This is a genomic window from Thermoanaerobacter sp. YS13, from assembly GCF_000806225.2.
Classification (GTDB): domain Bacteria; phylum Bacillota; class Thermoanaerobacteria; order Thermoanaerobacterales; family Thermoanaerobacteraceae; genus Thermoanaerobacter; species Thermoanaerobacter uzonensis.
In genome coordinates this window covers 507,044-737,729 of sequence record NZ_JOOI01000002.1, presented here as the reverse complement: position 1 = coordinate 737,729, position 230,686 = coordinate 507,044, and the positions used below count along the sequence as shown (strand labels likewise).

The following is a 230,686-nucleotide window of genomic DNA, read 5'->3' as shown; positions in this document are numbered from 1 at the left end:
CCTTCGACTATTTTAAAAGTACGCTTACCGTCCTCTCTTCTTTCAGCTCGCAAAAAAATGACATTCTCCAGTTTTTTATTATAAAAACTATAGGCAAATTCAAACAAATGTGTCACAAAAAAGATTTTAATGCGTTTTTCAATCAATGCAGTAATTATTTGCCTTGCAATTTCCGAACCTTCTCTTTCATTTGTCGCGGCAAATGATTCATTAAATAGTACCATGGAATTTGGCTTTATATTGTCTACTATATCACTCATCCTGCTAAGCTCTTCATCAAGCTTTCCACTTTTCATGGTAGCATCTTCTTTTCGTTTATAGTGGGTGAAAATCCCATCACATATGTTGGCAGAAAAATATTCGGCTGGCACAAACATACCACATTGCATCATCAACTGGGCCAAACCTATGCTTCGCAAAAAGGTAGATTTACCCCCTTGGTTAGCACCTGTAATTATTGCTAGGTCTTTATTATCAGCATTTAAATCGTTGCCGACGACTTTTTGTTTCATTGTCAAAGCCAAACAAGCATCATATAATCCTTTAAAAGAATGCCTGCGTTCACTGGATACTACCGGAATAGGGAAAGACACCGGCTCTCCAATTTGGGCAAGTTGCTCATATAAATTCAAACAGCCAATGTAAAAAGCCAATTCAGTCCGCAATATGTTAAAAAAACTGAGAATATGATCAGCAGACTGAGCAATGGCATTTGCCACAAGGTTGATTCCTCTGTCTTTTAAGTCAGATAAAGCTCTTGCACCGCTTTCATCGCGCTCACTTATATAAAAAGTATAAGCATCCGGTCTTTTTAAAAAAATCCTGTCTATTAGACTTTGTTTTTTATCCTCCCGTTTGCGAAGAATATAATTGACACCTTTGTTGCCTTTACCCAACTCAGCACTGATCAAAATTCCATCGCGAAATTCCAGTTCTTTTAAATGATTTTGGACATTTTCAAAATATTCATCATTAAGTTCTTTTTTGAGCATTGCAAAAAACCTTTTAAAACCCTCTGATTCGAATTTATCGGCATGTTGGTCAGCAATACTCTTTAGTTTTTTCAGCATTCCAATAAACATATGCAATACATCCATTGAACTATGAAGTATAGCTGCAGGGTACCTGGTGAAAATGCTAAAATAATACTTTTTCTCGTTTTCAATTGCTTCTACCGCTATATCATAGATATTCCTAACAATAGAAGAATTTTTTAGAGAATCCTTCAAAACATCTTGGCGATATAATATTGTATCCAGATTACTATACACACTGGATAAAACATATTTTTTTGCCACTTCAAATAAAAAATTATCACCACGGGACATAGCATTGAACAAAGTGTTTAATTCCAAATCTTGTATCAATGCTTCTTCGTCCGCGGACAATTTTTGTTCCAGGTCAAAATCATGATCTCTATACATAAGTAAAACTTTCATAATTTCATCCTCTCCTTTAAGCAGTTATACGTTAGCCTGTATTTTTCAGCAATTGATATAGCGTATGAAAGCCCATCAGGCGGTCTTCTAACAATTTTATATGTGCGCAGTGCCGGATTCTCAGGAACTATCGTACTGACCATACTTACAATCTTTTCGCTTAAGAATGCTAATTCATCTATAAATGTTACCCAAACGCACAGCACATCTAATTGTATTATTTTTCCCATTATCTTCTTACTTAAAAATAATGCGTCTTTTGCTGTGGTAGATGTGAAAATTTCATTCATTATTATAATACTGTTTGATGTGGCCTGGGCAAGAATATTGTAAATTCTAAACAATTCATCTTCCAGTTTTCCACGAAGATCTTTAATATTTTCTTCCTTTTCAAAATGTGTAAATAGTTTATCAAAAAGAAAGAGTTGAGCTTCCCTTCCGGGAACAGGGCAGCCTATACTGGCCAAATAATGCAATTGTCCAAAAGTGCGTGCAAATGTTGTTTTGCCTCCCTGGTTCGGACCGGTAATTACAAATATACGCTCTTTACCTTTTAAATAAAAATCATTACAAACAACGACCGAATTTTCGTTGATGAGTTTATAAGCCAGAGCTAAATCAAATCCTTCGTAATTATAAACTTCCTTACATTTATTTGTGGATAACAAAATTTTAGTCCAGTGCGCTTGAATAGTGCCATATATTCCAAATAAGCAATATAAAATTGTACTTCCCTATCAAAAGTAGCTATTGTCTCATCTAAATAATCACTATTTTTCATACAATAATTATCAAGATTAGAAAATATATCAGGATATAACTGAGCTACTAAATCCAATATTTTTGCTTCGACATGGTTCATATCTGGCCAATCAGAAAATTTGATTTTATAATCCTTTGCTGCTTCCTGTTTGAATTTTTCAAACGTTTTTTCTACTTCTGTACTGTAATCAATTTCAGATTCATATTTACGAACTGTCACACGGTTACCTTTTATTAACAAGCAATATTTCACTGTAGACAAATCAGCTTTAAGTTTTTTCGTTTCACTCAGTAGCAGCTGAAAACGGTCAGAATTGATATAATCCATCAAATATTGACGAAATGCTAAAAAACCACGAGATTTTAACTCTACAGAAGACAAGTCTTCTACTAAATCAGTAATTGCATCGCAGTAGATTTCTACAGCATCCAAAAGCCATCTGTCTTTCTGGTATTTGTAGTAAAGTTTGTCTGCTTGAGCAAGGTGTTTGCGCATTTCTTGCATTTTTTCCGCAAATGATTTTATATCCTCAAGCAAAACTTCATTTTCAAGGTCTTGCATTATTTCATGGCGATACTTGATAGTATCAATATCGTTTAAATGAGTGTAAAAAAACGGTTTTAAATTATATTCTTCTTTGCCTCTTGTTATGACATCTACAATTTGATCAAGATTTAAGTCAACAAAAAAATCAGGTGCTTCAAATGTTTCTTTTTTTACCCCATCTTCGTTTTTTTGAAATAATATGCTATGAAAAGGCATAAGAAAGCACCTCTCTTTCAAAGTTGTAGGCAAATGCACTAATATAAAAAAGCTGACAACCCCTACGTTTTTACCGTAGAAGCCATCAGCTGTTTATCAGCAGTTCGGATTTTCCAAAAGGGGGCTTCATCCCTTTTTAAATATTATATCACTTTTTTATGAAGCCTGCAAGAATTATATGGAAATTTGCTACAAAGCATAATGTTTATGTTTATTTGTTTAAAATAAAAAGATTTTTATATTGTTTTATATCCAGATTTTGTAATACTTCTTATTATTCTATATGTAAACTCAACAATATAAAATACTTGATATCATTATTTCGTAGTATAATGATAATATGAGAAAAATAAATATTCATTCATTTTATGTTTTGGGAGGGATTTTATTGAATAAAGGTAAAAGTATAACATTCAATACTTTAATACATTGGGAAGAATTTCGCAAGCGTATTATAGTTGAAGGCATTATAACAGGTTTTTTTGTTGGAATGATTATTGCTATTTTAAGATATATTCTTGAAAAAACAAATATTCTTGTAATAAGTGTATACAAAATTCTTCATACAAATCCTTACCCGTTAATTGGCTGGATAATTTTCCTTTCTCTAATAGGCTTACTATTGGGTATAATAGTGAAAAAAGAACCTATGATAAGCGGTAGCGGTATACCTCAAGTTGAAGGCATGATTATCGGTTATATAAAAGTTAATTGGTTACGAGTTTTATTGCTAAAGCTCATAGGTACTATTTTAGCGATAGGTGCAGGACTTTCTTTAGGACGCGAAGGTCCATGTGTGCAAATTGGTTCTTCAATCGGGCAAGGAATAAGTAGGTTGTTTGGTAGATTTAGAGTTGAAGAAAAATACCTTCTTACATGCGGAGCTAGTGCAGGGCTTGCAGCAGCTTTTAATGCACCACTTGCAGGAGTTATTTTTGCTCTTGAAGAACTGCATAAAAATTTCTCACCATTGGTACTTGTATCTAGTATGGTTTCATCACTTACATCAACTTTTGTAGCTGGTGAACTATTAGGAATCAAACCTATTTTTAATCTGAAAAATCTAGCAGTAATGCCGCTTAATAATTATCTTTATCTTATTTTACTTGGAATTATCGTTGGATTATGTGGAATCGTATTTAATAAAACCCTTTTAAAGACTCAAGATATATACAACATGTTAAAAATAAAATCACATATGAAGCCAATAATACCTCTTATTATATCCGTTGCAGTTGGACTATGGGTACCTATGGCACTTGGGGGCGGTGAGGGTCTTGTCGATACATTAAGCAATAATAGTTTTAGTTTAAAATTTCTAATTTTGCTATTAATTGTTAAATTTTTATTTACGATGGTAAGCTATGGCTCAGGTGTACCAGGAGGTATTTTTATGCCCCTCCTTATAATAGGTTCACTGATTGGCAACATATATGGAACTGTCATAATTAACATAATGCACATAAACCCTATTTATATCAAAAATTTTATTGTATTTGCTATGGCAGGATATTTTGCTGCTATAGTTAGGGCACCGATAACAGGTAGTTTGCTTGTAACTGAAATGACCGGTTCATTTAGTCATTTGTTAGCCCTAAGCACTGTTTCTATAGCGGCATATCTTTCATCAGATTTGTTCTCAAATATGCCGATTTATGAATCTTTGTTAGAACGTCTGCCGATAAAGAAAGAACAAAAATCTATAACTGCCAATAAAAAAAGAAAGACGATTTTCGAAATGCCTGTCTGTGTAGGCTCAAGTTTAGACGGCAAAAAATTAAAGGATATTAGCTTGCCCCAAAATTGCTTACTTGTTGGCATAAAGAGGGGAACGCATGAATTAATACCAAAGGGAAATACGAAAATTCTAGCCGGCGATTATCTAGTAGTCCTTGCAGATGAAGATAAAGCTACAGAAATTAGAGAAATTTTATTGAATATGACACAGAGGTAAACAAATCTTAAATAGACACGGGGAGAGTTCTTATAGTTTGATTTTTCAAACAAGAAGAACTCTCCCCTTTGTACTCTGTTAATTATTGTACAGAAGCTCTGTAATCACCCATTTACCTTTTATTTTCTCTACAAGCATTACCAATTTTTTAATATCTCCATAGGGGTCCGCCGGGTTGACCTCGTAAGAATCTGTAAAAACATGCACATAGTAAAAGTATCCTTTTCTATCTCTGAGAACAGTTTCATCGGGATTAGCAGGTTCCACTTTGTAATAATAGGTATACTCTTCTTCTTTATAATCGCTATAAAGGGCCTTTTTTACTCTATCGCTCAAATAAGAGTATACCGTGTTATCCCTGATTTTCCCAGTCAGATGGTAATAATCGGCTTCCCTCAAAACTTTTTTAATTATTTGATAGTGCTTATGTCTTTCCGATTTTGCGGTATCCAAATCAGTTTCCATCGTAGAGTTATTTATATCTTTTTCCTCAATTACAGGAAGAACTGATTCTATGTCCATTAGAAATTTCTTTTTATTTCCCAGTATTCGCTTTTTATTATCATACAAGAACTTTAAGAGTTTTTCCTGGTCCTCTTGAATATTTCTCTGTTGTTCGGGATTTAGTGAATTCGCCTCTTTGCTATCTGTTCTATCAGGTCCTTTTATCTCAACAATGATATAAATTAAAGGGAAGATTAAAAAGATGACCAAAATGACAAATATTAAATTTCTCACTCTCACATCGTCTTCCCCCTTATTATTAAAAATAAACTCATCTATAAAGCAATAAAAATTGAGGTATCGCTTTACCATCTTCACTTTGTACCCAGGTTAGAATGTCATAGTAAATTGTTGGTCCGCTTATAATTGGAATATTTATAAGTTGAGTGTTATTTTTCAAAATATTATAAACTTTCATGCTGCTGTTATTACTATACCATGTAACATAGTCTTTATTTAAGGAGACAGCCCACACTTCACTACTATATGTTGGAATTTCTATCTTTTTTTTACTTTTAATATTGTAAAGTATGGCTTTCTTATTTTTTTCTACCCACACAACATTGTCTCCCCATATATTTGAAAAAGCACCTTGATCAGATAATTTTAAAGTTTTATTTTCTGCAATACTATACAAATACACTCCGCCAATATCTTCTTGTCCAGATATTTTTGACTCATCCCAAACTATATAATTTCCATATATGTGAGGACCACTAAAATGATAATTATCATTCCCTTTTAAAGTTTGTATTATTTTCTGTTTGTTCTCTTTTAAATCATATAAAAATATTGAACTTGACTTATTATCTCCATCTGATTCATAAGTTGACCATACAAGCTTTCCGTTGTTGGATAAATGTGGTTCAACACTAAACTGATTATTTAAAACATCATCTTCACCAAATTTACTTTTTGCAATCATTTTCACATCTTGGGTATTTAAATCTTTAATGTATATTCTCCAGTCATCTCCCACATTCCCATATTATCTGATGCTTCAACCATATCGCAAGCAATACCTTCTTTTTATAAGGGTCAAAACCAACAGGAAATTGTTTTTCTTTAAGTGAAACAACTTTGTTTATATCTATATCTATCTCATCATTTACTTTGGTATTTGCCTTTATGCCACAAGAAGAAAATGCAATGGAAATGATTAATAACCATAAAACTATAAGAACTTTTTTCAATGCTTTTCATCTCCTTTCAATACTATCTTCCTCTTTTATTTCATTATAACTTTTTAAATGTTAAAATTTATTAAAAAATTATTAAGTTTTGGTTACAAAATGGTTACAGAGTAAATTGTTCCTTCCCTAGTATCCTTAGTATAAAGTACATAGGTATACTTGTATCCTTCTAAAAACAACCACTTATCCAACAAGATATAATCTTATCCGAAAACCAAACTCTTTCCACAATCATCTATAAAGTGAGAAGGTCATCTGGATGACTCATCTCATCGCAAAATAGGAGGTGTAAGATTGGAAATCATACAAGAAGTAAAGAAAGCCAAGCAAAGTCTTATAACATAAGATATGCCATAAGAAAATCCAAAAATCAAAATAATGTACATAATTCCAGAAAAACCATGTCCAAATTTAAACATTAAAGGAAGGGATATGCCATTTAGAAAACTCACCGCCAGTATGCCGTAAATTAAAGCATCTGTGTAAGCTCAAGTTTAGATGGCAAAAAATTAAGGATATTAGCTTGTCCCAAAATTGCTTACTTGTTGGCATAAAGAGGGGAACGCATAAATTAATACCAAAGGGAAATAGCCAGAAGGAGAGTTTGTGCTTATTTATTTTTGCCAAAATATTCTATCAACCAATAACCCAGTATTAATATTTTCAACAAACTTCAAGCTTTTGTCTTTAGAGAACCAGTTGTATCGCATACCTTCTACTTTTTTACCTTCAAACTCCACTTCCTGCACAAATCCTTTAATTATATCTACATAATATTCCTCGTTATCTTTTTTAACAACAGTTGATATTGAACTAATTTCTTTACTATTCTTTATATGATGAATAGTGTACCTAACTCCATTATACAACACTTCCTCTACATATTCTTCAGGTAAAATACTGTCAGATCCATATATATTGAGATTCTTAGTTCCAAAATCAGTGTAAAAAAATATGAATAGAAAATCAAACTTTATTGAATATACAGTAAAAAGCCTATGCACAAGTCTTCCGCATAGGCTTTTTACAATATATTCGGTGAACCTATTGTCTTTTTCTTTTTTAATGTGTTTTTAAGATCTATCGCCTCATATACATCTTTATCTATCACATCGCTGAATTTTTTAAGTTCTTCAAGTGATAAATCTTCAATTGCTAAATTTCGTTCTATTGCATATAAAACTACTTTGCCTGCAATTTCATGAGCAATTCTGAAGGGAATACCTTTTTCTACAAGATAGTCTGCAAAATCTGTAGCATTCATGTAACCATATTTTGCGGCCTTTTCCATGTTGTCAGTCTTTACTTTAATTGTCTTTATCATCTCAGTAAATACTTTCAAAGACATTTTTAAAGTGTCTATTCCGTCAAACAAAGCCTCTTTATCCTCCTGCATGTCTTTGTTATATGCAAGAGGAAGTCCTTTCATCACAGTAAGTATTGTAATCAAATCGCCGTAAACCCTGCCGGTTTTGCCCCTTATAAGTTCTGCTGCATCGGGATTTTTCTTTTGTGGCATCATACTGCTTCCTGTTGAAAATCTATCATCCATCTCAATAAAATCAAATTCTTTGGTCGACCACAAAATTAATTCTTCTGAGAACCTACTTAAATGCATCATTGTTATAGAGGCAAAGCTTAAAAATTCTATTACAAAGTCTCTATCGCTTACACCATCCATGCTGTTTAAAGTTATATCATCGAACCCTAAAAGAGATGCCACGTATTTTCTATCGATATCGAAGGTGGTACCCGCAAGTGCACCAGAGCCCAAAGGCATTACGTTGACTCTTTTCACCATATCCTCAAGCCTTGATAAATCTCTTTTAAACATTTCAACATAGGCAAGAAGATGATGTCCAAAAGTCACAGGCTGTGCCCTTTGCAGATGCGTATATCCCGGCATAATCGCTTCTTTATAAGTTCCAGCCATTTCATTTAAGGTATCTATAAGTTTTATTAAATCCTCTTTTATTTTGTCTATCTCATCTCTTAAATAAAGCCTTTCATCTGTCGCAACTTGGTCATTTCTGCTTCTTCCTGTGTGAAGTTTGCGCCCTGTATCGCCTATTTTCTCAGTTAAAAGCCTTTCAACATAAGAATGAACATCTTCATCATTTTGTATCTCTCCAACATTGGTTTCATCAAGAATTTCCTTTAACCCTTTTTCTATTAAATTGAGTTCATCTTCTGTCAGCACTCCAGCTTTATAAAGTCCTTTTGCATGGGCAATTGATCCTAATATGTCATGCTTTAAAAGCCTAATATCAAAAGAAATGGAGGAATTAAACTCCTCCAGTAGTTTGTCCGTCTCGCTTTTAAACCTACCTCCCCACAGCTTCATCCATATCCTTCCTTCCCATTTCCATCAACGCCTTAATTTTTAAAGAAAGCCCAAAGAGGTTTATAAATCCCTCTGCGTCTTTTTGGTTGTAAACTTCATCTTTACCAAAAGTCACAAATTCTTCATTGTAAAGAGAATAAGGAGATTTTACTCCTGCGTTTATGACATTTCCTTTATAAAGCTTTAGTCTTACAACACCTGTTACATTTTTTTGCGTTTCCTCTACAAAAGCGTCTAGCGCGACTTTAAGTGGTGAAAACCACAAACCGTTGTAAACAAGGTCTGCATATTTCTGTGAAACCAAATCCTTAAACCTCATTGTTTCCTTATCAAGCACAAGATATTCAAGTTCTTTATGAGCAGTGTAAAGCAATGTCCCTGCAGGAGTTTCATAAACACCGCGAGACTTCATTCCTACAAGTCTATTTTCCACAAGATCGGCTATCCCTACGCCGTTTTTTCCTGCAATTACGTTTAATTCTTCTATTAATTTGACAGGTTCTAAGGCTTTGCCGTTTACTTTCACAGGTATGCCCTTTTCAAATTCTATAAGCACATATTCTGGCTTATCTGGGGCTTTATCAGGTGGAGTGATTATATCGTAAAGGTCACTTTTAGGCTCATTCCATGGGTCTTCAAGGTCTCCTCCTTCATGGCTTACATGCCACAAGTTATTGTCTACACTATATATTTTTTCTTTAGTAACAGGGATCGGTATCCCCTTCTTTTTTGCATAGTCTATTTCATCTTCCCTTGATTTTAAATCCCATATCCTCCACGGGGCTATGATTTTTATTGAAGGGTCAAGAGCATGTATTGATACCTCAAATCTCACCTGGTCATTGCCTTTTCCTGTTGCACCATGAGCTATTGCCTTTGCACCCTCTTTGTGAGCAATTTCCACAAGTTTTTTGGCAATTAAAGGCCTCGCCATAGAAGTGCCTAAAAGGTATTTCCCTTCATAAACAGCACCAGCCTTTAAAGTAGGAAATATATAATCTTTTACAAATTCTTCTTTTACGTCTTCAATATATACTTTGCTGGCACCACTCGCTAAAGCCTTGTCTTTTATATATTTAATTTCTTCTCCCTGTCCTACATCAATACAAGCCGCTATTATCTCACATTCATAGTTTTCTTTAAGCCATGGTATAATTACTGATGTATCAAGTCCTCCTGAATAAGCAAGTACCACTTTTTCGCCTTTTAACATTTTTAAACACTCCTTATAAAACTAAATTTTTGACATTATCCTTTTGTATTTCTTGATATTCATTTACAGATAAAATGGACAAGCCATTCATATTTACCTTTGACACAGCATTTAATGCCGCTTTTATAGTATCTATAGATGTAAAAAGAGGAATTCTGTATTCTACTGCTGTTCTTCTTAACTTAAATCCCGTATTATCAGGTTTTTTGCCTTTTGTCGGTGTATTTACTACAGCGTCAAAATATCCATCCTTCAGCAATTTTATTGCATGATCAAGAGACATAATATTTACATGAATACCAATCAAACTCAAATACTTCCCCGTCCTGTATGTGGCATATATTTCATACCCTAAGCCCTGCAATTTTTCTACTAAAGATACCGCTTCTTGAAAATCTCTTTCCGCTATTGAAAGAAGTATTTTCCCTTTTTTAGGTATTTTAAGGCCTGCTCCTTCTAAAGCTTTGTAAAGTGCTCCTTCATAAGTTAAATCTATACCCATTATTTCTCCTGTTGATTTCATTTCAGGACTTAATGAAACTTCAACATCTGTCAATTTTTCCATGGAAAATACAGGAGCTTTTACAACCGTATATGGGGTCTGCGGCCATAAACCGCCTTTATAACCTAACTCTTTTAGCTTTTTGCCTAAAGCCACTTCTACCGCCAGTTTCACCATAGGTACACCTGTTGCTTTGCTCATAATAGGTACCGTACGCGAAGCTCTAGGATTTACTTCTAACACATATACAGTACCTTCTTTTACTGCAAATTGAATATTTATAAGTCCCTTTACACTTAAAGCTTTTGAAATCTTTTCTGTGTATTCGATAATAGTGTTTATCTCCCGTTCAGACAAACTTCTTGCAGGATATATTGAAAAACTATCTCCTGAATGCACTCCAGCTCTTTCTATGTGTTCCATTATTCCGGGTATTAATACACACTCGCCATCTGAAACTGCATCAACTTCTACTTCTCTTCCATCTATATATTTATCTATCAAAACAGGTTTGCCGGGAGATACTTGGGTTGCATTTGAAACATAGTCGATTATCTCTTGAAGTGTGTTAACTTTTTCCATGGACTGACCGCCTATAACATAGGATGGCCTTACAAGAAGTGGAAAACCAAGTTTTAAGGCTATATCTTTTGCATCTCCTACTGTTAATGCATATTCACCTTTAGGTTGATTAATGTTTAGCACTTTTAAAAGTTTTGAGAATTTTTCTCTATCTTCACTTATATCAATGCTTTCATGAGATGTACCTATTATTTTCACTGCATTTTTAACTAACTCTTCTGTAAGATTAATTGCTGTCTGGCCGCCAAACATTACCATTACACCAAGTGGTTTTTCTTTTTCATATATGTTTAAAACATCCTCCAATGTAATAGGCTCAAAGTACAACCTGTCTCCCGTGTCAAAGTCTGTGCTGACAGTTTCAGGGTTGTTGTTTATTATGATAGATTTAATTCCAGCTTCTCTTAAAGCCCACAAGGCTTTAACAGAACAGTAATCAAACTCAATTCCCTGACCAATTCTTATAGGACCAGAACCTATTACAATTACTTTTGGTATGTCATGGATCTCAACTTCGTCTTCTTCGCCATAAGTTGAATATATATATTGTGTAACTGATTCAAATTCCGCTGCACAAGTATCTACCATTTTATAAGAAGGATATATGCTATATTCTTTTCTTAATGCTCTCACAACTTCTTCTTTAATTCCCTTTATTGTTGCAATTTCTCTGTCTGAAAATCCCATTCTCTTTGCTTTTTTAAGAATCTCTTCCCTTAACTCATTTTCCTCTATTTCCCTCTCCATATTTATAATATTTAAAAGCTTGTTCAAAAACCATTTGTCTATTTTTGTAACGTCATTAATATAATCAATGTCTATATCGCGGCGAAGAGCTTCTGCTATATAAAATAGTCTCATGTCATTAGGCACTGATATGCTCTTTAGTATTTCTTCTGTTTTCATGCCTTTTATATTGTTTAATCGAAGGCCGTAAGCTTTTATCTCTAATGACCTTACGGCCTTCAAAAGGGAGGCTTCAAAAGACCTTTCTATTGCCATTACTTCTCCTGTCGCCTTCATCTGTGTACCTATTTTTCTATCAGTAGTATAAAATTTGTCAAAAGGCCATCTCGGTATTTTTGTCACAACATAATCCAGTGCAGGTTCAAAAAATGCAGTAGTTTTACCTGTTACAGGATTTTTTATTTCATCAAGTCTAAGCCCTATTGCAATTTTTGCAGCAATCTTTGCAATAGGATATCCCGTTGCTTTTGATGCCAGTGCACTTGAACGACTAACCCTTGGGTTTACTTCTATAACATAGTATTTGTGGCTTTGGGGATCTAAAGCAAATTGGATATTACATCCTCCCTCAATTTTTAAAGCCTTGATTATTTTAATGCTTGCACTTCTTAACATTTGATATTCGTAATCTGACAAAGTCTGCACTGGCGCTACAACTATACTATCTCCTGTGTGAACTCCTACTGGATCAAAATTTTCCATGCTGCAAATCGTAATACAATTATCATCAGCATCTCTCATTACCTCAAACTCTATTTCTTTCCATCCGTACAGAGATTTTTCAACAAGCACTTCTTGAGCCATGCTTTTTTTAAGGCCTAAATCTACAATCGATATAAGTTCTTCGTCATTGTGGGCTATACCACCGCCTGTACCTCCGAGTGTATATGCAGGCCTTATTATCAAAGGATAACCGTAATTTTTAGCAAATTTTAAGGCATCCTCTACATTTGTGACTGTGATACTTTCAGCAACTGGCTCCCCTATTTCCTGCATTTTTCTTTTAAAAAGTTCTCTGTCTTCTGCAGTTTTTATTGACTCAAAAGAAGTTCCCAAAAGTTTTACATTGTATTTGTCTAAAATTCCTTCTTCTTTAAGTTTAACAGCAAGATTAAGCCCTGTCTGTCCTCCTAAGGTAGCAAGAATTCCATCGGGTTTTTCTTTAGCTATTATTTTTTCAACTACAGAAACAGTAGGATTTTCAATATAAACAATATCTGCTATATCAGTATCAGTCATTATGGTAGCTGGATTGTTGTTTACCAGAACAACTTGTACGCCTTCTTCTTTTAGGGATTTACAGGCTTGGGTTCCTGAATAATCAAACTCCGCTGCTTGCCCTATTATAATAGGGCCCGAGCCTATTACCAGAACCTTACTAATATCCTTATACTTCGGCAAAATAAGACCTCCTTTTGTAAACCATGACTATATCCATGAATTTATCAAAAATCTCTGTTGAATCACGGGGTCCAGGACATGCCTCAGGATGATACTGTACAGAAAAAACTGGCAGAAATTTATGCATAATGCCTTCTACTGTTCCATCGTTTAAGTTTATGTGGGTTACAGTTATCTTGTCTTTATCTATTGACTCCTCTTCAACAGCGTATCCGTGATTTTGAGAAGTTATATAGTCTTTATTTGTCAGCAAATCTTTAACAGGTTGATTTGCACCTCTGTGGCCAAATTTCATCTTTACTGTATTGCATCCAAGAGCAAGGGCTATTATTTGATGCCCTAAGCATATTCCAAGCACAGGTTTTATACCCATAAAGTGTTTAGTAAGTTCTATTGCATAAACTGCATCTTTAGGGTCACCCGGTCCATTTGAAAGAAATATTGCATCGGGATTTATTTGCATAACATCATCATAACTTGCATTATAAGGAAACACATAAATGTCAAATCCAACTGAATTTAGCATTTTTAAAATGCTCTTTTTTGTACCAAGGTCAATAAAAGCAAGTTTTGGACCAATACCTGCTATACGATACGGCTTTTTCGTAGAAACTTCTTCCAAAAGATTTGCTTGGTCAAATTCTATGTTGTCATCAGGGTTACAAGTTATAATCCCTCTCATAGTTCCATTTTCTCTAAGCTTTTTCGTCAAAGCCCTTGTATCAATTCCCGATAATACTGGTATGTTGTGCTTATCAAGATAGCTCAAAAGTGACTCCTCACTTTGGAAATTGCTAGGCTTATCGCAATATTCCCGTATCACAAATCCCCTTATATGAGGCTTTTCTGATTGAAAGTCGTATTTGTTAATACCATAATTTCCTATTAAAGGATATGTCATGACAACTATTTGGCCTGCGTAGGAAGGATCTGTTATGGCTTCTTGATAGCCTGTCATCCCTGTGGTAAAAACAACTTCTCCATATCCTTTTTTGTTTTTGCTTATTAACTCACCTTCAAATATGCTTCCATCCTCAAGTTTCAAATAACCTTTCATGCTAAAACCCCATTTCGTGAAGTACATCCTCCAGTATTATTAACGCCGTATCTATTTCCTCTTCTGTCACAGTAAGAGGAGGAACAAACCTTAAAACATTGTGGCTGATACAATTTATAAGTAAGCCTTTTTCCATTGCCTTTGTCACCATATTCGAAGCCTCTTCCATATCCATTTCGCAGCCTATCATAAGGCCCTTTCCTCTCACTTCTTTTATGACACTGTATTTCTCCTTTAAATTTTCAAGTTTCTCCTTAAAATACTCACCTTTTTGAGCCACACTATCTAAAAAACCTTCCTTTGTTATTTCATTCATCACTGCAATTCCTGCGGCGCAAGCTAAAGGACTTCCGCCAAATGTGGAGGCATGGTCTCCCGGTTGAAAAACAGCTTTATCCTCTTTTGCGACAATAGCTCCTATTGGGAAGCCTCCTCCCAATCCCTTTGCCAAAGTCATAATGTCAGGAGTTATGCCATAATGCTCATATCCAAAAAGTTTTCCCGTCCTTCCTATACCTGTCTGCACTTCGTCTATTATAAAGAGAATGTCATTTTTATCACATATTTCTCTTGCCGCCTTTATATATTCCGGTGTGGCTTCATGGATACCACCTTCGCCTTGCACTACTTCCAGCATAATTGCACATACTTCATCATCAATTGCATTATAAAGAGCATCAATATCATTAAAAGGTACATATTTAAAACCAGAAAGAAGTGGGCCAAAACCTTTGTGATATTTCTCTTGACCTGTCGCAGTAAGTGCCCCAAAAGTTCTTCCATGAAAAGAATTTTGGGCAGATATAACTTTGTACCTTTTACTACCGTATTTTAAGGATGCATATTTTCTGGCAAGTTTTATTGCGCCTTCATTTGCTTCTGCACCGCTATTTGCAAAAAATACCTTATCCCCAAAGGAGTTTTCCGCGATTATCTTTGCAAGTTCTATCTGGTTCTCATTCCAATAAAGATTAGAACAGTGTATAAGTTTTTCGGATTGGTTCTTTATAGCATCAACTAATGCCTGATGACAATGCCCCAGTGAATTTACTGCAATGCCTGCAACAAAATCGAGATAAACATTCCCTTTGTCATCCCACACTTTTGTCCCTTTTCCCTCTGCCAGGGTAATAGGGTATCTGCTGTAAGTATTCATTAGATATTTCTTATCCTCAGAGGTTATCATCGTCAAAACATTCCTTTCCTATCATAGTACCTATTCCTTCATCAGTAAAAATTTCAAGAAGCAGTGAATGAGTAAGTCTTCCATCGATAATATGAGCTCTTTTTACACCATTTTCAACAGCTTTTATGCAACATTCAAGTTTTGGTATCATTCCACCGTTTATCCGTCCCGAATTCATAAATTCTTTTGCATGCTCTAAGTCCATTCGGGATATTAGGCTGCTTTTATCATTTATATTTGATAGAATTCCTTCAACATCTGTAAGTAAAATTAGTTTTTCAGCCTTTAATGCTTCTGCGATTTTTCCTGCTGCAGTATCCGCATTTACATTGTATGTTTTACCGTCATCTCCGAAAGAAACTGGTGCAATAACAGGTATATAGCCTTTTTCCAGCATCATCGTTATTACATCTATGTTTACATCTACAATTTTTCCGACATATCCAATGTCGCCATTCGATGTGTCCTTTTCCGCCTTTAAAAGTTTGCCATCTTTTCCACTTATACCAATCGCCTGGCCACCTAGTTCATTAATTAAAGACACAATTTCTTTATTAATGCGACCCATCAGTACCATTTCAACAATTTCCATAGTGGCTTCGTCAGTAACTCGCAGTCCATTTACAAATTTTGACTCTATCCCTAACTTTTCCAACATCTTATTTATTTCTGGTCCACCGCCATGTACAACTATAGGATTTAATCCTACAAATTTCATCAATACAATGTCCTGCATTACCATTCTTTTTAAATTGCAGTCTAACATTGCACTTCCACCGTATTTTATTACAACTGTCTTGCCGGAGAACTTTTTAATATAAGGGAGTGCTTCTATTAAAACATGGGCTTTTGCGATTTCGTCACCATATTTTTGCTTTCTAATCATGTTCTATAACTCCCGTTAATTTTTACATAATCATAACTTAAGTCGCACCCCCACGAAGTCGCACTATATTCCCCGGCCTTCATATCTACGGTTATAGTAATTTCTTTTTCTTTTAAAATTTCTTTGGCTAAAGCCTCATCAAAAAAGATGTAACCTCCATTTTCACAAACTTTAATTTCTCCTTTCACGCTTTTTAAATATATGTCTACGTCATTTACGTCAAAATCTGCCCCTGAATACCCCACTGCCGCGAGAATCCTTCCCCAGTTGGCATCTTCACCAAATATAGCTGTTTTTACAAGATTTGAGTTTATAACAGACTTTGCAGCTAATCTTGCATCTTCTTCAGTTTTTGCATTTACAATATTTACTTCCATGAACTTAGTTGCTCCTTCTCCATCCTTCACAATAAGTTTTGCAAGGGTTTTATTCACATACTCTAAGGCTTTATAAAACACATCAAATTCATGAGCCCCTTCTTCTATTATTTTGTTTTGCGCTTCCCCATTTGCAAGTATTATCGCTGTATCATTTGTGCTCATATCCCCATCAACAGAAATCATGTTATAAGTTTTGTCTACAGTTTCTTTAAAAGCTTTATTTAATGCAACCTTAGTTATATTAGCATCTGTAAGTATAAAAGAAAGCATTGTGGCCATATTTGGATGTATCATACCTGACCCTTTTGCAAACCCTGTCATTGTAACAATTTTACCTTCTATTACAAACTTAGCTGTCACACCTTTTAAAAAAGTATCTGTTGTCATTATAGCTTCAGCCGCCTGGTACCCACCCTCTGTTGAAAGATTTTCTGCCGCAGTCTCAATCCCTTTTAAAACTTTTTCCATAGGAAGAGGTGCACCAATAACCCCTGTAGAACATACCAGCACATTTTCTTCATCTATTTTAAGAAGTTGTGACACTTTTTTTGCCATGTTAACAGCATCCCCAAAACCTTTTTCTCCTGTGCAGGCATTGGCATTGCCACTGTTTATAATGATCGCCTGTGCTGTACCTTTTTCTATTCTTTTCATATCAAGAAGGACTGGCGCCGCTTTAACCTTATTCGTTGTAAATACTGCTGCTGCATTTGCCACTTTTTCTGAATATATTAATGCAATATCCTTTTTACTTTTTTTTATCCCTGCAAAAATGCCTGAAGCTAAAAAGCCTTTTGGCAGTTCAATGCTTCCTTCTAAAATCTCCAACTCTTCCATTATCAAATCCTCCAAATCCCTTTATTTTTTATTTGTGTTTTTATCTAAGGATATATTGGAACCATATCAAGTCCAGTATTTTCATTTATTCCAAATATAATATTCATATTTTGCACTGCCTGGCCTGACGCCCCTTTAACGAGATTATCAATTGCAGACATCACTATTAAAGTATTAGTATGTCTATCAACTTCAAATCCTATGTGGCAAAAATTCGACCCATAAACATTTTTTGTTGCGGGGTAATTACCAGGTTGTAACACTTTTACAAAATACTCATTTTTATAAAAATCGGTGTAAACATTATAAACAGTGTTTATATCCATATCTTTTTTTAGTTTGCAATACATAGTACTTAAAATTCCTCTTGTCATTGGCGTAAGGTGGGGAGTAAACACAACAGATACTTTTTCTCCGAAAGCTTTTGAAAGCTCTTGCTCCATTTCTGGAACATGTCTATGCTTTGCAACATTATACGCTTTTATGTTTTCATTGCATTCTGCATACATATTGTTATGGGAGGGATTGTGACCTGCCCCTGATACACCTGACTTTGAATCAACAATTACCTCCCCCTCTATTATGCCATTTTTCAAAAGAGGCATAAGCCCTAATATAACGCTTGTAGGATAACATCCCGGATTTCCTACTACTTCAGCCTCTTTTATAGTTTCTCTGTAAACTTCCGGAAGACCATATACCCTTTTAATACCTTCATAATTTTCATAATCTCCACCATACCATTCTTTGTAGACGGAATAATCGTCAAATCTAAAGTCAGCTCCTAAGTCAATCACCTTTACTCCTTTTTTCACAGCTTCTCTGGCAATTTTTGAAGCATGACCTGAAGGCAAAGCCGTAAATATGACATCGCATTCTGACATTGCCTTTTCTAGGTTTAAATCTTCCAACTCTTTGTCGCAAAAACCAATGAGGGATGAATAAACATCCGAAATTGCTTTGGTATTATAACTTTGAGAAGAAAGATATTTTATTTCTACTTTTTCATGCTTTGAAAGTATTCTTATAAGTTCGACCCCCGTATAACCCGTTGCCCCAAATATTCCTACCCTCACCATTTAAAGTGCCTCCCTCTTTTACATCCTCTGTCATTTATTAATATATATACGATTTAATTTATATTTATGCATAAAGCGTTAAAAAAATATTTCTACGCATAAATACAATATTTAATTTATAATTATACAACTTTTATTTTACATTATACCACCATACAAAATTTTTTCAAGAGTTTTTCATAAAAAAATTTTGCCTTTTTAAATTCACAAAATTATCTTCCTATCTTCCTAAAAAAGATATACCCAAAGATTAAACCTATGGCAAAAGCCAAAAGAGAATTATAAAAAAACACTGCCTTTATTCCATAAGCGTCACTCAAAAATCCCCCCAGTAAGCTTCCCACAATCCTTGAAATACCCATACCTATTAAATTATTCATGGTCTGTCCCGACGCCCTTAATTCTTTTGGAACTTCTTGATTAATATAAGTTGCCATAGAGTAATATAAAACTATAAAAATTAAACCATGTAAAAGTTGAAATGGCAAAACCAAATATGCGTTTTTAAAAAGCGATATAATAAACCATCTTATTGCTGCCACAAAGCTTGCTCCTATAAGTGCTCCTCTTGTGCCTATTTTCTCAAGTATTTTATCGGCATACAGTAAAAATGGTATCTCACTAATTGCAGAAATAAAATAAGCCCAACCCAAAAGCTCATTGTTTCCACCTATTTGCTTAAAATAAATAGGAAAATAAGTGTAGTAAAACCCTAACGTAGTCTGTACTAAAAAATTGAATACCATCAACAAAACGAGATTTTTATCTGAAAAAAGCTTCCATATAGAAACCTTTTCCTTTCCAAATTGATGACCTTTTACAACAGGAAGTTTAAATACAATCATAAAGGCTAAAAACAATACTACAATGTTTAAAATAAAAATGCTTCCGATATACCTTTGCACAAACCAGCCAGCTATAACTGACATCACTGCGTATCCAATTGTTCCTGCCATTCTTATTGGCCCAAATTTTTGATTGGTTTCACTTAAATACTCTAGCGTTATGGCATCACTTATCGGACCAGTAGAAGTTTGAAAAAATGTGAAAAGAGTTATAACGGCTATAAGATAATAAAAGTTGCGGGACAAAAGAAACAATGCCATAGTAAAAATGCTAGCTAAAAATAAAATTTGCAAAACAAAATTTTTAGACCTCGCTCTGTCGCTTGTAATTCCCCAAAACGGCTGAGCTATTATAGCGACAAAAGGACCTAAAGACATTAAAATTCCAATTTCACTCTTGCTATAACCTATGTAGTCCAGATAAACCGGCACAAAAGTTCCGTAAATAGCCCCACTCATAAAAAATACTGCGTAAAAGAGTATGAAAAAATAATAGATAATAGTTGCATATCCCATTTATCTCCCTCTTTCTTTTGTGGATGAAATTTGATTTTACATAATTATAAAAAAACTTACTTCAAATAGCAAATGCATATTGACAAATTATTTCATATGTAATATAATTATTACATGTGAAATAAAAAAATGAGGAGGCTTTTAAAATGGGATTTGTTTATCTTATACTCGCCCTTTCTATCACTTCAATAATTTTTTTAACAGCAATTGTTCTTGAAATAACAAAGCTTCAAGCGCAATATAAGGCTTTTTCTAAATTAACTCAAGAGACACAAGAAAAACTGTCATCTCTACGTCAAAAAGCAGAATCTATTGAGAAATTACTTGAAAATATAGAATAAAAAGGAGGATTAATATGAATACATCAGGCACAGACTTATTTGCAATTATCACACTTTTTACGCCTTTTATTTTAGCAGTTATCTTTGCCGTTTTCTCAATATTCATCTTTGTAAAAGTATCAAATATGCGAAAACAAAATGAGTTATATATAAAAATGTCAAACAATCTATTAAATGAAATAGATGGAGTAAAAAGTGCACTAGAAAAAATAGAAAAGCTGTTAAAGGAAGTTGATTAAAATGGCTGAACACAACCCCTCACCAGAATATTTAGATCCGGCAAAGATTATAAAAATTTTTGACGCTCTATCCCACCCTGTAAGAATAAAAATATTAGGCATCTTGTATGAAAATAGGCAGTATATAAGCGAACTTGCAAGAATAATAGGCATAAGCAGACCTCTTCTATACATCCATCTTCGCAAATTAGAAGAAGCAGGGCTTGTAAAAGCGAGTATGGAAATCTCCAGTGATGGAAAAGCCACAAAATATTATGAATTAACTCATTTTGATATGAGACTAACACCTCAAATGCTTCATGAAATCTCTAAAGAAATTAATTTAGAAGATGAAAAATCTCAATAACGAAAACCCTCAGACAAAAGTCGAGTAGAGAGCCACTTTACAGCGGCTCCCCCTCACAGAACCGGACGTGCGCTATTAACGCATCCGGCTCTTCATATCATCTTTTACTTTTATCGTAGCTATGAGTATATACTTACATAGATTTTTGGTGTTGCTAATGGAAATTTCATCAGAAGTTTTTCGTATTTATCCCAGTTTAATCGATGCTTTTGTGACCTTCTTTTTAGCGTCTTGAATAATTGTCTCCTGGTCAAATAGAAGAAACTACCTATACTTTTACTGTTATCTGTGATTCCATAGTATCTGTAGTGTCCAAGCAATTTTATGTTAAGTCGCTTTATTAATTGATTTACTGGCTCATGCATATTTTCTTTGAGCCACTTTTTCATCTTGGCGACTTTATTTATAAATTTCTTTTTGCTTGTCTTCCTTTTGACTCTGAATTTGCCGTTTTGACTTTTGCTACAATAGTGTGTAAATCCTAAAAAGGTAAAGGTCTCTGGTTTCCCCAGCCCTCTTCTTTTTCTACTCTCTTCGGCAAATCTTCCAAATTCAATTATTCTTGTCTTCTCTTCTGCTAATTCAAGTTCAAATTCTTTTAGCCTCTTCTTAAGACTTTTATAAAATTTCTCTGCATCATCTTTATACTGGAAGCAGCATACGAAATCATCTGCATACCTTATTTCATAGCTTTCTCCTCTACATGCTTTCTTTATTCTTTTCTCGAACCATAAGTCTAGTACATAGTGAAGATATATGTTCGCAAGTATTGGGGATATGTGTCCTCCTTGGGGTGTTCCTATATCGCTTTCATAGTATTTACCTTCTTCCATTACTCCTGCTATTAGAAATCTTTTTATTATCCTTAGAAAGTTCTTGTCTCCTATCCTATGCTCTAAAAATTTCATCATCCATTCGTGGTCTACATTGTCAAAGAATCCTTTTATGTCGGCATCTACTATGTAGCTTACTTTCTTTTCCTGTATTATGTTGTTTAGCTGTCTTAGGGCATCATGTCCGCTTTTATTGGGCCTAAATCCATATGATATGTCTAGAAACTCTGGTTCGTATATTATGTTTAGTATATCTGCCATTATTCCTTGCACAAGTTTGTCTTCATATGCTGGTATCCCTAATGGCCTTAATTTGTCGCTCCCTTCTTTGGGTATATATACTCTCCTAACTGGCTGTGGCTTATATGCCTGTCTTTTCATCCTTGCCATTAGGTTCTCTATGTTCTCTGTTAAGTTCTCTCCGTATTCTTCCTTTGTTATTTTGTCTATGCCAGGTGCTTTGTTTCCTGTCATTTTCTTGTGCTGTTGTTTTAGTGTCTCTTCATTTATGAAGTGCACTAGTGTCTGTAGTTTGTCTCTTGGATGTTTTGCTACGACTTCCGCTATCCTCGTTAGTTCTGTTTCCATCTCTTGTTACACCTCCAGTGTGTTTGATGTTTCCCTTATGAGGTCGATGATATGTTACAGCCTTCCCTCCCCTGTCATTACTCAGTTTCATCAGTACTATGCTGTAATCCGACTTCCTGCTAACCTTCCGATATCCTTGTATTTTACACTTGTTTATCGTACCCTTTCTGGGAGTTGCAGGACCTCCTGAGTTCCCTATGCGTTAATATTGTATAACATGCCAAGGCCTATGACCCCGAGGAAGCATTGCTATTCTCGCCATCCCAAATATCAATGTTTTGCCTTCTGCCGGTTCCACAGCATCGGCCTTCCTGTCTAGGGATTTCGGGGCTCAACACCTTCAATCTTTCGATTTTCGGCCTGCTATCTCCTTTGCCTACGCTTAGCTATATATGTCACCATATATACCCCAAGGCTAAGTACCGGTTGCTGGCTAGGCTTTACCGGGCAGGATTCGCACCTGCTTTAACGCATGAGCTTTTCTCAGCGCACGGAACCGTCCCCTTTGCTTTAGAAATGGTAAGTCAATATTACAAAAATTACTGATTGAACTTTATTGATTGAACTTTATTAGGAACTCAACAGGTTCATTTTTATAAGTGACATTTTCCACTCGTTTATAATCTCTACCATAAAGTTGAGTATCTATGCCCCTTATTTTCCATTCCTTTTCCTCATTTATAAAGGTATATTTCCGTAAGTAATAATCGTAATAAAAATGTCCGTTATAAGTTGTCACTACCTTCCCCTTTGAAAAAATGTATTTGTTTTTGCCATCATCATAAACTTTTGAAATCTGTACCTCTATTTCTGTTTTAGCAGGCTTAAGAATATTTCTAATTTCTTTTAATTGTTCTTCTGTAAATAAGGCTAAATTTTTTCCTTTTACTATATTTACAGCGTCAGGGAAAAGCTTGAGTTTTGACCTATAAGTTATTATTACTCTGCCTCATTAAATTCATCTGCAAATTTTGCCACTTCTTTTGCCTTTTCAATATAAGCATCTGTTGTCATATAAAAGTTCGCATATTTATTGCTTAATTCCTCTATTGCCTTTACTTCTCTTAACAATTCCTCGTTGTTATTATCAAATATCCCACATCCAGTAAAAAATAAAGAAAATATCAATAAGGGTAAAAAAACTATAATAATATTTCTTCCCATTAAACTTCACTTCTTTATTGATATTCCCATAATTAATTGCAAATGTGAAACTGCCAATAATTATTATTACAAATCTTATCTATTACCCTTATATTTCTTCCAATTTATGTATGTATTTATACTCAAAACAATAATTAATATAACTAACAAAATGTTAGTTATATTAAGAAGACTTACTATATCTCCTATACGGTGATGCGTGGAAAAAACTTCAGAAGATACATTCCCAACTTCTGCACGAATGCCATTTAAAGCATTAGAAATTTGATCTAAAATTTGAGAATAATCTCCCATGTTATTACCCCCACATGTTAAATGTAACGTCAAACTAAGACCTTAAATTCGCGTCTCTATAGTCTCCAAAGTATTGAAATAAGAATTTTTCCAGAAAAAGGAGGTACCTCCCTTAATGCCATAAATAGTAGTTGTATCAAAAACAAATACCATTCTCTAGAATAAGATGAGAAAAAAGAAAAATTGTTTTATTTGTCCAATTTCTAATACACACTATAAACATAGGTAAGTGAAATATTTTTCCTTAAATAATACACATTATTATTAACATAACTAACAGTAAATCCAATTGATTTTAGATATTCGATAGAAAAGGAACCAGTTACAGTCGTATTCGTTGTTACTACAATAGTAGCTGTACCAGTTGTTTCTATTGCTGTTGTAGGAAAACTACCTGTTCTAGAAATAGTAATAGCATATTTATCTCTTAATTCCCAGGGGCCACTACTTGCTTCCACCCAATAAGTATAATTTACCTTGTCAATTTGTCTAAAAGACCCATAAGTATAAATTGTCAAAACTGTGTACAATCTTGAAACAGCAGCTATTTTGTCTCATTCCAATATGAAACAAAAAAACCGTCTCCTTGTTCGGGAAGAAGTTATATTATTTCAATTTTGTTCATTATTTTCATTGTAAATATGGACAATATTATGCAATATAGTATTGCCGATATACTTGTAGTTAAAATATTTTCCGTACTAAAAGAATTCGCAAGTGAAATTAAGTTGTAGGGAATAAATTTAGTTATTTTATCAATATTTACTAATATTGCTGAAACTATGTGAAATATTAATACTAATAATGCAGCTATTATACCTTTTTTCAAAATACTACTCAAAAACATAAGTAATGTTATTATGAAAATATAATAAGTTGACATTAAGATAGATGATATTAATATTTTATTGAAAGCTATGACGTTGTTATGGAAAAGTGTTGTTGCGTAATAGTAATTAATAGCAAATCCAGTTATTATGAAAATTGACAAAGTAACAGAATAATGAAGTATTTTTGATATGACAATAGCTGAAAGGTTAGCACCTTTAGAATAAGGGAATACTAATTTTTGTGAAGACACTTCTTCACTTAGGGTTCCCATGAGTGTTAAAAGCACTATAAGTAATGATATTTGATTTAAATCCTTTATATAATTTTGTACTGCAGATTTCATATCAATTTGTATTAGAGAAGCTAAATCACCATTTATTTCATTTTTAAGCATTTCTGGAAGCAATTTAAGGATTATAGGATCAAGTATAGCAAATAGAACAATGCCAATTAGAAGTATTAGATATTTGTAATGCCTCCACGATTCTATTATTTCTTTTTTCAGATATGCTTTAAAGGTGTTCATTTTGCTTCACCATCCTTATAAATATGTCCTCTAGAGTATTTTCTCTTCTTTGCAGTGATATAACAGGTATACTAAGTTTTGATATTTCATTGAGGATATTCTTTTTTGCTGCTTCAATGTCATTTACGTAAATACTTATAATATCATTCTCTATTTTAATATCATCAATCCATTTTACATTATTAAGTTTTTCTTCAGCATTGGTAGGTAAATTTTCAAAGACAACATCATACACAGGCTGAATATATTTTTGCTTTAATTCTTTTAATCTTCCTGAAAAAATAATTTTACCTTTATCAAGTATGCCAACATAGTCGCAAACTTTCTCAGCATCACTTAATATATGGGTAGATAAGAATATGGTTTTCCCATTTTTCTTCATTTCCAAGATTTGATTAAGTATATCATATCTGCTTTCTGGATCTAAGGCAGATGTAGGTTCATCTAAAAAAATTATTTCAGGGTTATCTAAAAGAGCTACTGCCAGGCCTAATTTTTGCTTCATTCCTCTTGAATAACCTTGTATTTTTTTGTTGGCGGCTTCTTTTAATTTAACTGTATTAAGGAGTTCTTCCACTTCTGTGCTAGCTTTTTGATGAGGAATACCTCTTATTTTGCTTATAAAATACAGGTATTCGCTGCCAGTCATGTAGTTATAAAAAGTAGGATTTTCAGGAAGGTATCCTATTTCGTCAATTAGTTTCCTATTATTTCTATTTAACATTTTACCATTTATATATATTTCTCCCTCATCATAATCAATAAGCCCTGTTAAAATGTTCATTGTGGTAGTTTTACCAGCACCATTTCGCCCTAATAAGCCGTAAATATTCCCTTTTTCAATCTCAAAACTTATCCCTTTTAAAACTTCATATTTACCGTATTTTTTTGTTAGATTAAAAACTTTTATCATGTTATTCTCTCTCCCTGCCTATAGTTAAAAATATCAAGCAACCTAATATTTCTCCAAAGATTATAATTAAAAACCATGCCCATTTTGGAAGATATTTAACTTTGTCTTTTGAAAGTCTGTAAATTGAAAATACAGTAAGTCCTAACTGGATTATAGCTAAAGGAAGAAGTAGTTTTATTAATTCAGGATTGCTTAATTTATCAATCATTAATTTAGACCTCCTCAGATTATTTTAATTTTGTTGAACATTCAGGGCAGTATTTCCAATCATCTTTTATTTCGGCTCCACATTTTGGACATGTTTTCTTTAAAGAAGTACCACAATAAGGACAGAATTTGTAATCATTTCTTACTGTTTTCCCACAATTATGACATTTAAGATATCCATACCTTGTTACAAAAAGGTATATGATTAAAGAGGTAGGTATATTTAGGAGCCCAAAAATCCCCCATGCCCAGTAGTATTTTTCACCACGTTTTTTTGCATCCATAAAAATCCATAAAGCTTGAAGAAATAATAGGGGTATTACAATTATTAAAATTAATGTGTTTTTGGACATTTTATCATCTCCTTGAAGTCTTTAATTTGTAAAAGGGTATTAAGATTAATGGCAGATTGAAATAAAGGAAAATTTGCGTGTACAGTAGCAACCTAACATCCAGATTTGCCATAAATAATACTGATGATATTAAGAAAATTATTGATGTGGTTATAAAAATAAGCAATTCAAGTCTATCTTTTCGTTTATTTCTTATTTGCTCTGCCTTTTCTATAATTTCTGCGATATTTACTTGCAAGTCTGACATATCAATTTTAACATCTAAGGTATCCATGTAACTTAATGTTAGTTTTAAATTTTTTTTGAATGTATAACAGTCATTGCAATTTTCAATATGTGAAATTACTTCTGTATTGTCACTAAGTTCATTGTAGTGAATATCAATTATTTTGTCTTGTATTTTTTTACATTCTCTTTTCACAATATACCCCTTCTTCCCATTTCTGACATTATTTCTTTTATAGCATTGTGTAAACGTGACCGTACTGTGCCAACAGGGCAGTCCATTATTTTCGCAATTTCTTGGTATTTATATCCATAATAGTGTTTTAAAATGAATACTGCTCTTTTCTCATAAGGCAGTTTCATTAAAATATTCATTAGTTCACTGTATTGAATATTTGTCATAGCGGTCTCTTCTACATCTTCTTCAGTATTTGAAAATATTTCTTCTACAAGTTCAATATTTTTGTGTTTTCTTAAATAATCTTTAAATGTATTAGTTGCGATTTTTAAAAGCCATGTTGAGAACTTGACTTCAGGAGTAAAATTTTTAATATTTAAAATAGCTTTGAGCATTGTTTCCTGTACTATATCCTGGGCAAGCATCGGATTACCTGTCATTTTAATGCAATATCCTAATAAAGTATTATAGTTTTGGGAGAGTAACTCATTTAGAGCATATTTATTACCATTTTTTGCTTTACATATTAGTTCTTTCTCTTCCATCACCTGCCCACCCTTCTACAAATTAAACGCGTGACTAAGTAAAAAGTTCATAATTTTATTTTATCAAAAATTGGTTATTTATAAGTGTATTGTGAAGAATTGTTTTAGTAATAGGATATGTGTTGTATAATGATATAAAGGGTTTTATTATAATAATTTTCTGGAGGAAATTTTAATGAAATTATTATTGAGATTTATAGGGGTTTTAATAGTAATTTTTGTTACAGTGGTAATAACATTAGAATATCAGATAATTTCTTTTGCACTTTATGAAAAACCAAAAAAATCTGATGTGATAATAGTTTTAGGCTGTGCAGTATATGGAAAGACGCCAAGTCCTTTTTTCAAAGAAAGGCTTGATGAGGCTTTGAGACTCTATAAAGAAGGGTATGGTAAGTATATAATAGTATCTGGAGGGAAAGGTCCTGGAGAGAATATTTCGGAAGCTGAGGCAGGGAAAGAATATCTTTTAAAAAATGGCATACCTGAAAAGATTATTTTAACTGATAATAAATCTCTTTCTACATATGAAAATTTATTTTTTTCCAAAGAAATTATGGATAAAAATTCATTAAAAACAGCAATAATTATTTCAAATAAATTTCATTTAAAAAGGGCAAGTGTAATAGCAAAGCGTGTTGGAATAGATGCAAGTTATTCTGGCGTCTTCTTAAAAAAATATATGTTAAGTGATGAAGCTTATGGTTTTTTACGTGAAATACCCGCCCTTTTATATACATATTTAAAATAATCAAAATATCTTTTTCTTTTATTGCATCATAATTAACGGCTAATTAGATTACTTTAGCTGCTGCTCAGCAATTGTTTTTAAAACCTTGTTATCCGCATCCACTAATATAAGCTTTACACTATTTTCTTGTTTTTTAAGCTGTACAATTTTGTTAAAACCAATGATTTGATTCTCGTAAATGTTAAAGCCAAATTCCATATTTGAATTGGGTAATACATATTTTTTAAAATTTTTTAAAGCCATTCTATTCCCGTTTTTTGTATCAATCATTTCGGCTTTCCCTTCTTTGTAGAAAATTACGGCATTATTGCCTCTCTTATAAAATAGCGGAATGTCATAATTTAAGTTTTCCGAAGCATTTGATATTACGGTGTGCTTTGACGTTTTCAAATTGATTAAATCCATATCATATGACTTAAACTCTTTATCGTTGGCCGTGATAAAAGCAGCCACATCCCCGTTTTTCCTCACCAATAAGCTGGGCTTATCTAATGAAGCTATCTCTTTTTCATTTTTATTTTTATCTATTTTATATACTTTTGTCGTCTTTATATTTATGTTCCTGTACAAATATATATTTCCATTTTCATCCACATATAGCAAATACCCATTTGCGATGAAGGTGGGTTTTCCCTCATTAAGCTTTTTGTATACTTTTCCTAAGCTTTCAAAATATATCTGATAACCACTATCATTTTTTACTGCTATAACATTTGTAACAGGCATATCTACTTTCACATCATAAGTTTTAAAAGTAGTCAAATCCACCATCTTGATCGTCATATCGCTGTCCTTTCCATCTTTATCAACATATGCAAAATATTGCTCATTTGGCAGCAGCGAATATTGGCTTGAAATCATGTACTTAACAGCTGAATACTCTACTGCCAGCTTATTCCCTTTTATTAAATTTACAATGTTTACGTCATAAAACTTGTCTTTGTCAATTTTCCCTGTCAAAGCATAATTCCCTTCTGTGCTTAACAATATTATGATTTCACCTTTTTTTAAATCAAGTTTTGTGGGAAGTTTGTAAAAATTCCCTTTTGACTCTAAAACCAGGTTTTCTCCATCTTCAATGATGACTTTCTTCTCATCTGCATAAACTAACTTGAGGTCAGAATTTTTAGTGAATTGATACTTCTCCAAATTTGCGTATTCATTAGAGCAGGATGCCAAAATCAATGACCCTACCATTAACACTGTCAATAAAAAATACCTCATCCTTTTCATAACCTCACCTCATCAAAATACTTTGCAGACAAAGGGGACGGTTCCTTTTGTTTGATGATTTTTGTAATTATTTTTTCTCCTCATCAATTTTCACTCCATTGTTTTAACTTTTGTGCGCTATTAATTCTAAGGACTACCGATAGTTCCTTCTATATCCATGGTAGAACATTTCCATCATCATGTCAAGCACCTAAAAGAAAATCTCAATTCACTTAAAAAACAAAAGCCCAGACAGTGTTTTTTGTCCGGGCTTTTTACGGGCTTTTTATAATTTCAGACAAAGGGAACCGTCCCCTTTGTCTGATAAAATTACAGCAAACTTCCAAATTTTTTTACAAATCTTGTTTTAACGTATTGCGCCAAAGTCAAGTATGCAAGAAGCGTAGCCATTAAGAATAAGAAATATATAGACGGTAGAGGCATCATTCCAATGTCTTTTCCAAAGGAAGTAAATGGAATAATTGTCCCTACTGTAACGGCTGCTGATGTAAAAAGTAATAGCGGCCATGAAGCAATGCTTTGTATAAAAGGAATCTTCTCGGTTCTAAGCATATGAACTACCATTGTTTGCGTCCATAAGCTTTCTACAAACCAGCCTGTTTGGAAAAGCGAAACAAATTGAAGTTTAGATGCTTCAGGCAACAAGAAGTAAGAGCCACCTATAACTATTGGACCAATTACAAAAAACATCAAGGCATAAGTTGTAATATCAAAAATAGAACTTGTAGGTCCAAACCATACCATAAAATTGCCTATATTTGTGGCATCCCATTTTCTTGGCTTTTGTATATACTCTTTATCCATTGTATCCCAAGGCACTGATGTCATAGATAAATCATAAGTCAAGTTAAGGAAGAGAAGTTGCAATGGTTGCATTGGTAAAAATGGCAAAAATGCGCTTGCCACTAAAACAGAAAATACATTTCCAAAATTAGAGCTTGATGTAATTGCAATATATTTCATAATATTTCCAAAAATTCTACGCCCTTCTACAACTCCTTCCTCTAATACCGTAAGGCTTTTTTCTAAAAGTATTATATCCGCAGATTCTTTAGCGATATCTACTGCAGAGTCAACAGAAATTCCAACGTCTGCTTCTCTTAAAGCAGGAGCATCATTAATTCCATCCCCCATATATCCAACAATGTGGCCTTTACTTTGTAAAGCCTTTATTATTCTTGATTTTTGCATAGGAGAAAGTTTTGCAAAAATTGTCGTTTTTTCTGCTACTTCTGCTAATTCTTCATCTGTCATATTTTCTATTTCATTACCTAATAGAATATTCTCTATAGAAAGTCCAACTTCTTTACAGATTTTCTTTGTCACTATTTCATTGTCACCAGTGAGAATTTTTACATCTACACCATGCTCTTTAAGTGCTTTTATCGCATAAGGTGCAGATTCTTTTGGCGGGTCAAGAAAACCTATATAACCCATAAGAACCATCTTACTTTCATCCGCCACACTAAAGATTCCCTCTGGTGGAACGTCATTTTTTTGTGCTACTGCCAGCACCCTCATTCCATCTTCATTTAACTTCCTTACCATTTCTTTTACTTCCTGGCGTATTTCATCTGTCAAAGGGACTACTTCACCTTTGTATTCAGCATATTCACAGATAGAAAGCACCTCTTCAACAGCACCTTTCGTTACAAGCTGCCTCTTCCCACCTTCGCTTTCTAAAACTACAGACATTCTCCGCCTTATAAAATCAAAAGGTATCTCATCAACTTTCTTATATATTTTTTCCAAGCCATTAAAACCCTTTTCAGCTCCATACTCTAAAATAGCGACATCCATCAAGTTTCTTAAACCTGTTTGATAGAAACTATTTAAATACGCATGCCTTAAAACTCTGTCATCTTCATTCCCATGTATGTCAAGATGTTTTTCTACGACTATTTTATTTAATGTCAAAGTGCCAGTCTTATCCGTACATAGCACATCCATTGCTCCAAAATTTTGGATAGCATCTAATCTCTTAACAATTGTTTTGCGCTTTGCCATTGTCACAGCACCTTTAGCAAGGTTGGTAGTGACTATCATTGGAAGCATTTCGGGAGTAAGTCCAACAGCCACAGCCAAGGCAAAAAGCAATGCATCCAACCAATTACCCTTTGTAAGACCATTTATCACAAACACAATCGGAAACATTACTGCCATAAATTTGATAAGTACTTTGCTTACATTGTTAATACCTTTTTCAAAACTTGTCATTGCCCTATGCCCTACAAGGGATTTTGCCATTGAACCAAAATAAGTACGGTCACCGGTTGAAAGAACTACAGCAATTGCAGACCCACTTACTACATTGGTACCCATAAAGCATATATTTTCTAAATCTGAAAGGTTTAAATCCTTAGCTTTTCTTTTTTCTTCTTTCAAATCTGGATATTTCTCCACAGGTTCGGATTCTCCCGTCAAAGTTGCTTGGTTTATAAATAGGTCTTTAGAAGTAATAACCCTAACATCCGCAGGTACCATGTCACCTGCTGCCAAATGTATCATGTCACCCGGCACTATTTCTTCTATTTTAATTTCTCTTTCACCTGTATCTTTGCGAATAACTGCAGCAGTTGTGTGAACAAGAGCTTTTAGTTTTTCTGCCTCTGCATTAGAACGATACTCTTGAACAAAACGAAGTAGTCCACTAACCGTTACCATTATAGAAATAATAATTATAGTGCTCCAATCTCTGTCTTGAGGTGCAGTAAAAAGTACATCAGTTATATACGACACAATTGCTAAAAATACTAATATACCTATAAAGGGATTGATAAAAGCTTTAATCAATTGAATATACCAAGGAGCCGACTTTTCATGAGCTACCTCATTTAACCCATACATTTCAAGCCTATCTTCTGCTTCCTCAGAAGTCAGCCCTTCTCTATCTGTACCTAATTGTGCCAAAATTTCATCAACATCTTTTCTGGCAAAATCAATTAATTGAGCAAGTATCGTATCTGTGAAACCATTTTTCTTTGCAATTTTGATCATTACCATACACCTCCAAAACACAATAATAGACTAGGGATGCTGAGTCTTTTGCAACCTTACAGTTACAGTATTTGTTTTTTTGTGAAAAACTTTCGCGTTTAGACGATGGAATTAAATGGAGTTAGTCTAAAAATTGTTTTGGAGGCATATGTAATAGGACATCAAAAGAAGGGATAAATGGGCACTCATACCAAGAACAAAATTTATAGAAAGGCCATCTGTGAGAAGAATGGACATGGCCTCAAACTATGCCCATCCTTCTTCAATGTCATATTACATATACCTTTATAGTTTTTACTACTACCTCCACCGTCCATTCTTCTCACCTCCGTTTTTCGCAAATTAAAAAACCTCTCAACGAATGAAAGAGGTTTTTTAGACATTTCAATTCGTTGAGCTTTGGCACTATACAGCTTTGGAACATCCTCCAGCTGCATTAAGTAAAACCTTAATTCGGTAATACTTGTTGACCCGTTAGCATCTCTCGATGTTTCCGGGCAGCAGCGTATATCTGTATAGGAGCCTCACCTAACGATTGTATTAACTTGTGCCCTCCTACATTATATTCTTCTATTTACGATCTGTCAATCTATTTTGAAAAATTTTTTACAAAAACAACTTTGTAGCCATAAAATGGGTTAGATAAGAAAAAGTAATACCTATCGTCGAGCCCATTAATACATCTGAAGGATAATGCAGTCCAATGTATATCCTTGAAATCCCTACAAGTACTGCCAGCGAAATAAAGAACACTGCAAGGCTTGGAAAAAACATCGAAAAAGTCATAGCAAGTGAAAAACTGGCAGTAGCATGACCTGAAGGAAAAGAATAATCTTTTAAAAGATGTTTAAAAGTATTCGTATTAGCTAATACCATATAAGGCCTTGGTCTTGTATATTTTCTTTTTAAGAGCTGAACAAACAAATGGCTGCTTGCAAGCGCAGTTAAAGCTTCTAAAGCCGAGGCTTTTACATCGTTTTTCCCAAAAAAGATTAAAAATAAACAAGAAAATATTGTAAAAAAAGGACCGCCTATATGAGTTATTTTGGGCATTATTTTGTCCAATATATTACATTTTATCCTTTCGTTTATATAGAAAAAAATGTTTTTGTCTTTGTCAAGAAGCACTCTTTTTATTTGCATCTGCAAAATTTCCCTCCCTACAATTTCTCACGAATGCTTTTTATTGAAATATTTAAGTACAAATTCACAACACTTTATTAACAGAATTTTTGTAAACAAATTCTCCTATTTTTTCCCTTGACTTAAATTTATCAAGGTCTTCAAACAACAATTCTCTTGATTTTAAATTTTATATTCTTTATATATACATTATCGTACTTTTCAAAAGCTTTTTCAACAGCCTTTGCTACTCTTTTATGGCATGTTCCTATTTATCCACGGGCTTTCACATAACCTTTGATTAAATTATCTTATGATAACATTAAAAAAACATTATAAGGAAGTTAATTTTATGTTAAATTTTTTCTTACAAAATTATTATATCATTAATTTTAGCTATCCATTGTAAAAAAATAAAAAAGGGGAAATACCCCTTTAAGCAATTGCTTTCTTTTTAATTTCCTCGATAGCATTTCTAACTTGTGGAATTAGTGAAACTGCAAAACATATTGCCACTTCTACACCTACTATGCTTCCGTTAACTAGAAGTGAATAAACTATGGGACTCATTCCTTTTGGCGCATAACTTGCAAAAAAGAATACTCCGGATAAAAAGTGAGAAAAAAATCGTCCAAATCCACCAACTAAAATTCCCAAACTCAGGTTTTTTCTAAAAAAGCCAGCAAGTCCTAAAGCACCAAAGGCCAACGGATAGTCGAGAAGTACTTGCACCCATTGGACTATAAATGGATCTTGAATAAGTTGTAAAAGTCCATACGCCATTCCTACAATCACACCAGGACCTGATCCATAATAATAAGCAAAGATAAAAAGCGGCAACATGCTGGCAGGTGTAATAGAACCACCTTGAGGCCAGTGGTAAAATCTTATATAAGACAGCACGAAAGAAATAGCGATTGAAAGTGCTCCATAGACAAGCATTTTTGTGTCAAATTTGACACTTCTTTGCATCAGATATAAAAGGAAAGCTGCCAATAAAATTGCCAATATAACCGATAATGTCACTGGCTTTATTTTGGCAAAATCAGAAAAAATACTTAAAAGGTAGGACATAAACAAAAACACCTCCATTTTTCAAGGAGGCTATGTTCGCTGAAAAAAATACCGCGAAATGCGGTATTTTTGAGCCGCATTCCCTACGGAGGCATTACCCTCATCAGGTTCCAAGGGTTTGGCATCAATGCCATCTCAGCCGTTAAGGCTCCCCCAGCGGACATAACCACCTATTTTGTTTTCACCTTTAATTTATCATTTTTTGTAATCTGTGTCAAGAATAATTACCAAATGCGGATGGCCAAGCTTTGTAGGTTGCTTATGTTTTGCACACACATCAAATGGTATTAACTTGCCATCTCTTCCTCTTTTTCAAACTGGCTGTTATAGAGGCTTGCATAAAAACCGCCTTTAGCAAGAAGTTCTTCATGGGTACCTTGTTCTACAATATCTCCATGGTTCATGACAAGTATCAAGTCAGCATCCCGTATTGTAGAAAGCCTATGAGCGATTATAAAGCTTGTGCGCCCTTTCATGAGATAATCCATCGCTTTTTGTATTTGTATTTCTGTAAGGGTATCTACAGAGCTTGTAGCCTCATCGAGTATGAGAATTTTTGGATCTTTCAAAATAGCTCTTGCTATAGTTAGTAACTGTTTTTGCCCTTGAGAAATATTTGTGGTCTCTTCATTTAATACCATGTTATAGCCCCCTGGCAATGTCCTTACAAAACTGTCAACATGAGCTGCCTTAGCAGCTTTTATAACTTCCTCATCAGTAGCATCAAGACGACCATATCTTATATTGTCCATAATAGTACCATTGTAAAGCCATGTATCCTGAAGCACCATGCCAAAAAGTGAACGCAAATCCTCCCTCGTAAAATCTCTTATATCATGGCCGTCAATCAAAATAGCCCCTTCATTCACATCGTAAAAGCGCATTAAAAGTTTCACTATAGTAGTCTTTCCTGCTCCAGTAGGACCGACAATTGCAACTTTTTGTCCTGCCTTAATAGAAGCTGAAAAGTTATTTATCACCATTTTATCAGGTCTATATCCAAAACGAACATTTCTAAACTCCACATTGCCTTTTATATCTTCAACTTTTACAGGCTGTGGATTGTCTGAAACTTCCTCTTCTTCCTCCAAAAACTCAAATACTCTTTCTGCACAGGCAGCAGTTTGTTGCAGTATATTGGAAATATTAGCAATCTGGGCAATAGGCTGTGTAAAAGATCGGATGTACTGTATAAATGCCTGAATATCCCCTACTTCTATTGCATTTTTTATGACCAACCAACTGCCCAAAACTGTAACCGCCACATAACCCAAGTTTCCTATTACATTCATAAGTGGCATCATAATGCCTGTTAAAAACTGGGACTTCCAGGCTGTTCCGTACAAAGTGTTATTTAATACGTCAAACTTTTCAATGCTCTTTTTCTCTCCATTAAAAGCCTTTACTATATTATGGCCTCCATATACTTCCTCCACATGGCCATTTACATGTCCTAAATAATCCTGCTGCTCTCTAAAATACCTTTGTGAATGCTTAATGATAAAGGCAATTACCAAAGAAGACAAAGGAATTATCAAAAGCGCTACTAAAGTCATAAGCCAGTTTATGGTAAACATCATAACCAAAACGCCAACTACTGTCGTCACAGAAGTAATTATCTGAGTCAAGCTTTGATTGAGAGTCTGAGTAATTGTATCCACGTCATTTGTAATACGAGACAATATTTCCCCTTGATTTGTGCTTTCAAAATATTTCAAAGGCAGGCGATTAATTTTTTCAGAAATTTCTTTTCTAAATCTATAGGTAACTTTCATCGCAACCCCAGACATTATCCATCCTTGTAAGTATCCAAATAAAGCACTTAAACCATATAAGCCTATGAGTATTAGAATTATCTTTCCTACATATTCAAAGTCTATGCCACTGCTTTGCCCTGTTATTTTATTCATTACACCTTCAAAAATTTTGGTTATGGCTTTACTGAGTATTTTAGGACCCGCAATGGAGAAGGAAGCACTGAGCGCTGCTAATATAAATACACTTATTATAGAAAATTTATAAGCTGATAAATATTTTATCAACTTTTTCATTGTGCCTTTAAAATCTCGCGCTTTTTCTCCACCGCGAACCATGCCATGGGGGCCGCCTCCCATCCCTGGCCCGCGAAGTCTGGGCATCTGTTTGGGGTCTATTCTTCTATTTTCATTCATGCCAATTCCTCCTCCGACAGCTGTGATAAAGCTATTTCTCTGTAAGTTTGACAGTTTGCAAGTAGGTCTTTGTGTTTTCCTATGCCTACAATTTTACCTTCTTCAAGCACTATTATTTGGTCTGCATGTAAAAGTGTTGACACCCTTTGCGATACAATTATAACAGTGCTTGATTTTAACCTTTCTCTTAAGGCTTTCCTTAAAGCTGACTCTGTTTTAAAGTCAAGAGCTGAAAAACTTTCATCAAAAATATATATTTCAGGCTTTTTAACAAGAGCACGGGCAATAGAAAGCCTCTGCTTTTGTCCTCCTGATACATTGGTTCCTCCTTGTGCAATCTCTGAATTAAACTTTTTGGTCTTTTCATTTATAAATTCCATTGCTTGTGCAATTTCTGCTGCTTCTTTTATTTCCTCATCTGTAGCCTGCTCATTTCCGTATTTCAAATTTGATTTAATTGTACCACTGAAAAGCCAACTTTTTTGAGGTACATATCCTATTCTTCTACGTAAATCTTCCTGCCTTACTTCTCTTACATCTACACCATCAACCAAAACCTGTCCTTCTGTCACATCGTAAAATCTCAAGATCAAATTCACTAAGGTACTCTTTCCAGAACCTGTTCTTCCTATTATGCCTACTGTCTGTCCCGGTAAAATCTTGAAGTTTATATCCTTTAAAGCATACTCTTCCGCACCCGGATATCTAAAAGATACATTCCTAAATTCTACAGTTCCAGACATATTTTCACTAAATTGTTTTGGATTTTCGGGGTTTTTTATAGAAGGTTCTGTATCCAAAACTTCAGCAATACGCCCTGCCGACACCGATGCTCTTGGTATCATTATAAACAGCATTGAGAGCATTAAAAATGCAAAGATAATCTGTATAGCGTATTGCATAAATGCCATCATGTCTCCAACTTGCATGCTGGAATTTTGGATTTGGTGAGCTCCTACCCATACTATCAAAAGAGTAATACCATTCATCACAAGCATCATAGATGGAAACATAAATGCCATGGCTCGATTTACAAAAAGCCCTACTTTTGTAATATCTTGATTAGCTTTGTCGAAGCGCTCTTCTTCAAATTTTTGATTATTAAAAGCTCTTACCACCATTATTCCTGACAAATTTTCACGAGTAACTAAGTTTAATCTATCAATCAATTTTTGCATTAACATAAACTTGGGCATCGCAATAGAGTACAATATTGATATTATGCCTAAAAGTACTATTACTGCTAAAGCTATAATCCAAGACATTGAAACACTTTTACTAAGTGCTCTAAATACTCCACCTATACCCATTATAGGAGCGTAGAAAACCATTCTTATCATAATTACAAGAAGCATCTGTATTTGTGTAATGTCGTTTGTAGTTCTTGTTATCAAAGAAGCCGTAGAAAATTTATCAAATTCAGCATTAGAGAAACTCTCTACTCTTGCAAATAAATCTCTTCTTAAATCTCTCGCTACTCCGGCTGCTATTCTTGAACCAAAAAATGCTACCAAAATAGTACTTAAGGCACTAAGTCCTGTTATTAAAAGCATTATAAAACCTGTATAAAGAATGTACCTAGTTTGAATCCTGTCAGTATTAATTCCAATTGCCTTATACTCATTTTTTACAGCCATTGTAGCAGCCTGTATAATCATGTTATCTCCTAAAGAAGCAAATTTTTTATTCATTTCATCTCTTATTTGAAGAAGCTGCTCTTCTGGCATTTGAGACATCATAGCAAAGAGGTCTACATTTGCCGGTATCTTCTTTCCATTAAATTCTATGCTTCCGTTTTTTGCATTGGCTTTAGCCTTTTCTACACCTGTAACAGCTAAAAAGGCTTTTCCCATAGGTAAATTTATTCTATCAATTTCTGATTTATCTACGTTTTTAAGAACATATACAGGCTCTTTTGAAAGAACAGGATATTTCCTTACATATTTATCATAATCTGGATTGGATTTGTCTACTAATGTATAACCCTTTAAAATCTCTTCCTTTTCTTCAGGTGTAACAAATAGCAAAAGTTTATCCATTTGACTTTTTCTTATAGCCTCAGGCACTGCATTTGTTATACCACCTTGTTGTATTCCATTATTAACTATTTTTGACATATAGTCAGGCAATGACAAATCACTCATTGCTTGAACAAATATGAAAAACACTGCTAAAAAAAGCAACAGAATATAGGGTTTTAAATATTTCGCCAGTTTTACCATACTAACACCTTCTCCTCCTAAAAATTTGCCTCGATTTCTTTTGTGAGAATTACTTCTTTTTAAATTTTTATTTTTTGGCTCTATCTATTTAATTTAATTTTATTTATTTTTACTTAGATTCTCAGTGTCAATTATCTTGTTTTTCCAATATTTTTTTCAGCGCTTCTAATCCTTCAATTATTTTATTAAGGTCTTGTGGGCTTGCTTTATTTATTAATTTTTCAAATTTCCTTTCTGCTTCTTTGAAGTGCTTTTGAAAAATGTCCTTAAACTTAGGAGTCACACTAACATAAACTACTCTTCTATCTTCAGTGCTTCTCGTTCTTTCCACCAAACCTTGTTTTTCCAACCTGTCAATAATGCCAGAAACAGTGCTATTAGAAAGCCCTAATTTTTGACTTAAGTCGCTCACCTTCATTTCACCGTAATGAGCTAAAATGCCCATAAGCATTCCTTGAGGACCTGTAATGTCAAAATTTTTACATTCGTATTTCATAGAATGCTTTATAATATCCATTATTTGTTTTAAAAGCTTAAGTATTTTCAATCCGTTGTTTATTTCTTCCATTTTCACCACCACATTTTAAATTATTTCGTATACAAATATTTTGTATTCAAATATTTCTGATACAAAATATATTGTACTCTTCTCATAATAGTATGTCAAGATTTCTTAAAGCTTTTCAAAAAATAAAAAATAAAAAAACCGCTCAAATTTTTATAGCGGCTTAAATCTCTAATTAACCTCTATATATGAATTAACAGCCTTTTTCCCTTTTCTCTTACCTGAGTTTATATATATCAAAAACTATTTCTCTAAAATTCTCAGCTTCCATAGAGACTTCAAGCATGTAGTTTATATAAAAAATTCTGATCATTGATTATAATTTCTTCCCTTTCAATGCTTCCCATACAACGGTAGCATTCGCTATATTCAAAACAACAAGGTCAACATCTCTTTTAGACAAACCTTCCAATTCGTTCCATAAAGTATAAACAAACTTTTCATCATATTATTTAATGTATACTGCAATATCAATATCTGATTCCTTTGTTTTTTCCCTTTAACAACAGAGCCAAATAAAAAAGCTATCACTATATTGTCCTTACCTTTTAAAAACTCTTTTAAAATTTTTAAACAATCCACACTATTATTAAAAGCCAAAATCTTAAAAAAATATTTCACAGTTTAAAATTTATTTTTATTTTATCTCAAATTTTTTAATCGCCTTTATTATAATCTGCTTTGCTTTTAAAATAATCTCAAAGAAGCATTTATCTTCAAACATATTTTCAGACTTCCTCTATAAATTTTTTCAATTTTTGAAGAGCCCTTTTCCTTATTTTGCTTATACAGGATTGTGTTTTATTAATGGCGGTTGCAATTTCTTTTTGTGGTATGCCTTCTATAATATTTAACATTATTATTTTAAATTCCTCTGGTTCAAGCAATTCCTCATATTTTGAAATCATACATTTGTCTATTACTTCATCTTCAAGTGATATATCAGTATAGGTTATGCTATTAATTACTTTTTCTTGACATCCATTATCCACATCACTTCTTGGTATGTCTAATATTAGAAGTTCTCTATATTTTACTTCTTTATATTTCTTTATAAGCTTTGCAGATTCGGACTTGACATATTTGTCTATGTAACTAATAAAAGCAAATTCTATATCTTCTTCCTTCATATCCTTTACCTCCCTACATATTCCTTTTCTTTCATTATACCTTTTTTATAAAATTTATTAAAGAAATTATTAAATTTTGGTTACAAAATAGTTACAGTGTAAATTATTATCTTATATAATATCAAAAAATACAGGGTTTCCCCTGTATTTTTTGCACCAATGATGTTTTACGGTGATGTATTTATTGCGCTTATGCACCATCCACTATATAAAGGTGATTTTGTAATCACTATAAATCGTGTAAATTTCACCGATAACTCCGGATACTTATTTGTATCAATTGATTTTTGAATATAGTAAACTTCAAAAATTTTGTCATTACTATCTTTAACTATCTTTAATAATATTTTCTTTTTCATTAACGTTATATTCTTTTATTGATTTTATTTCAATTTTCTTTATTTTTTATATAATTCAAGTGTTGTTTATATACTTCTTCAACTTTATCTGCGATTTATGGCACAATTATTTAAAAAACAGGGAGCGCAAACAAGTGCAAGGTTATAGTTCCTATCATTTATGCTACTATAATACATATTTATTATGTCCTCCGGGGAAGCTTTTAAAAGTTTCCCTTTATCTTTTTTTAAAAGCATATTAAAATAATTTTGGGCAACAGAGTTACATTCATTTGTTTGTACACCATTATTATTGGTTTTAAAATAACAACCCGTCATTGCTGTAAAAAGGAATATTAAAAAAAATGATACAATTTTTATGAATCTTCATAAAATACACTCCCAAAATGGTTTGACCATCTTTTGTCTATCCTTGTCTATGGCCCTTGCCCGGGTAAATAGTCGCCTCTTCTTGAAGTTATTTTCCATACTCCATCTTCTTTTGCTAAATTATAGTAAAATCTCATTGTACCTTGTGGAGTAAATGTAACCAATTTTTGGGGAGCATTCTTTATGTCTTCTTCCAATTTTGCTTTCATTTCCGGTTTCATTTCTTCTTTTTTATTATTGGTCTTATATTTATTTATATCAATACCTTGTGGAACTAATCCTACAGCTGTTACTTGCTCCGTTACATCAGCTATTACAGTTGCTGTATCACCATTTACATCTATAGTAATAAAATCAATTTTTTTAATTATACTACTCTTATCTCTATAGTTCTTACTATTTATTTCGGCTTTAACACCTTTTTGTAAAATCTGAATTCTATCAGCTAAAATCCCAGATTTCGCACTATAGTATTTTTTCGCTTCTTCAACAATCCTTTTATACATTGCATCTTCAACTTCTGGTGGAACATCTTTATCTGGTGAAGAGGTGTATGCTTCCGGCAAAATACATACAGTAGCTTCCATTTCTTCAACATTCCAAATTAACTTTTTTATTTCATTTATCTCATCATTTTTATTTTTGCTTTGCAAGCCCATTAAAGATATAACTGCAATAACTGCAATCAACAATATTACTAAACTTATAAGTATACTTTCTTTAGTTACTAACTTTTTATTCATCAATTTAGCCCCCTTTAATTCGGTCTTATTACCGCTATAGTAGTTGTCTTCCAATTTTTATTATAAGGCTTTAGATGCCAAATTGCCCATTTTCTATCAGTTGTATGCTGATCCTGTAAATTACCATAATAAGTGGAGTTTGGATCTTGTCCAAAATCGGCAACTATAGCAGCGTGTGACCAGCCATCCCCCGTACCCCAGTCATAGATTAGTACATCTCCAAAACGTATCATATTATTATTGTCAGGTTGATAATCTGGTCCCCAATTGCCAACATATGTTGCTCCTTGATAATTTTCTCCCTCATAATATAGTAACCATGACCTCAATTCACTAGCTACTGACCACGCTCTACCCCAGTAAAATCCAGTTAAATTTTTGTAAACATACCAATCATGTATATCGTCAAATGGTAATCCTCCACCTTCATGGAGACATTGTGAAACAAAGTTTGCACAATCTGAGGTAAAATTCGGATAATTACTATTTCTGCTTAATGCCCAATTGTCAGCGCGTAAACTGTCGCACTAATATAACTATAAGAAGCATATGCATTATAAGTCATGACTGATAATATTAGCATTATAATAAAAGAAACTAAAATTCTAACACGAATCATTTTTTCACCTTCTTTTTTATTTGTGGTCAAAAATTATGTGCACTGCTAGCAATTCTAAAGCCCCAAGCTAAAATTGAAAAATATTATACAACATTTTCACCTCCTACTTTTTTATTTCCCTTCTACAATATATAAAAGCTAAAATTTCAAAAAAATATTCCGCAAGTTAAAATTTATTTTTATTCATTTTTGAATAAAACAATTCATCTTACAATATGGAAGAGCAAATGCGATACTTCTGCCATATGTCATAGAATACAACGCTGAATTACCCAAGAAATTTGCAGCATTTCCACAATATGAATATCCAAAAGCAGCCGAGAAATATGCAGAAATTGCAAAATTCTTAGGACTTCCTGCATCAACCATTGAAGAAGGAGTAAAAAGCCTCATTGAAGCAATAAAAAATCTTATGAAAGAGCTTAATCTTCCTTTGACACTTAAAGAAGCAGGCATAAATAAAGAAGAATTCGAAAAACAAATAATGGAAATGTCTGATATAGCCTTTAATGGCCAGTGCACCGGTTCAAACCCAAGAATGCCATTGGTATCCGAAATTGCAGAAATATATAGAAAAGCCTACGGAGAATAAGGGTAAATTTTTAGTTTACCCTCAAACTGTAGGCAAACTTTCGTAAAGGAGATATTTTGCATCGTTGTTCCGATGTTCCAAAGCGACAAAACTAAAGCTCGACCTTCAGGCTCCGGCAGGGTACCGGGCACATTCGACCTCCTTGTCTTAATGCCCGCCTCCGCCATCCATGGCTTCGGCCCTGCCCTCGCCCTCGGTCTTGCTAAGTTTTGTTAGCGCTTTGTAACAAGTCGCTCCTTATGCAAAATATCTCTTTTTGAATATTTTTTAACTTTGTCAACAAACTGAAACCGCTAATAAAATTAAAAGCGGTTTTACATATTAGAAAAAATCTCTAACACTGCCTCCAGTTCATAAGTATTTACAACATCTTTTGCTTCAAGCCACCCCTTTCTTGCAATACCAATGCCATATTTTACATCTTCCAACCCTTCTACACTGTGGGCATCTGGACATATGGCAAATTTTACACCTTTATCTTTTGCATATTTTATATATCTCCAGTCAAGGTCTAATCTATAGGGGCTGGCATTTATCTCAATTATTTTGCCGTATTCTTTTGCCGCGTCAATTACCTGATAGACGTCAATTTCATAGCTGTCTCTTGCCAGTAAAAGCCTTCCAGTCAAATGGCCTATTATCTTTGTGTATTTATTTTTAATGGCGTTTATCACTCTTTTTGTCATCTCTTCTTTAGTCATTCTAAAATGAGAATGTATAGAAGCTATAACCAAATCGAATCTTTTTAAAATTTCTTCATCGTAGTCCAATGACCCATCCGGCAAAATATCCGATTCAATACCTTTTAATATGACTATATCATTGTATTTTTTGTTTAACTCTTCTATTTCTTCCCACTGTTTTAGTAGCATTTCCTCTGCCAATCCACCGGCATAAAAAGCAGATTTACTGTGGTCAGTAATCGCTATGTATTTATATCCTAGCTTTCTCGCTCTCTCTACCATATCAACAAGAGAATTTCTACCGTCGCTATAAGTAGTGTGTACATGAAATACGCCTTTTAAATCTTTTTCTTCTATCAAGGCAGGTATTTCTCCTCTTTCTGCCGCCTCAATTTCTCCCATGTTCTCTCTAAGCTCTGGAGGAATATAAGACAAATTAAGTTTATTAAAAATTTCCTCTTCAGAGTTGCATTTAATAAGGACATCCCCTTTAAAAAGCCCGTATTCGTTCATTTTTATGCCCATCTCTTTTGCTCTATGCCTCATAGCTGTGTTGTGCTCTTTACTTCCTGTAAAATGGTGAAGAGCATAAGGGAATTCCTCATCTTTTACTACTCTTAAATCTGCATTTATTCCCGAGTTTAGTGTTACGCTTGTCTTTGTATCCCCTTTTGCTATCACATCCTGTACCTCTTCATAGGAAGCAAACAAGTCCATAAGTTTTTCGGGATTATCAGAAGTAGCCAGTATGTCAATGTCTTTTACGATTTCCTTTTTGCGCCTTAGACTTCCCGCAATCTCACATCTTATAGTAAGCCCTGTCCCTTCCAAATACTTTTTAAGTTTGACTGCTTCTTGATAGGCTTCAAAATATAGGTGCTGTCCTGTAAACTGCTTTATAAACTGTATTCCTTCAAAAATCTTCTTCTGTGTTTTTTCACCAAAACCAGGAAGGTCCACAAGCCTATTTTCAACACAGGCGTATTCTAATTCACCAATTGTCGTAATCCCCAGTTTTTCATGCAATGTCTTTATCTTTTTAGGCCCTAATCCCGGGATTTTTAACATCTCTATGAGGCCAGGAGGCACTGATTCCTTTAATTTTTCGTAATACTCAAGTCTTCCTGTTGTTATAAATTCTGTAAGTTTTTTACTTAACGCTTCTCCTATGCCTTTTACATCTTTTAACCTATCTTCTTTCACAAGGGTCTCTATATCTTCATCAAGAACTTCTATAGTGCGAGCCGCATTGTAATAAGCCCTTGCCTTAAAGGGATTTTCTCCTTTCAACTCGAGTAAAAGCCCAATCTCATTCAATATATCCACAACAGTTTTTTTATCCATAATTCACCACTTCTTTTTTAATTATTTATATATAACTCAATGGTCCTCAAAAATTCATAAACATCGTCAATTTTCTTTGTCAAAAAATTTCTTATATAACTCCACTTTATATCAAGATATTGATGGGCAAGGACATTTCTAAGTCTTGCTATTTCTGCTATGGATTTGGCAAGCTCTATATCTATTACTTTTATTTCCCCTAATTTTAATATTATCTCTCTATAAGAATCGGGTATTTCAACATTTTCATTGGCAATCAAAATTTTTGAAATGTCAATAAGTGCATTGGCTATATTTTCAATCATCCTTTCAACATTTCTTCTAACTATCCTATTGGCATTGTATTCTTGAAAGCTCAACTCTTTATGCGCTTTTAAATCTTCCAATTCAATTTGTATAAATTCAATCCTTTTTATCACATTAATTTTATCAGAATCTTTAAGCATTTTTCTCCCTTCTTTCCTGTCTGTATCTATATATATCAAGAACAGTTTTTCTAAAATCTTCTGCCTCCATAGACACTTCAAGCATGTAGTTTATATAAAAATCATGGTCATTTATTATAATCTTTTTTCCTCTCAAAGCTTCCCAAGCAACAGTAGCATTAGCTATATTCAAAACAATAAGGTCAACATCCCTTTTAAGCAAATCCTCCAATTCATTCCATAAACCATAGACAAATTTCTCATCATATTCTTTAAGGTAAACTGCTATGTCAATGTCTGATTCCTTTGTAGCTTTTCCTTTGGCAACAGAGCCAAACAAAAAAGCCATAACTATATTCTCTTTATTTTTAAAAAACTCTTTTAAAGTTTCCAAATAATCCATTCTATCACCTGCTCTTTATCTCCATTATACCATAAAAAAGTTAAAAAATAATGGCACAATTGACAAAATTACTACCAATTGCACCATTGTAGATAGTTAAATCTTTACCCCCTCAAGACTTAATAAAAACTTTTTTATCTCAATCCCCCCTCCAAAGCCTGTCAAATTGCCATCCTTTCCTATAACTCTGTGACAAGGAATTATAATAGGAATAGGATTTTTATTAAGAGCCTGCCCTACTGCTCTTGTTGCCTTTGGCTTGCCAATCAATTTAGCAATTTCTCCATATGTTTTAACTTTCCCATAGGGAATTTTTGAAATTTCACGCCACACAGCTTTTTGAAAATTTGTACCTTGCAAATCTAACCGCACGTCAAAATTTTTTAATTTCTTTTGAAAATATAAGTCAAGCTGCCTAATGCACTCTTCAATATAAAAATCGCTACCTCCTTTAAAACCTTCTAATAAAGACGTCTCATTTTCAAAGTTAATGCGGCATATACCTTTCCCTGATGAAAAAATAGTGAGAACACCAACAGGAGAGATAAATTTTTTGTATATCACAGTCTCATCTCCTTGAATCTATAAAAACCAGCAAATTAATTATAACACAATATGAAAAGAAAAAATATTGTAAAATTTTTTGAGTAATCGTTTCATGCTATTTTAACTCTATTGACAAGATTCAATCGTTGTTGTACTATAAAAGTGTAAAGAGATTGTTAAATGAATAACAATTGAAATATTGCACAAAATATCACTGATGCCTAAAATTTGTGTAATATACCCTAAAATTTTTTAGAATCCCTTAACAATCTCTTTATTTAAATAAAATATTTTGTTAAATTATTATCAATATGGAGGTGTCTTTATGCCTACCTTATTACAAGAAAAAAGGGAAACAAAAGAAAAAACAGAAGTAAAAGAAACAACAAATGTTAAAAATCAGATAGACCTATTAGTAGAAATAGCGAAAAGAGCACAAGAAAAATTCATGTCATACACTCAAGAGCAAATTGATGAAATAGTCAAAGCCATGGCACTAGCGGGCATAGAAAAGCATGTAGAACTGGCAAAATTAGCTCATGAAGAGACGAAAATGGGGGTTTATGAAGACAAAATAACCAAAAACCTTTTTGCAGTAGAATATGTGTATAATTATATAAAAGACAAAAAAACTGTCGGCATCCTCAAAGAAAACTTAGAAGAAAATTATATGGAAGTGGCAGAGCCTGTAGGAGTGATAGCCGGTGTAACACCTGTCACAAACCCTACTTCTACAACAATGTTCAAATGCTTAATCGCTATTAAAACAAGAAATCCAATAATTTTCAGTTTCCACCCAAAAGCATTAAAATGTAGTATAGAAGCAGCAAAGACCATGTACGAGGCAGCATTAAAAGCGGGTGCACCAGAAGGATGCATAGGATGGATTGAGACACCCTCAATTGAAGCAACACAACTTCTCATGACACACCCCAGTATATCTCTTATCCTCGCAACAGGGGGTGCGGGAATGGTAAAAGCTGCTTACAGCTCAGGAAAACCCGCCCTTGGCGTAGGTCCTGGTAATGTCCCATGTTATATTGAAAAAACTGCAAATATTAAAAGAGCAGTTTCAGATTTAATACTTAGTAAAACTTTTGACAATGGTACAGTATGCGCCTCAGAGCAAGCCGTAATAATAGATGAAGAAATAGCCGATGAAGTAAAAAAATTAATGAAAGAATATGGTTGCTATTTCTTAAATAAAGAAGAAACAAAAAAGTTAGAAGAATTCGCTATAGACAAAAACACCGGTTTAATGAATCCAGCAGTTGTGGGTCAGCCTGCAGTGAAAATTGCTCAAATGGCTGGATTTAAAGTTCCTGAAAATACTAAAATACTTGTAGCTGAATATCCTGCTGTAGGTCCTGAATATCCTCTCTCCAGAGAAAAACTAAGCCCAATACTTGCCTTATATACAGTCAAAGATTACAACGAAGGCATAAAAAGATGTGAAGAAATGACAGAATTCGGCGGACTTGGTCACTCTGCTGTAATACATTCTGAAAACCAACAAATTATTAATGAATTTGCAAAGAGAGTACAAGCAGGAAGAATCCTCGTAAACGCCCCTGCCTCACAAGGAGCTATTGGAGATATTTATAACACAGCTATCCCATCTTTGACTTTGGGTTGCGGTACAATGGGTGGAAATTCAACAACAGATAATGTAAGTGTTTATAACCTTATAAACATAAAACGAGTTTTTATAAGGAAAGAGAGAATGAAATCGTTCAGAGTTCCACCACAAATTTATTTCGAAAGAGGGTCAATACAGTATCTGTCACAAGTAAAAGGCAAAAAAGCCTTTATTGTAACAGACCCTGCGATGGTTAAATTAGGTTTTGTAGATAAAGTAACGTATCAATTAGACAAAGCAAATATTAAATATGAAATATTCTCTGAAGTAGAACCAGACCCATCAGTTGACACTGTAGAAAAAGGGATAAAAATAATGAAGGAGTTCAAGCCTGATTTAATAATAGCGGTAGGCGGTGGCTCACCAATAGACGCAGCAAAGGGAATGTGGCTTTTCTACGAATACCCTGACATAAAATTTGAAGACTTAAGGTTAAAGTTTATGGACATAAGAAAAAGAACTTATAGATTCCCTGAACTCGGCAAAAAAGCTCTATTTATCGCAGTACCAACCACCAGCGGTACAGGTTCTGAAGTTACAGCCTTTGCAGTCATAACTGACAAAAAGAAAAATATAAAGTACCCTCTGGCAGATTACGAATTGACACCAGATATTGCTATAATAGACCCTGACTTTGTCATGACAATTCCACCCTCTGTAACTGCAGATACAGGTATGGATGCTTTAACTCATGCTATTGAAGCTTACGTATCTGTCATGGCATCAGACTATACAGACGCCCTCGCAGAAAAAGCCATAAAACTGATATTTGAATATCTACCCAAAGCGTACAAAAACGGGCAAGACAAAGTCGCCCGCGAAAAGATGCACAACGCCTCAACCATAGCAGGAATGGCCTTCACAAACGCATTTTTAGGAATAAATCACAGCATGGCTCACATACTTGGCGCTAAATTCCACCTTCCCCATGGAAGAGCAAATGCGATACTTCTGCCATATGTCATAGAATACAACGCTGAATTACCCAAGAAATTTGCAGCATTTCCACAATATGAATATCCAAAAGCAGCCGAGAAATATGCAGAAATTGCAAAATTCTTAGGACTTCCTGCATCAACCATTGAAGAAGGAGTAAAAAGCCTCATTGAAGCAATAAAAAATCTTATGAAAGAGCTTAATCTTCCTTTGACACTTAAAGAAGCAGGCATAAATAAAGAAGAATTCGAAAAACAAATAATGGAAATGTCTGATATAGCCTTTAATGGCCAGTGCACCGGTTCAAACCCAAGAATGCCATTGGTATCCGAAATTGCAGAAATATATAGAAAAGCCTATGGAGAATAAGGGTAAATTTTTAGTTTACCCTTATTCTATTTCCAAAACAGAAGTGAATTTTTCTATAAAAGATACTCCTGAAGTTGTCGGCAGAAAAGTAGAGGTTACCATAACTTCATTTACAGGAACAAATTCATATTTATCTTCCTTTTTCTCTCCATACCCATGAAAATTATGTATTATATAAGGAATGCCTTTTTCTTTTCCAATGTAAATCATAGCATGCCCTGGCATATAGACTAATGCTCCTGGCTTTACACTGTCGAACACTCTTATTCTTTCTCCATTTGACATTCCCTCAATAAATAATTTATAGGATTTGTCCGCTACTCCTTCTTGCTCATTAGCATTCCTAGGAAGCCTTATGCCAAAGGTTTTAAAAACATACATTATATAGCTTGAACAATCTCTTCCCCCAAAACTATCTCCCCACCCATACCTATCACCTAAAAGTTTAAAAGCTTGCTTTAGAATATTTTCTCTTGTATATGGAAGGTATCCTAAATTTATATCTTCTTTTTTGGAAATCAAAGAATACTTAAATTGAAGATTTCCATTACTATCTCTTACAGGTATTTTAATTACATAATTGCCTTCTACAGATTGATTGCCTATATGCCTTGGAACTTTGTTTGTTTCGAGAGGTATCTTAGTACCCATTGTAAATTCCCTTTTAGAAACGCTTATATCAAAAGGATTGCTCTGAGTTTTTGTGTAGTTTCCTGTGACCACTAAAAATTTATAGGAATTTACATAATCAAATAACTCTTTTTTGTCTTTGGCAATTGCAATATCTTCTGCTTTAATCCATCCTCTGTAATTATACATCTGTATAAAAAACCATTTTCTATCTTTACTTCTGTGTAAAATAACTACAGGCTCTAAAGCTTGACATCCCGTCTCTTGAAACCTGTCAAATTCAATATCTCCCTGCTTGTCAAAAACAGCTTCTTCCGTAGGAAAACTTCTTATATAAGTATTTCTGATTGCTATACCGTATATTACTGGATTTACGTCCTTAACTTCCCCTAAATTTGTATTTTTTATTACATCCTCATAAAAGTCTTTTTTTATGAGATTGCTATACTTATCGTACATAGACTTTTTAGGCATCTCATAACTTTTAATTAACTTAATAAGCTCATCTTTTTTTAAACTTTTTTTGTATGTCTCAAGGTCATATATTGTAGCTACCTTATTTATTACCTTTCTGTTAAAGTTTTCAATCTCTTGTGGTGTCATAATAACTTTGTCGGCATTGTCTATTTTCCTAATCCAATATTCTGGACTTAACATATCTTCAAAAACCTCAAACATGCAAACTCTCCCCTCATAACAATAAAAGTAGGCAAAAATTTATAGAAAGAATTTTAAAAAAATGAAACTAAAAGCGAAGTTTTTCGTCTATATTATAGAGATATGTTTTTAAAAGGGGCGGTATACTAAATGGAGAAAAAATTTTATTTAGTCATCATTTTAATACTAAGTCTGATATGTCTTCTTCTTGGAATAACAATATTTTTAACTGCTTTTCATCATGGTATTACATAAAAAGGAGAAGGAGCAAAATGTAAAACTCCTTCTTCTTTTTCGTTATACTCTTTCAAAATAATCTGCAACTTCTTTAAGATAATCAATTATTGTAAGATGTTGTGGACATACACTCTCACAGGTACCACACTCAACACAGGAACTCGCTTTTGCATCACCCAAGTTTTCATAATCCCTACGGTTAGTTTCATAAGTATTATACATATGAGCTTCATTATAAAGTTCAAAGTTTCTTGGTATATTTACACCATTTGGACAAGGCATACAGTAGTTACACCCTGTACATGCAATTGGCGAAAGCTCTTTGTATTTGTTTCTAACTTTACTCACAATTTCAAGTTCTTCTTTCCTTAAGGTATTTATTCCTGACATTTTTGCGCTTTCAATATTTTCTTTTAACTGTTCAAACGTGCTCATGCCACTTAAAACAACCGAAACCTCCGGCTGATTCCATAACCATTGAAGTGCCCATTCTACAGGGGTACGCTTAACCTTTGCAGTATCCCATATATCCATCACAGCTTTCGGAGGATTAGCAAGTCTGCCTCCCCTTATAGGCTCCATTATCACAACCCCTAAACCTTTTGAAGCTGCGTATTTTAGTCCCTTTTCTCCTGCTTGTACGTCTATGTCCATATAGTTGTACTGTATTTGGCAGAAATCCCATTTGTCATAATAACCTACAATCTCTTGGAATACGGGATACTCATCGTGAAAAGAAAATCCTATGTATCTTATTTTTCCTTCTTGTTTTTTCTTTTCAGCCCAGCTTAAAGCATCAACCCTTTTCATGTTTTCCCATTTGCTTTTATCTAAAGCATGTAAAAGATAAAAATCTATATGGTCTGTCTGAAGTTTTTTAAGCTGTTCATTTAAATATTTGTCCATGTCTTCTTTTCCGTTGATTAGCCATGTAGGAAGCTTTGTGGCAAGAAAGGTCTTCTCTCTGTATCCATCTTTTAAAGCTTTACCTGCAACTATCTCACTGTTACCTCCATGATACGGCCATGCTGTATCAATATAATTCACGCCATTGTCAATGGCATACCTTATCATCTTTATCGCTTCAGCTTCATCTATTTTATTGTTGTCATTATCAATTACAGGAAGCCTCATTAACCCAAATCCCAATGCAGATACTGCTATATTTAGTTTACCAAATTGTCTGTATTGCATCTCATCCTCTCCCCTTTTTAAAATGTTTTAATTTATATTATATCATAAATAGCAAGACAAACAAAAAGACGTTTGTACGGTGGTGTGTGTCAAAAGTTAGTAGGCGAATAATATACTGAAATTTTACACGGACTTGTACCGTCATAGTACTTTTATCGTATTTTATTTAGCAAATTTATAAAAGGGCTTAAAAGCCCTTTTAGTTATTCCCTTTCTTTTCTGTATTTGTCCATTATTTCTGAGAAAATCTCTGCATTTGTAGGAGGAGTATAGGATATGGCATTAGCACCCGCTTCTATCGTCTTTAAAATAGTCTCCTCAGTGGGACCTCCTGTCGCAATAATAGGTATTTCAGGACAAATGTCTCTTACCCGTTTTACCAAATCAGGGGTCTTTTGCGCACCAGATATGTTAAGTATTGTAGCACCAGCTTCTACTCTGCCTTTTATGTCCTCTTTCTCCGACACTATAGTTACAACAATAGGTATATCTATTGTCGCTCTCATTTTTTTGATTATATCATTGGCAGTAGGGGCATTTACAACAACTCCCATTGCTCCAGAAAATTCCGCATCAAGAGCTAGGTTTACAACTCTCTTCCCTTGTGTAAGTCCTCCACCTACACCGCAAAATACCGGAATATCTGCTGCCATCATAAGAGCATGGGTAATAACCGGTTGAGGAGTAAAAGGATATACAGCTAAAACAGCATGAGCATTTGTATTTCTAATAAGCGCAATATCTGTAGTAAAAACAAGAGACTTTATTAATTTTCCATAAACTTTTATGCCTGAAGCTTTTTGATGAATGACTTCAGGAACTAAAACCATCTTTTGTCTTAAAGGTGAAGTTATCTCGGGAACAAAATTACTTGACATTTTATCACCATCTTTTACTCTTATTTTATAAAAATATTATACCAATAATTGCTTATAAATCAACACCCATATTTTTCAAAATCTATTCTTTGAGATTAAATTATCTAACTACATACCTTCCACATCTTTTTGAATTTCTTCTTCAAAATAAAATTTGTCATTGTTTAGCTTCTCAAGAAAAATAGGCTTAATGAATACAAACAAATAGATAAAAGGGGCTGTTCTCTTTGTTTGATCTAAAAGCTTTTGAAAAATTCAGTCGTATGGAATCGTCTCTTTCGTTTTCTAGTTTAATATATTTAAATTATAATTTCTAAAAACTATTTTTATAGTAATAAAAATACAAAAAACTCGATTAATACGCAGGAGTTATTTTTTAAAAGCATTATTCTTTATAAATTTATAAAATTTATATCAAAGGGTACTAAACTTCCGTGATACAACATAAAAATTTAAATAAATAATTTAAAAATTATCAGAATTACTCTTCATTTTTATGTTTCTAATTCTATGTTCTAAAAAAATAAATTAATTCACAAATCTTTTACATTTTTAACAACTATATTGCCAGTCAATATTAAATATGCTATAATAGTAATCGTCTACAATATAAAATAATTATAGTCAAAAATAAAAGATAAGGGGGATTTAAAAAAATGCTAAGAAAAAAGTGGCTTCCTCTAGTTGTGACCCTAATTTTTATCCTATCTGTTTTTTTAACCTCTTGTGGAAGTAAGACACAAACTCAAACACCTCAACCTTCTGAAGAAGCAAAGAAAACTCCTACCGCTTCAGTTCAAGATAGTGACAACTGGACTAAAGCAAAAGACACTTCAAAAATACCAGAAGCATCAAAGTCTCGCACTGACACGATTATAATAGGCCTTCATGAACCAAAAGGAGTTTTCAATCCTCTCTATGCTGAAACAGCATACGACATTTACGTAAACAGCGCTATGTTTAATAGTTTGTTAGAGGTAGACCTGGATGGAACGTACATTCCTTCTCTTGCAAAGAGTTGGGATATAGACAAAGATAACAATACTATCACCTTCCATTTAAGAGATGACGTAAAATTTAGTGATGGAACACCACTTACAGCTAAGGATGTAGAATTTTCATATTATGTAATAGCTGATCCTACTTACGATGGACCAGCTGACTTATCTGCCGCAGGAATTAAAGGCTTTAAAGAGTACCATGATGGAAATGCAGATAAAATTGAAGGCATTAAAGTAATAGATGACCATACAATACAAATTCAATTAGAAAAAGTTCTTGGAACATCTTTATCAGAGCTAAACATATCCGTTATTCCTCAACATTATTATGGAAAAGACTTTGCTAAAGGCAAATTAGATGGGATAAAATCTCTTGAACAACAACCACTTGGATCAGGTCCATATGTATTTGAAAAATTTGTTCCTGGTCAAGAAGTACGCTTAGTAGCAAATGAGAATTACTGGAAAGGTGCTCCAAAAATTAAACACTTGATTTTTAAAACTACAACAGATGAAACAGCTGTTCAAATGTTACAAACCGGTGAAACAGACTATGAGACCTCAAATATCTCAGCAAAGAAAGATAATGTAGAGTTGCTAGAAAGTCTTGGATTTGTTGATTATAGCTTACTTCCAACTAATGGTTATGGTTATATAGCTTTCAATCACAAACTGCCAAAATTCCAAGATGTAAGGGTGCGTAAGGCATTAGCCTATGGTCTTAACCGCAAAGCTATAGTTGATGCTGTATACCAAGGTTTAGCAGAAGTAAGAGACGTGCCACAGTCTAAAGTATCATGGGCATATCCTGATGAAAAAGACATAATACATTATGACTATAACCCAGAAAAAGCAAAACAGCTTTTAGATGAAGCTGGTTGGAAAGTTGGTCCTGACGGATATCGCTATAAAGATGGTAAGAAATTTACAATACACTTCTTAGCTTCATCACCTAACCCAGTAAATGACGCTTTAGTGCCAATGGCAGTAGAAAACTATAAAGAATTGGGTATAGAATTTGTAGCAGAACCCCTTGAATTCAACGCCATAATTGACAAGGTCAATAAAGGCGATTTTGAAATGTACTTCATGGCTTGGGGATTAACTCCTGAACCAGATCCTTATACTATATTCTTCTCAAAAGGGTCTCAGAATAGAATAGGGTATGCAAATCCAAAAGTTGATGAACTCATACTAAAGGGCCGCGAAGAAACAGATATTAATAAGCGCAAAGAAATTTATCATGAGCTTTACAAAGTGTTAAACGATGACTTGCCATATATCTTCATGTATCAAAGAAATGACCTCAATGCAAAGAACTGCAGAGTAGTAGGATTCCAGATTTCATCCTTCAGAGATTTCACAGAATCCTTATATCAAGCAGAAATTCTTCAGTACTAATTTTAAACTGAAAAGCCCGGACTGTTAAGGGCCGGGCTTTTCATCTATTAGGAGGGATAAAATGACACAGTTTATTATACGCAGACTATTGCAGAGTATTCCTACATTAATTGGAGCTTCTATAATAATATTTTTAATTTTTGCAATGGCACCAGGTGACTACGTCACCTCTCAACTTCAAAATCCTAAGATGACTGAGGAAAGGGCTGCACAATTAAGGGCCCTTTATGGATTGGACAAACCACTACCCGAAAGGTATATTTCCTGGGCAAACGGTGTCTTAAAAGGTGATTTGGGCGACTCTTTAATGTTTAAAAAACCTGTTATACAGGTAATAAATGATTTTATATGGAATTCATTTATATTGGGAGTAGCCATAATGTTCTTTGAATGGTTGATTGCCTCTATAGTAGGTATCTATTCTGCTATACGGCAGTATTCTGTATTTGACACTATAGCTACCCTGCTTGTATTTATTCTATACTCTTTACCCTCTTTCTTCTTAGGTCTTGTTATGCTTAAAGTTTTTGCAGTAGACCTCAAATGGTTCCCCTTAGGTGGAATGATAACAACAGGATCCAATTATACTGGTTGGGCCCATATAGTTGATGTTGCAAAGCACATGGTACTTCCTGTTGCTACTCTAACTTTAATAAGTGTAGGGGGCTTAAGTCGCTATTTTAGGGCAAATATGCTAGAAGTCATAAAGCAGGATTATATAAGGACTGCCAGAGCCAAAGGTTTAAAAGAAAGAACTGTTATTTTTAAACATGCTTTGAGAAATGCTCTTCTACCTTTGATCACTTTGTTTACTTTAGAATTACCTAGCTTATTTGCAGGTGCAATGATAACAGAAAGAATATATAACTGGCCAGGTATTGGTAAAGTAGTTTTAGAAGGAATTTATATAAGGGATTATCCATTGTTTTTGGGATACACAATGCTCATAACTGTTCTTACAATTTTAGCAAATATTTTAGCTGACGTTTTATATGGCGTTGCTGATCCACGTGTAAGACTTAAATAGGGGGGATAGAGCTTGGATCGACTCAATGTAAATCAGCCTCTTGATTATAAAAAGAAAAATAATCTAAAAAAAGCACCTTCGATTTGGAGAGACGCTTTCCATAGATTTTTAAAAAATAAATACGCCATATTGGGACTGGTAATTTTGACTTTTATGTTCCTGTTCTCTTTTGTAGGGCCTTATTTTTCGCCTTATCTGGATGCAAAAATAGATGTATCAAAAGGAAATCAACCACCAAGTGCAGAACATTGGCTTGGTACAGATAATCTAGGAAGAGATGTGCTTCTAAGACTTATGCTTGCAGGTAGAATTTCTCTTACAATAGGGATTGCAGCTACTTTGATAATCGTTTTAATCGGTGGAGCGTTAGGCTCTATCGCAGGATATTACGGAGGCTGGTTAGATATCATAATAATGAGGTTGGCAGATATCATTTACGCTATGCCTGGGCTTCCTATTCTAATCATGCTAGGCGCAATAATGTCTGACTTGAAAATTCCACCCTCTCAAAGAATATACTATGTCATGTTTATCTTGGGATTTATATCCTGGGTAGGTCTTGCAAGGCTTGTAAGAAGTCAAATATTGAGTTTAAAAGAACAAGAATTTATGTTAGCAACTGAAGTGTTAGGCTTAAGAGACAGTAAAAAAATTATAAAGCACCTTTTCCCCAACGTATTACCCACTGTCATAGTTTCTGCAACCTTGGGAGTAGCTGGTGCAATATTATCAGAATCTGCTTTAAGTTTCTTAGGACTAGGTGTCATCCCTCCAACACCTTCTTGGGGATATATGCTGTCTGCTGCAAATAATATGATCGATTTTGCAAAGCGTCCATGGCTTTGGATTCCGCCAGGTGTTGCCATAATGCTAACTGTCGTAGCTATCAACTTCATTGGTGATGCTTTAAGAGACGCTTTCGATCCTAGACAAAAAATTTAGGAGGAATCAAAATGGCAAAAAATCTAGTAGAATTTCGCAATCTCAAAACTTTTTTCTACACTGAAGAAGGTGTTGTAAAAGCAGTAAATGATGTAAGTTTCTCTATACGAGAAGGGGAAACGGTGTGCATTGTCGGTGAGTCTGGCTGCGGCAAAAGTGTAACTGCTTTATCTCTAATGAGATTAATTCAGTCTCCTCCTGGGAAAATTGAAGGTGGCGAAATAATCTTTGATGGGCGAGATATTCTTAAATTAAGTGAGGTAGAAATGAGAAGAATACGCGGTAATGAAATAGGTATGATATTCCAAGAACCAATGACTTCTTTAAATCCTGTTTTAACAATTGGAGAACAAATAATGGAGCCTTTAATGGTGCATAAACTCATGACTAAAAAAGAGGCTTGGAATAAGGCTATTGAACTAATTAAACAAGTTGGCATACCAAGAGCTGAACAGATAATGACAAGTTATCCTCATGAACTAAGCGGTGGTATGAGACAGCGTATAATGATTGCAATCGCTCTAAGTTGCGATCCAAAACTTTTAATAGCTGATGAGCCAACCACTGCTCTTGATGTGACAATTCAAGCCCAAATCCTTGACCTTCTGAGAAAAATAAAGCAGGAAAGAAATATGGCTTTAATGCTTATAACCCATGATCTTGGAATTGTTGCTGAAATAGCTGACTACGTAGTAGTTATGTATGCTGGAAAAGTTATTGAAGAAGCTCCTGTAAAAGAACTTTTCAAAAATCCTAAACACCCATATACAAGAGGTCTTTTAAAGGCAAAACCAATAATTGGTCAAAGGCAAGAAAGACTATACACAATCCCAGGACAAGTGCCTAACCCTATTGGTTTGGGAGATTATTGTTATTTTAGTGATAGGTGCGAATATACAATGGACATTTGCCGCCAAAAGATACCTCAACTTACAGCTGACGAAAATGGACACAAAGTCGCCTGCTGGCTCTATGAAGGAGAGTGGAAAAAATGAGTGAACCTTTAATAGAAGTAAAAAACCTTAAAAAATACTTCCCAATACGAGGCGGTATTTTACAAAGGACGATAGGATATGTAAAAGCAGTAGATGGAGTGACATTCACTATAAATAAAGGTGAAACTTTAAGTCTTGTTGGCGAATCTGGTTGTGGTAAAAGCACAGTCGGGCGTACTATAATAAGGTTGTATGATAAAACTGACGGAGAAGTTTTTTATAAATCTATTCCTATTCACAGTCTTAAAAAAAGCGAGCTTAGAAAACTAAGACCTAAAATGCAATTGGTTTTCCAAGACCCCTTTAGCTCTTTAAACCCACGCCTTAGAGTAGGAGATGCCATAGGAGAAGCTCTTTTAGACCATGGCCTTATTTCTAAAAATGAATTGCGGGATAAAGTCATAGAAACAATGGAGATATGCGGATTAGCTCCGTACCATATAGACCGTTATCCTCATGAATTTTCAGGCGGTCAGCGTCAGAGAATAGGAATAGCTCGTGCACTCATTTTAAATCCTGAATTTATTGTGTTGGACGAACCTGTATCTTCTCTTGACGTATCAATACAAGCCCAAATAATCAACCTGCTTATGGATTTGCAAGAGCAAAAAGGATTGACTTACTTATTTATCTCACACGATTTGAGTGTCGTAGAACACATAAGTACAAGAGTTGCTGTAATGTATCTTGGGTCTATAGTTGAAATGGCAGCACGAGACGAGCTTTTTGACCATCCACTTCACCCTTACACACAAGCCCTTTTGTCTGCCGTTCCAATTCCAGACCCAGATTTAAAGAGAGAAAGAATAATTTTAGAGGGAGATATTCCTAGCCCCGCTAACCCTCCCAAGGGATGCAAATTTCACACAAGGTGTCCTCTTGCTAAAGATATATGTAGAGAACAAGTACCAGAATATAGGGATGTAGGTGGAGGGCATTTTGTCGCTTGCCATTTGGTATAACTACATACCTTCCACATCTTTTTGAATTTCTTCTTCAAAATAAAATTTGTCATTGTTTAGCTTCTCAAGAAAAATAGGCTTAATGAATACAACAAAATACAAAAGGCTTACTAAAAGTATTATAAAAGTAATCAAGAAAGGATATGTATAATTTTTATTTTCCAATATATAGCCAGCTAAATAGCTGGCTATTGCTGATCCTATGCTCCTTAAAAGTGATTTTACTCCAGCAAAAAAATCCCTTTTTTCTTCCTCTACAACAGACATTGTTTGACTTTCCATCATATTATTTAAAAGCGTAAAACTACCACTTCTTAGTAAAAATATTGTTGAAAACATCATTACAGAAATATTATTAAAGGCTAATATAAATGCAAACAATAAATTCATCCCATATACATAGTAATAAGCTTTAATGGTTCCAAATTTGTTTATTATCCATGGCATTATCATGGAAGCAAAAAACAAAATTAACCCATTTACTGTTAGCAAATAGGAAACATATTCATCGCTCCAACCCATTCGAAATTTCACAATCACGTTTTGAAAAGGAATTATTGTAGAAAAAGCCATTCCAGCCAAAAAAAGATAAAAAGTAATTAAAAGAATTTTTTTATCAAAAACTTGGTAAATTCTAAGATTTAACAATAACAACTTACTCTTACCTTTATCAAAACTATTATTTACGCACGGCAACAAAATCCCTCTCAATAAAGCCGCCACTAAAATTAACGCGGCTGATATATACACAGAACTTTGATATTTTGTATTTCCATATGGAAACCAACTTGGTATAAAACCTCCCAAAAGCGTACCTGCTCCACTAAACAGAGTAAAAATAGCAAATAAAAGGCTATAACTTACAGTTTCCAATTCATTTGTTTTAGCATAGGAAAAAAGAAGCTGTACTTCTGTTGTAATCAAAAAGGAAATTCCTATAAATTGTATAATCTGTGCCAAATAAAAAACTCCTATAGATTTCCCTAATCCAAAAAGCCAATAACCTATCCCTGTAAGAGTTATTCCTGATATAAAAATTCGTTTTCTCCCAATATAATTAGCAAAAAAACCTGCCGGAATAGCAGCTGCCCCCATCACTAAAGTTCCTACAGAATTAAGAGCTCCTATTTGTTCAGGAGAAACGTTTAAAGCAAGCAAGTGCAAATTCAATACCAAGCCAAAAATCCCCATTCCTATACCCAATAAAGCTTCAGTTGCTATAAAACGTTTTACTTCCTTAGGCAAAAACTTAATCTGGTCGATGAACAACATATATGTTCTCCTTTCCTCCCATACATATCCTCCAAAAAAGCCGCTTTAAAAGGCGGCTTTAAAGTATTATGCGTCCTTTCATTTTTGTCCTTTTAACAAAAGGTACTTGAACCAATCATTTATTCCAAAGGAAAATATAGCGGATAATCCAATCACAGCCATAGTATCAGCAATTGGAATTGGCTTCACACCTGGTATACCCAAAGTCACTAAAAGAGTAACTATAACTATATCTGCTAATACAATATAAAGCAAAGATTTGCTAGGTACTGATTCCCAAAAATGTCCTCTTTCTCTTACAACAAATACCGTAAACATTCCAAAATAGAATAATATTGAGAAAGAGTAAGTCCTAATCAAATTGTAATCGCTTTTAAGTCCTAAAGGTCCTAACCCTATATACAAAATAGCAAGGGACTCCAAAACCACTAATATCCCTAATATCATAGAAGACTTTACAATGCCACTTACATTCCAAGTGTCTGGCTCTTTTGACCATCTTGCATTATCTGTAGAAATGGATAGCGTAACAAAATCTACCACAAACAAGAGTAAAACCACATCAAATGCTGATACTATAAATTTTTTTGTAAGCAAAAACGCCACAACTACAAATACGACAATTTGAAAGGTCTTCACAACCTTATTAAATATCCATGTCAATAACCTTTGGTATATCATTCTACCTACTTTTACTAAATCTACAATGTTAGAAAGCCCTTCTCCTGTCAAAACAACACTGGCAGCTCCTTTAGCCACATCTGTTGCAGTGCTTACAGCTATGCCTACTTCTGCTTGTTTAAGTGACGGTGCATCATTTACTCCATCCCCTGTCATGCCCACAATATGCCCTTTTTTCTGCAAACTTTTAACAATAGAATATTTGTCCTGTGGATACACTTCTGCAAAACCATCACTTTGTTCTGCAATTTCAGCTGCTTTATCAAGGTCTTTCCCAACTATATCCCTAAACTGCGATGCATCAGTTATTTTCTCCCCAATTCCTACTTGCCTTGCTGTCTCCTTGGCAATAGGTAGTGCGTCTCCCGTTAGCATTTTGACTGCTACTCCAAGGTTCTTTAACTCTTCTATAAACTTTTTTGCGTCGGGTCTTGGCATATCATAAAGAGCAGCTAATCCAACGACTCTTAAAGAATTATCATCTTCTCCCACCGCTACTGCAAGAGTTCTATATCCCTTTTCCGCAAAATCCATTGCCTTTTCGTTAAAAATATTTTCATCTTCTTTTGTAAGGTCTGCTATTACATTTACAGCACCCTTTACAACTTTAAAAGTCTTTCCATCCTTTTCTATAATAGCTTCTGTTCTTCTTGTCTTAGGGTCAAAGGGATAAAAAGCCTTTTGCACATAGTCCTCTAAAAAAATATTTTTTTCTTGTGCTGCAGATAAAAAAGCTAAATCTATAGGGTCATGGTTAGCCTCTTGAGAAGCCAAAGCACCATATAATAAAACGTCATTTTCACTAAAACCTTTTAAGGGGATGACATCTGTTAAAGAAAGTTTATTCATTGTAATTGTCCCCGTTTTATCTAAGCAAATTGTATTCATAGTAGCTGCATCTTCTGCTGCACTTAACCTTGTTACCAAAACTCCCTTTTTTACTAATTCCATAGATCCTATTGCCATGCTTATTGTGAACATAGCTGGAAGTGCAACAGGAACAGAAGATGCCAAAAGCACAAGAGCAAGTGGTACAACTTCTATAAGCTTTATACCTATAAAATAAGACACCACAAAAGCCGAAACTAATGCAACCCCTACTATTATAAGAAGCCATTTTATAACTTGAGATGTAACTTCTTCAGCATGAAGCTTAGGTCGTGCTAATTGTACCAATTCAGTGGTTTTTCCAAAATATGTTTGATTGCCTGTTAAAACGACTACAGCATTTGCTTCCCCGGATTTTATAATAGAACCCGAAAAAAGCATATTTGATTTTTCTTTTGATACAGTCAAAGACTCTCCTGTAAGGGCTGACTGGTCAACTTCTAATTGTCCTTCTAACAGTTTTAAATCAGCAGGTACAAAATCTCCTGCCCTTATCCTTACTACATCTCCCGGTACCAATTCTCTTGCCGGTATCATCTGCCATTTTCCGTCTCTTAAAGTTCTAGCATTTATTCTAAGTTTTTGCTTTAAAGTTTCAACAGCTTGAGAGGCTCTTTCCTCCTGTAAAAATCCTATAACAGCATTTAAAATTAAAAGGGCTAAAATAATATACATATCAAGATATTTATGAAGTATATAAGAAAGAACAATCACAGCTTCTAACATCCATGCTGTAAGTCCCCAAAACTTTTTTGCAAACTTCAAATAGGGATTTTCTTTCTTTTCAGGTATTTCATTATAGCCATAGGTTTTTAATCTTTTTGCAACTTCTTCTCTTGTTAAACCATTGTCTACATCAACTTTTAAATTGTGTATCACTTCTTCAATACTCATCTTTTCATAAATAATTTTTTTTACTTCATCCTCTTTGCCTTCCATCATTTATCCCCTTCCATATGACTTTGCCCTACTTTTTACTCCAACTCTTTCTTTATACTTTCATTATACTTTTAGTTGTTATAAAATTCAATCAATCTAAACGACCTAAGCACGAAAAATAAAGGATCAGACAAAGGGGACGGTTCCTTTCGTCTGATTCTTATGTAAGTCCACTTTTTGAAAAATAAACAGCAATTTGAGTTCTGTGTTTAAAACCTGTTTTATTGAGAATAGAAGTTACATAATTTTTTACCGTTCCCTCAGAAATGAACAACTTTTCAGCTATCTCTCTATTAGATAACCCTTCACATATAAGTTTAATTATTTCTTTTTCTCTCTCAGAAAAAATTGAAAGCTCTATTTGCCTTTCCCTATCTGACTTATTTTCTTCAAGGATTAATTTCATTTTCAATTTATCCAATACTTCTTCCTGAATTACAGAGTTCCCTTCATATACCATCTTTATCGCTTTTTTTATGACCTCTGGTGAATTATTTTTAAGCAAATAACCTTTTGCTCCATGCCTTATCGCATCAAAAATATATTCATCCTCATCAAAAGTCGTTAAAATTAATACTTTTGTGTTTGTAGAAGAACATATCTGTTTTGTCGCTTCAACACCATTTAAAACAGGCATCCTCACATCCAAAAGCGCAACATCCACTGGGTTTTGAAGTATAAAATTAAAAGCTTTTAATCCATCCTCCACAGCCGCTACAACTTTAAATTCTTCATCCATTTCCAAAATTATCTTTAAACTTTCCCTTACCAAAGGGTCGTCATCAGCTATTAAAAGCTTAATCGCCATTTCCCTCACCCTCTAAAGGCAACAAACTTATAACAGAAAATCCATTGGAACCATCCAAAATCACTTTCCCTCCTACACCTGCTGCCCTTTCTTCTATTCCTATAAGCCCCAATCCTTTTTTGATCGATTCTTTACCTATGCCATTGTCCTTTACTTCCAACTTCACAAACTTGTTGTACACCTCAATAAATATTTCTACCTTTGTTGCCTTAGAATGTTTTAGAATATTAGTCAAACATTCTCTGAGGTTCTCGTACATTATACTCCAATACACATAGTTTATTCTTTCAATTTTACCTTCCCACTTAAAACTAACTTCTAAATTGGATGTCCTCTTGAATTTCTCAATAAGAAGTTTTACCCTGTTAATTTCTACTTTGTCTGATTCTGGCTTTATCTCCTTTAGAACTTTTCTTATTTCTTCATGCCCGCTTCTTAAAACTTCTATAGTCCTTTGTATAAATTTCTCAGCTTTTTCCTTCTCATTATTTAACACCAATATCTTAACTGCCTCCAATTGCATTAAACTACCAGATATTGTATGGCCGATATAGTCGTGAATCTTTTGAGAAATTTCATTTCTTTCCTCTAATTTGGCTACATATTTTAGCTGATCTTCATAGCTATTATTTTTTAATCTTTCAGCAGACAAAAGATAAATTTTCTTTCTTAAGTCGGCATTTTCTTCTTTCAATTTCCCTATTTCAACAGACGTTATAAAAGAAAACTGATAGATAACATATAAAAGAAAAGAAATTAAAAAATACTCAGGTAGTAATACTTTATCCAAAAACAGAAAAGAAAATAATACAAAAATAACCCCAGATAAAGGCTTCTTTAAAATTGTATAGGCTATATTAAATAACCCAAATGGCAAAAACAAAATAAACAGCCTGTTCCCGTAAACATAATTCCACCACAAAATTACAATAAACAAGCCCATCAGCAAACTTTTTACTAACTTATTGTCTACTACAAAGTATAGCACATTTATACTAGCAAATAAAAGAAGGAAAAATACAAAAACCGGATAATATTCTATTTTGCCAATGATAACTTTCAATACTAAATAAAATACAATCAAAAAATTGCTTAAAACAACCCACCCTTCCATCTCCACTCTCCTTTACCAGAGTATAACATATAAATTAGATAAAATCTCCCATTTTTTCAGAAGTTTTAATTTTATATATTCCTAAAAGAATAAAGGTTAAGGCAAAGGCTAAAAGTATAATTATATCAATATAAACATCGCTTAAACTACTGCCCATTTGAATTTTTTCTACAGCATCTATTGCCCATTTCTGTGGTATAAAGTCAGAAAGCTTTTGAAGTGCTTTAGGCATTAAATAAAGCGGCCAGAAGACTCCTCCTAACATACAAGTAGGTGTGATAATCAAAGTAGACAAAGTATTAGAATAACTTGTAGAGGGTGAAAAAGTAACTATCATTGAACTTAAACCAATGGAGGTTATCCCAAAAGAGACCAGTACTAAAAAAACATCAAATGTCGCTTTTGTGAAGCCTAAGTTTAATATAAAGGTAATTAACGCAAGTATAAAAGCTATTTGAAAAACTGTCAAAATTAAATTTACAAAGAAATTGCTCGCTAAATAAGTTCTTGGCTTTAAAGGAGAAGCAAAAATTCTGTAAAAAGTTTTATCTCTTTTCTCCACAAGTATAAAATTAGAAATATTAAAAGTGCTAAACATCAAAAACATTATAAAAAATCCCAAACTTCTTGTTGTTGCTACTGCCGTCTTCCCTATATCTTCAACAATATATGTTTTCAAGCTAAAAGGACTATTCTTATAAAGGTTGTACATCTTATAAAAACTTTCTTTATTTCCATAAGATGCCTTACTCAAATTGTAAAGAACATTTATCTTGCGGTCAAGATAACTTTTCAAAAATAAAGTTGTTTCTTCCCCTTTTATTGATACAATCTCTACATCCTTTGGATTTCCATTCAAAATCCCTTCCTCAAATTTTTGAGGAATCACTATAGCACTGTCGACTTTTCCTTTCGATACTTTATCATTTATCTCATCTTCTTTCAGAAAAACAACCTTGAATTTATCAGTTTTCCCCAATGAATTAATTAAATCTTGAGAAATAAGACTCCCATCTTTATCTACAACACCTATTCTAAGCTGTCCACTGCCGCCATAGGTAAAAAGCAAAAAGAAAAGTGGAATTATAATACCAGAAATCAATAAAATAATATTCCCTTTCCTTCTAAAAAACAACTTTACTGTATTCTTCATAACCAAAAATAGCTCTCTCACTTAAAAAGCCTCCCTCCTGAATAAATAAGCTGACAACACTATGAAAAAAGCCGCAGGAATCAAATTTACCATGAGGGCTTTTTGTACATATTGATAATTGCTTCCCCATATCACGTTAAATATGGCTGTATTTGTCCACGTAATTGGGGAAAAATTTGAAAGTTTCTCAATAAATTGACTTCCCATTTCTTTTACAGGAATATAAGAACCACCTAAGAAGGCTATAAAAGGAATTATACCGTTTAGTAAACCTTGTGCCATTGCTCCATTTTTTATAATAAACCCCAAACTCACTCCCAAGCCCACCACAAAAATTATCTCACTAATTATAATCACAAAAACTGTTACAATATCCTTTCCCCAATTAGTTCCGAAGATGTATTTGCTAAAAAGAACAATAATCAAGGCCTGTATAAAAACAGAAAAAGTTACTCCTAAGACCTTCCCCATCAATATTTCATATTTCTTAACAGGAGAAGCTAATATTCTGTGCCCTGTCTTTTTTGTCCTTTCCATATCTATTGAAAATACACCACTCATAGCACCGTATAAAATTATTAAAGTAAGCATTGTAACAGAATAATAATCGAATGAGGTTTGTTTAACTTTTCTGTCAATAGAGGTTATTTTTACAAATTCTTTGTTTAAATTTATATCGCTGCTATTTTTAAGAAAGGCAGAATTTTGTGAAGCTATAGCTGTCATTCCTTTAAAAGTATCAACAAAAGAGTCAATCATACTTGCTACAATCTCTGTTTTTATATCTCCCTGTGCATTCTTATAAAAAGTTATATCTTTACCTTTTAAAAAAACATAACCATCATATTTGCGTTTTTCTATTTCACTTATTCCTTTATCTACATCTTTTATTTCTACAAACTTTACTCCCATTTTATCAGTTTCTTTAATAAAAGTATTAAAACCCTGTGAAAGTATCGTATCTCCTTCATCTGTATATATGACTTTTATATCCCCTAATTTTATATCTGATGTTGAGGAAAACGCAAAACCTAAAATTCCAATAAGAACTATTGGCAATAGTATCATAAGTGCCATTACTTGTTTCTCATAAAGGATTTCTTTTATTTCTTTGAGCATTATGGTAAAGATTCTCATATTCTCACCTCTAATCTCTCAATTTTCTCCCTGTAAGTGTAAGAAAAACTGCCTCTAAATCTGGAATTTCATTTCTTAGGTTACGTATTGGTATGTTTTTTGAAATAAAATAGTGGATTATATCATTAAAATTCCCCACATCTTTTAAGCTTGTTATCTTTATCGTGCTATCTCTTATCTCAACAGCTTTTACACCCTTTATTCCTTTTAGTTCCTCCTCTTTTATTCCATCAATTGAGCCAATTTCAATATAAACTGTATTCACATCTGTAACCATTGAAGTGAGCTCTTCCTTTGTTCCTTCAGCTATAACCTTGCCATGGTCCATTATAGAAATCCGCGTGCAGATAGCCTCTACTTCCTCCATATAGTGACTTGTGTAAATAATTGTACTACCCATTTCATTTAACTTTTTAACAGATTCCAAAATGTGATTCCTCGATTGAGGGTCTATACCTACTGTAGGTTCATCCATTATCATCAATTTAGGTCTATGGGCAATGGCACAGGCAATACTTAGCCTTCTTTTCATACCACCTGAAAATTTATTCGGCACTTCTTTTTCTTTATCTGAAAGACCTACAAACTCTAATGCCATTTCTACACTTTCTTTTAGCTCTTTCCCTTTAAGTCCATAAAGGCTTGCAAAAAACTTTACATTCTCATAGGCCGTTAAATCCCCATAAATAGCAACATCCTGAGGCACAATACCTATATTTTTCTTTATAAATTCAGCATCTTTATCTATGTCTTTATCAAAAACATAAACCTCTCCTTTATCAAAACTTATAAGTCCGCAGATTATGCTTATAGCTGTAGTCTTTCCTGCACCATTGGGACCCAAAAGTCCATAAATTTCTCCTTCTTCTATTTCTAAATTTACATTGTCTAAAGCTATAACATCACCAAACCTTTTTATCACATCCTTCATTTTAACTATCTTCATGAAATACCCTCTCCTTACAAAATAAATTTTCGGGCGAAAAAACCGTCTTCTTTGTTTGAATTTGGTTTTCTAATAATATAATAAAGGAAATGGTGAAAGTTTTGTAGTACATAAAGTCACCATTTCCTTATTACTAAAGTCACAAAGTAAGGCTCGTAATGGTCTTCGCTTCAGCCAGTACAAATCTCTTTATACCTCACTTAAAAGGCAAGGTATTGCAAAACCTGTACTGACCTATGCTCGACTATTATAGATACCTTAGAAACCTTATGCACTTTGCATAAGACCTCCAGTCTAAGTACATGACGTACTTCGACCTGCGGCACCTATAATAGTCTTAGCTCGACTATAATACATCCTTTTTAACCTTAAAATGAAGGCTTTACATGGACATATTATAATCTGCCCGCCGACTAGCATCCGACCTTTTGATCGAATACCAATCTTTGGCCGGCCATTACAGAACTTGCATCCTGTGATGACCTTGGCTCGACCATTACGAACCTTACACTATTATATTGCCCCTTTTTATTTTTTATATTCATTTATTTTTAAAAAAATTTTTACATAGAATACTGATAATTTAAAGCAATTATTTTTGGCTCACCTTCTAAATCTTTTTTAGTAATATCCACTTCTGTGGATAAAATCTTTTTACCTTTTGTCATATTTAAAAAGTTGTCCACAGTATCAATAGGGAAATTAATAAATTCTGTTTTATAGTGCATTGGTATGGTTATTTTTGGCTTTAGCTGATTCATTACTTCTACCGCTTGTTTTGCATCAATTGTATAATAGCCTCCAACAGGAATGAGTAGCACATCAACTGGTCCTATTTCTTCAACTTGCTTTTCCGTTAAAACATGTCCCAAATCTCCCATGTGACAGACTCTGATTCCATCAATATCAAAAACAAAAACTATATTTTTACCTCTTTTTGCACCATGTTCGTCATCATGAAATGTATTTACACCTTTTATGTTGATACCTTTTATATTATGTTCTCCTACTGTGTCAACAATATCAAAGTTTCCCTTTACTGCCTTAAAATAATTGTGGTCAAAATGGGAATGAGAAGATGTCACAATGTCTGCCTTCACATTTGGCATAGGGTACCCAACTGATTCATCAAAAGGGTCTGTGACAATGACTGTACCCTTCTCAGATGTCAACTTAAAGCAGGCATGTCCCAACCATTTTATATTCATAAATTAACACCTCCTAACCATATTATACCACAAAATAAAGGCGGAAAAACCGCCTTTTACATCCTTTCTGGTGCAGTTATTTTTAATATATCTAAGACGTTCTTTATGACAGTCTTTACTGCTAATATAAGCACATACCTTGCTTTCATCAAATCTTCTTCTACGCCTTTTACTCTGTGACTGTTATAAAAAGAATGGAAAAGCGATGCTACATCAAGTACATATCTCGTAATCCTATGAGGTGCCAATGTCTTTGCTGCAATGGTAATTTCTTCTGGAAAATATGCCAATTTTTTAATTAATTCTTTTTCCTCTTCTTCTTTTAAAAGGCTTAAATCTACTTCATCTATATTATCTATCTTTACTCCAGTTTCTTCTAACTGTCTAATAATTGAGCAAATCCTCGCATGGGCATACTGGACATAAAAAACAGGGTTTTCATTTGACTGTTCTTTAGCTAGGTCAAGGTCAAAATCAATGGGACTGTCTGCAGACCTCATGTTGAAGAAAAACCGCGCTGCATCTTTCCCTACTTCATCTATCAGATCTCGTAGTGTCACCATTCTGCCTGTCCTTTTGGACATTCTGACAACTTGACCGCCTTCTATAAGTTTCACAAGCTGCATTAAAACAACGTCAAGCCTGTCAGGATCTATGCCAAGTGCTTGCATCGCTCCTTTCATAGGAGCAACATGACCATGGTGATCCGCACCCCAAACATTTATAACCCAATCAAATCCGCGAGTTATAAATTTATTTTTGTGATAGGCTATGTCTGAAGCAAGATATGTAGGAAACCCATTGGCCCTCACTAATACATCGTCTTTTTCCGCGCCAAATAATGTCATTTTAAACCACAAAGCTCCGTCTTTTTCATAAGTGTATCCTTTTTGCTTAAGTTCTTCAATTACTTTATATACTTCTCCACTGTCATAAAGAGATTGTTCAGAAAACCACACGTCATATTCTATCCCGTAAAGCGCCAAATCCTCTTTTATTTTTTCTAAATTCTTCTTAAGTCCATATTCTATGAGTGCTTTTCTTCTCTCTTCTGATGATACATCTTTATATTTATCTCCGTATATTTCTAAAAACTCTCTCGCTCTATCTATTATGTCCTCCCCGTGGTAGCCGCCTTCGGGCACTTCAGCAGGTATACCCAATAATTGCAGGTATCTTGCTTCAAGAGAATATCCAAATTTTTCCATTTGATTTCCTGCGTCGTTTATATAAAATTCCCTTGTAACATCGTATCCTGCATAGTCAAGTACTGCCGCCAAGGCATCTCCTAAAGCACCACCTCTTGCGTTTCCCATATGCATAGGACCTGTAGGATTTGCTGACACAAATTCCACTTGCACTTTCTTGTCATTTCCAATGTTTACTCGTCCATAATCTTTCCCTCGTTCATAAACGAGCTTTAAAGTTTCTTCCAAAAATTTATCCTTCAAAAAGAAATTGATAAAGCCAGGACCTGCGATTTCAATCCTTTCTATAAAAGTATTTGAAGGGTCCATTTTTGAAACAATAATTTCCGCAATTTTCTTAGGAGCCATTTTAGCTTCTTTTGCCATTACCATCGCCGTGTTTATTGCAAGGTCCCCGTGTTGCTTTTCTTTTGGTTCTTCTATTTCTATCTCTGGAATAACCTCTATATTTATCAAACCTTCTTTTACAGAATTCTTAATAGCGGTAGTCACCATGTCTTTTATTTCATCTTTTACCTTTTGTATAATATTCTCCAAGTCAGTTTACCTCCCGCACTTTTAAGTATAGTTCATTATCGCTCACAGTCTTGTTATTAAGGTCAAGAGCATATTTTATAGTAATCTCACCGCCAGTTTCCGACATAGTTACTTTTACGTCTTTCGGCAGTATTCCTAAAAGAATTTTTCCATAAGGGGTATCATAGTTAGACTTGTATTTTTTGTTTTTTTCAAAAACCATTTTAGATTTGTTAGTGCCAAATCGCAATAATGTAACTTTGTCTTCTGTAATTTTTAAAGTAGTAGTAGTTCCATCCATTCCTGATAATTCACTTTCTTCATATACTACATAAAAAGTATTGCCTTTAATATAGAAACTGCCCTCTGTAATAAGTTCAATTGTATCAGATTCATTTCGATCGTTTTTTTGAGTACCTTTTACAGATATAATCGCTTTTTTCAATTACCTCTCCCCTTCTTCCCTTGTTTCTCACCATTCTCTACATTTTTCATTATAGCTCTCTATCGCTAAGTTTATAAGTTCGTCCAATAATATTGAATACGGCTTTCCACTTACTTCCCACAGTTTAGGATACATGCTTATTTTTGTAAAGCCGGGAATGGTATTAACTTCATTCAAATAAAGAGTCCCTGTATTTCTATCCATTAAAAAGTCTACTCTCGCCATACCTCTCAAATCCAACGCCTTATATGCTTTTATAGCCAATTGTCTTACCTCTTCCATTTTTTCATCTGGAAGTGGTGCAGGTATTAAGAGAAGAGATTTACCTCCATCAAAATATTTAGCATTATAATCATAGAATTCATTAGAAGGAACAATTTCTCCTGCAATAGAGGCTTGCGGATTTTCGTTACCTAGCACAGAACATTCAATTTCCCTAGCATCTATTCCTTTTTCTATCAACAATTTTCTATCATATTTTGCAGCTAATTTCAAGGCCCCAGGAAGTTCTTCCTCATTGTGGACTTTGGTAATACCAACACTAGAGCCTAAATTAGCAGGTTTTACAAAGCATGGATATCCCAAATGTTCAACTTTTTTCTTTATAGCTTCTAAGTCTTCAATCTCTTTTCTATATACTACTACAAAATCAGATGTAGGTAGCCCCGCTTCCTTAAAAATCCTTTTTGTAAAAACTTTATCCATGCATAAAGCAGAAGAAAGCACATTAGCTCCTACATAAGGTATATCTAATAATTCTAAAAGCCCTTGTATAGTCCCATCTTCTCCATTAGGTCCATGCAAAACAGGAAATACCACATCTATAGGATAAAAACCATTTTTTTCGTCTTCGAAAGTTATTATTCCTCTATACTTCGTAGAAGCTCCCATAGTTGCAGGAATTCCTTCTTTTTCCCATTCTCCGGTTTCTATTTTTTCTACATCTCCTTTATATAAATACCATTCTCCTTTTTTTGTAATACCTATCATGTAAATATCGTATTTATCTTTATCAAGGTTGTTTATTATAGACTTTGCAGACATTAAAGAGACTTCATGTTCTCCCGATTGTCCACCAAATAAAACAGCTAATTTCTTCTTCGCCATTCTCTCACACTCCACTAATTTTTCTTACATTATCTTTATTCTACTCTTTTAAGAATATGTATTCAAGAAAAATTTTATTTTATAAATTTTAAAGCCGGGAAAGAACAAGTTTTTTTTCCCCGGCTTGGTGGGCATTTAGAAGGTGGTATTTCCGTTGTTATAATTTTCTACAAGCATTTTTTCTGCTTTTTCGATTGCAAGTTTTACAAGATTACCGCAATTTCTAGAAGAAACACTTCCCCAACCTTCCTTCATTACTGTGTCGTAAACGCCGAGTTCTTTAGCCAACTCATATTTAAGTTGGTCAGACATTAAGCCTCTGCGTCTACCCATTTTTATTCCCTCCTTCTTTTGCCCTACACTTATTTTGCACTTTAAAAGCACTTTTATGTTATGGACTACATGGTCAAATCTCCATGTTCTGTTTTTATAACCTTTAAAATTTTTTCTTCATTTCCATTTAATGCATTTATATACACGTAAAATGTATCACCTTTGTATGTTCCTTTAAATTCGTAAGCCAATACTTCTTTCCCGCCCTCCAAAGGAATGAGTGTTAATTTTGTTCCTTCTATTTTTAAGTTTTTATTTACTTTTTGCTCCGCTTCTTTTTCCGTAAGTTTTGGCTTTTCTAATTTTCTCTCCGTATGATTCATGTAGTAAGCTGTAGCGTCAAATCCGATTATGTCACCATTGTCAAGTGCTACTTTCACTTTGACAATGTCCGGATACAAATATACCTCATCTTGTACAGAAACAAAATTAAGCTGTACACTACCATCCGCCTTCATAGAATAAGTACTTTCCACGTTTTTGAAACCGTGTTTTTCTAAAAATTTTTTAGCATACTGCAAAGCTTGTGATTGAGAAATATTTATTTTATTCACACTTCTCTGGTCCATCATCCATACAACATGTCCACCTTTTTGACTGACATTTATATAAACAGGTAATTTACCTGGAGATTTTAATTCTATCCCATAAGCTTTTATTTTTCCATTGTTAGGACTATACTTGTTTTGTGATTCTACAGGCTTTCCATAAAAATCTTTTGCTATTTGTAAAGCTCTATCGTAAGAAACTTCTTTCCCAACTAAACCTTTAGGTGTAGTTTTTGCTAAACTTTCAGAAAAAGGACCGTCATATATCAAAGTAGGGTAATTTGTCATAGTCTGATTGACACTACTCATTTTTACATTTAAAATTTTGCTATCAATCTCACCCATTTTTTGTGCACCTTTTTGACGTAAGTTCCCTAATTCATATCCACCTTGAATTTTTTTTCTTAAGTCTTGTAAGTTTTTACCCAAAAATATCGCATAATTTTGCAATTTCGTAAGGGTTGCTAAATCTTGTTGTGATAATTTTTGCCCTGAAGCAACTTTTTTTGTAAGACTGTAAGCGTAATCGCCAATTTGTGTCAAAAACTTTGAAGTATTATCCATTTCAGGCTGCCCTATAGGAAGTTGATTTAAGTGCTCTTGCCCTGAAAAAGCTTCCCTCCATATTTCATCTAAAATAGGAATAGTAGTTTTATCTGAAGAAGCTACCATTAGTTTTCCCATAGAAGTTTCGATGTTCTCTACGTTAGACACCAATTGATAAAAAGACCTATCATATTGTGCTTGTAAATACCGGTGATAAGAAATTTTTTCAATATATTGCCTATATCCCCATGCTCCTAGAACTAATATTAAAATTAAAGCAAAAGCCGTCAAGCCTCGTTTTAACATTTTTTCACCTCACCTTGCAAAGATATGGCTGCCTATTTGGGTTATAATTGGCCTGTTAAATATCCAGTAATTTGTCACCCTCATGGCATTGTAATAATACAAAGCACCACCAGTAGGGTCCCATCCAGCAATTGCATCTCTTGCCGCTCTTATGCTGTCGTTCGTAGGAGGTAACCACATTTGACCGTCTTCTACAGCAGAAAAAGCCCCTGGTTGAAATATAACACCGGCAATAGTTTTTGGAAACCTCGGGTCTCTTACTCTATTCATCACCACAGCTCCAACTGCAACTTTTCCAATGTAAGGTTCCCCTCTCGCTTCTCCATTTATAAGCATTGCCAAAAGATAGACATCGTCATTTGTGGTGACAGAAGAAGAAGACTGATAAGCCGCTAAATCTTGAGCAGTAGTTGTAAAACCTAAAGCTACTTTTGTATCGTCATCTACAATTCCAGTAACTCTAAGTCCATTATATGCTTGAAATTTCCGAACTGCCAGCCACGTTCTAACCCCAAAAAATCCATCTACAGCTCCCGTATAATATCCCCAGTCTTTAAGCCGTGCTTGAACTTTGGCAACATCACTACCTGTATTCCCCCAATAAAGGTTAGACATAGCTGTTTTAGTCAAATCATAAGCTGCATATTCAAAAACTGCTGTTATAAAAATAGCCAAAACCGTTATTATAATCTTTAAGCGGAGAATAAAATCTATTTTCATTTTGAACCTCCTTTTCTTTGGTGTTTGTAAATATTTTTTGTAGTAGTAAAAGTATTATACGCTGTTTTTAATTTAAAAAATTAAAGCGCCCTTTAAGGCGCCTTCCATGCCACTTTAAATTTATTGTAATATTCCTCTATAATTTCAACTATTTTGAATTTAACTTTGGGTTTTTCTTTCTCAATGAGTTCCATCTCATCTTGAGAAAGATATTTAGCCACTTCCTCTGCAGTTTTTGTATCTGTAAACCCGTGGGTAGCATCAATAAAACAAAGGGGAGGAAATATTACACACCACCAATTTTTACCTTCGCCGTTTCCGATAACTACTTTAAGCGCATTATAATTCCCAGCAGGAAGAGTAATAGTTCCATAATACCGAGTAGGAAAATCAAAGGTACCATAGGCAACTTTCACATCATAATTCTTGCCCTCTCTACGAATTACTCCCACCGCAACCTTTTTAATCTCCTCAATACTTTGCTTTATAATCCTTTCCGAATCTTTTACATCTTTTACTTTTTCAAATTTAGGCGTTAAATCAACAAGTATAGCATCTCTAACCTTAAGTTTTAATTCCTGGTCTTCTTCTGAATCACTATTGGCAATCACATGAAACCTTATTAATTTGCGGGATAGGTCTTCTCTTTGCAAATGAGAAGCTTTAGCTCCATAAAAGTTTACTGCTATAATAATTGCTAATACCATCAATGCAATTAACCTTTTCATAATTTTATCCTCCATCCCAAATCTTTAGTTTAACTAAAGTATTACCAAATATATTAAAAAATATACCCTTCTACCTGAAAAGCCCTATCCTTCGGACATGAGAAGTAACATCTACTTTTATTTCTACCTCCGGAAAAATTTTATCCCAATCTTTCCCCACCTTTTCCCATAAACTTGGATGATATTTTTCAATATAATCTCCTATACCTAGCATGTCTACTTTTAATTCTTTTTGAAATCTATTTATAGCTTTTTGTGTCATCTTCTTTATTTCGTTACTAGTTTTTCTTTCTATTACGTTTAACAAATCATCTTTCATCATTTCTCCGTGCCTTTCAAAAGTATATTCCGTTATATCTCCCTCTACCTCCAGTTTAACTCTATAAATAATTTTCCCATTTTTTTCTTCAACATCTCGCCTTCTAATAACATTTGAAATATTAAAAGGGATCTTTATTTCTTCTCCATCTCCTGGCATACTTATAGAAATATCTCCTCCCTTCACAAGACCAGTCAGCCACATATACCCCATGTTTTCATCATCTTCCATCCAACCTGCTAATTTATAATTTTTAATAATAGCAGAACCTGCTATTTTAATTTCATCTTTTCCTCTAATTATTTTTGGGATTATCGCATTGCCGTTCGTCTCATGAAGAGACTTAGTAATTTTATTATAGTCAATTGTTGGAAATTTTGATGTCAAGTTGTAATGTTTGAATATATCTCTAATATAAGCTCCTGTATTTGGTTCCATTTCGTATTTTTTTAGAAGAATATCCTGAGCTTTTTGTGGAGTTACAAGAAGATAAACTTTACGATTCAATTCATAACTTCTGTCAAGAGAATCTAAAACTTGTTGAAATTTATCTTTGTTTTCCACTACGTCTTTGCCAAAAATAATAGCTTGTGTATGACCCAAATACAACGCTTTATCAATTCTTGTACTTATATGGCGAGAAGCAGAAAAAATTGTATCAGCTACTTCAGAGACAGCAAAACTTGGCTTTTCACTTCCTCCTCCACCACCACTGGTACCTTTCGCTATTTGAGCGACATTAGGAAATTGAAAAGTCACAACATACCTTTTATTCGAAGAAGATAGATCTATGCCTATTGCCATCACAAAAGCTCTATCTTCTATTTCTATTTTATCCCAACATCCTGTTAACGTGAGAGCGATTAAAACCAATAGTAAAAATATTTTAATTTTTCTCTTCATCCTTACCACCTAATCTTTTAACTTTTAAAATGATATACAGGAGTATTGGCAATATAGCAATAAAAAACACTGACATGTACTGGGAAACATAACCCGCATATTTATAAACTATCACAATAGAATCAGGAATTAGGGATATCAAATACATTATTGGAACTGCCGGCAATACAAAATAAGAATGTTCTCTGGCTTTTAAAAGCTTTGTAATAGTTAAAATAGCAAAATAGTGAAAAGAATAAATAGAAGTAAAGATGGTAAATGTCCATATTCCCATTACAATTCCCTCTACATTTTCAATAAAAAACACAGGAAAATTAATAGATTTAATGAGGGTCAAAAAAGGCCACAACTGTTCCCTTGTTTCCTTGTATCCAAATATGCCGATTACAAAAAAAGTTATATACATGTAAAACAACATCGTAGAAAACATTGCTGAATTGACACTTCTTTTTAATTTGTCTCTATCAATTACATATGGAAAAAGCAAATACAATATCTCAAAACCAACAAAACTATATGTAGTCAAAAGCATTCCTTTAAAAAACTTAATTAACGAAACTCTCATAAACGGAAGAAAATTGCTTAAGTCTACGTCAGTTAAAGCCGGCAAAAAAAGCAATACAAGAGGTATCACCATTATAGGAAACAAAATTTCTGACATTCGTGTAATTGGTTCAAGTCCATATCGCACTAAATAAGCAGAAGTAAAAAGCATTGTAACAATTATCATTTCAATGGGAGTATTTGGTAAAAGATATATCTTTAAAACTTCCCCAAAAATTCTTACATCAAGGCTTGCAAACATTACAAAGTAAAATACCAGCACAGCATTTATAACAATAGAAATAGGTCTTGTTATAAGTTTACAGGTATATTCAACAAAAGTTTCTGTAGGAAATTTAGAAGATAAATAAAGTATCAGCCTTGCAAAAAAAAGAGAAGCAATTCCTCCTCCTAAGATAGCTATAAGCCCATTAGGTCCTACCTCTTTTGAAACATCTGCAGGAAGACTTAATATTCCAGCTCCTACCATGGTAGTGAAAAGTAATATAGCAACTTGATTAGCAGAGATTTTGTCATTGTTTTTTATCATTGTTGTCTCTCCTATCGTCTTCTATGCTTTCTATTTTTTCTCCCCTTAAATCCTTCATCTTTCTTCTATCAGGAGTATTCAAAATTTCTGGTCGATTTTTAAAGTACATTATAGGAGCTTTTATCAATGTATCTGCAAGGTCACTTATATCTATTTCCACAAAAGGTGAAAGATATGGAACCCCAAAACTTTTTAAAACAACCAAATGTGTTAAAACTACCATAAAGCCCAGCATTATACCATATAGACCAAAAACAGCCGCAAGACTCATAAATATAAATCTTAGCATTCTAAAAGCAATAGCAGCACTGTAACTGGGTATTGCAAAAGAAGCTACAGCCGTAACGGCTACCACTATTACCATCAATGGGCTTACAATACCCGCTTGGACAGCAGCTTGCCCTATAATAAGACCACCTACAATGCCAATAGTTTGCCCTATAGGTACAGGGAGTCTAACTCCTGCCTCTCTTAAAAGTTCAAAAGTAGCTTCCATAATAAAAGCTTCAAAAAAAGCAGGAAAAGGGATACCTTGTCGTGTTGCTGCAACATATAAAGTCAATTTAGTAGGTATAAGGCCAGGATGATAGGCCGTAAAAGCTATATAAACAGCTGGTGAAACGAGTGCTACAATTGCTGCAAGAAACCTTAAAATTCTCAATAAGGAAGATATCATCCACCTTTCGTAATAATCTTCAGGCGATTGAAAAAGAGTAGCGAGAGTAGTAGGTATTATAAGAGCAAAAGGAGTATTATCTGTCAAAATTGCCACTCTTCCCTCTAAAAGGGAACCCGCAACCTTGTCAGGCCTTTCTGTACTCAAAACTTGAGGAAATGGTGAATGCCAATCTTCTTCAATCAATTGTTCTATAAACCCGCTTTCAAGCACTCCATCTATTTTTATGTTTTTAAGCCTTTCCATCACTTTATCCAACACATTTCTATCAACAATATCATCGATATAAAGCACAGCTACATCTGTATGAGTCCTTTCTCCAATCTGTATTTGTTTTATTTTTAAATTTGGGTCTTTAATCCATCTTCTTACAAGGGCAGTATTTACTCTTATTGTTTCTGTAAATCCTTCCCGTGGGCCCCTTATAACTGTCTCTGCTTCGGGAGAAGAAATTGACCTCATTTGCCAGCCTTTGCTAGAAATAATGACTATTTCAGGTGAGCCTTCAAACAATAATGCAGTATCTCCACTCAAAATTGACAAAATACACTTGTCTAAATCTGTAATCTCTTTTATATCTCCCCCTGTTATAGTCCCTTTTTTTATAACCTCATATAAATTACCTTTTATCTTCTCAATAGAAGGGGCTGCCTGTCTTGAATCCAAAAGCAAAGAGTGGAGTACATGGTCATTTATGAGGTCTTTGTCCACAAGCCCATCTATAAATACAATTGCAAGGTTATACTGTTGGTTTTCCCCTACCCAAATATCTCTATATATTACATCATCACAATCTTTTAATTTATTTTTTATATAATCTAAATTTACCTTAAGACTATTTGAAGCTGGTATACCATTTTTATCTTCTTTTTTATCGTCTTTTTTGCCAAATATCTTATCAAAAAATCTCATATTCTCCTCCTTACATAGGGAAAAAGGTTCGTAAAATAATAGCAACTATTCCAATGAAAATATAAAATAATCCAATCCACCTACACAGCTTAGAATCTCTGTCTAGTCCCTTCCTCTCTAAAAATTTAGGCTCAATAAAAGTCTCATAAATCCCTACAATGAATACATTAGCAAACATATAAACTGTAAAATATTGTCTTACAAAATGCAATAAGCTATACATCGCATCACCTTCTGAATATATATTTTGCACTCAGAAAAAAAATATACAAAAAAAATAGGCCTATGCCTATTTTCGACTGAGATATTTAGTTGCCATTACTACATCTTCTTCTTTATCAACATCGTTACCTATTTCTGGATATTTAGATATGATAGCCTTCCCTTTTATGTTAAATAACTCTTCTGCTTTTTTCTCAATATGAGAAATTGAAAGTCTCCCTATTAAAAATAAAAATAATATCTTTCCTCCTAATAATTTTCCTAATTTCCATGGTTTTTTTCTATAAGCTATAAATTGTTTCGCATCTTTTATTAATCTATCTATGATTCCGGGGTTAACATAAAAAATATTGCCCCCTGTAAAAACTCCTTCTTTCACCCGTGCATAAGTCCTTTTAGCCTCAGGAAATTTTTTTAAATTATCTTCTTTTCTAACAATAGGATAACATAAGTCCGCTCCTGTAGCCTCTGACTTTTCAATAAAATCACAAACAGCTTCTTTAGTCAACATAGGAATATCACAAGTAAGAATCAAGACTCTTTTGTCATTTTTAAAAGGCTCCACCCCCTTCAAAACATTGTCCATTATATTGTCAGCTTGTTCAATGATAACATCTATCCCTGCTACTTTTTTAAGCTTTTCGGTATCTCCAACTACTGCAATTTTATCTATTTTATCACAACCTCTTAAAGCCTCAATTACATAAGAGACCATATACTTCCCATTTATTTTAACAAAAGCTTTATCAGGTAATTTGTCCTCTTTAGTACTGCCGGCCAAAATTATGGCATTCACCCAAATCACTCCTTGTAACTAAAATACTTTATGTCTTTTACAACCTCTGTCTGGAAATTGCGTATATGCTTCTCTGCCCATCTTCTTGCAGCATCTGTATCTCTTGCTTCGATAGCTTCTGTAATTTTTTTATGCTCTTGATATATTTTTTTCGCTTTTTTCTCTTCATTTATATATCTGACTCTAAATCTGTGTACATGTTCTTGTAAATTATTCATTATTTGTATTAATTTATCATTACGGGAAGCAGCAAAAATTAAGTCATGAAATTCCTTATCCAATTTTATTAACCCTTCATTATCACCTTCTTCTATCTTTTTTTGAAATTCTTCTACAATTCTTTTTAATTTATCAATTTCCTCCTCCGTTATTCTTTCAGCAGCTAGAGAAGCAGCTAATCCTTCTAACGAACTTCTTACTTCTAAAACATTCAAAAGATCTTTTGCATCCAAATCTGCTACATAAGCTCCCTTTCGAGGAACCATAACAACTAGCCCCTCAAGCTCTAATTTTCTAATCGCCTCTCTCACTGGAGTCCGACTTACTCCCAGCTTTTCTGCCAGTTGAACTTCCATAAGTCTTTCTCCAGGTTTTAACTTACCTGTAATTATGGCATCCTTCATGTAATCAAAAACTACATCTCTTAACGGTTTGTAATTTTCCAATGGAAGAAAATCATTCATACAATTCTAACCCCTTATCTATAGTTTTTGAAAAAAACACAAAACTGTAAACTTCTTTTAAATCCTCATGAGCTCTCTTAAGTCTTTCTAAATCGTCAAAAATTCCATAAACAGTGGGACCACTACCCGACATAGCACATCCTAACGCACCTTTTTTAAGCAATTCCTCTTTTATTTGATTAATAACTTCACATTCCCGAGAAGTTACTAATTCTAAATCGTTTTTTATATTTTCTGCAATTTTATATATGTTTCCTTCTTGTATAGCTTGAACAACTAAAAAAGTAGCATGGTGACTTTTAAAATTAAGCCTGTCCCATTTATCATAAATTTCTTTTGTGGAAATTTCAATATCAGGTTTTGCAAGAAGTAAACTCATAGATGGAACCTTTAAATTTTCAAATATTTCCCCTATGCCTTTCGCAAGCTTTGTCCCACCTTCCAGACAGAAAGGAACATCTGCTCCGACTTTCAGAGCAATTTCTTTTTTTTCTTCTTTTGACATATTCAAATTCCATAATTTATCTAATGCCACAATTGTAGCAGCAGCATCAGCACTTCCCCCAGCAAGGCCGGCAGCTAAAGGGATTTTCTTGTCAAGCTTGACCAACACTCCTTCTTCTATTTGGTATTTTTCTTTTAGAAGGTTGATGACCTTCACTATTAAATTATCTTCTCCTTCTGGTACTCTATGATCACTACAAAAAACCTTGACTATTTCGCTTGTTTCAAACTCCAAAATATCAGCCAAATCAATCGATTGCATCACTGTAGAAATTTCATGATATCCATCTTCTCTCTTTCCTAATACATCTAAAGATAAATTAATTTTAGCATAGGCTTTTGCTTTGATTTTTTTCATTTCTCCATCCACGCTCTTTCAATAATAATTATAGTTTATATATTATACATTATACAATAAATTCTCTGTAAAAAAAATACGCAGTCTCCTGCGTATCACTCTTGCATAGGTATTATTAATTTCATTCCCTCTGAAACTTTATCTTCTTCTAAACCATTGGTAGAAATTAATTCTTCAAGGCTTACTCTATACCTTTTAGCTATATCCCACAAGGTTTCAGCTTTTTGAACTATATAAACAACAATGCTGTGTTTATTATCGATTTCTCTTGGTGCTTCGATTTCTTTAAGGTCTATAATAACCTCCATTTCCTTCTCTGCAAGTAAATCAACTGTATTATCAATTGCAAACTTTAATTCAATCTCTTTCATAGCCATTATTTCATAGGAAACATGAGAAATTTTTATATCAACCAACATGGGTCCTTTAACTTGACTTATCTCAACAAAAGTCTTAAAGGGATATTCATCTCTATAAGACTTTACACTACCTTCTTCAGACAAATATAAAATAGTATAATCTAATATTCCTTCTATAACCAATTTATCGATATCTACACTGTAGTCAGATATAACAGGAATAACCACAACATCTATAAATCTTTTTAAGAAAGAAGGTAATTCTACAGTAGTTTTGACTACAAATTGAGATTTATAAGATTGTAATTCCTCTATCACAGTTAAATTTTCTTTTATGGGTTGAATATAAGCTTTTGTGCCATAGGCATCAACAGGAAGCTCTCTATCCTCCGTCTCCAACACTTGAACTTTTACTCTTATTGTGACTTCTATATCTAAAATAGTATTTTCTCCCTTTTCATCTTCCAGCATGGTTGTAATTATGTCCACGACTTCCTCTTGAGTTTTAGCAGACATATAACTTAAAGCCCCAGGAATATCTACAAAATTTGCATAATTTAAATCTGTTTCTAAATTTCCAAATGTTCCTTCCTGTGAGATGTATAAAATATTACATTGCACACTTCCTTGAATTATCACTTTGTTATCAGTGACTTTAATTTCCTCCGGTTTTACTGCCACATCTGTTTTTACGACTTTTTGAATAGGGGCCTCTCCATCAGGAACTTTTATTTTATCTTTTACAAAGACTTCTACACTATTTTGCCCTACTGTATGCATTAACTTCACTTTTTTCTTTAAGGACTCAACTTTTATCGAATCTTCAGCTCCTATTACTACCTCTTTTTTATCAGATACTACTAACCTGCATTGTATCTTTATTACAGCTCTCATACTTATTTTCCTACTGTTTACCAACTTGTAGTCAACATTTTCAATATTTGCAACTAACATGCATCTGCTCCTCTTATCAATGCCTTCATCCTCAATGACATGGGAATAATCAATTTCTTTTTCAATCCTTTCAAGCTCTCCATTTTTTTCACCCAAATACAAAATATCTAATGCTAATTTACCTTCAAACTGAACTTTTCCTTCTGTCACAAAAACTTCATTAATATATGTCCGAGGATTTAATGCCAAAAGTACCAGCACGTCCGGTTCATTCTCAGGAATAATTATATCACTCTCTACCAGAAGTTGAGTATCATATGTACCCGATACAGAATCAAACTCTAAAATATCTTTATACACCTGTGGCATGCTTTTACCTCCTTAAAATAATTGTCCTTTACAATAAGATAATGCTAATATAATATATATAATTATTGAGGTAAAATTATGCCAAAAAATAAGACCGAATATCTTCGGTCATTGGAGACACTGGATTTTTTTGTTTCCTTCCATTACGGTTAGCTCTACCGTATCTGTTAAAATATCTGAATAACTGTAAGAAACCCTACGGGTCGCTCCTTGTCCATCTAATACCACAATAAAAATGCTCGGATATGTCTTTTCTAATAATCCCTCTTTTATTATGGTCTTTTTTCTACCACCATTTGTTTTAAGGCGAACTCGAGCCCCTATATGTTTATCCAATTGTTTTTTTATTTCATCAAGGGTTGATCTATCTGCCAACATTATCAACTCCTTAGCACATGCTGAAAATATTGTACCACAATTTTCAGACAATGTCAAGGGTATAATATTATATCAGTGCACCTACCTATTTGTCAATAATGATTTTTATGCAAAAAACAAAAAAAATATGAAAATTTCAGAGATATTTGCATTTAATTACTGATTTTTAGCTTACGGAGTAAATTAATTTAATATTTGCCTTTTGGAACACCATATCTAAATTTTCCCATTGTCTGCAATCCTCCAATTCCTGGTGATCCAGTTATAGTGTTTTCTATTAATTCTTCAATTTTTACAAGCTCATTTATATGGGAAAAAGCCACTTTTTCACTCACCAAGACTGGATCAAGGCAGTGTATCAAAACCCTTTCTGGAGAACTAGCATAATTGGCTCCCGCCTTTATAAGAGCTTCGTAATTTGATTGACAAGCTCCTGCAAAAATCACTAAATTGTCAAGTGCAGGTTCGTACTTTCTTGCATTTTTAACCGCTTCCACAAAATATTTAGAATTTCTATAGTTGTTTATATCGCCATAATCCCTGCTATTGCTTCTTATACTATCATGACCTGTAAGAACCAATATATCCGGCCTATATTTTTCTAAAAGGTCATACACTTTATCTGGTTGTTCTTCTTCCTTTACCACTACTCCTACGACTTCCATACCAACCTTTTTATAAGCATCAAGACATATATTTAAATATTCTTCATCTCCATCTATGTGAAGAACTTTTCCTGGCCTTCCGTAAGGCTCTTGCTGACTTGCACGTACCATCCCTTTTTTTCGCTGAAGGCTTTTTGAAGAAGCAATTTTTTTTAAAAGGTATTCTGCCTTTTCTCTATAAGGCCTATCATATTCCGCAATTTTGGCGCGAGAAGCCTCTATAAGGTCATCTTCTGGTGCATCTGCAATTATTCTCATGTTTAAACCGTGTAAAAGATAATGTCTTACTCCTTTATTATCTATAACATTAATGACTCTAAACAAAATGTCAGAGCCATAAGACTTTCTCATTACAATATCATTAATGCGAAAAGCCATAAATTAACCCCCCTGCGCAGCTTAATTCATAGTTTATAATATGCAGAGGGGTATATATATGTGTATATAAATTTATTCTTCCATCTGTTTACCCAAAAAAGCAGCAGCTGTTTCAGCGATTTTTGCTTCAACTTCTGTAACTGCTTCACCGGCTTCTTTAGTAAAAATCACCACACTTCCTATTGTATCTCCTCTTGAAATAATAGGAACTATAACTTGAGATGTAATGTTAAATTCCTGTCCATCTGCTATTTTAATCGGTCCTTTATCTTTCCCAGTCCCAAGCATTATCGTCTTTTTTTCTTCCAAATATTTTTCTAATTCTTGACTTATTGGTTTATCAATTAATTCTTTTTTTGCTACTCCGGAAACAGCTATTACATTATCTGTATCTGTAATGCATACAGGGTGCTTTGTAGATTGATATATGCTATCAGCGTACTCTTGCGCAAAATCGCTTAATTCACTTATTGGAGAATATTTCTTTAAAATTATCTCTCCTTCTTTATCTGTAAAAATTTCTAAAGGGTCTCCTTCCTTAATTCTTAATGTTCTTCGAATTTCTTTAGGAATAACAACTCTTCCTAAATCATCTATTCTGCGTACAATTCCTGTAGCCTTCAAAGTAAATACCTCCATTTCCTAAAATTTTTAGCTCAAGATTAGTATTTATATTTTTCCATAAATTTATTCGCAAAAAAAGACCGGCAACTAAATTGCCGGATTTTTATCCCACTGTTACTTTTATATTTTGAGGAAACTTTTGTATCTTTGCTGCTTTCTCAAGCGCATCATATTTTTCTTTAATAACCTGATTTTTCTTATTATTTAACAAATATCTTTCTATCGCATCTTTTACTTCATTAAAAGGTTTTATTGTAACACCCTCTGACTTTATTATATGATATCCATAAGCAGTCTTAACAGGTTTTGATATCTCACCTTTCTTAAGTGAAAAAACTACTTGGTCAAACTCAGGAACCATAACACCATGAGGAAATTCTCCCAGATCTCCTCCTTTGTCTTTTGTAGCCGTATCAGTAGAATACTCTTTTGCTAAAGTAGCAAAATTTTCCCCTTTCATAAGTCGATTGTATATATCTTCTGCTGTTTTTTCATCAGCCACTAATATATGACTAGCCTTCACTACTTCAAACTGTTCTTTATTATTATCATAATACTTTTTTAACTCTTCTTCTGTAACTTTTACATCTTTTGTATATTTGTCAAAGAGCTTATTTATTAAAAGGTAATTTTTCACATCTTCCTTTGTAATATCTTTATTAACTTCCTTTTCTTTTTGATACTCATCATCTATTTCTTTATCTGTAACTGTAATATTATTTTTTATTGCCTCTTGCACAAGTATTTTTTGAGCAATTAAATTATCAAGCACATTTTCCTTTACTACATCTAAAAATTTTTTCCCTTGATAATCCTGATTCCATATGTCTTTTGTATATTGTGGACTACTTTCAATTTGGGCTTTTACTTGGTCAAAAGCTTTTTTGTATTCAGTATTTGTAATGTTTTCCCCATTAACAGTTGCAACAACGTCTTTTTTGGCAGAGCAGGATACGGTTAAAAATACTATAAAAACAAAAAATAAAAGTAATGCGATTTTCCTTTTCAAAATAACATCCTCCTGACTTTAAAAAGTTTACATAGAGATAACTTAATTATATATCATTTCTCCACTAACTGCAAACTTTTTATTTTTTCTACCAATTCTATAAGTTCCTTTTGTATAGTCTCTTTTTTATTGAATTTATAAGTAAGGTACGGTTGTACTTGACTTGAAAATACTAAATTCCCTCCATATTCCTTTATTGCCTTTTCTATAGCCTGCATATTTACTGATTTTGTATCTTTAAACTTTAAAATTACGGCGTTTCCTTTTTCAGTTATTTCAGTAATGTTGACCTGAGAAGCAATAGCTTTTAAATAAGCAATTTCTAATAGTGCCTCTACAGGTTTTGGATAATCGCCAAACCTATCTACAAGTTCTTCTGAAATCTCCATCATATCTTCTCTAGATTCTATAGAGGCTATTTTCTTGTACATTTCTAATCTTAAATTTTCGTCTTCAATATAGGAAGAGTCAATATAAGCATTGACTTTTATGTCTATTGTGGTAGTAATCTCTTCTTTGGGAGCTTCTCCCTTTAAATTTCGTATAGCTTCCTCTAAAAGCTTTAAATACAAGTCATAACCAATTGCATCAATATGACCATGTTGTTCTGCTCCAAGGAGATTTCCTGCACCTCTTATCTCCAAATCCCTCATGGCAATTTTGAATCCAGAACCAAATTCAGTAAACTCTTTTATCGCCTCCAACCTCTTTTCTGCCACTTCACTTAAAACTTTATCCTTTCTATAAGTAAAATAAGCATAAGCAAGTCTATTTGACCTACCTACTCGTCCTCTTAATTGATACAATTGAGAAAGCCCTAACTTATCTGCATCATAAACTATAATAGTATTTACATTTGGTATATCAAGCCCTATCTCAATTATTGTAGTGCTGACTAACACATCGTACTCTCCATTTACAAAATCTATCATTACTTTCTCCAGCTGACTTTCTTCCATTTGCCCATGAGCTATAGCAACTCGGCAATCTGGAATCAATTCCTTTATAAAAGACGCTATTTTTTCTATGCCGTTTACGCGGTTGTATACAAAAAAAACTTGTCCTCCTCTTCCCATTTCTCTCAGTATTGCGTCTTTTATCAATTCTTCATTAAATTCCACTACATAAGTTTCTACTGGATATCGGTCTTCAGGAGGATTTTCAAGTATACTCATATCTCTTATCCCAATCAAAGACATGTGTAGCGTTCTTGGAATAGGAGTCGCCGCCAAAGTCAATACATCTATATTTTCTTTTAGCTTCTTTATTTTTTCTTTATGAACAACCCCAAATCTCTGTTCTTCGTCTATAATTAAAAGTCCTAAATCTTTAAATTTTACATCACTCTGTAAAAGTCTGTGAGTACCAACAATAATATCAATAGTCCCTTCCCCCAGACTTTTAATTATTTGTGCTTGTTCTTTAGGAGTCCTAAAACGACTGAGCATTTCTATCTTTACAGGAAATTCTTTGAATCTTTCTATGAAATTAGTATAATGCTGATAAGCCAAGATAGTTGTAGGGCACAAAAAAGCCACCTGTTTCCCATCAGCCACTGCTTTAAAAGCAGCCCTTAAAGCTACTTCTGTTTTGCCATATCCCACATCTCCACAGAGAAGTCTATCCATTGGCCTGTCTTTTTCCATATCCTCTTTAATTTCTTTTATACACCTTAACTGGTCTTCTGTCTCTTCATAGGGAAATTGTTCTTCAAACTCTTTTTGCCATGGAGTATCAGGAGAAAAAGCATGCCCTTTAGCTATCTGTCTTTTTGCATAAAGCTTAATCAAGTCTTTTGCGATGTCTTCTACTGCTTTTTTGGCTTTTCTTTTTACTCTAATCCATTCACTCCCCCCCAATTTATTTAATTTAGGAGGATTGTCTGTCGGTCCTACATATTTTTGCACAAGGTCTAATTGTTCCACTGGTACAAAAAGGGTATCTCCTCCCGCGTAAATTATCTTCAAATAATCCCTTATAATCCCATCTACTTTTATTTTTTCTATACCTTCATACTTTCCTATACCATAATTTACATGAACAACATATGACCCTACTTCTAATTCAGTAAAGCTCTTTATCTTGTCGGCATTTTTAATTTTTATAGTTTTTTTACTCCTTTTAGTCTGACCAAAAATTTCTCCATCGCTTATAACCGCAAATTTTGCATCCACATACTCAAACCCCTTGCTAACAGAGGCAGGATATATGACCACTTGCCCTTTTTGTATATCGTATTCACTGTCTTTAATCACTACAGTATCAATGTTAAAACTTTCAAGCGTATCTTTTAAAACTCTTGCTCTTTCTTGATTCCCACTTAAAAGCAACACTTTATATCCTGTGTTTTTGTAATATTTCAAATCATCTACTAAAATATCCATTTTGCCGTGAAAAGGATGCATAGACCTTGATATAAAATTAACAATCGTTTGGGGCTGTAATTCATTGTCAGGTTTTGCTAAAGTATTCATTATGAGTAAAAAATTATTTTTCACTCTTTTTAATATTTCATCATAATCAAAAAAAAGCTTACTTTGCTCGGGCAAAACCTCTCCTTTTTCTAGTAAAACCTTGAAATTTTCATTAAATTCCATTTGAAGGTTATTTACCCTTTGTTTAATACGACTGCTTTCATCTAAAATAATAACTGCCTCTTCTCCCATATAATCAACAATAGAATAGACATCATCATAAAAATAATCTATAAGCTCATGAATATTTTCTACCCTTTTAGCCTCGGTAATCTCCTCCATAATCTCTTCAAATTTTTGCTGTAATTTTTCTGCAATTCCACTTTTTAATTTTTTTATTTTTGACAAATAGGAATTTAAATAGTTCGAAACTGCAGAAATCCCCTTTTTGATGTGCTCTGCTTCTGCGATAAACTCTGTAGCTGGGAAAATATTTATATTATCAATATTTTCTAGAGACCTTTGTGTAATCACATCAAAAGTCCTTATGGAATCTATTTCATCGCCAAAAAGTTCAATTCTCCATGGATATTCTTCGGTAGGGGAAAAAACGTCAATTATTCCTCCTCTCACACTAAATTGTCCTTTTCCTTCTACCATTTGAACCCTTTCATACCCCATGGTCACCAAATTTTTTGTAACTTCCTCCAAATTCACAGTATCACCTAATTTAAAAACAAACTGATACTTTTTAAATAAATCCATAGGTATGAGCTTACCTAATGCTGCATCTATAGAAGTAACTACAGCATGGGAACTTTCTTCTGACAATTTTTTAATTACCTGTAATCTTTGAGACACCACTTCTTGACTCGCAGCATCTATTTTATAAAACAAGGCTTCTCTTTTGGGAAATAAAGAAGCATTGCCAAAATTAAAAGAATACAAATCTTCGTATATTTTTCTTGCTTCCACCTCATCAGGAGCAATAACTAACACCTTTTTGTTAAACTTAGTCATTATATAATGGGCAATATGGGCTTTTTGAGAATCTGTAAGCCCATAAGCCAAAATAGGTCCTTTCCTGTGTTGTAAAAATTCTTCTATTGTTTTAATCTCTTTTAATTCTTCTATTTGACGAGTAAACATGTTCATCACCTCAACATAAGCCTATTCCATAAGCCGTGTATTAAAGAAGTTACAATAATAGCCAAAAAAATATTTGTTTGCATCACTAATATGTAAGAGATTATACCAAAAAAGCTGTGGCTTAAGATACTTAAAATAGAAGCTCTTAAATTAATCTTATAGGAAGTTTTTATGTAATCATTTACTGCCTCTGCAATCCCAAATATGAAATGAGACAAAAGAATAGAGGAAGTCAAATACCCTGCCACTGTCTTACACGTTTCTTCAATGGCTGGTACAAAATAAATTATAGCTCTTCTCTTATATTTAGTTACTGCCACCCTATTTAGAAAATATGCTAAAATTACACCACCAATTCCAGATAATAGCCACATGTATTCTTTTTTCTCCTTTATTGCCTTTTTATCAACCGTTAAATTTGCTCATAGCATGTTCTATCCCATTTTCTATAATATCTATCACTGCATCTGCTGCTTTTATAACAGCTTCATCAATTAGTTTTTTCTCTGACTCTTCAAATTTTCCTAATACGTAACTTACTAAATCCTTTTGCGGTTTTCCAATTCCAATTCTAATACGCGGAAATTCTTCGCTATTTAAAAGATATATGATAGAATTCATTCCATTGTGACCGCCCGAACTTCCTTTTTTTCTTATCCTTATTTTGCCCACATCCAGGTCTTTATCGTCATAAATTACAATTACATTTTCAAGTTGAATTTTATAAAAATTTACAGCATCGTATAAAGCTTCACCACTTAAATTCATAAATGTCTGAGGCTTTAAAAGAATTATTTTCTCTCCTTTAAAATTCCCTTCACCTACAAGAGATTTAAATTTTAATTTTGTGACATTTATACCTAATTTTTTTGCCAACTCATCTATTACCATAAACCCTATATTATGCCTAGTTTCTTCATATTCTCTACCAGGGTTCCCTAAACCTGCAATTATGTACATACGACCACCCTTCCTTATCAAATTAATTATACATAATTAAACAAAAAAAAGCTATAGTATGTGTAAAAGGCTACCGGCAAGTGATAACTTGCCGGTAGCCTTTGTGCGAGGGAGGCCTTTATTTTATTTATTGAAAGTTTGCACTACTTTGCAACTTTACAGGAACTGTAAATGTTTTGCCATTTCTCCAAACTGTTACATTTATTACGTCTCCAACTTTGTGGTTATTTAGTATGCTTTGTAAATCTTCGAAGGAAGTAATGGTTTTGCCATCAACCTTTATTATCACATCACCTGGTTGAATACCAGCTTTTTCTGCTCCACTATTTGGCTGAACTTGGACTACATACACTCCTACAGGCAAATTATATTGGACTGCATCTTGTTGTGTAATAGTTTGAGCACCTATTCCCATCATAGGCCTTTCTACATAGCCGTGTTTTATAAGCTGTTCAATTATAGGCTTCGCTTCATTTATAGGAATTGCAAATCCCATCCCTTCTACTGGAGTAGCTTGCCCTTGGAAAAATCCAAAGGGATCTTGAATACTTGAACCTATTGAAGTAAGTTTAACACTTGTGATACCTATAACTTCTCCTTTACTGTTGACAAGAGGTCCTCCACTGTTTCCAGGATTTATAGCTGCATCTGTTTGTATAAGTTTGACAGGACCATAATCACTTTGAAGGTTTCTGTTAAGTCCGCTTATTATACCGGCTGTGACTGTACCTGCAAAGGAATCTCCAAGAGGATTACCTATAGCAATTGCCAGCTCACCAGGTTGGAGTTTTGAAGAATCCCCCAGTCTTACAACGGGTAAATTAGGAAGGTTTATTTTAAGTACTGCAAGGTCTGTTCTATCATCTTTTCCTATAAGCTTCGCATCAGCACTTCTACCATCTAAAAGTTTTACTGTGATTTTTGATGCTCCGTCAATTACATGGTTATTTGTAACAATATATCCATCAGAACTTATTATAAAGCCAGATCCACTCCCTTTAGGAACATACTCTGTTCTATAGCCATTTGTATAAGCTGTACTTGTATCAATTTCTACAACGGCTGGGCTGACAATCTTATAGATGTTAGGTATCAAATTCAAAATACCACTGTCATTTGAGGAAGTAGCCTCTAGAGGTAAATATTTTGTAACAACCTGTGTTGATGCATCATTTGGGGTAACGTAGTATTTCATCACAGCACCTGTAACTCCTCCGCCAATTAAAGCCGCTATTAGCGCTACTGCAATAAAAGATGCTACCATCTTCCTTCTGAATCTTTTCACCATCTTACCCAGACTCTTTTTGTTGTTTCTGAATTCTACTTTAGGAATTGGTGCAAGAGTTTCCAATTCCTCTTGCTCTTGTTCCTCTGCCTTTAATGTTTCGCCATTTAATTCTTCTGTCCGATATAACTCTTCTTTTTTATTTTCTTCTGGAGGAACCACATTCTCTGGGTCATTTTTTTCAATTTTATTTTCAAATTCTTTTTCGTAATCCATCACCACTCACTCCTTTTGTTCTTTCTTGCTTTTAATTATAATCCCTTTTTATTAACAAATTATGAACATGATGTAAAGATTTTAAGTAGTTTTTATTAAAAAATTTTTTGCACTGTTTATTATAAATAAATGTGCGGCCCAAGTACTCACTTGGACCGCTATGATAAGGGAGGTCAAGGAGAGGCATTTGTCGCTCTCAAATATTATTGTATCCTTTATTTATGAATAAAGTGTTAACAAAGTGTAAATATTTTATTGTGATTTTTTAAAATTTTTTCACCGGCAGAGTAAAAGTAAATGCTGTACCTTTACCCACTTCACTTTCTACCCAAATTTCCTCGTTATGAGCATTTATAATACGCCTTACTATATAAAGCCCAAGACCTGCCCCATCTTTTCCTCGCGATTTGTCCGCTTTATAAAATCTATCCCATATATGCTCTTGGTCTTCTGGAGAAATACCTATTCCATTATCTTTTATTGTAATAAACACTTTATCGTCTTTTATTTCAGTAAAAATATGGATTATACCCCTTTCTTTAGAAAACTTTATTGCATTATCTATAAGATTTGTCAAAACTTGCTCTATCTTATCCCTATCCCCTATAACTATTCGTCTGTCTTCTTCAAAATCAACCTTAACAGCTAAATCTTTTTCAACTATCCTTTTTTCAAATTTTATAACAGCCAGTCTTATAAGTTCATTTATATCAAATTCAGTCTTATTAAGTGGAAATTGACCTGACTCAAGCTTAGTCATTTCAAGAAAATCATCTATGAGTCTAGACATCCTCCTTGTTTCTTTCTGTACTATTTTAAGATAATCACAAGCTTTTTCCTTTGGAATAGTACCGTCTAATATTCCATCTATATATCCTTGTATAGAGGTCAATGGGGACCTCAATTCGTGAGAAACATTTGCAACAAAATCTTTTCTCATATCTTCTAATTGTTCTAATTCTTTTGCCATAATATTAAAGGATTTAGCCAAATCTCCTATTTCATCTTCTTCTTTATGTTGTACCCTTGCAGAAAAATTCCCCTTCGCTACCTGCTGAACAGCCAAGCTCATTTCTTTAAGAGGTTGAGATATTTTACTGGAAGTATAAGAAATGAGCACAAAGCCTATTATAAGAGCTACTCCTCCAGATAAAAGCATCAAAATAAAAATATTTATAATGGTTTTATTCATTTCTGTCAAAGGAGCATGCATAAATATAGCCCCTTCAATTCGGCCATTTAAAACAAGAGGCACTCCTACTGTCAAAACAGGCTGATTAAATTTGCCACCAAAATATCCTTTTTTTACAACAGATTGCCCATTTAAAATGCTTCTTATCTCTTTTTTGTTGAGGCTTACTCCTGTCCAAGCTTTTCCCTGTTGCTGTGATTGGCTATAAATTAACCCATCTTTATCTACAATCCATACAGTAGCATTAATCAATCTAGTAACAACGTTTAGTTCTTGATTCCATTTATCTATATTTATGTCTCCTACCGCAAATTCATTTAAAATTGCATTTATCTCCTGAACTTCTTCTAACATTATTTTTTCTTTCTCGGCAAAGTAATAATTTTGAAACATCAGATAAAACATTCCAGAAAGAATAGACAAAGTAACAAGTATGATAATTATATTACTTATAAAAAGTTTTTTAAAAAGTCTATTTTTACTCAAATTTAGTTCACCTCAAATTTATAGCCTACACCCCATACGGTGGTAAGTTTCCAATTAGGTCCATCTCCCATTTTCTCTCTCAGCCTTTTTATATGAACATCTACTGTACGACTATCTCCCATATAATCATAACCCCATACGTTTTCTAATAGCTGGTCTCTTGTGAAAACCCTATTGGGATGTGTACATAAAAAATATAAAAGTTCTAACTCTTTCGGAGTCAAATCTACATTTTGCCCTTTATAAACAACTTTATATTCACTCAAACTTACATAAAGGTCTGGATAAGAAACAGCTTGTTTTTCATCACTTTCCGTTTCATATCTTCTTAAAACTGCTTTAACTCTTGCTACCAATTCTTTCCCGTCAAATGGTTTTACAATATAGTCATCAGCGCCAATCTCTAAAGCCAATACCTTATCAAGTGTATCCCCTTTTGCGGTAAGCATTATTATGGGTACTTTTGAGAATTTTCTGACTTCTCTGCAAAGAGCTATACCATCAATTCCTGGCAACATTATATCAAGTATGACGAGCTTTGGCGGTTTCTCTTGAATTTTCCTTAAGGCCGTTTGCCCATCATATATTTTTTCTACTTCAAACCCATCTTTTTCTAGATATAAAGATACTATTTCACATATATTCTTGTCATCATCCACTACATAAATCTTTCGGTTCTCTCCCACAAAACCACCCTCTATTTTTTAATTAATTTCTATCTTTCACTTCTATATAATTATACCATAATCATTTATAAAAAAATCATTATTATCTATCTACGCCTAACCCAAATCCTAAAAAAGGAAAATTTACGCTTAAAAAGAGCTTTTTTATTTTTTAATATTGAATTAAAAGTTTATTTTATACTTTCTCATACCTATATTCAGCAAAAAACCAAGCGCTATCATGTTATTTACCATTGCGGTTCCACCATAGCTCATAAATGGCAAAGGTATACCTGCTATCGGCATAATTCCTATTGTCATGCCTATATTTTCAAAAATATGAAAAACAAACATAGAAATTATTCCGGTAGCAATAAGACAACCATATTTATCCCTAGCTTTAAGTGCAATTTCCAACGACCTGTAAAGAAGTATACCGTATAAAATTATAAGGATAATTGCCCCAATAAATCCAAATTCTTCAGCAAAGGAAGAGAAAATAAAATCAGTTGAGGATTCTGGTAAATAATATAATTGCGTTTGACTTCCGTGAAACAACCCTTTCCCTAAAAGCATTCCTGAGCCAACAGCTATGATGGACTGGATTACATGGTATCCTGACCCCATTGGATCAATATTAGGATTTATAAAGGATAAAAGTCTTGCCTTCTGATATGGTTTTAAGACTTTATAGGCTATTGGCATTAGAGCGATACCTGCACTTATCATTTCCATAAATATTTTTGGTTTAATCCCACTTATATATACCATTCCTAAAAAAATGGCTATAAAAACTAGTGCCGTCCCTAAGCTTCTTTGTAACATTACAATTACAAAAGGTATACCAACATGGATTAAAGGGAGAGAAAGTTCTTTAAAAGTTTTTATTTCTTCTTTTTCTTTTAATATATTTGAAAGGGTTAATATTAAAAAAATTTTAGAAAACTCTGCAGGCTCAAAAGATATGGGCCCTATTACTATCCAACTTTTAGCACCGTTAATTTCTTTTCCTATAAAAAATACAGATACTAGCATTATTATATTAATGAAATAAATGTATGAAGAATATTTTGAAAAAACAGAATAGTCAAATGAACCTAGTATAATAACAAAAATAATTCCTATTAAAATAGCAATTAACTGGATTTCTACTTGTTTATATGACCCTGTTTGTATGGAATGTGAAGCACTTAATATGACAATGGTGCTCATTAACGCAATCAATATTGCTACTATAAAAAGGACAAAATCAAAATTTTTTAAAACCCTTTTATCAAACATGATTAGCCCACCTCATCTGCCTCTTTAGTTAGACTTTATTTCTCTTAGATTATTTGCTTCCTTTATTTTAAATCATATCATGTATTTATGAACAATATATTACATAATAATTAATTTTTCAACTTAATAACTCAATATTTAATCCTATTTTAATCATTTTCGGTTATAATAAATTAGAATACTTTTGATGAAAGTAAATATAAAGGAGAGAAAAACGTGTGTGGAATATGTGGATTTTCAGGAGATAAAGCTAAGTTGATGGGACAACATGTTTTAAAAGAAATGTTAGATATAATGTATCACAGAGGTCCAGACGACGAAGGAATATATTATGGAGATAGCACTGGATTAGGGATGAGAAGATTAAGCATAATAGATATTAAAAGTGGCCATCAACCTGTACATAATGAGCAAAAAAACATTTGGGTTATTTTTAATGGAGAAATATATAATTATCAGCGTTTAAGAAAATACCTTGTTGCAAAAGGTCACAAATTTTATACTCAAAGTGATACAGAAGTTATAGTGCATTTATACGAAGAATACGGTGAAAATTTTGTTTCTTATCTTGACGGTATGTTTGCAATAGCAATATATGACGAGAAAAATAAAAAAATATTGCTTATAAGAGATAGATTGGGAATAAAGCCTCTCTATTACACTATTGCTGATAATACAATCATATTTGCATCAGAAATTAAATCCCTAATAAAATGCCCTATTATCGAAACAAACTTGAATTACGATAAATTAGCTGTATATCTTACATATCGCTATGTTCCGGGAGAACAAACTATGTTTAAAAACATTTTAAAATTAATGCCGGGACATATTTTAACATATTCTAATAATAAAATAAATATCAAGAAATACTGGGATATAGACTTTAAAAACCAAATTGAAGAAAAACCCGAATTTTATTATAAAGAAAAAATTTCCTACCTATTTGAAAACTCCATTAAAAATAGATTGATAAGCGATGTACCGTTAGGAATATTCATAAGTGGCGGCCTTGATTCAAGTATAATATTATCTAAAGCATCAAAGCTATATGAAGGAAAATTAAAGACCTTCTCTATTGCTTTTAAAGAGCCAAAAGAAAATACAAACATAAATGAATTCAATGAACTCAAATATGCAAAAGAAACTGCAAAATTTTATGGTTCAGATCACCATGAATTAACTGTAAATCCAGAAGACGTTATAGAAGATATTGAGAAAATTATATGGCATATGGATGAACCTTTAAGCGATCCAACTGCTATTCCTCTTTATTATGTATCAAAACTTGCCAAAAATTATGTTAAAGTAGTACTATCAGGAGAAGGTGCAGATGAAATTTTTGCAGGTTATACAGTATATAAAGAACCAAATGTTATTAGTAAATATAATATTTTACCTAAATTTATACGGGAAAAATTTATAGAACCTTTAGTGCTAGCAATGCCATTTAATTTCGGGAAAAATTTTATTCAAAGATCAAAATTACCTATAAATAAAAGATATAAAGGGGTGGGAATGACTTTTAAAGAAAATGAATTACCTTTAATATTGAACAGAGATATATATTCAAGTCTAATAGATATTAAAAATGACCCTTATATTTCTTCTATTTATATGCTTGACTGGAAAGATGAAGTAAGCCAAATGCTTTATTTTGATCAGAAAATTTGGCTGTCAGAAGATGTACTTTTAAAATCGGATAAGATGTCTATGGCACATTCTATAGAGTTACGTGTTCCATTTCTTGATTATAAACTGGTTCAATTTGCTGCTTCTATACCATCAAAATTAAAATACAAAGGCAATATTGAAAAATATATTTTAAAACAAACTTTTAAGAATGACTTGCCATATTTTGTATTAAATAGAAAGAAAAATGGATTTCCAGTACCTATCACATCATTAGTAAAAAATGAATACAAAAACTTTGCTAGGGATATTCTCTTGTCGCAAAAGGCACTCAACCGAGGATATTTTAATAAATCATATATTGAAGGATTACTTAGTGGTAAATATAAAGGAACCCATACTGGAAGGCAAATATGGCTACTATTAGTGTTTGAACTCTGGCATCGAATGTTTATTGATAGTATTAATAACGACTTTGAAAAAAACCAAATATTTATAGCATGAGAATATATTCAAAAAATGCTCTGTCTGCCATTAGTTGTTTATGCAAATTTTTTGAAAAGAGGGGAAAATATGAATAAAAAGTTCTTACTCATTCCTATTATTCTTATAACAGTGCTTTTAATTAGTATATTAATATCCACAGAATACTCAAAAGCACAAGCCAAAAACCATTTGTACCAGTTCTGATGTATCACCATCTTCAAAAAGAAGGAACATTTAACTCTAAAAAGTATGGCAGAGTAGTAATTGATCCTGAGAGATTTGAGAAACAGATGCTTTACCTAAAAGCTGCAGGATATCATACCATAACTTTGGAACAGCTCAGAGATTTTGTATTGTATAATAGTCCTTTACCACCAAAACCTATTGTAATAACTTTTGATGATGGATATTTAAGTAATTATATTTATGCTTATCCTATTTTGAAAAAACTGGGTATGAAAGCAGAAATAAACGTTATAGTAAGTTATATACCAGATGAAGTAAATCATCAAAAACCAGGAGTATATATACCTTGTTTTACATGGAAACAAGCAAAAGAAATGTCAGATAGTGGTATAATAGAAATTGAAAGCCATACTTATGACCTTCATAAATATATGTCAAATGGTTTTAGAAAAATTCCAATGGTAATGGGTCCAGTGATAATTAATGGCCATTTAGAAACAATGGCACAATACAAAAAAAGACTTTATACTGATTTTTTACGTTCAAGAGAAATAATTAAAGAAAAAATAGGAAAAGCCCCTATATGTTTAGCATATCCCTTTGGGGCAGGAAATAAAATAAGTGATGCAATAGCAAAAAAAGTTGGATTCGAGATGGCATTTGGCATTCAACAAGGAGTAAACTATTACGGAGATAACATCATGAAACTAAAGCGCATTACTGTAACAGACACTGATACAGGACAGGATATTGTAAATAAAATTAATAGGTTAAGCCGAGAAACTGAATTTTTGCTGCCTCCATTGCTTTGTTCACAATTTCCATAGTTGTTGCTGGGTTAAACCAAAAAACTATACTTAAAATATGCTATCTCCTCATAAATAACTGCTCCAACTGCATCTGGAAGTGTAAGTAACTTTAAAAGTTACATACAAAGATATTTCAATTGGCATTTCTGTCTGATTGAATGAAAATAATAGGTTCTTTCAAAACTATTGAAGAAATTGCACTTTTTAAAATTTTTATTTCCTGACTATCTTCTGTTTCTAAAACAACTACATAATTATCAAATCCCTTAATAATTCCTGTTAATGGAATGCCTCTAAGTAGATAAATTATTACGGGTACTTTTTCTTTCCTAACCTGTGAAAGAAAAACATCTTGTAACTTTATAGTGTTTTTTTTAATGGCCATTATTTTCTCTCCTTACTTTTATAATTTTACTTTCTTACTTGATGATTAATCCAATAAAAATATCTACTGCAACAAAAACTAAAAAGATATAGATAAAAGGTTTTAAACCTCTTTGTTTATAATCATTTCTTGCTTTTTCAGATAATAAAAGTAGTAAAAATATAAAAACTATACCTGAAAACAGAGCTCGTATAATAAGTTTTATCATTTTGGTACATCCCCTTGTTTTTTAAATTTTTCTTTTAAAAAATTCTTTATTATTTCTTTTCCATCATTGTCGACAATGAAGGTAATGTTCTTATTATTCGGTTTTAAAGTAATTACAAGGTACTTATCTGTAAAACTATAGTTATCAATATCATCCCACGTGTGAAATATTCCCTAGTTTATTATACCTTTTTCGTTAATTCCGTTTGGTATTAGTGAATGAACCAAATAAGCTATCTCGGCTATAAAAGCCATTGCAAGAAGTTTTGTATGTAATGTACTGCCACCTTTCCAGCCGACTTCTTTAGAAATTCCTCCTTGCTTACCAGTAGTAACTTTTTCATTCTTTGTCTCTGAATATTTTTTTCCTGGGATCCGTTATTATCATGCTCTGTCCTTTTTCTGCCATTTTCTATCTCCAATGCCTGAATTCTCTTCTTTTTGTTCAGTTTAGTATGTAATATCTATTTCTTTTACAGTACCTCTGGATTCAGAAATTGAGTCATTATTATTTTATAAACAATTTGGTTATCAGTAAATCCTGTAAAGAAACGCCAGTTAATTAAAAGATACAATCTTTTCCTCGTACCATTCTTGGTAAATTCAAGCACTAAGGGTTCTCCACGACATAATACTGATATTGTGGATTTTGAGATGCCAGGAGCCAAACAGGAGGGACGGTTCCCTTTTGTCCGAAAAAATCAGACAGAAGGAACCGTCCTCTTTGTCTCCATAAAGTGTTTACACAAACAATTTACTGACAGACATACCTTCGTGAATTCTTAAAATTGCTTCGGCAAATAAAGGAGCGACAGACCTCACTTTAATTTTTTCAATTTTTTTCTCTTCGGGAAGAGGGATTGTATCGGTTATAACCAATTCTTTTATTGGTGATTCTTTTATCCTTTCAATCGCAGGACCTGACAGCACTCCGTGGGTCGCACAAGCATAAACTTCAGTAGCACCATTGTCAAGAAGAGCCTCTGCACCTTGTACCAAAGTACCAGCAGTATCAATAAGGTCATCTACCAAAATTGCCTTTTTCTCTCTTACGTCCCCTATTATATTCATTATCTCTGCTACATTGGCTTTTGGTCTTCTCTTGTCAATAATAGCAAGAGGAGCATTCAATTTTTCTGCAAAATACCTCGCCCTTGTCACACTGCCATGGTCAGGGGAAACAACTACTACATCATCTCCCAATTCTTTGTCAATAAAATATTTTGCAAGTATAGGCCCTCCTAACAAATGGTCAACAGGAATGTTAAAGTAGCCCTGTATTTGAGGAGCATGAAGGTCCATTGTAACAACTCTATGAGCTCCTGCTGCAGTTATAAGGTCAGCTACAAGCTTTGCAGTAATTGGGTCCCTTGCTTTTGCTTTTCTGTCTTGTCTTGCATAGCCATAGTAAGGTATAACTGCATTAATTTCAGCCGCAGATGCCCTTTTAAAAGCATCAATCATTATCAATAATTCCATTAAGTTGTTATTTACAGGTGCACAAGTTGACTGTATTACAAAAACGCTTGCACCTCTTACGCTTTCTCCAATCCTTACACTAATCTCCCCATCACTAAAAGTCCCTACTTCTGAATCGCAAAGCTTAAGTCCAAGATGCTCTGCTATTTCACTAGCTAACTTAGGATTTGAATTTCCTGAAAAAATTTTTAGAGAATTAGTATATCTCGCCATTTAATTTAAAGCCTCCCCTTTTTTATTCTTTCCTGTACCCAGCCCTCTTTATTAGTTTGCTTACTTCTGGCTATGGCAAGTGCTCCTTCAGGAACATCCTCTGTTATAGTTGAACCAGCAGCAATATAAGCATTATTTCCAATCTTTACTGGCGCTACAAGATTTACATTACACCCCACGAAAACATTATCTCCTATCACTGTCTTGTACTTTTGTTTACCATCATAATTAACTGTAATAGATCCACATCCCATATTGACATTTTTCCCAACTTCCGCATCTCCCACATACGTAAGATGAGGAACTTTTGTGCCTTCTCCAATGACAGATTTTTTAATTTCCACAAAGTCACCTATTTTTGCTTTATCATGTATCACACTTTCCGGCCGTATTTGCGCAAAAGGTCCAACTTTAATGTCATTCCCCAATTTTGAAGATAATATGACAGAATACATAATATTGCATCCATCACCTATGTGGGAATCGACAATCCTGCAATTAGGACCTATTTCACAATCGCTGCCTATCACAGTTTTGCCTTCTATTACGCACCCTGGAAGTATGACAGTATCAGGTGCAATTTCAACCTCTGCTCCTATATAAGTTGTCTCAGGGTCAATTATTGTTACACCTTTTTCCATATGGCGATAGTTGATTCTTTTTCTCATGACTCTTTCTGCATCAGAAAGTTGGACCCTGGAATTAACCCCCATTATTTCCTCAGCTGAAGCAGTAAAAGCACCAATTTTTCCTCCCATTTGTTTTATAATTTCTACAGCATCCGTCAGATAATATTCACCCTGTGCGTTATTATTTGTTATCATTCTTAGCGCTTTTTTTAGTTTGGCTATATCCATAACGTACATGGCAGAATTTATCTCATGGATACTTTTTTCTTTTTCCGTTGCATCTTTGTCTTCCACGATTTTTATAACGTTTCCACTTTCATCCCTTATTATCCTTCCATAGCCCGATGGGTCTTCTACCACCGACGACAAAATCGTAACACTATTCCCTTCTTCAACATGAAATTTTACCAAAGATTTTAATGTCTGCGAAGTAATAAGAGGGGTATCACCTGTTAAAATTAAAACATTGCCCTGCTCTGGCAATAAATCCCGCGCCATCATTACTGCATGGCCTGTACCCAACTGTGTCTGTTGATAAGCATACTTTACTCTGTCTTTTAATACTTCTTTTACCTCTTCCGCTTTATGGCCAACTACCACAACGATGTCATTACTGCCCACATCTTTTGCCGCATTTACAACCCATTCTATCATTGTCCTTCCACATATTTTATGGACAACTTTGGGATGTTTAGATTTCATCCTTTTTCCAAGCCCCGCTGCTAAAATAAGCGTCACTAGCCCTTCCAATTTTCCACACCCTCTATACTAAATTTAATTTTCATACCCTATACTATTTTAACTATAATTGCAATAAAGTTCAACAAAAAAAATAAAAAGGAGGCACGCCCCTTTTTATTCCTTATGTGTAGCTTCTTGTTCTTTTGCCTTTTCATATTCTTTTAAAATAGCGCTTTGTAATTTATTTCTTGTGTCTGAATTTATAGGGTGAGCAATATCTTTAAACTCCCCTTCAGGAGTCTTTCGACTTGGCATAGCAATAAATAACCCATTTTGGCCCTCTATAACCTTTATATCATGAACCACAAATTCATTATCAAAGGTTACAGAAACTACAGCCTTCATTTTGCCTTCCTCATTAAGTTTTCTCACCCTTACGTCTGTAATTTCCATAAGCTCACCACCTTCCTGAAGTTAAACCCTAAGTTAGCATTTGCAAACCCTCTTACACTAATAAATATTCGCCATAAAATCAAAATTTCCTTCAAGAAAAACTAAAATTACGAAAAATTTTTAAAAAATTTTCTTAACTTTAGTCTTTCAATATCCAATTACTTATTTCAATGTCAATTATATTTTTTTCTTCTTCCATATTTTTTAATACAAAAACTGAAATGTAATTATCTACTAATTTATTCTCCGGTTTTTCCGTTGCAATCATAACTCCTGCACCAATTACTTCAGCGTCAAATTCCTCCATAAGTTCCATCATGCCTCTAATCGTTCCACCTGCTTTCATAAAGTCATCTATCAACAATACTTTAGAACCTTTCTGTAAAGACCTTCTAGCCAAAGACATCGATCGTATGTGCCTCTGAGAACCAGAAATATAATTAATAGAAACAAAAGAACCTTCTGTAACTCTACTATCTTTTCTGATTATTACTAGCGGAACATTAAGCGTCCTTGCGCACATCAAGGCAATAGGTATACCTTTGGTCTCCACAGTTACAATTGCCTCAACGTTTTTATCCAAAAAAGGAAACACTAAAATTTCGCCAATTTTTGTTACAATACTGGGAGAATAAATCAAATCGGCAGTGTACAAAAAACCTCCGGGAATTATTCTCGATGGATCCTTTAATTTTTCCTTTATTTCTTGTACAAAAGGCAAATAACTTTTAATATTAGCTATAGGAATGTATTTTACTCCACCACCAGCTCCAGGAAGCGTAATTAATTTACCAAAGTTAAATTTTTCTATTACGCTCTTTAAAATATCAATATCTTCTGAGGCAGTAGATTTAGCTATACCAAAAAAATTCATAAAATACTCCAAATTTATTAATGTATTAGGATTTTCACTAAATATCTTAACGATTGCCGCCAATCGTTCATACCGCTTGTACTTATCCATAAAAAATAACCTCCGCACATACAAACTTTTATACCAAAATTATATTTAAAAGTTCATTTTTCTGCAACATGTGATATAATTTTTTTATAAATATAGTGGCTTTTGACAAGCTTTAATCATATTTTAACCATGAAAAGGCAATAATAACAATAGGAACTGAGAGGAGCGTAAACTATGGATATAAATCTTGAAAACTTTAAAAGAGTGCATTTTATAGGAATTGGCGGTATAAGTATGAGCGGTTTAGCTCATATACTTTTGAATAATGGACATATAGTAACAGGCTCAGATATAAAAAATTCTCATATAATCGAAAGATTAAGACAAGAAGGAGCAGTTATAACAATACCTCACAGCGAAAGCAGTGTCATAGGTGCTGATTTAGTAGTGTACACAGCTGCTATCCATGAAGATAATCCTGAATATCAAAAAGCTAAAGAATTAAATATACCTATTATAGATAGAGCTACCCTTTTAGGTCTCATTATGAAAAAATACAAATATGGCATTGCTGTTGCAGGAAGTCATGGAAAGACAACTACTACTTCTTTAATATCTGTGATATTGGATGGTGTAGGGTTCGATCCAACAGTTTTAGTAGGAGGAGAAGTAGATGTAATAGGAGGGAATGTGAGAGTTGGAAACAGTGAATATTTTGTCACAGAAGCTTGTGAATATACAGACAGTTTTCTAAAGTTTTATCCTTACATAGCTGTTATACTAAATGTCGATTCAGATCACTTAGATTACTTCAAAAATATTGACAACATAAAACAGTCTTTTAGGCAATTTGCTAATTTAGTTCCACCAGATGGATTTGTGGTAGCATGCAAAGATGATGCAAACACCATGTATGTTGTAAATAGGTTAAATAAAAACATTGTGACCTACAGCATTTACCAAGATAGTGATTGGAAAGCAAAAAACATAAGTTTTGATGACAAAGGCTGTGCGATTTTTGACGTTTATTATAAAGAAAAATATATGGGCAATTTTAAATTATCAATACCCGGGAAACACAATGTTTACAACGCCTTAGCTGCTTTGGCAGTAAGTCACCTTGTAGGAGTCGACATAAAAAAAGCTTCCCATTATTTAACTGAATTCAAAGGCACTCATAGAAGATTCGAAGTAAAAGGAATAGTTGACGGCATAACAATTGTGGATGACTATGCTCATCACCCTGCTGAAATTAAAGCAACTTTAGAAGCAGCAAGAAATTATCCTCATAAAAGAATTATTTGTATATTCCAGCCACATACTTACTCAAGAACTAAATCTTTGCTTAATGATTTTGCAGGGTCCTTTGACAATGCAGATAAAATAATAATAGCTGACATATACGCCGCAAGAGAAAAAGACACAGGGATTGTTTCTTCTAAAGATTTAGTGGAACTAATCTCTAAAAGAGGTAAGGATGTTTTGTACTTAAAAGATTTTGACTCTATAGTTGAGTATTTAAATAAAAATGCAAAAGCAGGCGATTTGGTTTTAACAGTTGGAGCAGGAAATATCTACGAAGTGGGGGAAATGTTTCTAAAAGGTTATAAAAAAGCTGTAGGAATATAAACCCTACAGCTTTTTATCTTGCAACACAAGATTTCCTCTCCACAAGCTTTACAGGCACAATGATGTGGTCTGTGTCTACATCCTTTTGCTTTAACCTTGCAATCAAAAGTTCTGCAGACTTAATCCCCAAATCAAATGTAGAAATATCTATTGTCGTAAGGGGTGGATTTGCAAAAGCTGACAAGGGAATGTTGTTAAACCCTACTATTGATATATCCTCAGGAACTCTATATCCTTTATCTATTGCAGCCCTTATAACACCAAATGCCATAACATCATCAGTAACTACAACTGCAGTAGGTTTTTCTCTTTCTAATATTCTCATCATCGCCCTGTATCCACCGTCTTCTGAAAACTCGTCTTGTTCCACCAACTCTCTCTTAAAAGGTATTCCATTTTCCTCAAGGGCAAGTTTATAACCATCCAATCTATCTAAACTCACTACGTATTCCAATGACCCACTTATAAAAGCAATTTTTTTATGCCCATGTTTAATAAGATAATTAGTAGCAAGCTTAGAAGCCCCTATATTGTCATTGTCAACCCAATACACACCCTTGGCATCTAAAGGCTTACCTATTACCACAAAAGGAAATTTTTCATCTCTTAGCCAAGGTATAAGCTCATCGGTTGTACGGGAAGATAAAAGAATTATTCCATCTACTCGTTTGCCTTTTACCATATTTATAACCGCTTCTTTTTCCTCTTGTTGATTTCCAGATGTCGACAAAAGCAAATCATACTTTTCTCTATGGGCAACAACACTTATGCCTCTCATAACTTCTGGGAAAAAAGGATTTGAAAAAGCTTCTTCTGTGGAGCGAGGCATTATAAGCCCCAAAGTATTTGTCACCTTACTTGCAAGGCTTCTGGCAATGGCATTTGGATAATACCCCAATTCCTCCATCGCCTTCCAAACTCTTTCTTTTGTCTCTTTACTTATACGTGGATTATCAGCAATAACCCTCGATACAGTAGAAGGAGCAACATTTGCCCTCTTTGCCACATCTTTAATCGTTACATTCATGTATATCACCACCTTAAAAATGAAACCGATTGCATTTCTTCTATTTATTATTCTATCCTATTCTTTTATTTACGTCAACAGTTTTCATTTTCTTTTAAGCATTCTTTATATAACCCCAGCTATTTTTAATATCTGTTCAGTAATTCTATACAAAAATACTAACACTGATAAAAGTACAGGCCAATGCAAGAAAATATATAAGTCTTCTTTTAACTTTGTAGTACCGCGGATAACATATGGGTCAGTTACTTTCTTCAAATATCTTAATAGCACATACAAAAGAATAGCAGCAAATAATGCAAATATCCCATAACCAATGACAACAATAAATGGAATATCTACCTGTTGTAATGGAGTTGCTTTTCCTAAGTTTTGTTGTGCTATAAAATAGGATAACAATACAGAAATAGTATTATTCGTAAAATGAACAATCATCCCTGCAAATATAGAATTAGTCCTATATGCTACATATCCCAATAAACTTCCAAGAAAAAGGATACTTAGAAAATTTTGCACATTTAAATGAAGCATTGCAAAGAATATAGCGGTTATAAAAATGCTCTTTATAGACCCTCTCATTTCAAAACTTCTCATAACAAGTCCTCGCATAAATATTTCTTCACAGCAGGCAGCTATAGCTCCAAATATTAGAATTTGCAAAAAAAGCTCACTCATATTTTGAGCTGCAGGTATTGGCATAACCGAAATTTTACCTAATTTAGATAGAAAGTAATTTGTTAAAAGTGCAAAAAAACCTGATACTATCCAACCAAAAACAGCTATTATTATCACTAAAAAAGCTTGATCACCCTTTATAGGATTTAACCTTAAAACATATTTTACATCATATCTTTTAAAAAGAAGGTAAAGAATAACAGGCAGTAAAACAAGAAAAAATTCTGTGATGAGTATACCTATATATAAAGAAGCCTTTTGCACTAAATATCCCACTGTTATGAGAAGCAACATGACAAAAAAATACAACTTACTTACATCTTTTTCATCTGGCCGCATCCAACCACTTCCTTTTTTACATCGTCAATTTCACCCTTATAGATTTTAACATAAAAAGAATAAAAAAGTAAGAATTAAATGTGAGGATTTTGTGAAACCTAATAATTGAAAATTTCAATCAATGTGATATAATAAATAATAGAAAAATATGGAGGTGATGTAAATGAGTCTAATGAGACGAGGACGTGATTGGTGGGATTGGCCGTTTGACATCAATCTCAAAAATTTGCCAAGTATTCTAGACGTTAACTTTCCATCTTTTTCAGGTCTATTTTCTCGACCAAGAGTAGACATCACCGAATCTGAAACAGAAATAGTCGCAACAGCTGAACTACCTGGTGTTGACAAAAAAGACATTGAAATAAATGTTTATGACAATATATTGGAAATAAAAGGGCAAACCACAGTAGACGAAGAAAGAGAAGATAAAAATTATTACATGAGAGAAAGATATTACGGAAGTTTTGCCAGAAGAATAGAACTACCAGCAGAAGTAGACCCTGAAAGAACTACTGCTAAATTTGAAAACGGCATTCTAAAAATCACAATGCCAAAATTACATCCAAGTAAGCCAAAGGGAAGAAAAATAGATATAGAATAATATGAACAAAGGTAAGCAAAAAATTGAGATGCAAAATATCACATTATTTTTGCCTAAGGATTTATTACAAAAGATAAAACATATAGCTATAGCTAGACAAACATCAGTATCTAGCCTTTTAACAGAAACTCTTGAGGAAATCGTAAAAAAAGAAAATTCATATGAGAAAGCCAAGTCACGCCATATAAGTATATTAGAAAAAGGTTTTAACTTGGGTACGGAAGGCGAACTTACCTGGAGCAGATAGGATTTGTATAGAGACCTAAATTCAGGTCAGTACTCTGGCAAAGTAAAGGTGCAAAATCCTTTTAGCAAATAAAAAAAGTGGAAGGCAACAGCCTTCCTTTTTTATTCTACTTTTTTCTTAAGAAGCGCTACCATTAATGCTGTCACTACTGTACCAACTGCTATTACTCCAATGTAAAGAAGAGGATTTGACACAGCTATCGGTATTACAAATATTCCTCCATGAGGAGCTCGAAGTTCAATGTGGAAAAGCATTGAGAGAGCGGCTGTCACAGCAGAGCCCACCATTATAGAAGGTATTACCCTGAAGGGATCTGCTGCTGCAAATGGTATAGCACCTTCTGTTATAAAGGAGGCACCTAAAACCCATGCAGCCTTACCTGCTTCTATCTCTTCCTTTGTAAATCTATTCTTGAAAAGAACAGTTGCAAGTGCAAGGCCAAGAGGAGGTGTCATACCAGCTGCCATGACCGCTGCCATTGGAGCAAAAACATTTGATGCTAAAAGACCTGTTGCAAAAGTATAAGCTGTCTTGTTTACAGGACCACCCATATCAAAAGCCATCATAAGTCCTAATATCGCTCCAAAAATCACTGCATTTGTAGAACTCATACCTTTGAGCCAGGCAGTCAAAGATGTCATTATGGCTTTCATTGGAGAACCAATTACATATATCATTAAAAGTCCAACTATCAAAGTTGATAATACTGGCAATATGAGTATTGGCATTAAACCTTCTAATGTTTTAGGAAGCTTTATTGATTTTTTTAGATAAACTACTGTATATCCTGCTAAAAATCCTGAAATGATACCGCCTAAAAATCCTGCTCCAGTGGATACTGCCAGCATACCGCCTACCATACCGGGAACAAGACCAGGCCTATCTGCTATAGAAAACGCTATATAGCCTGACAAAATCGGCACCATCAATGCAAAAGCTGAACCACCGCCAATTTTCATCAAAGCCCAAGGAAGAGTTCCTTCTACCTCAAAGGCTTTATATCCCCAGAAAAAGGAAAGTGCAATTAAAATACCACCTGCAACTACAAAAGGTATCATGTAGGAAACACCTGTCATAAGGTGTTTGTAAGCACCTGTCCTTTGCGCTGACCTTTCTTTATGAATTTCTTCTACTTTTTCTACATAATCTTTTGGCTTTTCCATCTTAAGAACCTTTTCAATAAGTCCCTTTGCATCCTTTATAGCATCTTCAACTGGTACCTCAAGTACAGGTTTACCAACAAATCTTGATCTATCAACTTTTGTCGCAGCTGCTATTATGACAGCATCAGCAGCTTTTATATCTTCTTCAGTAAGCTGGTTTTCTGCACCTATTGACCCTTGAGTCTCTACCTTTATGTCTACTCCCATTTCTTTGGCTGCCATCTGAAGATTTTCCGCCGCCATATAGGTATGAGCAATACCTGTAGGGCAGGCTGTAACAGCAACTACCTTTTTCATAATTAATCCCCTCTCTTAAAAATTTACTTATTAAAAGCCTTTATGACTTCCTCAGGTGTTGACGCTTTTTCTAACTCCTCTCTCACCTCCTTATGCATTAAAGACCTTGAAAGCTCAGCCAAAACTTTAAGGTGTAACTCATCAGAGTTGTCTGGCACAGCAATTAAGAAAAATAAATGGGCAGGTTTGCCATCCATTGAGTTATAGTCTATTCCTTGGTGGGACTTTCCATATACTATTGCTGGCTTTTTCACAAGACTGCTTTTGCCATGAGGTATTGCAACCCCATAACCTATACCTGTAGAAAATTCCTCTTCTCTTTTTTTCACTACTTCTAAAAAGCCTTCTTTATCATCTACAACTCCATTTTCTTTTAAAACACTTACTAACTCTTCCAATACTTCATTTTTGTCCTTTGCCTTTAGGTCAAAAACCATCATTTTTTCGTTCAATACATATTTTATTTCCATTTCCCTCACCTTTCTATCCTCTCTATTTTAATCTTATCCTTTAATATATTTACCTCCTCAAGAGTGCCTGCTCGTGTGCCTTCTTTCATGACAACTGAGGTAGATAAAGCTGCTGCTATTTTTATTGTCTCCTCAATCGGAAGTCCTTTATATATTCCATGGGCAAAGCCTGCAACAAAGGCATCTCCTGCTCCAACTGTCCCTTTTACTTCAACTTTTACAGGCATTACCCTGTATATTCCTTCTTTTGTTATCACAACACTGCCGCGACCTCCCATAGAAATCGCAACTATTTCTATGCCTGAATCCTTCAGCTTTTTTCCTTCTTCAATAACCTCTTCTAAACTCTCAAGTTTTTTGCCTACTGCATCTTCTAACTCCTGCACATTAGGTTTTATCATGTAAGGCTTTTCTTCTATGCCGTATAAAAGCGTTTCTTTGTCAGCATCAAGAATTATTTTTAAATCACCTCTTTTTACTTCTTTAATTATGTCTTTGTAAAAAGTCTTTGGCACTCCTTGTGGTAAACTTCCTGAAAGCACAAGCACTTTTGACTCTTTAGCATATTTAAATATATTTTTTTTAATTAGCTCTATTTCTTCTTCGCTTACATGAGGGCCATATTCATTCAAATCAGTAACTTCCATCCTTGAAATATCAGAAATCTTTATATTTGTCCTCGTCTCATTTTTTATTTTCACAAAGTCAGTTTTTATGCCTTCATCTTCTAAACAATCGATTATATATTTAGCATTCGGTCCTATAAAGCCAAGAGCAATAACATCGTCTCCAAAATTTTTAAGGTTTTTGGCGACATTTATACCTTTTCCCCCAGCATCTACTCTTGAGCGAATTACCCTATTTACATAACCAAGTTTCAAATCCTCAACAATTATTGTCCTATCAATTGCTGGATTCGCCGTTACCGTCGTTATCATTATTTTCATCCTTTCCAAAACTTACTATATCTATATTTGCCTGTTCATATTTTCTCACTATCTCATAATCAACCTCGTCATCTGTAATTATTGCCGTAATGTCCTTTATATCTGCAAATTTGACAAAAGATTTTTTCCCAAATTTAGTGTGGTCTGCTACTATATAAACTTCACTTGCCACATCACACATAGCCTTTTTTGTATTGGCCTCAATTAAGTCTGGAGTCATAAGCCCATCCTCAAAAGATATAGCATTTGTGCCTATAAAAGCCTTATCCACTTTAAACTGTCTTATTACCATTTCAGCAATAGGACCAACTAAAGCCTTAGTCCTCCACCTCTGTATGCCTCCTGTTATAATAAGCTCAATATCCTCGTGTTTTGAAAGTTCTATCGCAATAAGAGGAGAATTTGTTACAACAGTAAGTTTCATATTTTTAAGATTTCGCGCAATTTCAAGAGTAGTCGTACCAGCATCTAAAATTATAGAATCTCCTTCTTCTATCATTGATGCAGCAATTTTACCTATTTTTCTTTTTGCCTCAAGTTCTACATCTTCTTTTTCAAAAAATGCAGGCTCATAATGAGTGCCAACATTCAATATCGCACCACCGTGAGTCCTCTGTATGAAACCCTTTTCCTCCAGTACATGCAAATCTCTTCTTATTGTAGATTCAGAAACATTAAAGAGTTTGCTAAGCTCAGAAACACTGATACTTTTATCCTTACTTATAATTTCTGCAATCTTTAAGCGTCTCTCCTCACCAAACATCTTATCAGATATGCTCATATTCATTCACATCCATTCAATATTATCCCGCTAAAATGTGATTGATTTTGCTTAATTTTGATTATATATTATCATTTTTGATTTGTCAATAGGGTAAAAAATAAAACAGGCAATGCCTGTTTTATTTTTATTATACATTTATCATTTTCAATTTAAAGTCTTATATCATTTCAATTTCTTATACAAACTCAGTGCCATATCATAAGTGTCAGCCCATGTGACAAATTTTTTGTTTTTCATATCTTTATAAGCTTTGTCAGAAATTAACCCTTTTTGATGGGCTAATTCAAATAATTTTCCCTTGTTTGAAGCTATTTCATTTTTATATCCTCCATATGTTAAAAGTATCTCTGCTGCACCTTCTTTTGTAATAGGTTCTCTTACCATAAACTTTTGTAAATTAGAGGCGTTTTCCATTACAATATCATCCTTCTGTGGAACAGCACTTTTTATCAAGCCTGATAATAAATAGTAAAAAGATATACTAGAAATATCTTCATTAAATCTAAAATTGTTGGTATACCCTGGTACCACAAGTCCCCAGGTTAATACTAATTTTAATCCTTCAAAAGACCAATTCTTTTCTGCAAGAGTTTCTACTTTAAACGGTTTTAAATAAGCTCCTTCACTTACAAGTATTGATTGAATGTTTCTTATATCTTCTATATTATTCATCATTTCTTTATATGACTTATTTTTTGTTATGGAATACACTGCTGCTACCCCAGCAGCATCACCTTCCGCCATTCCAATAGGTATAGTCCGTGCTGAACCTGCTGCAAGATGACTGTAAGAGGCTGACCTTCCCACTACTAAAAGATTTTCTACTTTTTGTGGTACAATACATCTGAAAGGTATAGCATACTCAACTGGTTTTCCATATACATAGCCATAGTCATTTGGAGATGTAGCTTGTATATCAACAGGATACGACCCAATTGCTATTCTATCTTCAAAATCTCTATTAAACACAACATCAGTTATTGATAAAGTATAATATCCTTTTATGTGCCTTGTTTCCCTTACATACAATTCTGACGCAGTGCCAGCAAGTGTTGCATTCTCAAAGCCTGGTATATTTTTCCTTAAAAATTGCACAATATGTGGAAGTTCCGCTTTTGCCAATTCCATTCCCTTGACTTTGGACTCATGATCCAAACCGTTAACACCGAATACCAAAAGTGCATTGATTAATACTGTCCCATCGTCTTGTTTACCTACATTGAGTCCCCTTAATCTAAGCATTTCATTAGTTGGTTTATAATTTCTTGTAATTGTAGCAAATCCATTTGCCGAAGTAGAATCAATATATGTGCCCGGTATTTTCTTTTCTTTTTTTATTATTTTAATCAAATTATTCCAATTTATTCCCCTTAACTTGAAAACAAGGGTAGAAGCTTGAACCCTATTTTTCATACCTATATCTTCAGCTCCAATAGTATAGGGAACTCCAGCTGCTGCAGCAACATCCGCATCTTGCGTAGCATCAATAATTCTTTTCCCATAATAGCGTATATTTTCCCCATCTTTTTCTACCACAACACCTACAATTTTATCTCCTTCCATGATAGGCTTTTTAAAAATGGTATTCAAAGATAAAGTAATATTAGGATGCTCTTTAACTAGTTTCATAAACACTTTCTTTGCTTTTTCCACATCAAAAGAAGTTACAAAACCTATCCCTTTAAAAAACTCTTCAAAAGTACCTCTTGTGAGGAGTTCTCCTCTGGGTCCTCGACTCATATCTATAGTATTTAACATCCCATAGGTCATAAGCCCGCCGAGTCCATCGTGTTTATCTATAAGCAAAACTTTGGCACCGTTTTTCGCTGCAGAAACAGCAGCTGCAACTCCTTCTGGTTCACCCCCCACCACTATGACATCATATTCATCTCCTTTTTCCTTGGGAGGTGTAATATCAGGAGGCGGAGGCAATTGTTCTTTTTTCTCAATCACAGTTACTGTTGCTGCATTAATAGGTTTGTGCAAATACCACAAATAGCCTCCTGCCGTGCTTCCAATTACAGCAATTATTAGAATAATTGAAATAATAATTATAACATATGTTTTTTTCAAAATTTATCACCTCAAGAAAAGAATAGTAGAAAGATATCATTCTTTTTTAAAAACTCTATAATTAAATTTTATTCTAAATCCAACTCTTTTTCAAATACAATCCACCAAAAATACCATGCAACAATTGCAAAAATGCTATTAAAACAGAATAAAAACGAAAATTCTCGCTGTTATTTGTTCAAATAGAGATATAAAGAGTGAGTCATATCATAAGTATCAGCCCATGAGATAAAATCATTACCCTTGATATGATTGTAAGCATTCCTTGAAATAATGCCCTTTTCAAAAGAAATATTTAAAAGGTGTTCCCAGTTTGCATCTTCTCCCTTTCCTCTACCTATATCAATTCCTGCATATAATAATAATATCTTAATTGCATCCAATTTATTTATTGGCATTTTATTTAATTGCCTTTTAAATCGATTCTCGACATTTATCACATTTTCTTTTTTAGAAGGAATTGCTCTTAAAATCATATTGGATAACATATAATTATATACGTAACCATTTATAGGCTCTTCAAATCTGTAATTATTGTCATACCCAGGATTAAAGCCAGAAGGGAAAAGTCCCCAACGAAGTACAAATTTAAGCCCTTCTATTGACCAGTGCTTTTCTGCCTCATTGTCAATTTTAAATGGTTTCAAATATGCACCTTGTTTTATTAATATTTCCTGTATATTTTTAATATCTTTTATGTTTTCCGCAACTTCTTTAAAAGTCAGATTATTTTTTAGAGAGTATACTGCCGCAACTCCTGCTGCATCTCCTACTGCCATACCTATAGGAATAGTCCGGGCAGAACCTGAAGCAAGATGGCTGTATGAGGCGGCTCTTCCTACTACAAGTAGGTTCTCTACCTTTTGGGGCACAATGCATCTAAAAGGAATAGAATACTCAATAGGAGAGCCATAAATATGCCCATAACTATGTGGAGAGGTAGGTTGAATATCAATAGGATACGATCCAATAGCTATTCGATCTTCAAAATCTTTGTTAAAAATCACATCATTTATGCCAAGAGTATAAAGTCCATTTATATGTCTTGTCTCTCTTATATAAAGTTCTGGTGCAATTCCATCCAATTCTATTTTTTCAAAGCCAGGAATATTCTTTCTAAAAAAATCTATTATATAAGGAAGTTCTTTTTCTGCCCTTTGTTTCCCCTCTTCAACAGATTTTTTATCTAAGCCATTTACTCCAAAGATTAAAAGAGCATTTACAAGGACTGTTCCATCTTCCTGCCTTCCGAGATTTAATCCTCTAAGTCTCAATAAAGGCTCATGTGGTTTGTAACATTTTGTTATTTTGAGAAATCCCCATGCAGAAGTATCATTTATATAGCTATGAGATATTTTCTTTTCAACATTGATTATTTTTTTAAGAATATCCCAATCAAGACCTTTCAATTTGAAAATTAAAGTAGCAGCCTGAAATTCATTTTTTAATCCTATATCTTCTGCTCCAACAGTATACGGAACACCTGCAGATGCTGCAACATCCGCATCCTGGGTAGCGTCAATTATTCTTTTCCCATAATATTTTACCTCTTTGCCATATTTGACTGCAACAATTCCAATTATCTTATTTCCCTCCATAATAGGTTTTGCAAAATCTGTATTTAAAGAAAGTATTATATTTGGGGATCTTTTGACCATTTCCATAAATAATCTCTTTGCTTTTTCCACATCAAAAGAATACTTAGACCCTATTCCTTCAAAAAACTCCTTAAAAGTTCCCTGAGTGAGTAAAATTCCGTCAGGACCATAACTCATATCAAAAGAGTTAAGCATACCATATGTTATAAGCCCACCCAAACCGTCATGCTTATCTATTAAAAGCACTTTAGCTCCATTTTTCGCTGCAGATATAGCAGAAGCAATCCCTTCTGGTTCACCCCCTACTACAATGATGTCAAACTTTTCCCTCTTAAAAACATTTATATTTATAACATTTCCACACCCAACAAGGCTAAAAATCAGGGAAAAAATAAATACTCCTCCAATAATAATCTTCCTGTACAACCAATTCTCTCCCCAATCTGAAAAATGTACCACAAATATTGTAACATAAAAAAAGACTAAATAAAAGAGTCCCCCACGGAGGAGGACTCTTTTGTTAGGTTGTTAGGTCGTGATTAATTTATTGTTTGGCTACTATAACTATTAAGTTGACTTTACCAATAGAGTTAGTATACAAATTAACTTTTGCAGTAGAGCTAATATTTGCAAGTCCAGTTACTACTGGTGTTGTACCTGTAGCATCGATAACTACAACGTTAGGATCAAGTAATGCAGAACCAGTTGTATAAGTTACACCATATACTGCATAATTAATAGTAATTGTAACAGGTGTATTACCATTCAATGGTGTCACAGGTGCAGGCATTGCTGTTACATTACCATTATTATTCAATGTTAATGTGCACACACCTGTTGGTATAGTTGATGTACCACCATTTGTCAAATCAGAGGTAGCATTATATGTCTTGGCAACACCATTTTCCAGTACATTTAATACTGTATATGTTGATGTTGGAGTCGTTACAGTACTATACCCTGTTACATATACAACTTTTGGTGCTTGAGTTGGTGCTGGCATATTAGCAAGTATAAGGAGACTCAAGTTATTATACTGATCAGCTGATAACTTAAGTACATTATAAGTAGTTGTCTGCAAGTCAGAAATCTTGACAGGTGCAATAGCTGAAGCTATATATGTTGATGTATTAACTGTTGCATTTAAGATCACTGTACTTGGTGACACATAGTAATTTGTCCCATTAATTTTCAATACATTACTGCTTATATTGGTAGTATCAAACGTTGCATTTGTAAACTGATATGGTGTACCTGCCGGTACTATTGTTGATAATGAATCAATCTGCCCATTACTGTTTACAGTATATGACACTATATCATTATTTGCTACACCATTATATACTTTTCCAGATGTATTATTTACATTATAAACATTCGCATATACTACATCATACACAGAAGTAGTACCATCTGTCTTAGCAATTTGTATCTTGGTAGAAAATGGGCTAACAAACGGTGCTTGTGAACTCAAAACTATACCATAATTTGTTGTTACTGTTGTTGGTGTTGTAGTAGCAGTCCATGCGACAATAGTATTATTCTTATCAAGTGTAGCTGTACCCTGTGCACCTGCTTTTATTGAACTTGCTACAGAAGGAGCTACAGTGTAAGCTGTACCATTTATTGTCGCTGTTGTAGTGCCATTTGATACGGAAACTTGTGATACTGTACCAGTTACACTATTTCTTACTACATATATTACAGGTAACGGTGTAGAAGCACTTGGCAAATAGTAAATAACATCCCCTGCTTTAATATCTGTAGCTTTTGTTACAGCACCAACTATCTTATATGCATTGCCCAAATTATCAACTAATGGATACATATTATCGATATATTGAGCCCCTGCAACTACATTATTTTTTACTACCCATGGTGTCACACCTGCTGTAGCAGCTGTTACTATTGCATAATCATATCCCGCTTGACCATTATTGTTGATAAGTGTTACCTGTGAGCCATTGTCAATTGCGCCATAAACTGCACTCATTGTAGATTTTACACCATCTATTACAACCGGAATATTACCTACACTTACTCCATTGTCTTGGAATGTGTAAACTCCATTAGCTACTGTTGGTGCACCTTTGGTAACTGTGAAAGTCTTTATATCTGTTGTAACGACATCAACTGCAATAGGAGCTCCAAACTTCGGAGAATACACTTTTACAACTTCTCCTAGATATTTGTTGAAATCAACTGTACCAGCATTTATCAATTGATCATAACCAAAAGAATACGTCCCATCAGGATTTAATGTAGCAGCATCAACTTTTACTTGGCCCGCTGGTACTGTATTATCAACATCTGACGTTGCAACTATTAAATAAGTGTCAACATTTGCAACTTTTGATATGAGCTTAGAACCAAGGATTTCTTTCCCATATTGATCATATCCTGTGAGTACAGGTGTTTCTAGAGTTGTATTAAGAAGTATTGCTGTTTGTCCACGGTTTATAAAATCATTAAAACCGAGATTGATTCCAGCTGTTAAACCAAGTTCTACTGCTTTTGCAAGTGTAGGAACGCCCCATGGTACATTAGTATAGCCAAGCGCTCTAATTGCAAATGCTAGAGCCTGACCATACGTCAACTTAGCGTCAGGAGCAAACTTGCCATCTCCTACACCATCAGTAATTTTTAAATCTTTTGCTACATTGATGTAACCTACTGCCCAATGGCCTTTAATATCTGTAAATGCTGGTGGCTCACTTGCAGCAGCTTGTGCTACTTGTTCCAATCCCAACATTCTTACAATAAATGTGACCATTTGAGCCCTTGTAAGCGTTAAATCTGGGCCGTATGTGCCATCACCCATACCTTGAGTAATCCCTAATGCATACAAGCGGCCCACTGCTGATGCATATGGTGCATCGCTTTTCACATCGGTGAACGGTGTTGCAGCAAAACCTACTGCCATCGCACTGAACACCAATGCGAATGTAAGAACCACTGCTATTAACTTTTTGAGGTTCCTCATACAGTAAATCCTCCTCCTTATATTTAGGTTTATATTTTTCTTTTGAAAGGCATATGCCTTTCAAAAATTTTTACCTATGTAACTATAATTTAGAGCATGTAGTATGTTTTGGGCAAACAATCTGATTATATTATAGCATTACGCCTTTAAATAAGTCAATAATTGTTACCAATTTGTAATATTTCTGTAATATTAATTTAACATTCGGTTTTTACATATCTACATTTTTAATATCTACATAACAATATATATACTCCATATCGTGGAAAATTCCTTTTTTTATTGGTTTACTTATCTCAAAGATTAAAGATTATTTCGAATAAACTCTCATATAGATGTTATCCGTTTTTTGTTGGAGTTTAAAAGTAAATAAAGAGGAATTATCATCAAAATGGTGTATAATGGTTACTAGATTGTTATGGTTGTAAATTTTGATATATTTTATATGACCCAGAAACTGAATTGGATACGAGGCTAAGACCTCCTGTACGTGATTTTCATCAAAAGGTATATCTTGCCCTAGTATCCTCAACGGATATTGGAAAACTTTATCGCTTATTTTCTCTTCTTTTCCATATATTCCAATGGCTCTAGGAGTATAATAATCAAGATAAGCAGCAACCGCCTCATCTGCAGTAGCAAATTTGACCTTACCCTTTTTTATATAATTTTCCGTTACCCATTTGAGATGGTCATTAAGCGTAGTAAAATGACCGCCTATTGTACTTTCCCAATTTGAATCTCCCATCATAAACATAGCATGTGTAAAACCTAAGATAAGATGTACACCTGGCTTTATCTTGCCGTTTTTTTCATCTTCCAGAAATAAGGTACGAAACCGGCTGTTTAGCATTTGTAGATTCATGGAATTATAAGAAAGTATTTTTGACTCGTTAACTGAAAGTTCTACCATTCCAATATCATTAAAATTATTCGCTTCTTTATTTATATCTGAAGCATCAGCAAAATATATTTTCTTTTGAGACTCTCTCGCATCACTACTAGCATATATTCCAAGACTTTGCAATGCAGTAGTCGATAATTGAGTATCTTTTCCTTTTTCGCCAAAATCAAAAGAACCCATTCTTAACGTCATAGGCTGACCATAATAAGTTCCATAAAGTTTATTTAACTGACCTTGATAAAAAGCTATTGCTCCCATTCGCGTGTCTATATCATTAACTTTTAAAATAGGCAATAAAGAATGAGCCCAACCATGCAGATTGTGATTAGCCCAAAATCCATTTGTCTTTAAATCATAACTTATATAATTCCAAGGAAGCTGAGGGCAATAATCCATATGGGGATGTAGGATATATTGATGTCCTTCTTTGATACCATCTATCATGGAAGCTATTACTCTATCTAACGTCTCATGCCAAATTTTTTTATCATCAACATTAGTTACAAGGTTGTCTGCTACCCACTTAGCACCATCAATGACTGGATACGCTATAAAATGAGTCCATTTTGCTCCATATTTATTGGCTATCTCATTCAGAGTTTGTGGTTTTTCTACCAATTGTATATTAAATTCTTGGGGGTCAAGCCAACTGTTTCTATTGCCCCATTTTACCACATATCCTGCACTATCTATAGGTTCTAAATCCTCTGTCATTACGTAAAAAATTTTACCTTCTCTATCGTCAATTATAGTGATTGGTATTTGACTTTGTGCATAATACTTATCTGATTCTGCAATTACCTCAACAGGCCATGGTTTGCCAAAATTTACTTCATCAGATCGATTAGCTTTTAATTTCCATTCCACTCTTTTTATTTCACCCGGTTTTAACTCATCAATAAACTTGTTGTAAGTTTCACCATATGTAATAATTACTCCATAAGCATATGGTTCTTTCAATGTCAACTGAATATTATTAATGGATATTGTTGAAGTATTTTTTACGTATGCGATTAATTTAAAATTATCTCCTACCTTTAAGATGTTTTTTCCCTTTTGAATATCTGAAAGATTTAACTTGATGTCAAGATTTGTTGTTTTTTCTTTTCTCTCTTTTTTAGATACATTTTCAGGATAATTTGCAAAATAAATAGAGTGATATTTGAAATTGCTATAATCATGAGATATAGAACTACTACTATTAAAATCACCATTTACTAATAATATTAAATGTTGGCCATTTGAAACTGATATTGTTATATCTACTTCATCAATTTCATCGGGATTAAATCCCTTGCTTTTTAAAAAATCTATCAATCTTATGTATTTGTCTGCACCAACATAATTAGGAGTAAAGCTATTTTCAAGGACTTCATAGTTTTTGCCAACATTTTTTGGAGGGAATACTACAAAACCATATATATAACTTTTATCATTCTTTTTCACATTAAGTCTCACTTCCCCGAATCCTGCATGGGATAAAAAACGGAAAGCCAAAATATAATTTCTAATTGATTTTTTATCTAGGGCATAGTGTATTCCAATTTCTTTATTATCGTCAGCTACTATTTCAAGATAAGTAGTACCATTATATTTTTTAAAGGCAATTTCTCCGTTATTAGAATTAAATGGAGTATATTTAAAAGAAATTTTACTGTTATCAGATGATAAAATTTTTGTTGTAGAAATATTGTGATAATCAAATAGTATATACCCTACTAATAATATTAAAATAAAAAATATTTTTTTCTTCATAAATATTACTCTCCCACTATTTTGTATATTTTTCTTTTTGAATCGCTTTTAATAATTTAGCTGAGGAAATAGAAACCATATCCATAATTAGAATATACCATAACATAAAAAAACAAAAGTCCCTTATAATAATTTCTTTAAAAAATTTAACATAAGAAAAAAACAGTAATCCTAGATAAAATAGTTAAGGAGTAGCGAAAAAAGCCACTCCTTCATTTTTAATAATTAGCAAATACGTCTTTTAATTCATCATTTAGTGTATTCCAAGTATATATTGAATATCCAACTGCATCTTTTGAAGCATCAAGAGCACCCCTTAATTCATCTACAGAGGGAAGTCCATAGCCGTCATCATAACCGTGCAAAATGACTTCTATGTTAACGTTGTTTCCTGCTAAAAATTGTACTTTTTTAATGGAATCAGATACAAAATTTTTTGCATCATCATAGGTGTAGTTTGCGCTTGATACATGCCAGTAGTCCATTAAAGCAATCGCATCAAAATATTTTGCCATTGTAGCATAAGGGTAGTTGGGCCTGTATTGAGGTGGATAGGTGATCGCGATAAAAGGCATTCCTGCAGGTAAATTTTTTAAGGTTTGTGTTGCATAGTCTTCTACCATCTTTGAAGCTGTAGCTGGATCTTTTTGAGGTAATTCTTCAATATCTGCAGCAACCCCATCTACGCGATAACCATTTGGGGTAACATAATTGGCGACTTGAGCCGTCAAAGATGCATCATATGACGTATCTTTTAGGTCTGTGTACAACCATGCTATAACCTTTATTCCAGCTCTATGTGCAGCAGGAAGTAAGTCATCTAATCGCTTTTTCCATTCATCTAAGAAACCCGCTTTCGATGTAGCAACTTCAAGGTAAATATGAGTTACTCTGGCAGTTACAAAACGGCTTAAATCATTTGCAGTAGGCATCGCAGAATATATGCTGTACCATACTCCTTTCCCTGCATATGGTAAAGACGTAAGAGCTTGGCCAATACTTCCTCTTGAAGGTTGAATGTTAGACGCTGTCAGCACCCTTCGATCGGAAAAATTATTAGAATTATTATTTGTTACCTGGTTAGAATTGTTATATACAGTTGTAAGCCATCCTGCAATCCAACCTATTGTACCATCTTGAAGTTTAACCTTATACCAATCACCCGATTTGTCAATTACACTTAATATATCTCCGTTATTGACTTGTGTTATAATGTCATACTGTGTACCTGGACCTGTTCGTATATTTACTACATCAGCATTTACCATTAAAGAAGAAGGTAAATTCATGCTTATGGGTTGCAGGTTGATTAACAATTTACCATCTTGTTGTGAAACAGAATAATTTGCATCGCTGTTTAAAGTAATAATTATTCTCACACTTGTTGGAGTAAGCTGAATAGGAATAATCCCTCTCACAATCTTATCATCTCGTGCAAATCCCCGCACCCCATAACTTAAAATAGCATTATTTAAATCTACAAAAATAGCATCTTTAGTTGGAGATGTATAAATGTTGTAATTAGTATCTTGTGTTAGAATAGTTACATTTCTTACACTATCTATATCAGTGAATCCTATACCATCTATCGTATAAGGGTTTGATGAAAGAGCCTGTGTACCTTGATTTGTAGCAGAAGTAGTTAAATTAGATTGCGAAGTTACACTAACACTTGAATTTGGGTTACTTAATCTTGTAATGCTAATCTGAGCGCCTGTTTCTTTTTCCTTTTCTATATATACAGTCCTCGTGTTTTCATCCCATTTAACATTATTTTTAAAAGCTTCCCCAATAAATCGCAATGGGACATATGTATAGCCATAGTTTACAAGTTTAACAGATGAGTCAAGTTTTACAGGCTTGTCATTTACATAGGCAGTGTCTTTGTAAAAATAGAGGACGATTTTATCTCCATTGTAAGTAATCCACACTTTAGTGCTGTCATAACCTATTTGTGCCCCCATTTTTTCTGAAACAAACCTTACTGGCACAAATACATGATTATCAATCATGAGGGGCCTCATATTCGGATTTTGTTTTACCCCGTCTATGAGGATATTTATAGGTGGGTAATTGTAGAAGATGTTTTTTCCGTCGATGTTATAAGTTTCAGTCGCATATGCAAATGTTCCACTGTAAATTAGAAAAATTAATAAAAAAATGAACAGATACTTTCCCTTTCTTCTCATCGGCCTCCTCCTCTTTTGTTTTTCTACTTCTTATTGAATTTATTGTAATATACTTATGTTACAGTTATATTGCAAAAGGATTACAATATGGTTACAAATTCTTCTGCTTTCACTATTTTAATATTTTTGTACTCTTTAAGTTGAAGCAAATGATTGTCACCTGTGACTATGAAGTCACAACTTCCTTCTAAAGCACACTCTAAGAAAATATTATCTTTTGGGTCTTCTTTTATAACCTCTATTTTTTGTTTTGGATATACAAATAAAACCCAATCAAAAGATAAAAGCCTATTTAGCAAGTCAAGTCTTTTCTCAATAGTGCCAAAAACAGCAAACTTATCTCGTGTCAACACATCAGCATATTCTTCTACAATTTCTTTGCTTACTACCGGGTCAAATTTATTTAAGACCCAGTAATCGATAACTTTTGCAGGATAGCTTTTTTTGCTAATAAAAGCTGAAATTAAAACATTAGTATCAATTACTGCCCGCATTTTCGTGCTTCCTCTATCTCTTTTTGTACGTCTTCTTCAGATAAGCCTGCTGTTTCGGCTTTACTTCTCAATTCGTTTAAAATTTGCATAATCTCTAATTGTTTTGCCTTCTTTTCAAGTTCTTTTAATTGATTGTACATAGAATAACTTATTATAACTCCTTTGGGTTCAGATCGAGAAGAAACTATTATCACATCGCCTTTTTCTACTTTTTCTAAATATTCACCTAATTTTGGTCTTAATTTGTCTACTCCAATGACTTCTTCCATTTGTTTTCACCTCCAGATTAATTTTAAAATTAATTTCTAGATATATTATAGCTTTTTTGTTCATAACTATCAAGTAAAATTTAAGGGCTGGATATTATCCAACCCTTATTCTTTTTCTTTTAACATTGCTCCTATAAAATCTCTAAACAATGGATGAGGTTTTAAAGGTCTTGACTTGAATTCCGGGTGGAATTGGGATGCCACAAAATAAGGATGGTCTTTTAATTCTATCATTTCAACCAGCCTCTCATCAGGAGAAAGACCTGAAAGTACAAGGCCTTTTGAGGTTAAAAGCTCCCGATATTGGTTATTGAACTCGTATCTATGCCTGTGTCTTTCATAAATTAATTCGTCTTTATAGGCTTCATAAGCTTTTGTCCCTTCAATTACTTTACAAGGATACACCCCCAATCTCATTGTACCGCCTTTTTCATCTATGTCTTTTTGTTCAGGCATGAGGTCTATTACAGGATGGGAAGTTTCCGGGTCAAACTCTGTAGAATTAGCTCCTTTTAGTCCTGCTACATTTCTCGCAAATTCTATTACAGCACACTGCATTCCAAGGCACAATCCAAGGTAAGGAATTTTGTTCTCCCTTGCATACTGGATAGCTCTTATTTTGCCTTCAATGCCTCTATCACCAAATCCTCCCGGCACTAATATACCGTCTGCTCCTTTTAAAAGTTTTTCCACCGTCTCATCATTTACATGCTCAGCATTTACCCACCTTATATTCACAGCAGCTCTATGATAAACTCCCGCATGTTTTAAAGCTTCTACAACACTTATATAAGCATCGTGTAAGTCAACGTATTTTCCCACCAAAGCTACTTCTACCTGTCTTGTGGGGTTCTTTTCTCTTTCCACGTATTCTCTCCATTCTTTTAAGTCCGATTCTCCAATAGGCAAATTCAACCTTTTTAACACGTATTCGTCTACTTTTTGCCTCTCTAGTTCCAAAGGCACTTGATAAATTGATTCTACATCCCTATTTTCTATGACAGCTTCTACGCTTACGTTACAAAAGAGTGCAATTTTTTCTTTTAAATCTTGCGTAAGAGGAAGTTCTGTCCTGCATACAATCATATCGGGTTGAATACCTATTGAACGCAGTTCTTTTACGCTGTGTTGAGTAGGTTTTGTTTTTAATTCTCCCGTCTTTCCGAGATGAGGTACTAATGTCACATGAATAAACATGACATTTTCTCTTCCTTGTTCAATCGCCACTTGCCTTATAGCTTCAAGGAAGGGAAGGCTTTCTATGTCTCCTACTGTACCACCAATTTCTGTTATTACTACGTCCAAATTTTTTTCTTTTGCAACTCTGTATACTCTTTCTTTAATTTCGTTCGTTATGTGAGGTATCACTTGAACTGTGGCACCAAGATAATCCCCTTTTCTCTCTTTTGTGATGACAGTCCAGTACACTTTACCTGCAGTTACATTGCTATTTTTGGTAAGGTTAATGTCTATAAACCTCTCATAATGACCAAGGTCTAAGTCTGTCTCCGCCCCATCTTCTGTAACAAAAACTTCACCATGTTGGTATGGACTCATGGTACCAGGGTCTATGTTTATATAAGGGTCAAATTTTTGAACAGCAACTGATATGCCACGACTTTTTAAAAGCCTACCCAGTGATGCAGCAGTTATGCCTTTGCCTAAGGAAGACACAACTCCTCCTGTTACAAAAATGTATTTTGCCATCATCTCACCTCTTGCGTGTATTATCGTTTTTTTAGACTGACTTTTAATAGTTTATAACCCATAAAAAAATCTCTATTTTGGAAAAATAGAGACTCGTATCCCTTTAAGTTTAAATAAATTTTTTTAAATTTTTGTCATCCCAGCAGTTCATAAAAAAGCACCTCGTAAAAATAAATACTTATTTATTATATAGGATTTTAAAGTGATTGTAAAGAGGATAAAGCATCTCACCTCACAAATTAAATCAATCACTTTAAATTATTATAACACAAATTGCATTAGTTTTTGCAAAATATTATAATGTTTTAAGATATTAAAATCTCAAAGCTTTATCTTATTGAAAAGGAGGAAAAATATGGCTGCAGATTATCACGTCCACATAGAAAACGGCCCTTATACTATAGAATGGCTTAAGAAGTTTATAGATTCTGGTTTAAGTAAAGGTCTAGTTGAGATTGGTATCTCTGAACACGGTCACAGGTTTAAAGAAGGTTTTGAAGTATATAAGAGCAATGGATTTAGAAGAGAGTGGATAAAAACTTACATGGACCAAAGCATTGAAGATTACGTGGAACTTATCAAAGAAGCAAAACAAATGGCTCTTCCAGTTAAGCTGGGAATTGAAGCCGATTATTTCCCGGAAAAGGAAAAAGAAATAAAGGATTTCCTAGCTACTTACCCGTGGGACTTTATAATAGGCTCTGTTCACTGGATTGACGATTGGGGAATAGACCTTGAAGAATCAATAGAGGAATGGCACAGGAGAGATGTTGATGAAGTATATCTAGAATATTTTAATATAATTGAGAAAATGGCCAAGACAGGACTTTTTGATATAATAGGGCACATTGACCTCGTGAAAATTTTTGGATTTAGACCCAATTATAAAGTTTTTGAAAAGATAGAAAGAAATATTGAAGAAATTTCTAAGACTGGCATAGTGATTGAGGTTTCAACTGCAGGATTGAGAAAACCTGTTGGAGAAATTTATCCTTCAAAAGAGATAATGGGAATGATTAAGGAATATAATATACCGATTGTAGTAAATTCTGACGCTCACATGCCTCAAGATGTGGCAAGAGATTTTGACAAAGCTTATGCTTATGTAAAATCCTTTGGGATAAACACTCTTTATTATTTTGAAGAAAGAAAAAGAACAGCTTATAATATTTAAAGGAGCAGGAAAGCTTGCCCCTCAGTTTGTTGACAAAGTCAAAAATTTTTTGAAGAAGATATTTTGCATCGTAGCTCCGATGTTCCAAAGCGACAAAACTAAAGCTTGACCCTCGGGTTTCGGCAGGGTCCCGGGCACATTCGACATCCTTGTCTTAGTGCCCGCCTCCGCCATCCGTGGCTTCGGCCCTGCCTTCACCCTCAGTCTCACTAAGTTTTGTTAGCGCTTTGTCACAAGTCGCTCCTTATGCAAAATATCTTCTTTTCGAAAGTTTGTCTACAGTCTGAGGAGCAAGGAAAGCTTGCTCCTAAATTTATTGAAAAACCTCTTTAAAATAAAACTTCCGGCTTTTTAATATGTTACTTTGAGGCAAAGTACAGAAAAACCAGCAGTATAGATATTTGAAAATATTATAAAATTTCAGAGCATTTCTACCTTAAACCCTGTTAAATAGTATAGCTTCTCATTAATTTCTTCTAGTGTTTCTTTCTCGATAGGGGAAGAAGTTATAATTTTTACAATCATGTTGTCCATATATATACTGGGATTTTTCTTTAAAAGAATCCCTTTTTCTTCAAAAAGATTTTTAACTATGTTTATTATTTCAAATTGATTGCAACTGTCACTTATCCCTATAGGCCTACTGTCTTTTCTGACAGTTTTTTAATCAATTCTGTGTATTTTTCACCCACTACTTTTGATATAAATGAAAGCTCAATATACTTATAGCCATCCGAGGATGTCTTTATGCTTTTTTTGTAAATTTTATGTGGAAGCTTTGAAAATTCTTCATCAATTATTTTCAAAGCTTTATTTTGCTCCATTCTATCTTCAAAATTGCTATTTGCCATAATAATTTCTTTCTTCTCATTTTGGATTCCCTCTTTATCATTTGCAATTAATAAAGTTAAGCCTGTTTCACTATAGAACTTGTCTTTAACTAGATCTAAATCATTAATTTTTCCTTCTATCTTTACTATAACTTTCTTTTCCATGTTCATATATGAAACTTTTTTTATTAAAATTTCTTTAGGGAGTATTTTTGACAAAATGCTATTTATTGCTGAAATATTGATATTCTTGTTAAGCTCTATTTTCCAACCTGTTTTTTCTTCAAATTCTTTAAATTTTTCTGAGTATCTTTCTCTTGCCACATCGGGAAAATTGAAATATAAAAGAGCTATTTTTTCTTCAAACCTTGCACCTTTTTTATACAGCCCTGATTCAGGGCCAAAATATTCATCTGCAAGGGAAAGCATTTGATTTAGTTCCATTACTTCGTCTTTTTGAAGATTTTTCAACTCATTTTCAGTTACTGCATAATATAAAAACATCCGTTTTTTATCAGGTTCAAAGTATATAGTATTGTTTAATAATTCTTTCAAGTTTTCAGTGTTAACACCTTTTCCCCAAATTTGTGCTATTTCTTCAAGAGATAACGCCTGTTTTACACCTATTTTTCCAACTATAAATTGCCATAAATCTTTTATATTTTCTTGAGTCAATGCACAATTTTGGTTCATAGAAGGATAAGGCTGTTTCTCAATTTGCTTTCTTGGATTTTTTACATCAATTTCATAGATGTCACCATTTGAAGGTATGTATATTTCTGACTTTAAGTCTTTTTGAATTTCTTTTCCAAGAAAATTTATTATCTCTGGATCTCCATGAACAAGGAAAATTTTTTTAGGGTAAAGACTATTAGCAAGTGCTAGTATTTCTCCCATGTCAGCATGAGCTGACAGACCAAATTTGTCAATACTTGCATTTATCAATATTTCTTTATCGTCAATTTTAATTTTTCTGTTTTCAGTACTTTCTTCTATGATATCTAACAGTTGTCGGCCTGGAGATCCTTCATCTTGATAGCCAGTTATGGCAATTAAATTTTTTTCATCCTGTGCAAGTTTTTCAACATACCACTGACTTGGGCCTCCGGTTATCATACCTGAACTTGATATGATTACACATGATTCTTTTATAATTTCTTCTCTCATTTCAGGCTTTTCAACTTCTATAATATTATCATCAAAAAATATATCATTACCATTGAAAATTTTTTTAGCAAGGTTTTGCCTTAAATAATTGGGATTTAATTTATAAACCCTGCATACTTCTCTCACCATGCCGTCAACATATACTTTCGTTTTTAATAGCCCTTTGTTTATTGCCTTCTTTAAGATAAGTATAATTTCTTGGGCTTTTCCCAGTGCAAATGCAGGTATTATGACTTTTCCACCTTCGCTTATTATAGAGGATACTTTTTCAATAAGCCTCGTTTCTTCTAATTCCCTGTTGGCATGCAGTTTGTCTCCGTATGTAGACTCAAATATTGCTACATCCGGTCTTAATTTAGGTATGAAAGCCCCTTCTATGGTATTCTGCCTAAAACCAGAAAAATCACCTGAATAAAAAACGCTTCCTTCTTCTGAAGTAATATAAACTGAGGCTGCGCCTAATATGTGGCCTGCAGGATATAATGTAACTTTTATTTGTGAATCGGAAAAAGGCGTAAAAGTATATCCTGGTGTATAACAAAGTATCCTATCTAACATATCTTTGACATGGTTTTCGGCATAAATAGGTATTTCACTTTCTCTCTCCATTATTTTTAAGCTGTCATATAGCAATACTCTTGTTAGGTCTTTTGTAGCATGAGTCATATATATTTTAGCTCGAGGATACATTCTTGATATAATAGGTAATGTACCTGCATGATCCAAATGGGCATGACTTACTATTATGGCATCAACACCGCCATGTTCTTGAATCAAACGAAAATCAGGAAGATTATCCTTTGTAGATGACATACGTATTCCGCAATCAAGTAATATGTTTTTACCTTCAAGATTAATGAGATAACATGAAGCACCTACTTCATTAGCTCCTCCAGAAAATACAACTTTCATATAAATCCCCTTTTTGAGTTATTTTACCCTCTTTCTCTTATGCTCTTTTACACTTTCATGTTTTCTACCGAAATAACATTGCAAAATTCGGTTAACAAATTGGTCTTTTCTATACATCTTTTTATATATGTGACTACAAATATTGTAAAATCTGTTTAAAATTTCAAATTTATGAGCCATGTAAAAGTTCCATATATAGGCTATGCCCTCTTATTTATATTTTTATTTTAACCTGTTTGCCTTAAAGTGTCTACAAATATTATACTAAGTTATACTAATATCAAGAAATTTTTAAGAAGAATAGAATGTAATATTTGGTTGCTGCAACAAAACATTCAAAAAAAGCAAAGCGTTTAAGCTTTGCTCTTGTACATTTATATCTATTTTTAAAATTAATCTCCTACAGTTACAATCTCTCCTTCTTGATACCAATCTACATTTTCACCAAACAATTGACTTATTGCTCTTAATGGAACCATAACTCTTCCATTGGTCTCAACAGCAGGAGCGTCAATTGTCTTTGTTTGTCCATTAACTATTATTTGGGTAGTATTTATAGGCATATATATGTTTATATTACCTGTTTTAATGCTTACAGCTTGACTATGTTCATCCCAATTTATTGCCTTGTTATCGACTCCTATGGCATTAGCCACTGCTCTTAGGGGAATATATGTCTTCCCATTCTGGATGACTGGATTAACATCTGATTGAAGCTCATTGCCGTTTACAAAAACATGAGGGTTTTTATCTTTTTTAGCCTCATGATATAATTTTCCAAGTATTTTATAGTCATCTTTAGAATGTTGTAACTTAAGAATTTTTGTTATTGTGTTAATTGCCTCATCTAATTGTCCATTTTGTAAGTAATTTATAGCTTTTGCTTTTAGTTCTGCAATTTGTAATTCCATATTGTTATTTTGGTTAAGCGTTTTAAGTTTCTGTTCAAGCTCTTTTATTTTATTTGATATTTCTAAGGCTTTTTCAAATTGATTTTTATCTAATGCATCTTGCAATTGTTCTTTCAATTTTTGAATTTGGCTGTTTATCTTCTCAGTTTTTTCATCATTTCCCTGTGTCGTTACAGAATCATTATTTTCATCATTATTTTCTCCATTATTTTCATCTTTTTCATTAAGTATCATTTCTTGATCTGATGATCGTACATTTGAAGGTTGTGTTATTGTAGTATCATCGGATGATTGACTGTATACGCTGTGGTTAACAGTTGTGTTATCTATTAATTGTGTATAAGCACTTACATCATTGTTAGCAAAAGTCTTTGCCATGTCATCATCATCATCGGCAAATGCAACAACAGGGAAAATGGTGATAGAGAAAATTAAAATTGTTGATAATATTTTTTTTATCATTTGTTATACCCCCTAAATTTTTTTGTTATTACTCACTATAATATATTCGGCACAATAACATATTTTTTAGGGGGTTAAATTGATGTTTTTGTTAAAAAATTTTATATAGACATTACTCTATGTTTGCAACGTTGCTTTTAGACGATTGGGATTTATTTATAAATCCATACTCCTTTAATTAAAATCCCGTCTTTAGCAAGTATCCCATTAAAATCAAAGACAAAATTTTTTATCTTAAGATCTTTATCTCCTGGAATACTAATCTTAATCATATTTAACATCCAATCCAATCATTTACTATTTTATTGTCCTCTATCCCTAATGCCTTCTTTGCTTCTTCTAAAGTTATATATTCTTCCTCGCTTTCTTTTAACAATTTTTCCTCTTCATGGGCCATTTGTTCTACTTCTAAAGATTTATCCCAATCGTTAAATTTTTTTATAAGCTCTTTCTTTTTTTCTCTTTAAGATACTCAGCAAAGTCAATCACTTCAGCAATTTCCTTCTCCGTTAAAGAATCTATAATTTCATTTATTTTTTTATCATGCTACTATTTTGCATTTTTACCGCCTTAATAAAAGTTACTTTACATACATTATATCATCTTTATAATATTCTGATAACAATCCATATCTCTATATCAATCCTTTAACCGCTCTCGCTTTTATTATGCTATTTAATTTATTTAGAGACTCTACTGCTTCATCAGGAATTTCTTTGTCTGTGCTTACAATCATTAATGCTGTTCCATCATTTTTATTTGGGCTTACTTGCATGGTAGAGATGTTTATGCCAAAGTCTCCTAACACATTCCCTATGTGACCTATAACCCCTGGTATGTCTTTATTCTTGACAAATAGCATATACTCCGTAGGTTCAAAATTTACTTTATGTCCCATATACTCTACAATCCTCACTTCTTCTCCGTATGTGGTTCCTGCAAATTGTGTTGTTTTGCCATTGGTATCTGTAATCTTGAGAATGATAAGGCTTGAATAGTGGTTTATTTCTTCGATTTTACCCTCTACAACTTCTATTCCCATTTCTTTTGCCCTTAATTTTGCATTTACAACACTCACATCCTCCTCTAATACAGGCTTTAAAAAGCCTTTAAGAGCATAGAGAGTAACAATATCTGTATTAGTTTTCGAAATTTCTCCTCTATATATCACTTCAACTAATCTAACAGGAGTATCATTTATTTGATAATAAAATGCGCCCATGGCTTCAGCCAATTTCATATAAGGTTTGAGCTGTGAAAATTCGTCGGATTTTACCCCGGGTAAATTTACTATATTTCCGTACAGATTACCGTTTAAAGCCGAGATTACTTCTTGCGCAATGGATATACCTATGTTTTCTTGCGCTTCATAAGTTGAAGCTCCAATATGAGGCGTAAAAACGACATTTGGCAGTTCAAGAAGTGGATTGTTAAAATCTTGTCGTTCTACATTATATTTGGGTTCTACTTCAAGAACGTCTAATCCTGCTGCCGCTACAATGCCCTCTTTAATGGCATAGTAAAGGGCTTTTTCATCAATGATTCCTCCTCGTGCTGCATTTACTATTCTAACTCCCTTTTTCATTTTTTTGAACTCTTTTTCACTGAGCATCTTTTTGGTCTCTTCCGTTTTTGGGAGGTGAATTGTTATAAAGTCTGATTGCTGAAGCAATTCATCTAAAGTAACTTTTTCCACACCGTATTTTTCAAAACGTTCATCTGGCATATAGGGGTCATATGCAATTACTCTCATATTAAATGCTGCAAGTCTAGACGCCACAAGAGAACCAATTCTTCCTAATCCTATTACACCGACAGTTTTTCCGTTCAATTCCACACCTTTGAATTTATCTCTTCTAAAATCCCCATTAATACCAGCGTGATATGCCTGCGGTATATTTCTGGCTATAGCCAGCATAAGGCCAATGGTCAATTCCGCAGCAGCTACAGTATTTCCAGCAGGAGTATTTACAACAAGAATTCCTTTTTCAGTAGCTGCTGTTACATCAATATTGTCAACGCCATTTCCCGCACGACCTATGACTTTTAATTTTTCACCTTTTTCGATAAGTTCTCTATCTACTTTTGTAGCACTTCTGACAATAATGGCGTCATAATCTTTAATAGTTTCTAAAAGCTCATCTCTCGAAATATTAGTTTTCACGTCCACGTCAGCGTGTTTTTTTAGATATTCAATGCCATTTTCTGATATTTTCTCTGTGACAATTATCCTCAAGTTATATCCCTCCTTACCCCTCTATTGCGTCTTTCAACGCTTCAAGAGTTTTAGTAAGCATTTCTTCAGTAACATAACCCATGTGACCTATTCTTATGATTTTACCTTTTAAAGGTCCTTGTCCTCCTGTTATCAATATTCCATGTTTTTCCTTCATGTGATTTATAATCTCTGATGCTTTGTACTTTTCAGGAACTTTTATAGCAGTTATTAAATCAGAAGCTATGTTTTCTTCTGGCAGCAATTCCATGTCGAGGTTTTTTATGTATTCTCTTACTCTTTTCCCATAGTTAGCTTGCCTTTTGTATACATTATCCAGTCCCAATTCCAAAATTATATTTGTCGCTTTTGCTACAGCCATTATTGTAGAGACAGCAGGAGTAGCAGGAGTATCAGGATTGGGTTTTAAAACTCCTTCTTTTGCTTTTTTCAAGTTAAAATAATATTTTGGAAGATTAGAAGTTTCCGCTATTTTCCATGCTCTTTCACTTAAAGCGACAAAGCTCAATCCAGGAGGCGACATAAGGCATTTTTGAGAACAGGTTATTACTGCATCAATACCCCATTCGTCCATTTCAAGTGGTATGCCACCTAAAGAACTCACAGCATCAACGATGACTACCACGCCGTACCTATTAGCAATTTTTGCAATTTCTTTTACATTATTTGTAACACCTGTAGAAGTTTCATTATGAGTAACTAAAAGAGCTTTGTAATTACCATTTCTTAATTTGTCCTCTAATACGTTAAGGTCTACCGCCTTTCCCCAACCAAAATCATAAAGTTCTGCATCAAGGCCATAAGCTTTTGCTATATCATAAAATCTTTCTCCGAAATAACCTATACTGGCTACTAATACTTTATCACCAATGGAAAAAAGATTCGCAATGACAGCTTCCATTCCACCCGTTCCTGATGAGGTCAAAGTTATAACTTCATTTTTAGTTTTAAATATTTCTTTTAAATTTTTATTGAGATTAGAAAATAATTCATAAAATTCTTCTGTTCTATGGTGTAATGGCTGTGCACCAGCTACTTTTTTTACCTCTTTCGGTACCATTGTAGGCCCCGGTGTCATCAATAACATTTCTTTCATCTTATCACTCCCTGTTACTAGATATATATTTAATATGATAAATCAATAAAGTAAAAAATGCAATAGTAAAAAATACATTTGTCCACGCAAAGTAGACATTGTTAAAAAAATATCGATTACTGATAGGCAAAAATGAAAATATCTTATCTAAAAAATAAAAATTATTAAAAATCATTCACAACAATTAGAATAAAAAAAGCGCCCATTATGGCGCATCATAAGTCTGTTAACAAAGCAAAAGTTAAGTTTCTTTTTTCTACGTCAGAAATCAGAAAACAGAAACGTATGTATTTAGCTAAAATTTCTTTCAAAATTCCAAATAAAGAAGTCCTTTTTGTTATAACGATTCCCTGGCATTTTGTTATAATCTAAAGGGAGTGGAAAACCACTCCCTTTAGATTATTTTGTATATTTCCCATATACATAGCCAAATCCGCCCTTGTAGAGTACTTGATACCATCCGTTGTACTCTCCAACCACTTTAAGCTTCGTTCCGTATGGCACTGCTCCTATCTTTCTTGCATTGATAGAATTGTTTACTCTTACATTTAGTCCACTCTTAGCAGTGACCTTAACAGCCTTTAGCACAACAACATTTGATGGATTCGGAGTTGCAGCAACATACTTGCTGTAAATATATCCTGTCTTTCCATTGTAGTCAATCTTATACCATCCATTTACTTCTTCAAGCAGTGTAACAACTTTACCTGCAGGAAGCACTCCTATTACCTTATATCCAAGCCCTGCGCCTTCTCTCACATTGAGTGTTGATGCTGTGACAATTCCGTAATTGTAAGTTGTTGTCGATGTTTTTTGTGGTTCTGGTTGTGAAGTCGAAGGTACTTTTGTTTTCTCTTGCACTGGTGTTGAAAGATTAACTTTTAGCATATTAATTTGTTCAGGTGTCATACCTGCCGAAATAAGGTAATTGTATGCAGATGCTGCAAGGTCCACTTTATCTAAATTATCAGCTTTTGCAATAATTTTAAGTATCTTAAGTATATTTTGCTGAGCAATTAAATTGTATTTTTCAGTCCCTTTCTGAACACCATAAAAGTCGGTAAAACTTTGCATATAGTCATCAACAATCTCGTCCTTTGATGCACCCATTAAAGCTTCAAGTAATGCTGCCACAATACCTGTACGGTCTTTCCCTTCTGTACAATGTATAAGATAAGGTCCTTTGTTTTCTGCCATAAATTCAAGACCCTTAACAAGCTTTACTTTAAAATCATCGCTTGTAACATCAAGTCCCATATTCAGAGCTATAACATGCCCTTCTTTATAAAGATCTGCATAGTATGGACACAGATTTTTTGCAAGGTAAGTATTAATCTCCTGAGGTGAATCAGAAAGATTAATAACCGTATTTATGTTAGCTTCCTTCATGAGTTTGCATGCATATGGAGCACGTCCAAGGACATTGTTTATTGGACTGGAACTACGATAAAGTATACCTTTGGCAATATTACCGACTGCAATATTGCGGAAGTTTGCAAATACCTCATCTGAGGAATAGTCTGCACGGTTATTGGTCCTCGTTAATTTATTGGCCTCGTATTGGGCAAGATAGCCTTTTGGTTGGCTAAGCATAATTGCAAATTTGTCTCCTGCTTTTACATGAGCGATTGTATCTAGTTTTACGTAGTTAAGAGCTATTGTTATATAAGTATCTCCAGGATATGCAATAACGACAGGGTCACCAATGCTTACAAAGTAACCATCTAAGTAAGGTGCCTCAAGTACAAAACCGTTATCAAATACAACTGTTACCATATCACCAAATTTAAATCCTAATTTATTAAAATCATCAATTGTTATATTGGTAACTGGATGTCCATATTTGTCTATTTTCATAACCACTCCTGACACATTTGGAGTTTTATAGATGGGATTACCTGAAAGTTTTGCTTTAATAGCTGCAATTTCATCCGAAGTTAAACCAATTTTTTTAAGATAATTTTCTGCAGCTGTTGCAAGATCAACCTTTGAAATATCGCTTCCCTTCGGCAGACCACAAACAATTGTAGTTAACTCTGGCACTATCGTACTATTAGCTATTGTTTTATATTGTTCACTATTCTCTTTAACTCCATAATAGTTTTCATAAGAAATCATGTAATCAGCAATTATTTCATCTAATGTCGCTCCCATTAAAGCTTCTAGTACTGCAGATACAAAACCTGTACGGTCTTTGCCTTCCACACAGTGAATGAGATAAGGCCCATCGTTATTTATCATGAAACGAAGTCCTTCAGCTAATTTTTGCTCAAAATCTTTTGCTGAGAAATCGACTCCCATATTTAGAGCTATAACTTTGCCATTATCATAAAGTGATTTGTAATAACTAGCACTATCTCCATCTAATGATAAATAATTTTTAATTTCTTCATCTGAATCAGAAGTATTAATCACTGTGTTTATTCCAACAGCCTCAGCAAGTCTCTCTGCATAAGCTGCACGACCTATCTCATTATCTATCGGACTACTACTTCTGTATAAAATACCCGGCTTAATTCCAGTAGTAGCAATGCTCCGGAAATTAGCAAATATAGAGTCAGTTGCATAGTCAGAACGTACATTTGTGCGCGTCAATTTATGGATTTGATATTGGGCAAGGTATCCCCCTTTTTCTGCTAATGAGAAGGATACTTTATCACCAACTTTGACATTGTATTTAGCAGCAAAGTTACCCATGTTAATTGCTATTATAAGCAAATTATTTGTCTGGTCATCACGTACTAAAGGGTTTCCTACATCTACATCACTATAAGATGTACAGAAAGGCATTTCGATTATATTATCATTCACCGTAACCTTAAGAATATCACCTAATTCGAATCCCGCATCGTAAAGAGCTTTAGGTTTAACATCCATCACAAGATTTCCATATTTTTGAATATCAACAACTGTTGCAACTACTGTGCTGCTAATACTATTCTCTGCTTGGGCTATTATTGGTAGTTGAAAAAATACTATAGCAACAATTAAAAGCAGTGAAACAATTTTTTTAATCCGCTCCATATTTTCCCTCCTAATTAATTATATTTTTAGGTCTTTGCAGAATCCCAAAATCCTTATGGATTGAGGGATTCTGCTATATATTTTCAAAGGAATTCCTCCACTTTCGTCGAATCTTTTATAAAGAACCAAGTTATAAAAATAGAGAAACTCCTATGAAAATCAGCGTTAAACAACTCCATCTCCATTGTTCAAGATAATGCCCCATTTTTTAACAATAATTTCAATTTTATTTTTTATCTGAATTTATTCAGCTTTTTTATGCTCTCTCTCATTCTCTCTTTTAGGGTATTGTATAGATTCTTCGTAATCTATATCCACGTCTCCAATTTTTTACATATATTTTTAAACTATCCTTAATTTCTATGATGATAATTATTCTATAACTTCAATTTCTCTTTTATTCAATTGTTAACTTACATTTTTTCGTTGGGGAAAAATGTAGAGCTGCCAGAATTTAAAATGTAATTCCTTTATTTTGTTCTTCTCAATATAACTTTTTTACTGTTTTATTTTGTCTTTTAATAATTTAAAATATAATATTCCTAAATCTTTTGTAATTTATATGATACATCAGATGTCAGACAATTTCTAATATAATTATATAAACCCTCTTTTTAATCTTCAATATTGATTTAGGACAGTTTTGTTTGCATCCTTGCGGGATTACTTCTATTTCCTCAGTATTTTATACGTTTACTTAATATTGTAAACATTATTAATAAAATATAGTCTTGAAGTAGCCCAAAATTTTCAATGTTTAAAACTTCAAAAGCTCTATTACTTAAATAATATAGAAAAATATTAGAAAAGAAGATTATTAGACGGATGAATTTATTAAAATGTCCTTTCTGTGATCAAATCCGCAAAAGTTCATTCACGTTATAAAAGAAGTTTTCAAGATTTTCCAATACCAGGTAAGAAAGTTATAGTTTAATTTGCCAAAAAATATCTTTAAAGCTTAGTACCATAACTCAAGGAATGAAAATCGAGACCTTTACAATAAAAGTTTACGGAATCCCATGGAGCAAAAGGATTCCGTAAACTCACTTATAAGCTGTATTTAAATATATAGCAATGTCTACTAAAGCGAATATTCCCTAAGTTGTAAATATAGTTATTATTATATATTTCCTGTTTTCTCTAAAATTCTGTAAAGCATAGCTGCTGCCTCTGCTCTTGTAGCGTTGTCTTTTGGCTTGAAAGTGTTATCTTCATATCCTCTTACTATTCCAAGTTTTACTGCATTCGCTACTACATTCTTTGCCCATTCGCTTATCTTGTTGTTATCACTGAAAGTGGTATTGCCTATGCTGTCCTCTTTGTACTCTGCAAGCTTTCCGTATACCCTCATTATTACTGCTGTCATCTCTTCTCTTGTTATTGGGTCATCCGGCCTCATATTCTTGCCGTCTCCTAACATTATCCCTGCTTTGTATGCTGCTTCTATTGCGTTAGCATACCATGTTCCTTCTTTTACGTCATTGAATTCTCCTTTGTATGGCTCTTCTTCTATTCCTAATGCCCTTATCATTAATGCTGCAAATTCTGCTCTTGTTATTTTGGCGTTCGGTAAAAATGTTTCACTGTCTATCCCTTTTATTATATGCCTTGATGCAAGTACATTTACTACGTCATATGCCCAATTGTCTTTTGTTACGTCTTTGAATTCTTTGTTGTATTCAAAGACTCCATATGTTGAGAAGTGTTTGGCTTCAAAGGTTATTGTGTTTGTTCCTTTGTCAATTTTTCCTCCTACGTATTCCCATTGATTTGTCTTCTCGTTTAAGTAGTATACTCCTGCTTTTCTTATGTCTTTTCCACCTTTTATGTTAAATGTCATTTTTACTGGTGACCCTATTTTTATGTCTTTGTCTCCTGCTTTTATTGTTATGTCATAGGCGCTTGTTATTGGCTCGAAAGATGATGCAGTTATTTCGCCTTTGTTGTGTATGTTAAGTTTTATTGTTCCTGCTTTGTTTATGAGGTCAATTGCTTCTTGTGATACTGGTAAAGTTTTTGCATCAAATTGAAGGGCTACTTCGTCTGATTTTACTACTACGTTTTTGTTGTTCTCTGCTATTAAATTAAATACAGTTACAGGTATTTCTAATGCTTTTTGAGGTGTAGTTCCTATATTTGTTAAGTCAAATTGTATTTCTTTCTTTGATGTGTCTTTTATGTCTTTTGCTATTTTGTTTTCGTCTATTGTAAGTGTTGTTGTGTTATTTTCTACAACTATTTTGCCTTGTGATACTTCCTGAGATGGTTTCGTTGTCTCTTCAGTGCCTGCAGGTGGGGCCACTGGTGGAACAATAGGTGTAATACCACCACCACCTCCACCAGAAGAAGGTACTTCTTTTACTGTAACATTGACAGATGCAGTTTTGTCGCCATAACTTATTTCAATTGTGGTACTGCCTGCTTTAACCCCTTTAACAAGCCCTTGGTTTACTGTAGCAATACTTGAATCTTTGGATGTATAGGTAGCATCTTTTGTCACGTCTTTTGTTGTTCCATCAGAATAGTTTGCTGTAACTTTTATTTGTGTAGTTTCTCCCACTTTTATTTCAATGGAAGGTGGTTGTGCTGTTATATTTTCAAGTATTGGATCTGTTACTGCAACTGGAACATTAAGCGAATTAGTATTATAAACTGCTGTAAGTACTGTACTACCTTTTACTAGCCCTTTTACTACTCCATTAATGTATTGAGCAATTTTAGGATTATCAATTATAATTTTAGCATCTTTAGTCACATCTATCTTAGTTCCATCTGAAAAATGATTATAAACTGCAATGGGCACCATCTTGCCTGCTGGAACTGTTATAGATGGCGGGTCAACACTTATATACAATGGTACAGCTTCTGAAACTACAACTTTTATATCAACAGATTTATTATCATATGTGGCAGTTATTGTAGTCTCACCCGGATTCACTCCAACTACAATTCCATTACCCTCTACTTTTGCAATGTCCCCATATACAGATTCAAATACTGCTTTATCTGTTATATCTTTTGTTGTACCATCTGTGTATATTGCATTAATGGTTATTTTGCCTGTTTCCCCAATTGGTATATAAAGTGGATTTGGATTAGCATTAAGTGAGTCAAGCATGACTTTTTCAAGCTGTATTGTCTTTTGTGTTCCATTGTAGGTTATCGTAACGTAATTTTGTGTATCTGAAGTATATACATTTGCAGCTACTGTAGCTTCGGATTTATTTGTCGCCACATCTACTGTACTTATCGAAATGATATTATTTCCCACGTTAAGAGGTACTCTGGCAGTAAAGTTATCATTAAATGTTGTGTAATCATCAGCTTCTTTGTTAAGTATATTGTTGCCATTGATAAACAATTGGTATCCAAATCCTGTATCATATACACTGCCTGCTACTGTAAGATTTACTCCCTCAGGTGAGATAAAGCCTTTGAAATTATCTACATTTAAAGTAATTCCGGGGTTTGTAACGTCTATATAAATGGGTATTGCAAATTCTGTCTTGTGTTCATATGTTGATGGGTCATTTGGGTCATACAAATTATCAAATGCAAGGAATTTTATCTCTTTCTTTCCATCACTGTAAAAATGTATTATCGTTGAAAAAGTATTGTCTGGATTGACCGTTATTTTTTCATCATTAATATAGAGTTCACCCATAAATGTCGTCTCATCTTCTATGGTTCCTGAAACAACAATATCTCTTGTATTAAATATTTGTGCTACTTGAGGTTCTTTTACAGTAATTACAGGTCCAAAATTGTCTTTTATTTCTGGGTTAAATGCAATACATTCATTTTTTGGTGTTATATCAGAAATATTTCCTGCATAGTCTACACCAAGTACAGCTATAAATGTATAGCGGTTTGTAAGGTCAACTTCTGCTGAAACGGCAGCACTTGGCAGTGATTTTGTTTCAATATTTGTGACATTGCCTGTCACAGGGTCAATCTTCCCTGTAAAAATTATATAGGACTCTATACCCGAACCTTTATCACTACCTGCCCACGCCACTGTTGCTTTTCCCTTGGAAATATAGTCTGCCTTTAAGTATCCATTTTGATCAATATAGTCCACATTTAGCAAAACATCAGGAGGCATTGTGTCAACTTTAACAGGCATTTCAAGAACTTGTGTCCTTGCATTTGGATAATCTATCTTAGATTCAAAGCGCATATAATATTGCCCATCAGGAACTACTTCAAATTGTCCTGTTGCAGGGTTAAATGCTTTGCCATTCCATATCCAAGAATCAGAAATCTGAGCTTTGGATGTCTCCGCTACATTCTTTCTTAAATATTCCTCTTGGGATATTTCTCTTATTACACTTCCTTTCTCATCTACAACACTTACTTTAAATTCTCTTGCATTTCTCATAAATGAAAGCACTGGCTGCACAAAGTCAAATACACCATCGTTATTAGGAGATATGGCAATTGTAGATGGATCAGGCGTCTTGCTCCCAAGGTTCCCTAAGAAATATAATTCATTGTTTATAACTCCGGCCACACCTGTAAGTCCATAATAAGTGTCATCTTCCCAAAGAGGTGAATCTATAATTCTCGGTTCATCCCAACTTCCATAAAAAGCTGTATAAGGTACGCTTAGTTTTGGAAGATTGCTATCTTCTGGAATAAAGCTTAAAAATCCTTCCGCAAAAATATTTTGTGGAGCATTTTGAGGAATTATCAGTGTGACATCTACAGTCTGTTGTCCTTTTGCAGGCACTGTCACAGTATCTTTATCAAATTTAACTGTCCCCCCTGTAAGGGTTGTTGTTTCAGCAAAGTTAAATCCCCAAAGAACATAATCTGTCAAAACTCCATACTCGTCCCTTAAGGTATACGTAACATCGCTGTTACTATGATTTTTAAGAGTCAAGGTAAAAGTCGCACTATTTCCAATACTACCAAGTGCAATACCTGCTTTTCCATTTGTATCTGTAATTGTCACAGGTGTTTTGATTGCCTTATCTATTTGAATCATACCTGCACCTTGTTGTCTCGGTGAATAAGGATGTGGATTCCTTTGCCCCCCATAAGGAGCAGCATTGTTATTTGTATCAATTATAACTTTGGCTGTATTCATAGCCATTATTTTAGCCATTTCAACAAAGTCTCTGCCATCTTTGAAGGTCAATTCACCCTTAGATACTTTATCTTTAAGAGCTTCAGCAATTAACGCCATTGCACCTGCCACATGAGGTGATGACATAGATGTACCGCTCATCAAACCGTAAGAATCTTTATTAAGTGTTGAATATATTCCGCCGCCAGGTGCCATTATTTCCGGTTTAAAGTCAAAGCTTGGTGTAACCCCCCAGGATGAAAAGTCCGTTACATTGTCTCCCGGAGGAACTCCTAAATTATTTGTTCCTATAGCACCATCAAATTTTACTGTGACTTTTTGCCCTTGATCTAACAAAGCTTTAATTGCAAGACCTGCATCTCTTAAAATAGACACAGAAGGAATTTTCGTACCTTTTCCTAATGCCATTGAAATTGTTCCTGTAGTATTATTGAAAATTACTGCAGCTATAGCACCAGCATTTTGTGCATTTATCGTCTTTGCGTTAAATGTAATAGATCCTCTTGAAATAAGGGCAACTTTACCCACTACATCTTTACCTTGAAAATCCTCGGGTCTACCTAATCCACAGTATACTACTTCATACTCTCCTTTCAAGATATCTGCAGGGTCAATAGGGTCATGGTCTGTAGGACTTCCCACAGAATATACTACTCTATTAAAACCTTGTGGAGCAGGATTTACAGAAAAGCTTTTTCCTGTAAGTCCAGGATTTATAGAAGCAGCCACTTGAATAGCATCAAGCCACAAGCCAGGCGAGCCGACAGTTCCTATATCTGGATCCATTGCATATGGATAAAATTCTGCACTCGTGGAATAACTGGAGTTACCAGCTGAAACAACAACTACTACGCCATTGTCAACAGCGTTTTTTATCGCCAGATGCTCAGGGTCATCAGGGCGAACGAAACCTGCTGTTGAGCCTAAGCTCATGTTTATAACATCTGCACCAAATGCGACGGCGTGGTCAATACCTGCTACTATATCGTCCGAAAAAGCAGATGCAAAATTAGGATTGTTTGAAAATACCTTTTCAGCTATAAGCTGTGCCTCAGGTGCAACCCCTTTAATATTACCATTTGCTGCAACTATACCTGCAACGTGTTGCCCGTGCATTGACTGTGTGGCCCCAATATCTATAATTTGATCATTGTTGTCTGCCCAGTTCCAACCAACAGGTACTTTATCTGTAAAATATTTATAAGGAAGACCTGTTGTATTTGCTATTTCCTGTACTTTTGCTTGAGTCAATTTTGCTCTGGAACTATCTGTTATTTTCATATCTTGGTGCCTATAATCTATTCCTGTATCTACTATTGCAACAACCATTCCTTCACCTTTATATCCCAAGTCATTCCACACGGTTGGTGCATTTGTTGAATAGATTGCTGTTGTCATGTCAAGGAAATACTCATTTGCAATTTTTACATCTTGTACTCCAGGCAATGTTTTAATTTTTTCTATGTCTTTAACTTTTACCTCGCCACTTATGCCATTTAAAACGGTTTTATATGTATGTCTTGTTTTAAAATTGAAATTTTTGCTCAATACGCTTTTTAATTGAGTTTGTTCTTGAGTAATTTTGTTTAAAACAGTCGTTTTTTCATTTTGCGTCAAAGTTTTGAGAGTCTTGTTAGACTTTAATGCAAATGAAGCAAGACTATCCTTTTCTAATTGCACAATAACTCGTACGGTTTCATCAGGATTATATTTTTCAATCTCTTGCTTGGAACCATCTCTTAAATTTTGTATTTCTTCTCCAAATTGCTCTACAATTTTTGACTTGCTTTGATAGGGTTTAGCAGTTTCTTTAAAATTATCTTTAGCAATTTGTTTTAGAAGATTATAATCGATTTTTAGCGAATCTAAAGTAAGTTTTGGGTTATCTGATGATGGTATTTGCTGAGAATAACCAAAAGAGCTAAAAACACTGAATACCAATGTAAATGCAATTAGAAAAACTAAAAACCTTTTGCCCATAAAATCTTAACCCCCTTGTTTTTCATCTTCCTTATGTTTCGACAAAAAAATGCAATTTTCTCTCCTTCACCCCCCTTTATGAAATATCTATAATCTAAGGTAATAAGCCCTTAGATTGCATAAGTTTAATAATTATAAATAAAATTTGTAATTATTGTTGAATTTGAGACATTTTATTTAAAATATAATATACTAATCTTTTGTTTGGTTATTTGTACGATTAATATTTAATGTTATATAAATTTCATATTCAATATTATTCTACATAAATTACATTTTTCCTTCTTTGGGAAAATAAAATTTTTTATTTATAAAACATGCTTTTTGCAAGAAATTATTCATCTCATAAAGTTAAAAAACCACATGCTTTGCATGTGGCTAGAAAACGCTTTTATAAAATTTAAGTATTTTTAAATTTTATATTTTCTTTAATACTTCTATTGCCTTATCTAATTGAATATCCTTATTATTTAATTCTTCAAGCATTTTAACCATTGCATCGTATGTGTTTTTATCAAAAACCCCTGTCGAAGTTAATCCCGCTTTCTCTTGCAGTTGTTTTACAGCATTCGCCGTTTTAGGTCCAAAAATACCATCTTCTGGGCCCGCATTAAACTTCAATATATTTAAATTCTTCTGTAAAATTTTTACATCATTTCCTCTGGCACCTGCCTTCAATATTCCATTAAATTTAATTGAAGGAGGATATTGAGTATTTACCACATATATATCTGGCTTCAAGCCTTGTTTGTCAATATATCTGCCTGAAGGGAGTTTATACATTGCAATTGTAAGCTTAAAACCACTTCCATCTGGCAATGGCACTACTGATTGGACAGTTCCTTTTCCAAAAGATTTTTCCCCCACTAATATACCTGCTTTGGTATCCTGTATAGCCCCTGCTAATATTTCAGCTGCAGAAGCAGTATTGCCGTTAATTAAAACTGCTAATTTATACTTAGGATTATTGAGATAAGAATAATATATTTCATCTTCTCCTTTTTTTCTCTCTACAGTCAATACAACTCCTTTTGGAACAAAAAAGTTTGCAACGCTTACCGCCTCTGTAAGGAGTCCACCGGGATTATCTCTTAAATCAAGGACGATTTTATTTATATCGTTATTATCCATATACGTGAGGGCATTTGCTATATTAGATGTGGTATTTTCATTGAATTCTTGTATTTTTATGTATCCAATTCCATCGATTATTTTATAAGAAACTGGATTGACACGAATTATTTGTCTGGTAAGTTCAAATTCTTTTATTGACCCTCCTACGTCAAAAGTGACCTTTACTTTTGTACCTTCATCCCCAATTATCATGTTTACTACGTCATTTATATTCATTCCCTCAACGCTTTTGTCGTTTACCGCTTTTATAATATAACCACTTTTGATTCCAGCTTTTTCAGCAGGTGAACCTTCTAAAACAGAAGTTACAACAATTTTTCCGTCCTTTTCAGTCAAGACCATTCCTGTCCCACTGAAAGTTCCAGAAGTATTTTTGGTAAAATCTTTAAACTCCTCTTTTGTAAAATATGTACTATATTCATCAAGGCTTGAAAAAATTCCTTTTAAAGCTGCTTCTTTGAGTTGATTGTACGTCACATCTCCAATATAATTATCTGTTATATACTTCATTATAGAACCAATGTCTGCAAGGTTATCATATAGTTGTTGATCTGTCGTGGTTTGCGTTGAAGATTCAGCAAAAACATGTACTGGAACAGTAAAAGCAAGACTTGCAGCGATTAAAAATGTCAAAATTAGCGCCAAAATTTTTTTCACAATATATACCTCCATTTCTAATATATTAAGTTATAATTTCTTCGCTACTACAGTTTAATTATATCACATTGGTTAATCATAAAAATTTATCACATAATAAAATTTCAAAGGTTTCCCTATACTGATAGAGAAACCTTTGAAACTTGAGCACCGTTATTTTCACAATGAAGTTTGTATACTCTATAATCTATTTCCATGCCAGTATACACACTTCCCACTCTTTCTATTACTTTATCTACTTTATCTTCCGAACAAATAGCCATAATTGTGGGGCCTGCTCCACTTAAAAAAACAGAATAAGCACCTGCTTCTAAAGCTTTTTCAAAACAGGCATACATTTCAGGTATAAGTTTAGAGCGATATTTTTGATGGAGCATATCTTGAGAGGCAATCTTTAACAAATCGTACCTTCTACTAAACAAAGCAGCTGTCAAAAGAGAAGACCTACCTGTATTGAATACAGCATCTTTAAAATCTATTTTTTGGGGCAATATATTTCTTGCAATTTCTGTTTTTAAAAGTTTTTTGGGAGTAAAGGCAATAAATTTTAATTCTTCTCCTAACTCTTTTTTTATATAATAAGTAGTATTACCGTCAAAAACTGTTACATTCAGCCCCCCATTTAGAGCAGGGCCTACATTATCAGCGTGTCCTTCCATAGAAGCCGCAAGGTCTAAAATTTCCTCATGTGTTAAAATACTCCCTGCAAGTTCATTTGCTGCTAGCATTCCGCCAATTATTGCTGCCGCACTACTTCCAAGACCACTACCTATCGGAATACCATTTTTTATCTCTATTTTTAATCCTTCATATTGCGTCTCAGTTTTTTCAAAAACTTTTTTAGCCGCTTTATAGACAAGATTATCTTCAGTCGTTTCTATTTCTTTATAGTCCTCTCCTGAAACCTCTATCAAGAGTCCTTCTTCTATAAATCCCATAGAAATTTCTGTATACATATTTAGTGCCACTCCTATGCAGTCAAAGCCTGGTCCCAAATTTGCCGAAGAAGCGGGAATTCTCACGTGCACCATGTCATTCTCCATATAAAATTTCCTCCAATGCTTTTAGATTTGCCTCTATCGTTTTTATCTCGCCACCTAATTTAACAGCAGTATCTGGATCCTTTAATCCATTTCCCGTCAAAACACAAACAACAGATTCTCCTTCTTTAAAAAATCCTTCCTTGTATTTCTTAATAACTCCTGCAATAGAAGCTGCTGAAGCAGGCTCTGCAAAAATACCTTCCTTCTTGGCTAAAAGCGCATAAGCCTCCAGTATTTCTTCATCTGTAACTTTGTCAATGAGTCCACCCGACTCATCCCTCGCAGCGACAGCCTTTTCCCAGCTGGCAGGGTTACCTATTCGTATCGCTGTTGCAATAGTATCAGGGTTTTCAATTACTCTGTTTTCAACTATAGGTGCAGCCCCAGCTGCTTGAAAACCTAACATTTTAGGAAGCGTCGTTATTCTTTTGGCATTATAATATTCTTTAAAACCCATCCAATAAGCTGTTATATTCCCTGCATTCCCCACAGGAAGCGCAACATAGGAAGGAGCATCTTTAAGTTCGTCACATATTTCAAAAGAAGCTGTCTTTTGTCCTTCTAATCTATAAGGATTTATAGAATTCACCAGCGTTATGGGAAATTTTTTTGAAATCTCTCTAACTAACCTCAAAGCATCATCAAAGTTTCCATCTATGGCAATAACCTTAGCACCATAAGCAATGGCTTGAGCAAGCTTTCCTAAAGCAATTTTGCCTCCGGGTATAAGTACAATGCTCTTGAGCCCTGCCTTTGCTGCATAGGCAGCTGCAGAAGCAGAAGTATTCCCTGTTGAAGCGCACACAACCGCATTAGAACCCTCTTCTTTTGCCTGCGACACGGCTACAGTCATACCCCTGTCTTTAAAAGAACCTGTTGGGTTTAGCCCTTCGTATTTCAGATATATTTTTATGCCTGGAAAAAGTTTTTGAAGATTGGTAGCTTCATAAATAGGTGTATTACCTTCTTTTAAGGTAACTATATTTTCCTCTTTTATTTTAGGCATAAACTCTCTATAAGCTTTTATTAGGCCTTCCCACCCCATTGACTATTCCCCCTCTACTCTTATGACACTTTCTATACTTTCTACTTCCCTCAGATTTTGTATTTTCTCCAGGGCTTCAAATACTTTACCTGTATTCGCAATATGAGTGATCAACACAATCTCCGCAGTATCTCCCAAAACCCCTTTCTGCACTACTGACAAAAGGCTTATTCCCTTGTCTCCTAATATACCAGTAATTTTGCTCATTACGCCAGGTTTATCAAAGGCTATGAGCCTTATATAATATTTGGATACAGTATCCACAATAGGAAGAAGGTTTGCATCTTCGCACCCATTTTGAATAACAATATGGTTTTTTACATCCATTATGTCCGCAACAACTGCACTGGCAGTAGGCATCATACCCGCACCTTGCCCATAAAACATAACTTCCCCTACTGCATTTCCATCAACTAAAATAGCGTTGAAGACTCCATTTACGCCGCTTAAAGGATTGTCTTTTTTTATCATGACAGGATGTACCCATGCTTCTAATCGCTCTTTTTCGTCAATTTTTGCATAAGCTATAAGTTTTACATTGTACCCTAATTCTTCTGCATATTTTATGTCAGATTTAGAAATAGACTTTATGCCTTTTGTGTAAATTTTTTCAGGCAAAATAAATTTGTCAAATGCTAAAGTGCATAGTATAGCAAGTTTTCGTGCCGCATCAAAACCTTCAACATCATCTGTCGGGTCTATCTCTGCATAACCTTTTTGCTGAGCATCTTTTAAAACTTCTTCAAAGTCCAAACCTTTTTCTTTCATTTCTGTTAATATATAATTTGTAGTTCCGTTTAATATTCCTTTGATTTCGTATATTTTATTTGCTGCAAGACATTGTTTTAATGGTCTGATGATGGGAATACCACCACCGACTGATGCTTCATAGAGAAGACTTACTTTATTTTCTGTCGCAAGTTTTATTAGCTCTTTACCGTGAACTGCTATGACTTCTTTGTTTGCAGTGACAACATGCTTACCTTTTTTGAGAGCTTTTATGATATATTCTAAAGCAGGATGTTCTTTCCCCATCACTTCTACCACTACATCTATTTCTTCATCTTCTAAAATGGCATTTGCATCAAAAGTTATTTTCCCTTCTGCAAGGGGTGTCCTCTTTTTATTAGGGTCTTTCACAAGTATTTTCTTTATCTCGATTTTTTCCCCTATCTTTTTTTCAATATTTTTACCGTTTTGGTTGATTAAATGAACTACACCTGTTCCAACTGTGCCAAGGCCCATTAGTCCTATCTTCATCCTCAATCCCTCTCATTCTCCCAAAATTTCTATTTTCCTAACTCCGTTTTGACTGGATAATTTCTCAAGGAAATTTTCCAAACTTATTTCCATGTACTGAGTATCAATAGAAATAGTTACACTGGCCACCCCCATAGAAGGCATACTTTGATTTATGGTGACAACATTTCCCCTCGCATTTGCTACCACATCCAAAATAGAAGAAAGCACTCCTGGCATATGGTCTAACACCATAGATAAAGTTATGATTTTTCCTTTACTAAACTTAGAAAAGGGAAAGACATAATCTCTATACTTGTAAAAAGCACTGCGAGATATGCCTACTTGTTTTACTGCTTCATTGATAGTTTTCACTCTACCTGATTCTAATAATTCTTTCACTTTTAAAGTTTTTTTAAGAGAGTCTGAAAGGATCTCCTCCCTTATTATATAAAGTTTACTGTCTTCTCCCACAAATTCCACCTCCCATTGTTCTCATAGAATAAACATCATTCCATATATGGAATACATTTTATCACATTAAATTATAAAAATCAATAGCAGTTTACGTTTACTAAACAAAAAATTAACCTATTGTCTATGTATTCATCTAACCCATGCAAATAATTTTAATCATAAATATTCACTAAAAGCATTATTTTTAAAATATATTTTGTCCAATATATTTCACTTTACCATTACTAATTAGTATATTTATTCAATAGTGTGTATTTTTAACAATTAACATGACACAATTTTTTTAAGTAAAAGAAGGATTTTTTAAAAAAACGTCGAATATATTATTTGTAAAACTATTTCAACCCATTAATTTATCAACATTTTGCATTTTTACCTTCATCATTATCTATTTTTTAACTAATACGATGAAGGAGAAGGTGGAAGTTTATTTTTTTGAAGGAGGGGGGATAAACTTCTGACTTATTAAAATTTTGTAACTAAATAAGCAAATTTTTAAAAGGGGGTTGCTATTAAATGGCAAGTTCAAATCTGTTTAGAAAGAAAACTTTAGATATGGTATTATCAGAAACAGAAGCTGCTGAATACAAATTAAAGAAAACTTTAACTGCCATTGATTTAATTGCATTAGGATTGGGTGCAATCATAGGTACGGGTATATTTGTTATTACTGGTGTTGCCGCTGCCGAAAAAGCAGGTCCTGCAATTGTGCTTTCTTTTATTATAGCTGGATTGGCTTGTGCTTTCGCAGCAATTTCATACGCTGAATTAGCGTCAATATTCCCAATTGCAGGTTCTACCTATAACTATACTTATATTGCAATGGGAGAATTTATAGCTTGGATAATAGGATGGGACTTAATACTTGAGTATGTTTTTTCTCTTCCAGCTATTGCTTTAGGTTGGTCTGGCTATTTTACCAATCTCATGGCAAGTGTAGGAATAAATATACCTGGCTGGGCAGCCAACTCTGCATGGCAAGCAGCGGGAGGACTTATTAATCTTCCAGCAATAGGAATTCTTCTTGTCATCGCAATCCTAAACTACATTGGGGTAAGAGAAACCGCTACGGTTAATAATATTGGCGTTGCCTTTAAAGTATTTGTTGTTCTTTTCTTTATCTTTGTCGCTGCATGGCATGTAAAACCAGTTAATTGGCATCCTTTTATGCCTTATGGATGGCAAGGAATATTCCACGGCGCTGCAATTATCTTTTTCGCATATATAGGTTTTGATGCCGTTTCTACAGCTGCTGAAGAAACAAAAAATCCAGCCAAAGATATGCCTATTGGGATTTTGGGATCTCTTGGAATAAGCACCCTTTTGTACATCACTGTTTCAGCAATTTTGACAGGTGTTGTTTCATATACAGAGTTAAATGATCCAGCCCCTGTTGCAAAAGCTCTAAACTTGATAGGTCTAAACTGGGCAAGAGGACTTGTTTCATTAGGTGCTATTGTAGGTATCACAACAGTTTTACTTGTTATGTTCTACGGATCTACAAGAATAATCTTTGCTATGTCTCGTGATGGACTTTTGCCACCTGTTTTCTCAAAAGTTCATCCAAGATTTAGAACACCTTCTCTGGCTATATATCTTATAGGAATTGTAACTATGTTAGTAGCAGGATTTTTACCAATTAACATAATCGCAGAACTTGTAAATATAGGAACTATGTTGGCTTTCATACTCACTTCTATCGGTGTAATAGTATTGAGATATAAACAACCAGATTTACCAAGAAAATTTAAAGCCCCAGGTGTACCATGGACACCCCTTTTGGCAATAGCCTTTGTACTTTCACTTATGGTATCTCTCCCGTGGGAGACATGGGTAAGGCTCATTGTATGGCTTATAATAGGACTTTTCATTTATTTCGGTTATGGAAGACATCATAGTATACTGGCCAAAACATCAGAAGGGTAACAACAATATTAAAAATGCGGCAAAGTACGAAACTTTGCCGCATTTTTCATTTTTTATATTTCCAACACATCACTTTCAATATTTCTCAATGCCATGCGCACCTCAAATTTAACTCCTGATTTTTTAAGCATATTCGTTACAGTAGCAAAAGCAAGCTCTGGCCTGTTGTTATTCTGGCTTAAATGGCCTAAAAAGGCTATCCCTATAGCTTTCATTTTAAACAGCTTCATGAGAGCATCTGCAGCTGCATCATTAGAAAGATGACCTAAATTAGATAAAATTCTTTTTTTAAGAGGCCAAGGATATGAACCATTCATAAGCATTTCTATATCATGGTTTGCTTCTAAAAGTACTACATCTGAACCTATAAGATGATTTGCAACACCTTTTGTCATATAACCTAAATCAGTAGCAATGGAAATTTTTTTATCGCCACATTTAAAGGAAAAACCTACCGGTTCCATGGCATCATGAGACTTTTTAAAGGGCATTATTTTTACATCCCCAATTTCAAATTCTTCTCCTGTGGTAAAATAGAGTTTATTTTTTTCGGAAATTTCTTTTATATCTTTCTCCATTACCTCCCATGTGGCTTTATTGGCATATATAGGTATATTGTATCTCCTTGAAAGTACCCCGGCTCCGATAATATGATCCTTATGCTCATGAGTTATAAGAATGGCAGATAGACTTTTAGGGTTTATGCCTATGTTAAATAATGCTTTTTCAATTGTTCTACCGCTTAAACCCGCATCAACAAGTATATGTATATCTTTATGATTTATGTAAATAGCATTTCCGCTACTTCCTGACCTCAAAGAACAAAACTTCATAGCTCATATACCCGCATTGCGGGTATCCCCCTTTCTTTTGCTATCACAATTAATTATAACAATTTTTCTAAGGCAAGTGAAGAAATTTTCTTTTTAAAGGAAAAGTAATTATTCACATTCGATCTGTGTGCAAATTTTTCATAGCTTAAAAATTCCTCATAATTCTAACAGAAAGACTTTCAACATTAAATTATCAACATATTCACATATATTTGTGGATAAGTTGATAATTTAAAAAAAATATAAGAGGGGAATAACCCCTCTTATAGGGAAAGGCCTAAATTACGTCCTTCAGAAATAGCGTGGACAATCTTTCTTACTTCTCTAGCATCCCCTATAATATGAAGTTTTTCTTGTGGTAAAAACTTACTGACCTCTTCGTAAAGAGAAGGATCCGGTTTTAAACCCACAGCTAAAACTATAGTATCGGGAAGCGGAAGCTCTTTTTCCCCTTCAGGTGTCTCCACCAAAAGCGCCTTTCCTACTTCTTTTAGACGAGTTTTTACATAAATTTCAACACCTCGTTCTTTTAATCGTTTCATAATGAGAATCTTCTCAAAAACTCCCATGTCTCTTGCTACTTCCTCCAAAAGTTCTATAACCATAACTTTTTTGCCTTGTTCTGAGAGATAATCAGCAGTTTCCATGCCTATTAAGCCGCCACCAATTACAGCAACTTTATCGCCTGCTTGTTTTTCTCCTCTTAATACTTCCACAGCTGTCAAAAAGCCGTATTCTTTAAGTCCGGGAATAGGTGGTACAATTGGCTGTCCTCCTGTCGCAAAGACGACTTCGTCAGCCTCCCATTTTGCTATTTCTTCTGCTGTAACTTTATGATTAAGATTTAAAGTGATACCAACCTTTGGAAGTACATCTTTATAGTATTCCACGATACTTTTCAATTCTTCTTTGTGAGGAGGAACAGAACCGGGCAAAACTTGACCTCCTATCTCCCCTTTTTCCTCATAAATGTATACTTTATGTCCTCTTGCAGCAGCAGTATAAGCTGCTTCCAAGCCTGCAAGTCCAGCACCAATGATAAATACTTTCTTTCCAGGTTGAGATGCTTTTTGTATTTCGATTTCCTCCTCCTTGCCAACTGATGGGTTGAAATTACAGCCAAAACGGCGTCCTGCTCTTAATTCATCTAAACAGCCTTGGTGACAAGCAGCACAACGGCGTATTTCCTTGCTGCGTCCTGAGATAGCCTTTTCTACAAATAGCGGATCAGCCACCAAAGGACGTCCAAGAGCAACTAAATCAGCTCTGCCTGATACCAATATTTCTTCTGCCAATTCTGGCGTATTGATTCGTCCAACAGCGATAACAGGAATATTGACCTGTTCTTTTATCTTTGAAGCAAATTCCCATGCCAATCCTTTTTGCGTTCCCAAAGTTTGTAATGTAATAGCACCAGACTCACAGCTACTTCCTAAAGAAACATCAATAGCAGCAACACCTTTATCTTCTAATATTTTAGCCAGACGGATTGCATCCTCTAATGCCCAACCTCCCGGCACAAATTCATCAGCACTAATGCGTACAATAATTGGAAAATCAACACCTATCTCTTTCTTTATTTCATCTAATATTTCTATCCCAAAGCGAATTCTATTCTCAAAACTGCCACCGTATTCGTCCTCTCTTTTATTAGTATGAGGTGACAAAAACTGGTGAATGAGATAACCATGTCCAAATTGTATTTCTAATGCATCTGCACCAGCTTTATAAGCTCTGACAGCAGATTTTACGTAAGTATTTTGCCATTTCTTTATGTCCTCATGAGGTATTCCTTGTGGTTCAACTCCAATAGTTGGGCAAGCTATTGGAGAAGGTGCGATAAGGGGTAATTTAGTTACCATTGGATTTGCTATCCGCCCCGCATGATTGATGTAGACTGCGACTTTGCTACCAGCCCCCTGTAGGGGGGTAATAAGGTGGCGAAGCCCCTCTACCATTGAATCATCATAAATACCTAATTGACGCGGAATTTCTTTCCCTGAAAGGTCTACATATGCTGATTCTAAAACAATTAAACCTACCCCCCCTTTTGCTCTATTGACATAATATTGAATTAGCTCCTCTGTAACCTGTCCCTCTAGTGTAGCATAACCAGTTTTAACAGGCGCCATTACTACCCGATTTTTTAAATTTAAATTGCCTATTTTTATTGGCTTTGTAAGCTCCATTATATCACTCCTTTTGTGCAGTGCATTTTAAAATAATGTTCATAATTATTAAATTCGACATAAAATAGTCAATTCCTGCTTTGTTAAATTTTTGTCTTTATTTGCTTTGAAATGTAAATTTTATATAATTATGTCTTCTCCACCTTTTCTAAGCCCAAGGATTTCTCTTTCAGAATATTTGGTAGTCCGTAAAATATAAAAAATAACTGAATCTTCGTCTTTGTCTATTATTCTTGAAAGCTCTATTTTTAGTTTTTTAAGATTGGCTTCTGATATTTCGCCTTCTAAAACAGAATTTTGAACCCAGTGAAGGTATTTTCTGCAAGTTTTTAAGACTTTATTGATCCTTTTTTCATTTACATCGTATACTAAAATTAAAAACATATCTTATCACCTAAATTTACCATTGTGAATAAAAGGCTTGTACTGTTCTTCTTCAATCAAGTGTTTTTCCAATTTATACAGCTCTAACCTTATAAGTCTTCTATAAGAAACATTGTTAGAAAGATTCCTGTGTTTAATAGTTGTAGCAAGTTTATCTTCAAATTCCTGCACAAATACTTTTTTCCCTTTTTCTTTGAGTAATAATCCTTCTGCATCTTCTTCAAAGTCTTCTTTAGTAACCATTTTTTGCTAAGCAAGGTAAATATAGTCATATCTACAATGATAGGCTTAAAAATCTCTGAAACATCAAGATTTAAAGAAAAACGTCTAAAATTAGTCGCATGCAAAAAACCTATTCTCGGGTCTAAATGGGTTTTGTATATTTCACTTAAAGTTGTCGTATACATCAAAGAATTTCCAAAGCTTATCAATGTATTCAAAAAATTTTGAGGTGGTCTTTTGCTTCTAAAGTCAAACTTAAAATCTGGGTTTTGAATTATCTCATCAAAAGCCTTATAATAATATTCCCTAATATTACCTTCTATTGCCATTAATTCATTTATTGTAGAAGTTAAATCAACGCTCTCCCCTAATTTTTCTATGGAGTAAATGACATCTTCCAAATCTTTGCCTCTATTTGAATAATATTTCAAAACTTGCTTTATATTCTTGTAAGCTCCTTCGACAAATTTTTGAGCAAGATAAAGCCTTTTACTTCCATCATTATAGTACTCAGCTTGTCTTAATATCATATAGCCTGAGTTTAAATGTTCTCTTGGATAATAAGACCCTACATAATATCCATAATGATTGAAAAAATGAAGTATAATCTCTGATTGTGTTAAAAACTCAAAAAGTCTTTTGTTAAGGCTTACTTCTCCAAAAACCATTATTTCAGAAGTATTTTCTACTGGTATAAATTTTCTTCCATTTTCTCCTTCAAAAAATAGAGTATTATCTTTCCTTTTCAATTCCCCATCTGAAAAAATATAAATCGTTTTTTTCATGACATACAAAACTCCTTATACCCGCAATTTTTACAATATGGAATTTTTATAAAAGTAGGTGGCTTTTCTTTATGCACTATATCTTTAATTTCTTCAATTGCCTTTATAACTTCTATTTCAAATTCTGGTGTAAGTTCTACTACTTCCCTCTTCCTTTCTTCTGGAAAAAAAAGTTGCCCTTTTGCAGTTATTCCGCTTTGCTTTAACTTGTAAAGATAAAATAAAAGTTGCATTTTAGCACTTTCAGCTGCTTTAGAACTTTTCTTTACCTCGCCAATTAAAATATTATCTTTCTCCATTCGCACGAGGTCTAATACCACATTTTCAAAATGAATCTTTTTTCTATCCCTTTGATAAGAATTTTCATCAATAAGCCTACCTATTTCAATATAAGGATGTTCTTGGTCAGGCACTATCTGATGTGCCATAAGCCAAACTTGCCTTTTACAAATGGTATAGCTTTGCACCAATGCCCCTGTAACCTCAAATTCCATAGTATCACCTATAGATTAAATTTCAATTTTATAAATATTTGCATAAATTAACTTTTTTATAAATATAAAAAATCATAATATACCTTTTAAGACTATTTAAAAAGTTTAATGGGCAAATACATTAATTTTTGCAGCCAATTCTTTAATCGGTATATCGTCAATTTTGAATTCATTTAAAAATTCCTCGATTGTATCATACTTTTTTTCTGTTTCTGGCTTATTATATTCGCAAATATAGATTTTGTCATAATACAAAAGTGAATAATCTTTTCCTCCATACTCAAACCCTATTTCCCCCACCTTACTCAAATCCTCAATAAGCTCCTCCAGCGATGAATAAGTATCATACACTTAAATCACCTTCATATCTTATTAATTTCTTATTTAAAATTAGCCGAAATTTAAATTACTTTGTACTACAATTATTCGCAATAAATAATTTAATTAAAAAATTTTATTAAATTATTTATACAATTCATCGCATGTAGGCAAAAACACTTTGACAACAAACACACCATAATCTACGGAGATAAGTTTCAATTCATTATAGACTCTCATGCCGCAAATGCGGCACCAGCAGAGGATGAAAATGTCCTTTTTTGATGATATAATCAGTACAGCGGCTGGTGAAAAAAGGTCGTTCTTACCTTGGTGCTTTGAGCCCGATTTGAAAAAGACCTGGCACTGCTGGATACAATCCCTGGAGTCGGAAGAAGAACTGCGGAACAAATAATAGCCGAAATCGGCACGAATATGGAACAGTTCCCCTCTGCTGCCCATTTGTGTTCTTGGGCAGGGTTGTGTCCAGGTCATAATGAAAGTGCTGGTAAACAAAAGTCTGCAAGAACTCGAAAATGTAACCAAAAATTGCGAAGCTCTCTTATTGAAGCTGCCAGAGCTGCCTCAAGGGCAAAAGATACTTATCTCTCAAGTCAGTACCACCGCATCGCTGCTCGAAGAGGAGCAAACCGTGCAGCAGTTGCAGTGGCACATAGCATTTTAATTATAGTTTATCATATTCTCAAGCAAAAGCAACCATATATTAAATTAGGTCCTACTTATTATGAAGAGAAAAAGCGTAATATGATTATTCGTCAATCTTTAAAAAAGCTAGAGTCTTTAGGTCTTAAGGTCACGGTCGAATCTGCAGTGCCTTAACTTTTAATTTAACTTTATTAACCATTTATTTATCCCATATTTTTACATTGGTATGGGTTTAGTTTTTTGTTGCCTTTTTGAGAAACACTATTTTCAGGATAGGTAGGCTAAAAACAATAAATTTAACGTAGATATTTCTTCGCATATTCTATTGTTTCAATTCCTTATAGGTAGGCTAAAAACTACGCTTCTTTAATTTTTTTAGCATTTAAAGACGACAGTTTCAATTCCTTATAGGTAGGCTAAAAACAATTTCCGGAAGAATTTCAAATAGAAGGCACACCGATGTTTCAATTCCTTATAGGTAGGCTAAAAACGTATCAGATTTATGGAGAAATTGGACTCCAGCATGGTCCGTTTCAATTCCTTATAGGTAGGCTAAAAACTCCTTTATCTTTTGTAATTCCTCAGCAGCTTTCTTGTTTCAATTCCTTATAGGTAGGCTAAAAACATACATTTCAGTAGATTGGAATTTCAAAGAGGTATATTGTTTCAATTCCTTATAGGTAGGCTAAAAACTTTAGTTTTATACTGTCTTTGTGTCACAAGATAATAAGTTTCAATTCCTTATAGGTAGGCTAAAAACACATGTAGGCATTTACTGTCAATTCTCAAATTAAATCTCCAAAGATTTTCAAATTATAATGGCATTTTTTAAGTGCATAAAAATATTTTTTCTCAAATTATTACAGCCTGATTAAAAATTTTTTTCACTTTTTAAGAGCATTACCGCTAAAATATGTTAATATCTGTTATTGGCAATTTGAATTAATTGAGGTATAATAAAAAATGAGAGTAGCGAAAGCTACTACTCTCATAAACTGATTTCATTTTGTGCCTGGTATATTACTTCTTCATCTATTTCTCTTAGCCTTTTAGAATACGCATAGAGTAAAGAAGCTGTTACCAGGTTATTTATTATCCTTGGGAGCCCTTTTGTTAGAGAATATATTGCCTCATATGCTGATGGTGTAAATATATCATCCACCATTCCGGCTATTTTCATTCTTGTTTTTATATAATCTTGAATTTCTTCTTTTTTTAGCCCTTGCATTACATACTTTATAGAAATTCTTTGCCTTAGTGCACTGTTTACATTCAAGGCTAGTTTGTTTCTTATGTGTGGTTGTCCTGAAAGTATCAATATATACGGGTTTTGAGAATCCATATTAAAGTTAAATATTATTCTCAAATCTTCAAGAACATCATTAGAAACCAGTTGTATTTCATCTAATATTATGACAGGAGTTATCTTCTGGCTGTAATAAAGTTCTGTTATCGCTCTTTGTATCTGGTGAAAGAGCGTTACTTTTTTGTATGAAGGTGTTTCGCCTAAAATCATAGCCAATGCTTGATAGAATTCTCTCACTGTGAGTGTAGAAAGGGCAAAGTAACATGGTTTAAATGTAGAACGATTGAGGCTTTCAGCATATCTTCTTAATGCGGTAGATTTGCCTGAATCGGCCTCCCCAACAACAAGTCCTATACCCCTTGTTTCTTGTAAATATTTTAGCCTGGCATTTAATTCAGCAATGTCTTCACTTATGTAAAGGTCGTTTACACTTATCTCTTTAGAAAATGGATTAAATTTCATTCCAAAATATTGGGTAAACATTGTAAACACCTCTTTTTTTAATCAATGATATCATTAAAGGATATTACTGGGGAATTAGGTTTTGCCGCAAAATCCACAGTATCTTCATTTTCGCTTACAACCTTTCTGTCTTCGATATATTCTACAGGAATTTTAGCATTATCATGAAAATTTACCTTATACGCTTCCCCTACTTTTTTGCCTTCATGAAAAAGTAAAAGGGGTGTATTATCCTTAAGCCACTGCGGGTCATATCTGACTTCTAAGCGCATACCTTTAAACTTTTCTTCTGTTTCATAAAGTATATTTTCCACTTTAAGTGTAGCATCTTTGTTTACTTTACGATTTACTCTTATGAGAAAACATTCATTCAACATATCTATGTCACCACACATATTTACCCTTGATATTTGAGACATGAAAAAATCTAAAGGACTCATGCCAATACTGCTGTGTTCTTTTCGGTTGTAATCCTCCTCCAACCATTTAAAAAACATCATATTAAGCTCATCTATACTCTTTATGGATGTAGGATCTATTGTGCTTAAAAATCTCATTCTCACCGTATGAAAGAATCTTTCTACTTTCCCTTTTGAATGAGGTGAAAAGGGCTCAGCATGAATAAGAGATGTACCTAGTGAAGCACAGATATAATCCAATTGAGTGCTTCTATATATCTTTCCATTGTCAGTGTAGAGCATTTTGGGTATTCCCCTTCTTAGCACTGCTTCTTTAAATGAGTCTCTTAAAGCTAAAAAATTCTGGGTATAGTAAAAGCGAGCATAGGTACACAGCCTGGAAGCATCATCTATATATGCAATAAGGTACGTTTGCCTTTTTGTTTTACCTTCTTTAATATATGGCCCATACATGACATCAGTTTGCCACAGTTCATTGATGTATTCATGGGAAAACCTCTTTGTTTTACCCTCTTTTTCTTTATCTAAAGATTTTACAGGAATGTTTTTCAAAAACCTATAGAATGTCGAAAGGGATACTTTATCCGGTGATATTATTCCCTCTCCTATCAATGTCTCATAAAGAAGTTTGTTTGGCATTTCAGGATGTTCAAGCTTCTTTTGCTTTATTTTCTCTGAAAGTTCAAAGTCTATCTTTCTGTATTTGCCTCTGTCGCTTCGATAACCCAGCTTTAACGCTTCTATACCGCCTCTTAAATACTGATATAGCCACCCTCTAAGTGTCTTGGGAGTATATCTTCTCATTCCAAGATAAGGTATCTCAATAGGTTTATCGGAAAGAGCATCAAAATATTCTTTCTGATTTTTTACCTGTCCGTTTAGCACCGGACTTATCAGTGAAAATCTCTTTAATGCTATAGCTTCTCTCGCTTTTTCATCAAGCATTTATATGTTCCCCCTTCACTTTTTTGATTTCTTAATCGTAATTTTAGCTCATACCTGGGGGACATTAAAGGAAAAAGTTATGTTGCTAAGAAAAAATCAAAATTTTTATTTAAATCTTTCGGGTTTAATGCTAAAATTATGTGAGAGAGGCCAGAAATGATTTTTGGCAATGAGCATAAAACCGTTGGGAGAAGAGTGGTACAATGTTTATTATGTCCAAAATCTCTCTGGCCCTCTCTCTTTGTGAGTCAGTCTCAGATAACTTTATGTAAGGGTCTATTTGCCTTAATCCGTATATGATAAAACTTAAATTATTCATTATCCTTTTGGTGTAAAAATATATATGCTGTCTTGAAAATAGTATGGTGGGAAAGTTTCTTTTTAAGTCACTTATGAAAGAACTGAGAGTTTTTTCTCTTGTAAGTGTCTCTTTTAAAGACTTTACAATCATATTGAAAGAATACTGAAAATGGGGAAGACAGAAATCAGGAAGGTAGGAAAGAGTTCTTTTACACACAGGACATATATATCTTCTTATGGCTATTTTTATACAGTTAGGTCCATCTAAATAGTAACGGTAATAAAACCCGTGCTTTTTTAGTTTTACTCTACACTTGCAATCGGGATAAGGACATCTATCTGGTGGGTCAGGAAAATTGTAATCTTTACCTTTATGTAAATATTCTTCAATGTTATCAACATGGAAAATTATTTGCATAAGTAACCTCTCCAATTAAAATTAATGCTAAAGGAATCTGAAAAAATTTTTTTAAATTCCTTTAGCATTAATTTTATCACAAGATTATTTAATCTGAAAAATTTTATCGGTTTTGGGCTAAATTAATTTGAGAAATGACAATTTACCAACTCATGGTCTCCCAAAAGTTTCAATTCCTTATAGGTAGGCTAAAAACGAAGGAGATCTTACTATAACTATTCAAGAGAAACATGGTTTCAATTCCTTATAGGTAGGCTAAAAACAATTGTTAGTGGTAAAATAAAATTACCCGAAAAAGGGAAAGATTTTTCCCCAGTAAGATTGAGAAAATACCCTCTGTAGTTTAAAATAAAAATAAAACTACAGAGGAGGAAATTGCAATGTTGGGGGTAGATATGCATACAACAATTAAAACACTTTTTAAAAGAGGTTATAACAAAACACAAATTGCCCAGATATTAAAAATTGACAGAAAAACTGTAAGAAACATTCTTAAAAAAATTGATGAAGGGGGAACTATAGAAAGAAAACCAACAGCCTCAATATTAGATCCGTATAAAGAATATATAAATATTCAGGCATCAAAAGACTTAAGTGCCATGCGTATATTCCAAGATATGCAAAGAGACTTTGGATATACAGGAAGTTATGACACAGTAAAAAAATATATAAGCAAAATTAAAAAACCAACCCAAACACCATACATGGTACTAAATACTCTTCCAGGAGAAGAAGCACAAGTTGACTTTGGATATATTGGTACCATTAAAGTTAACGGGAAGCATAAAAAAGCATGGGTTTTTGTAATGACACTAAGCTATTCAAGGTATATGTATTGTGATGTCGTATTTAACCAAGCAGTAAAAACATTTATTGACTGCCATAAAAATGCATTCAGATATTTTGGAGGTGTTCCCCAAACAGTAAAAATAGACAACTTAAAAGCAGCAATATTAGAAGCAGACTTTTACGAGCCCACTGTCCAAAAAAATTATGCAGCCTTTGCAGCACACTATGGATTCTGGCCACAGCCATGTAGGGTTAGAACGCCAACAGATAAAGGCAAGGTAGAATCAAATGTCGATTATGTAAAGGATAATTGTTTCAAAAGCAGAGACTTTGAAAATATCGACGAAGCTGTTAACTTTTCGAGGTTATGGCTTGATACCATTGCTAATGTAAGAATACATGGTACAACCAAAAAAGTTCCATTGGAAGTTTTCAAGTCAATTGAAAAAGAAAAACTATTGCCCCTTCCAACAGAGGATTTTATCTTATCAAACTCTGTTAAATGTATAGTTAACACAAACTGCCACATATCCTATAATGGTAATTATTATTCAGTACCATATGCTTACATAGGGCAAGAAGTTGATGCTATAATCGCAAACGGACTAATCAAAATATACTTTAAAGAAAAAGAAATAGCCCTTCATCCAGTATGCACAGAGGATAAAGGGAGATACATAACAAATAATGAACATTATCCTTACAGTAAGAATATATCAAGCAAAGACATTTTGTCAAGGCAAAAAGAAGAAATGAAAGAAATAGGTATACATGCCAATGTGTTCTTTGAAAACTTCATACAGCAGGGCAATCTTAAAAAGTATGACTATAGGGCTATTTCAGGCATATTATCATTAAGAAAGCATTATAGTGACGAAGTAATAAACAATGCATGTTTAAGAGCCATTTCATATAATGCCTACAGCTATAAAATTATAAAGAAAATATGTGAAAAAGGAATAATAGACCTTCCAATAGACACAAATACGAGTTATATAAATCAAGACAAGACCTATGTTTCAAGGGAACTTTATGAATACAACAAACTCATAAATTTAGGAGAATTAAAAAATGAATGATTTATTAACTTCCCGGTTAAAGGATTTAAAGCTATCAGGTATTATTAAAACACTCGAGTCAAGAAATGAAGAAGCACTTAAAAACAGTTTATCATACATGGAATTCTTTGAGATGTTAATCAATGATGAAGTATTAAATAGACAGAATAACAGTAATATCAAAAGAGTTAACAAAGCAAGATTTCCACAGCATAAAACACTTGAAGAATATAATTTTAACTATCAACCATCCATAAATAAAAGATTTATATATAACCTGGCGACCTGTGAATTTGTCCGCAAGAAAGAGAATGTGGCCTTTATAGGCCCGCCGGGAACAGGTAAAAGCCATTTATCAATAGCACTTGGTTTAAAGGCAATATCACAAGGATATAAAGTACTCTTTACCACAGTAAATGAAATGCTAGAAGAATTATATATGTCAAGAGCAGATAACTCCTTTGGGCAGAAATTAAGATATTATACGAGTCCAGACCTTCTCATATTAGACGAATTAGGACTTAAGAAACTTAATCAAAATAGTGTAGATGACTTTTATGAAATAATATCAAAAAGATATGAAAAAGGCTCTGTAATAATAACATCAAATAAAGTTTTCGAAGAATGGGCTAGAATCTTTTACGATCCAGTATTAGCAACTGCTATACTAGATAGATTTGTTCATCACTGTCACTTTGTTGTAATTAAAGGCGAAAGTTACAGAATGAAACAGAGAGAAGGAGTTATTAAATCTATGTCAGAAGAAAACTCTAAAAAAGAATAAACTAAAGTAATGAAGATAATAGCTGATTAATTTTTTACCTTAGGTGGGGAAAAATCTTTCCCATAAGTGGGGAATTTTTATTGACAATAACAAACAATAAAAGTAAAGCAGGAATTACTTAAAAAAATAATGTTTCAATTCCTTATAGGTAGGCTAAAAACCTTATTGAAAGACAGCTGTGATGTAATACTCACACGGTTTCAATTCCTTATAGGTAGGCTAAAAACTTTATTAAATACAACAGTGGAAATACCTCAACAAAAGTTTCAATTCCTTATAGGTAGGCTAAAAACCGGGATCGTCTTCAATATAAATGTCTGCATCAAGCTGGTTTCAATTCCTTATAGGTAGGCTAAAAACTGATTACACTTTTAGAAAAAATAAAGGCCACATATGAGTTTCAATTCCTTATAGGTAGGCTAAAAACTCGATGCAGTAGCTGGTAGTAAAGATGCTATTGATAGTTTCAATTCCTTATAGGTAGGCTAAAAACCGAGCTCTTCCAGCGAATCTGCAGAAACCGAAACAAGTTTCAATTCCTTATAGGTAGGCTAAAAACCTCTTTACGGCCAGTTTTTTAGTGATTGGAATAGATGTTTCAATTCCTTATAGGTAGGCTAAAAACACACACTCCCAGCTCCTGTTGAAGCTGCATTTAATGGTTTCAATTCCTTATAGGTAGGCTAAAAACTATTCACAATCCTAAACCTGCAAAAGAATTAAAATTGTTTCAATTCCTTATAGGTAGGCTAAAAACGATACCCCCTTAATCTTTTTATATTTAAAATTATAAGTTTCAATTCCTTATAGGTAGGCTAAAAACACAGAATTCATCGAAAATATTGGCGAAGCATCAAAAGTTTCAATTCCTTATAGGTAGGCTAAAAACCCGGAACAACTAGAAAAACTCCACAGAATACTGCAAAGTTTCAATTCCTTATAGGTAGGCTAAAAACACGTTAAAAGGCGCATAAAAAGAGGAGAAAAAATTTTTTCTTTATATCTTTCTTGTCAAGTATCTTGGCTTTATTATACCATATTGTCCAATAAAATCAATTACTTTCTAAAAATCAAAAAAATAAAAATGTCGTCGATCTCCAGGCGTTTTTGCACTATTGGGCATCGACGACAAAAAATCAATCTGTAAAAATTAAATTATTAATTTAATAAATATATACAGCCGCCGTTTCGTCAATAAAACCTGTTTCAAAATCATAATACTCTTCAACTTGATTCTTGGGAATCCAGTAAAAATTAGCTTCTATACCATTCCGAGCACTAAATTTTATAGGAGGATTTTTCAAAGCGCGATTTATACAGATTTGTATTATATATTTTCTCATTTTTTTAGTAGTAGTTGTAATAATGCTCTTTTTTTAAAAAATGTAGGTTCTATACCTGAATTTTTACATTCCGTAGGGAATATTCTACATAAAGTTTCTGAACCACAGGCTCCTCGTTTTATATCTTCATATGCATCCAATAATACACTTGCCTCGTCATCAATTTCTACAAAAACATCAACTACTTCACCTATATTTTTAATGAGTTCAAATTCCTTTAATTTTGTAAAATCTAAGCCTATAATTCCTTCCTCCCAAATTTTTTGCGACTTATCAGATACACCTGATTTAATAAGTTCCTCGTAGTATTTTTCAACCAGTTCTTTATATTCAGATTCCCATATACATTCTTTATCTGCCAATAATTTTTTAACGCGATCTATATGGTGAAGATGATATACCTTTTCGTAATCTCTATCAATTTTCAAAATATAAAGTGGTGCTCCTTCTCCTTTTTTCCCTTCTCGGTTAACGCGTCCTGCTGTTTGGATAATGGATTCCAAAGGTGCAAGATCTCTAAATCCAATATCAAAGTCCAAATCTACACCCGCTTCAATAGTTTGAGTTGAAACTAATATTACAGGCTCTTTATTCTCAAGATTTTTTTTAATTTTTTTAATTACTTTTTCTCTCTGTTTTGGAATAATATTGGTTGATAAATAGTAAATTTTTATATTATCATTGATTTCTTTATATTTTTGCTGTTTTTCCCTCAAAAGATTAAAAATTTCAATGCTTCGTTTTATAGTATTAACAACGATAAGAGCTGACTGGTTTTGTTGCCATATTTTCATAAAAAATTCTACAAATTCATTACCATCATTAAATTCATTTTTAAAAAGCGGAAACAATATTGTTCTTTTCTTGTTTTTAAAATATTTATCATGGTTTTTTAAAAGCTCTATAGGTTCTTCTTTCTTTTCATTCAATAACATATCACAAAGCTGTAGTATTTTTGGTTGAGTAGCTGTCATTAAAATAAAACGAGTACCATAAAACTGAGCCAGTTTTCTCAATACTGCTCCAATAAGTGGCATATATTCATCAGGAATTGATTGAATCTCATCTAAAATTACGATACTACCTGCTAATTTGTTAATTTTTTTTAACAAGCGATTTTGGTCTGTAAGTAATGATTGAAATAACTGGACAAAAGTAGTTAAAATTATATCTCCTTCCCACGCCTCTACTTCTAATAATTTACGTTCAACTGGAATAATTTCATCTCCATTTGATCTATTTCCAAAATCGGCAAATTGATGATGTACAATCAAGTGAGCTGTATTGCCAACAACAGCTTCATAATCTTTTTGAGTTTGTTCAATTATATTAATAAAAGGGATTGCAGTAATAATACGCGGTGTATAATTCATTTCTTCCTTTATTCTATTTCGAAGATAAAGAGCACATTGCAAGGAAGCCAGTGTTTTACCAATGCCTGTTGGTGCCGTAATAGTAAAAAAGTGTTGATTTTTTATTTGCTCACTAGTTAGTTCCTGAAGAGTTCTAATCATATCTTTTCTCGCCTCATTTTTTTCACTTGCAAAATTTGTATGTGTATCATTTTTATGCTTTTGCTTAATATAATCTTCCACTCTTTTATCTTCGACCAAACACATTTGCTTTTTTTGAACAGTTCCTGAATCCAATTTATCTGAATCAATTAGTAAAGAAAAAAGATATATTGAGGCAAAATACCACTCCTCATTTTTAAATCTGTTTGATATATATTGAGGCATATAAATGAATAATGTTTCCTCTTTAAGTTCATTTACTTTTAAAATTTCTAAAATTTCCTCTCGTTCCACTGGCCATCTATCATTTAAATCAGCAACTATTGCATCAATATTTTCACGAAGATCTGCAACCTGTACTTCAAGCTTTCCCCATTTCTCATTATCAAAAGATGTATTTATTTCTAAACTCATATGATGTCTAAGTATAACAACATAAGCTAAAAATGCCCAAATTAATTTTGTAATATTTTCTTTTTCGTTAAAAAGATATTTTTTAATCCATAGATAAGCTATACAAGCAGAAATATGCGCATGTTCTTTATACTTATTATGGATATTTTTGACCAAATAATTTTGAAAATATGTTGTATATTTGCCAAAGTCGTGGAAAAATAATATATTTTTTATTAACTCCTTTAATTCACTATTACTTATTTCTTGAAAGGAAACAGACGGTACAAAATTAGTTTCACCAATATTTTTAACAGCAAGTAAATGTTCACTTAAATATTGCTTTAAATTTTGTTTTTGATCATAATGAGCATAATACTCCATTCAAGAACACCTTCTTGTTAATTCCACTTAAAATATATCACTTTGCTACTTTAGCTAATTACTTATTCCATCCATGTTATATATTCATTATTACTTAATTCCATATATTTTGTAACTGTCGCTTTAATGGGATGTGAAAATAAATTTATAAGCATGTTTCCTTTTCCTGTTTCTGTTAAACGTCTATCTTTATCAAATTCAAGAGGAATATCTTCTTTTACAAAGAAATATTTATTATAGCTATCTCTCCCGATTTCGATGTCATTAATATACTTTATTGGAATCACAGAACTAATGGGAATACTGGCCTCATAATTTTTTTCTTCCCCTTCAATTTCTCCTTCATACCTTAGCCAACCTAAATATTGGGCTCCTCCAAGTGATAGAGAAATTCCCTTTGTAATATAAAAATCATTTCCACCAGCTATAAGCTTTCTAAAGTCCTCCATAATACTTTTATCTTTATGATAAAACCAAACCTGATAGTCTATATATCCATTCCTTAAATTTTGTGGAAAAATTATCTCTGTTGGCGTTTGAGTATGAACTCCTTTAGAGCCATTAAAATCATTTATTCCTTCTATTTTTAGTAAGTTCATCTTTTGCACTAATTTTTTTATAGGACTTTTTATCGCTACCGTAATATTACATTTATCAAGTGAAAAGAGTTCATAATACGAATCTCTTTCAAATCCTAAAAGACCTGCTATCATGCCTATTATCGTTGTGCGAGGAGGGATAGAATAAGTTAGTGCAGAAGAATTTGAATGATATCTGCGAAAATGAGCTGCCTTACCTTGCAGATGAAAAGTTAAAAGTCTCATCTTTAGCCCTCCAAATTTATTTAATTACTTCCCATAGGTCTATATATTCATACTCAGGTATACCTACAAGTTGTTCTAATTTAATAAAAGGATAAAACCACCCAATAACTTTATCTATATAACCTTTTTCTTTCATTTGATTTATTACTTCACTTAATTTGCTAAAATCAATTTTTATGTCTTTTATGCTCCGTATTGGTTTTTCCTCATTATATCCCGTCTCTAAAAAACGGCGTAGGTCTCCTAGAAAGCCATCAAATTCAGGTTTGTATATAATTTCTAAATAAAATGCAGGAATTTGTCCTTGCTTACTATCTGTCTGCTAGCATTCCTTGCACAAGAGATTTGCGGAAAATTTCCCTATCCTCTTCTGTCATACCAGTGTATTTTGCACTAAATTTATTGATTGTTCCATAATGGCAAATAAATGCATAGTGTAATTTGTGCTTTTTACCAAAAGTAGAAGCGTCATCATTCATAATCGATGTAATAGTATTAGATTTTACAAGTTGCACGGGATGTAAAGAATATCCCCACGCAATTTGTATAGGTCCTGCATAAGTGCGTGTTACATCTTCTACAGCCATTGCACTTCCAAAAAGTCTTATATCAATAAGAGATGTTTTAATAATATGCGTAAGAACACTATTGTTAACTTGAGTCAAATAATCTTTTCTCTTACTATCCTTTATTTTTTTCTTCAAATCTTCATAAGATTTCACTTCATTTAAACCCAATTCATCCCATAATTGCTTAACTTCATCGTGTCCACTTAAAAATGTTTCCACTTTTTCATTATCAGACAACCACTGGTCATAAATATATTCAAACATTTTATCCATTGGAACCTTTTTATCAGCTAACGTGTCAACAAAAATTTGGAAACCCTTTGCTTTTAGAAAATCTCTAACATCCCTTTTTCGTCTCTCATCACTCACTAATACTGTCGACGTCTCATAATCCATACGTGGTTTATTTTCTTGATCTGGATCACCATTAGGGTTTGTCATAACCGCTTCAAATCCAAAAAGAAACTCGCTATTTTGATTAATTATCATTTTAACCATTCCTCCTCTTTCACTTTTATCAACTCAGTTATTCTTCTATTCGCTCAATTTTTCTAATTCCGCCATTGCAATTTTTTCCTTTTCTACAGCAGACTCCTCCTCCTTTGTTATATCTGGTGTCTTCTGCCCTACCATGTATGCATAGCCAGCCATAATATAGAATACATTGGCCTGGTCACTAAGAGGCCATCTCTTTCTAAGAGGTCCAAAATAATTATGAAAACGGTTTATTAAATTTTCGGCAAATAAAGTCATTTTATCATACTGTCTTAATTTTTCTATTATATCTTCATACAACCTTAATACCTCATTTATGTTCATCCCTTGAAATTGGATTTTTTTGAGTATAGGTTTTGTTTTGTGCTCTTTTATAAATTGTGCTAAAGCTACTCTATAAAGAAGAGTTCCTAGGTAAAATAGAGCTTTTTCTTCATCTGTAAATCCTTGCTGTTCTAAAAAAACTTCTATTTGTTCTACTTGTGCCAAAAGAAATTCTTTTTTTTCATCCATTAATTTCTCACCTTCCCAAAATTGTCGGTTTTTAAAAAAGTATTTATCAACTATTTTAAGTTCTTGTAAAACTTTCATAAGCACTATATAACTCATAATTATAGTTTTGATAAAAAAATCCGTCTTACCTATGTATTTCGTTAATTGCAAGTTTTCATAATTGTCAATTTTACCTTTGGATAGTTGCCATATCCCCTTATCTAATGCTTCAGATGCATAACTATAAATAGTTTCTCTTTCTACCTGATAATCAGATAAAATAGATTTATAAAGAGTAAGTACTCTCCCAATGTCAATTTGTTTTTCTTTTTGATTTACTTTTACTTTCCTAACAGGTATAATGTGATAAATACTACTCAATGAAAAGTACTCAAGATGTGGTTTGATTTTTTTTACTTTTTCTTTAAATAACTCATTTAGTTTAACAAAGCGAGAAAAAGGAATATCTTCAAAAGCATCTAAAAGTTCAACAGATCTTCCATCTGTACGATATATGATAAAATTTACTACGTAAGGATTTTTCTGATCTATTATAGCTTCTGCCTCTACACTTTTTAACCAATTTAAAGAATCGTTGACGTTAAAAGCAAAATCAACATGCTCTTTAATTTTAGAAATATAATTAAAATTAAACTCTCCCATCATACTTTCAGGAAGTATATAAGCACTTTCTCCAGCAATATTTCCTTTAAATTTCTCTTCTATTACCTTTTCACCAATAAGTAAATTTTGATAACATTCGTCGCAAAATGAATACACATCATCATAATTGTCAATAGTACTTTCAAGAAATCGAGCGGAATTTTTGGTCGTAATAGTAAAAAATTTATTTATCCCACTTCTAGAAAACTTTGACGTTTTAGAACTTGATGCCCCAACTTTGCTGTTCCCACAAATATAACAAACGCGTTTTTGTGCTGTTTCAACAGTCTCAATAGAGTTATCTGATGTTCCTTCGCCAATTTTATTTAAGCGTTTAATTAACTCAATATAATCAGGATGTTTAGAAACTATTATTTCGTTGCCATCTTTTATTATGCGTGGCACTACTAAAACATATTTATATTTGCTCTTTCCTTCGCCTCTTATATATTTAATGAAATTTTCATAATTCATTGTTTGGTCCTTTTCGTCTTTTTTGTCCTTAACTAAAATTTTTTTCTTATCGTCGCTTTTAATTTCTATTTCTATATCTTGTGGCAGAATTAGTTTCTTAAAATTTATACACATTTTCCCTTTCTTTTCTTTTAAAAAAACAAATTTATTTTCCTCTAGCTCTTTTAATAATTGATATAATTCACTATTATTCATATTTTCTTTTTCTAATGCCTTATATAAATCCATCCATACTTCAGCCAAAAGGTAATACAATACCTTTACTTCCCTAACTACATAAGTTTGTAACGAAGAACCTGAATTGTTGCCAAAATACTTAAATTCCCTAGTATGTCTTTCATTATAGAGTAGAGGATCATCAAATAGTAGTTTATCCTCATCCAAATTAAAGGTCATAAAAATGTTATAAGCTCTATCTTTCTCGTCTTCTTCTAGCTTTATAGATTTGATGCGAGAATCGAGAACATCTATATCGTCTCTAAACTGTGCACCAATTGCTGCAGTAATTAAAGGCAAATTCATCCTCTCTCCCTCCTTTCTTTCACCCAATTATCTCAAAACACCCAAATCCTTGGGAGTTTTTTGCGCCCAAACCTGTATAGTAAGCAAGTTCTAATAATTCAGGACTGCTTTCTACGTCGTATATACCCATCCATCCCTTCACATACACATTTTTGTATTTAATCATCTTTGAATACCTTCTGTCTTCTTTTTCTGATAAAGGATAAAGCTTAAAATATGGATCTTTCGCTTTTATTTTGTATACTAATTCATACTTTTTAAGCAGATTATTAAGTAAAAGAGGAGAAAATTTTTCATCCCAAGGTGAATAATAATAAGTATATTTTATATCACCATCCTTTAAAGTAGTATACATAACAACTGGAGAAATAAATTTTATCCTTGCTTTATTTTTAAAAACAGGAGGATTGTCTATATTGAGTGAATTCAAAATAAATTTTTGACCATTAAAATGGCAATACTCCTTCTTTAACGCATTTTTTGAAATATCAAATATAAATTCATCTAAAGGAGAGGCAACAGTAAATTTAAAAGGAGATTTTATGCTTATTTTTTTCTGCCCTTTAGAGTTTGTTAAAATCTTGAACTCTCCTTCAATTCTTGAAAAAGTAAATAATTTAAATTTTCTTTTTTCATATTGAAACCCTTCATCATGTAAAAAAGCTGCAAAATCACTATCTCCCATTAGGTCATACAAAAAGCCCTGAACTACATAATTATAATGAATTGGCAATACTAAATTTTTTTCTCCCACAAATTCCAAAGTAATTCTCATAATAACACCTCATAAATTTATTCCAGTGAAGATATGGATATATTGGTTTTACGTGTATATAATTCTACATTAATTCCCATTTTTCCTTCTTAACTTTTAAAAAATTTTTAATGATTTTGTCTAAATTTATTTAATAAATAGTAAACCATAAAACAAAAAAGAAAAGCCCATTTTGAGCTTTTCTCTCTTTACAAAATTTCCTGAAGTGTCTTCCATGCCAGTAATGCACATTTTACACGGGCAGGAAAGTCAGATACTCCTTGCAGTACTTGTGCATCACCTAATTCATCTAAATTTACGTCTTTTTTGTATATCATGTCTATAAATTCTTGCACAAGCCTTAAGGCCTCTTTTTTGTCTTTTCCCTTTATAAGGTCTATCATCATAGAAGTTGAAGCTTGACTTATGGCACATCCATGGCCCGTAAAAGAAGCATCTTCTATAATGTCACCCTTCATTTTTAGATAAAGGGTAATGTCGTCACCACAAAGAGGATTGTGACCTCTTTCTTTGTGAGTGGCATCTTTCATCTCTCTTCTGTGAGGAGAATTCTCATAGTGTTCCATTATAACTTCAGAATAAAGCTGATTTAAATCGCTCATTTAAACCACTTCCTGACTTTTTTTAGTCCTTCCACAAGAGCATCAATATCCTCAAAATCGTTGTAGAGATAAAAGCTTGCTCTTACAGTTGCAGGAACGCCTAAGTATCTCATTAAGGGCTGGCAACAGTGATGTCCACTTCTTACAGCAATTCCTTCTTCATCGAGAATTGTAGCAACATCATGAGGATGAACACCTTCTACATTGAAAGAAATTATCCCTCCTCTTTCCTTCGCATCGTTGGGGCCATACAATTTTACAAAGTCTAATTCTTTCATTTTCTGAAGACCATACTCCAAAAGTTCACCTTCGTGTTTATATATATTGGTAAACCCAATTTTTTCTATATAATCTATGGCAGAAATAAGCACATACGCTCCCTCTATATTAGGAGTACCTGCTTCAAATTTAAGAGGGGAAGGTGCAAATGTGGAATGGTCCTCATAAACCTCGTCTATCATTTCTCCTCCTCTTAAAAATGGCGGTACCTCTTTAAGTAAATCTTCTTTTATATATAAAACCCCAATCCCCATAGGTCCTAACATCTTGTGACCAGAGAAGGCAAAAAAGTCACAATCTATCTTTTGTACATCAAAAGGCATATGAGGTACACTTTGTGCTCCATCTATTAATACTTTTGCCCCGTATTTGTGGGCAATATGTGTAATCTCCTCCACAGGATTTATTATTCCCAAAACATTTGACATATGCTGCACAGCAACTAATTTTACTTTTTCAGACATTTTTTCTTTAAAGTCTTTCATAGAAAGCCTAAAATTTTCATCAAGATGGACATACTTAAGCTTTGCCCCTTTAGCTTCTGCTACCATCTGCCATGGGAGTATATTACTGTGGTGTTCAGCTATGGTAAGTAGTATTTCGTCTCCTTCGTTTATATATTTCATTCCCCACGTGTATGCTATAAAGTTTATGGATTCTGTGGTATTTCTTGTAAAAACTATAGATTCCACACTTTTAGCATTAATAAATTTTTTTACTCTTTCTCTTGCCTCTTCATAAGCTTGTGTAGAAAGAACACTTAAATAGTGGGGGCTTCTGTATACATTGGCGTTTAATTCTTCATAATATTTATCCATAGCCTTTATTACTTCAATTGGCTTTTGTGTTGTAGCGGCATTGTCAAGATATACAAGCCTTTTTCCATGGGGCGTAACACTCAATATAGGAAAGTCTTTTTTTATTCTTTCAATATCAATATTTTTCACCTTATAATCCTCCTTCCTATATGACCTTTTATGATGATTTCTCTTACAGGGTCATAAGGAATCAAGTCTATAACAGGATTTAATATGGCTTGAACCATTAAAAGCCTTGCCTCTTCTAAACTAAAGCCTCTGCTCATCACATAATAGAGTTTGTCTTCATCTATTTGCCCTGCACTAGCTGAGTGGTTTGCCTGTACATCATCTTCTCCGCAGTAAAGAGCAGGAATTGCAACGGATTTTACAGTTTTGTCTAATAAAAGTACTGTCTCATTTTCTTCAGCTTTTGCCTTTTTTGCACCTTTTTTAATGTCAATATTCCCCACAAAGGTAGCCTTTGCACTTCCTTTTAAGGCTCCTTTTAAGTTTACACTGCTGGTAGTTTTAGGAGCTTGGTGGTATACTTTATAAGCCATGTCATATTTTTGACTATCCACACCTAAAAAAATGGATTTGGAAGTAAAGGTACCTCCTACCTCATCAAGATATACCGCCACATCAAAAGCGCTTACTTTAGAACCTATAACAACATTTGACCAGTTGACCATAGCATTTTTCCCTACAATTACAAGGTTGTTGTCAAAGTCGTTGAATTCGTCTCCCAATCTTTGTATTTTTACTATATTTACAGTAGAACCTTCTTTTGCAATCACCTGCGTTATGCCATTGTGAAAGCCTTTTGTACCTGAATTATAGTCAAAAACGATTGTAACTTGCGAATTAGCTTCCGCTTCAATTATGTTATAATCAATCAATGTGTCATTTTGTTCATTTGTTATATAATCAATCACTATAGGTTTTTCAACATTACTGTTTTGAGAAATCTCAATGTGAAAACCTGCATTATAAAAATCTTTTACCATATTTATAAATTTGCCTTCTATGCCAAAAGTTTTATCCCTTAAAGCCAATATCTCTGCCGGCAATCCAGCTAATTTCTTTGTCTCTTTTATTTTTACTGTATCATGAGACAAATCTTTTATTATTGCTGAAGTGTATTCTTTATAAGAAGGCTGTCGTATTTCCTCCATACTAACTCTCTTCCACATATTTTCACTCCTATCCTATTGCGCCTTCCAGCTCAAGTTTAATGAGCCTATTCATCTCCACCGCGTATTCCAATGGTAAAGCTTTAGCTATAGGCTCAACAAAACCTCTTACAATCATAGCCCTTGCATCGTCTTCGCTTAAACCTCTGGACATGAGGTAAAATATCTGTTCATCGCTTATTCTTCCCACTTTTGCCTCATGACCAATGTCCACATTGTCATTTTCTATTTCTATTACTGGCATTGTATCAGACCTTGAAATATCGTCCAACATCAAGCCTTCACACTGGACAGAAGCCTTTGCACTTTCCGCATTAGGTCCTATTTTGAGAAGTCCTCTATAGCTTGATATTCCACCATCTTTTGATATACTCTTTGCTAAAACCTTTGAAGAAGTATGAGGAGCTAAGTGTATCATTTTTGAACCAGTATCTAAATGTTGCCCTTTTGCAGCAAAAGTCACACCAGTGTATTCCGCCTTTGCTCCTTCTCCTTTTAATATAGAAGCAGGATAAAGCATTGTCTTGTGGCTTCCAAAAGAGCCGGATATCCACTCTATAATGCCGTCTTTTTCAACAATTGCCCTTTTTGTATTTAGATTATAAGTATTTTTACTCCAGTTTTCTATAGTAGAATAAATTATGCGAGCCCCTTCATTTACAAAAAGTTCTACACAACCTGCATGTAAGTTTGAAACAGAATATTGTGGTGCAGAACAGCCTTCTATAAAGTGTACTTCACTACCTTTGTCAGCAATTATGAGAGTGTGCTCAAACTGTCCGCTTCCTGGTGCATTCATTCTAAAATAAGCCTGAAGTGGAACCTCCACTTTGACTCCTTCTGGAACATAAACAAATGTGCCTCCGCTCCATATTGCAGCGTGAAGGGCTGCAAATTTGTGGTCATAAGGCGTCACGTTTTTTGTCATAAAATACTCTTTTATTATGTCAGGATATTTTTTTACTGCAGTGTCCATGTCCTCAAATATGACACCTTGTTGAGTAAGGCTTTCTTTAATATTGTGATATACAACTTCAGAGTCGTATTGAGCACCTACTCCCGCCAATGCTTTTCTTTCCGCCTCAGGAATCCCCAACCTTTCAAAAGTACGCCTTATTTCTTCTGGAACTTCATCCCACGACCTTTGCATTTTTGCACTTGGCCGTATATAGGCGATAATAGAATCTATGTCAAGTTGACTTAAATCAACACCCCATGTGGGCATAGGCATTTTTTGATATATCTCCAAGGCTTTTAATCGAAAGTCCCTCATCCAAGAAGGTTCATTCTTTTGCTCAGATATTTCTAAAACAACTTCTTTAGAAAGTCCTTTACCTGTCTGATACTCATACTTTACGTTGTCTTTGACGTCGTATATACTAAAATCTATTTCCTTTATATCTGGTTTTTTCATTATTTTCGCCTCCTATGGGTTACACGCCATTTCTCACAAAGTCATAACCCTTTTCTTCAAGAATCTTTGCAAGGTCCTTGTCACCGCTTTTTACAATCTTTCCATCCATTAAAACAGATATTACATCCGGCTCAAGGTAATCCAATATCCTGTTGTAGTGGGTGACTATTAAGATAGACATCTCTTCAGTCTTTAACTTTTTAACCGCTTCTGCCACAACTTTTAAAGCATCTATATCAAGACCGGAGTCAATTTCGTCCAGCATTACAAGTTTAGGCTTTAGAAAAGCCATCTGGAGTATCTCAGTTTTTTTCTTTTCTCCTCCAGAAAAACCTACATTTAAATACCTACTTCTGTACTCGGAATTCATGTCTAAAAGCTCTAATGTGTTTTTCATGTCTTTTGCAAATTGAAGCATCGACATATTTTGGCCTGTTACAATATTAACAGAGGTCCTTATAAAATTATCCACTGTTATGCCGGGTATTTCTTCAGGGTACTGAAAAGACAAAAAGATGCCTTTTTTTGCCCTTTCATTGACTTTTAGATTTGTTATATCTTCTCCTTCAAATAAAATCTGCCCTGAAGTCACTTTATATTTAGGATTCCCCATGATGGAATTGCACAACGTGCTTTTACCACCACCATTGGGTCCCATAATTGCATGTATTTCTCCTTTTTTTATTGCTAAATTAAGCCCTTTAAGGATATATTTGTCCTCAATTTCTACATGCAAATCCTTTATTTCTAACAATGTTTCCCTCATCTTTTACAACTCCTTTTTAATTCCGACTATTTTAATAGGAATACTCAAGCAATACTATTATACACCACCTAAACAACCAAATCAATAGAAAAAGTCACAAAATTGATAATTATTTTCATTTAATAAACATATGTCAATAATTATCTATAAAAATATAAGAAGTCGGGACTTTAATTTCCCCGACTTCTTATATTTCGTCAACTTCCACAAACTTAGCCAGTATGTCGTCTACTGGAATTATGAGATATTCCTCTCCCTCGTGTTTTATCTTTGTACCCGAAAACTCTTTATATATAACCCTATCCCCTACAGCAAGCTCATCGGAGGCACCAGCTGCAAGAGCTTCAATTACTCCCTGATTTAATTTTTCTTCAGCGGTCTTGGGAATTATTACTCCGCCTATCTTTTTCTCTTCAGGCTCTTTTTCCAATTTAATAAGTGCATGGCCATTTATAGGTTGTACTTTTGTCATAACTCCTTCTCCTTTCTTTTATTTTTTTTACCGTCCATTATCACATTATTTATTATACCTCACTTATAAGAAAAGGTACAAGAACAAAAACTTATTGTTCAGTAATTCCCAGCAATCTGTTAAGCTTAGCTTTATCAAACCCTACTACGATTGTACCATCAATATCCGTCTGTGGCACACCTCTTTGCCCACTTCGCCTTACTAATTCTGCTGCCGCACTCGGATTTTTACTTACGTCTACTTCTCTAAAAGGTATGTTATGCTGTCTTAAATATGCCTTTGTAGCATTACACCAGGGACAAGAGGGAGTGGTGTAAACAGTTACTCTGTGGACCTTTTGACCTTTTCCATCAGAAACCTTTGAAGGAGCGACAACTAAAAGTTTTTCATAATATTCTTTGCTTTGAAGTCCAAATACAAACTGCCATGGCTCTTTATCCTTGAAAAGTATCACTGAAGGCACTACTTTGATTCCATATTGTAGATGAATATCTTTTACCTCAGAAGCATTTACTACATAAACAGGCACTTTAGGATTGTCTTCACTGAATTTCTTCATGACCTCTAAAGCTTCAAGACTCTTTTGTGAAGAATTAGAATAAAACATTAGCATAAAAAATTCTTCTTTATTTTTTACTTCTTCAAAGTGCTGAGTATCCTTTATAAACTCTAACATCAAATCACCTCTTTAAATATTTATGTTATCCAAAATCGAAAATTTATATAAGCAAAATTGCAATTCTTTTTTATTACAAACTATTGCAAGCTACGGCTACCCCCCATAAGTATTGGGTCGCACTTTATATTATAAGGAAAACTATTTTAAAAATCAAGATATTTTTAACAATCCTCCTTATGAATTAAGTAAGAGCCTCTCTGCTCTTAGAATGACAGATAAAAACCCCCCTTAGTTAGAAGGGAGTTTGTTTAATACATACACTTTTTCCTTTTTAATATATTTTATTACTTCCCTATAAACGAATTCCTCAAAATATTCTGCCTCTTTATAGGTAAATATTCCATCTTTTATAACTGTATCATAACAAAATACTGGAGAATCTTCTTTTAATTTTTCTATTTTTTTAGCTTGCTCTGTTACCATTCTAAAAGCGCCAATATTGATATCTTGTATACCTTCTGTAGGTATTTTTGAAAAAACATATTCCACAAAATTTTTATATATTTTTTCAAATCCTTCTATATACATCACTGGTTCAATAGAAATTCTAACTTTTAAGCCCTTTGATATGGCCCTTTTTATGTTTTCTATCCTTTTACTGAGAGAAGGTGTTAGTTTTTCATATCTATCGATGACCGGTTGGGGCAACAATGTCCATGCGAAAATTACATTAGAAGGTATGTCGATAGATTCTACGGAAGAAAAATTGGCGCTTTTTGTTCGTATTTCTATTACAAGGTTTTTATTCCCTTTGGCATATTCAATCCACTGTTTAGTAAAGCCTGTAAGGTATTCTAAAGCAGGTAAATCCGTCTCATAGGATATGCTTAAATAGACCTTCTGGTCTTGTGTAAGTTTATCTATTTCTTTAAAATATTCCTCAATATTCACAAAAATAACAAGATGTCCTGAAGGGTACATACCCTGTAAATAGCAATAATCACAATCATAAATACAATTGAATATATTTGATGTATGGTAAAAATTGATATTTCCAAAATCTTCACAAAGCTTAGAACCTTTATATATAAAATCATATCTTTTTTGGGCTAATATAAGATTTTGCCTTTCTTTTTGTATAAGGTAGTTTTGATTAGGTCTATTGAAAACCTCACTGTATCTGTCAATAAGCACCACTTTACTTTTAGGAAATTTCTTTAAAATATTTTGCGTTATAGAATTAGGAAGTACTTCCTTCTCAACGTAAATGTGAGAGAATTTTTTCAAAGGCCCTCTTCCTCTCTTCTTTATTATTTACCTGTACATCACAAAAGTTTTTTAAAAAATCTATATTTTTACCCTTTCTAACCTTATAATGTAGGCAAGCTTTATAAAAAATTTGCCCTTGACTAGCAGTAAGTTTTAGCTTTTGTGAAAGAAAATTTATAATTTCTCTTTCATAAAATGAAAATATATCGCTAGTTTTAAAACTATTTTTCAATATTTTAATAAATTCATCTATTTCCTTTAACTTGTTTTTTATTAACTCATAAATTTTATCTTTAGACACATCCTCGAAATCTGTACTATCAGAGACAATTTTTAAAATATAAATTCTGTGGGTCTCGAAAAACTTAGAGGCTGCTTGATAAAAACCGCTGGTTTCCATATCGCAAAGTCTTGCTGTCATCAACTCTTTATCTTTCACTATATAATTAAAAGTCTCTATATCACTTTCCTCAAAAGGATGGTCTATCAAAATATCAGGTATATAATTTTTATGAGTTTCATTGTCTACAATTTTGTTAATAAGGTATATGTTCCCTATTTTTTCATTCATATCTTTCGAGCCACATACACCAATGTTTATTATAAAGCTTTGTGGATCCCACAAATATCGAGTTGCCGCATGAGAAACAGCTATACTGCTATTTATTTTCCCCACTCCTGTTACTACCAACGTTATTTCTTCATTTCTAAAAACTTGAAAATATCGATTTCCTACGTCTTTTTTCAAGCCAAAATATTCAATTAGAGGTTTTGCCTCAATATATAAAGCGGTTGCGATAAAGACCATCTTAGCACCTCTTTCAAAAACATATAAAATTTGTGCCAAGAGAAATTCTCTTGACACAAAAAGCTCCCCCTTTATTCTTTAATGACAAGCCTGTGATACTCTTTTTTGCCCTTTCTTATTAAAATGCTATTATCTTTTATCATATCATCTTTTATATATTCATCAATACTTTCAACTTTTTCATTGTTTATATACAGTCCACCTTGTTGAACAAGCCTTCTACCCTCACTCTTTGAAGGTATTATCTTCGTTTCAAAAAGCACATCTAAAATTTTTTTACCAAAAACATCAGACGAGACAGCAACAGAAGGCACATTGTCTAAATCTCCACCGCTTTCAAATAAAGCCTCTGCCGCCTTTTGGGCTTTTATAGCCTCTTCCTCTCCGTGTATAAGTTTCGTGACTTCATATGCCAGTAATTTTTTAGCCTCGTTTATCTCTTTATCTTTTAATGCCCCTAATCTTCTCACTTCATCCATAGGCAAGAAAGTGAGAAGTGCCAGGGCTTTTTCCACATCCGCATCAGCTATATTTCTCCAGTATTGATAGAATTCATAAGGAGAAGTTTTATTAGGATCAAGCCATATTGCTCCCTTTTCTGTTTTTCCCATTTTCTTCCCTTCACTGGTGGTAAGTAAAGTAAATGTCATGCCATAAGCCTGTTTACCTTCTTTTTTTCGTATAAGCTCTATACCAGCAATAATATTAGACCATTGATCGTCTCCGCCCATTTGCATTACACAATTGTATCTTCTATTTAATTCGAGAAAATCATAGGCTTGCATCAGCATATAGTTAAACTCCAAAAAGGAAAGGCCTCTTTCTAATCGAGATTTAAAGCATTCTGCTGTAAGCATTCTATTTACAGAAAAATGAACTCCTATATCCCTTAAAAATTCAATATAATTTAAGTTTAAAAGCCAATCAGCATTATTGGCCATAATGGCTTTGCCATCAGAAAAATCGATAAGCCTTTGCATCTGCTTTTTAAAAGCTTCGGCATTTCTATCTATTTCTTCTTTAGTCAACATCTTTCTCATGTCGGTTCTGCCACTTGGGTCCCCCACCATAGCCGTGCCACCGCCTATTAACACAATAGGCCTATGGCCTGCTTTTTGCATGTGGGACATTACCATAATTTGAAGAAAATGGCCTACATGCAAGCTGTCTGCAGTAGGGTCAAAACCTATGTAAAATGTGATTTTTTCCTTCTCTAAAAGCTCTTTTATTTCATCTTCATGAGTCATTTGCTGAATATATCCTCTTTCTTGCAAAACATCAAGTACAGACACGATAATACCTCCATCATCTTATTTTTGTATATTGTATCAAATGAAAAGCATATTTTCAAATATTTTTGACAATATAATTTTATCATTTTATAATATTTATTATCAACAAAATAAAAGAGAAGTGATTGTATGAATTACAAAGTTTATGCTACAGGTAATAAAATAGAAAAGTTTTATTCTGATGCAATAAAAGAATATGAAAAAAGGCTGAGACGATTTTGCAATATCACTTTTTTGAACTACAAAAATTTTCAAAAATTATATTTTCAAGAAATGGATAAATATTATAAAATAGTAATATCACCTACAGGTAAATCTTTGTCTTCAGAGGAATTAGCAGAAAAAATAAAAGCGTTTGAACTTACTGGAATAACAGATATATTAATAATCATAGGAAATGAAGAAATTCATTGTAATGAGGCCATAAGCATAAGTAGCATGAAAATGAGTTTAGGTTTGACTTCTACTATTTTCTTTGAACAGTTATATAGGGCATATAAAATCTTAAACAATGAACCTTATCACAAGTGATTTTCTCTACTAAAAGCTAAATAAATCTGCTCTAAAAGTACAAGTCTCATAAGCTGGTGAGGAAAAGTCATTTTAGAAAAAGAAAGATTTAAATGGGATTGTTTTTTTATATTTTCCCACAATCCCAACGAACCACCTATTACAAAGGTCATTTCTCTGTAACCAGATTGAAAAGTAGTCTTTATGAACTGGGAAAACTTGTATGAGTCTATTTCTTTTCCTTCTATAGCAAGAGAAACAACAAAGCTTCCCTTTTTTATTTTAGAAAGAACTCTCTCTCCTTCTTTACGCAAAATCTCCTCTTTTTCCTTTTGACTTAAATTTTGAGGAGTTTTTTCTTCCTCTACTTCTTTAATCTCTATTTCACAATAAGGGCGCAATTTTTTTAAATAAAAATATATACCATTATTTATATAGTTCTCCTTTATTTTCCCAACTGCTATTATATGTATTTTCATTATTAAGTCCCTCATTTTTAAACTACAAGGTATTTAGGTGGCTCATCACAAAAATCACATTTATGAGGTACTAGCCAATCAGTAAAAGAAACTTCATCCAATTTGTAAATATCCGGTGGCTGTTCGTACACTTCGACAAATTCTTCGATGGCATCCTCTAAATGCTTTTCACACACAACAAACATAAAACCTCTCCTATTCTCCGAGAGTTATAGTAGTATATCCTGTCTTCCCTGTTACGGTTTGGTACCTAACTTTTATTTTGTCACCTGGATTTTTTTCATAAACAATACATTTTAAACTTGTCATAGTATTTACAGGTCTTTCATCTATCTCCAAAATAATATAGCCCTTTCTAATGCCAACTTTATAAGCAGGGCCTTTAGGGTCAATATCCGCCACATATATCCCCTCATATATATAAACATCTGCGGAAATGTAACTGGCAATTTCCCTATCATAGGCAACTATGCCAATATAAGGTGCTTTAAATGTGCCCGTTTCTACCACTTTCTTTAGTATAGGCTTTACAATATTTATAGGTATAGCAAAGCCCAATCCCTCAGCAGTTGTTACCTTCGCAGTATTTATTCCAATTGCATAGCCTTGAGAATCCACTAAAGGCCCTCCGCTATTACCTGGATTTATAGAAGCGTCGGTCTGTATCAAGTCTTCCATGATTCGCGGTCTCCCATCCTCAGTAATGGGAAGGCTTCTATTTAAAGCGCTTATTATTCCAGAAGTAACCGTTCTTTGAAACCTAAGACCTAAAGGATTTCCAATTGCTATTGCGGTTTGTCCTACTGATATCTTATCAGAATCTCCCAAAGGTATAATTGGTAAATCTTTTGCATCAATTTTTAAAATAGAAAGGTCTAAAACAGGGTCAGTCCATAAAACTTTACCCGGAAGTATACTGCCATTGCTTAAATATACCTTTATATTTTTGGATTTTTCATTAGCTACATGATTGTTTGTTATGATATAACCGTTAGGATTTACTATAAATCCTGAACCTATACCCTCCACAGCCTTTTCTATAAAATAATACTCTCTTTGAAATTCTACAGTAGTAATCCCTACAACAGCAGGAGTATCCTTTTTCGCCACTACTTCCGCTATTGTAGGAGATTCTTTTGTTGGTATAACTATCTCTGTTCTTATTCCTGATGAAGGAGGATAAGGTATAGGAATGACTTTACCCCATAAATATTTTGGTGCAATATACACAAATATCAAAGAGCTAGCCAAAGTAGTTATAATTACAATAGCAAAAAAACTCTTTAATTGACGCTGCATAATATCACCTCATAAATAGGATGAGATATTATGCAGCGCATTATACTTAAAATTTTATAGTTTTTTTATTCTTTTACTCTTACTACATCAGCACCTAATTGTTGAAGCTTTACTTCCATCGCTTCATAACCCCTATCTATATGATAAACCCCCATAACCTCCGTCGTACCCTCTGCAGCAAGCCCTGCTATAACCATTGCAGCGCCTCCTCTTAAGTCTGTCGCATAAAGAGGCGCACCTGTCAATTTCTCCACACCTTCAAATATTGCATTTCTTCCTTCTATTCTTACTTTTGCTCCCATTTTTTCTAACTCATTTAAATATTTAAATCTATTTTCATAGACATTTTCAGTAATAACACTTATACCATCCGCCAAAGCCAAAAGCACCGCAAAGGGCTGTTGCATATCTGTTGGAAAACCCGGATAAGGTAAAGTCCTTATATCAACATGTTTCAAAGGTCCTTCTCTTCTTACTCTTATCACATCATCGTATTCTTCAACAATAATACCCATTTCTGTGAGTTTTGCAATAATTGCTTCTAAGTGATTTGGAATTACTCCTTTTATATACACATCACCTTTTGTTGCGGCAGCTGCCACCATGTAAGTTCCTGCTTCTATTTGGTCTGGAATAATGGTATAGTGGCACCCGTAAAGTTTGTCTACCCCTGTTATCTTTATAGTATCTGTACCAGCGCCTTTGATATTTGCTCCCATTGCATTTAAAAAGTTTGCTACATCCACTACATGGGGCTCTTTTGCACAGTTTTCTAATATTGTTACCCCTTTGGCTTTAACCGATGCCAACATCAAATTTATAGTAGCACCTACACTCGCCACATCAAAATATATATGATTCCCCATCAACTTCTCAGCTTTAATTCTTATAAGTCCATGCTCTATGGTAGTTTTTGCCCCTAAAGCTTCAAAACCTTTGATATGCTGGTCAATAGGTCTTACGCCAATATTGCATCCCCCTGGCATCGCAATTACTGCCTCATTAAACTTACTTAAAAGTGCCCCGATAAGATAATAAGAAGCCCTCATTTGGCTCGCCAAATCCCGAGGAGGATAAAAGGAATTTAAGCCTGTGGGGTCAATTATTACTTCATGCTTTTTCTTTTCTACTTTCCCTCCCAGATGGCGTATCATCTGGGCTAATAATTCTATATCTTTTATATCAGGCAAATTATCTATCACACTCGGAGTATCAGCCAATAGCGCAGCGGGAAGAATCGCAACAGCAGAATTCTTGGCACCACTTATCTGTACACTTCCTTTAAGAGGCTTTCCTCCCTTGATTATAAACTTTTCCATTCTTAATCTTCCCTTCAAATCAATTAAATTAAAATAAGTCAAATGTTATCACAATATATACTTTAATACAATTTAAAATATTTTACAAGTATTTAAAGAAGAAAAAGAAAAAAGAAGAAGGAGGTATTATTTACCTTCTTCGAAATTTCCTGTATAAGCATTTACGTAATATTTATCACCTTCTTCAGTAGTTATCCTCCAAACAGGGACTGCTTCTCCTTTTGTGGCATTGCTCCAGTTAAAATAATAGCCTAATTTTATCTCATTTATTACCATAGGCTTTGTATCCCTCTTTATCTCCACAAGCTTTAAAAGAGCATAAACCGCATCTATCACATCTTTCTTAGCTTTTTCCATTGCAACAGAACCAAACCAGCATTTTGAAAATTCAAAGCCTTTATCATCTATTTTCCCTTCAATCCATCCACCATCTATAAAATAATCCTTATAGGTTTGAAAATACTTTATTGCTACCTTCTTTCCTTGAATAATTTTTTCAACTTGACCATTTATTTCTTTAAGTTGATGACTATTTATAAAATTATGTATATACTCTTCCTTTTGTGAAGAAGACATATTTTTAAACTTATCACTTCTTTCAAAATAATAAAAACTTACGCCGTCCACTTTGATGGTTTTATCCTCAAATTTAAAAATTGTATATCTGTTTTCTTTGTACTTTCCATATTTTTGTCCTTTAATAAAATTCTCTAAAACAAAATCTTCATCAAATATTTCTCTCGTTACTTTAATAAGTGGCAGCGGTTCTTTCTTTTGCGGAATTGTAGTCTTTAAAATTATGTTATTTTGTAACAAAACCTTCTTTAAAGAATGCAAATCGTTTCCAGATAAAATATAGGGTTCCGATTTATTCATTTTAGCAATAGTTAGATATAAAAGAACATTCAAAATCGCAAAAGTGATTATCATCACTGTTTTTGCTTTAGACCAGTTCATAATCTATACCCCATTGTAAATCAGCTTCCCATCAAATATGTTTATAAAAAACTCTCTATTATTACTTTTTACTATCCAAACAGGTATAAATTGACCTTCATAATACGCATAACCTATTTTTAAATCAGAAAGTGGTTGTTGCCAGCTTATATGCTTTATACCCATTACAAGAGATTGCTTCAATTTTGCATGAGAAATTAAATAGTTTCCATTACTCATCAAATCTAAATACAAAACTCGTGCATATTTAATATTCCCATTTAAAATATTTATTTCGATTGGAAAATCCGGCATTTCTTTTTGCAAAATTCGAAGAGGATAATCAAATATATAATTAAAATAAAAAGTATATTCCCCTTTTTCTTCTTTGAAATCCATCAAATAAATATCATCAACTTTAATCCCTATTTCCTCCAAAAAGACAATAGATTTTTTAAGTGCAAAATTTTTATCAGTTGAAGAAGGCTCAGAAATGGTATTATAAAACTCTACATACCCATTTTGATATAGTCGCAAACTTTTTAAGCCATCGGTATAAACAGTACATCCACTATTTTCAGTAATTTTTCTCACAACAGAAATATTCGTAAAAAATTTCTCTAAAAAATGGTGATCAGATTCAAAATTTGTTTCTTTATTATATATTTCTTTAATCGAAAAAGTAAGAGAAGGTATGTACACGTTTTTTTCAAAATATGTATTGCCTTCCTCATAAACAGATTCACATACACTGACCTCATCTTTAGGCAAATTTTCTATAATGTTTTTTAAAACCCCCATCTTTAAATAATTTAAGCAGTAAAATTTTTTATTGATTGCATCCTTTACAAAAATTTGATTTTTGTCTATATTAACGATAATTTCTTCTACATATATATCGCTATTTATTTTTCTAAACCAGCTATCTCTATTGGTAAAAATATCTTTTAACAAGTCACCATTTACACTTTTTCCAATTAAAAATCGCATAAATGTACCTTTTTGTGCGTTTTCCCAACTATTATCATCGACTACATTTATTTTTTCTTCTTTATTTGAATTAATAAAATCTGTTGTTTTTTCCCATAGAGAAAAAGAAAAATCTCCATTTGACACCAAATATACTTTACCTTGAATACCAACAAAAGTGTATTCTGGCCTAATTATACGAAAAATGTCCACTTTTGCATTTGTGGACTTTTTATTAATAAAAGATAATTCATTTTGAGGAAAGGATATCCATAGTTTATAAGTTAAATACACGCTCGTTAAAACAAGAAAAAGCAATAGCAGTGATTTAACTTTTTCCTTCATTCCTCAAACCCTCTATCTTAAAAGGGATTTTATTATGTCTTCAATGGCAGTAATTGTTATTTGTAAAACCCCATCCTTTTTTGTGAGAATTACGTGTCCTTTTATTATTTGCAACTGATCACCTTTATAAGCCTTTATGACAATGTAATTATCTCCATAGCTTAAAGTCAATAATTTTGCAAAAAGCATTGTATCGTCAATAACCCATTTGTTGCTTAAATTATCGTTTAAAATAAGCTCTACAACAGTATTAGGTTGTCCACTTCCAGAAATTACAAAATATTTGTTATCTGTCTTTACATCATCTATATTAGTTTTTACCGTTATTAGGTCTTGTGCGTATCCGAATGACATAAAAATGGCCATAAATATAATCACTGCTACAAATAAAGCAATTATTTTTTTCAAGAATATCCCTCCTTCTCTTTTATGACTTTATTATACAGTACTATTATTACAGTATTGTTACGGTAATATTAAACTATTATTACAAATTTACTGGTATGGCAGTTTAACCCTCACTATGGTACCTTTCCCTACTTCGCTTTCTATGCTTACCTCCCCTTTGTGAAGTTCTACAATTTGTTTTACAATAGAAAGTCCTAATCCTGTACCTCCAAGTTCTCTGGATCTAGCTTTATCTACTCTGTAAAACCTTTCAAAAATTCGAGGCAGGTCTTCTTTAGGAATTCCTATACCGTTGTCTTCCACAATGAAGCTTGCAAAATTTTCATCATATTCTGTTATAACTTTTATCATTCCGTTCTCTGGAGTGTATTTTATAGCATTAGTTACTAAGTTAACTATTACTTGTTCCATTTTATCTTTGTCAATATAGACTTGCCTTGGCGCTTCTTGAAGGTCTACGATAAGTTTTTGATTTTTCTTATGAGCTTCAATAGAAAGCCTGTTTATTACATAAATTACTACCTCATTTAAATTTTTGTGCTCAAGTTTTAGGTTACTACCTTCAGAATCCATTTTTGATAATAAAAGTAAATCTTTTACAAGACGTGTCATTCTGTCGGCTTCTGAATCTATTATTTTTAGAAATCTTTTCGAATATTCAGTATCTACATCGCTGTAAAGAAGAGTCTCAACATAGCTTTTTATAGTAGCAAGAGGAGTTCTAAGCTCATGAGAGACATTTGCCACAAATTCCTTCCTCATGGTATCCAATTTATGTTGTTCCGTAATATCGTGAAGCACATAAACATATCCTTCTATTTGTTGATTGTTTTTTAACGGAGCTATATTAACTGTTAAAACCTTGTTTCCGCAATTCATTGTAGCTACTGCATCTTCTTTTTCTAAATTTAGTATTCCCTCTATTGGCATCCCTAATTCTAATTTCACATTTAATATTTTTTCGGCAGCCTCATTATAGTGTATTATCTTGCCTTTTGCATCCGTTGCCACAACACCATCGGTCATAAATCGTATGATAGCTTCTATTTTGTTTTTTTCACCTTGAATATCATTTAAAGTCTGCTTTAACCGCAAAGATAAAAAATTAAACATTTCACCTAATTTTCCTATTTCATCATTAGATTTTATCTTTATCGTCACATCAAAATTGCCTTCTGCCATCTTTTGTGCATATTTTGTCACTTCTTTAATGGGATCTGTTATAGTTTTGGACAAAATATACCCAAGCACTACAGTAATTCCAACAGCAAAAAGAGTAGCACTCAAAAGAATTAAATTGACATCTGATAGAGTCTCATATATTCCATTTAAAGAACCGCTGATATACACAACACCATTTATTTTACCATCGCTATTATAAACTGGCATGGCAAAACTTTTTATTTTCCCACTAGAATTATAGTCATCAGTAACTTCACTTCCGATTTCCCCTGATAGGGCTTTGACAATAGCGGGAGTCATCATTTTTCCTTTGTCTCCAGTTGAACTGGCCAAAATATTCCCTTTATTATCCAAAATATATACGTATTTCACATTTGAATTGGGACCCATGTACATATTTATAATGTTTTTTAAACTTTTTGCATCCATGTTGTCTTTAAGGGTAAAAGAAATGCCGCGTACCTGCGCTTCAAGGTAATTGTCAAAATTATTCATGTGGTAATTTTCAAGAGATTTATAAAGATATACCCATATGATTTCCATTGCTACAAGTATTAACAAAGTATATATGAGAATTATTTTCCATTGAATACTTTTAAATTTGCTTTTCATCGCTAAAATAGTAACCAACCCCTCTTTTTGTGTGAATAAGCTTGGGGTTACTGGGGTCATCTTCTATTTTTTCTCTCAGTCTTCTTATGGTGACATCTACCGTTCTAATATCACCCAGGTATTCATAACCCCATACTTTTTCTAATAGCATTTCGCGAGAGAAAATAAGCCCTTTGTTTAAAATGAGAAATCTCAAAAGTTCAAATTCTCTAGAGGTAAGTTCTATCTCTTTATTGTTTTTTTCTATTTTATATTTTGACATATCAATTTTTAAATTTTTTACGTAGATAACATTCCCAGGCTCATTTCCATTTAAACTAATTCTCCTTAAATTAGCTTTTACTCTTGCTATGAGTTCTCTTACAGAAAAAGGTTTTGTTATGTAATCATCCGCTCCCAATTCCAATCCCAGTACTTTGTCTACTTCTTCTTCTTTAGCCGTCAGCATCAAAATAGGTATAGTCATTGACTGCCTTAGAGTCCTTAACACTGAAAAACCGTCTAATTTAGGCAACATCACATCAAGTATTATTAAATCTGGATTTTGTTCTTTTGCTATTTTTAAAGCTTCTTCCCCATCATAAGCTTCATAAGTTATGTATCCTTCTTTTTCTAAATTGTATTTGATTATCTCAACTATAGGCTTCTCATCATCAACTATCAGTATTCTATAACTCATTTTAGTTCCCCCTTGTCCTTTTTATAGGGTTAAAGCAAGAAGAGCAATGCTCTTCTTGCTTTATTTTACTGAGTCTACAAATTTCTCTAAATTTTGTCCTGTAACTTTATAAAAACTCTCACTTAAACTTAATCCTTTTCCCAAATATTTTAAAATATTTCTTATGCTTTGCATCCCATATTTATCAGCTATAGCTTTTACTATTTCAAAAGACCTCTTATAGGCCATTGTCTCATCTAATTGGTTAAAATTATAAGTCAACTCTTTAAGAGAATATGGCTTATCAGTTGTTACGCCTTCACCCCAGACAAAACCGTTTTCTCGATATTCTTCCAGAAGGGCTATACCTTCTGTAAACCATACAGGGTAATTGCCTTTTGCAATATCATCTACAATAAGGTGGGCAAATTCGTGTACAATCGGTCCGTCATGCTCAAAAACTTTTTCTATGTCTTCTGTAGGAGTAATCCACAATTCAGGTGATACTATGCTTATGACTCCATTTAAATAAAGCCCCATAGCAGTATCCCCTTTTGCAAGTGAAAAGTCTCTATTCATTTTTTCAGGGTCATGGTACATTATAATGACAGTTTTACCGGCTGGTTTGTAACCTAAATCTTTAGTAACACTGTCATAATGCTTTTCTGCAATTTTTAAAACAAGAGGAATATATTTTTCATCTTGTTGTGTATATCGCACTATAAAGTGTTCACTTTGTGCTGTTTTGTAATCTTTTACATTATCTGTTAAACCATTTTCTTTTATTTCTCTCACATATGGATAGGAAGCCACCATAATTTGGTTAGCATAATAAAGAGAAATGACCAAAATAAGTGCAAAAGCAAAAACAATAATTTTCTTTTTCATCCTGTATCACCTCACACACATTTAAAACTCTGTATGTAATTTATATGTAGAGGCTTTTATATGTATGAAGCGATACAGGTTTTTTGACAAATATAATTACAACTGTATTATAACATTCATAAATACTTGTAGCAACCCCACAAAAATAAAAAGCCCTCCATAGGGCTTCAGTTTGTTGACAAAGTTGAAAAATATTCAAAGGAGATATTTTTCATCGTCGCTCCGATGTTCCAAAGCGACAAAACTAAAGCTCAACCTTCAGGTTCCGGCAGGGTCCCGGGCACATTCGACATCCTTGTCTTAGTGCCCGCCTTCGCCATCCATGGCTTCGGCCCTGCCTCCACCCTCGGTCTTGCTAAGTTTTGCTGCCGCTTTGTAACAAGTCACTCCTTATGCAAAATATCTCCTTTACGAAAGTTTGTCTACAGTCTGAAGCCCTCCATAGGGCTTGATAATTTCATCTATTTAAATAGGGCAAAGGATTAACTGGAACCCCATTTTTTCTCACTTCAAAGTGCAGATGGGGTCCTGTCGCATAACCACTGGAACCTACCAAAGCAATTTTTTGTCCTTTCGCCACTTTATCACCTTTCTTAACAAGGAGTTTACTAGCGTGTCCGTAATAAGTAACATAACCATTGTGATGGTCAATTTTCACTAAATATCCATAGCCACTTTCCCAACCTGAAAATATAACAGTACCTCCATCTGCAGCATAAATAGGCGAACCTGGGGGTGCCGCTATATCAACTCCTGTGTGAAGTCTCCCCCATCTTTGTCCAAATCTTGAAGTGATAGTACCTCTCGCAGGATAATTAAAGGACCCTGTAGCAATATAAGATATTCTTTTCGAACCTACAGCAACTATTTTGTTGATAGGATTTTCAAGGACATTTTCACTCTTTATTTTTTTTGAAACCTCAACGCCATTGTAACTTACAACAACAGCAGTTACCTCTTTCAAGCCTTTTTTACCTTCTACTAACACTTTAGACTGATTAGTATACAATTTTTCATCTTTAGTAAGCTTTGTCTCAAAAGGTATTTCCTCTTTGTAAACTATTCTCTTTTCAGTAACAACCGTGATATTAGGTACAGCAGAAGATAAATATATTACTTGTCCTGGTTTTAAATTTTCTGTAAGGTCAGGATTTAATTTTAAAATATCATCAATGTACATATCGTGGTCTCTTGCAATAGACCACAAACTATCGTTTTCTTTTACAGTGTATGTAACAGCTTTTTTTACAGGTTGTTGCAATATTTTTAACGCCTCTTCTCGGCTTACTAAATATTTTGGAGGTATGTACTTTTCTTCAATTTTGACATCCTCTTTAAAATATGTTCTATCAGAATCTTTTGCGTATTTATTCTTTAACATTTCCAGAACCTTATTTGCTTCTTTTTCACTTTTTAACGCAGTCACAAACTTGCCATCTACTATTATGACAGCAGCTTTACAGTTAAAACTTATAGTATTTTCCAAATTAGCATAAATTTTATGTACATCTGTCAGACCTTTCTTGCCTACTCTTACCCTTTCAAATTTTATTTGTTGATTTAAAACTATATCCGTCCCCGTCTTTTCTTTTTCTCTTTTATGTAATTCTTCTATAAAATTTTTTACCTCATCTATATTCTTGGTAATTCCCATAGTTTCACCATCTACTGTTATCTTGTAGGCAAATCCTTCTTCATATACAATAAAAGAAAGACCTATGGACAGTGCTACCGCAAAAGCTATAATGTTGTTCTTGTAAGTCTTTAATAAACTAAGAAAAAACTTATAGCTTTTATCCCCCGCCTTCCCCATAGTATTCTCCTTTCTTCTGTTAATCTTTTTTAATTATACCATATTTTTTTGTAAAACCAAATTTTAATTAATGAAATTTTTAACACCTTTCTATATTGTATGTTATACCTCAAACTAATATTCCTATATATACTTAGTTAATTTAACAATATACTCAAATATTCCGATAATTATGTTAAATTCTTTTCAATTGAAGAGGCTATTTCGCTGTGTTATAATATATTCGAGGTGGGGAGGATGAGCGTTTTTAGATTTTTAAACGAAAATAACGATTGGGGAAGTACTCCCATCAGCAATTATTTTATAAATCATTTCATGTTAGATGCCCCAGGTGAATATGTCAAAGTATATATTTTGGGATTGAAATATTGCTATTTTGGCAATGAAATACCTTTAAAAACTTTAGCAGATAAATTATTTATGTCAGATATAGAAATTGACAGAGCTTTGAAGTATTGGGAAAAATCGGGCTTAGTTAAATTAAAATACATAGAAGGTGAATACACAGTTGAATATCTCCCAGTTATCCCACAACCAACCTCAAATCACAGCATCTCCTTACAGGACCCTCAAGTAAAACAAATGTTTGAAGCAATTGAATTGTCTTTGGGAAGACCTTTAACCCCCACAGAAATGGAAACATATTTAAGCTGGATAGATGAATACGGCTTTTCCTTGGAAATAATAACAATGTTAGTGAGTTATTGTGCTTCTAAAAACAAAACTTCTTTAAGATATATGGAAAAGGTAGCAATAGCCTGGCATGACGCAGGTCTTAAAACTGCACTGGATGTAGAAGAATATTTAAAATCAGAAAACAAGAGATGGCAAAATTATAGAAGGATTTTAAGTGCTCTAGGTCTTAAAGAGGATGAAGTAATGGAATCCCACAAAGAAATGATGGACCGCTGGATGGAGGATTTAGGTTTTGATGTAGATGTAATAATAAAAGCCTGCAACGAATGTACCCTTAAATTGAATGAACCCAGTTTCCCTTATATAAACAAAATACTAATCAACTGGTTTAACGAAGGAATACGAACAGTAGAAGATTTAGAAAACAAAAAGTCTTCTGTAAAGAAGAAAACCCCTGTTACTTCAGGTTTTAAAGCTCCTAAAAACTACTTTAACAGCTACTCTCAGAGAAGTTATGACGTAGAAGATTTGGAAAAGAAGCTTTTAGCCCATTCAAGGGGTGAATTAAATGAATGAAAACATCATCCATGAAATCCTTAAAGAATATGAAATGAAAAGAGATACGGCTTTGAAAGATGCCCTTTATCGTAAAAACAAGCTTTATAAAGAAATTCCCGAACTCGAAAAAATTGAGGAAGAAATTAAGAAGGTAGGAATCGAAATAACTCAATCAATTTTTAAAGAACCTGAAAAGGGAAGAGAACTTTTAAATCTTTTAAAAGAGAGGTTAAATAAATTAAAAAAGAAGAAGGCTTATCTGTTAGAATCTAATGGATATCCTGAAGATTATCTAGAACCTAAATACGAATGCAACGTATGCAAAGATACAGGATATGTAAATGGAAAGCGATGTAGATGCTTTGACCAAAAACTTATAAATATTTACTATAAACAATCAAGTATAGCAGAAATACTTAAAAAAGAGAATTTCTCTAATTTTAATTTCGAATATTATTCAGACAAACCCTTCGGAGATAAGCCTTCTCCAAGAAGCAACATGAAAAATATTGTAGAATTTTCTCTTAATTTCATAAAAAATTTTGATACTACCGCTGAAAGTCTTTTTTTCTATGGAGACTCGGGTCTTGGCAAAACATTTCTCGCTAATTGTATAGCAAAGGAACTATTAGATAGAGGTAAAAGTGTGATATATCGAACAGCGCCAGATTTAATTGAAGGCTTGAGAATAAACAAGCTTAATGCGGATGGCAGTAGTTATAATGAATATTTGGAATTGTTAAAAGAATGTGACCTCCTTATAATCGACGATTTGGGAACAGAGTCCATAACTGCTTTTAGTTTGCAGGAATTTTTTAATATTTTAAATACACGATTGTTGTTTGGCAAAAAATTTATTATTTCTACAAATTTACCTCTATCAGAAATAATGGCAATTTACCCTGAAAGAATTTATTCACGAATATTCGGCCATTTTAAACTGCTTAATTTCTACGGTGAAGATATAAGACTAAAACGAAAAATGATAATTTAATAGAACCACTCTTGGAAAAATCCACCTGTATCTTTGCCTGTAACACTGTCCACTACGTCAATTAGGTCTTGCGTAGTGGCAATTTTATATTTGTATTTATTGTAATAATTTTGAAGAACTTTTTTGAATTCTTCGTCACCTACCAGATTCCTCAGATTGTAAAATACCATTGCTCCTTTGTTATAAGCTATATTAGTGTATTCTTTCCATTCTTTAAAATCTGCCAAAGTCTTAGCAAACGAAATATCTGAATTAGTATTTAGAAATTTATTAAATTCCCCTTCTATAACAAGTCTATAAATCTCATCAGCTGTTGCCTTACCGTAATACCTTTCTATATACATAATTGTAGTGTACTCCGTCAATCCTTCATCCAGCCAAGATTCTTTTATTTGGTTGTTTCCCACAACACCATACCACCACTGATGAGCAGTCTCGTGAGCAATTACATATTCTAAATTAAACAAATTAGCATTTGTGTACAAATCCTTTGATATCATTACAAGATTGGGATATTCCATGCCCCCCATGTAAAAATCAGTCTGCACAACAGAATATTGTTTATAAGGATACCTGCCAATATAATCATTGTAAAACTTAATCGCATCTACAGCAAATTTAAGAGCTTTATCCCCATATCCTTCTGTAAAATAATAGGATTTAACTTTTATGCCATCTACCTGTTGCTCTGTTATCTTAAATTTTGTGCTTAAAACCATAGCAAAATCCCTTACTTTTTGCGCTTCAATAACTAATTCTTTGGAATCTCCATAGTTTTTCTCTTCTTTTATTTCTCCAGTGGAGGCAACTATCATGTCTTTAGGTACTGACAATTTTACTTTGTAATTTGCTATATTACTATAAAAAGGGTCTCCAAAAATATAGTAGGGGTCATTATTCCAGCCATTTTTATCATATACAGAGAGTATCGGATACCAATTCCCTACCTGTACAGTATTGTTCCCATAGCCAAGTCTACTTCTACAAGGTGGAATTTGTACTTTGTAACTCATATTAATTTGTATTGTTTCCCCTTTTTTTAATTCTTTAGGTAATTTTATTTTTAAAATTTCTTCGTTAGGTTTTTCTAATTCGTAAGTAACAGGAATATTTTTATCAAAAGTAACTTTTTCAACCTCTATAAATCCCGGTTGGAAACCATTAGGATAAGCAAAAGGGAGCTCTTCCTTTGTGAAAGGCAAATTCTCTTGTGTTTTGAAAGCATTTGGATATAAATGAAAGTATATTTCTTTTAAAGGAATATCATTAGTATTTATATATTTTACTGTTTGAGTAGCATAAATTATTTTATTTTGGCTATCGTATTTTGCTTCAATTGTGTAAGATGTAAGTTGACTTTCTCTAGGTAAAAGATAAAGCACTAAGCCGATAATTACAACTATAATTAAACCCAATAGTGCTTTTTGTTTTATTTTCATATAACCAGCTCCCCTAAATTATCCTTCAATATATATTAGTACAAATTTTTAAATAATAGAACTTTTTCAGTTAAAAAATAAAAAGCACCTTAAAAAACGAAAAGGTGCTTTTAGCTCAATCCGTGAATAAATAATCCACTTCTTAGTTTAGGCTCAAACCAGGTAGACTTAGGAGGCATTATCATTCCCGCATCGGCAACAGCAATTAAATCTTCAACTGTTGTGGGGTGCATAGAAAAAGCCACTCTCATGTCTTCCTTAACTCTTCTTTCTAATTCTTCTAAGCCTCTAATTCCGCCTACAAAATCAATCCTTTTATCAGTTCTCGGATCTTTTATCCCCAAAATAGGATCCAAAAGATTTTTTTGTAAGATGGACACATCTAAACTTTCTATCGGATCCAATGGGTTAAAAGTACCTTCTTTGGCAGTAAGTTTGTACCAATTTCCTGATAGATACATGCCAAAAGTATGCTTTTGCGAAGGATTGAAAGGCTGGCCTTCATTACATTTCTCTACTTCAAATTTCTCTTCTATTTTTTCGATAAATTCACTTTCGGAATAGCCGTTTAAATCCTTTACCACCCTATTATATGGCATGATAAAAACTTCATCATGGGGCACTAGCACTGCTAAAAAATAGTTAAACTCCTCATCTCCTTTATAATCAGGATTTTGCTCTCTCCTCTTTAAGCCTACTTTTACAGAAGCAGCAGCCCGATGATGTCCATCTGCAATGTAAAGGTAGTCTATTTCCTTAAAAACATAAGTAATTTTATTTATTAAGGATTTGTCATCTATAATCCATACTGTATGTCTTATTTCCTCCTCTGATGTAAAATCATATACAGGATTTTTGCTCCTCATCCAGCTATTTAACAACTTTTTAAGCTCTGGGTTGGCTTTGTACGTTAAAAAAACTGGACTGGTGTGAGCATCACAGTAATCCATGTGATTTATTCTATCCTGTTCTTTCTCCGGCAGAGTAAGCTCATGCTTTTTAATTATTCCTTCTAAATACTCATCAATCGAAACAGTCGCTACCAATCCCACTTGACTCCTGCCGTTCATTATTTCTCTATAGATGTAATAGTTCTCCTCATTATCTTTTATTAACAGTCCTTTTTTAAGCATTTTGTCAAAATTTTCTCTCGCTTTTTCATAAACTATTTTATCGTAAGGATTTATAGAGGGAGCTAAATCTATTTCTGCTCTATCCACATGAAGAAATGAATAAGAATTATCTTTCGCCAAATTCCTTGCTTCTTCGGTATTTACGACGTCATAAGGCAAGGACGCTATTTTATTTGCCAATCCTGGTACAGGCCTTATTGCCTTAAAAGGTTTTACTGTAACCATAATAATCCTCCTAAAAATTTATTTCAACTGGTTTCAATGCTTTTATTATATCATATCACTTTATAAATGCAATGTATTAAAGTAAATTATCTTTTAATCTCACTTCTCGACAAATAATCACCTGGTTCTACATTAAAATTTATAGTTTTGCCATCACTTACTGCAATTACAGTCCCACACTCAATGTTCAAAATTACTTTTAATTTACCCAAAAGCCTGCATTAATAAGTATAACTGAACATCATTTCTATCTCATCTGGAGTTTTAGGTCTCGATATATAATAACCTTGTATTTTGTCACAGCCCCATTCCTTTAGCATACTAAGCTGTTCCTCTGTTTCTACCCCTTCCGCTACGACTTCATAGTTCATTTCCTTTGAGATATACAAAATTCCTTTGATTAATGTTTTTACTTTGTTTTCGTCAATCCTGTCAATAAGGCTTTTGTCCATCTTAATAGTGCTTATAGGAAACTCTACCATGTTTATTAAGGAAGAATATCCAACTCCAAAATCATCTAGCAAAATCTTTATTCCCCTTCTTAAAAATTCGTCTATTTTGTTTACCTTTTGCTCTTTAATGTCTAATATTTGAGTTTCAGTAAATTCTATGCCAATGAAATTTGATGGTATATTGTATTTATTAATAAGCTCATCAAATTTAAAGAAAAACTCATCCTCCCTAAGCTGAAGAGGAGAAACATTGATGTTAACCTTAAGCTCGATACCCTTATTTCGCCAATCTCTTATTTGTTTAAAAACATCTTCAATAATAAAAATACCAAATTCTTTGATGAGACCAGTTTCCTCAAGTACTGGGACAAATCGAGAAGGAGAGATATTGATATATTTGTTGTTTCTCCACCTTGCAAGGGCTTCAACTTCCTTTATCCTATTTTCTCTCAAATCATAAATAGGCTGAAATAAAAGGTAAAACTCGTTGTTTAACATCGCTTTCTTGATATCTACCATCATTTCAGCTTTTTCGATTATCTTGTCCTCTATAGTTTTGTCAAAAATGACATATTTTGATTTGCCCAACTTTTTAGCTTCGAACATTGCAGCATCTGCTTTTCTTATAATATCATCCATATGTTCGCCTATTTTTGATACATAAATGCCGGCGCTCACTGTTGTTAAGATATCTCTTTCCTCAACTTTGAAAATATAATTAAATTTTTCTATAACATCTTCTATAACGCTTATTGCTTCATCCAGATTACAGTGAAAAAGAACAACGAACTCATCACCACCAAACCTGAAAATCTTTCCCTTTTCTTTTACTATTTCAATCAGCATATTGCTTATTTCAACTAACACTTTATCCCCAAAATGATGTCCATAGGAATCGTTAATGTATGTAAAATTATCAAAATCAAGGAGTGCAACAACAAATTGGCAATTGCTGGAGCTATAATACTCATATAAAAAATATCTGTTTGGAAGGTGGGTCAAATAATCATAATAATACTTCTTATCTCTAAGTTCCTTTCTCTTCAGCACATAAATCATCCTTTCATATTCGATCGGCGGTGTTGAGGATATGCTGGACAAAATAATAGATTCTACAAAATCAAACAGATTCATGAAAAAGCTCCCACTCTGCAAGGTAAATTTTTTAAATAATGTCTTCAACGACTTTTTCATCTTTGTCCAAATATAATTTTATTTTTTCACCATTTTTTAATTTGTAGCCTATTTTATCAAAGTATAATTCGACTCCTTCATATCCGTAAAGAATTTTTACTATTGAATTTCTACTCCCCTTTAATAATACGTGACTGCCGACGCCAAGCGATCCGGCTTCTTTTATGAAAATATTTTTCTTAAATTCGATCGTACTCATTTTAACCTTGCCATTAATAGAAACCGAACCATTTGTAGAAATTTTTGTATTATAACAACCTGCTTCTGAGGTTATAATTACGTCCTTCACAGCGTAAATTTTGCTATCATGAACCCATTTTGCAAGTATATGTCCCTTGTTTTCATGTTCCTCGTCTAGAACACTTGATATGAAGAGGATTTTTTCAAAGATTTCTTTTAACGAATTCAAATGTTTTATAAGACCAATAATATCATAATCCAAGATGTTGTTGAGCGTTTTAGCGAGACTTTTTAAATACTCTAGAAGATCTTGAAATACCTTTGAACTGCGTGTCATACTTATTTCTCTTGATGATGTTTTTAATTCTTCTTTTAAGGTTTCGATTAATTTGATTTTCTCGCTTAGATCTCTGGAATTATTCATAACAGTTGGTAGTTCTTTAATATGGGCAAAAATTGCCGATAATTTCTCAACAATAAGATTTACAGCGTGAAGTTCTATTTTATCAAAAATATTTTCTGGTAAAAAACCGGCATGTAATTGGCTATCAACAATTCCACCATAGATAATAATATTTTGCCCTCCATGAATTGCTGATTCGTAAACTGAACCAAGTATCTGAACATTTCCTGAAACAATTATTTGATTACCTTTTTCGACATTTCCGTTTATTATAACATCACCATCGAATGTTACAGGCCTTGAATTCTTCGTGATACTTCCTTCGTAAATTAACATAGGAATAGAATTAAAAAAATATACAAATTTATCATTTTCGTCTTTTTTATGTACAACCGGTCTTATATCAGCCATTGCAACTATCTTATTTTCATCTTCTTTAAAAACTATGGAATTACTTAAAATTTTTACTTCAACGTCTCTTACAGGCGGTGCATTTATAATTCTACCCCTTACGCTAATTCCATTTTCACCTTTTATGGGTTTATGCAGCTTTCCGATAACATCACCTTTTCTTGCAAAGGGTATACTTGCCATCTTAAATATATCTTCTTCAGAGAATGTTTCGGTATAAAGAATTCTCGGCTTATCGGTTTTTATAATAAATTCCAGATAACCATCCCTGCCACTTTTATATGGTATTCCTCTTGCTATTACTGCTTCTTTTTTATTTTGGGTATATACGCTAATTAACGCACTTTTATCTACACTCACTATAATTCCATTCTTACGAAGATCGCTTTCCAGTATATTTAAAAACTCATGAAAATCCACATCACTCCCCGAAGAAAAAAAGACTCTTTTTAAGATTACAGCCATTTCATCATCTGGGATTTCCAAAGTAAATCCCATTCTTTTCAATACATCACTTAATTCGATTTTCATAAAAATGCCTCCGTATGTTAGGCGGTCTGGATTTAACAAGTACTATGACCTTAACGGACTTTCGAATATCCAACTGTATTTCTCTGCTTGAGCATTCCATTTAGACCTCTCTTGATAAAAATGATAGCCTTCCTCCTCTATACTTGTCACATTTAATGCATGAGATTCAGGCAGTTTTAGCTTAGCCCATGCTGGGCACACATACTAAAAGTAGGCAACTGCCTCGGTTGCCTACTTTTATAACTACAAAACATTACAAGTACTAGATTTAAATTTACAAGTTGGCAACCCAGCCGTCATAGCATCTGCATGCCTTAGACCTGTGGCTTTGCGTCCTTACCTTTCGGTAAGTTTGCCTTTTTCAGAATATTATTTAATGTATTTGAATGATTATTTTTTTGAGAAAAAGACAATATAAATTTTTTTAATTGTTTTCAAGTTATAACTTACTTACAAAAGTAAAGATACATAATATAAATAATAATTTTTACATTATTATCTGTTAAAGTACTATATTCGACAAAAAAAGCATAATTCCTTCTTAAAAATTAAAAAAAAAAAAAAAAAAAAAAAAAAAAAAAAAAAAAAAAAAAAAAAAAAAAAAAAAAAAAATTAGAAAAGTTGTTTATTATCTTTTATTAATTGTATATTTAATCCTTTCCCAAAAAATAAATAATTTTTCACGTCTTTTTATCAGCAAGTATCTAAGGAGTTCTAATGCCTATAAAATAATCTCTTAGTAAATTTTTCTTCACATTTTCTTCAAATTTTTAATTTAAAATAATCTTATGGTAAGAGTACACACAAAATTTTTACCAAAGAAAAAAGATAAATGAGAGGAGGAAAAACTATGTTTGACTTCACGTTAACTACTTCTAAAAAAACAACAGAGTTGATTGAGGACTTAAAAAAAGAACTTAAAGAGGAAAGCTTTGGTGTCTTATTGGAATTTGAATTGCACAAAAAACTCGCTGAAAAAGGGCTGCCTTATAATCACAATGTAACAATTTTAGAAGTTTGCAATCCTAACGCCGCTGCAAAAATTATCGCAATTGACCCAATGGCAAGCTACTTTCTACCATGTAAAATTGTAATTATAGAAAATACAAAAGAAACAAAAGTAGGTGTTTTAAAATTAGCTCAATTATTCTCACATATGGACAACAATAATGTAGAAATTAAAGACATTGCGAAAGAAATTGAAGAACGTTTAATAAAAATAATCAATAAGGTTGTTTAATACTTCTGTGTCTTTTAAAATTATCCAGTGTTCTGAAAACAGTATTTCACCAGTTATGCTTCTAAATGCATAACTGGTGAGTTTGTTGACAAAGTCAAAAATTTTTTAAATAGGATATTTTGCATCGTCGCTCCGATGTTCCAAAGCGACAAAATTAAAGCTCGACCTTCAGGTTCCGGCAGGGTACCCCGTCAGGCGACCTCCTTGTCTTAGTGTCATAGTAAAAGTTCGAAATTTATTCATTGAGATAATATAAAAAAGTTGACAAAATCGATATGTTTATTTTAAAATCAAATTGATAATGATTATCATAATCTATAAGGAGGTTTTTTATGATAGCAGGTATATTAATTACAATCCGCGAAGGACTTGAGGCTTTTTTAGTCATAGGTATACTATTAGGATACCTTACAAAAATCAACCAAAAAAAGTACTTTAAACACGTATGGCTGGGCGCTATTGGTGCTATAGTTTTGAGTGTTGTTATTTCGTTTATATTCCGGGCTTTAAAAATTAGTTTTGAGGGCGAAAGTGCTGAATTATTTGAAATAGTTGTTGCAGCGATAGCCATTATTATCCTTTCATATATGGTTGTCTGGATGCAAAAGCAGAGCAAGAATATCAAAGGTGAACTTCAAGCAAAGGTTGATAAAGCTTTGTCAAATAATCAGGTATGGGGCATAACAATATTAGCATTTGTAACAGTGATAAGAGAAGGGATAGAAACGGCACTATTCTTGACCGCCTTAAAAGACGAAGGTTTATTATTAAGCTCATTTGCGGGGTTATTTATAGCTGCAATAATATCTGTATTATTATACAAAACAACAATAAAATTGAATTTAAGGAAATTCTTTGTGATAACTGGCTGGCTTTTGATATTCATTGCAGCAGGTTTGACTTCTCATGCAATTCGTGCATTAGGAGAATTGGGAATAATACCTCCGATAATTGAAAAAGTATGGAGCCTAGAATGGTTAATTCCAGATGAAAGTTTATTAGGTAAGTTACTGCACGCGTTTATTGGATACGAAAGCACTCCGTCTTTAATGCAGATCATTGCATATAGTGCTTATATATTGACTGTAGGTAAAATGTTTATGAATAGTTCGAAAGAAACCTCCTAATACATTGGGAGAAACCTCCGAAAGGTCGGAGGTGTGTGAAAACGAAGTAGTGAGGTTGATTAAAAAAGCTACTTTATAGGTTTTGCTTTTATAAGTTTAACAATGTCAAGAAACAGGTTATCTTCATAAATTATTTGAAAACCGGTTTTTTTTATATTATCGATAGTATTTCTGTTGATATTGGCTCCATATATTCTGACAACTAAAGGGTTTATAATATCCATAAATGTACCTAAGGGTTCCATATTACTTCTTACATGCTCCAACATGATTAATTCACCTTCTTTTCGTAGGACCCTTTTTATCTCATTTAACCCTTTAATGGGGTCCGGTACAGAACAAAAGACACCAGTTGTTATAACCACATCAAAGGAATTGTCAGGGAAATCTAGTTGTTGAGCATCCATTAATTTAAGCGTTATATTTAAACCCAGTTTATTTGCCTTTGTTATTGCTTTTTCAAGCATCTTTGGACTAAAATCTATTGCTGTGATATTAATATCTTTGAGATAATAAGGCATGTTTTTGCCTGTCCCAACACCGATTTCTAGAACATCGTGGCCCTTTACATGATTAAACAATTCTTTTCTCCATTTAGACATCCACCTTTTTTCCATCATGTCCTCAATTCTATCATAGTATTTTGCCGCCCTATCGTATCTCTTTCTTATGATTTCTGTTGCGTCTTTCATATACAGTCCTCCTTTTGATTGTTTTTTTGTTTATTCTGACAATAATTCTAACATATTTTCTCTAGAATTATATGATAATACGATTTTATGGAGAAAATATGAAGATTTATTCTTTTTCTTCATATTTTCTCCATAATTAAATTGTATGATGTATATGTAAAGAAAACCAAAGGAGGTAATAAAAATGGGATTGGTCGATAGAGTAAAGTCATTTTTAGGGCAAAAGCAAATTCAATATTTAATGAATTAGAAGACCCTGAAGAGGCTCTAGAGCTGTCTCTTGAAGAGCTGAGAGAGCAATTAAATAAGATAAATAAGTCGCTTATCGAGGTTACTACGGTTAAGAAAAGACTTGAAAGTAGCCTTAATGGAAGGTAACTTTAAACCTAAAGTTGCCGGAGGGAGGTGTTGTCTTGTTTTAAAAAGCTTTCATCCAGAAACAACGTAGAAACAGTTCAAGTTTAGCGAAAGAATAAGATTTTAAAAGTTTAATTGAGTTAATCACAAAATATTGAAATAGGAGGAATATGTTATGGTAAAAGATCCGGTTTGTGGTATGATGGTTAAAGAAGATGAGGCAATAGCGAAGTCGGAATATAAAGGTAAAGCTTATTATTTCTGCTCAAATCATTGCAAAATGGAGTTTGATAAAAATCCTGAAAAATATGTCAGAGATGAAATGGGTCACGGCCACCACGAGCATAGAAATCATGGCTGCTGCTGAGTAAAAATCGCTGCAATTATGCGGCGATTCTTCACAATTAAAGTGTAGTATTAAAAAAATAAAAAAGGTGAAATTTTTATGAGTCTGGTTAGTTGAATTTTTTCAATCTTTAAAGTATCGTTGATGCAGATTTGAGCGCAGGAATTATCCTGTGCTTTTTGGTTATTTAAAAAGCCATATGGGATAATAATAGCAACAAATGTATACGGAGGGGCAGAAAAAAATAGAGGCAATAAACAATGGAATAGAGGAAAACCTTTTGAAGAAATATCGAAAATAAATAAAATACCAATTTCTATAGGTTAATAGATGCAATGTAGCAGAATTAGGTAAATGTTATGCAGTAATGGAAATGCAGGTGCAACAAAAGCATTTAAATCCAATATAGCTATCGATGTTGTCATTTTGTTGCCAAAACACTAAAATAAAAAAGCAAGGTACTTAAAAACCTTGACTTTTGACAAAAAAATGGAGCTGGCGAAAGGACTTGAACCTTCAACCTGCTGATTACAAGTAGGAAATTTTATCATTTAACTATTTTTAACTGGTTTTATCAAGGTCTTAAAAATGCCTAAAAATAGGCCTTTTTGTTTTTTAAATTGGAAGTTGTTAACCTCAATTCATACATAATTTTATTTATTGTGTGACCATTTTGTGACCAACCAATAAGGAAGTTTTGTTTTGAGTTTACAGGGTAGTAGTACATTGGATACGGATGTTGCAATAAAACACCACTTCTTCTACTTATTCTAATGTACCCTTCAGGTTTTACCTAAACTATTTTTTCTCTATATCTAAAACCCTCATCCATAAAAATTTTCGTGCCATCTGCCACAACAGGATATTTTTTACCTTTTATTAAAGTATCGTCGACCACAAGAGTAGCTATCCTTCCTTTATCCAGCACTCGTTTTATCTCTTTTGCAACATTTCCAATAAGTGTTAAAAATTCATCATAACTACTGAATAAATCAGGATAGTCAAAAGGGGCATTAAAATAGGGTGGAGAGGTAACAACTAAATGAATACTATTATCTTTTAGTTCTTTCATATTTTGTGCATCTCCAAATATTATCATGTTTTTCATTAATCACAATTCACCTGTATAAATTATAGTACTTTAGAGCACTAAAAAATTACGAAAATTATATTTTTAACCCGTCTATTATTTCCGTATATATTACTGTAGGTAGACATTATTAGGTAATAGATATCATATCGATAAAATATTGAAAATCCCAAACCTTGGTATCTATCCCTGAATATTTTACAATTGATTTAAGGTGATTTAAAAAAGGCTTATCGTTCATTACAAATGTTTTTGCAAAACATAGATAGATTACCTGCTGAATATCTAAGCTCCCAGGGTTTTTGTCTTCCCCATAATTCTGACTTTTAATTCCTCTATGGAAAATCTCATACATGAAGGTATAATAAAAACTTTTCCAAATGCATATCCCTTGGAGCAAATCTTTTACAAGCACTTCTTCCTCTATAACTTGTATATCCTTAGATAATTCCTTACCATCTCTTCCTTCTTTCTTGGTGTGTTTGGTATGCCATGTCATTATATTTTCTGGTGGAGGGATAAGAATTATATCAGAACTAAAGTAATCACCTATAGTCATATGTGGGAGATATAAACATTAACGCGAATTTAACATTTCTTTAATACTCACTTAACAGTAGGATGATATATTTAAGATGTCGGACAGCTGTAGAAAGGGAGAAGGAAAATGAAAAGATTTTTATATGTAAATATTGCAGAAGACATAAGGAAGAAAATAAAATATGGGTATTTAAATCCAGGGGATAAGCTTCCTTCCGAAATAGAGCTTGCAAAAGAATATAGGGTGAGTCGATCCACATTAAGAGAAGCTATAAAATTGCTCCAAAGAGAGGGAATACTGATATCTAAAGATGGCATTGGCACATATGTCTCAGAAAGTGCTCCACTAATAATGGAAAATTTTCTAAATAATCTTATAAGTATAGGAGACCTTATCAAAAGCTTTGGTTTTGAGGATACACAATCTCACATGAAAGTCTATAAGTCTTCTCCTCGAAATGAATGGAGAGAAAAGTTAAACCTAGGAGAAAGGGAAGGAGTTACTATCATAGAAAGATTGAGAGAAGCAAATGGGGTAGGTATATCATATAGTTTCCATATTTTCCCGGAAAGTATTGCACAAGAACATTTTGATGAAAATTTTAAAGGTTCCTTGATAAAGTATTTAAAAGAGGTTATGAATATTGAAATAGCCTATTCACTTACGGAAATTTGCGCAGTAGAAGATACTGAAAATGAGAAAGTTACTCATTATATCGGTAAAAAAATTCTCCTTTTTAAGCAGCTTCACTTCGACAAAAGAGATACCTCTATATTTTACTCTCTTGATTATATGAACAACAACGTACTCAAATTCTTTATAAGAAGAGAAAATACTTTTTCATCATAAAAAAGGAGGGCAAGATTTGAGAATACCTTTTGTTACGGCTCATTCGGGCTGCATGGACACGAAGATGAATTCTATGGAATATCTTGAAAAGGCTACAAAATCAGGAGTAGACATAATAGAGATTGATGTTAGTGTTACTAAAAACAAGGTACCTATACTCTATCACGATGAATATGCCCATATAAAGGGTGAAAAAAAGAGGATAAAGGATTTAACATATGCACAATTGAAGCAAAATGAAGATAATTTACTCTTATTGGAAGAAGCTATTGATTATGTTAAACATAAAGAGGTTTTGTTAAACATAGACATAAAGGACTGTCTTGAATATGAAGTTATAGCAGATACAATAGTCAAAAAAAGAATGTCAGAGAGGGTATTTTTAACAGGTTGTGGAGGCGAGACAGTTCGAAAAATAAAAAAATTAAATCCTTTGATACAAGTTCTTCTAAATATTGAGAAAGAAAATACAGAAGATTTTAGAAAGCTTTGCAACATAGCTGTTGAAAGTTTTTGCTGTGGAGTAAATCTCGATTATAGAAGATGCACTAAAGAATTTGTAGATTTTGCTCATAAAAGGGGTTTGATGGTATTTGTCTGGACTGTTGATGAGGTGGAAGCGATGAATGAAATTATAAAAATGGGTGTAGAATCAATTACTACCAACAGGATAAGAGAGTTAAAAGAAATCTTGGCAAGGGTGTGGAAAGAATGAAAAAAGTTTTAGCTATAATCAAATACGTATTTCTTATTCTGATACTTTTATGGACACTTTTCCCCATGTACTGGATGCTGGTCAATTCTTTTAAAGATAGAGTTGAAATTTTTTCGCATGTTCCCACCTTTATTCCCCAAAATTTTACATTAGAGAACTATAAAAAACTATTTATAGACTTAAAATTCGGCATCATAATTCTAAACAGCCTTAAAGTAGCGTTCTTTTCTACTGTTGTAGTAATTATAATAGCTACCTTGTCCGCTTACGCGATATCAAGATATAACTTCATAGGGAAGAAGACCTTGAATCTTTGGATTATACTTGTAAGAATATTTCCTCCAGTAGCTTTCGTCGTTCCTCTTTATCTAATCCTGAGGAATCTAAATATTTTAAACACCCATTTAGGGCTTATACTTTTATATATCATTTTCAATCTTCCTTTTGCAGTGTGGATGCTTATAAATTTTATAAATGAAATACCAATAGAAATTGAGGAAAGTGGAATGATTGATGGAGCAAGTCCTCTTAAAATACTTCTAAGACTCATAATCCCCCTTCTTCTTCCGGGTTTAGGAGCAACAGCTATCTTTACTTTCATAGCCTCATGGAATGAATTTATGTTTGCATTGATTTTTCTTCAGTCCCCAAAACTTGTGACAGTACCTGTCGCTCTCTCAGGTCTTATAACCGAATACCTTGTACTGTGGGGGCCAATGAGTGCCGGGGGAATAATTTCTTTGGTACCGATACTTTTGTTTGTTATCTTGATGCAGGACTATATTGTAAAGGGTCTAACCCTTGGTTCTATCAAGGGTTGACATAAAATCTTACAAATTTCAAAGGAGGTATAGGTTGGAATGTTTAATAGAAAATCAGTTTTGACGCTTTTCTTACTCAGTTTGTTCATTTTCTCGGTTTTGTTTTCTGGTTGCAGTACGCCTACGCAGTCATCTTCGCAAGCCCAAGCGGATAGCACACCTCAAACAAGCACAAATGAAGAAAAGACGACTCCCCAGATTACACTTCATATAGCAGCAAGGGCAGGCAACATTTCCGATGCATTGGCAGAAATGGGGAAGAAGTACAAGGAACAGACAAATGTTGATGTTCAAGTGGTTGGAATGCCTTATAACGAATTAAAAGAAGCGATTGTTTTGGATGTTAAAAACAAAGGTGGGGCCTATGACCTTGTAACTCTTGATGACCCATGGATGCCAGAGTTTGGTGAAGGCAAACTGCTGACAAATCTTGATAGCTACTTTCCTAACGGACTGGACAGCGATTTTGTAGAAAAGAGTGTGGCGCTGGGTAAACATCCCTATGGTACAGGCTCTTTATATGCGGTTCCGATGGTGGGGAATGTACAGCTTTTTTACTACAGGAAAGATCTTTTGGATAAATATAATCTCACACCTCCAAAGACCTGGGATGACGTTCTAAAAATAGCTAAATTAATCACTGAAAAAGAAGCTCCTAATGTCTACGGGTATGTTATAAGAGGACAAAGAGGTAATCCCATAGTTTCGGATTTTCTTCCGGTTTTCTGGGCATATGGTGGAGAAGTAATTGACGAAAACAATAAGCCCCATGTGAACAGTGAAGCAGGAATAAAAGCTATGGAAACATATCTTAAACTGAAAAAATACAGCCCTAAAGGAGTAGAGACATTTGACACTGATCAAATTGCTAATGCGCTCACTCAAGGGCAGGTAGCGATGACAATTGCATGGCCTGCTTGGGTATCAAAGGTAGATAATCCTGAAAGCTCAAAGGTAGTTGGGAAAATTGACTTTTCTGTTGTGCCCGGCCAAGTTAAAGACTCTGCGGCTATGATTGGAAATTGGCTTTTAGGTATACCTTCTACTTCAAATAATAAAGAGGAAGCAGTGAAATTTTTAAAGTGGGTAACGAGTAAGGAAGTGCAAAAAGAAATGGCTCTTAAATTTGGAGTCCCTCCGACAAGAAAGAGCTTATATAATGATAAAGAATTAGTAGAGAAATACAGATATTATCCTTCTCAGCTGGATGCTCTTGAACATTCTGTTGCAAGGCCAAGAACTCCATATTGGAGCCAAATAGAAGATGTATGGGGACTTTACCTCTCGCAGATAGTAAGTGGCCAAATAGGTATAAAAGAAGGCCTTGATAAGGCCAATAGTGAAATAGAAAAGATATTAAAATAACTGAGGAAGAGGTTCCCCAGAGGTGGGGAGCCTCTATACAAAATTTAAATGAGGTGACAGTGTGAGAAAAGCTGAAAGGTCGATATATTGGTTTTTATTGCCATCAACTTTATTACTTCTTATATTTACATTCTATCCCACAATTTATGAAATTACAACAAGCTTTTTTAAAATCGATTATATAAAAAATATAACAAAATTTGTGGGAACAAGTAATTACGTACAAGGAATTTCAGATCCTCTGTTTATAGTAGCAGTAAAAAACACCTTTTATTTTGTCATATTAGCTGTATTTTTTGAAACATTATTGGGATTAATCTTAGCTTTGTTTTTCAACTCGTTAGAATCAAGATATGCAAAATTTTTAAGAAGCATAATACTTATACCCATGTTGCTTCCACCTATCACAGTAGCTCTAACGTGGAAAATGATGTATGACTATAACTATGGGGTAATAAATTTTTTCATAGAACTATTTGGGGGCAAAGCAATAGAATGGTTAAATTCACCTAAACTTGCCTTGCTTTCTATAATATTGACGGACATTTGGCAGTGGACGCCCTTTGCTTTTTTAGTGATATTTGCTTATTTACAGTCTCTGCCGCAAGATATATATGAGAGCGCAGATGTGGATGGCGCTAATTACTTCCAAAAATTAAGGTATATTACTTTGCCTTTACTAAAGCCAGCTATATTTTTGACAGCTCTTTTAAGGACAATAGATACTTTTAGGGTATTTGACAAGGTTTATGTGATGACAGGAGGAGGACCCGGCAATTCGACAGAAACCATAAGTTTCTATATCTACAGAAATGCTTTTAGGTATTTTCAAATAGGTTATTCCTCTTCTGTAGCCATAATAATGGTTGTGATTGTGTTGTTGTTTTCTACCCCATATATAAGGAATCTAATGAGATCTACCTCGCAGTAGGTCCAAATGTCATGAAAATTTGAGGAGGTAATTTTATGAGAAAATTGTCAATATTTTTAATGATAATAACAATCTTAGTTTCATTTTTAGCATTTAATTATGAAGATGCCTATGCCTTTAACACAGATTTGTACAAACCTGCTGTATACTATCCTTACTTGTGGAAGCTTGGGGGTCCTAATCTGCATGATAATCCTAACTGTGTAGATTACTACATTTTTACATCAAAACAAGAACTTGAAAATCATCTTTATCAAGTAGAAGGATGGGACCAGGGCCAAGCTTCAGATGCAGCTGATTTTATTTTCAATGTAAAGAATTCTGCAGTAGCTTATGTGTATACTTATATATGGTATTATGACGAATACTGGAATTCTTTCCATGATAATTATTTTATGTACAGAGAAGGACCTGATACAGAAGCAGTAGTAGTTGGAGTCTCATCTTCAGGGTCGGTAACGTCTTTTGTAACCCATCCACATTATACACTTCAGAAATATGATAGTCCCGAACTTGTAGATCAAACTCATCCAATCCTATATTTGAGAGGAGCACATCATGGTCCATATCAAACTCCTGGCACAGGGAATACTTTTAGGTATTGGGGTTATAATTACAATTTACTTTACTATTACCCGGCAAGAGTTGAATAACTAGAAATCGGTAATATATTATATGAATATGAGACTCCTGCATAGTTTTTATGCAGGAGCTTTTTATGAATTTTAACAGCTCAGTAAAAACATAAAAGACAAAGCAGAAATAAAATAATCGTCTACCGCAACCCCTTTAGTGTTTTCGGTAGACGATAGCATTTTCTCATAAAGGGTAACAGCGACCTACTCCTGGCTTTGAAATGCTAACAAAACAAAAAATTATATGTCACACAAAACGCTATTATGGCAGAGTCTTAAAATACCATACTAAAACAAAAACAGATTTGCTTTAATTATATAAAATTTCCTAAAACATTACATTAATATCATATTTTTAAATTATCTTGAAATTTAATAAAAAATCGCAAATTATTTTAAAACAAAGCGAAAAATTACGTTTAAAAGTCAAAAAAATAGCTTAACAGCACTTGAAAAAACAAAAAGAGAAATTTATACTATCCTTATAGTGCAAGCGCTTGTACTAAATTTAAAAAAAAAGGAGGTTTGTTTATGAAGAAAACGCTTAAACTTCTGTCGATTCTGTTAATAACCATTGCTCTTCTTTTCAGCTCAATTCCATCCGTACCGGCAGCACCGGATACTTCAGTTTCCAATGTTGTCAATTATTCGACAGATGTAATTTACCAGATAGTCACAGACCGTTTTTTAGATGGGAATCCCAGTAATAATCCAACAGGCGACTTATATGACCCTACCCATACTAGTTTAAAGAAATATTTTGGTGGCGATTGGCAGGGTATTATAAACAAAATTAATGATGGTTATCTTACTGGTATGGGAATTACAGCTATATGGATTTCGCAACCTGTAGAAAACATTTACGCAGTTTTGCCAGATTCCACTTTTGGTGGAAGCACATCCTATCATGGTTACTGGGCACGAGACTTCAAAAAGACAAATCCCTTTTTTGGAAGCTTTACAGATTTTCAAAATCTCATAGCAACAGCTCATGCTCACAATATAAAAGTTATAATAGACTTTGCACCAAATCATACATCTCCTGCTTCAGAGACAGACCCTACCTACGGGGAAAATGGCAGATTATATGACAATGGAGTACTACTTGGTGGTTATACCAATGATACAAATGGATATTTCCATCATTATGGAGGAACTAATTTTTCATCATATGAAGATGGAATTTACCGTAATTTATTTGACTTAGCAGATTTAGATCAGCAGAATAACACTATTGATTCATATTTAAAAGTGGCAATTAAACTATGGTTAAACATGGGGATTGATGGTATACGCATGGATGCAGTCAAACACATGGCATTTGGATGGCAAAAGAACTTTATGGATTCTATTTTAAGTTATAGACCAGTTTTTACATTTGGCGAGTGGTACCTTGGAACCAATGAAGTAGATCCTAATAATACGTATTTTGCAAATGAAAGTGGTATGAGCCTTCTTGATTTTAGATTTGCTCAAAAAGTTCGTCAAGTATTCAGAGACAATACAGACACTATGTATGGACTTGATTCGATGCTTCAGTCTACTGCAGCAGATTATAATTTCATAAATGATATGGTTACATTTATAGATAATCATGACATGGACAGATTTTATACAGGAGGCAGTACACGGCCTGTTGAGCAAGCGTTAGCATTTACTTTAACTTCTCGCGGTGTACCTGCTATATATTACGGTACAGAGCAATATATGACAGGTAATGGAGACCCTTATAATAGAGCTATGATGACGTCATTTGACACCACAACGACGGCATATAATGTGATAAAAAAACTTGCTCCACTGCGTAAATCTAATCCTGCAATTGCTTACGGTACACAAAAACAGCGATGGATAAATAATGATGTTTACATTTATGAAAGACAATTTGGTAATAACGTTGCTCTTGTTGCTATTAATCGTAATCTTTCAACGAGCTATTACATTACTGGTTTGTATACTGCGCTACCTGCGGGGACATATTCTGATGTGCTTGGAGGATTGTTAAATGGAAACAATATTTCAGTTGCAAGCGATGGTTCTGTAACACCGTTTACCCTTGCACCTGGTGAAGTTGCAGTATGGCAGTATGTCAGTACAACTAATCCTCCATTGATAGGACATGTAGGACCGACAATGACAAAGGCAGGGCAGACTATAACCATAGATGGAAGAGGATTTGGCACAACAGCAGGTCAAGTATTGTTTGGGACAACTCCTGCAACTATTGTGTCATGGGAGGATACTGAAGTAAAGGTAAAAGTTCCTGCTTTAACTCCTGGCAAATATAACGTTACACTAAAAACAGCATCAGGAGTTACAAGCAATAGCTATAACAATATCAATGTTTTAACAGGAAATCAGGTATGTGTTAGATTTGTAGTAAATAATGCTTCAACCGTGTGGGGAGAAAATGTATATCTTACAGGCAATGTAGCTGAACTTGGCAGCTGGGATACATCGAAGGCAATAGGACCAATGTTTAACCAGGTTGTGTATCAATATCCTACGTGGTATTACGATGTAAGTGTGCCTGCTGGTACTACTATAGAGTTTAAGTTTATAAAGAAAAATGGTAGTACTGTAACGTGGGAAGGTGGATACAACCACGTATATACTACACCCACTTCTGGTACAGCTACTGTAATTGTAAACTGGCAAAATTAACATCTAAAAAGCTAAATTTCCCTCTCCCCCTATTTTTAAAGATAGAGGTAGGTTACTTTTACCCTACCTCTATCTTAATTTTAAATTATGCGTAAGGTAATAATAATGAAATCCACTTGGTTAGCTCTGGAGTAAAAAGTAGAGTTAATAGTAGAATATTTGGCTAAAATAGAAAGAATCTGGGATGTTATTGCAGATGTTCTTTATTTATTTAATTTTTACTTCCTCTTCTGCTATTATTGACTATACTTTTTCACCAATACTTTCTTCACAAAAAACTCTGGAAACTTCTTAACCACAAAAGCTTCTCCTCTTTTAAGCCTTTTTATTTCATCGGGATGAACAATAAAGCTTTTCTCTTCCTTTACCGTTCCCATTCCAGTAGGTGAAATTTCATTTACCTGCATTGTAACGGTTATATCATCTTTTGTCCCTATAAGTGAGGATAAAAGCTCAGCTGATACTGGTACATCCTGTCTGTGTATGATTTTAACATTTGTGTTGCCCAGTATCTGCTCCATTAATTCTGTTTTACCCTCTATTCTTAAATCTGCGAGCTCCTGTGTGGATAGTATAACATGAAATCCTGCTGCCCGGGATTTATTAATAAAATCCGTAACCTGAGGTCCTGCAAATACCCCGAACTCATCAAAAATTGTAAATACCTTTTTGCTGCGACCAAACATCCTCGCCGCCGTTGTTTTTAAATCAATTACTATAAGCTTTCCAAGAAGTCTCGAATATTCTGAAAATCTTAAAGCATCTAAACTGAAAAACACTACTGCATTTTCTTCTATGCAGTTTATAAGGTCAATTGTGCTTTCATCTTCTGTATCAGAAAGCAGTTCTCCTATTTCACTTTCTGAAAACACTGCAAGCCTGTTCACAAGGCCGTTAATGTCCTTTTTCGCGCTTTCAATCATATCATAGAAAGCATCGTACTCACTTTTATCCATTCTGCCCTCCCTAACTAGTCTTTTAGCCTCTTCCAATAAAGCATTGTAGTTTAATTTTTTAGAGATGTTAACCAGATCTACTCTGTTATTTGTCTTTTGTAAAATCTTTATTGCTGACTGCAAGTATCTTTCACTTAAGAATTTGTAGTGAGGCTCTGTCCAATCAGAAAGGCTGATAATCTTATCTTTTAATTCTGTGAAATTCCCAATTTTCAAAGGATTGTAGTGTGTACTTTTTTCTTGTACTGCCATAGAAAAAAGATAAAACTTCTGGCTGTATTTTTCTGCCATATTTTTTACTTTCTCTGCAAAACCTATTTCACCTTTTCCATCAACTATAATTACAGGTAATCTTCTTCTTACAGCACTTTCAATAAAATTCATAAGAGTAGTAGTTTTTCCTGCACCTGTTGCGCCTAACACCAAGCAGTGTCCATTAAGCTCTTCATCTGTAATTTTTACCGCATTAGCAGCTTCATCAATACCTATGAGAGTTCCGTCATCCGGCTGTGACAGCTTCTCCAGTTTCTTTACAAGCCTCTCACTAAAATCTATTTCTTTATTCTTTCCTATTTCCTTCCTTTTCTTTACCCACTCAGGCTGTGCCGCAGTGTACAGCTCTATCATTAGTGACAGAATAAACCCAACAGGAATACCGACTTTTATTAAAACTTTCCAATCCAAATTATGCGGTATCTTGCTGTTAAAAAGCGACTTATAAGCCTCAAGTATCAGCTTAAAATAATCCAATATCAGCATATTAAAATCCTTTACATTTAAAATTACAACTGTCACTGCCGCTGCAACGGCAGCATAAACCATCCATTTCTTATTTTTTAACCTATCAGCAGCAGCGTATATCATCAATCCAAGAATAATTCCCGGTAAAAACATCAAAGCTCCTGCAAGACCAATAGCTAGTATCACCATTCTATCTGTTTGCGTAAGCTCTCTGCTGTTCATCCTTAAGCACCTCGCTTAAATAAAAAATCTTAACATAATCCATTTCTTTAGCTGCTTTTTCCACTGCATCATAGACTGCCTTGCTGGAGACAAAATACCACACCTCATCATAGTCAATGCTTTTTTTGTAGTATCCCATCTTTTTCTTTAAATTTCTCTCTGACTTCTTTGTGAGCTCTACTTCAACAGCTATTTTCTTGCCATCTTTTATTAAAACTCCATCCGGTATCATATCTGTTCCGCTGTCCTGCCTTAATTCTCTCATAGAAATCCATTCTCCCTGCTGCTCTAATTCAATGCTTAAATCTACCACCTTTAAGTCATGCTCATAATTAGCCAAATTCACATAATGTTTGGGAGTCCATAAATTTGAACCTGAAATTTCAGCTCCCTTCTTTGTACACATGTAAACCCCAGGCTTATTTCTGAATATTCTTAAGGAATATAAATATTCATCATCACACAACTTTTTCAATCTTTTATATGTATACCAAATGCCTATCTTAAATTTTTTGGCTACCTGATTTACAGTTACATACCTCATTCTATTTATCCAATATAAAATTTCCAAATCTCTTCTTGTAAGCTGCATAGAACCACCTCCTGTAAAAAATTAAAACAGAGCAGTTTTTCTGCCCTGCTAGCATAACTTTTTTATTTATATAAACCTGTTATTATCATATCTGCCAAGAAGTTCACGTTGTATTGTTTTTCTTTTTATTTTTTTTGCATTCTGTATTTTTTATTTTAAACGTCCCACCCCTACCAAATCTAGAAGCCGCGCCGAACCCTTGAGAAGCGAGACCCCGCTCTCTATACGGAGCGTTAGCGGAGTATGATGAGAGAGCGGGGTCTCGCTTCGAAACCCGAGCAGAGCGAGGGCGAGGCGACAGCCTCGGGGTGAGGCGCGGTGAGAAATTAAAAGGTAGGGGTGGGACGTTAACCATATCCAATAATGTATCCAAATCATTTTGTATTTCTATTGGATATACTATTGGATATATCGGACAATAAAAAAGACCGTTTTACAGGCCTTAATTTCATATTCCCATTCCGACTTTTGGTTCGAAAATGTTCTAACTTCTCTATAAAAATTTTATTATTACTTTGTCACTAAAAGTATTTTTCTTCCTATGACTTTTATCAGGTTTACAAACGATCTTCCCTTCTTCTTCAAGTCTAATAAATACTTCTTTGTAATTCCTTTTAATAAAAGGTTTATTTTTACTATGCTCGTAAAAAAGTTTTTCAAAAGTTATTGTTTTTCCTGCATACTGAGTAAGCAATATAGTTACCCGGTCCAGAAAACAAATCAATATAGCCCAATTTATCACTGTGCTTATTCATAATTCTAGCCCATGCATTAAAATACTTAACAACAATTTCTTTTTTAATAAGTGACTGACTTTTTACTCATCAAAAAACATGAAATTTTCCTCCCTTTATCTTTCGAAAATATAATTTGTTAAATTTTTATATACTCTCACTAATCACCACCTTTTGGTTTTGTATGTCAATACAACGTTTCGCCTATATATCCCTTATCTTACTGCGGCATTCGTATGTTTAAAAAATAAATCTTGTGTATCTTTTTTATATCCTTCTAATATATATGGAGCATCTTCCGTAATAGTACCTTCTTTTATATGGTATTCTATATTGTGTTGTTCACAGAATTTTATTACTACATTAGTGCAATAATTGTAGAATTCCTTATACCACAAATATTCACTAACTTTTTTATTGTAATTAAGTTTTCCAAACACAATTTTATCAACAAAAGCCACTTCATTTAGAATCTCTTTTAAATCCTGATTAATAATATTTGGTGTAGGATATGGCTCGATGCTAACCCAAGTCTTTAACCCTGCATTATGCAATTTCTTCAAGCTTTCTATTCGGTCTTTATAATCAGAAGAATAAGGTTCATATGCTTTTTTAAAATTTTCATCTAATGATACTAAAGTAATCCCATATTCATTGTATTCACTATAACTATTTTTATCTAATAACTCCTCAGGATAGATTCCTTTAGTTAATGTAGTAACTTTGATACCATTACTGTTAAGTTTTTTAATAATTTCCAAAGTTAGATTGGTAACCTCCGGATACCCCATCATAAAGGGATCTGTTGTAAAACTTAAATGTACAAAATTTATTTTCTCTCTCAATTTAGGTATTTCTTTATCTAAAATCTCTAACGAATTAGAAACTAATTTGGGTTTAATCCATTCTTCGTAAGATTTTATCCTCCCAAATCTTTTTGCCAGCATAAATGCATAACAGGGGAATTTACAGCCATGAGCACATCCTTCTACGTGATTTATAGTATAGTCACCATATTCGACACCAGTTTTATATAATAAAGTTTTTCTCATTGTTTTATCCATTTAAAATACACTCCTTCCAAACCATCATTAATAAACTTCGACATCTTTCATTAATTTCCTGCATAAATTTAAACTTTTTTCTATGATTTTCTTATCTCATCTTTAGTTTTGCAAAGTTATAATTTGTAACTATAATTTATAGAGATAATATATCCATTGCACTCTCTATAAGTAATTTTTCTGTTTCGTCAGTTTTTTGATTTTCTTCATCATTTGAGAGACTGACTGATGGACTGACTGACAAATCCTCTGATTTTGTATCTATCTTTTTTAATATCCAGTCTAACTTTTTATCAATATCATCGAGCCTATCCTTATATCCAGCATAGAAGCGTATGGCATTTCTGATAAAATCAGATCGCTCGGAAGCACTAAGGTTAGAAAGAATTCCTTCAATATCTTCATCACTCTCTCTTATTCTAAAACTGTACTTTTTATCTTTCATTATACCACCTCAAAAAACATGTCTGACGCAGTCAAACCCTTATCACATCTATATTTTTTGTCTTTGAATCAGTAATTTTGTCCGACGTGTTTTGTCTGACACCTCAAAGCCTTGATTTTTAAACATTTGCAGGTACAAAAGTATGATTTTGTCGGACAAACATCAATTATTTAACTCCGTAATATGTCGGACAAAAGTCTTTTTTACATCCTTCAAAACCTGTTCTCATCTCATAAAGCTCATGTCGGACGCAAAATGTCGGACATTTTTATGTCTCCTTTATGGATATTGATGGCTGCCTGCTTTCACATACCCTGATTATATACTTAATTTCCCGCCTTGTCAGATATTTCTTATCAGCAGTATAGTAATCTACCATCTGCTTCATTAGCTCCCATATATTTTTATAATTCAGCTCCTCTTCACTCTTTACCTTTTTCTCCATAGTTTCACCCCATTACTTTATCAGCTGTTCTTTTTCTCTTCAAGTTCTGCAACCTTAAGAAACCCTTTAGCATTTGCGAACTGAGCATTTCTAACCAGCAGTGTATTTTCATAAATATCCCTCATGTATTGCAGCAGTTCTTTAGCTCCTCCACCTGCCAGAAAAACGGTGTTGAAAAAATTCAGCTTGCTTCCCCATATAAGCTTTATCTTATCTTTTATTACCCTTGCTATTTCGTTTCGCACCTCATTAATCTCTTTTGTGAAATCAAGCTCTCTTCCTTTGTAAAATATTCTTCCATCACTTATGAGCCTTATCAGCTCCGACACATCTATCTTGCTTCCAGTCTTCTGTGTAAACATCTTATCTACTGCATTATTCAAAACCGACATTCCTACTTCCATTGTACCGGACATATCCTCCCTCAGGATAAGTTTATCTTCCACCATGAAAACTATAAAGTCAGTAGTTTTAAATCCAATATCGATTAAGCCAATATAGCTGCCTTTTATGAGATACTTTTGAACATCATCCAAAACTGCATAGTAAACTGCTCCAGCTGCCTGAGGGAAGATAGTAATCCTCTCAAATTTGATTGTTTTTACCCTTTCGTCTCCTTTAAAATACGCCATAACTTTAAAATTCTTCAGCATATTTTTAAACTCTTCTTTTTTGTGAACATACTGCTCCAGTGGAAGGCCGGTAACAACATGGACAGGAACTTCTTTTTCCGGGAAAAGAAGAAGACATGAAGCTGTAATAAGAGCTTTTGTATTAGGATGATTTATTTTATCTTCATCAAACACGTACGAGACATTTTTTCCTTCTCTTCTGGCCAGCTCTCCAACAAAATACTCTTCCTTTTTTCCATTCACAATAACAACGTGCATATTATCAGTTTTCTTGTTATCTGCACCAAATAGGCCAGACAAAACTCTTTCATATGCATTTTCAACCAGTGAAGGGAATAGTATCTCTTTTCCCTTTTCATTAACTCCTTTTACATACCCGTACCCGACATCCAAACCGATCTTAAACATATGCTTCCTCCTCCTTAAACATTTTTACAAAAATTTTTACAACCTCAGGATCAAACTGTGTGCCTGAACATCTTATTAACTCTTCAACTGCTTTATCATTTGAAATAGGTTTTTTATATATCCTGCCGGCTGTCATAACATCAAACGCATCTGCTACCGCAATTATCCTTGAACACAAGGGAATTTTTTCACCGTGCAGGCCATCAGGGTAGCCTCTTCCATCGTATCTCTCGTGGTGGTGTCTTACTGCAGAAACCACAATGCTGTCAAATCCAATTTTTCTAAGCAGTTCTGCGCCATATAATGAATGCATTTTTACTACCTCAAATTCTTCGATTGATAGAGGTTCCTTCTTGTTAAGCAAACTTTTTGGTACAAATAACTTCCCAATATCATGAAAAAAAGCAGCAGTCTCAAGAAGTTTAATTTCTTTTAAAGGTAAGCCAATGTAAATTCCAATATTCTTGCACAGTACTCCAACGCTGTATTGGTGTTTTATAAGGTCCTCCAAAAGCTCTTCTCCTTTCTTTTATTGAAAATTTACAAAAAGCTTAAAAGTGTTCCAGCAGCAACAGCAGGCATGAAAGGAAGTTTTGTTTTAAACTTTAGGAGAACGAGGGAGTAGAGGAGAAAAATCGTAGATGAAAATAAAAGAATATCCCATATCCTAAAACCAGCGTAGAAAGACAGAGCAGTCGAAACCTTTACATCTCCTCCGCCTATTCCTCCTAAAAGCCAGAAAAGAAAAAGAACTCCAAATACTAAAAGGGAGTTAAGCAGATAAAACTTCAGGCTTATATAAGGCTTTAAAAAGAAATTCACAAAAGAAAGAGCCAAGATGGAGGCAGGGTAGATGTGTCCCACCTCCATCTTTTTTATGTCTTCTACAGCAGCTAAAAAGAGGATAATTAAAATCAAAATTTTAGTCATCAAAATGTTATCACCTCTGAATCTTTGACTGATTTCTTAAAGACAGGGTCGGGGATGTTGAACTTCGAATCTGCATAAATTCCGTTTATGGGGATGTTCATTTGTATCTCGAATGAACCTCCGCCTTCAAGGTCAAAATAAACATACAAAGTTGAGTTTTCATCTCCGGGTTTTTCGTACTGGAACTTCAGAACGGCACTTCCTGAAGTGCCTCCAACGTTCTTAATCACTGAATAAGGCTCCACATAAAGCACACCTTTGTTCTGATACCTGTTCACAACATGAATAGCTCGTATGTTTATAACCTTTTTATTCAATGCATAAGAAATATTTAAAGTCATGTCGCAGACAGAGCCGTCCGGGAGGGTGTGTTTATTTGTAAACACATACTGAGGTGTTTTAGAAACAGAGATAGTGCCGTGCACTTCATCCCAGTAGCCGTTTTTGACCCACTCTTTGTATGTCTCCCAGTGTGAGGTATCGACCCATACCTGCCTTGTCTCCCAATGGGCAGGAACGTCAACTACCCATCTCTGAGCCCAGTACCCATCCTGCACCCAAACCTGTCTCGTCTCGTAATGTGATGTATCAATCCACACCCGCTGTATTGTCCAGTACCCGCTCTGCACCCAGACTTTCTCTGTCTTCCAGTATCCGCTTTTAACCCATACTCTTTCGGTTTTCCAGTAGCCATCCTTTACCCAAACCTTCTGCACTTCCCAATGAGATGTATCTACCCAGACTTTCTTGTACTCCCAGTGAGATGTATCTACCCAATGTCTTGTTTTCCAGTCTACAAATCCGTAGGGTGGAACTGGAGGTTCCCAATGGCCTTCTTTTACCCATACAGCTTCTGTTTTCCAGTACCCACTTTCTACCCATACTTTTCTGTATTCCCAGTGAGAGGTATCCACCCATACCTGCCTTGTCTCATAGTGTGAAGTGTCGACCCAAACTTGTTTCGTCTCGTAGTGTGAGGTATCAATCCACACTTGTTTTGTGTCCCAGTATCCGCTCTGTACCCATACCTGCCTTGTTTCCCAGTGAGAAGTATCTACCCAGTACTTTTCCCAGTGACCCTGCTCAGGTACCCAGACCTGCTGTGTTGTCCAGTACCCGCTTGTGACCCACCTCTGCTTTGTCTCCCAGTGAGAAGTATCCACCCAAACCTTTGTACCGCTGGAATTAAGCTTTACCCAGTCTCCTGCGTAAACAGGAGTAGCAGCAGTAAAAATAAAAATTAAAGCAAATAAAAAAAGCACCTTAAACTTATTCATTTTTTAAAAGCACCTCCCTTAAATTTACACAAAATAAAAAAGCAGGTGAGACCTGCCTATAAATTCTTTTTAGCCCACTCGACATATTCTTTTACGTTGCTTTCCCGTTTTATTTCGTAAAGTTTCCCATCTTTGTATTGAAAAAGTGATTTAATATAGATTATTTTATCTGGTAATCTATTATTAACAAAAATAGTTACTCTTATTTTGTTAGGATTGTTTGTTTCTTTCTCAATGCTACTTTTATCGTAATTAATATTATCTGCGTATAAGAATTTTAATGAATTATCATTAATTGAAGAGTATTTTAATATCTCATCAAGAAGAACTGTATTAAACAGTATGGTACTTATAGGGGGATAATTCAATTTAAAATATCTTTCCATTTCCTCTTGAGAAATTATAAGATTATTATTAATCAATTCTACATCTGTGAGATAGTAAGTACGCACTTTTAAAATATATTTTTCTGCTTCTTTTGGAATTACACTGGATTTCAATAATTGTATTTTAGGATTAGCATATATTTTTAAATCTCCGGGTTTACCATAGGGTGTAGCCTCTTTATAATCGTACACTTTTATATTCTCAAAATCTAACTTTAAATAACTTTTATCTAGCAATACAAATTGTACACCATCTCTAAAATATCTATTTTTAAAATCTTCTATCAAAGGAGCTAAATCTTTTCTTTCATATTGGTAAGAGCTCGGACCTTTCCATACTATAGTAGTACCTGAATCACCAATACTATATAACACTCCTTTCACCTTTTCTTCCAGAGCCGTTCTTTTACTGTCATCCTTATAAACCTGATACTCTGCCACAGTAAGCGCTATGACTATGGCTAGTGCTATTATTTTCCTCATGAAAGCTCACCTCCAGTTAAAATTTTTTCAAAACCTGTTACCGCCCTCCGGTCAGTTAAAACGTATAGGAATGCGGAGGGCGGGTCAAGGTGGAGTCGAAGGATAAATGGAGGGGACCCGCTTGCGGGGAGGAGGCCGTTTATGTTCGAAGGCACCTTGACCGCAAGCCCGACGCATTTATAAAATTTTTTGCGCCGGAGGGCGGTAAGTAATTTTCAGAAGTGTTGATTTTGCTTTATATAACAATTCTTTTTAATGCGTCTTCAACAAATTTGTCAGCATTTTTCCCTTCTATTTTAGCCTTTTCTTCTAATGATTTATAAAGCTCTTCCGAAATCGTTATTGTTTTTATTCTTTCGCTCATTTCTTCTAATCTCCGCAAGAGTCTTGCTTTTTCTCTCTGGCTTAAAGCATCTTCATTTTTCTCAAGAAGTTTCTTCATATTTTTTGGATCCTTCAAAAGCATTATCATGTTGCTCAAAGATTTTTCAGGTAAAGCTCCAGTTTCATACCTCGCAATAGAAGCTTCACCTATACCTAAAAGCTTGGCAAAGGCTCTCTGACTTAACCCATAACTTTCTCTAATACCTTTTATCTCTTCAGGTGAGAGTATGCCGTGCTTTTTTCGATATATATCATAGACCCTCTGTATATTTTCTTCTTCTAATTCCTCATCAAACAGCTCCTCACCACAAACACTGCATATCCTTATTTTTGCTAATGCCTTTATTTCATCTCCTCTGACAGTTGATATTTCTTCTTTTTCGATTACCTCTGTTTCCTGCTCTTTACCGCAGACAGGACAGAACTTCTTCACATTTCCCACCTCCTCACTTATACGGATAAACTAACGGCTGCTCTGCTTTGTGGAAAGAAAGACATACTAAGCATTCTTTTTCTCCTCTTCTTTCAATTTTGAGCTTTATGTAAAAGTCTGTTCCTTCAATATCATGCCCAAATTCCCATATAAAACCTTCCCTGTTGCTTCCCAAATCTTCATTAGGACCTCTATAATAATTTTTGTAAGTTAAATCCATAATAATCTCTTTAACATGCTTAATTGTTAGGCCGGCTTCTTTAATTGAATCCATATTTTTCTTTCGAGGAACAAAATCAAAAGCACCTGCTTTCATTAAATTTTTAGCAACATTGAGGAATTTTTCAATTTCCTCAATTTGAGTCATAGCATATACTCCTTTCACTTAGTATTTTATCACATTCCAAACAATTTCGCAATCATTTGATAGTATTTTTTATAAAATTCTGTGATTACAAACTAGACCCTCCTCCTAAGCAGTTTCTTCTATGTAAAAGAAACTGTCCTTACGCTCACTGACAGCACCTCCTTCATAGACTTTTTCATTTTGAATTTTGTTTGCCCCCGGCAGTTAAAACGAAACGGCCTGCGAGCCGAAGGTCAAGGGGGCGGGGAGGGATACCGGACCGAGCGTAAGCGAGGGAGGATATGCTCACCGACCGTAGGCTTGCCCCTTGACCGTAAGGCGAGCAGGCGTATAATCTATGACGCGGGGGCAAACAAAAAAGCACGTCTGCAAAAGCAGAGGTGCTCTCTCTTAATCGGATTTTTGATTTGAGCAAAGCGAAAATGAAAAATCCGTTCCTTTTCAAAACTTTCTATCTATTTTTCATAATTGATGTTAGCTATTTATCTTTAAATCAAACAGTATTTGTAAAAACTTTTAATAAAATTTTATATAGAATATTTTCACGAATCAATATAGGCAAAAGACTGTGGAACAAAGCTTATTCCCAAATCAGTTAGCTTAATTGGTTTAAGATATTTCTTTACGTTTCCAAGCCGATAGGCAACAGCCTTTTCTTTATTTTTATAATATTCATCAAAAAATTTTTTATCAATACCTGCATAAGCTTTGGTTTTTTCCCATACTGCGGAAGGATTATCTTCAATAATTTCTAGTATTTCCGCTTCTCCAACAACTTTCATAACTGGTGCAGTACAATAAATTAATATTTTATTTACATCTTTTCTAGCAAACTTCATTTTTCTGTATTCAAAGCGTTTGGTACCTTTAAAAATACTTTCTACATATTCAGGTCTTATTGATAATAATATTTGAGACATCCTTACCACCCATTTCTAATATTAATATAAACTGCTCCCGTGAAAGTATTACATTATATGGATATCCATTAAACAGACCTTTTTCCTTTAATTCTTTAAAAGTTATATTTTTCCCTTTCCCAAAAAAACCGTTATAAACCATTTCTATTAAAACTATATTTTTCTTTTCATAAAAAAACTGTTCCAATTCCTCAGGAGAATAAACGGTTTTATTTCCTGCTAATTCTATAAATTTATCTAAATCAATATTAGGAATGTTACCGCTTTTAATAATGGTCAAATTAGTTAATGTGCAAAAAGAAGTAGCAACGGACTTATACTGTTTATTTTTTTCTGCCTTTGTATCAATTCTATAGATTATAACGGGTTCACCTACTTTATGGTGTAAACTTGAAGTTGGAAATCCTATAAATACTTTTGTAATTCCATTTGCTGCAGCTTTTTCTTCCACTTCTTGTTTAGTATTATAAAGTTCAGAATATGGGAAAAGTGTATCATGGTAATAATCAAAAATAGGTATATATCCCGCTTTCTCAAAATATGGATTTAAAAAAGGGAAGGCCTTAAAAGGATCACTATAATCTATCCTTTTCTTGCTTTTTAAATATACACTTTCTCCCCTCTTATTTCTGCCAACATATATAAAACCAAATTTTTTAATTAGCTCAATTAATAGAGTATGTTTGGGAAATACTGTTAAGTATATCTCTTCTGCTTCAGATTCCTGCCACCTCCAGAGTGCTACACCTACAGCACCTTCTCCAAGTCTTTGCCCTTGAATTCTCTCATCTAATTTAAGAGTTCCTATTTTCATTCTCTTTTTGCTTGGTAAAATCTGATTATTAAGTTCAATAGGCTCTTTTTCTTCTTTTAAATAAAGAAACGCACAAAGGCCTTTTTCGTCCTCGCAAACAAGAGCATTTTCTCCATTTTTACTTTTATTCATAAACCACTGGGGAAATTCTGGATAATCTTGCTTGAGAGAATTAAAAAAAGGATCATTAATATCGCAGTTTTCAAACTTAGTCCATTTAAACTTCCCTCCCATACAATAACCCTCCGATACTTTACTATAAATGTTAAAATCTAACCACTTTCTAGTATATATTTCTACATAAAACAAAGAAATCCTTTATTATTTTTCAAAAATTTTGCTTTTAAATTAAGGAATAATACACTTTAATTTAAAAAACTCCAAACAAAGTTCTCCTTTTCTTCCTGCTTGGCAATACTGGAGCAAGAGGATATACTCACCGACCCGAAGGGCTTGCCCCTTGACCGTAAGGCGAGCAGGCGTATAATCTATGACGCGGGGGCAAACAAAAAAGCACGACCGCTGCGGCTTTGCCGCCTGCGGTGGTGCTTTTTTAATCAGATTTTTGTTTTGAGCGAAGCGAAAATGAAAAATCCGTACAGAGAGGTCAAATTAATACACGATATTTACTACCTGATTGTTTTTATCAGCCAGTACCATTACCCAGCTTCCTTTTTTAAGCTTATCTTTATTATACCTCATTACTTTATCTGACTCAGAGAATTTCTGCATAACGGCTTTATCTGAAACAGTGTATTTTTCTTCTTTTCCATTTATGTCTACTACAACATAATTATCATTTGCTTCCTTTAAAATGCCCAGTATGCTTATGCTTCCATCTTCAACAGCTTCTTTTTTTCCCTGTGTAATGACATAAATATAGTTTTCACCATCTTTTCTTATGATTTTCACAAATACTCCTTCTTTAATGTCTTTAGGAATACCTTCCACAAATACAGTTTTTTCGGCTGCAAAATTATATTTAACTTTTTCTCCACTGCTTTCTAAGACTATTTCGTTATTCTGATAACTTACAACAGTTCCTGCAGTAAGTTCTTTTTGAGTACTTACCTTCTCACTTTTAACAGCTTCATTTACAGTATTTTCGGTTTTGCCTGTATTTTTCTTTACAACACCGCAGCCTGCTGCTAGAGCAGTGACAATAAGTAA

Annotated in this window: 198 protein-coding genes, 6 pseudogenes, 2 CRISPR repeat arrays and 4 riboswitches (2 of these 210 cut by a window edge); of the genes and pseudogenes, 35 read left to right on the top strand and 169 right to left on the bottom strand. The window is 33.5% G+C overall.

Features of this window, described 5'->3' with window-relative positions; genetic code table 11:
* Nucleotides 1–1,439, bottom strand: partial view of a DNA mismatch repair protein MutS gene (locus THYS13_RS11370; protein WP_042834620.1) — the 5' portion only. The gene continues 55 nt to the left of window position 1, outside the view; 1,439 of the gene's 1,494 nt are visible here — the first part of the coding sequence; the start codon lies at nucleotides 1,437–1,439; its stop codon lies beyond the left edge, outside the window.
* Nucleotides 1,436–2,964 (bottom strand): annotated as a pseudogene (locus tag THYS13_RS14970) (DNA mismatch repair protein MutS). Before THYS13_RS14970 ends, THYS13_RS11370 begins: the two are co-directional and overlap by 4 nt.
* Nucleotides 2,965–3,033: 69 nt before the next feature.
* Nucleotides 3,034–3,107, bottom strand: a riboswitch (Fluoride riboswitch).
* A 245-nt stretch (nucleotides 3,108–3,352) separates the two neighbouring features.
* Here THYS13_RS14970 and THYS13_RS11360 point away from each other — a divergent pair.
* The gene (locus THYS13_RS11360) at nucleotides 3,353–4,918 is read left to right on the top strand and encodes a ClC family H(+)/Cl(-) exchange transporter (protein WP_042834619.1); all 1,566 of its coding nucleotides are present in this window, start codon (nucleotides 3,353–3,355) and stop codon (nucleotides 4,916–4,918) included.
* A gap of 78 nt (nucleotides 4,919–4,996) precedes the next feature.
* On the opposite strand, the gene THYS13_RS11355 is transcribed toward THYS13_RS11360, so the two are convergent.
* From THYS13_RS11355 to THYS13_RS11295, 13 genes are all read right to left on the bottom strand, one after another.
* Complete coding sequence (locus tag THYS13_RS11355; protein WP_235603364.1) at nucleotides 4,997–5,662, bottom strand: hypothetical protein; 666 nt, start codon at nucleotides 5,660–5,662, stop codon at nucleotides 4,997–4,999.
* Between the two features lie 31 nt (nucleotides 5,663–5,693).
* Nucleotides 5,694–6,401 carry a hypothetical protein gene (locus THYS13_RS11350; RefSeq protein WP_052210524.1) on the bottom strand — a complete coding sequence of 236 codons (708 nt, stop codon included), beginning with the start codon at nucleotides 6,399–6,401 and terminating at the stop codon, nucleotides 5,694–5,696.
* Nucleotides 6,391–6,615, bottom strand: a complete 225-nt coding sequence (locus tag THYS13_RS11345; RefSeq protein ID WP_042834618.1) for a hypothetical protein — start codon at nucleotides 6,613–6,615, stop codon at nucleotides 6,391–6,393. The genes THYS13_RS11350 and THYS13_RS11345 overlap by 11 nt, the downstream gene beginning before the upstream one ends.
* A 614-nt stretch (nucleotides 6,616–7,229) precedes the next feature.
* A complete protein-coding gene (locus tag THYS13_RS11340) occupies nucleotides 7,230–7,619 on the bottom strand; it encodes a hypothetical protein (RefSeq protein ID WP_042834617.1) in 390 nt (129 codons plus the stop codon).
* Between the two features lie 20 nt (nucleotides 7,620–7,639).
* Nucleotides 7,640–8,959: an argininosuccinate lyase gene (argH, locus tag THYS13_RS11335; protein WP_042834616.1), complete on the bottom strand. Its 1,320-nt coding sequence runs from the start codon at nucleotides 8,957–8,959 to the stop codon at nucleotides 7,640–7,642.
* Nucleotides 8,940–10,172, bottom strand: coding sequence for an argininosuccinate synthase (locus THYS13_RS11330; protein ID WP_042834615.1), 1,233 nt, complete (start codon nucleotides 10,170–10,172; stop codon nucleotides 8,940–8,942). Before THYS13_RS11330 ends, argH begins: the two co-directional genes overlap by 20 nt.
* A gap of 13 nt (nucleotides 10,173–10,185) precedes the next feature.
* Nucleotides 10,186–13,404 (bottom strand): carbamoyl-phosphate synthase (glutamine-hydrolyzing) large subunit, encoded by a 3,219-nt coding sequence (gene carB, locus THYS13_RS11325; RefSeq protein ID WP_042834614.1) that lies wholly within the window; start codon nucleotides 13,402–13,404, stop codon nucleotides 10,186–10,188.
* Nucleotides 13,391–14,461 carry a glutamine-hydrolyzing carbamoyl-phosphate synthase small subunit gene (gene carA / locus THYS13_RS11320; protein ID WP_042834613.1) on the bottom strand — a complete coding sequence of 357 codons (1,071 nt, stop codon included), beginning with the start codon at nucleotides 14,459–14,461 and terminating at the stop codon, nucleotides 13,391–13,393. Before carA ends, carB begins: the two co-directional genes overlap by 14 nt.
* A gap of 1 nt (nucleotide 14,462) precedes the next feature.
* Nucleotides 14,463–15,647 (bottom strand): acetylornithine transaminase, encoded by a 1,185-nt coding sequence (locus tag THYS13_RS11315; protein WP_042834612.1) that lies wholly within the window; start codon nucleotides 15,645–15,647, stop codon nucleotides 14,463–14,465.
* Nucleotides 15,634–16,533 (bottom strand): acetylglutamate kinase, encoded by a 900-nt coding sequence (argB, locus tag THYS13_RS11310; RefSeq protein ID WP_042834611.1) that lies wholly within the window; start codon nucleotides 16,531–16,533, stop codon nucleotides 15,634–15,636. Before argB ends, THYS13_RS11315 begins: the two co-directional genes overlap by 14 nt.
* The gene (gene argJ, locus THYS13_RS11305) at nucleotides 16,530–17,750 is read right to left on the bottom strand and encodes a bifunctional glutamate N-acetyltransferase/amino-acid acetyltransferase ArgJ (protein WP_042834610.1); all 1,221 of its coding nucleotides are present in this window, start codon (nucleotides 17,748–17,750) and stop codon (nucleotides 16,530–16,532) included. The genes argB and argJ overlap by 4 nt, the downstream gene beginning before the upstream one ends.
* Before the next feature lie 44 nt (nucleotides 17,751–17,794).
* Nucleotides 17,795–18,829, bottom strand: coding sequence for an N-acetyl-gamma-glutamyl-phosphate reductase (argC, locus tag THYS13_RS11300; protein ID WP_042834609.1), 1,035 nt, complete (start codon nucleotides 18,827–18,829; stop codon nucleotides 17,795–17,797).
* A 212-nt stretch (nucleotides 18,830–19,041) separates the two neighbouring features.
* Nucleotides 19,042–20,190, bottom strand: coding sequence for an MFS transporter (locus tag THYS13_RS11295; RefSeq protein WP_042834608.1), 1,149 nt, complete (start codon nucleotides 20,188–20,190; stop codon nucleotides 19,042–19,044).
* 146 nt (nucleotides 20,191–20,336) lie between these two features.
* On the opposite strand from THYS13_RS11295, the gene THYS13_RS11290 reads away from it, so the two are divergent.
* Genes THYS13_RS11290 through THYS13_RS13965 form a run of 3 tightly spaced genes read left to right on the top strand, consistent with a single transcriptional unit; the run spans nucleotide 20,337 to nucleotide 21,116 of the window.
* On the top strand, nucleotides 20,337–20,531 hold the full coding sequence (locus THYS13_RS11290; RefSeq protein ID WP_042834607.1) for a hypothetical protein: 195 nt from the start codon (nucleotides 20,337–20,339) through the stop codon (nucleotides 20,529–20,531).
* A gap of 14 nt (nucleotides 20,532–20,545) precedes the next feature.
* Nucleotides 20,546–20,770 (top strand): hypothetical protein, encoded by a 225-nt coding sequence (locus THYS13_RS11285; RefSeq protein ID WP_042834606.1) that lies wholly within the window; start codon nucleotides 20,546–20,548, stop codon nucleotides 20,768–20,770.
* Between the two features lies 1 nt (nucleotide 20,771).
* Nucleotides 20,772–21,116, top strand: a complete 345-nt coding sequence (locus tag THYS13_RS13965) for a winged helix-turn-helix domain-containing protein (RefSeq protein WP_082990414.1) — start codon at nucleotides 20,772–20,774, stop codon at nucleotides 21,114–21,116.
* Between the two features lie 119 nt (nucleotides 21,117–21,235).
* On the opposite strand, the gene ltrA is transcribed toward THYS13_RS13965, so the two are convergent.
* The 10 genes from ltrA to sigY form a co-directional block, all read right to left on the bottom strand.
* Nucleotides 21,236–22,537, bottom strand: a complete 1,302-nt coding sequence (gene ltrA, locus THYS13_RS11275; RefSeq protein WP_042833565.1) for a group II intron reverse transcriptase/maturase — start codon at nucleotides 22,535–22,537, stop codon at nucleotides 21,236–21,238.
* 939 nt (nucleotides 22,538–23,476) lie between these two features.
* The gene (locus tag THYS13_RS14695) at nucleotides 23,477–23,701 is read right to left on the bottom strand and encodes a hypothetical protein (RefSeq protein ID WP_235603363.1); all 225 of its coding nucleotides are present in this window, start codon (nucleotides 23,699–23,701) and stop codon (nucleotides 23,477–23,479) included.
* Nucleotides 23,702–23,776: 75 nt separating this feature from the next.
* Nucleotides 23,777–23,995, bottom strand: coding sequence for a hypothetical protein (locus THYS13_RS11265; RefSeq protein WP_042834605.1), 219 nt, complete (start codon nucleotides 23,993–23,995; stop codon nucleotides 23,777–23,779).
* A gap of 203 nt (nucleotides 23,996–24,198) precedes the next feature.
* Nucleotides 24,199–24,525 (bottom strand): hypothetical protein, encoded by a 327-nt coding sequence (locus tag THYS13_RS11260; RefSeq protein ID WP_235603361.1) that lies wholly within the window; start codon nucleotides 24,523–24,525, stop codon nucleotides 24,199–24,201.
* A 71-nt stretch (nucleotides 24,526–24,596) separates the two neighbouring features.
* A complete protein-coding gene (locus THYS13_RS11255; protein WP_042834604.1) occupies nucleotides 24,597–25,352 on the bottom strand; it encodes an ABC transporter permease in 756 nt (251 codons plus the stop codon).
* Nucleotides 25,339–26,265 (bottom strand): ABC transporter ATP-binding protein, encoded by a 927-nt coding sequence (locus THYS13_RS11250; RefSeq protein WP_042834603.1) that lies wholly within the window; start codon nucleotides 26,263–26,265, stop codon nucleotides 25,339–25,341. Before THYS13_RS11250 ends, THYS13_RS11255 begins: the two co-directional genes overlap by 14 nt.
* Nucleotide 26,266: 1 nt before the next feature.
* Nucleotides 26,267–26,473, bottom strand: coding sequence for a PLDc N-terminal domain-containing protein (locus THYS13_RS11245; protein WP_003868125.1), 207 nt, complete (start codon nucleotides 26,471–26,473; stop codon nucleotides 26,267–26,269).
* 19 nt (nucleotides 26,474–26,492) lie between these two features.
* Complete coding sequence (locus THYS13_RS11240) at nucleotides 26,493–26,825, bottom strand: zinc ribbon domain-containing protein (protein ID WP_042834602.1); 333 nt, start codon at nucleotides 26,823–26,825, stop codon at nucleotides 26,493–26,495.
* Nucleotides 26,826–26,829: 4 nt separating this feature from the next.
* Nucleotides 26,830–27,246: a hypothetical protein gene (locus THYS13_RS11235; protein ID WP_003868123.1), complete on the bottom strand. Its 417-nt coding sequence runs from the start codon at nucleotides 27,244–27,246 to the stop codon at nucleotides 26,830–26,832.
* Complete coding sequence (gene sigY / locus THYS13_RS11230) at nucleotides 27,243–27,773, bottom strand: RNA polymerase sigma factor SigY (RefSeq protein ID WP_042834601.1); 531 nt, start codon at nucleotides 27,771–27,773, stop codon at nucleotides 27,243–27,245. Before sigY ends, THYS13_RS11235 begins: the two co-directional genes overlap by 4 nt.
* A 175-nt stretch (nucleotides 27,774–27,948) precedes the next feature.
* Here sigY and THYS13_RS11225 point away from each other — a divergent pair, with 175 nt between their 5' ends.
* Nucleotides 27,949–28,524, top strand: a complete 576-nt coding sequence (locus THYS13_RS11225; RefSeq protein ID WP_042834600.1) for a YdcF family protein — start codon at nucleotides 27,949–27,951, stop codon at nucleotides 28,522–28,524.
* A 48-nt stretch (nucleotides 28,525–28,572) separates the two neighbouring features.
* Here the strand turns inward: THYS13_RS11225 and THYS13_RS11220 are convergent, their stop codons facing one another.
* From THYS13_RS11220 to THYS13_RS14830, 11 genes and pseudogenes are all read right to left on the bottom strand, one after another.
* Complete coding sequence (locus THYS13_RS11220) at nucleotides 28,573–29,757, bottom strand: hypothetical protein (protein ID WP_042834599.1); 1,185 nt, start codon at nucleotides 29,755–29,757, stop codon at nucleotides 28,573–28,575.
* A 309-nt stretch (nucleotides 29,758–30,066) separates the two neighbouring features.
* Nucleotides 30,067–32,754 carry a magnesium-translocating P-type ATPase gene (gene mgtA / locus THYS13_RS11215; RefSeq protein WP_042834598.1) on the bottom strand — a complete coding sequence of 896 codons (2,688 nt, stop codon included), beginning with the start codon at nucleotides 32,752–32,754 and terminating at the stop codon, nucleotides 30,067–30,069.
* A gap of 380 nt (nucleotides 32,755–33,134) precedes the next feature.
* Nucleotides 33,135–33,297: riboswitch (M-box (ykoK) riboswitch) on the bottom strand.
* A gap of 63 nt (nucleotides 33,298–33,360) precedes the next feature.
* A complete protein-coding gene (locus tag THYS13_RS11205; RefSeq protein ID WP_042834788.1) occupies nucleotides 33,361–33,897 on the bottom strand; it encodes a phosphatase PAP2 family protein in 537 nt (178 codons plus the stop codon).
* A gap of 414 nt (nucleotides 33,898–34,311) precedes the next feature.
* On the bottom strand, nucleotides 34,312–34,950 hold the full coding sequence (gene thiT / locus THYS13_RS11200; RefSeq protein WP_042834596.1) for an energy-coupled thiamine transporter ThiT: 639 nt from the start codon (nucleotides 34,948–34,950) through the stop codon (nucleotides 34,312–34,314).
* A 62-nt stretch (nucleotides 34,951–35,012) separates the two neighbouring features.
* A riboswitch (TPP riboswitch) is annotated at nucleotides 35,013–35,115 on the bottom strand.
* 122 nt (nucleotides 35,116–35,237) lie between these two features.
* Nucleotides 35,238–37,121, bottom strand: coding sequence for an ABC transporter ATP-binding protein (locus THYS13_RS11195; RefSeq protein WP_042834595.1), 1,884 nt, complete (start codon nucleotides 37,119–37,121; stop codon nucleotides 35,238–35,240).
* Nucleotides 37,118–39,343: an ABC transporter ATP-binding protein gene (locus THYS13_RS11190; RefSeq protein WP_042834594.1), complete on the bottom strand. Its 2,226-nt coding sequence runs from the start codon at nucleotides 39,341–39,343 to the stop codon at nucleotides 37,118–37,120. The genes THYS13_RS11195 and THYS13_RS11190 overlap by 4 nt, the downstream gene beginning before the upstream one ends.
* Nucleotides 39,344–39,470: 127 nt before the next feature.
* Nucleotides 39,471–39,911: a MarR family winged helix-turn-helix transcriptional regulator gene (locus tag THYS13_RS11185; RefSeq protein WP_042834593.1), complete on the bottom strand. Its 441-nt coding sequence runs from the start codon at nucleotides 39,909–39,911 to the stop codon at nucleotides 39,471–39,473.
* A gap of 725 nt (nucleotides 39,912–40,636) precedes the next feature.
* On the bottom strand, nucleotides 40,637–41,038 hold the full coding sequence (locus THYS13_RS11175) for an RNA polymerase sigma factor (protein ID WP_042834592.1): 402 nt from the start codon (nucleotides 41,036–41,038) through the stop codon (nucleotides 40,637–40,639).
* A gap of 775 nt (nucleotides 41,039–41,813) precedes the next feature.
* Nucleotides 41,814–42,509, bottom strand: coding sequence for a hypothetical protein (locus THYS13_RS11170; protein WP_234949244.1), 696 nt, complete (start codon nucleotides 42,507–42,509; stop codon nucleotides 41,814–41,816).
* Nucleotides 42,510–42,523: 14 nt separating this feature from the next.
* Nucleotides 42,524–42,961, bottom strand: a pseudogene (locus THYS13_RS14330) (amidase domain-containing protein); the annotation flags it as partial.
* A gap of 41 nt (nucleotides 42,962–43,002) precedes the next feature.
* The gene (locus THYS13_RS14830) at nucleotides 43,003–43,128 is read right to left on the bottom strand and encodes a hypothetical protein (RefSeq protein ID WP_255356315.1); all 126 of its coding nucleotides are present in this window, start codon (nucleotides 43,126–43,128) and stop codon (nucleotides 43,003–43,005) included.
* Between the two features lie 199 nt (nucleotides 43,129–43,327).
* On the opposite strand from THYS13_RS14830, the pseudogene THYS13_RS13950 reads away from it, so the two are divergent.
* Nucleotides 43,328–43,720 (top strand): annotated as a pseudogene (locus THYS13_RS13950) (iron-containing alcohol dehydrogenase); the annotation flags it as partial.
* A 314-nt stretch (nucleotides 43,721–44,034) separates the two neighbouring features.
* On the opposite strand, the gene polX reads toward THYS13_RS13950, so the two are convergent.
* The 4 genes from polX to THYS13_RS11130 form a co-directional block, all read right to left on the bottom strand.
* A complete protein-coding gene (polX, locus tag THYS13_RS11145; protein ID WP_042834589.1) occupies nucleotides 44,035–45,747 on the bottom strand; it encodes a DNA polymerase/3'-5' exonuclease PolX in 1,713 nt (570 codons plus the stop codon).
* 17 nt (nucleotides 45,748–45,764) lie between these two features.
* Nucleotides 45,765–46,193, bottom strand: coding sequence for a DUF86 domain-containing protein (locus THYS13_RS11140; RefSeq protein WP_003869666.1), 429 nt, complete (start codon nucleotides 46,191–46,193; stop codon nucleotides 45,765–45,767).
* Nucleotides 46,186–46,575, bottom strand: coding sequence for a nucleotidyltransferase domain-containing protein (locus tag THYS13_RS11135; RefSeq protein ID WP_003869665.1), 390 nt, complete (start codon nucleotides 46,573–46,575; stop codon nucleotides 46,186–46,188). The genes THYS13_RS11140 and THYS13_RS11135 overlap by 8 nt, the downstream gene beginning before the upstream one ends.
* 96 nt (nucleotides 46,576–46,671) lie before the next feature.
* Entirely contained in the window at nucleotides 46,672–47,139 is a 468-nt protein-coding gene (locus THYS13_RS11130; protein ID WP_042834588.1) for a methylated-DNA--[protein]-cysteine S-methyltransferase, read from the bottom strand.
* A 307-nt stretch (nucleotides 47,140–47,446) separates the two neighbouring features.
* On the opposite strand from THYS13_RS11130, the gene adhE reads away from it, so the two are divergent.
* Complete coding sequence (gene adhE / locus THYS13_RS11125; RefSeq protein WP_042834587.1) at nucleotides 47,447–50,065, top strand: bifunctional acetaldehyde-CoA/alcohol dehydrogenase; 2,619 nt, start codon at nucleotides 47,447–47,449, stop codon at nucleotides 50,063–50,065.
* Nucleotides 50,066–50,086: 21 nt separating this feature from the next.
* Here the strand turns inward: adhE and THYS13_RS11120 are convergent, their stop codons facing one another.
* From THYS13_RS11120 to THYS13_RS11110, 3 genes are all read right to left on the bottom strand, one after another.
* Complete coding sequence (locus THYS13_RS11120; protein WP_042834586.1) at nucleotides 50,087–51,373, bottom strand: SH3 domain-containing protein; 1,287 nt, start codon at nucleotides 51,371–51,373, stop codon at nucleotides 50,087–50,089.
* A 276-nt stretch (nucleotides 51,374–51,649) separates the two neighbouring features.
* Nucleotides 51,650–52,783, bottom strand: a complete 1,134-nt coding sequence (locus THYS13_RS11115; RefSeq protein ID WP_042834585.1) for an aldo/keto reductase — start codon at nucleotides 52,781–52,783, stop codon at nucleotides 51,650–51,652.
* A gap of 203 nt (nucleotides 52,784–52,986) precedes the next feature.
* Complete coding sequence (locus THYS13_RS11110) at nucleotides 52,987–53,661, bottom strand: hydrolase (RefSeq protein ID WP_042834584.1); 675 nt, start codon at nucleotides 53,659–53,661, stop codon at nucleotides 52,987–52,989.
* Nucleotides 53,662–54,317: 656 nt separating this feature from the next.
* Between THYS13_RS11110 and THYS13_RS11105 the strand changes: the two genes are divergently transcribed.
* The 5 genes from THYS13_RS11105 (at nucleotide 54,318) to THYS13_RS11085 (ending at nucleotide 59,989) form a co-directional block, all read left to right on the top strand.
* Nucleotides 54,318–56,063: an ABC transporter substrate-binding protein gene (locus THYS13_RS11105; RefSeq protein WP_042834583.1), complete on the top strand. Its 1,746-nt coding sequence runs from the start codon at nucleotides 54,318–54,320 to the stop codon at nucleotides 56,061–56,063.
* 61 nt (nucleotides 56,064–56,124) lie between these two features.
* Complete coding sequence (locus THYS13_RS11100; RefSeq protein ID WP_042834582.1) at nucleotides 56,125–57,090, top strand: ABC transporter permease; 966 nt, start codon at nucleotides 56,125–56,127, stop codon at nucleotides 57,088–57,090.
* 12 nt (nucleotides 57,091–57,102) lie between these two features.
* Complete coding sequence (gene opp4C, locus THYS13_RS11095) at nucleotides 57,103–58,032, top strand: oligopeptide ABC transporter permease (RefSeq protein ID WP_042834580.1); 930 nt, start codon at nucleotides 57,103–57,105, stop codon at nucleotides 58,030–58,032.
* A gap of 11 nt (nucleotides 58,033–58,043) precedes the next feature.
* Nucleotides 58,044–59,027, top strand: a complete 984-nt coding sequence (locus THYS13_RS11090; RefSeq protein ID WP_042834579.1) for an ABC transporter ATP-binding protein — start codon at nucleotides 58,044–58,046, stop codon at nucleotides 59,025–59,027.
* Nucleotides 59,024–59,989, top strand: a complete 966-nt coding sequence (locus tag THYS13_RS11085) for an ABC transporter ATP-binding protein (protein WP_042834578.1) — start codon at nucleotides 59,024–59,026, stop codon at nucleotides 59,987–59,989. The genes THYS13_RS11090 and THYS13_RS11085 overlap by 4 nt, the downstream gene beginning before the upstream one ends.
* On the opposite strand, the gene THYS13_RS11080 is transcribed toward THYS13_RS11085, so the two are convergent.
* The 34 genes from THYS13_RS11080 to rodA all read right to left on the bottom strand — a co-directional run bounded on the left by THYS13_RS11080 (nucleotide 59,990) and on the right by rodA (nucleotide 97,382).
* On the bottom strand, nucleotides 59,990–61,261 hold the full coding sequence (locus THYS13_RS11080; protein ID WP_042834577.1) for an MFS transporter: 1,272 nt from the start codon (nucleotides 61,259–61,261) through the stop codon (nucleotides 59,990–59,992).
* Nucleotides 61,262–61,339: 78 nt separating this feature from the next.
* The gene (locus THYS13_RS11075; protein WP_052210522.1) at nucleotides 61,340–63,769 is read right to left on the bottom strand and encodes a plasma-membrane proton-efflux P-type ATPase; all 2,430 of its coding nucleotides are present in this window, start codon (nucleotides 63,767–63,769) and stop codon (nucleotides 61,340–61,342) included.
* Nucleotides 63,770–63,929: 160 nt separating this feature from the next.
* Nucleotides 63,930–64,577: a response regulator transcription factor gene (locus THYS13_RS11070; RefSeq protein WP_042834576.1), complete on the bottom strand. Its 648-nt coding sequence runs from the start codon at nucleotides 64,575–64,577 to the stop codon at nucleotides 63,930–63,932.
* On the bottom strand, nucleotides 64,567–65,691 hold the full coding sequence (locus THYS13_RS11065; protein ID WP_042834575.1) for a sensor histidine kinase: 1,125 nt from the start codon (nucleotides 65,689–65,691) through the stop codon (nucleotides 64,567–64,569). Before THYS13_RS11065 ends, THYS13_RS11070 begins: the two co-directional genes overlap by 11 nt.
* A gap of 34 nt (nucleotides 65,692–65,725) precedes the next feature.
* On the bottom strand, nucleotides 65,726–66,865 hold the full coding sequence (locus THYS13_RS11060) for an ABC transporter permease (protein ID WP_042834574.1): 1,140 nt from the start codon (nucleotides 66,863–66,865) through the stop codon (nucleotides 65,726–65,728).
* Nucleotides 66,866–67,981 (bottom strand): ABC transporter permease, encoded by a 1,116-nt coding sequence (locus tag THYS13_RS11055; protein WP_042834572.1) that lies wholly within the window; start codon nucleotides 67,979–67,981, stop codon nucleotides 66,866–66,868. It lies immediately after the preceding gene.
* 10 nt (nucleotides 67,982–67,991) lie between these two features.
* Nucleotides 67,992–68,927 (bottom strand): ABC transporter ATP-binding protein, encoded by a 936-nt coding sequence (locus tag THYS13_RS11050; protein WP_042834570.1) that lies wholly within the window; start codon nucleotides 68,925–68,927, stop codon nucleotides 67,992–67,994.
* 563 nt (nucleotides 68,928–69,490) lie between these two features.
* Nucleotides 69,491–70,135 carry an MBL fold metallo-hydrolase gene (locus THYS13_RS11045; RefSeq protein ID WP_042834569.1) on the bottom strand — a complete coding sequence of 215 codons (645 nt, stop codon included), beginning with the start codon at nucleotides 70,133–70,135 and terminating at the stop codon, nucleotides 69,491–69,493.
* Nucleotides 70,136–70,191: 56 nt separating this feature from the next.
* A complete protein-coding gene (gene argS / locus THYS13_RS11040) occupies nucleotides 70,192–71,880 on the bottom strand; it encodes an arginine--tRNA ligase (protein WP_042834568.1) in 1,689 nt (562 codons plus the stop codon).
* 1 nt (nucleotide 71,881) lies between these two features.
* A complete protein-coding gene (locus THYS13_RS11035; RefSeq protein ID WP_042834567.1) occupies nucleotides 71,882–72,304 on the bottom strand; it encodes a DUF1934 domain-containing protein in 423 nt (140 codons plus the stop codon).
* Nucleotides 72,305–72,331: 27 nt separating this feature from the next.
* A complete protein-coding gene (locus THYS13_RS11030; protein WP_042834566.1) occupies nucleotides 72,332–73,411 on the bottom strand; it encodes a D-alanine--D-alanine ligase family protein in 1,080 nt (359 codons plus the stop codon).
* A gap of 135 nt (nucleotides 73,412–73,546) precedes the next feature.
* Nucleotides 73,547–73,744: a small, acid-soluble spore protein, alpha/beta type gene (locus THYS13_RS11025; RefSeq protein WP_003867630.1), complete on the bottom strand. Its 198-nt coding sequence runs from the start codon at nucleotides 73,742–73,744 to the stop codon at nucleotides 73,547–73,549.
* Nucleotides 73,745–73,809: 65 nt separating this feature from the next.
* Complete coding sequence (gene ypeB / locus THYS13_RS11020; protein ID WP_042834565.1) at nucleotides 73,810–75,144, bottom strand: germination protein YpeB; 1,335 nt, start codon at nucleotides 75,142–75,144, stop codon at nucleotides 73,810–73,812.
* Between the two features lie 9 nt (nucleotides 75,145–75,153).
* A complete protein-coding gene (gene sleB, locus THYS13_RS11015; protein ID WP_042834564.1) occupies nucleotides 75,154–75,864 on the bottom strand; it encodes a spore cortex-lytic enzyme in 711 nt (236 codons plus the stop codon).
* Between the two features lie 92 nt (nucleotides 75,865–75,956).
* Nucleotides 75,957–76,592 carry a stage II sporulation protein R gene (gene spoIIR, locus THYS13_RS11010; protein ID WP_042834563.1) on the bottom strand — a complete coding sequence of 212 codons (636 nt, stop codon included), beginning with the start codon at nucleotides 76,590–76,592 and terminating at the stop codon, nucleotides 75,957–75,959.
* A 70-nt stretch (nucleotides 76,593–76,662) separates the two neighbouring features.
* Entirely contained in the window at nucleotides 76,663–77,814 is a 1,152-nt protein-coding gene (locus tag THYS13_RS11005; protein ID WP_042834562.1) for a Ger(x)C family spore germination protein, read from the bottom strand.
* Nucleotides 77,798–78,907 (bottom strand): endospore germination permease, encoded by a 1,110-nt coding sequence (locus THYS13_RS11000; protein WP_042834561.1) that lies wholly within the window; start codon nucleotides 78,905–78,907, stop codon nucleotides 77,798–77,800. The genes THYS13_RS11005 and THYS13_RS11000 overlap by 17 nt, the downstream gene beginning before the upstream one ends.
* Nucleotides 78,891–80,495, bottom strand: a complete 1,605-nt coding sequence (locus THYS13_RS10995) for a spore germination protein (RefSeq protein ID WP_042834560.1) — start codon at nucleotides 80,493–80,495, stop codon at nucleotides 78,891–78,893. Before THYS13_RS10995 ends, THYS13_RS11000 begins: the two co-directional genes overlap by 17 nt.
* Before the next feature lie 10 nt (nucleotides 80,496–80,505).
* Nucleotides 80,506–80,718 (bottom strand): CLC_0170 family protein, encoded by a 213-nt coding sequence (locus THYS13_RS10990; RefSeq protein ID WP_029689345.1) that lies wholly within the window; start codon nucleotides 80,716–80,718, stop codon nucleotides 80,506–80,508.
* Between the two features lie 66 nt (nucleotides 80,719–80,784).
* A complete protein-coding gene (locus tag THYS13_RS10985; RefSeq protein WP_042834559.1) occupies nucleotides 80,785–81,513 on the bottom strand; it encodes a nucleotidyltransferase family protein in 729 nt (242 codons plus the stop codon).
* A 5-nt stretch (nucleotides 81,514–81,518) separates the two neighbouring features.
* The gene (locus tag THYS13_RS10980) at nucleotides 81,519–82,196 is read right to left on the bottom strand and encodes a GntR family transcriptional regulator (protein WP_042834558.1); all 678 of its coding nucleotides are present in this window, start codon (nucleotides 82,194–82,196) and stop codon (nucleotides 81,519–81,521) included.
* On the bottom strand, nucleotides 82,189–83,058 hold the full coding sequence (gene ispE, locus THYS13_RS10975; RefSeq protein ID WP_042834557.1) for a 4-(cytidine 5'-diphospho)-2-C-methyl-D-erythritol kinase: 870 nt from the start codon (nucleotides 83,056–83,058) through the stop codon (nucleotides 82,189–82,191). Before ispE ends, THYS13_RS10980 begins: the two co-directional genes overlap by 8 nt.
* 95 nt (nucleotides 83,059–83,153) lie before the next feature.
* On the bottom strand, nucleotides 83,154–84,680 hold the full coding sequence (locus THYS13_RS10970) for an SPOCS domain-containing protein (protein ID WP_042834556.1): 1,527 nt from the start codon (nucleotides 84,678–84,680) through the stop codon (nucleotides 83,154–83,156).
* A gap of 108 nt (nucleotides 84,681–84,788) precedes the next feature.
* Entirely contained in the window at nucleotides 84,789–85,058 is a 270-nt protein-coding gene (locus THYS13_RS10965) for a Veg family protein (protein ID WP_042834555.1), read from the bottom strand.
* A 188-nt stretch (nucleotides 85,059–85,246) separates the two neighbouring features.
* Nucleotides 85,247–86,101: a sporulation peptidase YabG gene (gene yabG, locus THYS13_RS10960; RefSeq protein ID WP_042834554.1), complete on the bottom strand. Its 855-nt coding sequence runs from the start codon at nucleotides 86,099–86,101 to the stop codon at nucleotides 85,247–85,249.
* Nucleotides 86,102–86,173: 72 nt separating this feature from the next.
* Nucleotides 86,174–86,725: a stage V sporulation protein T gene (gene spoVT / locus THYS13_RS10955; RefSeq protein WP_003870433.1), complete on the bottom strand. Its 552-nt coding sequence runs from the start codon at nucleotides 86,723–86,725 to the stop codon at nucleotides 86,174–86,176.
* A gap of 103 nt (nucleotides 86,726–86,828) precedes the next feature.
* A complete protein-coding gene (locus tag THYS13_RS10950; protein WP_042834553.1) occupies nucleotides 86,829–87,734 on the bottom strand; it encodes a peptidylprolyl isomerase in 906 nt (301 codons plus the stop codon).
* 53 nt (nucleotides 87,735–87,787) lie between these two features.
* Nucleotides 87,788–91,297: a transcription-repair coupling factor gene (gene mfd / locus THYS13_RS10945; RefSeq protein WP_042834552.1), complete on the bottom strand. Its 3,510-nt coding sequence runs from the start codon at nucleotides 91,295–91,297 to the stop codon at nucleotides 87,788–87,790.
* Nucleotides 91,298–91,302: 5 nt separating this feature from the next.
* The gene (locus THYS13_RS10940; protein WP_042834551.1) at nucleotides 91,303–91,671 is read right to left on the bottom strand and encodes a hypothetical protein; all 369 of its coding nucleotides are present in this window, start codon (nucleotides 91,669–91,671) and stop codon (nucleotides 91,303–91,305) included.
* A gap of 31 nt (nucleotides 91,672–91,702) precedes the next feature.
* Nucleotides 91,703–92,257: an aminoacyl-tRNA hydrolase gene (pth, locus tag THYS13_RS10935; protein ID WP_029689335.1), complete on the bottom strand. Its 555-nt coding sequence runs from the start codon at nucleotides 92,255–92,257 to the stop codon at nucleotides 91,703–91,705.
* 127 nt (nucleotides 92,258–92,384) lie between these two features.
* A complete protein-coding gene (locus THYS13_RS10930) occupies nucleotides 92,385–93,758 on the bottom strand; it encodes a S1C family serine protease (RefSeq protein WP_042834549.1) in 1,374 nt (457 codons plus the stop codon).
* A gap of 265 nt (nucleotides 93,759–94,023) precedes the next feature.
* Nucleotides 94,024–95,436: a HAMP domain-containing sensor histidine kinase gene (locus THYS13_RS10925; protein WP_042834548.1), complete on the bottom strand. Its 1,413-nt coding sequence runs from the start codon at nucleotides 95,434–95,436 to the stop codon at nucleotides 94,024–94,026.
* Between the two features lie 2 nt (nucleotides 95,437–95,438).
* On the bottom strand, nucleotides 95,439–96,122 hold the full coding sequence (locus THYS13_RS10920) for a response regulator transcription factor (protein WP_042834547.1): 684 nt from the start codon (nucleotides 96,120–96,122) through the stop codon (nucleotides 95,439–95,441).
* A 162-nt stretch (nucleotides 96,123–96,284) separates the two neighbouring features.
* Nucleotides 96,285–97,382 carry a rod shape-determining protein RodA gene (rodA, locus tag THYS13_RS10915; RefSeq protein ID WP_042834546.1) on the bottom strand — a complete coding sequence of 366 codons (1,098 nt, stop codon included), beginning with the start codon at nucleotides 97,380–97,382 and terminating at the stop codon, nucleotides 96,285–96,287.
* A gap of 216 nt (nucleotides 97,383–97,598) precedes the next feature.
* Between rodA and asnB the strand changes: the two genes are divergently transcribed.
* Nucleotides 97,599–99,518, top strand: coding sequence for an asparagine synthase (glutamine-hydrolyzing) (gene asnB, locus THYS13_RS10910; protein ID WP_052210521.1), 1,920 nt, complete (start codon nucleotides 97,599–97,601; stop codon nucleotides 99,516–99,518).
* Between the two features lie 185 nt (nucleotides 99,519–99,703).
* Nucleotides 99,704–100,513, top strand: coding sequence for a polysaccharide deacetylase family protein (locus THYS13_RS10905; protein WP_235603359.1), 810 nt, complete (start codon nucleotides 99,704–99,706; stop codon nucleotides 100,511–100,513).
* Nucleotides 100,514–100,628: 115 nt separating this feature from the next.
* Here the strand turns inward: THYS13_RS10905 and hfq are convergent, their stop codons facing one another.
* From hfq to purR, 7 genes are all read right to left on the bottom strand, one after another.
* On the bottom strand, nucleotides 100,629–100,880 hold the full coding sequence (gene hfq, locus THYS13_RS10900) for an RNA chaperone Hfq (RefSeq protein ID WP_042834545.1): 252 nt from the start codon (nucleotides 100,878–100,880) through the stop codon (nucleotides 100,629–100,631).
* A gap of 34 nt (nucleotides 100,881–100,914) precedes the next feature.
* Nucleotides 100,915–101,088 carry a hypothetical protein gene (locus THYS13_RS14325; protein WP_161485940.1) on the bottom strand — a complete coding sequence of 58 codons (174 nt, stop codon included), beginning with the start codon at nucleotides 101,086–101,088 and terminating at the stop codon, nucleotides 100,915–100,917.
* Nucleotides 101,085–101,258 carry a DUF5673 domain-containing protein gene (locus tag THYS13_RS14965; protein ID WP_369819229.1) on the bottom strand — a complete coding sequence of 58 codons (174 nt, stop codon included), beginning with the start codon at nucleotides 101,256–101,258 and terminating at the stop codon, nucleotides 101,085–101,087. The genes THYS13_RS14325 and THYS13_RS14965 overlap by 4 nt, the downstream gene beginning before the upstream one ends.
* A gap of 570 nt (nucleotides 101,259–101,828) precedes the next feature.
* Nucleotides 101,829–102,779 (bottom strand): ribose-phosphate diphosphokinase, encoded by a 951-nt coding sequence (locus THYS13_RS10885; RefSeq protein WP_042834542.1) that lies wholly within the window; start codon nucleotides 102,777–102,779, stop codon nucleotides 101,829–101,831.
* Nucleotides 102,780–102,784: 5 nt separating this feature from the next.
* Nucleotides 102,785–104,158, bottom strand: a complete 1,374-nt coding sequence (gene glmU, locus THYS13_RS10880; protein WP_042834541.1) for a bifunctional UDP-N-acetylglucosamine diphosphorylase/glucosamine-1-phosphate N-acetyltransferase GlmU — start codon at nucleotides 104,156–104,158, stop codon at nucleotides 102,785–102,787.
* A 105-nt stretch (nucleotides 104,159–104,263) separates the two neighbouring features.
* A complete protein-coding gene (spoVG, locus tag THYS13_RS10875) occupies nucleotides 104,264–104,542 on the bottom strand; it encodes a septation regulator SpoVG (RefSeq protein WP_042834540.1) in 279 nt (92 codons plus the stop codon).
* Nucleotides 104,543–104,681: 139 nt separating this feature from the next.
* Nucleotides 104,682–105,506 carry a pur operon repressor gene (gene purR, locus THYS13_RS10870; protein WP_042834539.1) on the bottom strand — a complete coding sequence of 275 codons (825 nt, stop codon included), beginning with the start codon at nucleotides 105,504–105,506 and terminating at the stop codon, nucleotides 104,682–104,684.
* A gap of 174 nt (nucleotides 105,507–105,680) precedes the next feature.
* Between purR and murC the strand changes: the two genes are divergently transcribed.
* Nucleotides 105,681–107,075, top strand: coding sequence for a UDP-N-acetylmuramate--L-alanine ligase (gene murC / locus THYS13_RS10865; RefSeq protein ID WP_042834538.1), 1,395 nt, complete (start codon nucleotides 105,681–105,683; stop codon nucleotides 107,073–107,075).
* 13 nt (nucleotides 107,076–107,088) lie between these two features.
* Here the strand turns inward: murC and THYS13_RS10860 are convergent, their stop codons facing one another.
* Both THYS13_RS10860 and THYS13_RS10855 read right to left on the bottom strand, forming a co-directional pair.
* A complete protein-coding gene (locus tag THYS13_RS10860) occupies nucleotides 107,089–108,102 on the bottom strand; it encodes a LacI family DNA-binding transcriptional regulator (protein WP_042834537.1) in 1,014 nt (337 codons plus the stop codon).
* 105 nt (nucleotides 108,103–108,207) lie between these two features.
* Nucleotides 108,208–109,116: a CPBP family intramembrane glutamic endopeptidase gene (locus THYS13_RS10855; protein WP_042834536.1), complete on the bottom strand. Its 909-nt coding sequence runs from the start codon at nucleotides 109,114–109,116 to the stop codon at nucleotides 108,208–108,210.
* Between the two features lie 163 nt (nucleotides 109,117–109,279).
* Here THYS13_RS10855 and THYS13_RS10850 point away from each other — a divergent pair, with 163 nt between their 5' ends.
* Nucleotides 109,280–109,717 carry an Hsp20/alpha crystallin family protein gene (locus THYS13_RS10850; protein WP_029689327.1) on the top strand — a complete coding sequence of 146 codons (438 nt, stop codon included), beginning with the start codon at nucleotides 109,280–109,282 and terminating at the stop codon, nucleotides 109,715–109,717.
* A gap of 1 nt (nucleotide 109,718) precedes the next feature.
* Nucleotides 109,719–109,964, top strand: coding sequence for a hypothetical protein (locus THYS13_RS10845; protein WP_042834535.1), 246 nt, complete (start codon nucleotides 109,719–109,721; stop codon nucleotides 109,962–109,964).
* 101 nt (nucleotides 109,965–110,065) lie between these two features.
* On the opposite strand, the gene THYS13_RS10840 is transcribed toward THYS13_RS10845, so the two are convergent.
* From THYS13_RS10840 to THYS13_RS10785, 12 genes are all read right to left on the bottom strand, one after another.
* The gene (locus THYS13_RS10840; protein WP_042834534.1) at nucleotides 110,066–111,424 is read right to left on the bottom strand and encodes a PTS fructose transporter subunit IIC; all 1,359 of its coding nucleotides are present in this window, start codon (nucleotides 111,422–111,424) and stop codon (nucleotides 110,066–110,068) included.
* 23 nt (nucleotides 111,425–111,447) lie between these two features.
* A complete protein-coding gene (locus THYS13_RS10835; protein ID WP_042834784.1) occupies nucleotides 111,448–111,894 on the bottom strand; it encodes a PTS sugar transporter subunit IIA in 447 nt (148 codons plus the stop codon).
* 5 nt (nucleotides 111,895–111,899) lie between these two features.
* On the bottom strand, nucleotides 111,900–112,832 hold the full coding sequence (gene pfkB, locus THYS13_RS10830; RefSeq protein WP_042834533.1) for a 1-phosphofructokinase: 933 nt from the start codon (nucleotides 112,830–112,832) through the stop codon (nucleotides 111,900–111,902).
* Nucleotides 112,798–113,628, bottom strand: coding sequence for a DeoR/GlpR family DNA-binding transcription regulator (locus tag THYS13_RS10825; RefSeq protein WP_042834532.1), 831 nt, complete (start codon nucleotides 113,626–113,628; stop codon nucleotides 112,798–112,800). The genes pfkB and THYS13_RS10825 overlap by 35 nt, the downstream gene beginning before the upstream one ends.
* Before the next feature lie 159 nt (nucleotides 113,629–113,787).
* The gene (locus THYS13_RS10820; RefSeq protein WP_042834531.1) at nucleotides 113,788–115,698 is read right to left on the bottom strand and encodes an FAD-dependent oxidoreductase; all 1,911 of its coding nucleotides are present in this window, start codon (nucleotides 115,696–115,698) and stop codon (nucleotides 113,788–113,790) included.
* A 170-nt stretch (nucleotides 115,699–115,868) separates the two neighbouring features.
* Entirely contained in the window at nucleotides 115,869–117,722 is a 1,854-nt protein-coding gene (locus tag THYS13_RS10815) for an FAD-dependent oxidoreductase (protein WP_042834530.1), read from the bottom strand.
* A gap of 118 nt (nucleotides 117,723–117,840) precedes the next feature.
* Nucleotides 117,841–120,279 carry an S-layer homology domain-containing protein gene (locus THYS13_RS10810; protein WP_042834529.1) on the bottom strand — a complete coding sequence of 813 codons (2,439 nt, stop codon included), beginning with the start codon at nucleotides 120,277–120,279 and terminating at the stop codon, nucleotides 117,841–117,843.
* 310 nt (nucleotides 120,280–120,589) lie between these two features.
* Complete coding sequence (locus THYS13_RS10805; RefSeq protein WP_052210520.1) at nucleotides 120,590–122,938, bottom strand: hypothetical protein; 2,349 nt, start codon at nucleotides 122,936–122,938, stop codon at nucleotides 120,590–120,592.
* A 218-nt stretch (nucleotides 122,939–123,156) separates the two neighbouring features.
* The gene (locus THYS13_RS10800; protein WP_042834528.1) at nucleotides 123,157–125,127 is read right to left on the bottom strand and encodes a stalk domain-containing protein; all 1,971 of its coding nucleotides are present in this window, start codon (nucleotides 125,125–125,127) and stop codon (nucleotides 123,157–123,159) included.
* A gap of 80 nt (nucleotides 125,128–125,207) precedes the next feature.
* Nucleotides 125,208–125,621 carry a putative toxin-antitoxin system toxin component, PIN family gene (locus THYS13_RS10795; protein ID WP_042834527.1) on the bottom strand — a complete coding sequence of 138 codons (414 nt, stop codon included), beginning with the start codon at nucleotides 125,619–125,621 and terminating at the stop codon, nucleotides 125,208–125,210.
* On the bottom strand, nucleotides 125,609–125,890 hold the full coding sequence (locus THYS13_RS10790; RefSeq protein ID WP_042834526.1) for a type II toxin-antitoxin system Phd/YefM family antitoxin: 282 nt from the start codon (nucleotides 125,888–125,890) through the stop codon (nucleotides 125,609–125,611). The genes THYS13_RS10795 and THYS13_RS10790 overlap by 13 nt, the downstream gene beginning before the upstream one ends.
* 105 nt (nucleotides 125,891–125,995) lie before the next feature.
* Entirely contained in the window at nucleotides 125,996–127,597 is a 1,602-nt protein-coding gene (locus THYS13_RS10785; protein WP_042834525.1) for a CTP synthase, read from the bottom strand.
* 355 nt (nucleotides 127,598–127,952) lie between these two features.
* Here THYS13_RS10785 and THYS13_RS10780 point away from each other — a divergent pair, with 355 nt between their 5' ends.
* A complete protein-coding gene (locus tag THYS13_RS10780; protein ID WP_042834524.1) occupies nucleotides 127,953–128,771 on the top strand; it encodes a histidinol-phosphatase in 819 nt (272 codons plus the stop codon).
* Nucleotides 128,772–129,403: 632 nt separating this feature from the next.
* Here THYS13_RS10780 and THYS13_RS10770 read toward each other — a convergent pair.
* From THYS13_RS10770 to THYS13_RS10715, 13 genes and pseudogenes are all read right to left on the bottom strand, one after another.
* Complete coding sequence (locus THYS13_RS10770; RefSeq protein ID WP_235603358.1) at nucleotides 129,404–131,680, bottom strand: MBL fold metallo-hydrolase; 2,277 nt, start codon at nucleotides 131,678–131,680, stop codon at nucleotides 129,404–129,406.
* A gap of 392 nt (nucleotides 131,681–132,072) precedes the next feature.
* Nucleotides 132,073–132,969 (bottom strand): stalk domain-containing protein, encoded by an 897-nt coding sequence (locus tag THYS13_RS10765; RefSeq protein ID WP_235603357.1) that lies wholly within the window; start codon nucleotides 132,967–132,969, stop codon nucleotides 132,073–132,075.
* A gap of 358 nt (nucleotides 132,970–133,327) precedes the next feature.
* Nucleotides 133,328–133,450 carry a hypothetical protein gene (locus THYS13_RS14825; RefSeq protein WP_255356313.1) on the bottom strand — a complete coding sequence of 41 codons (123 nt, stop codon included), beginning with the start codon at nucleotides 133,448–133,450 and terminating at the stop codon, nucleotides 133,328–133,330.
* A gap of 237 nt (nucleotides 133,451–133,687) precedes the next feature.
* A complete protein-coding gene (gene serA, locus THYS13_RS10755) occupies nucleotides 133,688–135,289 on the bottom strand; it encodes a phosphoglycerate dehydrogenase (protein WP_042834522.1) in 1,602 nt (533 codons plus the stop codon).
* Nucleotides 135,290–135,302: 13 nt separating this feature from the next.
* Nucleotides 135,303–136,385 (bottom strand): alanine--glyoxylate aminotransferase family protein, encoded by a 1,083-nt coding sequence (locus tag THYS13_RS10750; protein WP_042834521.1) that lies wholly within the window; start codon nucleotides 136,383–136,385, stop codon nucleotides 135,303–135,305.
* A gap of 399 nt (nucleotides 136,386–136,784) precedes the next feature.
* Nucleotides 136,785–137,642 (bottom strand): SH3 domain-containing protein, encoded by an 858-nt coding sequence (locus THYS13_RS14960; RefSeq protein WP_369819228.1) that lies wholly within the window; start codon nucleotides 137,640–137,642, stop codon nucleotides 136,785–136,787.
* A 657-nt stretch (nucleotides 137,643–138,299) separates the two neighbouring features.
* A pseudogene (locus THYS13_RS14955) lies at nucleotides 138,300–139,409 on the bottom strand (tyrosine-protein phosphatase); the annotation flags it as partial.
* A 1,120-nt stretch (nucleotides 139,410–140,529) separates the two neighbouring features.
* Nucleotides 140,530–146,481, bottom strand: coding sequence for a S8 family serine peptidase (locus THYS13_RS10740; RefSeq protein ID WP_042834520.1), 5,952 nt, complete (start codon nucleotides 146,479–146,481; stop codon nucleotides 140,530–140,532).
* 417 nt (nucleotides 146,482–146,898) lie between these two features.
* A complete protein-coding gene (locus THYS13_RS10735) occupies nucleotides 146,899–148,272 on the bottom strand; it encodes a S41 family peptidase (protein WP_042834519.1) in 1,374 nt (457 codons plus the stop codon).
* A 116-nt stretch (nucleotides 148,273–148,388) separates the two neighbouring features.
* Nucleotides 148,389–149,315 (bottom strand): homoserine kinase, encoded by a 927-nt coding sequence (gene thrB, locus THYS13_RS10730; RefSeq protein ID WP_042834518.1) that lies wholly within the window; start codon nucleotides 149,313–149,315, stop codon nucleotides 148,389–148,391.
* On the bottom strand, nucleotides 149,305–150,360 hold the full coding sequence (gene thrC, locus THYS13_RS10725) for a threonine synthase (RefSeq protein WP_042834517.1): 1,056 nt from the start codon (nucleotides 150,358–150,360) through the stop codon (nucleotides 149,305–149,307). The genes thrB and thrC overlap by 11 nt, the downstream gene beginning before the upstream one ends.
* 3 nt (nucleotides 150,361–150,363) lie before the next feature.
* Nucleotides 150,364–151,620 carry a homoserine dehydrogenase gene (locus tag THYS13_RS10720; protein ID WP_042834516.1) on the bottom strand — a complete coding sequence of 419 codons (1,257 nt, stop codon included), beginning with the start codon at nucleotides 151,618–151,620 and terminating at the stop codon, nucleotides 150,364–150,366.
* Between the two features lie 12 nt (nucleotides 151,621–151,632).
* On the bottom strand, nucleotides 151,633–152,073 hold the full coding sequence (locus THYS13_RS10715; RefSeq protein ID WP_042834515.1) for an ACT domain-containing protein: 441 nt from the start codon (nucleotides 152,071–152,073) through the stop codon (nucleotides 151,633–151,635).
* A 519-nt stretch (nucleotides 152,074–152,592) separates the two neighbouring features.
* Here THYS13_RS10715 and THYS13_RS10710 point away from each other — a divergent pair.
* Nucleotides 152,593–154,002: an amino acid permease gene (locus THYS13_RS10710; RefSeq protein ID WP_042834514.1), complete on the top strand. Its 1,410-nt coding sequence runs from the start codon at nucleotides 152,593–152,595 to the stop codon at nucleotides 154,000–154,002.
* Between the two features lie 53 nt (nucleotides 154,003–154,055).
* Here the strand turns inward: THYS13_RS10710 and THYS13_RS10705 are convergent, their stop codons facing one another.
* The 6 genes from THYS13_RS10705 to THYS13_RS10680 all read right to left on the bottom strand — a co-directional run bounded on the left by THYS13_RS10705 (nucleotide 154,056) and on the right by THYS13_RS10680 (nucleotide 159,260).
* Nucleotides 154,056–154,835: an MBL fold metallo-hydrolase gene (locus THYS13_RS10705; protein WP_042834513.1), complete on the bottom strand. Its 780-nt coding sequence runs from the start codon at nucleotides 154,833–154,835 to the stop codon at nucleotides 154,056–154,058.
* A 263-nt stretch (nucleotides 154,836–155,098) separates the two neighbouring features.
* Nucleotides 155,099–157,024 (bottom strand): NAD(P)/FAD-dependent oxidoreductase, encoded by a 1,926-nt coding sequence (locus THYS13_RS10700; protein WP_042834512.1) that lies wholly within the window; start codon nucleotides 157,022–157,024, stop codon nucleotides 155,099–155,101.
* Nucleotides 157,025–157,144: 120 nt separating this feature from the next.
* A complete protein-coding gene (cas2, locus tag THYS13_RS10695) occupies nucleotides 157,145–157,408 on the bottom strand; it encodes a CRISPR-associated endonuclease Cas2 (protein ID WP_042834510.1) in 264 nt (87 codons plus the stop codon).
* A gap of 89 nt (nucleotides 157,409–157,497) precedes the next feature.
* Entirely contained in the window at nucleotides 157,498–158,415 is a 918-nt protein-coding gene (gene cas1b / locus THYS13_RS10690; RefSeq protein ID WP_082990411.1) for a type I-B CRISPR-associated endonuclease Cas1b, read from the bottom strand.
* Complete coding sequence (cas4, locus tag THYS13_RS10685; RefSeq protein ID WP_042834509.1) at nucleotides 158,412–158,909, bottom strand: CRISPR-associated protein Cas4; 498 nt, start codon at nucleotides 158,907–158,909, stop codon at nucleotides 158,412–158,414. Before cas4 ends, cas1b begins: the two co-directional genes overlap by 4 nt.
* 105 nt (nucleotides 158,910–159,014) lie before the next feature.
* Complete coding sequence (locus THYS13_RS10680) at nucleotides 159,015–159,260, bottom strand: hypothetical protein (RefSeq protein WP_042834508.1); 246 nt, start codon at nucleotides 159,258–159,260, stop codon at nucleotides 159,015–159,017.
* Between the two features lie 315 nt (nucleotides 159,261–159,575).
* Here THYS13_RS10680 and THYS13_RS10675 point away from each other — a divergent pair.
* Nucleotides 159,576–160,067 (top strand): annotated as a pseudogene (locus THYS13_RS10675) (IS110 family transposase); the annotation flags it as partial.
* A gap of 85 nt (nucleotides 160,068–160,152) precedes the next feature.
* Nucleotides 160,153–160,653: direct repeats of the CRISPR family, unit length 30 nt; unit sequence GTTTCAATTCCTTATAGGTAGGCTAAAAAC.
* A 228-nt stretch (nucleotides 160,654–160,881) separates the two neighbouring features.
* On the opposite strand, the gene THYS13_RS10670 reads toward THYS13_RS10675, so the two are convergent.
* From THYS13_RS10670 to THYS13_RS10660, 3 genes are all read right to left on the bottom strand, one after another.
* Nucleotides 160,882–161,682, bottom strand: coding sequence for an ExeA family protein (locus THYS13_RS10670; protein WP_042834507.1), 801 nt, complete (start codon nucleotides 161,680–161,682; stop codon nucleotides 160,882–160,884).
* Nucleotides 161,683–161,699: 17 nt separating this feature from the next.
* Complete coding sequence (locus THYS13_RS10665) at nucleotides 161,700–163,025, bottom strand: DDE-type integrase/transposase/recombinase (RefSeq protein WP_042833707.1); 1,326 nt, start codon at nucleotides 163,023–163,025, stop codon at nucleotides 161,700–161,702.
* Between the two features lie 136 nt (nucleotides 163,026–163,161).
* Complete coding sequence (locus THYS13_RS10660; RefSeq protein WP_042834506.1) at nucleotides 163,162–163,743, bottom strand: DUF6431 domain-containing protein; 582 nt, start codon at nucleotides 163,741–163,743, stop codon at nucleotides 163,162–163,164.
* A gap of 395 nt (nucleotides 163,744–164,138) precedes the next feature.
* Here THYS13_RS10660 and istA point away from each other — a divergent pair, with 395 nt between their 5' ends.
* Together istA and istB are read left to right on the top strand one after the other, a co-directional pair.
* Complete coding sequence (gene istA, locus THYS13_RS10655) at nucleotides 164,139–165,611, top strand: IS21 family transposase (RefSeq protein WP_082990393.1); 1,473 nt, start codon at nucleotides 164,139–164,141, stop codon at nucleotides 165,609–165,611.
* Nucleotides 165,604–166,374 carry an IS21-like element helper ATPase IstB gene (gene istB / locus THYS13_RS10650; protein WP_042832981.1) on the top strand — a complete coding sequence of 257 codons (771 nt, stop codon included), beginning with the start codon at nucleotides 165,604–165,606 and terminating at the stop codon, nucleotides 166,372–166,374. The genes istA and istB overlap by 8 nt, the downstream gene beginning before the upstream one ends.
* A gap of 131 nt (nucleotides 166,375–166,505) precedes the next feature.
* Nucleotides 166,506–167,330: a CRISPR direct-repeat array (repeat unit 30 nt; unit sequence GTTTCAATTCCTTATAGGTAGGCTAAAAAC).
* A 383-nt stretch (nucleotides 167,331–167,713) separates the two neighbouring features.
* Here the strand turns inward: istB and THYS13_RS10640 are convergent.
* From THYS13_RS10640 to tyrS, 15 genes are all read right to left on the bottom strand, one after another.
* On the bottom strand, nucleotides 167,714–170,008 hold the full coding sequence (locus tag THYS13_RS10640; RefSeq protein WP_042834504.1) for a CRISPR-associated helicase/endonuclease Cas3: 2,295 nt from the start codon (nucleotides 170,006–170,008) through the stop codon (nucleotides 167,714–167,716).
* Nucleotides 170,009–170,070: 62 nt separating this feature from the next.
* Nucleotides 170,071–170,832 carry a CRISPR-associated protein Cas5 gene (cas5, locus tag THYS13_RS10635; protein WP_042834503.1) on the bottom strand — a complete coding sequence of 254 codons (762 nt, stop codon included), beginning with the start codon at nucleotides 170,830–170,832 and terminating at the stop codon, nucleotides 170,071–170,073.
* Between the two features lie 311 nt (nucleotides 170,833–171,143).
* Nucleotides 171,144–171,890, bottom strand: a complete 747-nt coding sequence (locus THYS13_RS10630) for a CRISPR-associated protein (protein ID WP_201035683.1) — start codon at nucleotides 171,888–171,890, stop codon at nucleotides 171,144–171,146.
* Nucleotides 171,891–171,935: 45 nt separating this feature from the next.
* Entirely contained in the window at nucleotides 171,936–174,047 is a 2,112-nt protein-coding gene (locus THYS13_RS10625; protein ID WP_042834502.1) for a TM1802 family CRISPR-associated protein, read from the bottom strand.
* Between the two features lie 19 nt (nucleotides 174,048–174,066).
* Nucleotides 174,067–174,822 (bottom strand): CRISPR-associated endoribonuclease Cas6, encoded by a 756-nt coding sequence (cas6, locus tag THYS13_RS10620; RefSeq protein ID WP_042834501.1) that lies wholly within the window; start codon nucleotides 174,820–174,822, stop codon nucleotides 174,067–174,069.
* Between the two features lie 188 nt (nucleotides 174,823–175,010).
* Nucleotides 175,011–175,424 carry a Fe-S cluster assembly sulfur transfer protein SufU gene (sufU, locus tag THYS13_RS10615; RefSeq protein ID WP_042834500.1) on the bottom strand — a complete coding sequence of 138 codons (414 nt, stop codon included), beginning with the start codon at nucleotides 175,422–175,424 and terminating at the stop codon, nucleotides 175,011–175,013.
* On the bottom strand, nucleotides 175,421–176,650 hold the full coding sequence (locus tag THYS13_RS10610) for a cysteine desulfurase (protein ID WP_042834499.1): 1,230 nt from the start codon (nucleotides 176,648–176,650) through the stop codon (nucleotides 175,421–175,423). Before THYS13_RS10610 ends, sufU begins: the two co-directional genes overlap by 4 nt.
* Nucleotides 176,647–177,696, bottom strand: coding sequence for a Fe-S cluster assembly protein SufD (sufD, locus tag THYS13_RS10605; protein ID WP_042834498.1), 1,050 nt, complete (start codon nucleotides 177,694–177,696; stop codon nucleotides 176,647–176,649). The genes THYS13_RS10610 and sufD overlap by 4 nt, the downstream gene beginning before the upstream one ends.
* Nucleotides 177,697–177,706: 10 nt before the next feature.
* Nucleotides 177,707–179,110 (bottom strand): Fe-S cluster assembly protein SufB, encoded by a 1,404-nt coding sequence (gene sufB, locus THYS13_RS10600; protein ID WP_042834497.1) that lies wholly within the window; start codon nucleotides 179,108–179,110, stop codon nucleotides 177,707–177,709.
* Nucleotides 179,111–179,129: 19 nt separating this feature from the next.
* Entirely contained in the window at nucleotides 179,130–179,876 is a 747-nt protein-coding gene (sufC, locus tag THYS13_RS10595) for a Fe-S cluster assembly ATPase SufC (protein WP_042834496.1), read from the bottom strand.
* Nucleotides 179,877–180,063: 187 nt separating this feature from the next.
* Nucleotides 180,064–180,348 carry a co-chaperone GroES gene (locus THYS13_RS10590; protein WP_042834495.1) on the bottom strand — a complete coding sequence of 95 codons (285 nt, stop codon included), beginning with the start codon at nucleotides 180,346–180,348 and terminating at the stop codon, nucleotides 180,064–180,066.
* Between the two features lie 91 nt (nucleotides 180,349–180,439).
* Nucleotides 180,440–181,024 carry a glutaredoxin domain-containing protein gene (locus tag THYS13_RS10585; RefSeq protein WP_042834494.1) on the bottom strand — a complete coding sequence of 195 codons (585 nt, stop codon included), beginning with the start codon at nucleotides 181,022–181,024 and terminating at the stop codon, nucleotides 180,440–180,442.
* A 231-nt stretch (nucleotides 181,025–181,255) separates the two neighbouring features.
* On the bottom strand, nucleotides 181,256–182,254 hold the full coding sequence (locus THYS13_RS10580; RefSeq protein WP_042834493.1) for a spore photoproduct lyase family protein: 999 nt from the start codon (nucleotides 182,252–182,254) through the stop codon (nucleotides 181,256–181,258).
* A complete protein-coding gene (locus THYS13_RS10575) occupies nucleotides 182,226–183,044 on the bottom strand; it encodes a nucleoside phosphorylase (protein WP_042834779.1) in 819 nt (272 codons plus the stop codon). Before THYS13_RS10575 ends, THYS13_RS10580 begins: the two co-directional genes overlap by 29 nt.
* 71 nt (nucleotides 183,045–183,115) lie before the next feature.
* Complete coding sequence (tyrS, locus tag THYS13_RS10570; protein ID WP_042834492.1) at nucleotides 183,116–184,336, bottom strand: tyrosine--tRNA ligase; 1,221 nt, start codon at nucleotides 184,334–184,336, stop codon at nucleotides 183,116–183,118.
* A gap of 129 nt (nucleotides 184,337–184,465) precedes the next feature.
* Here tyrS and THYS13_RS10565 point away from each other — a divergent pair, with 129 nt between their 5' ends.
* Nucleotides 184,466–184,867 carry a 23S rRNA (pseudouridine(1915)-N(3))-methyltransferase RlmH gene (locus tag THYS13_RS10565; protein WP_042834491.1) on the top strand — a complete coding sequence of 134 codons (402 nt, stop codon included), beginning with the start codon at nucleotides 184,466–184,468 and terminating at the stop codon, nucleotides 184,865–184,867.
* Here THYS13_RS10565 and rlmH read toward each other — a convergent pair.
* From rlmH to THYS13_RS10510, 11 genes are all read right to left on the bottom strand, one after another.
* Nucleotides 184,858–185,325, bottom strand: coding sequence for a 23S rRNA (pseudouridine(1915)-N(3))-methyltransferase RlmH (gene rlmH, locus THYS13_RS10560; RefSeq protein WP_042834490.1), 468 nt, complete (start codon nucleotides 185,323–185,325; stop codon nucleotides 184,858–184,860). The genes THYS13_RS10565 and rlmH overlap by 10 nt on opposite strands.
* Before the next feature lie 17 nt (nucleotides 185,326–185,342).
* Nucleotides 185,343–185,510, bottom strand: coding sequence for a CxxH/CxxC protein (locus tag THYS13_RS10555; RefSeq protein WP_003870754.1), 168 nt, complete (start codon nucleotides 185,508–185,510; stop codon nucleotides 185,343–185,345).
* A 10-nt stretch (nucleotides 185,511–185,520) separates the two neighbouring features.
* Complete coding sequence (locus tag THYS13_RS10550; RefSeq protein WP_042834489.1) at nucleotides 185,521–186,624, bottom strand: S1C family serine protease; 1,104 nt, start codon at nucleotides 186,622–186,624, stop codon at nucleotides 185,521–185,523.
* A gap of 65 nt (nucleotides 186,625–186,689) precedes the next feature.
* On the bottom strand, nucleotides 186,690–187,943 hold the full coding sequence (locus THYS13_RS10545) for a UDP-N-acetylglucosamine 1-carboxyvinyltransferase (RefSeq protein WP_042834488.1): 1,254 nt from the start codon (nucleotides 187,941–187,943) through the stop codon (nucleotides 186,690–186,692).
* A 126-nt stretch (nucleotides 187,944–188,069) separates the two neighbouring features.
* Nucleotides 188,070–188,900: a two-component system regulatory protein YycI gene (locus tag THYS13_RS10540; protein WP_042834487.1), complete on the bottom strand. Its 831-nt coding sequence runs from the start codon at nucleotides 188,898–188,900 to the stop codon at nucleotides 188,070–188,072.
* Between the two features lie 3 nt (nucleotides 188,901–188,903).
* Nucleotides 188,904–190,193 (bottom strand): two-component system activity regulator YycH, encoded by a 1,290-nt coding sequence (gene yycH, locus THYS13_RS10535; RefSeq protein WP_042834486.1) that lies wholly within the window; start codon nucleotides 190,191–190,193, stop codon nucleotides 188,904–188,906.
* 12 nt (nucleotides 190,194–190,205) lie between these two features.
* Nucleotides 190,206–190,601: a hypothetical protein gene (locus THYS13_RS10530; protein ID WP_042834485.1), complete on the bottom strand. Its 396-nt coding sequence runs from the start codon at nucleotides 190,599–190,601 to the stop codon at nucleotides 190,206–190,208.
* An 87-nt stretch (nucleotides 190,602–190,688) separates the two neighbouring features.
* On the bottom strand, nucleotides 190,689–192,395 hold the full coding sequence (locus THYS13_RS10525; RefSeq protein ID WP_042834484.1) for an ATP-binding protein: 1,707 nt from the start codon (nucleotides 192,393–192,395) through the stop codon (nucleotides 190,689–190,691).
* The gene (locus tag THYS13_RS10520; RefSeq protein ID WP_042834483.1) at nucleotides 192,379–193,074 is read right to left on the bottom strand and encodes a response regulator; all 696 of its coding nucleotides are present in this window, start codon (nucleotides 193,072–193,074) and stop codon (nucleotides 192,379–192,381) included. The genes THYS13_RS10525 and THYS13_RS10520 overlap by 17 nt, the downstream gene beginning before the upstream one ends.
* Before the next feature lie 60 nt (nucleotides 193,075–193,134).
* A complete protein-coding gene (locus tag THYS13_RS10515) occupies nucleotides 193,135–193,941 on the bottom strand; it encodes a peptidase MA family metallohydrolase (RefSeq protein ID WP_042834482.1) in 807 nt (268 codons plus the stop codon).
* Nucleotides 193,942–194,398: 457 nt separating this feature from the next.
* Nucleotides 194,399–195,754, bottom strand: coding sequence for a M23 family metallopeptidase (locus tag THYS13_RS10510; RefSeq protein ID WP_042834481.1), 1,356 nt, complete (start codon nucleotides 195,752–195,754; stop codon nucleotides 194,399–194,401).
* Nucleotides 195,755–195,991: 237 nt separating this feature from the next.
* Between THYS13_RS10510 and THYS13_RS10505 the strand changes: the two genes are divergently transcribed.
* Both THYS13_RS10505 and THYS13_RS10500 read left to right on the top strand, forming a co-directional pair.
* A complete protein-coding gene (locus THYS13_RS10505) occupies nucleotides 195,992–196,966 on the top strand; it encodes a DnaD domain protein (RefSeq protein WP_042834480.1) in 975 nt (324 codons plus the stop codon).
* Nucleotides 196,959–197,942, top strand: coding sequence for an ATP-binding protein (locus THYS13_RS10500; RefSeq protein ID WP_042834479.1), 984 nt, complete (start codon nucleotides 196,959–196,961; stop codon nucleotides 197,940–197,942). Before THYS13_RS10505 ends, THYS13_RS10500 begins: the two co-directional genes overlap by 8 nt.
* Here THYS13_RS10500 and THYS13_RS10495 read toward each other — a convergent pair.
* The 5 genes and pseudogenes from THYS13_RS10495 to THYS13_RS10480 all read right to left on the bottom strand — a co-directional run bounded on the left by THYS13_RS10495 (nucleotide 197,939) and on the right by THYS13_RS10480 (nucleotide 203,910).
* Nucleotides 197,939–199,381, bottom strand: coding sequence for a M1 family metallopeptidase (locus THYS13_RS10495; RefSeq protein WP_042834478.1), 1,443 nt, complete (start codon nucleotides 199,379–199,381; stop codon nucleotides 197,939–197,941). The two genes, THYS13_RS10500 and THYS13_RS10495, sit on opposite strands and share 4 nt — an antisense overlap.
* Nucleotides 199,382–199,491: 110 nt before the next feature.
* Entirely contained in the window at nucleotides 199,492–200,739 is a 1,248-nt protein-coding gene (locus THYS13_RS10490; RefSeq protein ID WP_042834477.1) for a DUF1015 domain-containing protein, read from the bottom strand.
* Nucleotides 200,740–200,825: 86 nt separating this feature from the next.
* A pseudogene (locus tag THYS13_RS14820) lies at nucleotides 200,826–200,921 on the bottom strand (MBL fold metallo-hydrolase); the annotation flags it as partial.
* A gap of 39 nt (nucleotides 200,922–200,960) precedes the next feature.
* A complete protein-coding gene (locus THYS13_RS10485; RefSeq protein ID WP_235603350.1) occupies nucleotides 200,961–202,325 on the bottom strand; it encodes a bifunctional diguanylate cyclase/phosphodiesterase in 1,365 nt (454 codons plus the stop codon).
* Between the two features lie 31 nt (nucleotides 202,326–202,356).
* Complete coding sequence (locus THYS13_RS10480) at nucleotides 202,357–203,910, bottom strand: FapA family protein (RefSeq protein ID WP_042834476.1); 1,554 nt, start codon at nucleotides 203,908–203,910, stop codon at nucleotides 202,357–202,359.
* 280 nt (nucleotides 203,911–204,190) lie between these two features.
* A riboswitch (cyclic di-GMP riboswitch) is annotated at nucleotides 204,191–204,277 on the bottom strand.
* A gap of 483 nt (nucleotides 204,278–204,760) precedes the next feature.
* Here THYS13_RS10480 and THYS13_RS10475 point away from each other — a divergent pair.
* Together THYS13_RS10475 and THYS13_RS10470 are read left to right on the top strand one after the other, a co-directional pair.
* Nucleotides 204,761–205,150, top strand: coding sequence for a DUF302 domain-containing protein (locus THYS13_RS10475; protein ID WP_042834475.1), 390 nt, complete (start codon nucleotides 204,761–204,763; stop codon nucleotides 205,148–205,150).
* Between the two features lie 332 nt (nucleotides 205,151–205,482).
* Entirely contained in the window at nucleotides 205,483–206,277 is a 795-nt protein-coding gene (locus tag THYS13_RS10470) for an FTR1 family protein (RefSeq protein WP_042834474.1), read from the top strand.
* A gap of 68 nt (nucleotides 206,278–206,345) precedes the next feature.
* Here the strand turns inward: THYS13_RS10470 and THYS13_RS10465 are convergent, their stop codons facing one another.
* A complete protein-coding gene (locus THYS13_RS10465; protein WP_042834473.1) occupies nucleotides 206,346–206,969 on the bottom strand; it encodes a class I SAM-dependent methyltransferase in 624 nt (207 codons plus the stop codon).
* Between the two features lie 532 nt (nucleotides 206,970–207,501).
* Here THYS13_RS10465 and THYS13_RS10460 point away from each other — a divergent pair.
* Entirely contained in the window at nucleotides 207,502–207,693 is a 192-nt protein-coding gene (locus THYS13_RS10460; RefSeq protein ID WP_042834472.1) for a YHS domain-containing protein, read from the top strand.
* A gap of 772 nt (nucleotides 207,694–208,465) precedes the next feature.
* Here THYS13_RS10460 and THYS13_RS14435 read toward each other — a convergent pair.
* Both THYS13_RS14435 and THYS13_RS10450 read right to left on the bottom strand, forming a co-directional pair.
* Nucleotides 208,466–208,780 carry a DNA methyltransferase gene (locus tag THYS13_RS14435; RefSeq protein WP_052210518.1) on the bottom strand — a complete coding sequence of 105 codons (315 nt, stop codon included), beginning with the start codon at nucleotides 208,778–208,780 and terminating at the stop codon, nucleotides 208,466–208,468.
* Nucleotides 208,781–208,892: 112 nt separating this feature from the next.
* Entirely contained in the window at nucleotides 208,893–209,321 is a 429-nt protein-coding gene (locus THYS13_RS10450) for a hypothetical protein (RefSeq protein WP_065214143.1), read from the bottom strand.
* A gap of 108 nt (nucleotides 209,322–209,429) precedes the next feature.
* On the opposite strand from THYS13_RS10450, the gene THYS13_RS10445 reads away from it, so the two are divergent.
* The 7 genes from THYS13_RS10445 (at nucleotide 209,430) to THYS13_RS10415 (ending at nucleotide 217,283) form a co-directional block, all read left to right on the top strand.
* Nucleotides 209,430–210,152 (top strand): GntR family transcriptional regulator, encoded by a 723-nt coding sequence (locus tag THYS13_RS10445; RefSeq protein WP_042834470.1) that lies wholly within the window; start codon nucleotides 209,430–209,432, stop codon nucleotides 210,150–210,152.
* A 16-nt stretch (nucleotides 210,153–210,168) separates the two neighbouring features.
* Complete coding sequence (locus tag THYS13_RS10440) at nucleotides 210,169–210,867, top strand: glycerophosphodiester phosphodiesterase (RefSeq protein WP_042834469.1); 699 nt, start codon at nucleotides 210,169–210,171, stop codon at nucleotides 210,865–210,867.
* Complete coding sequence (locus THYS13_RS10435; protein ID WP_042834468.1) at nucleotides 210,864–211,688, top strand: carbohydrate ABC transporter permease; 825 nt, start codon at nucleotides 210,864–210,866, stop codon at nucleotides 211,686–211,688. Before THYS13_RS10440 ends, THYS13_RS10435 begins: the two co-directional genes overlap by 4 nt.
* A 39-nt stretch (nucleotides 211,689–211,727) precedes the next feature.
* Entirely contained in the window at nucleotides 211,728–213,053 is a 1,326-nt protein-coding gene (locus THYS13_RS10430) for an ABC transporter substrate-binding protein (RefSeq protein WP_052210517.1), read from the top strand.
* A 61-nt stretch (nucleotides 213,054–213,114) separates the two neighbouring features.
* Nucleotides 213,115–213,984, top strand: coding sequence for a carbohydrate ABC transporter permease (locus THYS13_RS10425; protein WP_042834467.1), 870 nt, complete (start codon nucleotides 213,115–213,117; stop codon nucleotides 213,982–213,984).
* 35 nt (nucleotides 213,985–214,019) lie between these two features.
* On the top strand, nucleotides 214,020–214,637 hold the full coding sequence (locus THYS13_RS10420) for a hypothetical protein (protein ID WP_042834465.1): 618 nt from the start codon (nucleotides 214,020–214,022) through the stop codon (nucleotides 214,635–214,637).
* Between the two features lie 513 nt (nucleotides 214,638–215,150).
* Nucleotides 215,151–217,283 carry an alpha-amylase family glycosyl hydrolase gene (locus THYS13_RS10415; RefSeq protein ID WP_042834464.1) on the top strand — a complete coding sequence of 711 codons (2,133 nt, stop codon included), beginning with the start codon at nucleotides 215,151–215,153 and terminating at the stop codon, nucleotides 217,281–217,283.
* A gap of 236 nt (nucleotides 217,284–217,519) precedes the next feature.
* On the opposite strand, the gene THYS13_RS10410 is transcribed toward THYS13_RS10415, so the two are convergent.
* From THYS13_RS10410 to THYS13_RS10340, 15 genes are all read right to left on the bottom strand, one after another.
* Entirely contained in the window at nucleotides 217,520–219,202 is a 1,683-nt protein-coding gene (locus tag THYS13_RS10410; RefSeq protein WP_042834463.1) for a type IV secretory system conjugative DNA transfer family protein, read from the bottom strand.
* On the bottom strand, nucleotides 219,171–219,794 hold the full coding sequence (locus tag THYS13_RS10405; RefSeq protein WP_042834462.1) for a replication-relaxation family protein: 624 nt from the start codon (nucleotides 219,792–219,794) through the stop codon (nucleotides 219,171–219,173). The genes THYS13_RS10410 and THYS13_RS10405 overlap by 32 nt, the downstream gene beginning before the upstream one ends.
* A 949-nt stretch (nucleotides 219,795–220,743) precedes the next feature.
* A complete protein-coding gene (locus THYS13_RS10395; protein ID WP_042834460.1) occupies nucleotides 220,744–221,592 on the bottom strand; it encodes a radical SAM protein in 849 nt (282 codons plus the stop codon).
* A 136-nt stretch (nucleotides 221,593–221,728) separates the two neighbouring features.
* The gene (locus tag THYS13_RS10390; protein WP_042834459.1) at nucleotides 221,729–222,037 is read right to left on the bottom strand and encodes a hypothetical protein; all 309 of its coding nucleotides are present in this window, start codon (nucleotides 222,035–222,037) and stop codon (nucleotides 221,729–221,731) included.
* 268 nt (nucleotides 222,038–222,305) lie between these two features.
* Nucleotides 222,306–222,482: a hypothetical protein gene (locus THYS13_RS14430; RefSeq protein ID WP_201035682.1), complete on the bottom strand. Its 177-nt coding sequence runs from the start codon at nucleotides 222,480–222,482 to the stop codon at nucleotides 222,306–222,308.
* 20 nt (nucleotides 222,483–222,502) lie between these two features.
* Nucleotides 222,503–223,522, bottom strand: a complete 1,020-nt coding sequence (locus THYS13_RS10385) for a ParM/StbA family protein (protein WP_042834458.1) — start codon at nucleotides 223,520–223,522, stop codon at nucleotides 222,503–222,505.
* The gene (locus THYS13_RS10380; protein ID WP_042834457.1) at nucleotides 223,515–224,033 is read right to left on the bottom strand and encodes an HD-GYP domain-containing protein; all 519 of its coding nucleotides are present in this window, start codon (nucleotides 224,031–224,033) and stop codon (nucleotides 223,515–223,517) included. Before THYS13_RS10380 ends, THYS13_RS10385 begins: the two co-directional genes overlap by 8 nt.
* 29 nt (nucleotides 224,034–224,062) lie before the next feature.
* On the bottom strand, nucleotides 224,063–224,452 hold the full coding sequence (locus THYS13_RS10375) for a prepilin peptidase (protein ID WP_042834456.1): 390 nt from the start codon (nucleotides 224,450–224,452) through the stop codon (nucleotides 224,063–224,065).
* Complete coding sequence (locus THYS13_RS10370; protein WP_042834455.1) at nucleotides 224,452–225,729, bottom strand: hypothetical protein; 1,278 nt, start codon at nucleotides 225,727–225,729, stop codon at nucleotides 224,452–224,454. Before THYS13_RS10370 ends, THYS13_RS10375 begins: the two co-directional genes overlap by 1 nt.
* A gap of 56 nt (nucleotides 225,730–225,785) precedes the next feature.
* A complete protein-coding gene (locus tag THYS13_RS10365) occupies nucleotides 225,786–226,598 on the bottom strand; it encodes a hypothetical protein (protein ID WP_042834454.1) in 813 nt (270 codons plus the stop codon).
* 235 nt (nucleotides 226,599–226,833) lie between these two features.
* Nucleotides 226,834–227,415: a type II toxin-antitoxin system MqsA family antitoxin gene (locus THYS13_RS10360; protein ID WP_042834453.1), complete on the bottom strand. Its 582-nt coding sequence runs from the start codon at nucleotides 227,413–227,415 to the stop codon at nucleotides 226,834–226,836.
* 13 nt (nucleotides 227,416–227,428) lie between these two features.
* Entirely contained in the window at nucleotides 227,429–227,782 is a 354-nt protein-coding gene (locus tag THYS13_RS10355; protein ID WP_042834451.1) for a type II toxin-antitoxin system MqsR family toxin, read from the bottom strand.
* Between the two features lie 542 nt (nucleotides 227,783–228,324).
* Complete coding sequence (locus THYS13_RS10350) at nucleotides 228,325–228,702, bottom strand: ASCH domain-containing protein (RefSeq protein WP_042834450.1); 378 nt, start codon at nucleotides 228,700–228,702, stop codon at nucleotides 228,325–228,327.
* Complete coding sequence (locus tag THYS13_RS10345; protein ID WP_235603348.1) at nucleotides 228,671–229,750, bottom strand: hypothetical protein; 1,080 nt, start codon at nucleotides 229,748–229,750, stop codon at nucleotides 228,671–228,673. The genes THYS13_RS10350 and THYS13_RS10345 overlap by 32 nt, the downstream gene beginning before the upstream one ends.
* A 378-nt stretch (nucleotides 229,751–230,128) precedes the next feature.
* Nucleotides 230,129–230,686: the 3' portion of a hypothetical protein gene (locus THYS13_RS10340; protein WP_042834448.1), read on the bottom strand. It continues 30 nt past the right edge of the window; only the last 558 of its 588 coding nucleotides appear in the window; the start codon falls outside the window, past its right edge; it ends in the stop codon at nucleotides 230,129–230,131.

Bases quoted from the DNA above. Each gene is read 5' to 3' on its own strand.
- THYS13_RS11075 (WP_052210522.1), bottom strand. From the start codon at position 63,769: ATGGAAGGCAAAGAGGATGAAGTAAAAAAAATTATTTATGAAAAGATG.
- THYS13_RS11090 (WP_042834579.1), top strand. From the start codon at position 58,044: ATGGCAAAAAATCTAGTAGAATTTCGCAATCTCAAAACTTTTTTCTAC.
- THYS13_RS11100 (WP_042834582.1), top strand. From the start codon at position 56,125: ATGACACAGTTTATTATACGCAGACTATTGCAGAGTATTCCTACATTA.
- THYS13_RS11170 (WP_234949244.1), bottom strand. From the start codon at position 42,509: ATGAATAAAAAGTTAGTAACTAAAGAAAGTATACTTATAAGTTTAGTA.
- hfq (WP_042834545.1), bottom strand. From the start codon at position 100,880: ATGGCCATTAAAAAAAACACTATAAAGTTACAAGATGTTTTTCTTTCA.
- THYS13_RS10510 (WP_042834481.1), bottom strand. From the start codon at position 195,754: ATGGGGAAGGCGGGGGATAAAAGCTATAAGTTTTTTCTTAGTTTATTA.
- THYS13_RS10565 (WP_042834491.1), top strand. From the start codon at position 184,466: ATGAATTACAAAGTTTATGCTACAGGTAATAAAATAGAAAAGTTTTAT.
- THYS13_RS10785 (WP_042834525.1), bottom strand. From the start codon at position 127,597: ATGGCAAAATACATTTTTGTAACAGGAGGAGTTGTGTCTTCCTTAGGC.
- THYS13_RS10710 (WP_042834514.1), top strand. From the start codon at position 152,593: ATGGCAAGTTCAAATCTGTTTAGAAAGAAAACTTTAGATATGGTATTA.
- argC (WP_042834609.1), bottom strand. From the start codon at position 18,829: ATGGTGAGGGTAGGAATATTTGGGGCAACGGGTTATACGGGGGTCGAA.
- THYS13_RS10840 (WP_042834534.1), bottom strand. From the start codon at position 111,424: ATGAAAAAGGTAGTTGCTGTTACAGCCTGCCCTACAGGTATTGCTCAT.
- thiT (WP_042834596.1), bottom strand. From the start codon at position 34,950: ATGTCCTACCTTTTAAGTATTTTTTCTGATTTTGCCAAAATAAAGCCA.
- THYS13_RS10490 (WP_042834477.1), bottom strand. From the start codon at position 200,739: ATGGTTACAGTAAAACCTTTTAAGGCAATAAGGCCTGTACCAGGATTG.
- THYS13_RS14430 (WP_201035682.1), bottom strand. From the start codon at position 222,482: ATGGAGAAAAAGGTAAAGAGTGAAGAGGAGCTGAATTATAAAAATATA.
- rlmH (WP_042834490.1), bottom strand. From the start codon at position 185,325: ATGAAAATACATATAATAGCAGTTGGGAAAATAAAGGAGAACTATATA.
- THYS13_RS10460 (WP_042834472.1), top strand. From the start codon at position 207,502: ATGGTAAAAGATCCGGTTTGTGGTATGATGGTTAAAGAAGATGAGGCA.
- THYS13_RS10850 (WP_029689327.1), top strand. From the start codon at position 109,280: ATGAGTCTAATGAGACGAGGACGTGATTGGTGGGATTGGCCGTTTGAC.
- cas1b (WP_082990411.1), bottom strand. From the start codon at position 158,415: ATGAAAAAAACGATTTATATTTTTTCAGATGGGGAATTGAAAAGGAAA.
- spoIIR (WP_042834563.1), bottom strand. From the start codon at position 76,592: ATGAAAAGGTTAATTGCATTGATGGTATTAGCAATTATTATAGCAGTA.
- THYS13_RS10855 (WP_042834536.1), bottom strand. From the start codon at position 109,116: ATGCGGCCAGATGAAAAAGATGTAAGTAAGTTGTATTTTTTTGTCATG.
- THYS13_RS14695 (WP_235603363.1), bottom strand. From the start codon at position 23,701: ATGGGAAGAAATATTATTATAGTTTTTTTACCCTTATTGATATTTTCT.
- rodA (WP_042834546.1), bottom strand. From the start codon at position 97,382: ATGTTTGATAAAAGGGTTTTAAAAAATTTTGATTTTGTCCTTTTTATA.
- THYS13_RS11255 (WP_042834604.1), bottom strand. From the start codon at position 25,352: ATGAACACCTTTAAAGCATATCTGAAAAAAGAAATAATAGAATCGTGG.
- THYS13_RS10940 (WP_042834551.1), bottom strand. From the start codon at position 91,671: ATGTGGCTATTATCTGGAATTGGTGGTGTAATTTTAGCATATTTTCTA.
- THYS13_RS11030 (WP_042834566.1), bottom strand. From the start codon at position 73,411: ATGGCGAAGAAGAAATTAGCTGTTTTATTTGGTGGACAATCGGGAGAA.
- THYS13_RS10790 (WP_042834526.1), bottom strand. From the start codon at position 125,890: ATGGAAGAAGTCATTGGAGTAGACAAATTAAGACCAAAATTAGGTGAA.
- carA (WP_042834613.1), bottom strand. From the start codon at position 14,461: ATGAAAGGTTATTTGAAACTTGAGGATGGAAGCATATTTGAAGGTGAG.
- THYS13_RS14960 (WP_369819228.1), bottom strand. From the start codon at position 137,642: ATGGGACTTGATGTTACAAGCGATGATTTTAAAGTAAAGCTTGTTAAG.
- THYS13_RS10835 (WP_042834784.1), bottom strand. From the start codon at position 111,894: ATGGAAATAAAATATGTATTGAACGAAAAAATGATGGTTTTTGACCTA.
- THYS13_RS10480 (WP_042834476.1), bottom strand. From the start codon at position 203,910: ATGAAAATCGAATTAAGTGATGTATTGAAAAGAATGGGATTTACTTTG.
- THYS13_RS10625 (WP_042834502.1), bottom strand. From the start codon at position 174,047: ATGAATTTGCCTTTAATTACTGCAGCAATTGGTGCACAGTTTAGAGAC.
- THYS13_RS10930 (WP_042834549.1), bottom strand. From the start codon at position 93,758: ATGGATTACGAAAAAGAATTTGAAAATAAAATTGAAAAAAATGACCCA.
- THYS13_RS11285 (WP_042834606.1), top strand. From the start codon at position 20,546: ATGAATACATCAGGCACAGACTTATTTGCAATTATCACACTTTTTACG.
- THYS13_RS10415 (WP_042834464.1), top strand. From the start codon at position 215,151: ATGAAGAAAACGCTTAAACTTCTGTCGATTCTGTTAATAACCATTGCT.
- THYS13_RS10575 (WP_042834779.1), bottom strand. From the start codon at position 183,044: ATGGTCTTTATCGCAACCGCTTTATATATTGAGGCAAAACCTCTAATT.
- THYS13_RS10365 (WP_042834454.1), bottom strand. From the start codon at position 226,598: ATGAGGAAAATAATAGCACTAGCCATAGTCATAGCGCTTACTGTGGCA.
- THYS13_RS10765 (WP_235603357.1), bottom strand. From the start codon at position 132,969: ATGGCAAAGACTTTTGCTAACAATGATGTAAGTGCTTATACACAATTA.
- THYS13_RS11140 (WP_003869666.1), bottom strand. From the start codon at position 46,193: ATGCTTAAAGATTCTGATAAAATTAATGTGATAAAAAGGATTGAATTT.
- THYS13_RS14825 (WP_255356313.1), bottom strand. From the start codon at position 133,450: ATGGCCCATGAAGAGGAAAAATTGTTAAAAGAAAGCGAGGAAGAATAT.
- THYS13_RS13965 (WP_082990414.1), top strand. From the start codon at position 20,772: ATGGCTGAACACAACCCCTCACCAGAATATTTAGATCCGGCAAAGATT.
- sigY (WP_042834601.1), bottom strand. From the start codon at position 27,773: ATGGAAGAGAAAGAACTAATATGTAAAGCAAAAAATGGTAATAAATAT.
- pth (WP_029689335.1), bottom strand. From the start codon at position 92,257: ATGTACATAATTGCAGGTTTAGGGAACCCTGGTAGAGAATATGAAGAA.
- THYS13_RS10430 (WP_052210517.1), top strand. From the start codon at position 211,728: ATGTTTAATAGAAAATCAGTTTTGACGCTTTTCTTACTCAGTTTGTTC.
- sufD (WP_042834498.1), bottom strand. From the start codon at position 177,696: ATGTGGAAGAGAGTTAGTATGGAGGAAATACGACAGCCTTCTTATAAA.
- THYS13_RS11120 (WP_042834586.1), bottom strand. From the start codon at position 51,373: ATGTTTGAGGTTTTTGAAGATATGTTAAGTCCAGAATATTGGATTAGG.
- mfd (WP_042834552.1), bottom strand. From the start codon at position 91,297: ATGTTTACTCGTCAAATAGAAGAATTAAAAGAGATTAAAACAATAGAA.
- THYS13_RS11085 (WP_042834578.1), top strand. From the start codon at position 59,024: ATGAGTGAACCTTTAATAGAAGTAAAAAACCTTAAAAAATACTTCCCA.
- THYS13_RS10750 (WP_042834521.1), bottom strand. From the start codon at position 136,385: ATGAAAGAAATGTTATTGATGACACCGGGGCCTACAATGGTACCGAAA.
- ypeB (WP_042834565.1), bottom strand. From the start codon at position 75,144: ATGTTAAAACGAGGCTTGACGGCTTTTGCTTTAATTTTAATATTAGTT.
- THYS13_RS11295 (WP_042834608.1), bottom strand. From the start codon at position 20,190: ATGGGATATGCAACTATTATCTATTATTTTTTCATACTCTTTTACGCA.
- THYS13_RS10845 (WP_042834535.1), top strand. From the start codon at position 109,719: ATGAACAAAGGTAAGCAAAAAATTGAGATGCAAAATATCACATTATTT.
- cas2 (WP_042834510.1), bottom strand. From the start codon at position 157,408: ATGTTTTTAATTTTAGTATACGATGTAAATGAAAAAAGGATCAATAAA.
- argJ (WP_042834610.1), bottom strand. From the start codon at position 17,750: ATGGAAGAGTTGGAGATTTTAGAAGGAAGCATTGAACTGCCAAAAGGC.
- THYS13_RS10640 (WP_042834504.1), bottom strand. From the start codon at position 170,008: ATGGAGTATTATGCTCATTATGATCAAAAACAAAATTTAAAGCAATAT.
- THYS13_RS11205 (WP_042834788.1), bottom strand. From the start codon at position 33,897: ATGCAAATAAAAAGAGTGCTTCTTGACAAAGACAAAAACATTTTTTTC.
- THYS13_RS10420 (WP_042834465.1), top strand. From the start codon at position 214,020: ATGAGAAAATTGTCAATATTTTTAATGATAATAACAATCTTAGTTTCA.
- sufC (WP_042834496.1), bottom strand. From the start codon at position 179,876: ATGAGGGAAACATTGTTAGAAATAAAGGATTTGCATGTAGAAATTGAG.
- THYS13_RS11080 (WP_042834577.1), bottom strand. From the start codon at position 61,261: ATGTTGTTCATCGACCAGATTAAGTTTTTGCCTAAGGAAGTAAAACGT.
- THYS13_RS10465 (WP_042834473.1), bottom strand. From the start codon at position 206,969: ATGAAAGACGCAACAGAAATCATAAGAAAGAGATACGATAGGGCGGCA.
- THYS13_RS10485 (WP_235603350.1), bottom strand. From the start codon at position 202,325: ATGAATCTGTTTGATTTTGTAGAATCTATTATTTTGTCCAGCATATCC.
- pfkB (WP_042834533.1), bottom strand. From the start codon at position 112,832: ATGATAACGACGGTAACGGCGAATCCAGCAATTGATAGGACAATAATT.
- sufB (WP_042834497.1), bottom strand. From the start codon at position 179,110: ATGAAAAAACCAGATATAAAGGAAATAGATTTTAGTATATACGACGTC.
- murC (WP_042834538.1), top strand. From the start codon at position 105,681: ATGGATATAAATCTTGAAAACTTTAAAAGAGTGCATTTTATAGGAATT.
- adhE (WP_042834587.1), top strand. From the start codon at position 47,447: ATGCCTACCTTATTACAAGAAAAAAGGGAAACAAAAGAAAAAACAGAA.
- ispE (WP_042834557.1), bottom strand. From the start codon at position 83,058: ATGAAAAAAATCAAAGCAAAAGCCTATGCTAAAATTAATTTATCTTTA.
- THYS13_RS10705 (WP_042834513.1), bottom strand. From the start codon at position 154,835: ATGAAGTTTTGTTCTTTGAGGTCAGGAAGTAGCGGAAATGCTATTTAC.
- THYS13_RS10375 (WP_042834456.1), bottom strand. From the start codon at position 224,452: ATGACTAAAATTTTGATTTTAATTATCCTCTTTTTAGCTGCTGTAGAA.
- THYS13_RS11070 (WP_042834576.1), bottom strand. From the start codon at position 64,577: ATGGCGATTAAGCTTTTAATAGCTGATGACGACCCTTTGGTAAGGGAA.
- THYS13_RS11225 (WP_042834600.1), top strand. From the start codon at position 27,949: ATGAAATTATTATTGAGATTTATAGGGGTTTTAATAGTAATTTTTGTT.
- THYS13_RS11000 (WP_042834561.1), bottom strand. From the start codon at position 78,907: ATGATAAAAAACAATGACAAAATCTCTGCTAATCAAGTTGCTATATTA.
- THYS13_RS10740 (WP_042834520.1), bottom strand. From the start codon at position 146,481: ATGGGCAAAAGGTTTTTAGTTTTTCTAATTGCATTTACATTGGTATTC.
- THYS13_RS10385 (WP_042834458.1), bottom strand. From the start codon at position 223,522: ATGTTTAAGATCGGTTTGGATGTCGGGTACGGGTATGTAAAAGGAGTT.
- THYS13_RS11110 (WP_042834584.1), bottom strand. From the start codon at position 53,661: ATGTCAAGTAATTTTGTTCCCGAGATAACTTCACCTTTAAGACAAAAG.
- THYS13_RS10670 (WP_042834507.1), bottom strand. From the start codon at position 161,682: ATGTTTACCCAATATTTTGGAATGAAATTTAATCCATTTTCTAAAGAG.
- THYS13_RS10345 (WP_235603348.1), bottom strand. From the start codon at position 229,750: ATGGGAGGGAAGTTTAAATGGACTAAGTTTGAAAACTGCGATATTAAT.
- polX (WP_042834589.1), bottom strand. From the start codon at position 45,747: ATGGATAAAAAAACTGTTGTGGATATATTGAATGAGATTGGGCTTTTA.
- THYS13_RS10905 (WP_235603359.1), top strand. From the start codon at position 99,704: ATGTATCACCATCTTCAAAAAGAAGGAACATTTAACTCTAAAAAGTAT.
- THYS13_RS10395 (WP_042834460.1), bottom strand. From the start codon at position 221,592: ATGGATAAAACAATGAGAAAAACTTTATTATATAAAACTGGTGTCGAA.
- THYS13_RS11240 (WP_042834602.1), bottom strand. From the start codon at position 26,825: ATGTCCAAAAACACATTAATTTTAATAATTGTAATACCCCTATTATTT.
- THYS13_RS10350 (WP_042834450.1), bottom strand. From the start codon at position 228,702: ATGTCTCAAATATTATTATCAATAAGACCTGAATATGTAGAAAGTATT.
- ltrA (WP_042833565.1), bottom strand. From the start codon at position 22,537: ATGGAAACAGAACTAACGAGGATAGCGGAAGTCGTAGCAAAACATCCA.
- THYS13_RS10505 (WP_042834480.1), top strand. From the start codon at position 195,992: ATGAGCGTTTTTAGATTTTTAAACGAAAATAACGATTGGGGAAGTACT.
- istA (WP_082990393.1), top strand. From the start codon at position 164,139: ATGCATACAACAATTAAAACACTTTTTAAAAGAGGTTATAACAAAACA.
- purR (WP_042834539.1), bottom strand. From the start codon at position 105,506: ATGGATAAGTACAAGCGGTATGAACGATTGGCGGCAATCGTTAAGATA.
- THYS13_RS10405 (WP_042834462.1), bottom strand. From the start codon at position 219,794: ATGCAGCTTACAAGAAGAGATTTGGAAATTTTATATTGGATAAATAGA.
- THYS13_RS14830 (WP_255356315.1), bottom strand. From the start codon at position 43,128: ATGATTCGTGTTAGAATTTTAGTTTCTTTTATTATAATGCTAATATTA.
- spoVG (WP_042834540.1), bottom strand. From the start codon at position 104,542: ATGGAAATTACAGACGTAAGGGTGAGAAAACTTAATGAGGAAGGCAAA.
- cas6 (WP_042834501.1), bottom strand. From the start codon at position 174,822: ATGAGAATTACTTTGGAATTTGTGGGAGAAAAAAATTTAGTATTGCCA.
- THYS13_RS11265 (WP_042834605.1), bottom strand. From the start codon at position 23,995: ATGGGAGATTATTCTCAAATTTTAGATCAAATTTCTAATGCTTTAAAT.
- THYS13_RS10545 (WP_042834488.1), bottom strand. From the start codon at position 187,943: ATGGAAAAGTTTATAATCAAGGGAGGAAAGCCTCTTAAAGGAAGTGTA.
- THYS13_RS10500 (WP_042834479.1), top strand. From the start codon at position 196,959: ATGAATGAAAACATCATCCATGAAATCCTTAAAGAATATGAAATGAAA.
- THYS13_RS10585 (WP_042834494.1), bottom strand. From the start codon at position 181,024: ATGTTAGAGTTTATAAAGGATACTCAGCACTTTGAAGAAGTAAAAAAT.
- THYS13_RS11195 (WP_042834595.1), bottom strand. From the start codon at position 37,121: ATGAATGAAAATAGAAGAATAGACCCCAAACAGATGCCCAGACTTCGC.
- THYS13_RS10450 (WP_065214143.1), bottom strand. From the start codon at position 209,321: ATGACTATAGGTGATTACTTTAGTTCTGATATAATTCTTATCCCTCCA.
- thrC (WP_042834517.1), bottom strand. From the start codon at position 150,360: ATGGGGTGGGAAGGCCTAATAAAAGCTTATAGAGAGTTTATGCCTAAA.
- THYS13_RS11220 (WP_042834599.1), bottom strand. From the start codon at position 29,757: ATGAAAAGGATGAGGTATTTTTTATTGACAGTGTTAATGGTAGGGTCA.
- THYS13_RS10475 (WP_042834475.1), top strand. From the start codon at position 204,761: ATGTTTGACTTCACGTTAACTACTTCTAAAAAAACAACAGAGTTGATT.
- THYS13_RS10630 (WP_201035683.1), bottom strand. From the start codon at position 171,890: ATGATAATTAATCAAAATAGCGAGTTTCTTTTTGGATTTGAAGCGGTT.
- THYS13_RS10780 (WP_042834524.1), top strand. From the start codon at position 127,953: ATGGCTGCAGATTATCACGTCCACATAGAAAACGGCCCTTATACTATA.
- THYS13_RS10700 (WP_042834512.1), bottom strand. From the start codon at position 157,024: ATGGAGCTTACAAAGCCAATAAAAATAGGCAATTTAAATTTAAAAAAT.
- THYS13_RS10965 (WP_042834555.1), bottom strand. From the start codon at position 85,058: ATGTTGGCAGATAGATCAACCCTTGATGAAATAAAAAAACAATTGGAT.
- THYS13_RS11315 (WP_042834612.1), bottom strand. From the start codon at position 15,647: ATGATAACCTCTGAGGATAAGAAATATCTAATGAATACTTACAGCAGA.
- THYS13_RS10590 (WP_042834495.1), bottom strand. From the start codon at position 180,348: ATGACAAAAGTACAACCTATAAATGGCCATGCACTTATTAAATTGGAA.
- THYS13_RS14325 (WP_161485940.1), bottom strand. From the start codon at position 101,088: ATGATAAAACTTATTATACGAGCTCTGTTTTCAGGTATAGTTTTTATA.
- THYS13_RS11330 (WP_042834615.1), bottom strand. From the start codon at position 10,172: ATGTTAAAAGGCGAAAAAGTGGTACTTGCTTATTCAGGAGGACTTGAT.
- THYS13_RS10445 (WP_042834470.1), top strand. From the start codon at position 209,430: ATGAAAAGATTTTTATATGTAAATATTGCAGAAGACATAAGGAAGAAA.
- thrB (WP_042834518.1), bottom strand. From the start codon at position 149,315: ATGGAGAATGACATGGTGCACGTGAGAATTCCCGCTTCTTCGGCAAAT.
- THYS13_RS10515 (WP_042834482.1), bottom strand. From the start codon at position 193,941: ATGAAAAAGAAAATTATTGTTTTTGCTTTTGCACTTATTTTGGTCATT.
- THYS13_RS10810 (WP_042834529.1), bottom strand. From the start codon at position 120,279: ATGAGGAACCTCAAAAAGTTAATAGCAGTGGTTCTTACATTCGCATTG.
- argB (WP_042834611.1), bottom strand. From the start codon at position 16,533: ATGATTAGAAAGCAAAAATATGGTGACGAAATCGCAAAAGCCCATGTT.
- THYS13_RS11050 (WP_042834570.1), bottom strand. From the start codon at position 68,927: ATGAAGATAGTTAAAATGAAGGATGTGATAAAAAGGTTTGGTGATGTT.
- THYS13_RS11115 (WP_042834585.1), bottom strand. From the start codon at position 52,783: ATGCAATACAGACAATTTGGTAAACTAAATATAGCAGTATCTGCATTG.
- sufU (WP_042834500.1), bottom strand. From the start codon at position 175,424: ATGAGCGATTTAAATCAGCTTTATTCTGAAGTTATAATGGAACACTAT.
- THYS13_RS10825 (WP_042834532.1), bottom strand. From the start codon at position 113,628: ATGAATATGAGCATATCTGATAAGATGTTTGGTGAGGAGAGACGCTTA.
- yycH (WP_042834486.1), bottom strand. From the start codon at position 190,193: ATGAAGGAAAAAGTTAAATCACTGCTATTGCTTTTTCTTGTTTTAACG.
- THYS13_RS14435 (WP_052210518.1), bottom strand. From the start codon at position 208,780: ATGAAAAACATGATAATATTTGGAGATGCACAAAATATGAAAGAACTA.
- THYS13_RS10770 (WP_235603358.1), bottom strand. From the start codon at position 131,680: ATGAAAGTTGTATTTTCTGGAGGAGCTAATGAAGTAGGTGCTTCATGT.
- THYS13_RS11135 (WP_003869665.1), bottom strand. From the start codon at position 46,575: ATGGATTATTTGGAAACTTTAAAAGAGTTTTTTAAAAATAAAGAGAAT.
- sleB (WP_042834564.1), bottom strand. From the start codon at position 75,864: ATGAAAATAGATTTTATTCTCCGCTTAAAGATTATAATAACGGTTTTG.
- THYS13_RS11290 (WP_042834607.1), top strand. From the start codon at position 20,337: ATGGGATTTGTTTATCTTATACTCGCCCTTTCTATCACTTCAATAATT.
- argH (WP_042834616.1), bottom strand. From the start codon at position 8,959: ATGAAGCTGTGGGGAGGTAGGTTTAAAAGCGAGACGGACAAACTACTG.
- THYS13_RS10885 (WP_042834542.1), bottom strand. From the start codon at position 102,779: ATGGCGAGATATACTAATTCTCTAAAAATTTTTTCAGGAAATTCAAAT.
- THYS13_RS10970 (WP_042834556.1), bottom strand. From the start codon at position 84,680: ATGCCACAGGTGTATAAAGATATTTTAGAGTTTGATTCTGTATCGGGT.
- THYS13_RS11025 (WP_003867630.1), bottom strand. From the start codon at position 73,744: ATGGGTAGACGCAGAGGCTTAATGTCTGACCAACTTAAATATGAGTTG.
- THYS13_RS10520 (WP_042834483.1), bottom strand. From the start codon at position 193,074: ATGAGTTATAGAATACTGATAGTTGATGATGAGAAGCCTATAGTTGAG.
- THYS13_RS11055 (WP_042834572.1), bottom strand. From the start codon at position 67,981: ATGAGAATCTTTACCATAATGCTCAAAGAAATAAAAGAAATCCTTTAT.
- THYS13_RS10410 (WP_042834463.1), bottom strand. From the start codon at position 219,202: ATGAACAGCAGAGAGCTTACGCAAACAGATAGAATGGTGATACTAGCT.
- THYS13_RS10390 (WP_042834459.1), bottom strand. From the start codon at position 222,037: ATGAAAGATAAAAAGTACAGTTTTAGAATAAGAGAGAGTGATGAAGAT.
- THYS13_RS11190 (WP_042834594.1), bottom strand. From the start codon at position 39,343: ATGGTAAAACTGGCGAAATATTTAAAACCCTATATTCTGTTGCTTTTT.
- THYS13_RS11065 (WP_042834575.1), bottom strand. From the start codon at position 65,691: ATGGAAGGGTGGGTTGTTTTAAGCAATTTTTTGATTGTATTTTATTTA.
- THYS13_RS11005 (WP_042834562.1), bottom strand. From the start codon at position 77,814: ATGAAGAGAAAAATTAAAATATTTTTACTATTGGTTTTAATCGCTCTC.
- THYS13_RS10495 (WP_042834478.1), bottom strand. From the start codon at position 199,381: ATGAAAATAAAACAAAAAGCACTATTGGGTTTAATTATAGTTGTAATT.
- THYS13_RS10805 (WP_052210520.1), bottom strand. From the start codon at position 122,938: ATGAAGAAAAAAATATTTTTTATTTTAATATTATTAGTAGGGTATATA.
- THYS13_RS10995 (WP_042834560.1), bottom strand. From the start codon at position 80,495: ATGAGATTTTTTGATAAGATATTTGGCAAAAAAGACGATAAAAAAGAA.
- THYS13_RS10370 (WP_042834455.1), bottom strand. From the start codon at position 225,729: ATGAATAAGTTTAAGGTGCTTTTTTTATTTGCTTTAATTTTTATTTTT.
- THYS13_RS10355 (WP_042834451.1), bottom strand. From the start codon at position 227,782: ATGACTCAAATTGAGGAAATTGAAAAATTCCTCAATGTTGCTAAAAAT.
- THYS13_RS10525 (WP_042834484.1), bottom strand. From the start codon at position 192,395: ATGAAAAGCAAATTTAAAAGTATTCAATGGAAAATAATTCTCATATAT.
- THYS13_RS10795 (WP_042834527.1), bottom strand. From the start codon at position 125,621: ATGCGGGCAGTAATTGATACTAATGTTTTAATTTCAGCTTTTATTAGC.
- THYS13_RS10660 (WP_042834506.1), bottom strand. From the start codon at position 163,743: ATGCAAATAATTTTCCATGTTGATAACATTGAAGAATATTTACATAAA.
- THYS13_RS10860 (WP_042834537.1), bottom strand. From the start codon at position 108,102: ATGAATGTAACGATTAAAGATGTGGCAAAGAGGGCAAATGTTGCTCCT.
- cas5 (WP_042834503.1), bottom strand. From the start codon at position 170,832: ATGAGACTTTTAACTTTTCATCTGCAAGGTAAGGCAGCTCATTTTCGC.
- THYS13_RS10980 (WP_042834558.1), bottom strand. From the start codon at position 82,196: ATGAATGATTTTCTTCCATTGGAAAATTACAAACCGTTAAGAGATGTA.
- THYS13_RS11045 (WP_042834569.1), bottom strand. From the start codon at position 70,135: ATGAATATAAAATGGTTGGGACATGCCTGCTTTAAGTTGACATCTGAG.
- THYS13_RS10470 (WP_042834474.1), top strand. From the start codon at position 205,483: ATGATAGCAGGTATATTAATTACAATCCGCGAAGGACTTGAGGCTTTT.
- THYS13_RS10665 (WP_042833707.1), bottom strand. From the start codon at position 163,025: ATGCTTGATGAAAAAGCGAGAGAAGCTATAGCATTAAAGAGATTTTCA.
- THYS13_RS11245 (WP_003868125.1), bottom strand. From the start codon at position 26,473: ATGATTGATAAATTAAGCAATCCTGAATTAATAAAACTACTTCTTCCT.
- cas4 (WP_042834509.1), bottom strand. From the start codon at position 158,909: ATGGAATTTGAGGTTACAGGGGCATTGGTGCAAAGCTATACCATTTGT.
- istB (WP_042832981.1), top strand. From the start codon at position 165,604: ATGAATGATTTATTAACTTCCCGGTTAAAGGATTTAAAGCTATCAGGT.
- THYS13_RS10720 (WP_042834516.1), bottom strand. From the start codon at position 151,620: ATGAAGATAGGACTAATGGGCCTTGGCACAGTTGGAACAGGTGTAGTT.
- THYS13_RS10550 (WP_042834489.1), bottom strand. From the start codon at position 186,624: ATGCAGCGTCAATTAAAGAGTTTTTTTGCTATTGTAATTATAACTACT.
- THYS13_RS11175 (WP_042834592.1), bottom strand. From the start codon at position 41,038: ATGAAGGAAGAAGATATAGAATTTGCTTTTATTAGTTACATAGACAAA.
- THYS13_RS10435 (WP_042834468.1), top strand. From the start codon at position 210,864: ATGAAAAAAGTTTTAGCTATAATCAAATACGTATTTCTTATTCTGATA.
- THYS13_RS10990 (WP_029689345.1), bottom strand. From the start codon at position 80,718: ATGTATAGCTTATTGCATTTTGTAAGACAATATTTTACAGTTTATATG.
- THYS13_RS10540 (WP_042834487.1), bottom strand. From the start codon at position 188,900: ATGAACTGGTCTAAAGCAAAAACAGTGATGATAATCACTTTTGCGATT.
- THYS13_RS11105 (WP_042834583.1), top strand. From the start codon at position 54,318: ATGCTAAGAAAAAAGTGGCTTCCTCTAGTTGTGACCCTAATTTTTATC.
- yabG (WP_042834554.1), bottom strand. From the start codon at position 86,101: ATGGCTTTTCGCATTAATGATATTGTAATGAGAAAGTCTTATGGCTCT.
- THYS13_RS10555 (WP_003870754.1), bottom strand. From the start codon at position 185,510: ATGTTTGTTGTGTGTGAAAAGCATTTAGAGGATGCCATCGAAGAATTT.
- mgtA (WP_042834598.1), bottom strand. From the start codon at position 32,754: ATGATCAAAATTGCAAAGAAAAATGGTTTCACAGATACGATACTTGCT.
- THYS13_RS11250 (WP_042834603.1), bottom strand. From the start codon at position 26,265: ATGATAAAAGTTTTTAATCTAACAAAAAAATACGGTAAATATGAAGTT.
- THYS13_RS10800 (WP_042834528.1), bottom strand. From the start codon at position 125,127: ATGAGAAGAAAGGGAAAGTATCTGTTCATTTTTTTATTAATTTTTCTA.
- THYS13_RS11185 (WP_042834593.1), bottom strand. From the start codon at position 39,911: ATGGAAGAAATAAACAACGGATTGAAAATACTTAAGCTTTTAAAACAA.